Annotated in this window: 199 protein-coding genes and 3 pseudogenes (2 of these 202 only partly in view); 94 read left to right on the top strand and 108 right to left on the bottom strand. The window is 43.3% G+C overall.

What is annotated here, in order from left to right; all coding sequences use genetic code 11:
• The 3 genes in view from dnaQ to DFP79_RS06440 are tightly spaced (at most 6 nt apart) and all read right to left on the bottom strand, a layout consistent with a single transcriptional unit that may run on beyond the window.
• Positions 1-539: the 5' portion of a DNA polymerase III subunit epsilon gene (gene dnaQ, locus DFP79_RS06450; protein WP_133503119.1), read on the bottom strand. It extends 169 nt beyond the left edge of the window; 539 of the gene's 708 nt are visible here — the first part of the coding sequence; its start codon is at positions 537-539; its stop codon lies off the left edge, out of view.
• A 6-nt stretch (positions 540-545) separates the two neighbouring features.
• Complete coding sequence (gene rnhA, locus DFP79_RS06445) at positions 546-989, bottom strand: ribonuclease HI (RefSeq protein ID WP_133503118.1); 444 nt, start codon at positions 987-989, stop codon at positions 546-548.
• A complete protein-coding gene (locus DFP79_RS06440) occupies positions 986-1,726 on the bottom strand; it encodes a class I SAM-dependent methyltransferase (protein WP_133503117.1) in 741 nt (246 codons plus the stop codon). Before DFP79_RS06440 ends, rnhA begins: the two co-directional genes overlap by 4 nt.
• A gap of 84 nt (positions 1,727-1,810) precedes the next feature.
• Here DFP79_RS06440 and gloB point away from each other — a divergent pair, with 84 nt between their 5' ends.
• Both gloB and DFP79_RS06430 read left to right on the top strand, forming a co-directional pair.
• Positions 1,811-2,584 carry a hydroxyacylglutathione hydrolase gene (gloB, locus tag DFP79_RS06435; RefSeq protein WP_133503116.1) on the top strand — a complete coding sequence of 258 codons (774 nt, stop codon included), beginning with the start codon at positions 1,811-1,813 and terminating at the stop codon, positions 2,582-2,584.
• A 100-nt stretch (positions 2,585-2,684) separates the two neighbouring features.
• Complete coding sequence (locus tag DFP79_RS06430) at positions 2,685-4,385, top strand: LysM peptidoglycan-binding domain-containing protein (protein ID WP_133503115.1); 1,701 nt, start codon at positions 2,685-2,687, stop codon at positions 4,383-4,385.
• Between the two features lie 88 nt (positions 4,386-4,473).
• On the opposite strand, the gene gcvA (DFP79_RS06425) is transcribed toward DFP79_RS06430, so the two are convergent.
• The 3 genes from gcvA (DFP79_RS06425) to DFP79_RS06415 all read right to left on the bottom strand — a co-directional run bounded on the left by gcvA (DFP79_RS06425) (position 4,474) and on the right by DFP79_RS06415 (position 7,475).
• A complete protein-coding gene (gene gcvA, locus DFP79_RS06425) occupies positions 4,474-5,373 on the bottom strand; it encodes a transcriptional regulator GcvA (RefSeq protein WP_133503114.1) in 900 nt (299 codons plus the stop codon).
• A 127-nt stretch (positions 5,374-5,500) separates the two neighbouring features.
• On the bottom strand, positions 5,501-6,841 hold the full coding sequence (locus DFP79_RS06420; RefSeq protein ID WP_133503113.1) for a DEAD/DEAH box helicase: 1,341 nt from the start codon (positions 6,839-6,841) through the stop codon (positions 5,501-5,503).
• 91 nt (positions 6,842-6,932) lie between these two features.
• Positions 6,933-7,475: a DUF1285 domain-containing protein gene (locus tag DFP79_RS06415; protein WP_133503112.1), complete on the bottom strand. Its 543-nt coding sequence runs from the start codon at positions 7,473-7,475 to the stop codon at positions 6,933-6,935.
• A gap of 200 nt (positions 7,476-7,675) precedes the next feature.
• Between DFP79_RS06415 and DFP79_RS06410 the strand changes: the two genes are divergently transcribed.
• Complete coding sequence (locus tag DFP79_RS06410) at positions 7,676-8,632, top strand: hypothetical protein (protein WP_133503111.1); 957 nt, start codon at positions 7,676-7,678, stop codon at positions 8,630-8,632.
• On the opposite strand, the gene DFP79_RS06405 is transcribed toward DFP79_RS06410, so the two are convergent.
• Positions 8,625-9,635, bottom strand: coding sequence for a glycosyltransferase family 9 protein (locus DFP79_RS06405; RefSeq protein ID WP_133503110.1), 1,011 nt, complete (start codon positions 9,633-9,635; stop codon positions 8,625-8,627). The genes DFP79_RS06410 and DFP79_RS06405 overlap by 8 nt on opposite strands.
• 140 nt (positions 9,636-9,775) lie before the next feature.
• Between DFP79_RS06405 and DFP79_RS06400 the strand changes: the two genes are divergently transcribed.
• Both DFP79_RS06400 and DFP79_RS06395 read left to right on the top strand, forming a co-directional pair.
• A complete protein-coding gene (locus DFP79_RS06400) occupies positions 9,776-10,489 on the top strand; it encodes a 3-deoxy-D-manno-octulosonic acid kinase (RefSeq protein WP_133503109.1) in 714 nt (237 codons plus the stop codon).
• On the top strand, positions 10,482-11,402 hold the full coding sequence (locus DFP79_RS06395) for an LpxL/LpxP family acyltransferase (protein WP_133503108.1): 921 nt from the start codon (positions 10,482-10,484) through the stop codon (positions 11,400-11,402). The genes DFP79_RS06400 and DFP79_RS06395 overlap by 8 nt, the downstream gene beginning before the upstream one ends.
• A 46-nt stretch (positions 11,403-11,448) precedes the next feature.
• Here the strand turns inward: DFP79_RS06395 and DFP79_RS06390 are convergent, their stop codons facing one another.
• Together DFP79_RS06390 and DFP79_RS06385 are read right to left on the bottom strand one after the other, a co-directional pair.
• Positions 11,449-12,531, bottom strand: coding sequence for a GGDEF domain-containing protein (locus DFP79_RS06390; RefSeq protein WP_133503107.1), 1,083 nt, complete (start codon positions 12,529-12,531; stop codon positions 11,449-11,451).
• A gap of 237 nt (positions 12,532-12,768) precedes the next feature.
• Positions 12,769-13,770: an LLM class flavin-dependent oxidoreductase gene (locus tag DFP79_RS06385; RefSeq protein ID WP_133503106.1), complete on the bottom strand. Its 1,002-nt coding sequence runs from the start codon at positions 13,768-13,770 to the stop codon at positions 12,769-12,771.
• 153 nt (positions 13,771-13,923) lie between these two features.
• On the opposite strand from DFP79_RS06385, the gene DFP79_RS18165 reads away from it, so the two are divergent.
• A complete protein-coding gene (locus DFP79_RS18165; protein WP_279526496.1) occupies positions 13,924-14,058 on the top strand; it encodes a hypothetical protein in 135 nt (44 codons plus the stop codon).
• On the opposite strand, the gene DFP79_RS06380 is transcribed toward DFP79_RS18165, so the two are convergent.
• From DFP79_RS06380 to DFP79_RS06355, 6 genes are all read right to left on the bottom strand, one after another.
• On the bottom strand, positions 14,055-16,403 hold the full coding sequence (locus DFP79_RS06380; RefSeq protein ID WP_243730214.1) for a fatty acid cis/trans isomerase: 2,349 nt from the start codon (positions 16,401-16,403) through the stop codon (positions 14,055-14,057). The two genes, DFP79_RS18165 and DFP79_RS06380, sit on opposite strands and share 4 nt — an antisense overlap.
• Before the next feature lie 179 nt (positions 16,404-16,582).
• Complete coding sequence (locus DFP79_RS06375; protein WP_133503104.1) at positions 16,583-17,167, bottom strand: hypothetical protein; 585 nt, start codon at positions 17,165-17,167, stop codon at positions 16,583-16,585.
• Positions 17,168-17,326: 159 nt separating this feature from the next.
• A complete protein-coding gene (locus tag DFP79_RS06370) occupies positions 17,327-17,707 on the bottom strand; it encodes a YacL family protein (RefSeq protein WP_133503103.1) in 381 nt (126 codons plus the stop codon).
• A gap of 87 nt (positions 17,708-17,794) precedes the next feature.
• Positions 17,795-18,772 carry a ribosome biogenesis GTPase YlqF gene (gene ylqF / locus DFP79_RS06365; RefSeq protein WP_133503102.1) on the bottom strand — a complete coding sequence of 326 codons (978 nt, stop codon included), beginning with the start codon at positions 18,770-18,772 and terminating at the stop codon, positions 17,795-17,797.
• A gap of 173 nt (positions 18,773-18,945) precedes the next feature.
• Positions 18,946-19,368 carry a GNAT family N-acetyltransferase gene (locus tag DFP79_RS06360; protein ID WP_133503101.1) on the bottom strand — a complete coding sequence of 141 codons (423 nt, stop codon included), beginning with the start codon at positions 19,366-19,368 and terminating at the stop codon, positions 18,946-18,948.
• A gap of 32 nt (positions 19,369-19,400) precedes the next feature.
• Complete coding sequence (locus DFP79_RS06355) at positions 19,401-19,745, bottom strand: hypothetical protein (protein WP_133503100.1); 345 nt, start codon at positions 19,743-19,745, stop codon at positions 19,401-19,403.
• Positions 19,746-19,982: 237 nt separating this feature from the next.
• Here DFP79_RS06355 and DFP79_RS06350 point away from each other — a divergent pair, with 237 nt between their 5' ends.
• Positions 19,983-21,119: a DNA alkylation repair protein gene (locus tag DFP79_RS06350; RefSeq protein WP_133503099.1), complete on the top strand. Its 1,137-nt coding sequence runs from the start codon at positions 19,983-19,985 to the stop codon at positions 21,117-21,119.
• Between the two features lie 75 nt (positions 21,120-21,194).
• Here DFP79_RS06350 and DFP79_RS06345 read toward each other — a convergent pair whose 3' ends face one another.
• A complete protein-coding gene (locus tag DFP79_RS06345; RefSeq protein ID WP_133503098.1) occupies positions 21,195-22,103 on the bottom strand; it encodes a LysR family transcriptional regulator in 909 nt (302 codons plus the stop codon).
• A gap of 122 nt (positions 22,104-22,225) precedes the next feature.
• Between DFP79_RS06345 and DFP79_RS06340 the strand changes: the two genes are divergently transcribed.
• Positions 22,226-23,071: a TSUP family transporter gene (locus tag DFP79_RS06340; RefSeq protein WP_133503097.1), complete on the top strand. Its 846-nt coding sequence runs from the start codon at positions 22,226-22,228 to the stop codon at positions 23,069-23,071.
• Positions 23,072-23,379: 308 nt separating this feature from the next.
• A complete protein-coding gene (locus DFP79_RS06335; RefSeq protein ID WP_166637658.1) occupies positions 23,380-23,760 on the top strand; it encodes a helix-turn-helix domain-containing protein in 381 nt (126 codons plus the stop codon).
• On the opposite strand, the gene DFP79_RS06330 is transcribed toward DFP79_RS06335, so the two are convergent.
• The 8 genes and pseudogenes from DFP79_RS06330 to DFP79_RS06295 all read right to left on the bottom strand — a co-directional run bounded on the left by DFP79_RS06330 (position 23,736) and on the right by DFP79_RS06295 (position 34,473).
• Positions 23,736-26,174 carry a GEVED domain-containing protein gene (locus tag DFP79_RS06330; protein WP_133503095.1) on the bottom strand — a complete coding sequence of 813 codons (2,439 nt, stop codon included), beginning with the start codon at positions 26,172-26,174 and terminating at the stop codon, positions 23,736-23,738. The genes DFP79_RS06335 and DFP79_RS06330 overlap by 25 nt on opposite strands.
• Before the next feature lie 269 nt (positions 26,175-26,443).
• Complete coding sequence (locus DFP79_RS06325) at positions 26,444-26,833, bottom strand: hypothetical protein (RefSeq protein WP_133503094.1); 390 nt, start codon at positions 26,831-26,833, stop codon at positions 26,444-26,446.
• Between the two features lie 8 nt (positions 26,834-26,841).
• A pseudogene (locus tag DFP79_RS17960) lies at positions 26,842-27,009 on the bottom strand (EndoU domain-containing protein); the annotation flags it as partial.
• 107 nt (positions 27,010-27,116) lie between these two features.
• On the bottom strand, positions 27,117-27,476 hold the full coding sequence (locus DFP79_RS06315) for an RHS repeat-associated core domain-containing protein (RefSeq protein ID WP_133503093.1): 360 nt from the start codon (positions 27,474-27,476) through the stop codon (positions 27,117-27,119).
• A 391-nt stretch (positions 27,477-27,867) separates the two neighbouring features.
• Positions 27,868-28,212, bottom strand: coding sequence for a hypothetical protein (locus DFP79_RS06310; RefSeq protein WP_133503092.1), 345 nt, complete (start codon positions 28,210-28,212; stop codon positions 27,868-27,870).
• 2 nt (positions 28,213-28,214) lie between these two features.
• A complete protein-coding gene (locus DFP79_RS06305; protein ID WP_133503091.1) occupies positions 28,215-33,554 on the bottom strand; it encodes an RHS repeat-associated core domain-containing protein in 5,340 nt (1,779 codons plus the stop codon).
• An 82-nt stretch (positions 33,555-33,636) separates the two neighbouring features.
• Complete coding sequence (locus DFP79_RS17955; RefSeq protein ID WP_133503090.1) at positions 33,637-33,825, bottom strand: hypothetical protein; 189 nt, start codon at positions 33,823-33,825, stop codon at positions 33,637-33,639.
• 57 nt (positions 33,826-33,882) lie between these two features.
• Positions 33,883-34,473, bottom strand: a complete 591-nt coding sequence (locus DFP79_RS06295; RefSeq protein ID WP_133503089.1) for an acyl carrier protein phosphodiesterase — start codon at positions 34,471-34,473, stop codon at positions 33,883-33,885.
• A gap of 312 nt (positions 34,474-34,785) precedes the next feature.
• Between DFP79_RS06295 and DFP79_RS06290 the strand changes: the two genes are divergently transcribed.
• The 9 genes from DFP79_RS06290 (at position 34,786) to DFP79_RS06250 (ending at position 44,602) form a co-directional block, all read left to right on the top strand.
• On the top strand, positions 34,786-36,417 hold the full coding sequence (locus DFP79_RS06290; protein ID WP_133503088.1) for an ABC transporter substrate-binding protein: 1,632 nt from the start codon (positions 34,786-34,788) through the stop codon (positions 36,415-36,417).
• Positions 36,417-37,397 carry an ABC transporter permease gene (locus DFP79_RS06285; RefSeq protein WP_133503087.1) on the top strand — a complete coding sequence of 327 codons (981 nt, stop codon included), beginning with the start codon at positions 36,417-36,419 and terminating at the stop codon, positions 37,395-37,397. The genes DFP79_RS06290 and DFP79_RS06285 overlap by 1 nt, the downstream gene beginning before the upstream one ends.
• A complete protein-coding gene (locus tag DFP79_RS06280; protein ID WP_133503086.1) occupies positions 37,394-38,335 on the top strand; it encodes an ABC transporter permease in 942 nt (313 codons plus the stop codon). Before DFP79_RS06285 ends, DFP79_RS06280 begins: the two co-directional genes overlap by 4 nt.
• 19 nt (positions 38,336-38,354) lie before the next feature.
• Entirely contained in the window at positions 38,355-39,353 is a 999-nt protein-coding gene (locus DFP79_RS06275; RefSeq protein ID WP_133503085.1) for an ABC transporter ATP-binding protein, read from the top strand.
• Positions 39,350-40,366 carry an ABC transporter ATP-binding protein gene (locus DFP79_RS06270; RefSeq protein ID WP_133503084.1) on the top strand — a complete coding sequence of 339 codons (1,017 nt, stop codon included), beginning with the start codon at positions 39,350-39,352 and terminating at the stop codon, positions 40,364-40,366. Before DFP79_RS06275 ends, DFP79_RS06270 begins: the two co-directional genes overlap by 4 nt.
• Positions 40,367-40,448: 82 nt before the next feature.
• Positions 40,449-41,384 (top strand): LysR family transcriptional regulator, encoded by a 936-nt coding sequence (locus DFP79_RS06265; protein WP_133503083.1) that lies wholly within the window; start codon positions 40,449-40,451, stop codon positions 41,382-41,384.
• Positions 41,385-41,469: 85 nt separating this feature from the next.
• On the top strand, positions 41,470-42,852 hold the full coding sequence (dbpA, locus tag DFP79_RS06260) for an ATP-dependent RNA helicase DbpA (RefSeq protein ID WP_133503082.1): 1,383 nt from the start codon (positions 41,470-41,472) through the stop codon (positions 42,850-42,852).
• A gap of 44 nt (positions 42,853-42,896) precedes the next feature.
• On the top strand, positions 42,897-43,265 hold the full coding sequence (locus tag DFP79_RS06255) for a VanZ family protein (protein ID WP_133503081.1): 369 nt from the start codon (positions 42,897-42,899) through the stop codon (positions 43,263-43,265).
• Positions 43,266-43,327: 62 nt separating this feature from the next.
• Positions 43,328-44,602 carry a glycerate kinase type-2 family protein gene (locus DFP79_RS06250; protein WP_133503080.1) on the top strand — a complete coding sequence of 425 codons (1,275 nt, stop codon included), beginning with the start codon at positions 43,328-43,330 and terminating at the stop codon, positions 44,600-44,602.
• Between the two features lie 34 nt (positions 44,603-44,636).
• On the opposite strand, the gene DFP79_RS06245 is transcribed toward DFP79_RS06250, so the two are convergent.
• Positions 44,637-46,670 carry a putative bifunctional diguanylate cyclase/phosphodiesterase gene (locus tag DFP79_RS06245; RefSeq protein WP_133503079.1) on the bottom strand — a complete coding sequence of 678 codons (2,034 nt, stop codon included), beginning with the start codon at positions 46,668-46,670 and terminating at the stop codon, positions 44,637-44,639.
• A gap of 15 nt (positions 46,671-46,685) precedes the next feature.
• Positions 46,686-47,438 carry a substrate-binding periplasmic protein gene (locus DFP79_RS06240; protein ID WP_133503078.1) on the bottom strand — a complete coding sequence of 251 codons (753 nt, stop codon included), beginning with the start codon at positions 47,436-47,438 and terminating at the stop codon, positions 46,686-46,688.
• A 428-nt stretch (positions 47,439-47,866) separates the two neighbouring features.
• On the opposite strand from DFP79_RS06240, the gene xdhA reads away from it, so the two are divergent.
• The 5 genes from xdhA to DFP79_RS06215 all read left to right on the top strand — a co-directional run bounded on the left by xdhA (position 47,867) and on the right by DFP79_RS06215 (position 55,178).
• Positions 47,867-49,348 carry a xanthine dehydrogenase small subunit gene (gene xdhA / locus DFP79_RS06235; RefSeq protein WP_133503077.1) on the top strand — a complete coding sequence of 494 codons (1,482 nt, stop codon included), beginning with the start codon at positions 47,867-47,869 and terminating at the stop codon, positions 49,346-49,348.
• On the top strand, positions 49,341-51,704 hold the full coding sequence (gene xdhB / locus DFP79_RS06230) for a xanthine dehydrogenase molybdopterin binding subunit (protein WP_133503076.1): 2,364 nt from the start codon (positions 49,341-49,343) through the stop codon (positions 51,702-51,704). The genes xdhA and xdhB overlap by 8 nt, the downstream gene beginning before the upstream one ends.
• Positions 51,705-51,766: 62 nt before the next feature.
• Positions 51,767-53,074, top strand: coding sequence for a guanine deaminase (guaD, locus tag DFP79_RS06225; RefSeq protein ID WP_133503075.1), 1,308 nt, complete (start codon positions 51,767-51,769; stop codon positions 53,072-53,074).
• Positions 53,075-53,256: 182 nt separating this feature from the next.
• A complete protein-coding gene (locus DFP79_RS06220) occupies positions 53,257-54,648 on the top strand; it encodes a DNA-3-methyladenine glycosylase 2 family protein (protein WP_133503074.1) in 1,392 nt (463 codons plus the stop codon).
• The gene (locus tag DFP79_RS06215) at positions 54,645-55,178 is read left to right on the top strand and encodes a methylated-DNA--[protein]-cysteine S-methyltransferase (RefSeq protein WP_133503073.1); all 534 of its coding nucleotides are present in this window, start codon (positions 54,645-54,647) and stop codon (positions 55,176-55,178) included. The genes DFP79_RS06220 and DFP79_RS06215 overlap by 4 nt, the downstream gene beginning before the upstream one ends.
• A gap of 57 nt (positions 55,179-55,235) precedes the next feature.
• Here the strand turns inward: DFP79_RS06215 and DFP79_RS06210 are convergent, their stop codons facing one another.
• Positions 55,236-56,096: a GNAT family N-acetyltransferase gene (locus DFP79_RS06210; RefSeq protein WP_133503072.1), complete on the bottom strand. Its 861-nt coding sequence runs from the start codon at positions 56,094-56,096 to the stop codon at positions 55,236-55,238.
• A gap of 83 nt (positions 56,097-56,179) precedes the next feature.
• Positions 56,180-57,013 carry a dioxygenase family protein gene (locus DFP79_RS06205; RefSeq protein WP_133503071.1) on the bottom strand — a complete coding sequence of 278 codons (834 nt, stop codon included), beginning with the start codon at positions 57,011-57,013 and terminating at the stop codon, positions 56,180-56,182.
• 188 nt (positions 57,014-57,201) lie between these two features.
• Here DFP79_RS06205 and DFP79_RS06200 point away from each other — a divergent pair, with 188 nt between their 5' ends.
• A complete protein-coding gene (locus tag DFP79_RS06200) occupies positions 57,202-58,476 on the top strand; it encodes a nitrate regulatory protein (RefSeq protein WP_133503070.1) in 1,275 nt (424 codons plus the stop codon).
• 124 nt (positions 58,477-58,600) lie between these two features.
• Here the strand turns inward: DFP79_RS06200 and DFP79_RS06195 are convergent, their stop codons facing one another.
• Complete coding sequence (locus DFP79_RS06195) at positions 58,601-59,101, bottom strand: hypothetical protein (protein WP_133503069.1); 501 nt, start codon at positions 59,099-59,101, stop codon at positions 58,601-58,603.
• Between the two features lie 195 nt (positions 59,102-59,296).
• Between DFP79_RS06195 and DFP79_RS06190 the strand changes: the two genes are divergently transcribed.
• Positions 59,297-60,535 carry a multidrug effflux MFS transporter gene (locus DFP79_RS06190; protein ID WP_133503068.1) on the top strand — a complete coding sequence of 413 codons (1,239 nt, stop codon included), beginning with the start codon at positions 59,297-59,299 and terminating at the stop codon, positions 60,533-60,535.
• Positions 60,536-60,635: 100 nt separating this feature from the next.
• On the opposite strand, the gene DFP79_RS06185 is transcribed toward DFP79_RS06190, so the two are convergent.
• From DFP79_RS06185 to DFP79_RS06170, 4 genes are all read right to left on the bottom strand, one after another.
• On the bottom strand, positions 60,636-61,628 hold the full coding sequence (locus DFP79_RS06185) for an HD domain-containing phosphohydrolase (protein WP_133503067.1): 993 nt from the start codon (positions 61,626-61,628) through the stop codon (positions 60,636-60,638).
• Between the two features lie 3 nt (positions 61,629-61,631).
• The gene (locus tag DFP79_RS06180; RefSeq protein WP_133503066.1) at positions 61,632-64,649 is read right to left on the bottom strand and encodes a PAS domain S-box protein; all 3,018 of its coding nucleotides are present in this window, start codon (positions 64,647-64,649) and stop codon (positions 61,632-61,634) included.
• A 472-nt stretch (positions 64,650-65,121) separates the two neighbouring features.
• Positions 65,122-65,985, bottom strand: a complete 864-nt coding sequence (locus tag DFP79_RS06175) for an isocitrate lyase/PEP mutase family protein (RefSeq protein WP_133503065.1) — start codon at positions 65,983-65,985, stop codon at positions 65,122-65,124.
• A gap of 301 nt (positions 65,986-66,286) precedes the next feature.
• On the bottom strand, positions 66,287-66,838 hold the full coding sequence (locus DFP79_RS06170) for a TetR/AcrR family transcriptional regulator (RefSeq protein ID WP_166637657.1): 552 nt from the start codon (positions 66,836-66,838) through the stop codon (positions 66,287-66,289).
• A 172-nt stretch (positions 66,839-67,010) separates the two neighbouring features.
• Here DFP79_RS06170 and trpB point away from each other — a divergent pair, with 172 nt between their 5' ends.
• Both trpB and trpA read left to right on the top strand, forming a co-directional pair.
• Entirely contained in the window at positions 67,011-68,276 is a 1,266-nt protein-coding gene (gene trpB / locus DFP79_RS06165) for a tryptophan synthase subunit beta (RefSeq protein WP_133503063.1), read from the top strand.
• A 3-nt stretch (positions 68,277-68,279) separates the two neighbouring features.
• Positions 68,280-69,068 carry a tryptophan synthase subunit alpha gene (trpA, locus tag DFP79_RS06160; protein WP_133503062.1) on the top strand — a complete coding sequence of 263 codons (789 nt, stop codon included), beginning with the start codon at positions 68,280-68,282 and terminating at the stop codon, positions 69,066-69,068.
• A gap of 129 nt (positions 69,069-69,197) precedes the next feature.
• Here the strand turns inward: trpA and DFP79_RS06155 are convergent, their stop codons facing one another.
• Entirely contained in the window at positions 69,198-69,875 is a 678-nt protein-coding gene (locus tag DFP79_RS06155) for an anti-sigma factor (RefSeq protein ID WP_133503061.1), read from the bottom strand.
• Between the two features lie 145 nt (positions 69,876-70,020).
• Complete coding sequence (locus DFP79_RS06150) at positions 70,021-71,337, bottom strand: DUF3422 domain-containing protein (protein WP_133503060.1); 1,317 nt, start codon at positions 71,335-71,337, stop codon at positions 70,021-70,023.
• 263 nt (positions 71,338-71,600) lie between these two features.
• Here DFP79_RS06150 and DFP79_RS06145 point away from each other — a divergent pair, with 263 nt between their 5' ends.
• Entirely contained in the window at positions 71,601-73,274 is a 1,674-nt protein-coding gene (locus DFP79_RS06145; RefSeq protein ID WP_133503059.1) for a glycosyl hydrolase family 79 N-terminal domain-containing protein, read from the top strand.
• A 66-nt stretch (positions 73,275-73,340) separates the two neighbouring features.
• Here DFP79_RS06145 and DFP79_RS06140 read toward each other — a convergent pair whose 3' ends face one another.
• On the bottom strand, positions 73,341-74,579 hold the full coding sequence (locus tag DFP79_RS06140) for a sensor domain-containing phosphodiesterase (RefSeq protein WP_133503058.1): 1,239 nt from the start codon (positions 74,577-74,579) through the stop codon (positions 73,341-73,343).
• 421 nt (positions 74,580-75,000) lie between these two features.
• Here DFP79_RS06140 and DFP79_RS06135 point away from each other — a divergent pair, with 421 nt between their 5' ends.
• Positions 75,001-76,218, top strand: a complete 1,218-nt coding sequence (locus DFP79_RS06135) for a multidrug effflux MFS transporter (protein ID WP_133503057.1) — start codon at positions 75,001-75,003, stop codon at positions 76,216-76,218.
• Between the two features lie 95 nt (positions 76,219-76,313).
• Here DFP79_RS06135 and DFP79_RS06130 read toward each other — a convergent pair whose 3' ends face one another.
• From DFP79_RS06130 to apbC, 19 genes are all read right to left on the bottom strand, one after another.
• Positions 76,314-77,462, bottom strand: a complete 1,149-nt coding sequence (locus tag DFP79_RS06130) for an ABC transporter substrate-binding protein (RefSeq protein ID WP_243730213.1) — start codon at positions 77,460-77,462, stop codon at positions 76,314-76,316.
• An 82-nt stretch (positions 77,463-77,544) separates the two neighbouring features.
• Positions 77,545-79,020: a sensor histidine kinase gene (locus DFP79_RS06125; protein ID WP_133503055.1), complete on the bottom strand. Its 1,476-nt coding sequence runs from the start codon at positions 79,018-79,020 to the stop codon at positions 77,545-77,547.
• Positions 78,980-79,666 (bottom strand): response regulator transcription factor, encoded by a 687-nt coding sequence (locus tag DFP79_RS06120; RefSeq protein WP_133503054.1) that lies wholly within the window; start codon positions 79,664-79,666, stop codon positions 78,980-78,982. The genes DFP79_RS06125 and DFP79_RS06120 overlap by 41 nt, the downstream gene beginning before the upstream one ends.
• 184 nt (positions 79,667-79,850) lie before the next feature.
• Positions 79,851-81,374, bottom strand: a complete 1,524-nt coding sequence (locus tag DFP79_RS06115) for a tripartite tricarboxylate transporter permease (protein ID WP_133503053.1) — start codon at positions 81,372-81,374, stop codon at positions 79,851-79,853.
• Between the two features lie 3 nt (positions 81,375-81,377).
• Complete coding sequence (locus tag DFP79_RS06110) at positions 81,378-81,818, bottom strand: tripartite tricarboxylate transporter TctB family protein (RefSeq protein ID WP_133503052.1); 441 nt, start codon at positions 81,816-81,818, stop codon at positions 81,378-81,380.
• A gap of 78 nt (positions 81,819-81,896) precedes the next feature.
• The gene (locus tag DFP79_RS06105; RefSeq protein ID WP_133503051.1) at positions 81,897-82,889 is read right to left on the bottom strand and encodes a Bug family tripartite tricarboxylate transporter substrate binding protein; all 993 of its coding nucleotides are present in this window, start codon (positions 82,887-82,889) and stop codon (positions 81,897-81,899) included.
• A gap of 217 nt (positions 82,890-83,106) precedes the next feature.
• Positions 83,107-84,285 carry an acetyl-CoA C-acyltransferase FadA gene (fadA, locus tag DFP79_RS06100; RefSeq protein ID WP_133503050.1) on the bottom strand — a complete coding sequence of 393 codons (1,179 nt, stop codon included), beginning with the start codon at positions 84,283-84,285 and terminating at the stop codon, positions 83,107-83,109.
• Positions 84,286-84,312: 27 nt separating this feature from the next.
• Positions 84,313-86,463, bottom strand: coding sequence for a fatty acid oxidation complex subunit alpha FadB (gene fadB, locus DFP79_RS06095; RefSeq protein WP_133503049.1), 2,151 nt, complete (start codon positions 86,461-86,463; stop codon positions 84,313-84,315).
• A 105-nt stretch (positions 86,464-86,568) separates the two neighbouring features.
• Positions 86,569-87,498, bottom strand: a complete 930-nt coding sequence (locus DFP79_RS06090) for an electron transfer flavoprotein subunit alpha/FixB family protein (RefSeq protein WP_133503048.1) — start codon at positions 87,496-87,498, stop codon at positions 86,569-86,571.
• Entirely contained in the window at positions 87,495-88,247 is a 753-nt protein-coding gene (locus DFP79_RS06085; RefSeq protein ID WP_133503047.1) for an electron transfer flavoprotein subunit beta/FixA family protein, read from the bottom strand. Before DFP79_RS06085 ends, DFP79_RS06090 begins: the two co-directional genes overlap by 4 nt.
• Positions 88,248-88,649: 402 nt before the next feature.
• The gene (locus DFP79_RS06080; protein ID WP_208111399.1) at positions 88,650-90,539 is read right to left on the bottom strand and encodes an Lnb N-terminal periplasmic domain-containing protein; all 1,890 of its coding nucleotides are present in this window, start codon (positions 90,537-90,539) and stop codon (positions 88,650-88,652) included.
• Positions 90,540-90,637: 98 nt separating this feature from the next.
• A complete protein-coding gene (locus DFP79_RS06075) occupies positions 90,638-91,120 on the bottom strand; it encodes a DUF3015 domain-containing protein (RefSeq protein WP_133503045.1) in 483 nt (160 codons plus the stop codon).
• Between the two features lie 148 nt (positions 91,121-91,268).
• A complete protein-coding gene (locus DFP79_RS06070; protein ID WP_133503044.1) occupies positions 91,269-92,027 on the bottom strand; it encodes an enoyl-CoA hydratase-related protein in 759 nt (252 codons plus the stop codon).
• A 102-nt stretch (positions 92,028-92,129) separates the two neighbouring features.
• Positions 92,130-93,824 carry an AMP-binding protein gene (locus tag DFP79_RS06065; protein ID WP_133503043.1) on the bottom strand — a complete coding sequence of 565 codons (1,695 nt, stop codon included), beginning with the start codon at positions 93,822-93,824 and terminating at the stop codon, positions 92,130-92,132.
• A 98-nt stretch (positions 93,825-93,922) separates the two neighbouring features.
• Positions 93,923-94,240, bottom strand: coding sequence for an SCP2 sterol-binding domain-containing protein (locus tag DFP79_RS06060; protein ID WP_133503042.1), 318 nt, complete (start codon positions 94,238-94,240; stop codon positions 93,923-93,925).
• A 238-nt stretch (positions 94,241-94,478) separates the two neighbouring features.
• On the bottom strand, positions 94,479-96,281 hold the full coding sequence (locus DFP79_RS06055) for an acyl-CoA dehydrogenase C-terminal domain-containing protein (RefSeq protein ID WP_133503041.1): 1,803 nt from the start codon (positions 96,279-96,281) through the stop codon (positions 94,479-94,481).
• A 288-nt stretch (positions 96,282-96,569) separates the two neighbouring features.
• Positions 96,570-97,583, bottom strand: coding sequence for a CobW family GTP-binding protein (locus tag DFP79_RS06050; RefSeq protein ID WP_166637656.1), 1,014 nt, complete (start codon positions 97,581-97,583; stop codon positions 96,570-96,572).
• Positions 97,580-98,170 (bottom strand): dCTP deaminase, encoded by a 591-nt coding sequence (dcd, locus tag DFP79_RS06045; RefSeq protein WP_133503039.1) that lies wholly within the window; start codon positions 98,168-98,170, stop codon positions 97,580-97,582. Before dcd ends, DFP79_RS06050 begins: the two co-directional genes overlap by 4 nt.
• Before the next feature lie 183 nt (positions 98,171-98,353).
• Positions 98,354-99,421: an iron-sulfur cluster carrier protein ApbC gene (apbC, locus tag DFP79_RS06040; protein ID WP_133503038.1), complete on the bottom strand. Its 1,068-nt coding sequence runs from the start codon at positions 99,419-99,421 to the stop codon at positions 98,354-98,356.
• Between the two features lie 322 nt (positions 99,422-99,743).
• On the opposite strand from apbC, the gene metG reads away from it, so the two are divergent.
• The 8 genes from metG to nth all read left to right on the top strand — a co-directional run bounded on the left by metG (position 99,744) and on the right by nth (position 109,370).
• The gene (gene metG / locus DFP79_RS06035; RefSeq protein ID WP_133503037.1) at positions 99,744-101,795 is read left to right on the top strand and encodes a methionine--tRNA ligase; all 2,052 of its coding nucleotides are present in this window, start codon (positions 99,744-99,746) and stop codon (positions 101,793-101,795) included.
• A gap of 403 nt (positions 101,796-102,198) precedes the next feature.
• Complete coding sequence (gene rsxA / locus DFP79_RS06030; RefSeq protein ID WP_133503036.1) at positions 102,199-102,780, top strand: electron transport complex subunit RsxA; 582 nt, start codon at positions 102,199-102,201, stop codon at positions 102,778-102,780.
• Positions 102,781-102,789: 9 nt separating this feature from the next.
• On the top strand, positions 102,790-103,386 hold the full coding sequence (gene rsxB, locus DFP79_RS06025) for an electron transport complex subunit RsxB (RefSeq protein ID WP_133503035.1): 597 nt from the start codon (positions 102,790-102,792) through the stop codon (positions 103,384-103,386).
• A complete protein-coding gene (rsxC, locus tag DFP79_RS06020; RefSeq protein WP_133503034.1) occupies positions 103,386-106,226 on the top strand; it encodes an electron transport complex subunit RsxC in 2,841 nt (946 codons plus the stop codon). Before rsxB ends, rsxC begins: the two co-directional genes overlap by 1 nt.
• A complete protein-coding gene (rsxD, locus tag DFP79_RS06015; RefSeq protein WP_133503033.1) occupies positions 106,227-107,285 on the top strand; it encodes an electron transport complex subunit RsxD in 1,059 nt (352 codons plus the stop codon). It abuts the gene before it with no gap.
• Positions 107,285-107,902, top strand: a complete 618-nt coding sequence (rsxG, locus tag DFP79_RS06010; protein WP_133503032.1) for an electron transport complex subunit RsxG — start codon at positions 107,285-107,287, stop codon at positions 107,900-107,902. The genes rsxD and rsxG overlap by 1 nt, the downstream gene beginning before the upstream one ends.
• A gap of 40 nt (positions 107,903-107,942) precedes the next feature.
• Complete coding sequence (locus DFP79_RS06005) at positions 107,943-108,716, top strand: electron transport complex subunit E (RefSeq protein ID WP_243730212.1); 774 nt, start codon at positions 107,943-107,945, stop codon at positions 108,714-108,716.
• An 18-nt stretch (positions 108,717-108,734) separates the two neighbouring features.
• Positions 108,735-109,370, top strand: a complete 636-nt coding sequence (nth, locus tag DFP79_RS06000) for an endonuclease III (RefSeq protein WP_133503031.1) — start codon at positions 108,735-108,737, stop codon at positions 109,368-109,370.
• 111 nt (positions 109,371-109,481) lie between these two features.
• Here the strand turns inward: nth and DFP79_RS17880 are convergent, their stop codons facing one another.
• The 5 genes from DFP79_RS17880 to DFP79_RS05980 form a co-directional block, all read right to left on the bottom strand.
• Complete coding sequence (locus DFP79_RS17880) at positions 109,482-109,619, bottom strand: hypothetical protein (protein ID WP_166637655.1); 138 nt, start codon at positions 109,617-109,619, stop codon at positions 109,482-109,484.
• 255 nt (positions 109,620-109,874) lie between these two features.
• Positions 109,875-110,780 carry a LysR substrate-binding domain-containing protein gene (locus DFP79_RS05995; protein ID WP_133503030.1) on the bottom strand — a complete coding sequence of 302 codons (906 nt, stop codon included), beginning with the start codon at positions 110,778-110,780 and terminating at the stop codon, positions 109,875-109,877.
• A 254-nt stretch (positions 110,781-111,034) separates the two neighbouring features.
• Positions 111,035-112,531 (bottom strand): CoA-acylating methylmalonate-semialdehyde dehydrogenase, encoded by a 1,497-nt coding sequence (locus tag DFP79_RS05990; RefSeq protein ID WP_013661497.1) that lies wholly within the window; start codon positions 112,529-112,531, stop codon positions 111,035-111,037.
• A gap of 127 nt (positions 112,532-112,658) precedes the next feature.
• Positions 112,659-113,819, bottom strand: a complete 1,161-nt coding sequence (locus DFP79_RS05985) for an iron-containing alcohol dehydrogenase (protein WP_133503029.1) — start codon at positions 113,817-113,819, stop codon at positions 112,659-112,661.
• Positions 113,820-113,925: 106 nt separating this feature from the next.
• Positions 113,926-115,518 carry a BCCT family transporter gene (locus DFP79_RS05980; RefSeq protein ID WP_424960642.1) on the bottom strand — a complete coding sequence of 531 codons (1,593 nt, stop codon included), beginning with the start codon at positions 115,516-115,518 and terminating at the stop codon, positions 113,926-113,928.
• Positions 115,519-116,059: 541 nt separating this feature from the next.
• Here DFP79_RS05980 and DFP79_RS05975 point away from each other — a divergent pair.
• The 3 genes from DFP79_RS05975 (at position 116,060) to DFP79_RS05965 (ending at position 120,676) form a co-directional block, all read left to right on the top strand.
• Complete coding sequence (locus DFP79_RS05975) at positions 116,060-118,573, top strand: CoA transferase (RefSeq protein WP_133503028.1); 2,514 nt, start codon at positions 116,060-116,062, stop codon at positions 118,571-118,573.
• 294 nt (positions 118,574-118,867) lie between these two features.
• Entirely contained in the window at positions 118,868-120,205 is a 1,338-nt protein-coding gene (gene aptA / locus DFP79_RS05970; RefSeq protein WP_133503027.1) for an omega-aminotransferase AptA, read from the top strand.
• 192 nt (positions 120,206-120,397) lie between these two features.
• Positions 120,398-120,676, top strand: coding sequence for a hypothetical protein (locus DFP79_RS05965; RefSeq protein WP_243730211.1), 279 nt, complete (start codon positions 120,398-120,400; stop codon positions 120,674-120,676).
• 125 nt (positions 120,677-120,801) lie between these two features.
• Here DFP79_RS05965 and DFP79_RS05960 read toward each other — a convergent pair whose 3' ends face one another.
• The 5 genes from DFP79_RS05960 to DFP79_RS05940 all read right to left on the bottom strand — a co-directional run bounded on the left by DFP79_RS05960 (position 120,802) and on the right by DFP79_RS05940 (position 126,972).
• Positions 120,802-121,746: a nucleoside hydrolase gene (locus DFP79_RS05960; protein ID WP_133503026.1), complete on the bottom strand. Its 945-nt coding sequence runs from the start codon at positions 121,744-121,746 to the stop codon at positions 120,802-120,804.
• Between the two features lie 21 nt (positions 121,747-121,767).
• Positions 121,768-122,661 (bottom strand): ribokinase, encoded by an 894-nt coding sequence (locus tag DFP79_RS05955; protein WP_133503025.1) that lies wholly within the window; start codon positions 122,659-122,661, stop codon positions 121,768-121,770.
• A 294-nt stretch (positions 122,662-122,955) separates the two neighbouring features.
• A complete protein-coding gene (locus DFP79_RS05950) occupies positions 122,956-124,194 on the bottom strand; it encodes an argininosuccinate synthase (protein ID WP_133503024.1) in 1,239 nt (412 codons plus the stop codon).
• A gap of 261 nt (positions 124,195-124,455) precedes the next feature.
• Positions 124,456-124,797: a carboxymuconolactone decarboxylase family protein gene (locus DFP79_RS05945; RefSeq protein ID WP_133503023.1), complete on the bottom strand. Its 342-nt coding sequence runs from the start codon at positions 124,795-124,797 to the stop codon at positions 124,456-124,458.
• Between the two features lie 873 nt (positions 124,798-125,670).
• On the bottom strand, positions 125,671-126,972 hold the full coding sequence (locus DFP79_RS05940; protein WP_133503022.1) for a M18 family aminopeptidase: 1,302 nt from the start codon (positions 126,970-126,972) through the stop codon (positions 125,671-125,673).
• Positions 126,973-127,092: 120 nt separating this feature from the next.
• Between DFP79_RS05940 and DFP79_RS05935 the strand changes: the two genes are divergently transcribed.
• The 5 genes from DFP79_RS05935 to DFP79_RS05915 all read left to right on the top strand — a co-directional run bounded on the left by DFP79_RS05935 (position 127,093) and on the right by DFP79_RS05915 (position 132,494).
• Positions 127,093-129,120: a carboxy terminal-processing peptidase gene (locus DFP79_RS05935; RefSeq protein WP_133503021.1), complete on the top strand. Its 2,028-nt coding sequence runs from the start codon at positions 127,093-127,095 to the stop codon at positions 129,118-129,120.
• Between the two features lie 161 nt (positions 129,121-129,281).
• On the top strand, positions 129,282-129,605 hold the full coding sequence (gene ybfE / locus DFP79_RS05930; RefSeq protein ID WP_133503020.1) for a LexA regulated protein: 324 nt from the start codon (positions 129,282-129,284) through the stop codon (positions 129,603-129,605).
• A 59-nt stretch (positions 129,606-129,664) separates the two neighbouring features.
• On the top strand, positions 129,665-130,243 hold the full coding sequence (locus DFP79_RS05925) for a thymidine kinase (protein ID WP_133503019.1): 579 nt from the start codon (positions 129,665-129,667) through the stop codon (positions 130,241-130,243).
• Positions 130,244-130,246: 3 nt separating this feature from the next.
• Positions 130,247-131,155 (top strand): recombination-associated protein RdgC, encoded by a 909-nt coding sequence (locus DFP79_RS05920; protein ID WP_133503018.1) that lies wholly within the window; start codon positions 130,247-130,249, stop codon positions 131,153-131,155.
• Between the two features lie 169 nt (positions 131,156-131,324).
• Positions 131,325-132,494 carry a cation diffusion facilitator family transporter gene (locus DFP79_RS05915; protein WP_133503017.1) on the top strand — a complete coding sequence of 390 codons (1,170 nt, stop codon included), beginning with the start codon at positions 131,325-131,327 and terminating at the stop codon, positions 132,492-132,494.
• 101 nt (positions 132,495-132,595) lie between these two features.
• Here the strand turns inward: DFP79_RS05915 and DFP79_RS05910 are convergent, their stop codons facing one another.
• Positions 132,596-133,882 carry a DNA recombination protein RmuC gene (locus DFP79_RS05910; RefSeq protein ID WP_133503016.1) on the bottom strand — a complete coding sequence of 429 codons (1,287 nt, stop codon included), beginning with the start codon at positions 133,880-133,882 and terminating at the stop codon, positions 132,596-132,598.
• Positions 133,883-133,988: 106 nt separating this feature from the next.
• Between DFP79_RS05910 and DFP79_RS05905 the strand changes: the two genes are divergently transcribed.
• The 3 genes from DFP79_RS05905 to DFP79_RS05895 all read left to right on the top strand — a co-directional run bounded on the left by DFP79_RS05905 (position 133,989) and on the right by DFP79_RS05895 (position 138,186).
• Entirely contained in the window at positions 133,989-134,603 is a 615-nt protein-coding gene (locus DFP79_RS05905) for a YigZ family protein (RefSeq protein WP_133503015.1), read from the top strand.
• Positions 134,604-134,690: 87 nt separating this feature from the next.
• Positions 134,691-137,513 carry an RNA polymerase-associated protein RapA gene (gene rapA, locus DFP79_RS05900; RefSeq protein ID WP_133503014.1) on the top strand — a complete coding sequence of 941 codons (2,823 nt, stop codon included), beginning with the start codon at positions 134,691-134,693 and terminating at the stop codon, positions 137,511-137,513.
• A 34-nt stretch (positions 137,514-137,547) separates the two neighbouring features.
• Positions 137,548-138,186, top strand: coding sequence for an RluA family pseudouridine synthase (locus tag DFP79_RS05895; protein ID WP_133503013.1), 639 nt, complete (start codon positions 137,548-137,550; stop codon positions 138,184-138,186).
• A gap of 7 nt (positions 138,187-138,193) precedes the next feature.
• On the opposite strand, the gene DFP79_RS05890 is transcribed toward DFP79_RS05895, so the two are convergent.
• A complete protein-coding gene (locus tag DFP79_RS05890) occupies positions 138,194-139,087 on the bottom strand; it encodes a histone deacetylase family protein (RefSeq protein WP_243730210.1) in 894 nt (297 codons plus the stop codon).
• Positions 139,088-139,190: 103 nt separating this feature from the next.
• Positions 139,191-140,291, bottom strand: a complete 1,101-nt coding sequence (locus DFP79_RS05885; RefSeq protein WP_133503011.1) for an HD domain-containing phosphohydrolase — start codon at positions 140,289-140,291, stop codon at positions 139,191-139,193.
• A 242-nt stretch (positions 140,292-140,533) separates the two neighbouring features.
• Here DFP79_RS05885 and DFP79_RS05880 point away from each other — a divergent pair, with 242 nt between their 5' ends.
• The 3 genes from DFP79_RS05880 (at position 140,534) to DFP79_RS05870 (ending at position 142,725) form a co-directional block, all read left to right on the top strand.
• Positions 140,534-140,986: an EVE domain-containing protein gene (locus DFP79_RS05880; RefSeq protein ID WP_133503010.1), complete on the top strand. Its 453-nt coding sequence runs from the start codon at positions 140,534-140,536 to the stop codon at positions 140,984-140,986.
• Positions 140,987-141,113: 127 nt separating this feature from the next.
• Complete coding sequence (locus DFP79_RS05875; RefSeq protein ID WP_133503009.1) at positions 141,114-141,740, top strand: OmpA family protein; 627 nt, start codon at positions 141,114-141,116, stop codon at positions 141,738-141,740.
• Between the two features lie 352 nt (positions 141,741-142,092).
• A complete protein-coding gene (locus tag DFP79_RS05870; protein ID WP_133503008.1) occupies positions 142,093-142,725 on the top strand; it encodes an OmpA family protein in 633 nt (210 codons plus the stop codon).
• On the opposite strand, the gene DFP79_RS05865 is transcribed toward DFP79_RS05870, so the two are convergent.
• Complete coding sequence (locus tag DFP79_RS05865) at positions 142,722-143,414, bottom strand: hypothetical protein (protein WP_133503007.1); 693 nt, start codon at positions 143,412-143,414, stop codon at positions 142,722-142,724. The two genes, DFP79_RS05870 and DFP79_RS05865, sit on opposite strands and share 4 nt — an antisense overlap.
• A gap of 187 nt (positions 143,415-143,601) precedes the next feature.
• Between DFP79_RS05865 and miaB the strand changes: the two genes are divergently transcribed.
• The 6 genes and pseudogenes from miaB to DFP79_RS18045 form a co-directional block, all read left to right on the top strand.
• Positions 143,602-144,954: a tRNA (N6-isopentenyl adenosine(37)-C2)-methylthiotransferase MiaB gene (miaB, locus tag DFP79_RS05860; RefSeq protein WP_133503006.1), complete on the top strand. Its 1,353-nt coding sequence runs from the start codon at positions 143,602-143,604 to the stop codon at positions 144,952-144,954.
• Between the two features lie 51 nt (positions 144,955-145,005).
• Positions 145,006-146,052, top strand: a complete 1,047-nt coding sequence (locus DFP79_RS05855; RefSeq protein WP_133503005.1) for a PhoH family protein — start codon at positions 145,006-145,008, stop codon at positions 146,050-146,052.
• A gap of 2 nt (positions 146,053-146,054) precedes the next feature.
• Positions 146,055-146,522 carry an rRNA maturation RNase YbeY gene (gene ybeY / locus DFP79_RS05850; protein WP_133503004.1) on the top strand — a complete coding sequence of 156 codons (468 nt, stop codon included), beginning with the start codon at positions 146,055-146,057 and terminating at the stop codon, positions 146,520-146,522.
• A gap of 12 nt (positions 146,523-146,534) precedes the next feature.
• The gene (locus DFP79_RS05845; RefSeq protein WP_133503003.1) at positions 146,535-147,401 is read left to right on the top strand and encodes an HlyC/CorC family transporter; all 867 of its coding nucleotides are present in this window, start codon (positions 146,535-146,537) and stop codon (positions 147,399-147,401) included.
• A 1-nt stretch (position 147,402) separates the two neighbouring features.
• Entirely contained in the window at positions 147,403-149,001 is a 1,599-nt protein-coding gene (gene lnt, locus DFP79_RS05840) for an apolipoprotein N-acyltransferase (RefSeq protein ID WP_133503002.1), read from the top strand.
• A gap of 4 nt (positions 149,002-149,005) precedes the next feature.
• Positions 149,006-149,402: pseudogene (locus tag DFP79_RS18045) on the top strand (transposase); the annotation flags it as partial.
• Between the two features lie 203 nt (positions 149,403-149,605).
• On the opposite strand, the gene DFP79_RS05830 reads toward DFP79_RS18045, so the two are convergent.
• Positions 149,606-150,346 carry a cold-shock protein gene (locus DFP79_RS05830; RefSeq protein ID WP_166637654.1) on the bottom strand — a complete coding sequence of 247 codons (741 nt, stop codon included), beginning with the start codon at positions 150,344-150,346 and terminating at the stop codon, positions 149,606-149,608.
• Positions 150,347-150,712: 366 nt separating this feature from the next.
• Between DFP79_RS05830 and DFP79_RS05825 the strand changes: the two are divergent.
• Positions 150,713-150,844: pseudogene (locus tag DFP79_RS05825) on the top strand (transposase); the annotation flags it as partial.
• An 87-nt stretch (positions 150,845-150,931) separates the two neighbouring features.
• Here the strand turns inward: DFP79_RS05825 and DFP79_RS05820 are convergent.
• From DFP79_RS05820 to DFP79_RS05800, 6 genes are all read right to left on the bottom strand, one after another.
• Positions 150,932-151,735, bottom strand: a complete 804-nt coding sequence (locus tag DFP79_RS05820; RefSeq protein WP_166637653.1) for a glycosyltransferase family 2 protein — start codon at positions 151,733-151,735, stop codon at positions 150,932-150,934.
• A 374-nt stretch (positions 151,736-152,109) separates the two neighbouring features.
• The gene (gene prfH, locus DFP79_RS05815; RefSeq protein ID WP_133502999.1) at positions 152,110-152,754 is read right to left on the bottom strand and encodes a peptide chain release factor H; all 645 of its coding nucleotides are present in this window, start codon (positions 152,752-152,754) and stop codon (positions 152,110-152,112) included.
• Positions 152,751-153,917, bottom strand: a complete 1,167-nt coding sequence (locus DFP79_RS05810) for an RNA ligase RtcB family protein (RefSeq protein ID WP_133502998.1) — start codon at positions 153,915-153,917, stop codon at positions 152,751-152,753. Before DFP79_RS05810 ends, prfH begins: the two co-directional genes overlap by 4 nt.
• Before the next feature lie 429 nt (positions 153,918-154,346).
• On the bottom strand, positions 154,347-154,685 hold the full coding sequence (locus DFP79_RS05805; protein ID WP_133502997.1) for a hypothetical protein: 339 nt from the start codon (positions 154,683-154,685) through the stop codon (positions 154,347-154,349).
• An 86-nt stretch (positions 154,686-154,771) separates the two neighbouring features.
• Positions 154,772-154,909 (bottom strand): hypothetical protein, encoded by a 138-nt coding sequence (locus tag DFP79_RS17875; RefSeq protein WP_166637652.1) that lies wholly within the window; start codon positions 154,907-154,909, stop codon positions 154,772-154,774.
• Between the two features lie 127 nt (positions 154,910-155,036).
• Complete coding sequence (locus DFP79_RS05800; protein ID WP_133502996.1) at positions 155,037-155,453, bottom strand: hypothetical protein; 417 nt, start codon at positions 155,451-155,453, stop codon at positions 155,037-155,039.
• Positions 155,454-155,624: 171 nt separating this feature from the next.
• Here DFP79_RS05800 and leuS point away from each other — a divergent pair, with 171 nt between their 5' ends.
• The 4 genes from leuS (at position 155,625) to DFP79_RS05780 (ending at position 160,558) form a co-directional block, all read left to right on the top strand.
• On the top strand, positions 155,625-158,072 hold the full coding sequence (gene leuS / locus DFP79_RS05795) for a leucine--tRNA ligase (protein ID WP_133502995.1): 2,448 nt from the start codon (positions 155,625-155,627) through the stop codon (positions 158,070-158,072).
• 92 nt (positions 158,073-158,164) lie between these two features.
• Positions 158,165-158,701 (top strand): LPS-assembly lipoprotein LptE, encoded by a 537-nt coding sequence (locus tag DFP79_RS05790; RefSeq protein WP_133502994.1) that lies wholly within the window; start codon positions 158,165-158,167, stop codon positions 158,699-158,701.
• A gap of 33 nt (positions 158,702-158,734) precedes the next feature.
• On the top strand, positions 158,735-159,766 hold the full coding sequence (gene holA / locus DFP79_RS05785; RefSeq protein ID WP_133502993.1) for a DNA polymerase III subunit delta: 1,032 nt from the start codon (positions 158,735-158,737) through the stop codon (positions 159,764-159,766).
• Positions 159,767-159,889: 123 nt separating this feature from the next.
• Positions 159,890-160,558 (top strand): TIGR02466 family protein, encoded by a 669-nt coding sequence (locus tag DFP79_RS05780; protein WP_133502992.1) that lies wholly within the window; start codon positions 159,890-159,892, stop codon positions 160,556-160,558.
• 3 nt (positions 160,559-160,561) lie between these two features.
• On the opposite strand, the gene gcvA (DFP79_RS05775) is transcribed toward DFP79_RS05780, so the two are convergent.
• Positions 160,562-161,491: a transcriptional regulator GcvA gene (gene gcvA / locus DFP79_RS05775; protein ID WP_166637651.1), complete on the bottom strand. Its 930-nt coding sequence runs from the start codon at positions 161,489-161,491 to the stop codon at positions 160,562-160,564.
• Between the two features lie 281 nt (positions 161,492-161,772).
• On the opposite strand from gcvA (DFP79_RS05775), the gene DFP79_RS05770 reads away from it, so the two are divergent.
• Positions 161,773-161,952 carry a hypothetical protein gene (locus tag DFP79_RS05770; RefSeq protein WP_133502990.1) on the top strand — a complete coding sequence of 60 codons (180 nt, stop codon included), beginning with the start codon at positions 161,773-161,775 and terminating at the stop codon, positions 161,950-161,952.
• Between the two features lie 82 nt (positions 161,953-162,034).
• Here DFP79_RS05770 and DFP79_RS05765 read toward each other — a convergent pair whose 3' ends face one another.
• The 3 genes from DFP79_RS05765 to DFP79_RS05755 all read right to left on the bottom strand — a co-directional run bounded on the left by DFP79_RS05765 (position 162,035) and on the right by DFP79_RS05755 (position 167,023).
• Positions 162,035-163,582 (bottom strand): SpoVR family protein, encoded by a 1,548-nt coding sequence (locus tag DFP79_RS05765; protein WP_133502989.1) that lies wholly within the window; start codon positions 163,580-163,582, stop codon positions 162,035-162,037.
• The gene (locus DFP79_RS05760; protein ID WP_133502988.1) at positions 163,563-164,858 is read right to left on the bottom strand and encodes a YeaH/YhbH family protein; all 1,296 of its coding nucleotides are present in this window, start codon (positions 164,856-164,858) and stop codon (positions 163,563-163,565) included. Before DFP79_RS05760 ends, DFP79_RS05765 begins: the two co-directional genes overlap by 20 nt.
• 242 nt (positions 164,859-165,100) lie before the next feature.
• Positions 165,101-167,023 carry a PrkA family serine protein kinase gene (locus DFP79_RS05755; RefSeq protein ID WP_133502987.1) on the bottom strand — a complete coding sequence of 641 codons (1,923 nt, stop codon included), beginning with the start codon at positions 167,021-167,023 and terminating at the stop codon, positions 165,101-165,103.
• Between the two features lie 609 nt (positions 167,024-167,632).
• Between DFP79_RS05755 and DFP79_RS05750 the strand changes: the two genes are divergently transcribed.
• The 3 genes from DFP79_RS05750 (at position 167,633) to DFP79_RS05740 (ending at position 171,942) form a co-directional block, all read left to right on the top strand.
• Positions 167,633-168,241 (top strand): flavin reductase family protein, encoded by a 609-nt coding sequence (locus DFP79_RS05750; protein WP_133502986.1) that lies wholly within the window; start codon positions 167,633-167,635, stop codon positions 168,239-168,241.
• A 93-nt stretch (positions 168,242-168,334) separates the two neighbouring features.
• Positions 168,335-170,959 (top strand): GDSL-type esterase/lipase family protein, encoded by a 2,625-nt coding sequence (locus DFP79_RS05745; RefSeq protein WP_133502985.1) that lies wholly within the window; start codon positions 168,335-168,337, stop codon positions 170,957-170,959.
• Between the two features lie 50 nt (positions 170,960-171,009).
• Positions 171,010-171,942: a DHH family phosphoesterase gene (locus DFP79_RS05740; RefSeq protein WP_133502984.1), complete on the top strand. Its 933-nt coding sequence runs from the start codon at positions 171,010-171,012 to the stop codon at positions 171,940-171,942.
• Positions 171,943-172,075: 133 nt separating this feature from the next.
• On the opposite strand, the gene DFP79_RS05735 is transcribed toward DFP79_RS05740, so the two are convergent.
• Positions 172,076-172,690 (bottom strand): LysE family translocator, encoded by a 615-nt coding sequence (locus DFP79_RS05735; RefSeq protein WP_133502983.1) that lies wholly within the window; start codon positions 172,688-172,690, stop codon positions 172,076-172,078.
• A 333-nt stretch (positions 172,691-173,023) separates the two neighbouring features.
• Between DFP79_RS05735 and dapA the strand changes: the two genes are divergently transcribed.
• Positions 173,024-173,896, top strand: coding sequence for a 4-hydroxy-tetrahydrodipicolinate synthase (dapA, locus tag DFP79_RS05730; RefSeq protein ID WP_133502982.1), 873 nt, complete (start codon positions 173,024-173,026; stop codon positions 173,894-173,896).
• A gap of 292 nt (positions 173,897-174,188) precedes the next feature.
• Here dapA and DFP79_RS05725 read toward each other — a convergent pair whose 3' ends face one another.
• Together DFP79_RS05725 and DFP79_RS05720 are read right to left on the bottom strand one after the other, a co-directional pair.
• On the bottom strand, positions 174,189-176,705 hold the full coding sequence (locus DFP79_RS05725; RefSeq protein ID WP_133502981.1) for a bifunctional diguanylate cyclase/phosphodiesterase: 2,517 nt from the start codon (positions 176,703-176,705) through the stop codon (positions 174,189-174,191).
• A 365-nt stretch (positions 176,706-177,070) separates the two neighbouring features.
• On the bottom strand, positions 177,071-178,708 hold the full coding sequence (locus DFP79_RS05720) for an NAD+ synthase (RefSeq protein ID WP_133502980.1): 1,638 nt from the start codon (positions 178,706-178,708) through the stop codon (positions 177,071-177,073).
• A gap of 73 nt (positions 178,709-178,781) precedes the next feature.
• Between DFP79_RS05720 and DFP79_RS05715 the strand changes: the two genes are divergently transcribed.
• Positions 178,782-179,027, top strand: a complete 246-nt coding sequence (locus tag DFP79_RS05715) for a PP0621 family protein (protein ID WP_133502979.1) — start codon at positions 178,782-178,784, stop codon at positions 179,025-179,027.
• Between the two features lie 16 nt (positions 179,028-179,043).
• Here DFP79_RS05715 and DFP79_RS05710 read toward each other — a convergent pair whose 3' ends face one another.
• The 6 genes from DFP79_RS05710 to DFP79_RS05685 all read right to left on the bottom strand — a co-directional run bounded on the left by DFP79_RS05710 (position 179,044) and on the right by DFP79_RS05685 (position 183,485).
• Entirely contained in the window at positions 179,044-179,442 is a 399-nt protein-coding gene (locus DFP79_RS05710; protein WP_133502978.1) for a hypothetical protein, read from the bottom strand.
• Positions 179,439-180,236 carry a hypothetical protein gene (locus DFP79_RS05705; RefSeq protein WP_133502977.1) on the bottom strand — a complete coding sequence of 266 codons (798 nt, stop codon included), beginning with the start codon at positions 180,234-180,236 and terminating at the stop codon, positions 179,439-179,441. The genes DFP79_RS05710 and DFP79_RS05705 overlap by 4 nt, the downstream gene beginning before the upstream one ends.
• Positions 180,237-180,301: 65 nt before the next feature.
• On the bottom strand, positions 180,302-180,649 hold the full coding sequence (locus DFP79_RS05700; RefSeq protein ID WP_133502976.1) for a hypothetical protein: 348 nt from the start codon (positions 180,647-180,649) through the stop codon (positions 180,302-180,304).
• Positions 180,643-181,143, bottom strand: coding sequence for a GspH/FimT family pseudopilin (locus DFP79_RS05695; protein ID WP_133502975.1), 501 nt, complete (start codon positions 181,141-181,143; stop codon positions 180,643-180,645). The genes DFP79_RS05700 and DFP79_RS05695 overlap by 7 nt, the downstream gene beginning before the upstream one ends.
• Before the next feature lie 60 nt (positions 181,144-181,203).
• A complete protein-coding gene (locus DFP79_RS05690) occupies positions 181,204-182,526 on the bottom strand; it encodes a DUF5610 domain-containing protein (RefSeq protein WP_133502974.1) in 1,323 nt (440 codons plus the stop codon).
• Positions 182,527-182,618: 92 nt separating this feature from the next.
• Positions 182,619-183,485, bottom strand: a complete 867-nt coding sequence (locus DFP79_RS05685; RefSeq protein WP_133502973.1) for an alpha/beta fold hydrolase — start codon at positions 183,483-183,485, stop codon at positions 182,619-182,621.
• Positions 183,486-183,551: 66 nt separating this feature from the next.
• On the opposite strand from DFP79_RS05685, the gene pabB reads away from it, so the two are divergent.
• Together pabB and DFP79_RS05675 are read left to right on the top strand one after the other, a co-directional pair.
• The gene (gene pabB / locus DFP79_RS05680; RefSeq protein WP_133502972.1) at positions 183,552-184,952 is read left to right on the top strand and encodes an aminodeoxychorismate synthase component I; all 1,401 of its coding nucleotides are present in this window, start codon (positions 183,552-183,554) and stop codon (positions 184,950-184,952) included.
• 4 nt (positions 184,953-184,956) lie between these two features.
• Positions 184,957-185,646 carry an NUDIX hydrolase gene (locus DFP79_RS05675; RefSeq protein WP_133502971.1) on the top strand — a complete coding sequence of 230 codons (690 nt, stop codon included), beginning with the start codon at positions 184,957-184,959 and terminating at the stop codon, positions 185,644-185,646.
• 9 nt (positions 185,647-185,655) lie between these two features.
• On the opposite strand, the gene DFP79_RS05670 is transcribed toward DFP79_RS05675, so the two are convergent.
• On the bottom strand, positions 185,656-185,955 hold the full coding sequence (locus DFP79_RS05670) for a LysR family transcriptional regulator (protein WP_133502970.1): 300 nt from the start codon (positions 185,953-185,955) through the stop codon (positions 185,656-185,658).
• A gap of 126 nt (positions 185,956-186,081) precedes the next feature.
• Here DFP79_RS05670 and DFP79_RS05665 point away from each other — a divergent pair, with 126 nt between their 5' ends.
• The gene (locus DFP79_RS05665) at positions 186,082-187,431 is read left to right on the top strand and encodes an anti-phage deoxyguanosine triphosphatase (protein WP_133502969.1); all 1,350 of its coding nucleotides are present in this window, start codon (positions 186,082-186,084) and stop codon (positions 187,429-187,431) included.
• Between the two features lie 7 nt (positions 187,432-187,438).
• On the opposite strand, the gene DFP79_RS05660 is transcribed toward DFP79_RS05665, so the two are convergent.
• The 3 genes from DFP79_RS05660 to DFP79_RS05650 are packed head-to-tail and all read right to left on the bottom strand — an operon-like array spanning position 187,439 to position 189,846.
• Positions 187,439-187,936 carry a GNAT family N-acetyltransferase gene (locus tag DFP79_RS05660; protein WP_133502968.1) on the bottom strand — a complete coding sequence of 166 codons (498 nt, stop codon included), beginning with the start codon at positions 187,934-187,936 and terminating at the stop codon, positions 187,439-187,441.
• Between the two features lie 3 nt (positions 187,937-187,939).
• Positions 187,940-188,989: a DUF2333 family protein gene (locus DFP79_RS05655; RefSeq protein ID WP_133502967.1), complete on the bottom strand. Its 1,050-nt coding sequence runs from the start codon at positions 188,987-188,989 to the stop codon at positions 187,940-187,942.
• Positions 188,990-189,000: 11 nt separating this feature from the next.
• Positions 189,001-189,846: a tetratricopeptide repeat protein gene (locus tag DFP79_RS05650; protein ID WP_133502966.1), complete on the bottom strand. Its 846-nt coding sequence runs from the start codon at positions 189,844-189,846 to the stop codon at positions 189,001-189,003.
• Positions 189,847-189,932: 86 nt separating this feature from the next.
• Between DFP79_RS05650 and dsbD the strand changes: the two genes are divergently transcribed.
• From dsbD to purD, 9 genes are all read left to right on the top strand, one after another.
• Positions 189,933-191,810: a protein-disulfide reductase DsbD gene (dsbD, locus tag DFP79_RS05645; protein WP_133502965.1), complete on the top strand. Its 1,878-nt coding sequence runs from the start codon at positions 189,933-189,935 to the stop codon at positions 191,808-191,810.
• A 249-nt stretch (positions 191,811-192,059) separates the two neighbouring features.
• The gene (gene accB / locus DFP79_RS05640) at positions 192,060-192,503 is read left to right on the top strand and encodes an acetyl-CoA carboxylase biotin carboxyl carrier protein (RefSeq protein WP_133502964.1); all 444 of its coding nucleotides are present in this window, start codon (positions 192,060-192,062) and stop codon (positions 192,501-192,503) included.
• Positions 192,504-192,524: 21 nt separating this feature from the next.
• Positions 192,525-193,865 carry an acetyl-CoA carboxylase biotin carboxylase subunit gene (gene accC, locus DFP79_RS05635; RefSeq protein WP_133502963.1) on the top strand — a complete coding sequence of 447 codons (1,341 nt, stop codon included), beginning with the start codon at positions 192,525-192,527 and terminating at the stop codon, positions 193,863-193,865.
• A gap of 172 nt (positions 193,866-194,037) precedes the next feature.
• On the top strand, positions 194,038-194,925 hold the full coding sequence (prmA, locus tag DFP79_RS05630) for a 50S ribosomal protein L11 methyltransferase (protein ID WP_133502962.1): 888 nt from the start codon (positions 194,038-194,040) through the stop codon (positions 194,923-194,925).
• Between the two features lie 29 nt (positions 194,926-194,954).
• Entirely contained in the window at positions 194,955-196,277 is a 1,323-nt protein-coding gene (locus tag DFP79_RS05625) for a DUF3426 domain-containing protein (RefSeq protein ID WP_133502961.1), read from the top strand.
• A 220-nt stretch (positions 196,278-196,497) separates the two neighbouring features.
• Complete coding sequence (gene dusB, locus DFP79_RS05620) at positions 196,498-197,481, top strand: tRNA dihydrouridine synthase DusB (RefSeq protein ID WP_133502960.1); 984 nt, start codon at positions 196,498-196,500, stop codon at positions 197,479-197,481.
• Between the two features lie 227 nt (positions 197,482-197,708).
• Positions 197,709-197,987 (top strand): DNA-binding transcriptional regulator Fis, encoded by a 279-nt coding sequence (fis, locus tag DFP79_RS05615; RefSeq protein ID WP_041648813.1) that lies wholly within the window; start codon positions 197,709-197,711, stop codon positions 197,985-197,987.
• An 89-nt stretch (positions 197,988-198,076) separates the two neighbouring features.
• Positions 198,077-199,651, top strand: a complete 1,575-nt coding sequence (gene purH / locus DFP79_RS05610) for a bifunctional phosphoribosylaminoimidazolecarboxamide formyltransferase/IMP cyclohydrolase (protein WP_133502959.1) — start codon at positions 198,077-198,079, stop codon at positions 199,649-199,651.
• Between the two features lie 30 nt (positions 199,652-199,681).
• On the top strand, positions 199,682-200,968 hold the full coding sequence (gene purD / locus DFP79_RS05605; RefSeq protein ID WP_133502958.1) for a phosphoribosylamine--glycine ligase: 1,287 nt from the start codon (positions 199,682-199,684) through the stop codon (positions 200,966-200,968).
• A gap of 90 nt (positions 200,969-201,058) precedes the next feature.
• Here the strand turns inward: purD and DFP79_RS05600 are convergent, their stop codons facing one another.
• Positions 201,059-201,310 (bottom strand): hypothetical protein, encoded by a 252-nt coding sequence (locus DFP79_RS05600; RefSeq protein ID WP_133502957.1) that lies wholly within the window; start codon positions 201,308-201,310, stop codon positions 201,059-201,061.
• 58 nt (positions 201,311-201,368) lie between these two features.
• On the opposite strand from DFP79_RS05600, the gene DFP79_RS05595 reads away from it, so the two are divergent.
• From DFP79_RS05595 to pdxH, 4 genes are read left to right on the top strand one after another with little or no spacing between them, the layout of a single operon-like run.
• Positions 201,369-203,651: a 7TMR-DISM family protein gene (locus DFP79_RS05595; RefSeq protein ID WP_166637650.1), complete on the top strand. Its 2,283-nt coding sequence runs from the start codon at positions 201,369-201,371 to the stop codon at positions 203,649-203,651.
• 56 nt (positions 203,652-203,707) lie between these two features.
• Positions 203,708-204,049, top strand: coding sequence for a histidine triad nucleotide-binding protein (locus tag DFP79_RS05590; RefSeq protein WP_133502955.1), 342 nt, complete (start codon positions 203,708-203,710; stop codon positions 204,047-204,049).
• Between the two features lie 12 nt (positions 204,050-204,061).
• Positions 204,062-204,694 (top strand): 2-polyprenyl-3-methyl-6-methoxy-1,4-benzoquinone monooxygenase, encoded by a 633-nt coding sequence (coq7, locus tag DFP79_RS05585; RefSeq protein WP_133502954.1) that lies wholly within the window; start codon positions 204,062-204,064, stop codon positions 204,692-204,694.
• A 4-nt stretch (positions 204,695-204,698) separates the two neighbouring features.
• Positions 204,699-205,340: a pyridoxamine 5'-phosphate oxidase gene (gene pdxH, locus DFP79_RS05580; protein ID WP_133502953.1), complete on the top strand. Its 642-nt coding sequence runs from the start codon at positions 204,699-204,701 to the stop codon at positions 205,338-205,340.
• 118 nt (positions 205,341-205,458) lie between these two features.
• On the opposite strand, the gene DFP79_RS05575 is transcribed toward pdxH, so the two are convergent.
• On the bottom strand, positions 205,459-206,028 hold the full coding sequence (locus tag DFP79_RS05575; protein ID WP_133502952.1) for an alpha-ketoglutarate-dependent dioxygenase AlkB family protein: 570 nt from the start codon (positions 206,026-206,028) through the stop codon (positions 205,459-205,461).
• 19 nt (positions 206,029-206,047) lie between these two features.
• Between DFP79_RS05575 and DFP79_RS05570 the strand changes: the two genes are divergently transcribed.
• The 4 genes from DFP79_RS05570 to yfaE all read left to right on the top strand — a co-directional run bounded on the left by DFP79_RS05570 (position 206,048) and on the right by yfaE (position 211,003).
• Positions 206,048-206,785, top strand: coding sequence for a heparan-alpha-glucosaminide N-acetyltransferase (locus DFP79_RS05570; protein ID WP_133502951.1), 738 nt, complete (start codon positions 206,048-206,050; stop codon positions 206,783-206,785).
• 314 nt (positions 206,786-207,099) lie between these two features.
• On the top strand, positions 207,100-209,364 hold the full coding sequence (gene nrdA / locus DFP79_RS05565; RefSeq protein WP_133502950.1) for a class 1a ribonucleoside-diphosphate reductase subunit alpha: 2,265 nt from the start codon (positions 207,100-207,102) through the stop codon (positions 209,362-209,364).
• A 219-nt stretch (positions 209,365-209,583) separates the two neighbouring features.
• The gene (gene nrdB, locus DFP79_RS05560; protein WP_133502949.1) at positions 209,584-210,717 is read left to right on the top strand and encodes a class Ia ribonucleoside-diphosphate reductase subunit beta; all 1,134 of its coding nucleotides are present in this window, start codon (positions 209,584-209,586) and stop codon (positions 210,715-210,717) included.
• Positions 210,698-211,003, top strand: coding sequence for a class I ribonucleotide reductase maintenance protein YfaE (yfaE, locus tag DFP79_RS05555; protein ID WP_424960641.1), 306 nt, complete (start codon positions 210,698-210,700; stop codon positions 211,001-211,003). Before nrdB ends, yfaE begins: the two co-directional genes overlap by 20 nt.
• 30 nt (positions 211,004-211,033) lie before the next feature.
• Here the strand turns inward: yfaE and DFP79_RS05550 are convergent, their stop codons facing one another.
• From DFP79_RS05550 to DFP79_RS05525, 6 genes are all read right to left on the bottom strand, one after another.
• Positions 211,034-211,639, bottom strand: coding sequence for a CDP-alcohol phosphatidyltransferase family protein (locus tag DFP79_RS05550; RefSeq protein WP_133502948.1), 606 nt, complete (start codon positions 211,637-211,639; stop codon positions 211,034-211,036).
• Between the two features lie 135 nt (positions 211,640-211,774).
• Positions 211,775-212,425 (bottom strand): tetratricopeptide repeat protein, encoded by a 651-nt coding sequence (locus DFP79_RS05545; RefSeq protein WP_133502947.1) that lies wholly within the window; start codon positions 212,423-212,425, stop codon positions 211,775-211,777.
• A 58-nt stretch (positions 212,426-212,483) separates the two neighbouring features.
• A complete protein-coding gene (locus DFP79_RS05540) occupies positions 212,484-213,272 on the bottom strand; it encodes an SDR family oxidoreductase (RefSeq protein ID WP_133502946.1) in 789 nt (262 codons plus the stop codon).
• 9 nt (positions 213,273-213,281) lie between these two features.
• Positions 213,282-213,953: an iron-containing redox enzyme family protein gene (locus tag DFP79_RS05535; RefSeq protein WP_133502945.1), complete on the bottom strand. Its 672-nt coding sequence runs from the start codon at positions 213,951-213,953 to the stop codon at positions 213,282-213,284.
• A gap of 21 nt (positions 213,954-213,974) precedes the next feature.
• Positions 213,975-215,411: an AMP-binding protein gene (locus tag DFP79_RS05530; RefSeq protein WP_133502944.1), complete on the bottom strand. Its 1,437-nt coding sequence runs from the start codon at positions 215,409-215,411 to the stop codon at positions 213,975-213,977.
• Complete coding sequence (locus DFP79_RS05525; protein ID WP_133502943.1) at positions 215,412-216,092, bottom strand: thermostable hemolysin; 681 nt, start codon at positions 216,090-216,092, stop codon at positions 215,412-215,414.
• A gap of 145 nt (positions 216,093-216,237) precedes the next feature.
• Between DFP79_RS05525 and DFP79_RS05520 the strand changes: the two genes are divergently transcribed.
• A complete protein-coding gene (locus tag DFP79_RS05520) occupies positions 216,238-216,999 on the top strand; it encodes an alpha/beta fold hydrolase (RefSeq protein ID WP_133502942.1) in 762 nt (253 codons plus the stop codon).
• A gap of 39 nt (positions 217,000-217,038) precedes the next feature.
• Here DFP79_RS05520 and DFP79_RS05515 read toward each other — a convergent pair whose 3' ends face one another.
• Positions 217,039-217,926 carry a prephenate dehydratase gene (locus DFP79_RS05515; protein ID WP_133502941.1) on the bottom strand — a complete coding sequence of 296 codons (888 nt, stop codon included), beginning with the start codon at positions 217,924-217,926 and terminating at the stop codon, positions 217,039-217,041.
• 99 nt (positions 217,927-218,025) lie between these two features.
• Between DFP79_RS05515 and yidD the strand changes: the two genes are divergently transcribed.
• Entirely contained in the window at positions 218,026-218,256 is a 231-nt protein-coding gene (gene yidD, locus DFP79_RS05510) for a membrane protein insertion efficiency factor YidD (RefSeq protein WP_133502940.1), read from the top strand.
• On the opposite strand, the gene DFP79_RS05505 is transcribed toward yidD, so the two are convergent.
• The 3 genes from DFP79_RS05505 to DFP79_RS05495 all read right to left on the bottom strand — a co-directional run bounded on the left by DFP79_RS05505 (position 218,257) and on the right by DFP79_RS05495 (position 222,042).
• Positions 218,257-218,892 (bottom strand): response regulator transcription factor, encoded by a 636-nt coding sequence (locus tag DFP79_RS05505; RefSeq protein WP_133502939.1) that lies wholly within the window; start codon positions 218,890-218,892, stop codon positions 218,257-218,259.
• Positions 218,893-219,091: 199 nt separating this feature from the next.
• Positions 219,092-221,047: an acetate--CoA ligase gene (gene acs / locus DFP79_RS05500; RefSeq protein WP_133502938.1), complete on the bottom strand. Its 1,956-nt coding sequence runs from the start codon at positions 221,045-221,047 to the stop codon at positions 219,092-219,094.
• 386 nt (positions 221,048-221,433) lie between these two features.
• On the bottom strand, positions 221,434-222,042 hold the full coding sequence (locus DFP79_RS05495; RefSeq protein WP_133502937.1) for an HAD family hydrolase: 609 nt from the start codon (positions 222,040-222,042) through the stop codon (positions 221,434-221,436).
• Positions 222,043-222,294: 252 nt separating this feature from the next.
• Here DFP79_RS05495 and DFP79_RS05490 point away from each other — a divergent pair, with 252 nt between their 5' ends.
• The 3 genes from DFP79_RS05490 (at position 222,295) to DFP79_RS05480 (ending at position 226,886) form a co-directional block, all read left to right on the top strand.
• The gene (locus tag DFP79_RS05490) at positions 222,295-223,320 is read left to right on the top strand and encodes a TAXI family TRAP transporter solute-binding subunit (RefSeq protein WP_133502936.1); all 1,026 of its coding nucleotides are present in this window, start codon (positions 222,295-222,297) and stop codon (positions 223,318-223,320) included.
• Positions 223,321-223,477: 157 nt separating this feature from the next.
• Positions 223,478-225,604 carry a TRAP transporter permease gene (locus tag DFP79_RS05485; RefSeq protein ID WP_133502935.1) on the top strand — a complete coding sequence of 709 codons (2,127 nt, stop codon included), beginning with the start codon at positions 223,478-223,480 and terminating at the stop codon, positions 225,602-225,604.
• Positions 225,605-225,845: 241 nt separating this feature from the next.
• Positions 225,846-226,886, top strand: coding sequence for a pectinesterase family protein (locus DFP79_RS05480; RefSeq protein WP_133502934.1), 1,041 nt, complete (start codon positions 225,846-225,848; stop codon positions 226,884-226,886).
• Positions 226,887-226,925: 39 nt separating this feature from the next.
• Here the strand turns inward: DFP79_RS05480 and DFP79_RS05475 are convergent, their stop codons facing one another.
• The 3 genes from DFP79_RS05475 to DFP79_RS05465 all read right to left on the bottom strand — a co-directional run bounded on the left by DFP79_RS05475 (position 226,926) and on the right by DFP79_RS05465 (position 228,881).
• Positions 226,926-227,609, bottom strand: a complete 684-nt coding sequence (locus DFP79_RS05475) for an SPOR domain-containing protein (protein WP_133502933.1) — start codon at positions 227,607-227,609, stop codon at positions 226,926-226,928.
• A 33-nt stretch (positions 227,610-227,642) separates the two neighbouring features.
• Positions 227,643-228,068, bottom strand: a complete 426-nt coding sequence (locus DFP79_RS05470; RefSeq protein WP_133502932.1) for a YqaA family protein — start codon at positions 228,066-228,068, stop codon at positions 227,643-227,645.
• A 75-nt stretch (positions 228,069-228,143) separates the two neighbouring features.
• Positions 228,144-228,881: a phosphatase PAP2 family protein gene (locus DFP79_RS05465; RefSeq protein WP_166637649.1), complete on the bottom strand. Its 738-nt coding sequence runs from the start codon at positions 228,879-228,881 to the stop codon at positions 228,144-228,146.
• Between the two features lie 282 nt (positions 228,882-229,163).
• On the opposite strand from DFP79_RS05465, the gene DFP79_RS05460 reads away from it, so the two are divergent.
• Positions 229,164-230,686: the 5' portion of a methyl-accepting chemotaxis protein gene (locus tag DFP79_RS05460; RefSeq protein ID WP_133502930.1), read on the top strand. 28 nt of this gene lie beyond the right edge of the window; the window shows 1,523 of its 1,551 coding nt (coding positions 1-1,523); its start codon is at positions 229,164-229,166; its stop codon lies beyond the right edge, outside the window.

Here is a 230,686-nt window from a genome sequence, read left to right as displayed (position 1 = left end):
TTCATTGATAAGCCTAGACTGGTTTGCCCACCCGTCATAAGCAAATAAACATCTGCTAGTATTTCGGAGTCAAGCAGTGCGCCATGCAGTTCACGATGCGAGTTGTCTATGCCGTAACGCTTACATAAAGCATCCAGATTATTTTTTGCGCCCGGATGCTTTTTGCGTGCGAACGCTAAGGTATCAAACACATCACAAACTTCAGATGTTTTTGGATAGTTCCCGAGCATTGAGAACTCATGATCCATGAAACCTACATCAAACGGAGCATTGTGAATGACGAGTTCTGCGCCGCGAATAAAATCCAGAAATTCCTGAGCGATCTCGTGAAACCGCGGTTTGTCTAAAAGGAACTCGTTACTAATACCGTGAACTCGAAACGCCTCTTCTTCCACTTCGCGGTCTGGATTGATATAGACATGAAAGTGCCGATTGGTGAGCTTTCGCCCAATCATCTCAACACAACCAATTTCTATAATTCGATGACCTTGTTTGGGGTCAATACCGGTTGTTTCGGTATCCAGTACAATCTGTCTCATTTCTTTCTACCCCTTCGCTCGCAACTCTTCGATACCTTGATTAGCAAGTTGGTCTGCTATTTCATTTCCTTCAATTCCAGCATGGCCTTTGACCCATTTCCACGTTACTTCGTGGCGCTGACATTCGCTGTCTAGAAGTTGCCATAGGTCTTTGTTCTTAACGGGCTGTTTAGAGGCCGTCTTCCACCCCTTCTTTTTCCAACCCGCTAACCACTCACTAATGCCCTTCTGAACATAAGATGAATCTGTATAGAGTGTTACTTTGCAAGATTCTTTAAGCGCCTTTAAGCCTTCAATTGCGCCCATTAACTCCATTCGATTGTTGGTAGTATCGTGGTCACCGCCGCACAGTCTTTTTTCATGTGGGCCAAAGGTTAACCAAGCGCCCCATCCGCCTATTCCGGGGTTTCCTTTACATGCGCCGTCTGTGTAGATTGTTACGTCTTTCAATCTGGAATCTCTTTAATTGTCGGTTTTGTTAAAGGAGTCACTCGTACACGAGTGCCTCTCCAACGGGGTTTTATCGGTATATACCGCTTCGTTTCTTTCGTCACGGTTAATATATAAACACCACCAAATGGCAGTTTTAAAAATTTAAAATACTGACCAAGCCAATGAAATCGACTCCGCCATTTATCGGACTGAACCGGTGGTGCATACGAAATAAATTGTCGCTTTTCTAATACAAGGCCGGCGACTTTAAGCCAATCTTCTAAGCGTGCGTGGCTAATAAAACGACCGCACCACGGCGCACTTTTACGCTGTGAAAATAAACGCCGTAATCCCCACATACTCCAAGGGTTAAAGCCAACTATAATCATTTTTCCACTGGGCAATAATGTTCGGGCGGCTTCACGTAGATCATCATGAGGCTCTAACGAAATATCCAATGTGTGGTGCAGTACATGAAGATCGACACCATCGCCTTCAAGAGGCAGCTCACTGGAGCGAGCGATAATACTCGAATCTGGTGCACCCAATTCTAAAGCTGGCGCAATATAAAACGATTCCCGCATTCTATGATTCTTTATACCAAGATCGTGGAGCGGAGTTTGGATAGAAAGGTAGTAACCCACACCGTTATCCATCTCTTCGTCAATTGCTCGAATCTCGCGCTTAAGAAGCTGCTCTCCGAGCGACGTTTGATACCACTGCTGGAAAAATTGTCTTGATTGATCATCCAACATACAATGTTGCTCTTTAGTGTTGTTATATGCACCTGTATTAATGGTGCGAGCTAATGCATAAGTTTAGTCGAGAGAAACCACTATATGACGATTTACCCGCTTCCCTCATTAAAAGATAATTATATCTGGTTAATCCAGGATAATGATAGTTCTGATATTTGGGTCGTTGATCCCGGCGATGCCAAGCCAGTACAAACCCACTGTGCGAAGCACAACCTCACGATTAAAGGCATTATTGTTACACACCACCACTGGGATCACACCAATGGAATTTTGGCCTTGAGAAGTAAATTTAACTGTCCTGTTTATGGCCCAAAACACCTGCACCCCAAGCTGATATCGCACCCACTAAAAGAGGGTGATACCGTAAACATCTTTGAACGAATATTCACCGTGTGGGAAATACCCGGCCATACCTTGGATCATCTTTGTTATGTTGATCAAAAAGATAAGCCGCTTATTTTTTGTGGCGATACTGTTTTTCGTGGCGGATGTGGCCGATTAATGGAAGGAACCGCGACACAAATGCTTACGGCCATATCCAGAATCGCCGCGCTCGATCCGAGCACTCTAGTATACGCAACCCACGAGTACACGTTAGTAAACTATCAATTCGCCAAATCACTGGAACCCACCAACCAACAATTACTCAATAACGAATTAACATGTCGTGAATTAAGAGCGACCTCTACGCCGACACTACCAACGACCGTTGGACTTGAAAACGAAACCAACCCCTTCTTTAGATCTTCGTTCTCGCATGTTGTTACTGCAGCTGCACGTCAACTTGATGAACAACCTGACCAAACGCCCGATGGCGCATTTGCACAAATTCGTCGCGCAAAAGATGTATTTTAGTGTTTTTTATAAGTGATTTACGCCTGTTTGCGTATTTTAGTTGACGTTCACGGCCAGCAAGATAGAATCTCGCTCACTTTAATCAAAAATTGTGCACTTCATGATCAAATATATTTTAGGCGTAGTATTCTTAAGCATATCGCTCTCTGGCTGTCAGGGACTCACAAAAAAAGGCGAGTCAACTACAGAAAGTGAGACTGAAATAACACAAGCGAATTCTACTGCGCCTGAAATAATCAATGAAAACTTAGGTGGATCGGATACCGATGCAGAGAGCCCGATTGACAACGTTCCTGCCGTTACTAACCAATCCTCACCTCAAGACGTACAAGCTGAGAACGACGCAGAAACACAGCATAAAGTCGCCGTTACACCGCCTGAGCCAAAGGCTCCAGTAGATATTTGGGAACGGATCAGGGCTGGTTATAAGCTTAATCTGGATGTCGATCAGCCTCGTTTACGCTCTCAGCTTCGCTGGTACAGCTCACACCCTAATTACCTAACTCGCGTATCTAAGCGCGGCGAGCGCTACCTCTATTTCATTGTTGAAGAGTTAGAAAAAGCGAATATGCCATTGGAAATTGCGCTGCTTCCTATCGTTGAGAGTGGCTTTGATCCTTTTGGCTACAGTCACGGCCGCGCTTCTGGCCCATGGCAGTTTATCCCTTCGACGGGCCAGATTTATGGATTAGATCAAAATTGGTGGTATGACGGCCGACGTGATATCACACTCTCGACGAAAGCCGCCATCGCCTACCTAACGAAATTAGGCAGAATGTTCGACGGTAACTGGCTGCACGCATTGGCATCATACAATTCTGGCGAAGGCACGGTGATGCGTGCCATTCGTAAAAATAAAAAAGCAGGAAAGCCAACGGATTTTTGGTCATTAGATTTACCAAAAGAAACGCGCGCGTACGTACCTAAACTGCTCGCACTCGCGAAAATCATTAAAGACCCCGCTAAATACAGCTACACGACTCACTTTATTGTCAATAAACCGTACTTTGAACAAGTCAATATCGGCGGTCAGATCGATTTAGCGCAAGCTGCAAATATGGCTGACATCAGCATTGATGAGATTTATCTGCTGAATCCTGCATTCAACCAATGGGCAACAGCACCTAACGGCCCACATAAGTTATTGGTTCCTATTTCTAAAGCCAAAAATTTCCGTACAAAACTCGCGTCCATTAGCCCTAAAGACCGCGTCACTTGGGTTCGTTATACCGTAAAAGCGGGTGATAATTTGTTAGGCGTTGCCAAATCACACAACACAACCGTCGATGTATTGCAGGATGTAAATAAAATATCGTCGTCACTTATTCGTGTTGGTCAGCAGCTAATGATCCCTGTTGCGGGGAATAAAATTGAAAGCTATACGTTAAGCTCCCATCAAAGGTTGCTGACAAAGCAATCCACTTCTCCGTCTAGAAGTCGCATCAAGCTTAACTACACGGTTCAAGCGGGCGACAGCCTTTGGAAAATTGCAAAGCAATACAATACGAGCTCTAAAACACTTGCACGCTGGAATAGCATGGGGCTGGGCGATCCATTAAGACCGGGTAAAAAACTGGTTGTTTGGGTTAAATCCGACAAAGCCACTAACACCAATGGCCGTAAGAGCATCATTAAGAAAGTGGTTTATACGTTACGTTCTGGTGATTCGCTCGCTCGTGTAGCCAATAAATTTAATGTATCTTTAAGCAATATCCGAAAGTGGAACCCCAACGTATCGAAGAAAAAATACGTACAGCCGGGCGACAAAGTAACCTTGTTAGTCAACGTGGTTGGTGGTTAAAGACATAATTTCTCAGAGCTACTAATAAATACTAAAAAATAAAAAAGAGCGCTAATAGCGCTCTTTTTTATTTTTCTTGTTAGCCATTCTAATTGTTCTCTGGTACAACTTTCTCTTGTCGAGTTTCAGCCATTAACCATTCTTTAAACGCCGCCATAGCAGGCGTGACAGCTCTACGTTTTTCATAAACAAGGTAAAAAGAACGATCTGTCCTCAGATGATGATCAAACAATAAGACCAACTCACCTGATTTGATTTCCTCATCCAACAACCCAGAATCAGCCAGCGCAATCCCCAAGCCCTGAGCCGCAGCACCCGCAGTTAATGATCCACTGGATAGCATTAAACCACGACGGAAAAATTTAGGATCAACTTCGTTCTGCTTCAACCAATCATGCCACTCATCACGTCGCTTGCTTACATGAAGAAGCGGGTAAAAACGCATGTCTTCTGGCTTGTTTATTGGCTGATTAGGCTTAATCAATTTCGGGCTACATACGGGTGCTAGCGAAATCGGGCGCAGGTAATGAACCTCTAGATTATCCCAATCGCCATTACCAAAATAAATGGCCATATCAATGTCAGACGCAGACATATCCAACGCACTCATTGAAGATGTTATTTCAAGCTCAATGTCTGGATATTGAGCTTGAAACGATTCCATTCTAGGCATTAACCAGCGTGTTAGAAAAGCAGGAGCAACGGCAAGGCTTAAGTAACCACCTTTTTGACCGCTCTTTAATTCGGTTGTAGCGCTTTCAAGCTGCTCAAATATACTCTTAATTGGGCCGATATATTGCTCACCAGCCTCAGTAAGAATAACCTTTCGTTTCGTCCTTCTGAACAACTCAATGCCTAAGAAGCTCTCCAAACCTTTGATTTGGTGACTAATGGCCGAAGGCGTTACGTTTAGCTCGTTCGCAGCTCGATTAAAGCTTCCATGACGAGCAGCCGATTCGAAGCATTTAAGTGAATTTAACGGGGGCAAACGATTAATAAACGTAACTCCTTAATATGTATAGAAATACCATATTGAATGAAAAACACACACAACACAAATGTGTTTTGAGTATAGCCTACTTCACAACACAAACACTTCAATTCTCAAAATGGAACTAACTGTCGTTGTTGTCGCTTACGTTGAGCTTTTTCTTCGGTAATTTAAACGGTTCAAAACCATCTTGGCGATTATCGTGCACCACCGCTTTTGATGATTTCCGCTTAGTATTGCGATGATCGGCTTTTTTAGACTTCGCTTTCTGACCTTTTCTATCCGTTGTTTTCACGCCGGCTTTTTTCGCTTTTATCCCTTTAAAGCTGGGTTCTAAACCTTCAATTTGCTCTGTTGCAAATTGTGTTTTTAGAAACTCTTCTACCGCTTTAAAGTTATACCAATCTTTAGGACCAACAAAGGTGTAAGCGTCGCCTTTAAACCCAGCTCGTCCAGTTCGACCTGTTCGATGCACGAATTCTTCAGCGGGATTCGGAACATCAAAGTTAATCACATGTGAAACGGCTGCAATGTCCAAACCGCGCGAGGCAATATCCGTACTGACGAGTACTTGAAATTTGCCACGTGAGAAGTTTTCCATAACCTGATTACGTGCGCTTTGACCTAAATCACCACTTAGCGCTTCAGAGGTAAAGCCCCACGATGAAACCATCTCAGACAAACGTACGGTATCTTGTTTGGTTGCCGTAAATACAATGCCTTGTTTTAAATCAGCATGGGTGAGTAGATGTTTTAAAAGCGCCTCTTTGTGATCAAGGTGATCACTCAGTAAAACATGCTGAGCAATGTCCTGATGTTGATCACTGCCATGCCCAACCGCTACACGAGAAGGCTCACGCAATAGTTCTTCCGCAATATTACTGACATCAGTATTGTCCAGTGTGGCAGAAAAGAAGATCGTCTGACGCTGGCGATGGCTTGCCGCTTTGTTAATGGCTCGCATTGAATCTGCGAACCCTAAATCCAACATCCGATCGGCTTCATCTAAAATAAGCAACTCTGTCCCTTCAAGGTACAAATGACGCTTTTCAAGGTGATCCGTTAATCGACCCGGTGTTCCAACGACAAAGTGAGGATCTTTTTGAAGTGCTTTATGCTGGTCGTTAAAGTTCTCGCCACCTAGAATAAGTGCGGAGGTAAGACGGCTTCCAGCAAGTAACGTGCGCAGTTGACCATAAACCTGCTTTGCTAATTCACGCGTGGGAACCAAAATAATCACTCGCGGATCACGTCGTGATAGCGCTCTTCGTTGATATACTCGGTTTATTGCAGGCAACAAATAAGCAAATGTCTTACCCGATCCCGTCTTGGAAGACGCTAACAAGTCTCTGCCAGCAACCACTTCCGGAATGGCACGCTCTTGAATTTCCGTTGGAACATCATAACCAAAATGTTCAAACGAGCGCATTAAACGGGTATCTAAACCGAAATCTTTAAAAAGCAAACAGGTATTCCTCTAAATTCAGTTGCACAGCGAATATGCCATACACAACGAGTGTTCATATCAAACAGTATTACAATGCGGCAAGTATACCTTAGCTTCTGCCTATACAGTAGCGCTTGCCCGCGCTTTCAATCCACCAGCTTACCTCATCGCCCTCAATCTGCTCCTCAGCGTAGTTATTCGCTAAATCGTAAAACACATTTCGATGTAAACTGGCCTTCATCCCGTAACGCATCGTTATATAAGGCAAAAGCTCACCTTGCCAATCATGCAATTCAAGCTCCGTATCTATACCAAGCTGCAATTGATCTTTCGTAGTGGTTTGCATCGCAAAAAAAGTGCGGCCATTATCGTCCACTTTACACTCACATTGTGTGACTAAAAAAGGCACGTCTTCTACCTGTATACGAACTTTTTCATGAGGCGTTACCAAGAAATACTGAGAGTCTTCGCACCACAGCACGCGACTGAATAGTGTCACCATTTTTTCGCGTTTTATGGCGCTGCCTTCGTGAATCCATTCTCCGTTTCTTTGAATTAACAAATCCATATCACCACAGAATTCCGGCTTCCACTGATGAACTGGCGGATATCCATCATCTTGTGAAATCGCCTCTAGATTGATTAACCCCATTTTACCCTCTATTTATCCAATTAATATTGATCTAAACATTACCCAATTAAGATCCCTCACCCAAACATTAATAATTCTCAAGTTATAGACGTAAACATGAAAACAACTCACTGCTACACTTACATGGTCAATTACACATATCAATGAGCAGTCTCCATTTCAGTAAAGATCGCTCATTCTTATTATAAAAGAGCACAATCATGACTACTGAGCTAGCACGCAAATTTCAAGACCCGACTCGTGGCGTATACTTTATCGGTACGACTCCACCAAAGCTATCAACAGAAGAAGACAAACTGCAAGAAATCAGTTCAAAACTTCTGGGCCGTCTTGCGGAGCTTGAATACGATGGCATGGTTGTCTACGACATTCAGGATGAAAGTAGCCGTGTAACAGAACCTCGACCTTTCCCTTTTATGGAAACTCACGATCCACGAGCTTGGTCAAAGCGCTTAAGTAACGCCTCTGAGCGTCCTGTTATTACTTATAAAAGTGTAGCAGCGCGCAGCAAGACTGAATTTAATAATTGGCTAGATGAAGCTTGGAATATCTATGGTATTCGTGATTTAGTGCTGGTCGGTGCGCCCTCTTCGGATCGCAAAATATCCCTACCTTTGCCTCAAGCCTACGACTCGCTGGCCGAAGCGCCTCATCAGTTCAATTTGGGAGGGGTAACGATAGCAGAACGCCATGCGAAGAAAGGCGATGAACATGAAAGGCTGCTGAAAAAAGCCGAGTCAGGGTGCGAATTCTTTATCTCACAAGCCGTTTATAATCCTCAGGCTACTATCGATTTAATCAGTCAGTATGCAAGAAAGTGTAAAGAGCTAAACCTTCAGCCCAAACGACTTATTTTAACCTTCACACCGTGCGGAAGTGCGAAGACGCTTGAATTTATGGAATGGCTTGGTATTTCAGTGCCAGACGCTACGAAGCACCGCATTCTAGATGCAAATAAACCACTAGAAGAATCCATCCGTATTTGTCGTTCGGCTCTAGAGCAAATTATCGAATCGGCACTGCCTCTTGGCGTACCGCTTGGGTTAAACGTCGAGAGTCTTACAAACCGTAAAGATGAAATCGACGCATCTATTCGACTGTACAAACTGCTTAAAGCAACTTTGGATCTTAAATTAGCCGAGCAGCAAATTAGATAAGACGCGCAAGCTGAGCCAAAACGTCGGATTCTTCAATATAATGCATGGCCTTCGGGTCATGCACTCTGCTCGCCCAAGGCAACAATTCAACAGGTTTACCGTACTCTTTTAAAGCAAGCGATTCATAGACACTCACAACATGCTCTAAATCTCGATATGGGCCAGTTCGAAGCGGGTTCGAATGGGCATACAGGCCTAACACAGGCGTTCCGACCAGCGTAGCCATATGTGCTGGCCCTGTATCTGGGCTGATCACTAACTTTGCTTTGCCTAAGATCGACATCATTTCTGGCAAACTGGTTTTACCCGTTAAATCGATGACACCGTCCGCTCGTAAACTCGCCGCTAGCGCTTGCTCTTCTTCGCTAGGGCCGCCAGTAAGAACGACATTTTGGTTGTTCTCTTTTAGATAGGCAATAACAGCACTGTACCCTTTGACTGTCCAATTGCGCTCCGCCTTTGAAGCACTGGGGTTAAGAACCACATAATCCTCTGGCAACTCGCCAGACCAATTAGGTAACGCCAACGAGCATGGGATCATAGGTGATTCGATGCCCAATGGCGCCGCAATAGACAATAGGCTGTCTAAGACATGTGTTCCTTTTGGAGTGCTGGCGAATTCGTTAACAAACCAATGTTGTTTTTCTCTAGAAAAGGACTTGGAAAAACCAATTCGTCGACGCGCACGAACCATACGAGATAGAAAACTTGCTCTCAATGACCACTGCATATGCAACAAGACATCGTAGGAGATTCCTTTTAAAGCTTGTCTTAGCGAAAACATTCCTTTAATGCCCGACTTTTTATTGTATTCAACAACATTGATATTGGGCAAAAGGCGAACTAAATTTGCTTCGAGAGGAGACGTGATCCAAGTAATTTCTGCATGCGGATAGTGTTCCTGCACGCGAGCAACCACAGCCATCGCGTGGCACACATCACCAATTGCAGAAAGACGCACAACTAAAATACGTTGGATTGAATTGTCAGGCCGGTTTTCCATGTCACTCTTTATACTGATTATAATTGCCGAATATTATAGAATATCCGCCCTATAATGTGTGCAATCAAGCACTTATAAGCGATAATTAACGTAATTTCCACACTCAAGACTGTAATTGTCTGTCCAAGATTAAGAGATTTATGCCAATCACTGAAAAGCTCACGAGCCGTACGACGTTATTTACCTGTCAGCAGAACGTCAATGCGACACAAAGTTGGTTTGATCCAAATTATTGGAAACGTACTAAGCGACTTATAAAGACCGCATCCGGCAGAGGGGAAGTTTGGTTCGTAGACACGCCAGTCGGCTCGGCCGTCTTACGAAAATACCGTCGCGGCGGCTTAATTGCAAAGTTCAATAAATACTATTTCGCATTTTGCACTCTTGCTCTTACGCGTCCTTTTAAAGAGCTCAAATTACTCGAATATATGGCAACACAAGGTCTTAATGTCCCAAAGCCTATTGGAGGGCTGTGTCGAAAATCTGGGCTGTTTTATGAAGCCTGGTTACTTACAGAAACCATCCCTAATGCGCATGACTTATATAATTGGATATTAGACGGCAAACACGCCCAGCTGGATTGGCAAGCAATTGGTCGCGAAATCAAACGACTGCATGATTCAAACGTATTCCACTCAGATTTAAACTGCCATAATATTATGATAGATACGTCTGGAAATGTTTGGATTATCGACTTCGACAAATGCAAACAGCGCGACATGTCTCCTCCATTAAGAGACAACAACCTAAACCGTTTAAAGCGTTCTTTTGAAAAAGAAACTCAAAAACACACCGATTTTCACCTAGATAATCGACATATTGAAAGCCTAATGGACGGCTATAAAAATGGCTAAATCAAGCACATTAAACAAAAGTCTTCGTTCCTTTATTGCCCCTAAATACTGGCCTACATGGTTCTTTCTCGGTATAGCCTACTGTCTGGCGTTTTTACCTTGGAAGACACAACTCACACTTGGGAAATATCTGGGCCGTCTTTTGCTTCAACTGGCTCCCAGAAGGCGCAAGATTTGCGACGTAAACTTGAAAATTTGCTATCCGGAGATGTCTTCATCTGAGCGAAGTAAGCTCACTAAAAGGCACTTTGAAAGTACGGGACAAGGCTTATTTGAAACCATGACCAGTTGGTTTCGAAACAGTGATTACATTGCAAAGCGAACAACGTTCATTGGCAATGATGTCATAGAAGAAGCACTTTCCCAAGGCAAAGGTTGCCTATTAGTTGGCGCACATTTTTCACCTATTGACCTATGTGGAGTACAGCTTGCGCGACACATCGATGTATGCCCTATTTATAAGTTGCAAAGCAACAAGGTCATCAACTGGGTGATGGAACGCCAAAGACAGAATGCTTACAAAAAGACCATAGAACGAAGCAACACCAGAGAGATCATCAAATCACTCAAAGACAACAAGGTCGTCTGGTTCGCGGCAGATCAAGACTACGGTCGAAAAAACTCCGTATACGCACCTTTTTTTAAAAAACAGTGTGCGACGATCTCCCATATTGGTCGAATCACTCAAATCAGCAAGGCGCCAGTCGTTTTGTTTGATTACAGTCGAACTGAATCTGGCTACAAACTTGTTCTTACACACGTAAAAGACTTTCCTACTGACGACGATGTCGCCAATGCGACACACTTGAATGTGCAGTTCGAAAAGATCATTGAACCCAAAAAAGAGCAATATTTTTGGACACACAGACGTTTTAAAAATCAACCCAACCCAGAAGACCCCTCTCCATATTAAGAGGGGCTAGATCCCAAAATCCATTTAAAAAGATTAAACAATATTTTCATCCCGTAATTTCACTGGATACAACACAATTTCTCCCCTGTTTTTTCGCCTGATACAAGTTCTCATCTGCAACTTTTATCAATTGCTCATGCTGCGAAACGCCCGTTGATGCAGCAATTCCAAAACTCATCGTTATCCTTATTCTCTGACTGGAGCAGACATGAATATTGTCGGGTATGTCGCGACAAATTTTTTCTACTAAATCATGCGCCTGACGTAAAGAAGTATCCTTCAAAAGAAATAAAAACTCCTCTCCGCCCCAACGGCAAACCACATCGGAAGACCTAAAGCGTTGCTTTAAATAACGAGAAACGTCAATCAGCACATCATCGCCTGCGTAATGCCCTAATGTATCATTTACTTTTTTAAAGTAATCAAGATCCCCTAATACAATACAATAGGGGCGATTCTCTAGATCAGCATCAGGCTCATACTCAGACAAATAACTGTTGATGTACCTGCGGTTAAATAAGTTGGTTAATTCATCCTTGGTCGCTAAATCAGTAAGCTTCTCTTCTTGGCGCTCGTTAATTACACGAATACTGCAAATCCCAAATATAAGAGAAATGCCTGCAATTATTCCGTTAAATACATAAAAAAAGTCTGCATACTTACGAAAATCGAAATTATAAAGGCCATCATCGACTACGGTTTTCAACAAGATAAATAGCACAATGCATCCGAAGCCAATGGCGGATGATAAACGAACCCCCAACCTAGGGTTGATGGTCGCTAGGCAAGCTGCTGGCCATAAGTAAAATTGAAAACCTGATGACCACCCCAAATAAGCCGTCGCTAATACTGCGTGGATTGAAATTTCCGCACAGGCTAAAAATATTGCATTGGAGTGACGACCGTAATAGTTTTCCCTTAACGCCAACGCCCATACCGACACACTAAAGACATTAATAACAGATAATATAGGGATATTAATGACATAAAAAAAACAGATAAAAACAGTATGCACTGCAAAGGACGACATGCTTGCCGCATAGATTATGAAATATTTTCGATAGTATTTATATTTGACGCTTGGCGGTTTACGACCTGTAAATAATGCATAAAGTGAAAGCGCAGACATGGATACCCTCTATGAAACATTCAGACGATTTTTACTCATGCCCGAATTCACGAAGTAAGTGTTTTGATCATTGAGTGTTGCACTTATTTCATGAACTCCCGAACTTTCAAATGCTCCATTGCACAGAGTGAATGGAAGTGAACGCGCTCTTTCTTATCATAAAAAGAAACCACACAATGCACCGCCAATCCCCTCTGAAGAAAGATATAGTATAGTAGTGAATCTAAAGCAAAAAAATCACAAAGTGTCGTTGCTTGAATGGCTGCCCGCAGCAACCGCGAATCCTCGAATTGCTTCGAGTCTTGCATCCGAATTATGAATTGGAAATGACGCTATAATTTCATCCGCTTTCGTCACTTCGAGAAAGCGTTCAAGTTTAAAACGAACCGAATCTTTAGTGCCGGATAAACTGTATTGTAATGTGTGTTCGACCATGCGTTTTTCCGAAGGCGTCCACACACCTTCCATACTTCTGACTGACTCAGGGAACGGGGCACTTATTCCACGGCGAAGATTTAAAAATTGCTGCTGAGACGACGTCATCAAAAAATCAGCCTGCTCTTCTGTCTCGGCTACCGCTGCCATCACGCCTACCATGACATAAGGCCTCTCCAATTGTTCGCTGGGTTTGAACAAGCGGCGATAAATCGTCAATGCTTGAATCAAATAGTCAGGAGCGAAGTGTGATGCAAAGGCAAATGGCAGCCCAAGTTCCGCAGCTAACTGAGCACTGTAAAGACTCGAACCTAACATCCAAATAGGAAGGTGAGTTTGATGTCCAGGGGTTGCTTGAATCCCATTATGTCCGTCATTGAAATACGACTGCAATGCTTTAATATCTTGCGGATACGAATCAACACTGTCACTTAAATTGCGGCGCAACGCTTGTGCCGTTTTCATATCCGTTCCGGGAGCGCGGCCAACTCCCACTTCAACACGGTGTGGATACAACTCAGCCAATGTTCCAAATTGCTCTGCTATCACCAGTGGCGAATGGTTCGGTAACATAACGCCGCCTGAACCAAGACGAATCGTTTCGGTTTTGGCCCCAACGTAAGAAAGCAATACAGACGTCGCTGAACTGCCTACTGCCTTCATTCCATGATGCTCCGCCAACCAATAACGCTCGAACCCTGACGTCTCAGCAGTCATTGCGACGTGAGCACATTCTTTGAGGGACTCGTGAGTTGAACGACCCACACCAATTGGCGCTAAGTCCAAAATTGAGTAAGTAACCATCTAAAAGCCTAATGTTGAATGTTTAGATTTTATTATCAGGGCAGGAAGTAATACTCTCAACTAGAAAGTATGCAGTGAAATAGAAACTTTCAATACGCAGCGCCAAGAAAGAGTACTGAACCCCAAAATTGTAATAGAAATAAAGGACTAGAAATGAAGATCAGAGCAATGAAGAAAAGTTGGAAGGTGGGCAATAAGAGCACAGCAAGTAAGTACAAAAAGCAGTTCGATGTTCTCAACAATGAACTGCTTTTTCTCATTAACAAAAATCGCTACTCCTTGATTTAACGATTCTCTAATCGATTGTAATCAAGGATGCCGCTTTCGATAGGACGCGCCTGTTCGTTTAACTCTGCAATCGTGTCGCTTACTTGCCAAAACTCCGAACTAGTGCGTCGAACACCGTACTGATTTAGCAATTCAACATAATCTCGCTTAGCTTCCATCGTCGTAATCTTCTCAGACCATTTTACGATATCGTTTTGAGACACTTTCATAAAAACGTTCGGATAATCCCCTAACACGCCTTTCACAATCGTTACTGTGTCTTCTTCTGGCGCCAGTGAATCCTCTTCGTCCAACAAACTTGAAATATTAAAATGCGCACGGTTGTGAATAACACTCATTACATCTTTAGGCTTGCCCAGTTCATCGGTAATCAATACAACAGAGACTTCGGGTAAAAACCTTACGCCATTTCCCCTAACCAAAGCGAGTTTATGCAATGACGTAATGGCATCGGTGTTCAATGCAAGATTGGTGAGTTCGAAACGTCGATTTAATACGGGTTTTAAGCGCTTTTTCAGCTTTTCCATAAGCTCAAGTTTATGTGAGCCTGTTCCATATGAGATATTAGTGGGAACATCGACATTGATAAAATCGTCGAAGATATAATCTTTAATGGTTTGGTTCGCCTGACGATACCAATATTGGCGTAAACGGTTTCTCTCGTCTTTTGGAAGAAACAATAGAAAATTCATTTCCCCTTCCATTCGTAGAAAATCCATATACAGACGAGTCACCAGTTGATGCCCAACGTTGCCATAGACATCAAAGCCTGCCACCAGCAAGTAGTGAATACGCTCCAGTAAAGGGTAATCAATCACCCACGCCGTTTTCGGTGTTTCACCTACCAAACCTTTTACGACCGTCGCATTATCAAAATGACGAAATACGGTTAACGCAGCATTTTGATTGACGTGATCACCATCCCAAATTAACGACGTATCGACGGACAACCCTTTTTCAGTCGCTTTTTCAATTAACCGAGCCTTGGCTGACAAATAGTCTTTTTGCTTCTCAGAATACGATATCCATGAACTGATCGGCAGCGCGTTACTGCTTAATTCAGCGGGCATGTCTAAATGCTGAGCCTGACCATTTAAAAAGATCGACATTTGATTGCGGTAATCCACATCTGGGTTCATAAAATAAACCCAGAACTGTTCATTTATCACGTTAACTGCAACTTGCCCACGACAAACAGGCCCTTTGATAAACGCCATAATCGTATTTTGTGCATGTTCAAGCAGGAATCGATAACGCCCATAACTTGGAATAACGCCAAATGCTTTAAAGGGGTTCGTTGCTACCTCGTAATCATAACTCGGTAACGAATCAACCTTGTACTCAGGCGTGTATAGGTAACTCATCCACTTAGCATAACGTGCTTCTGTCAAAGAAAGCGGAATGTGATTTTTCTGAACTTTGGTTTCAAGCTCTGGGATTAAACGATAATAAACACGAGCGACTTGAGGATCGTCATAAGGGCGACGTGTCGCAATGATTTTTACAGGCTCGCCGGGCGGTGTTTTTGAACGAACCATACGAAAACGTGCATCACTGTCATCCAAATATAAGCTGTAAAGATAAATGTGTTCGTAAATATAACGGGAAACTAAACGATGCTTAAGGTCGTCACGGTTAAAGCGAGCTTCCCAAACGCTAACCTGTTCAGTTAGCTCGTTGGATAATGGTGCAGCAGAAGGAATCATTCCTCCATTTACAAGCCAGCGTGTGATTGTCTTATGCTCATCCGTTGTTAAAGCAGGTAAGCCATACGGCATTCCCCAGTGAGGGTGTGTTTTCTCAAATTCGCTGTACTCTTCAATCGATGGACATTGTTGCTCTCGCGAAAGTGAGAAATCGTATTCATCGCCCAGTACGTCTTGGGTTTCACCGCCCTGTTCTCTCTTGAGCGTCAGCGCCCGAAACAACACACTGCCGTTAAGGTTACCACTTGGGCTTTGCGCACGTTCATTTAAAACGGGGTTAAACCCCTTTTGACGCCACTCCTCAAGCGAATGGCCGTCCATATACAACCGAGTAGGTGACGAAGCCAATAAACGGGTGCCATCGTAAACGAGATCTTTCGAAAGACCTCGCTCTATCCCTGCTTTCGATGTAAGTTTGAGTTGGCACGGAGAGTCGTAACAAGCATGGCAGGACACACATCGACGATCTAAAATAGGCTTTACTTCACCATTAAAGAACGCTTGTTCGTCTGCTGTTACAGCCTGCTCTCTATTTTCTAAGGAAGGTAGACCATACATTTGATCCATTTTCTGGGTTGCATAGACTGCGCACCCCGTTAACAACAAAATAATAAAAACAAGGGATATTCGTCGAGACATAATTGCCATATATCAATAATCAGAAAACTGCTTCCATACCGATTTAGCACCTACTATAAACCGAAAAAACGCCGCTCAAAGAAAAACCCAACATGCCACAGAGTCTGTAACACGCGAATTACTTTGAACGGCGTCTTTCGAGTTTTCTAAGTAGGAAGCTAGCAGTAAGCGAGACGTCCTTACACGCTTTCTTCGTATTCGTCCGCCAACTCGTATGAATCTTCACCCATGTCATCGTTAGCTAGGATCAAAGCTTCCTCATAGGAGCTGCCGAATTCAATTCGAGTAATATCATACAAATCGTATTCAAATGTTTCATCGAACCAGCGAGCATCGGAACCGATTTCTTCAAGCTCAAAACTCACTGCATCGGCGCGTATCACGCGGCCGATTTCACAACTGTCTGCTTCGACTTCTTCTCGGTGAAGCGTAACCAAACCGAATTCTTCACTGATATCGACCAGAAGAACGGCAAGATCATCAAGATCCACTTCAGGATCTTCTATCTCTTCATCACGCAGTTCAAGAACACGCTTTTGAAAATCATTAAAAGGAGCGGGATGCACAAAATCGCTAATGTCTTCCAAAAACAATATTTGGTAGCCATTTAGGTGAACGCCATCATCAACCAATTGAAGCAACACCATTTCTTCATTTGCATCTACTACAAATCCGTCTGTCCAGTTATCTGGGCCATCTAAATCTTCTCGAAAAATTCGTACGACATTTTTTCGAGTGCGGGCTTTTTCCAATTCGATGAGCATGCTGGCTCCCTTAAGAGGTGTAACGACTAACAAAATAAATCGCGAGCTAATTAACTACTAGCTAAATCAACAGCTAACTTTGTTCACTGCTTAAACTTCTACTGAATCACTCAGTGTGCAATGTAGGCTAGTTTAAACCTTGCGATGCAGACTAACAACTTATTGTAGGATTTCGTACCAATTTTCAACCATATCAATAAGATCATCCAATCCACACTCAGCCTGAATGCCATCATTGGAAGCTTGGTAAAAGCTGTTTTGTGTATCAAACATCGCTTTAATTTCGTCTTCCATTTGCGACATATCGACACGACGACTTACGGCAGCGCCCTCTTTGGAAATTACGATATCAAAGTTTCCGTGCTTAAAAAGAGTTTCCTCGCCTTCTGCTTCTGCGAGGTTAACCGCCTGTAGCACTCGTTGCACCGTTTCCTTCTCATTTAAATAGTCGCTTATCCATTCTGCGATCGCTGTAAACTCCACATCGGTGAATACTCGGTAAGCGTTACTTTCTTGATCAAAGGCGATTTCGTAATCCACTGTGATTAACCTCGTTTTTCTTGCGTGTTTTCTTTCTAAAATTGTCAGGCTAACAGACGTAAGTAAGCCTAGGTATTCTTTGTACTTCTATTCAGCCTCAGGCTTGTCTGAGCGCTTGTCTTGACGAGCTTTGTTTTGGGCTTGTTGACGCTGTGGCACAGCAGCCGCTAATCTCGCTTGACGCTCGGCTTCTTTCTTCGCTTTCACCTCTTCGACTTTTAGCCACTCTTGCTCAACCATATCCGGTGTTTCCATCACATAAGGGCCAATCGCGCCACTGCGAACATCCGCTAAGAACACTTCTGCCGCTTTATGAACATCAATCACACCGCCAGCTCGTAATGCACCACGCTTCGAACCAATAATATTCAATGTATCACTTGGATCTTTTGGCGCATTTTTCAGCTTATAACGCTTAACTAACTCATCATTGTAATCGTTGATGAAGAACGATAACCCTGCCAATGCGACTTCTTCATAATCTATAGCTGTGTCTCGCACAGCTCCAGTCACTGCTAAACGATAGCTTGCATCGGGGTTTTCGATTTTGGGCCAAAGAATTCCCGGAGTATCTAATACTTGAAAACCATTCGTCACTTTAAGCTTTTGCTGCGCTTTGGTCACGGCAGGTTCATTCCCTACTTTCGCGACGCGTTTCCCAAGCAAAGCATTCATTAAACTTGATTTCCCGACGTTTGGAATCCCTGCAATCATGGCACGAATTGGTTTTTCGGCTGTGCCACGATGTGGAACCATTTGACGAACCCATTGGTTAATCTTAGTCACATCAGACTTATCTTGCGTAGAAAATGGGTGGGCGACAACGCTATCACTGTCTTTCCAATGATCTAACCAAAGCGTTAAACGCTTTTTATCCGCCAAATCTTTTTTGTTAAGAAGGCGCAATACAGGGACATTACCACGCAAGGTGGTCAACATTGGATTCTGACTCGCATCTGGAATTCGAGCATCCAGCACTTCGATAACAACATCCACTTGGGGCATGACATTTTCGATCTCCCGACGGGCTTTATTCATATGCCCAGGGAACCATTGAACACTCACAGCGTCACCTCTTACTTATTCATTGCTTGGCGGCGGGGGAGTCTATCATAAAAGCGCTACTTACTTGATAGAAAAGCGCAACTTACTTGATAGAAAAGCGCGTGGCGTACGAGGTGCGTGTAGAAAATATAGGCGAGACAACACAGACTCTCCAAAATAAACGCGAAAACGTGTTACGAAGAGATTTGAAATACACGTTGGTTCTTATTCGAACTGAATCCTATCGATTCGTAGAATTGGTGTGAGCCAGTACGAAGTTCGTTGCAGCGCACGCGAAATTTCCCTTCCTTCTTATCTAGAGCATATTCGACAAGCGCACGACCAATACCTTGACCACGAAAACCCTCCGATACGACAAGGCCACCAATTTCATAAAAGCTCTCTGACGCAAGCCTGTGAGCATAAAAAAGGTGCAACCAACCCACAACACGATCGTTTAACTGCGCAACGTAAACCCAATCGTTAGGTGAGCTTAGCAAGGCTTGCAGCTTTAAAAGAGATTCTGAATGTGAAAGTGCTGAATATCCAAGATACTGAGACACCTCATTAATGCCTTGAGCGTCCGATTCTAATGCTGGCCTAATTACGTATCCCATTATTCCTACCCTACTCAGTCCAAAGTCACGAACTAATATACAGCAGACAGAATGACGTACCACTCCTCGTCTTTTTCGTAAACGCCCAACTCAATAACCGCATCTCGTTTTTCATACACCCCTTTCCAAACCGTCCTATGGATATCCAGCCCATCGTGGCTGAATTTACGAAGAGACGATAAAAATTCGTACCCTTTGTTCATACCGTTTCTTTCATGCATTCCTTTTATGTCACTGTGAAACTGCTCTGGGGTAAAATTCTTTAGGTACTTTTCTTCATACCGTTTTGTATAAAGTGAAAAATTAGCAGTATCGTCTGCTTCTAGCATCTCTTGAAGATACTTTTCAGAGATTTCAATCGCATTAGATTCGGACACAGTGACTCTCCTTTTTTGATTTCCGTTTTATCGTAGGCCGTTCCAGTCGACTCTACAAGAGAGCAGATAGATCGTTAGATTTTTTCCCTGAACCCATTAAAGGGGTCAACGGCTTTAAGTCGCTAGCCAGCGAACAAAGTTCGCATTCTCCAGTAATCCTCCCAACCTACTGACAGAATCTGACATAAGATACGTCTATAATCCCTACCAAATTTCTAATAGACAAGGAACAGTTTCATGCCCGAGCTTTTCAAAGACAAGTTTAACCCTCACGTAATCCAATCAATGGCGCTACATTTTCAAGCCGCTTGGGAAGGTTTCGATCAAGTCGGTTTTGTTGATTTCGCCACGAATGGACTCACCGATTTAGAGCTAAAAGAGCGCTCGAAACACATCACCGATGCAATGTTTCGCTATTTACCTGACGATTTCACAATAACATCTGATATTCTTTTGGCTAGCTTACGCCCCTATAAAACAGAAGATATTTATGGGTTAACGCCAGATAACGACGGCATTGTGGGTTGGGCAATTATGCCAATGGCAGATTATGTGGGCTTGTACGGACAGGATCACCATGATTTATCCATGACCTTATTAAAAGAAATGACGAAACGATTTTCGTCTGAATTCGGCATACGCTATTTTCTACTGTCAGACAATAAGTCAAAGACACTCGCGACTCTGAAAGAGTGGACAACAGACGAAAATTACCATGTTCGGCGCTTAGTCTCCGAAGGCATTCGCCCTCGCCTTCCTTGGGCGATGCAATTGCCTGACTTTATTGCGGAACCTGAGCCTGTCATAGAATTACTCGAAACATTAAAAGACGACCCCGAAGAATACGTGCGCCGCTCTGTTGCAAATAATCTCAATGACATTGCCAAAGATCACCCAGACCTTGCGGCAAACACGGCTCTAAAATGGATGGCCGATGCGGACGAAAATCGTGTAAAACTCATACGCCATGCGTGCCGTACCTTGTTAAAACAAAGCCACCCAACCGCGTTACAAGTATTTGGTTACTTTCCGGTAGAACTTAAAAAAGCCCAGTTCAACGTAAAAACACCAACTGTTTACTTAAACGAGTATCTGGAATTTGAATTACTCCTTGAATCCGACACGCCTGAAAACCAGCCTTTGATGATCGATTATATTATTCATCATCAGAAGAAAAATGGTGTCACGTCACCCAAAGTATTCAAAGGTAAGAAAGTGATTCTTAAAGCAGGAGAAACGCTTAACGTTAGCAAGCGCCACCCGTTTAAGCAGGTGACAACACGAACCTACTACTCTGGCCAACACGCTATTGAGATCATCGTCAACGGGGTCTCCATTGCAAAATCTGAGTTTCAGTTTTTCCTTGAGAAATGATCTTTTAGGACAGGCTTTTAACCACAGACTTTTAACCGCAGACCAGTAACGACAAACCTGCTCAATCTGCTCAATCTAATCAGTCGAATTGTTTGATAGATGTTGTTTCAAATAATCAACAAAGGCGTTGATCTTCGCAGGGCGCTTATCTCTGGTAGAAGAGACCAGCGCCACGATATCTGCACTGGGAAAGGTGTATTCCGGCAACACAACTTGCAACCTGTTGTCTTTCATTTCGTTTAACACATTCCATTCTGATCGTTGCATAATGCCATAACCATTAACCGCCCAATTTTTTATCACTGGTCCCACATTACTCATCAAAGAAGGACTGATCCGCACACTGGTCGTTTCTCCTGTTTCTTTATGCGTTAGCTTCCATAGCGTGACATCGTCATCATTCTCTCTTATGACAAGACACTCATGGTTTAACAAATCTTGAGGGGTATTAATCGGAGCCGCATTTTTTAAATAATTGGGCGACGCTAACAGGAAACGTTGGTTTTTTTCTAAAAGAATACGATTAAGAGAAGAGTCTTTTAATTGACCGATATAGATCACCACGTCTGGCGGGTCAACCTGAGTCCAATTTGGCGTATCAGACAATATCAATTCAATATGAGTCAATGGGTGGATTTTGTGAAACTCCGCCACCAAGGGCGACACTTTTTCAGTACCATAACCAACTGGCGCCACCACTCGGATTTTTCCAGAAATGGCTTGGTTCTTTTCTGCGACCTTACTTTCTAGTAGCTCAATCTGCTTTAAAACAGCTAAGCCCTCCTCAAACAAGACATTCCCTTCCAGCGTTAATGAAATTGCCCTAGAACCGCGCTCGACCAGCTTGACCTTGAGCTTTTGTTCCAGTGCTTGCAAACGCTGGGACACACTGGGCGGTGTCACATTTAGCTTTCTTGCGGTGGCCGCTAATGACTTACTTTGAGAAAGCGCGACGAAGAATTCGATGTCTTGAGAGGTTAACATTAAGTTCAGCCTAACTATTAGATTAACAAACCATTAATTTTTATACATGATGTTTGATGTTACTAATATGACCTGCTTTTATCCACCACGACTTTGAACCATTAGAAAGGAGGCCATCATTTATGCCAGAACTCATTGTTAGCTTAAGCGCTTTCAACCTAGACACTTTCACCCTAGACAGCCATGTCTTACTGTTTTTGTTTTTAGTTGCCATTTGCGCAGGCGTAGTAGACGCCATTGCGGGCGGTGGAGGTTTAATCACCATTCCAAGTCTATTAATCGCAGGCGTGCCGCCGATCCTGACTTTGGGCACCAACAGGTTACAAGCTGTCATTGGTGAATCCACGGCTTTCATCACCTTTCTACTTCATAACCAAATACAGGCAAAGGGTTTAATTACAGGGATCTCCTTCACCGCTATTGGCGCTCTGGCAGGCTCATACTCAGTCAGTTTATTTGATAAGAATACACTCGAAATACTGCTGCCCATTTTAATGGTATGCATTACAACCTATGCGATTTTCTCTAAACGAATCAAAGGCACAGAAGCAACGCAAGGTAAAATAAGCACCCGATCCTTTATGATCTCCTGCGGCTTAATCATTGGTTTTTACAATGGTTTCTTCGGCCCAGGGACAGGCTCCATTTGGATGTTAGCCTTCGTGATCTTGCTTGGCTTCACCATCAAACAAGCGTCCATCATGACCAAACCGCTCAACTTAATGGGCAACCTCGTGTCCTTATTTTTCTTTCTAGGAATTAGCGCAGTGGATTACCGTATCGGGCTCGCCATGGGCGCGGGACAAGTCATTGGCTCTGTCGTCGGCAGCAAAGTCGTTATTTCCAAAGGCGATACCATCGTTCGGCCCGTTTTCATCACGGTAACATTGCTCATGACAAGCAAACTGATTTATGAAGAGCTATCGTCTGATCACTTTTCCACGGTTATGTCTTCAATAATAAATTAGGGGTAAAAGTCCTAAATAAAAAATTTGAATATCCAGAATCACCGCTCCCTGAGCTTGTCGAAGGAATTAAACGGCTTCGACAGGCTCAGCCAACGAGTGAGTTGCCGAGACAGGCGTGACAGCGACCAATCGTTGCAATTCTGACTACGGTAAGAATTCTAAATAAAAAAGTGAATGTCCGATATCACCGCTCCCTGAGCCTGTCGAAGGGATAAAACAGCTTCGACAAGCTCAGCCAACGAGTGCCTCCATCTGTTTTATTTGACCAGATGTTTGGAAAAAAATGGCACCAAATCCATTGGCGACTTTTGCAAAGTGATTTAGGTGGAATATTAAAACGTCTCGCGATGACAAAAAGCCCGCTAAAGAAAATCAGCACTGCCATACACTGGATCCGTGACAACTTTAATCAAACCATTAAGGTCGAACAGCTCGCAAAATTAGCAGGAATGAGCACCACCTCGCTGCATCGCCACTTTCGGTTGGCGACGTCGATGTCTCCTATTCAATTCCAAAAGAAAATTCGATTACAGGAAGCAAGAATGCGTTTAACATCGACCGAGAGTGATCTCGCCTCAGTCGCGTTTGCTGTCGGATACGAAAGCCCTTCGCAATTTAGTCGAGAATACAAACGCATGTATGGTGTCCCTCCGATTGAAGACGCTTATTCAACCAAGTTCACCCAGTAGTCCTCGATTTCGCCGTCAATCTTATCAACGCACGGGTCATACATAACATGCTGGTTCATGTAAACGACTCTCATGAGCATATGTCCTGTTACCGCACTATCAGGAATACTCAATTCTAAATTCGAGGTTTGAGTATAGAACTCATCGATAAGCAGCTCATTTGATTCAAACTTTTTATTCCCGTCCAAATCCAGCCATACTCGAACGACATTGGCGAATCCATTAGGCAGATCACTGCCTTCTATGGTCGCGTCCAATGAATACGTGCTACCTATATTTAACGCTATCGGCGACGATTTATTTGTCGCAGCCTGATATGAAGCATTCCCTGAGGCAAAGGTGATTCCATTTAATGTAAGCTGACTAATCCAAAAGTCTTGAGTCACTGCCCACTCTTCTTCATTGAGACTAACGCAGTAACCATCAGATACACTGATCTCTTCATAGTAAGTGTTTGATTGACCTTGGCTATTCGTTACTTTTAACGAAACCAAGGCGTTTTCTATGGAACTTGAGTAAGTATGAGATGGGTTTTGAAGCTGAGATGTCTGGTTATCTCCAAAATTCCAAGTCCAACTGACCGTATCAGACCCGACACTTTTCCCAATAAAGTTTGCCTGTAACCCAACAGATTGATGTTCAAAGTCAGCAATCGGTTGATCAGAATTAAGATCCATCCCCACTCTAGAAAATGCTCGCACAACATCAATCTTATTTAAGCCTAGGGAATCCGCCCCATCAGCAACACATTGCGCCGCATCGAGAAAGGTCAACCCCGTCGACCAGCAATTCATATTAGCCCACAGAAAGACATCAAATGCCTTCATTACGTCCCACTCTTTTGTTGTCGCAAGAACATAAAAAGGCTTAGTAAGCAGGCCGATTCCCTTATAAGGGTTTGTTAGATCCAAATCTTCCGTATATTGGACATAAGCTCCGTCTTTACTCGGATCTTTTAGGCTCCTCGCGGCTTCATAAGTCCAAAATTGAATGGAGTCTTCTCCGTACAGGAAGTTTGTCTCCCCTTTTACCATATACTCAGCGCTAACCGCAGCGATGTCGGAAAAAGCTTCTGCAACAGCGCGATCTACGCCGTCCAGCCCAAGATTGGAAAAGCGTGTCGTAAATCCGTGGCTGACTTCGTGAACTATGGTTTCTAAATCTGAAAGTGAGAAACTAAAGAGGTATCCCTCACCAATATCTACATACCCTTTTTGCCAAAATGCGTTGTCTTGGTTCTTTCCATAATGCGCTCGAATACGTGTTTTTCCCTCTTGAGGTAGCAAGCCTATTCTAGATAGATACAAATTATTGACAACGTAACTACCAAATAATGAATCATTCAAAGGGCTGTAGTTCACGACTAAGTCATCAAACCCACTGTTTTTGAGTGGACGATTTTCATTTGATTTTTGTGAGGTGCAATCAAAACGGAAGGCGGGAAAAAGTTGGTCATCGATTACTACGGGGGAACGATTATCTGTTTCATTACTCATGTCGTGTACGAATGAAAAACCATTGTCAAACTCACACCACTCGGTATTACCATCTACATACGAATGTGTTTGAAGCGACGGTTTATCTTCCCCAAAATGATAACTGCCTGACCTCAAACTTCCCCCTTTGCCGGATATGGGGGTGTTTCCTTTATAGTCAAACAGCGGTGTGAAAACCTCGTCTAACACCTCTCCCGATGCAGAAAATCGCCTTACGTAAAAATAGGCATCTGCGACATTGAGCGATACGGACGATAAATAAACCTCTAGAAAAGCGTCGTTTTCTGAAACCTCTCGCGTGGCTAATGCTCTTTTCTCCGACGAGGCAATTTTGCCTGAAGCTAACCCTAGCTCTACGTTTGATACGTCAAGCGTAGAGCTCTTTGAATTTATGAGTGCAAGACCCGAAATTTGTTGCGACGTGCCATCGCGATCAATAAACCGCACCATACCTGACGGTAATAGCTGCTTTGCGCGAGTGCTAAGGGGATAAACATACAAGGTTTTATTGGATATGGTTCCGAGAGTATCTTCCGCTTCTATATTGAAAATAAGGATACGTTGCAGCACCGCATCTTTGAGCGAAATACTAAGTTGATACTGCCCCTCACTCTCCTTAGTTATTAGGCTGTAATTTAAGCGTGCGCCATCAACAAAAGGAGACAGCAACTCAACATCAACACGTTGTAAATTTTCATCGGCGTCCGTTACCTGAAAATCAATGCGAGTAGTGCTGTCGAGTTCCGCAATTGCATCGCTCTTAATGTCAATAAAAGGAGCTTGATTTTCCTCTGGTTCTGGTTCTGGCTCAATAGGCATGTCAGGTTGGCTGGGAGAAGTGCTATCCGAATCGTCAGAACTACCTCCTGTACATCCGAATAAGAATAGCGCCATCAAACACAGCAATAGAGTGCGCACCGTAAACTCCCTTTTATGGTTAGTGTTTGGACAGTCTACCTTTAAAAAAGTGATTTACAAGCCACAACGCCCTACCCTATTTCTTGTACTGGTCAATGCATGGAGTAGGTTGTATTAGTGTCAAGTCACACCTCTTTTTGACATGTTTGATGCAGGTATAAACGGAGTTGTAAGCTCAATTTAGAAGGCTTTATTTGCTTGCAATATACAAGACGTATTACGTTTCAGCAATGCGCGCTATACTCAAAGACCAAGAGCTGTACTTAATATCAAGGAACAGCTATTACGACCTTATTTTCAGCCTCAGGTTTACTTAATAGAAAGCTTCTCCATGAAATAAAAATACTTTTAAAAATAGTAAATGGGACGTTAATTCGACATGATTCATCATAAAGAGAATAAATAGTAACATTGTCGGCCTCAAAAATAGCAGACCAACTTTCTCTAGACCATTCGAAACGTTCTAGTACTTTAGCTTCGATTGATTTAATTTTTGTAACTAAAACATCTAACCATTCAACTGTATCAAGATAAGGTATTCCCCCAGAATCCATAAGAAGAGCAGAAAGAACATCCAAAGATGGCTCATTCGCGTTTTCTATTTCACTGTAAGGCTCGAATGTACCCCATTGTATTTTCCAAGAAAATATTATTTCCAAATTATCACCTAAAACATCGGATAAACTGTAGTTTTTGGATCTAAATAACCTTTAACTCGAACGCCACTTGGAGTGGTACCGATCCATTGATTTCCCAAAATAGTCTTGTTTTCATAAGCGGTATTTACTTCAGCCTTGAGCTTATCCGCACTCCAATCATCAGGAAACATAGTCGAATAGCCTCCGTTATTAGATTTAGGTAAGAAAAAACCGGATTGATCGGATTTTCCACTTCAATCTTAGCCTTGTAAACTCCGACACCATTTGGAATAGATCTCGTGTTTTATCCGATTGGGTCGTGGGTGATGTATCGACCTACATGTGGGTCGTAGTAACGGTGTAGGTTTTGATAGTGTCCGGTTTCTTTGTCTTCGTATTGGCCTTGAAATCTGAGTTTGGGGTCGTATTGGTCGCTGCTACCTTCTTCTTGATGACGTTCTTTTTGATACCCTACTTTTTGGCTTTTACGCTTTCCGTAGGTTTCGCAGTCGCCTGTCCAGAGTTTTTCACCTGTGTCGTGTTGGTACACGGCAATGGGGGTACCGAGGTGGTCGGTTTCGATATCTTGAACGCCAGTGTCTCGGTCATAGAGCGCAATCGGCGCGTGGCTATCGGGTTCGTATAGGTAGAAATGTTGCCACATTTTGTTGACAAAATTGTGGTCGCCTTAGCGAACTTGGATGAGTTTTTGGCCTTGCCACACATAACGTTCGCTATATTGATACCAGAGTACGTTGCCATCGTCGGTGAAATATTGTTTTTTGTCTTTATGATAGTCGGTCTGCCCTTCAGGGCGTTCTGATTGGTAGGAATAAAAATACGATGTATTAAAATGGTCTAATATATCGTATTTTTTGATAGGTTAAGCAGACATTCTTTTTAGATACGAGATTACTTCTTCTCATATAAAATAAGGTGAACCGTTTGGGTAAGTATTACGGCAGCCAGGGTTTTGCTTACCAATTCTTATTTTTCCCCAAGTTGTTGGGACACCTTTTCTTCGTCATTAAAAATACCCTCGAGTGCGGGTCTAATTAATAGCTAGGCAGACAATTAGACTTCTTTATTTCTACACCTTCACCGAAAACACTTAAGATTGGAAAATCATTCCATGTAGAAATAAAAGAATACTCTGTAATTTCCTCCTCATCGGCTTCAATTACAGAACGAACCTTCCGTATCTGGTCAGAATCAGTTAATACTTTGATGTGACACAAATCAACATTTTCAGGAGAATATGACTCAATTCCAACTACGTTGTTAAAAACAAGCGTGTAAAATTGGCTTTGCCAATCCTTTAGAACAACCGTTACTACTCCTGATCGAACAGTAAGTTCAGTAACCTGCCCATCAGATACATTTAACTCAGAAATTATCATAACTACAATCCTGGGAATATTTCACCCGATAAAAATCCAGTACCGCTTCCTAGCGTATAACCTTCCGGTTTTGACTTTAGTATTTGTCCTTGTTTTTTTGCTTGGCTCCAAGACATATCATGCGGCTTAGTCTCGACATGGAAATGTTTACCATGATGCCGAGGGTTATAACCAGGGTCGCCGGGCTTTAAACCATGTGGGTGACTTTCATGTCGAATCTTAGTGCTAGAATTCGGAGTCCAAATTGTTCTCAATGTACCATCTGGTGTTGTCCCCACTTTCTTAGGAGATCCAATTAGAACACTCATTTCATCCGCTGTTTCAGGGAAAGCTCCACTCTTTATAAGATCCCCTTTTTTAGAAGATTCCTCCTCAGATTCCTTACAACTCAACCCCAGCGGGTCGATCCATTCTACTGGATTCGGGCAGTATTGGTAAGCATTGAGACCGCCGCGTAATCCGATTGGATCGTGGGTGATGTATCGACCTGTATGTGGGTCGTAGTAGCGGTGTAGGTTTTGATAGAGTCCGGTTTCTTTGTCTTCGTATTGGCCTTGGAATCTGAGTTTGGGGTCGTATTGGTCGCCGTTGTATTCTTCTTGATTGCCACCTTTTTGATTACTGGCTTTTTGAAAAGCTGCTTTTTGGCTTTTACGCTTGCCATAGGTTTCGAAGTCGCCTGTCCAGAGTGTTTCACCTGTGTCGTGTTGGTACACGGCAATGGGGGTGCCGAGGTGGTCGGTTTCGATATCTTGAACGCCAGTATCTCGATCATAGAGAGCGATCGGTGCGTGGCTATTGGGTTCGTATAGGTAGTAGTGTTGCCACGTTTTGTTGACGAAGTTGTGGTCGGCTTGGCGAACTTGGATGAGTTTTTGGCCTTGCCAGACATAACGTTCGCTGTATTGATACCAGAGTTCGCTGCCATCGTCGGCGAAATATTGTTTTTGGTCTTTGTGGTAGTCGGTCTGCCCTTCTGGGCGTTCGGTTTTATAGACTCGCTTTTCGGTTCGACGACCTAATGCGTCATATCGATAGTTCAGTGCTTGGGTAAGTTGGCCATGTTTGCGCTCTTCAAACGCCATAAGTTGGTGCTTGGCGTTGTAGATGAGGCGCTGTTCAATGCACTGGTCCTTGCCTTTTCGGATGGTAACGAGGTTGCCGTATTGGTCGTAGTCGTAGTGACGATCCCCCCAGAATGGCAGTCGGTTGTTGTCCAGTTGGGACACGCCTTCTGGAAGGAGGTTGCCTGCCTTATCTGTTTTATAGGTGTTACGAGATTCACGTGCTTGTGTCGTGCCTAATTCTGTCGAACAAACTTGAGTAAGAAAATCTCGGTCGGTATAGCCGTAGTCGATTTGGTGACTTCGACCACTATGCTCTTGAGTTCGAATGCTTTTTAAACGCTGTAGAGCGTCGTATTTGTAAGTCTTTTTGCTTAAATCGCGAGTCTGTACAGTGTGACCGTTTCGCTCACTCAAGCGATGCGTTTGTTGTTTTGTGAGCTGATGGGTGTCGTTATATTGAAAATCAGTTTGGTGACGACCTTGCACCTGTTGAGTAATCTGTCCTAAAGGATTGTGCTCTCGGCGAATAACAGGAATAGATTGATAAGGATGGTTGTCATGCGTTAATGCAAGATGCTGAAGTTGACCGTGAGCTCCCCATTGCATCTCTTGACTGAACTGCCAAGCGGCTTGTGTTCCATGTTTTAAAAACAAGTATCGAGTGGTGTTCGCGACCGCATGAAACGCTTGATAATGTACACGTTTAGGTTGGTTTAGGGCAGTGTAACCTTCGATCTCAATCTGATGACGAAAATCCTGTACGGTTCCCAGAGCCAATGGAAAAGAGTGTGTGACATTTTCGTTGGTGAGCCTTCCTAGATCGTCGTATTCAAAACCAATGTTCGCCCATGCGTTATCCGCTTTGTTAAGCTGACCATATTGATCATAACCATAATGGTGGATAACGTTTTTACGGTTGTCTGTCGCGTGGTGATGATGCTCTGCAACAAGTTGATCTCGTTCGTCGTATTCAAAACGAGATTCAATCTCCCCTTCTATTTGTCGAATACGTCGACCCAGACCGTCGTACTCGTAATGCACTTCGCGACCGTCTAGATAGCGATCTCTTATTCGACGCTCACAGCCATCGTATTCCATTCGGTGTGCTTGACCATTGCCGTTGTAGATGGCAATAAGATTACGTTCTTCGTCGTATTCGTAACGTTCACTGGAGCCATCCGGTAAACGCTTCTCCAACAGCTGAGCAAAGACACCGTATCGATAACTGGTTTCTCGGCCAACGGCGTCTTGATAAGCAATAACGCGACCAACAGCGTCGTATTGAAACTCTTCTGTTGACCCCGTTGCGTCTGTTTTAACGATCAGGCGGTCTTGATGGTCGTATTGGTAGTGTTCGGTTTGCCCATGCTGATCTGTGACGCTTTGTAGTCGCCCTTCCGTATCGTACTGAAAGGTTTGCTTCGACAGCAAAGTAGCACTGTCTTCTACATAGTCAATTTGACTAGGTTCGTGTTGGTCGCCGTCATACAAAGCATACTCAATCGGCTCCGGCCAGATAGAATGCCATTTATAACGATGCAGCCGACCTTGCTGATCAATGTATGACAACAATGTTAGTTCGTCATAGTGCCATCGCTCTTCTACGCTTACCTGTTGGGTGTTAAACGGAGTAACAGTTCGTCGAATCAGTTGTTCGTATCGATCATAGGTGAAACGCGTAATTTGGCCGTGCTCATCTTTCAGAAATTCGGGCAGATGCGTGTCTTTCCAATAACGTATGTGGCGTGTCTCGCCCGTTGGTAAACGGTATTGAGTAAGCCTTTGTTGATCGTCGTACTCGTAGGTGTGCTCTCGACCATTTGAATCAACATAAAACGAAACCTCTCCTTCGGGTGTATAGCCCCAGATTTGGGTGTGACCTTCAGGGTCGATGTATTTAACCTTTTGACCTTGATCGTTGTAGAAATAACGTTTTTTATAGCCGCGACCATCGGTAACGTGATGCTCATTTGGTTCAACGTGCCATTCAAATCGATAGTCATAATGTCCGTCAGCAGCATACTGTCGGGTGCATCGTGCTCTGGCGGTGCTGGAATCCCATTCGAAATAGAAAGCCAACCCCGTTTGGTTTTTGTGCTTAACAAAAAGGTGCGATTCATACTTATAGCTTGCAGGCGGTGTAAATGGCGTTTTAATACCAACAAGATCACCTTGTGTGTTAACGCGATAACGTACACATGTTTTTGCTCTTTCAAGAGAGTCCGTATTGGAAGAACTCTCGTTTTCACTATTTAAAGGTTGCTCTGGCTGTGTTGCTTGCTGTTGAGCAGTATGTCGAATCGAACGCCAGTAGCCGTTGCGCCCTAGATCAAAGTCGAGACGCGTCCCCCATGACGATGTCGCACGAATTAAGCTGTGATTATCGTCGTAGTGCAAAGCCCAATGATGTAGGTTGTCGCGAGTACGTATGCGGCTGAGTTTCTGCTTCGCCAGCGAGGTTAATCCGTCGACACGTTCCGGTGCAGCCTGAAACTCATACATGAAGCCATCTTTTAGGATTGAAAAAACGCCAGCAATTCTATGAAGAGCAATGCCACTGGGGTGCGTGATTCGAAGATTTTCGTTAACGCGGTCTGGATCAATATCAAACGCAACGGTCAGCCCTTGCTCTGTTCTCACTCGGACTTGGTTTTCTTCCTGTTGCAGCTGAAGATACCAAGGGTGACTCCAGCCATAGCCCAGTTCACTGCAATCCCGAATGGCGGAGGAACGATAAACACGCGTCCACTCTACGGGAATCGGGCCGGGCAAGTTAAAATCGGTGGCTTCGGTAATTTCTTCTCCTGTCGTCATGGAGATAGGATCGCCTTCTTTGTCACACCGTTCGTTGGTCAGGGTTGGCACACCATTGTCGTTTTGCGATTGGGTGGTTGCAGTTTGATGTGATTGTTTGGGTAATTGAGCAGTGTTCTTTTGGTGACGGCCGGTAAGCTGCTCAACTCGTTTCGAGACAACAATGGCGTATTTCTTAGGGGCTTTGTAGATGAACAACAATACTTGTACGAGAGGGCGTAGAGAAGAAACGATTCGAACTAAGGCTTTACTCTTAGACAAGCCACTGGCGGCAATTGCAGCAGAGGTGCCCGCAGGTCCAGCCGCGATTGTTCCGGCAATCATTAAGACGATATCGAATGCGGCTGCCCCAAAGAATTCCGCTTTTTCTTCAGTGGGCAAAGAACCAAACCAGTCTTTAGGGAACTGTATTAAGGCTTGCCACACTTCTGGATCACTCGCTAAAACCTCTAAAACTTGGTAAAGCTTCTCGGCTTGATCAAGGGTTTCATTGAACTCGTCACAGACATACGCATAATCCCCTTTTAACTCATCCAAACTGTAACCATCGGCCAGTTTTTCATAGAGATCAGAAGCAAGCTTTTCTGCGCCAGACGCAACAGTCGAAATACCTTCTATTACTGCATCGGAAATGTCCACAGCTTGATCCACAAAGGCATTAGCAAAAGCCCTAGAGAGCACATAGCCTTCCTCCCAAAAGCCCATTTCATTGAGCTTGGCATCCATTTCATTTTTGCGTGTTTGATTGTCCCGAATGGTGTCTGATAGCGCTTTTTTGAAGCAGGCTTTTAGCTTCTGAAGTTCGCGTTCATTTTGGGCAAAAGTGACGGAGTAACGACCCGGCTCATCCAATAACTCTTGTGCTTGAGCGGAGGAATCAAGTTGGCCTTTGATTTCGATTTGACGGCCTTCGTCTTCGCGTTTGACAACATAATCTAATTGAGGAATAACCTGACCATCGGGGTCTTCGTAAGCCAGATTCAGAGTAAAGGTTACGTGATCTACAACATTGTGACCGTGAGACTCACTGCTCTGTTGATTAACGGAGGGGACTAGAGCAGCTGATGCCGTTCCAGACGCAATTGAACCCGTTTGATGAGAGGCATCTTTGCGAGTAAGTGCGCAGTCTTTTACGACGAAAATTCGTTTTTCATCAGGGTTTCTACTTGAAAAAGGGCGGCGAACACGATACCACTGGCCTCTTCGTGTTTGCGCTAAACACAGAAAAACGTCGGAAGACGCATGCTGCCATTCGCTGGAGGTGTGTTTTGAAACCTCGCCCCAGTCAGACCAATGACCAGAAAGCAATCGTTTAGCTTGCGAAGGTAAGCGACTAACAACCTCTTTATCACCCACAAAAGCGTTGGAATTTGCCGACGTTCGCGCAAGCTCATCCGCGCTATTATGAATTGAAGAGTTCAGTGCTGCAGGCAGCACGGTGCGATAATCCTGATCGCTCATAGTAGATTCGTCCTTGATTCATCTATGGTATGCGGGGCAAGAGTCTAGAGTTGGTGTTTACAGTTTGCAAGTAGTTTTGTATTTATAAGAGGTTTCTATAAAGTAAAGCGCGCTTGCCTGCTAAGGCAGGCAAAGAAAGCAAACACCTAAAGTGCTGATCCAAATCAACGTTATTTTTTGGTTTAAACTTATACTGAATTTCATCCAGACAAACACGAGTGATTACCTGATCCACTTCGTATTTACTCTGGGTGTTCTCTCGATCGGGCACATCAGCCCTTTTAGCCGAAGTAACCCGATAAATGGTGATCGTGTTACTTCGGTTTTTTTATGCTTTTGGTTTTATTTGATCTTGTTCAAAAGCTGCTGATGCTGCGAGAACGTCGGGATAAAGAGCGAGAAAAACCGATTCAACATAAGCGATTTCTGTATGTATGTCGTCTAGAAATGGCGATAAATGATGTCCAAAACGCCAACGTCGCTGTATCGAGTAAATGGCTTTTTCTATACCTTCCAAGGTTCCTAAATTAGGCAGCCAATTATATTCATTTAACGACTTAACCATTGAACATAAGCGAGGCGGGCACAAAGAAATGTCCTGCGACAGCCCTTCTATCACCCTTTCAGAAAACCGTTCAAACGGCTCGTTACTGAATGCCGACCAATGCCGTATAAGCCAGTAATCCATAAAAACATCTTGCACAATTCCAGCAAACCGCCGACGACCTATTCTTTCGATTTGGCGATATTCAAGGCTCACTTGATGATTGTCTACAAGCGAGTCCACCATTTGGTGCAACGCCCACCCTTGATAAAGCTCAGAATCACGCTGAGGTTGTCCGCCGAAATCGGCGATCAAGTTGCCTACAAATGAAGTATTGGTGACATCTGCAATGTGCAAGTGCGCAATATAATTCAACCCTTTACCTCATAGCATTTACGACGCTTATTGTTATTCATATGCGACAATTATTGACCTCAATGTCAGGATTACCATGTTAGACGATATTAACACTCGCATTCATAAACTCAAATTTGTACTATATCGCCTGATCTTGAAGATCATGGATCCCCTAACAGTTGGCGAAATAAAAACCGAATACAAAAATTCGGTTATACAGAATACGCGTAGTTTTACGCCAAAATTAATAACTTAATGGTTATTCTGTTAGGAAGGCACTTATATGCCTACTTGATAGGAACTGCCTCTGTCGAATAATGATCTCTTAAAATGAATAGCAACTGTATCAACGATAAAAAAACGTCCAATCTACACCTCTCCAGACATACGCTGTCTTCTCATTTAAACACCGTCTCTAAGCGATGGATTGTACTGGTAGGTATGATATTAAGCCTGCTATCAAGCTACTCTCACGCAGCCACGCTTCGAATGGCGTTCGACAACAACATTGTATCGCTTGACCCTCACGAATTACTCTCAGAAAGCAATTTACAGTTTTCTCACTTGGTTTTTGACCCACTGGTAAGGTGGAAAAAAGACGGTTCATTGGAGCCTAGACTGGCAACCCGCTGGGAACAAATTAACGCTAAAACCGTTCGTTTTTATCTTCGCGAAGATGTGCATTTCATATCGGGCAATGAATTCAGTGCCAAAGATGTTGCCTATACGCTCAACAGACTGAAAGGGTCTCCGGACTTTAGAGCCATGTTCGATACGATCCAAGGAACAAAGATTATCGATCCTTACACGATCGATGTAATCAGCGTTGCACCTAACCCGCTTACATTGAACATCATGACGTACGTGTTTCCCATGGATAAAGCATTTTATCAAGGTAGAGACAAAATCGTTAAATATGGCAAAACCTTTGCTTCAAAAAACGTATCTGGCACGGGCGCGTATTACATCGTTGAGCGACAGCCCGGTATTAAAACCGTATTAAAACGCAACCCTGACTATTGGGATAACGATTCAAAGGGCAATGTTGATAAACTCATACTCACCCCGATAAGAAACGCGTCTACCCGACTCGCTGCTCTTTTATCGGGCGACGTCGATTTCATTTTCCCTATTTCACCAATCGACATACCTAGAACGAAGCAAGTAAAAGGCATCAAGGTGCGAGCACTGCAAAGCTCCCGCATCACGCTTTTGCATATGAATGAATCTAGAAACCCGGCACTTAAAGATATTCGGGTTCGCAAAGCGATCAATCTTGCTATCAATCAACGGCTGATTGTCGAAAAAATACTTAAAGGGTATGGCACAGCCGCAGGTCAATTAAGTGCAGATCGTTTTCTCGGTCACGATCCTAAAATACAGCCAGAATACGATCTCAGCAAAGCGCGGCAATTACTAAAAGAAGCGGGATACGAGGCTAATCTGAACCTAAGTATGATGGCCTCTAACAATCGTTATGTTGATGACAAACTGGTTGCTGAAGTCATCGCTGCTATGCTTGCTAAAGTGGGCATTAAAGTTAATCTAAAAACCTTACCTAAAGCTCAGTATTTCCAAGAGCTGGATCGCCGCCAGGCTGATCTAATGATGATGACGTGGCAATCCGATACACTTGATTCAAATAATATTTTCGAATTTTTAGTTGCGTGCCAAAATGACGATTCAGGGCTTGGGGCATACAATGCAAGTGAATACTGTAACATCAGCATCAATCAGGCTATTCGTATGGCCAACACGGAAATGAACCCGGAACGTAGAATAAGATTGTTACAAAGTATCGAACGGACAGTTTACGACGATGCTGCGGTAGTTCCCCTTTTTTGGAAATCCTTAAATTGGGCTGCTAAAAAGACCGTTCATTTTGAAGATGTCGTTAATGATCAAAATTACCCTCATATTGACCGTCTTGTAATCTCAGGCGATGAAGGAAATAATCTGTAATGTTGCGTTTTTTACTTCGCCGATTCATTCAAGCGATCGTCGTAATGGTCGTCATCTCAATTATAAGCTTTTCTATTCAAAGCCAAATTGGTGACCCCACGCAGCAATTACTCAGCCCTACCGTGAATCAATCAGAACGTGACGCATTAAGAGAAACACTCGGGTTAAACGACCCTGTAATGGTTCAATATTGGCATTTTTTGCAAGGCGTCGCTAAAGGTGATTTTGGTGTATCGTACTTTCACAAAGAACCCGCATTGGCGCTCATCTTGGATAAGCTACCAGCGACGCTAGAACTCATCGTATGCACTCTGGTAATTATGATTCTTGTGGCAACACCGTGCGGCGTGGTCGCGGCTATTCACCCTCGTAGTCTCTTTTCAAGAGCTGTTATGCTCATCAGCTCACTGGGAATATCTGTTCCCATATTTATCATCGCGATTTTGATGGTGTATGTGTTTTCTATTCAAATGCAGCTTATGCCAAGCTTTGGACGAGGGGAAACCGTACATGTATTTGGTTCATGGGAAACCGGCTTATTATCTAAAGACGGACTCGCCCATTTGGCCTTGCCTGTTTTTTCACTGTCTATTGCCATTATGCCTATTTTTATTCGCTTGATTCGAGCCGAAATGCTCGAAGTGCTCGAATCGGATTACATTCGTTTTGCATGGTCAAAAGGCTTATCGTCTGCGCGAATTTATTTTATCCACGCCTTAAAAAATACCGCCTTACCAATCATTACCATCGGTGGAATCCAAACAGGAACACTCATTGCGTATACCATATTTACCGAGAGTATCTTCCAGTGGCCCGGAATGGGTTTCTTATTCATTGAAGCGGTGGGGAGAGCCGACACTCCGCTGATTTCAGCCTACTTAATTGTCGTTGGCTGCATTTTCGTCCTAACAAACACCGTAGTCGATCTGATTTATGGGTTGGCCAATCCAACAGTGAAATTTGAGAGCCATACGTTATGATCGGCCATAAACATACCGATTTTACTCACCCGTCACATTCAAGCAGATTGCATCATATTTGGACGGGCGTTATTGGCGATAAGCTCGCTATTATGGTGTGTGCAGCCTTTATATTTTACTGTGTCGTAGGCATGTTAGCCCCTTTAATAGCGCCTTACGATGTGAACAGTCCTGATTTTGTAGATCTTCTAAATGCCGAAATCGCGCCGTATTGGATCAGTGCTGATGAGCGATTTCTTCTAGGTACAGACTCACAGGGGCGAGATCTACTTTCCATCATTCTGTATGGAACACGACTGTCGTTGACAATCGGTATACTGGCCGTTGCCATTCAAGCGCTGATTGGAATTTGTTTAGGATTAATTTCTGGATACGTTGGCGGTCGCCTTGATAACTTTTTAATGCGTTTTGCAGATGTCCAGCTGTCGTTCTCAACCATTATGACGGCAATTGTGTTTCTTGCCTTATTTCAGACGGCGTTCGGCATTAATGTGTACGAAGATCTAGCAATGTTCATGTTAATACTGGTTATTGGTTTAGCGGAATGGCCATTATTTGCTCGCACAGTGCGCGCTTCCGTATTGGCCGAAAAGCAAAAAGAGTACGTAGATGCTGCCCGCATCATGGGAATCAGCAAAACACGCATCATGTTTCGACACATTTTGCCCAATACTCTGACACCTGTCTTAGTTATTTTTACCATTCAAATAGCAAACGCCATTATTGCTGAAGCGGCATTGTCGTTCTTAGGCTTAGGCATGCCATCTACCGACCCTTCATTGGGTGCTTTGATCTCTTCTGGATTTCGCTACTTGTTCTCAGGCGCTTGGTGGATCTGCGTCATTCCCAGTGTCGCTCTCATAGGGCTTATTCTGGTTATGAATTTGTTAGGCGATTGGTTACGTGATTACTTAAATCCACGTACCTACAAACACTGATGCGCAACGGTAGCAAAGCATGAGCTTATTAACAGTTAAAAATCTGAATGTGGCATTCCGTTTAGGAAAACAGGAACTGCCTGCCTTGATGGACGTCAGCTTCTCATTAGATCGAGGCGAAAGAATCGCATTCGTTGGCGAATCCGGCGCAGGAAAATCCATTCTTGGCTTTTCCATTGTTAATCTTATTAGCAAACCTGGTTATATACAGTCTGGTTCCATCAAATTAAATAAGAAGGAAATTATCGGTCTCAATCGTCGTCAGATGCAGGAAATCCGAGGCAAACGGATTGCGATGATTTTTCAAGACCCTATGATGACTCTTAACCCAGTCCTTACCATTGGACAACAACTCGTTGAAGCAATAAAAAGTCACACGAACATTACGTATCGTGATGCGAAAAACATCGCAATTGAAAAGCTCTTGTCGGTACAAATCGCCTCTCCTGAAAGGCGTTTTAATCAGTATCCGCATGAACTCTCGGGCGGAATGAGACAGCGCGTGATCATTGCCGCGATATTACTGCTCAATCCAGACGTTATCATTGCCGATGAGCCAACTACCGCTCTCGATGTTACGATTCAAGCAGAGATTCTTCAGCTGTTGCTTGAGATTTGCAAAAAGAACGACGTAGCCTTAATTTTGATCAGTCATGATTTAGGCATTGTTTCGAAAGTCGCCGAGCGTACCCTCGTCATGTACGCAGGTCGAATCGTTGAAGAAGGCCCCACATTAGAGCTGATCAACGATCCGCAACATCCCTATACACAGGGACTTTTAAATGCTTTACCTCAAATGGCATTACCCGGACAAAGACTCAATCAAATTAAAGGGAGCATGCCTTCACTGGCAGACCGCCCAAGCGGCTGCGCGTTTCATAATCGTTGCCCATACGCGATGGAAAAATGTAAGGATCAGCAACCTGAGTTTATTCATAGCGGAATCTCAACCGTTTCCTGTTTCATGATTGAGGAAATGTTAGAAGAAGAACGTAATGCACAGGAGGGCTTACTATGACGCAAATACCTCTCGTGCAGATCAGCCATTTGGAAAAGACATTTACCAAGGACAAAGGGATCTTTAGCCCCTTTCGTTTTAATAAAGGCAAGTTTCAGCGTCAACAAGAAAGTGTGTATGCGCTTAATGGTGTCAACCTCACGATCCTAAAGGGTGAAACGCTTTGCGTCGTCGGTGAAACAGGGTGCGGTAAATCCACACTGGCTCGCACGTTAATGGGCTTAACGCCCCCCACTTCGGGTGAGATTCACTATCTAAACGATAGAATTGATCATTTAGATGATAACCAGCGACTGTTGTACCGCCGTCGAATGCAAATGGTATTTCAAAACCCCTATGCTTCATTAAACCCAAGGATGACCGTTTACCAAACACTACGGGAAGCGATTTCATTTCATAATCCGCAAATGAAGCGACGCAACATCGACGAAAAAATTGAGGGTTTGCTGAATTCTGTCGGGCTGTATGCCGATGCGATGGATCGATATCCTCACGAGTTTTCCGGTGGGCAACGCCAACGGATTTCTCTCGCGAGAGCATTATCTGTGGAACCTGAGTTTATTGTCGCCGACGAGCCTCTGGCTGCACTGGATGTGTCCGTTCAGGCTCAGGTGTTAAACCTCATGATGGATAAACAAGAAGAACAGGACCTGACTTATTTATTTATCACGCACGATTTGGCCGTCGTAGAACACTTTGCCACACGCGTTGCTGTAATGTACCTCGGTAAAGTATGCGAGCTTGCCTCTAGAGAAACGTTATTTTCAGCCCCTAAACACCCTTATACCAAGGCGCTTCTCTCCGCCATCCCTCGATTGGATACAAATGCGCCTGAACTGATTAGGCTGAGCGGTGAAGTTCCAACTCCGATGGAAAAACCCATTGGCTGTGTTTTTCAAGCACGCTGTCCAGATGCAACACCCCGTTGCTTTTCTGAGCCTCCCATCATGAAAAAACAGAAAGACGGTTCAAGTATTGCGTGCCATGTACATGAAGAGGATCAAACTTCATGATCGTGACATCAACTAAACCGTCAATCGACGCAATAGATAAAAAGCGCACTAACACCTGTGTTTTGTCGCAAGGAGCCACCCTATGGAAATAAGATGGCTTGAAGATTACATTGCACTGGCAAAAACCCGACATTTTTCGAGAGCTGCGGACGAACAGAATGTAACTCAGCCTACCTTCAGTCGACGCATCAAACTTCTAGAAGAAGAAATGAAAGTCACACTGATAGACAGGAATACGCTGCCGCTGTCTCTGACGCCTGCTGGAGAAGTCTTCTTACAGAGCGCTGAGCTGATCACTCGACAAATTCGTGATACGAAAGAAAAGTGTCAGGAAATAAAGCAGCTGGAAGAGTCTCGCATTAGCTTTGTGACGACACAAACATTGTTTTTAAGTTTCTATAAAGAGTCGCTAGAGCCATTTTGTCATGACATCGACATCTCGATGGACGTCAATATGAAATCAAGCTCGTGGATTGGCATTGATTTCATCAATTCGATAAAAGACAAACAATCGGATTTAATGCTGTGTTTTTGGCATCCCGCCATCGACTTTTTTAGAGAAATTGATGAAGACCAATTTGACTATTTGGTTGTCGGTCGAGAGGCATTACTTCCAATCAGCGCAGCGGATTCAAACGGCGAAGCCAAATTTGAGCTACCCGGTTCTAAAAAACGCCCTCTTCCTTATATTGGCTATTATGAGAACTCATTCTTACACCCTGTGATCCAGCACCATCTGCAACGACAGCGAGACATGCCTCAGTTAGAAACACTCACTGAAAACTACAACTCTGTCAGTGTAAAAGCGTTAGTCAAAGAAGGGTACGGTATTGGCTGGATTCCAGCGAGTTTGCTCTCAGATACATTAACCTACGGCAAAGTCGCGCTGGCAGGCGATGAAAATTGGCACATTCCATTAGAACTCCGATTGTATCGAGACAAAAGTAATCAAAACAGCAACCTGCTGCATTTTTGGCAGCAACTAAAAGACTATTTAGATGTAAAAGGACGGCTTTAACGTCGTCTAATTTAGATAATCTGAGTACATTAATGTATGGCTCTGGTATGATGGCGCGATTGCTAACAACCTGAGTCAAAACATCGTGTCGAACTTCTCTCATTCCTTACCACTCGCTTTGCCCACCGAACTCACAAAACTTCTCGGAGATATGGGATTTAAAGGCTTCACCCCTGTTCAAGAACAGTGTTTGCCAGACATGCTGGAAGGAAAAGATGTTCTGGCTCAAGCCCAAACAGGAAGCGGTAAAACTCTCGCTTTTGCGATTGGCCTACTTCTTCGAATCAATCCTCGTTACTTCTCTACTCAAGCATTGATTATGTGCCCAACTCGTGAACTTGCCGATCAAGTATCAAAAGAGATTCGTCGAGTTGCCCGCTTCATGAACAACATCAAAGTTCTCACACTTTGTGGAGGAATGCCTTTTGGACCTCAAATTGGTTCCCTTGAGCACGGCGCACATATCGTTGTAGGCACACCGGGACGGTTGTTGGAGCATCTCAGAAAACGCACACTTTCACTGCAACATCTAAACACTCTGGTTTTAGATGAAGCTGACCGAATGTTAGACATGGGTTTTGTCGACAGTATTCGTGATGTTGTTTGTGAAACACCTAAAACACGTCAAACATTGCTCTTCAGTGCTACATATGGCGACAATATCGAAGAAATCAGTCGCGAGTTTCAAAACAACCCTATTCAGATCGAAATTGACATTGAGAGCGATTTAAAACCTGATATAAAACAGTTCTTCGCTCGCACTGGAAAAGCGCAAAAGTACGAGACCTTACTCGACTCGTTGGCTTATTTTGGCCCACGACAAGCAATCGTATTCTGTAATACCAAAGCAGACACTCAGGATGTTGCCGATTTTCTCAATGACCAAAGCGTTAGCACTGTCGCCATTCACGGTGATTTGGAACAAAAACAACGCGATCAAGTATTGGTTCGATTTTCAAATAAGAGTGCCTGCATCTTAGTGGCGACTGACGTGGCGGCTCGCGGCATCGACGTTAAGGAAATTGATCTGGTTGTAAACTTCGATACCACGCGTGATATCGATGTTCACACTCACCGCATAGGAAGAACAGGCCGAGCTGGGCATTCAGGGCAAGCGATTAGCTTTATTACAGACAAAGATGACTACAAGCTGAACGGCATTATTGAACGCTTTAACATTACACCTGAGTTCATTGATCTTCCGGAAACACCTTCGTCTTACTCTCTGGCTCCTGAAATGGCGACCATTGCTTTCGACGCAGGCCGAAAAAACAAACTTAGACCGGGTGATATTCTAGGCGCGTTAACGGCAGGATTGGGGTTAGAGAAAAGCGCTGTTGGTAAGATCGACATTTACGATTTTCAAGCCTACGTTGCGGTTCAAGCGAATCTGGCTAGAAAAATTGTGAAGTCTCTTTCTGACAAAAAGATTAAAGGCCGTACTATTAAGTCTCGCGTTTTACGATAAGTACAGCGGCACGCCAAACACGCATAAGCATGAAGCAGAGTGGTATGACAAAGACAATATTACGTTTGATGAGTTCACCAAGAGTGCAAAGCTTAGGGTTTTGTCTTGGTTTTCTCATCATCTCATTTGCCACTCTTTTGCCCGCTGATGAACTTCCTCCGGTTCCTGGAGGCGATAAGCTACATCATATCGTTGGTTTTGGTGGGTGGGCGCTGCTCTCTTGCTTCGGGCCGTTTAGGCGATTTCTCGCCTACGCCATGTTTATGATTCTTTGGGGCGGTATTATTGAGTTGATACAACCCTACGTAAATCGATATGGTGAATGGCTCGATTTCTTTGCCGACGGCGTTGGTGTGGTTTTAGTTCTCGCAATCACACTCCTAATTAAAAGCCTAAAGAAAAACACCCTCTGAACATCTATGGCATAGATACTGCTTAAGTTAATTTTAAGGAATATTTAACTTAGGAGCCTATCATGTCCTCATCAGAACTAATGCACACGCAGCTTCTCAGATCGTTGTTCGATGCTGCGCTGGATATTGCTCAGCCAAATAAATGTATATCTCGCCATCTCCCAACAAAAACCAGTGGTAAAACCATCGTAGTCGGTGCCGGCAAAGCATCCGCAGCCATGGCGAAAGCATTGGAAGAAAGCTGGGATGGGCCATTATCCGGCACGGTCGTCACACGATATGGTTATGCGGTTGAATGTGATCAAATAACCATACTTGAAGCCGCCCATCCAGTTCCTGATGAAAACGGTCTTATTGCTGCACAAGCCATTCTCGATGAGGTAAGCAATTTAAATGAAGACGATCAGGTCATTGTCCTTATTTCTGGTGGCGGCTCTGCACTGTTACCTTGCCCAGTTGACGGTTTATCTCTTAAAGAGAAGCAGGAAGTTAATCAGGCTCTTCTAAAGTGCGGTGCGAACATCGTTGAAATGAATACAGTGCGTCGTCACCTTTCTAAAATTAAAGGAGGACAACTGGCCGCGGCATGCTTTCCCGCCAAGGTAACGACGCTCTTAATTTCAGATGTTCCCGGCGATGATCTACCTTCTATTGCATCTGGTCCAACAGTGGGTGACACCACAACATGCGCCGATGCACTCGCCATCATTGACAAATACTCCATTCCTATCTCTGAGACAGTAAGAGAGAATTTATTATCAGGAAAATATGAAACCATTCATCCAACGGATCAAAAATTAGAACGTTGCGAAACGCAATTAATCGCGACACCGCAACTGGCACTTGAAGCCGCTGCGAAACGAGCGAAGAGTTTAGGAATTAAGAGCTTAATTTTAGGTGACAGTATAGAAGGGGAAGCCAGAGAAGTCGGTAAAGTTATGGCAGGAATAGCCAAACAAGTCCGCATATTTGGTCAACCGATTGAACCACCATGTGTGTTACTTTCGGGCGGTGAAACGACCGTCACACTTAAAGGAAACGGGGTTGGAGGCCGTAACGTGGAATACTTATTATCGTTAGCCATTCAATTAGCGGGCGAAAAAGGGATTTCAGCCATCGCCTGTGATACTGACGGTGTAGACGGAGCAGCCGAACTGGCGGGTGCGCTCATGACAGATAAAACACTTGAGTTAGCGAAACAGAAGTCACTGAAACCAAGTGCGTATTTAGACAACAATGACGCACACACCTTTTTCACTAAATTAGATTTTTCAATCGATACGGGGCCGACTCTCACCAACGTGAATGACTTTAGAGCCATATTTATTGATAAATAGGTGCGTACGCCCCCAATAACTCGATCATTTTAAATCAGCTTTCAGAGCATTCTATATAACGATCTTCACATAAATCTTTGTAGAATAGCTCTGCTCTAAGCGGACGAGAAAAGAGGAATCCTTGGAAAAAATGACAACCTAACTGCTCTAAACACTGCTTTTCAGCTGCACTGCTGACACCTTCTGCAATTACTCTCATATTCAACTTCTGCCCAGTTGCAATAATAACTTCAACAATAGAAGCGTCATCAGACCCTTTAAGTAAATTTGAAACAAAAGATCGATCTATTTTCAATACATCCAGTGGCAGGTGACTCAAGTATTTTAACGACGAATATCCCGTACCAAAATCATCAATTGCAAACGTAATGCCGTACTCTTTTAAGAGCGCCATTTTCTTTGATGCAATATCAAAACTGCTGACGAGCATATTTTCCGTTATCTCCAATTCCAGCATGGAACCGCTTATTTCATGTTTCTTGAGTATCTCAACGACATCTTGAACAAAGCTTCCATCAACAAACTGAGAAGGACTAACATTAATGGATACCCTTTGGAATTGCTCAGGCAACCCTTCAACCTGCCAATGTCTTAGCAGCCTACACGCCTCTTCGATAACCCAAAGTCCAATCGCAGACATCTGGCCACTCTCTTCAGCAACTGACAAAAAGTCATTGGGATAAATCAAGCCTTTTACAGGATGCCGCCATCTAATTAGCGCCTCGGCTCCAACAGTACAACCGAGCGAGTCTATTTGCGGCTGGAACCACAGCTCAAGTTCCTCGTTAGCCAATGCGACATGAAGCCCTTCTTCGATAGAAAGGCGTTGCGTGGCCACTCGCTGCATCTCGTGATCATAAAATTGATAATTATTTTTACCAGATGCCTTTACTCGATACAGTGCTGTGTCTGCACGCCGAATAATATCCAAACAGTCTCCGCCCTTCTGCGGAAAGATTGCAATTCCGATACTAACAGTACAGTGCAAAACATTGCCTTCGATATTCATCGGCTCAGCCAAACGCTTCAACAGTGACGCTGCAACCGTTTTTGCCATCAGCGAGCAGGACTCTCGTCCGTCACCCATCTCGGGCAACAAGATAACGAACTCATCACCACCAAATCGTGAACAGACTGCATGTTTAGGAATCACTTCTGATGCACGTTGGCCGATTTCACACAACAGCAAATCACCAATTGAATGCCCTAATGAGTCATTGATCGTCTTAAAGCGATCAATGTCAAAATACATTACCGCACCAAATGTTTTGCTAACGGTATGCTTATCTATTTCACGTGTAAGAATTTCAACTAATGAACGTCTATTGGGCAACTGCGTCAGGGGATCAAAATACGCAAGTTTATGCATTTGCGCTTCAGCTTCATCCCTTTCTCTCCACGCATCTTTAAAACACTGAATCAGATGACCCAGTTCATCATCTCGATCATAGGGATCATTTTGTATATGATTTCGTGCGCTAAATGTCTCGACCCAACGAGAAATATCCGCAATGGGTTTCGACAACCCGCGATAAAGTACAACAAGCAGAACCAAGGTAAGTACAGAGGTAGATAATAACCCAGTAAATGCCGTGGTTATTGCTCTTCGGGCAAACCCTTCGACGACAAAACCAACATCAACCCAAACATCCACCTTCCCCCTCATATCAGGGCTTTTATTCAGTGTGAGCGGCACAATAAAATGATCAGGTATATTGAGCTTCTCGTAGAAGTACTGGACAAACCAAACATGTACTTCAGGTTCACTTCGGACACTTAGCGCGAGAGTGTCACCGAAGTCATCAATAATAGAGGCTTTATAAAAACGACGATCGGAAACAAGCGAATTAGACACATTCTGCGCTACTTCCTCATCTAAATTGTATACGGCGGTCGCCGCTGCCTCTGAATGAAAATCAATGACCTTCTCTATTTCACTAATTTGACGGCCACGCTCATCCGACAAATCGAGATACACCTGAATCAGAGACGAAACAAACCCGATAGACAAAGACAATAATAAAATGTACTTCGCATGTCGAATTGCAAGATGTTGTTTAATGCTCATATCCTTGACTACAACCTAATTCAGATAGCGAGATCGAATAGAAGAATACACTCCATTTGCTTTTAATCTACTCAATCCTTGATCGAATACCGTGACCAGCTCCTTACTGTTCGTAAAAGGTTTACTAATACACAAATGCAAATCTGTTGCAGTCGAATCAACAAAAGGAGTAAACGTTAATTGATCGCGAACGCCCATGAGTTTCGATTGGTATTTCGTGGTTTCACTGCCATTGAAAAAAACATCAACATCTCGGTAAAGTATACTCGTTATGCCATTTTCAATATTTTTTGTGGTGTGAAACGGTACGCCATTTTTTTTAAGATTATTCAAGACGCCCCACCCTTCCACTCCTACGACCTTATACTTGGCAAGATCACTTACTTGTGACACATTGCCAATGTGCTTGTCTGTCGCGCTGATTGCCGCCTGATTAATTTGGCTTATGGGATCACTAAACAACATATATTCGATTCGATCTTTACGTTTAGAACAGCTTATCGTGCCTGCAATTAAGCCTTTTTTCATTGACTTAATTATTCGCTTCCAAGGCATGACTTTGACAGTGGCGGATATGTTCATTTCACGAAATGCCGCTCGAACGATATCGACATCCATACCAGAAGTTGCTCCGTGCTTATCAGACTCTATTAAATATGGCGGGTAATCTACAATGTAAAAAGTAACTAACGAGGGCGTGCCTGCGAACGAAATCGACGAGCAAAAACAGATCAAAACCCATTGAACGGCTATCGCGAAGTTTTTCATAGGTAGTCCTTTTCAATATTCGATAACTTTAGAAAAACCCTATATCGAATAAGGTTTAGTTTAATCTTTGTGCATCACCAAAATCTATACAAAATAAAAACAAAACACCTAAGAGAAACATTACGATACATAAACAACATCCATGTTAGTTTATGTAACAATTATTTCGATATAAGAGTCAAAGTATCGTCACTGGCCGCACATAAAACACCCTTTTTATCCTAATTGCGTCACCACCCTCGTCATATAAGGAAATAAAATTGACAATATATAACCGATCGGTCAAAGTTTTATTAATATTTCTCATAGGTTCTTGCATGAGAATTGCTTAATGAACTGTAAACCAAACTTTACTGCGCCCATTCTTGCTATTCACATACACTTTAAAGCACTGATTGGCGACATAATTGATGGCTAGGAGTAGCGTCGTGATTCAGTTTTTACTCAACCAAGAACTAAAACAAGAAACACAGTTAGACCCCAATATGACTGTGCTAACCTATCTAAGACAACACCTTAGAAAAACAGGCACAAAAGAAGGCTGTGCATCTGGAGACTGTGGAGCATGCAGCGTTGTTTTAGCAGACGTTGTCCACGGTAAATTACGATACCGCTCAATAAATGCCTGCTTAACCTTTGTCAGTGCTCTTCACGGAAAACAACTCATTACCGTCGAAGATCTACAAAACCAAGGTAAATTACACACTGCGCAACAAGCAATGGCAGATTGTCATGGATCTCAATGTGGCTTTTGCACTCCAGGCTTTGTGATGTCTCTTTTTGCCTTGCAAAAAAATGTAAAAGACAAAGAAGAAGACGCTGCAGGAAGTGCAGAAATTCAAGAAGCTCTCGCGGGGAACCTCTGTCGGTGCACTGGATACCGCCCTATTATAGAAGCCGCTCAACAGACCATCAGCGACCGCACCTCTGATCAATTTGACGCTCAAGAAAATGCTACTATTGCTCGCTTACAGACTATCTCAAAAACAGCACCAGCCCTTTTGACGGACAATGGCAATACGGTTTACATACCGACTAAGGTAGAACACGTCACTGAATATCTAAGCGTTCATCCGAACGCTAGGTTACTCGCTGGAGGAACAGACCTCGCCCTTGAGGTGACGCAATTCCATCGTTCTATTGAATCCCTCATCTATTTGGGCAACGTTTCAGAGTTAAGTCATATTGACGACACCTCAGACACGAATGAAATTACGCTTGGTGCAGCAGCACCTTTGTCAGATTGCTACTCAGTACTCGCTCGATATTTCCCAGATTTTGGTGAGCTTCTACATAGGTTTGCTTCACTGCAGATTCGAAATCAAGGCACGTTGGGGGGCAACATTGGCAATGCTTCACCCATTGGTGATTCACCGCCTCTTTTAATCGCTCTCGGTGCATCAGTGATTCTTCGAAGCAGACAAGGCTCACGTCGTTTAGCGCTTGAAGATTTTTTTATCGATTACAAACAAACGGCATTGGCGGAAAGTGAGTTTATTGAAAAGATCATTATTCCAAAACCCACATCCGAAACTTCGTTTAAAGCCTACAAAGTGTCGAAACGGCTAGACGACGATATCTCCGCTGTTTGCGCGGCCATTAATGTCGAAATCACAAATACAAAAGTGACTAAAGCGATACTCGCATTTGGGGGGATGGCAGCGATTCCAAAACGCGCCACGCAAGCGGAAGCCAGCTTGTTAGGGCAAGAGTGGAATTCAAACACCATTGAAAAAGCGTGCGAAGCGTTGGCAACCGATTTCAGTCCACTGTCCGATTTTAGGGCGAGCCATCAATACCGCACTCTCATTTCTCAGAATCTGTTACGAAAATATTTTATTGAACGTTCATCAGAACAAGACGCACAACCTCAATTCTACGACGCGACGCGAGTAACTGCCCATGTCTAATCATTCTTCTCCAACACTCAGCCAAGTGGAACTAGAAGCTCAATTTAAAGGTGAATTAAAAACCGGAGTTGGGCGTGGAATAAAACATGAAAGCGGTGACAAACACGTCAGTGGCGAAGCCCTCTATATAGACGATAAGCTGGAGTTCCCGAATCAACTCCATTTGAGCGTACATACGAGCACTGAAGCGCACGCAAAGATCCTCGACATTGACACCTCTGATTGCTTTAACGTCCCTGGGGTCGTTTCTGTCTTTACAGCAAAAGATGTTCCGGGAGAACTTGACGTGGGTCCAGTACTTGCTGGAGACCCTTTATTAGCAGACGATGTAGTCGAATATTTTGGTCAGCCTATTGTCGCAATAGCGGCCACCTCACACGAAGCAGCCACACTTGCTTCACATAAAGTTAAAGTTGTATACGAGCCGCTTGTCGCTATATTGGACGTGAAAGAAGCTCTGGAAAAACAGCATTTCGTTCAAGACAGCCATCAGCTTGTTATTGGTAATAGCGACGCGGCGCTAGAAAAAGCCAAATATCGCCTAAAAGGCGAGCTGAACATCGGCGGGCAAGAGCATTTTTATTTAGAAACACAAGTTGCCTCGGTGTTACCAACCGAAGATGGCGGAATGATTGTTTACAGCTCCACTCAAAACCCCACAGAAGTTCAAAAGCTTGTAGGATCTGTTCTCGGCGTTCCCATGAATAATGTTCTCGTCGATATGCGCCGTATGGGTGGTGGATTTGGTGGCAAAGAAACTCAAGCAGCTCCCATAGCATGTTTATGTGCAGTAGCAGCCCAGTTAACGAAGCGTCCGACTAAAATGCGCCTACCTCGCGCACTGGACATGTCGATGACAGGTAAACGCCACCCTTTTTATGTTCGATATGATGTCGGATATGACGATGAGGGTCGAATTACAGCCATGAATATGGATCTCGCTGGGAACTGCGGCTATTCGCCAGATTTATCGGGATCTATTGTTGATCGGGCAATGTTTCATGCCGACAACGCTTACTTTATTGAGCACGCCACTATCACGGGGTATCGCTGTAAAACCAATATTGCTTCCAATACCGCTTATCGAGGGTTTGGCGGTCCACAAGGTATGGTTCCAACTGAAGACATCCTTGACAGGATTGCACGTAAACTCGGTAAAGACCCTTTAGACATACGTAAACTAAACTATTACGGTAAAGGCACTCGCAATATAACGCCTTACCATCAAACAATAGAGCACAATATTCTTCCTGAAATCACCGAAGAATTAATCGAAAGCAGCGATTACTATACGCGACGTGCTGAGGTGCGCGACTTCAATACAAAAAGCCCGTATCTAAAAAAAGGGATTGCCTTTACGCCTGTTAAATTCGGCATATCCTTTACCAATTCATTTTTAAATCAAGCTGGCGCGTTAATTCATGTTTATTCGGACGGCAGCATTCATCTAAATCACGGCGGCACAGAAATGGGCCAAGGCTTGAACACTAAGATCCAGCAGATCGTGGCTGAAGTATTTCAAGTTGAAGTCGGTACGATTCAGATTACTGCGACCAATACTGAAAAAGTACCGAACACCTCGCCTACCGCCGCCTCCTCAGGAACAGACTTAAACGGTAAAGCGGCACAAAATGCGGCACTAACTATAAAGCAACGCTTAATCGATTTACTCTGTGCAAAGTTTTCTGTTTTGGAAAGCGACATCGAGTTCAAAAATGGCCAAGTAAAAGCAGGCCAAACCTTTATGTCTTTCAAAGAATTAATTGAACTTGCCTACGTCAGTCAGGTATCTCTTTCTTCAACCGGCTACTACAAAACACCTAAGATCTATTATGATCGGGACAAAGCCGCTGGAAGACCCTTCTACTATTTCTCTTACGGATTGGCATGTTGCGAAGTATTAGTAGATACCTTAACAGGAGAATATAAGTTCACTCGCACAGACATTTTGCACGATGTTGGCGCTACGTTGAACCCGGCAATCGACATCGGGCAAATTGAAGGCGGCTTTATTCAAGGTTTGGGTTGGTTAACCACAGAAGAACTTGTTTGGAATAACAAAGGAAGACTGATGACCAATGGCCCAGCAAGTTATAAAATCCCTGCCATTGCCGACATGCCATCAGATTTTCGCGTCAATTTGGTTGAGAGTAGAAAAAACCCAGAAGACACCGTTTACCACTCCAAAGCTGTGGGTGAACCTCCATTTATGTTGGGAATCGCAGCTTGGTGTGCAATAAAAGACGCGGTCGCCTCGATTGGGGATTATAAAATCCATCCAAATATTGACGCGCCAGCGACGCCTGAACGCGTTCTAATGGGAATAGAACAACTCAAGCGCGAAATGGCTAACTAAGGCCTTGCCCGCTATGAGACATAAACAGATACATTTAAAGAGATACATTAAAAGAGAGTACAATGACAATTAAAGCATGGCGCTCGTCCATCATTCATTGCATCGCAGATCCTTCAAAAGTCGGCAATGATAACGCTTATGAGTATTTCGAAGACGGAATTATCGTCGTTGAGAATGGCATCATTACACAGCTTGGTCACGCTCATGACCTTATTGCAACATTAGCACCCAATGTCCAAGTCGAAGAACACCCTGATGGATTGATCCTGCCTGGGTTAATCGACACCCATATTCATTACCCACAAACCGATATGATCGCCGCATACGGCGAACAGCTTCTTGAATGGCTTAATAAATATACGTTCCCAGAGGAAAGCAAATTCAAAGACAAGGCGCATGCTAAAGATGTGGCTGAGCGTTTTACTCAAGAACTGTTGAAAAATGGCACAACCACAGCGCTTGTATTTGGAACCGTGCATAAAGAGTCGGTCGATGCATTCTTTGAAACCGTAGAAACACAGAACCTTCGTATGATCTGCGGCAAAGTCATGATGGACAGAAATGCACCAGATTACCTAACAGACACACCGCAAAGCAGCTACGAAGACAGCAAAGAGCTTATTGAGCGATGGCATGAAAAAGGTCGTCTGCATTACGCCGTAACACCGCGTTTTGCTCCCACCAGCACACCGGAACAACTGCACCAAGCCGGCAAACTGCTTAAAGAATTTGATCGCTTATACTTACACACACATTTATCGGAAAACGTGAACGAATGCGAATGGGTTCAATCACTGTTTCCAGAGAGCGAAAACTACCTTGATGTGTACGACAAACATCAACTGTTAAGCGAACGCTCTGTTTTTGCTCACGGCATTCACCTGTGTGACAGCGAATACCACAGGCTACATGACACTGGTTCTGCTATCTCGTTCTGCCCAACGTCTAATCTATTCATTGGTAGCGGCTTATTTAAACTCGATAAAGCCGAAGAACATAACGTTAACGTAGGTCTCGGAACCGACGTTGGCGGCGGCACCAGCTTTTCATTGTTAACAACCTTGAGCGAAGCGTACAAGGTGACTCAATTACAAGGAAAGAACCTCAGCCCGATCAAATCCCTCTATCTTGCGACATTAGGTGGCGCTGAAGCGCTCAGATTGGAAGAAAAGATCGGTAATCTAAAACCAACGACTGAAGCCGATTTCATCATTCTAGACAAACAAGCGACTCCCCTTATCGCTAAACGGTTAGCAAACACACACAACATAGAAGACCTGCTGTTTGTTCTAATGACGATAGGTGACGACAGAGTAATAAAAGAAACGTATTCAATGGGTGAAAAAGTCTATTCAAAGCCCACAACATAAATCTATTCAATAAATCTTTGCTCGATCAAAAAACCTGTTGGGTTTAGGTGTCTGCGGCATCTAAACCCAATCATGCCGTCTAAGTTGTTGCCATTAATTTTTTACAATCAGTTCCGAATTTGGCTAGTCCGCCGATAAAACCCAGATATAATGCAAAGCGTATTTCTATTTGAGAGCACGCTATGATAGATGCCAATGTATGTCGTAAGGCAAGGTTATCGAAAGACCCAAGGTTCGATGGTAAGTTCTTTACTGCGGTTAAAACCACAGGAATATACTGCCGAACAGTTTGTCCTGTGCGTGCTCCAAAAGAAGAGAATGTCATATATTTCTCCAATGCCATCTTAGCCGCGCATGCCGGTTATCGTCCTTGCCTTCGCTGTCGTCCAGACAGTGCGCCTAGCTCTCCCGCGTGGAAAGGGGTGGGTGCCACACTAGAACGCGCCATCAAGCTCATTGACGAAGGCTATATTCAGGACCATTCCTTACCTCAATTGGCTACTAGGCTTGGAGTGACTGACCGATACCTTCGCAAACTGTTTGATCAACACATTGGCGTTTCGCCCAAGCGCTATGCTCTTTACCAGCAGTGTTTGTTTGCAAAAAAACTATTGCACCAAACTCAACTTCCTATTTCGCAAATAGCCCTTGCAAGCGGATTTAACAGTATACGCCGCTTTAATGATTGCTTTAAAACCCAGCTCAGTTTATCGCCCACCCAAGTACGAGCAGAAAAAAACAAAAGCACCTCTACGATCCGCCTAACTCTGTCTTATCGACCGCCTTTTAACTGGCCTCATCTTATCCAGTTTCTTAAGAAGCGTATGATAGAAAACATGGAATGGTGCAATGAAAACAGTTATGGAAGGAGCTTTAATGGGTACGGAGCATCGGGGCACTTTACTCTTCACCATCAAGAGAGCACCCACCAATTTCAGGTTGACATAGAGTTAGATGACATCCGCGCGTTGAAAGCCGTCGTCAACAACATTCGGCGTATATTTGATCTAGATTGCGATCTCAGCGCCATTGAATCTGATTTATCCAGCGCTTTAGGAAGCAACCTAGAACTTACATCAGGGATTCGACTTCCCGGTATATGGAGCCTTTACGAAGCGGGCATTCGAGCCATTCTAGGCCAGCAAATCTCCATAACCGCCGCCAAAGATTTAGTTTCGCAACTGGTGGATACACTAGGAGATGAGTTCAAAACTGAAAGCGCAAACCATTTTGAAACAATCAAACTCTTCCCCTCGCCTGCGGCTGTCTCTCAAAGCGACTTAGCCTTTCTTAAAATTCCGCAATCCAGAAAGAACACACTAATTGAGTTCAGTCATTATTACCTCAACGCGGTCTCTCCCGACGACACTGAAGCTTGGAAGTCCATCAAGGGAATTGGCGACTGGACAATACAATACGCCCGTTTAAGAGGACTAAGTGATCCCAACATCCTTCTAGTAGGAGATTTAGGAATCAAAAAAGCCATAAAACAATCCGAGATAAACTTTGATGCCAATACAGCATCACCATGGAATAGCTATTTAACGTTTCAGCTTTGGAGCAAACTGACATGATTTACAACGATTACTTTGAAAGCCCCTTAGGGAAGATCGAAATAAAAGCATCCGAAGAAGGTATCACACAAGTTATATTCTGCGGTGAGCAAACAACTGAGGTCATTTCGAGTCCGGTTATAAGGGAGTGCCAACAACAATTGGACGCTTACTTTTCCAGACAGCTGAAACATTTCACCTTGCCATTAGACATGCAAGGAACCGATTTTCAGAAACGAGTTTGGCAGATACTCACCCATATTCCGTTTGGAAAAACACTAAGTTATATGGACATCGCCGAGCAGCTAAACAACCCTAAAGCCGTTCGCGCTGTGGGCGGAGCGAACGGACGAAACCCAATTAGCCTGCTCGTCCCTTGCCATCGAGTCATTGGAAAAAAAGGAACACTAACAGGCTATGCGGGTGGTGTTGCTCGCAAGCAATGGCTTCTAGAGCACGAAGGCATCACAGTAAACGATAAAAGTGACAACAAAGAAAAGCTGAACGAAGCGATCCATCGCCGACAGGACAAGACGCAGTTTCTGGATTAAAGGCACAGTTTCTGGACTAAACACATGAGAGACTCATAAATTTAGTGTCGTGCGTAACTAGCCGATTTCGAAGGATGCCACACCAAAAAAACGCTCAAATGGCAATGGAGGGAAATCCCCCGTATACATTCGGGCCGTCTCAAACGACGGCTGCATATTGTAACGCTCTGCCAAGGACAAAGCAGATTCATTGATCTCGGGCACGTCGAGAAAAATTCGATCTTCTTTCGTTGTATGGGCTTTCAAAGATAAAAAAAGCGTTTCTGCTAACTCAGGAGTATTGCCGTATAAAGGCCCAATCTTATAGCCGTTACGGCATTTTCGAATCACTCCCATTGCCACTAGCTCATTGTCTTCAACAATACCCAAAGCCTCAGCATCGGTTTGTTGTATCCATAATTGGCTAAATTCAGCACGCGCCGCTGGAAAGAACGGACTCTCATAGGCCTGAACCGTATCAAATGGAACATCCTCTAATCTAACAAGCCCTGAAATTCTAGGAGGGTCTATAGAGTCGACACCGCCCTCACCTTCAAATCGAATATTGCTGTACGCAAACTTAAAACCGAATTTTTTATAGTTCTCTTGCTGAGCAAGCACACCGTCCAAACCGATGTTGCAGCCCTCTAGATAACGAAGCCCAGCCTTCCAAAGCTGAATTCCATAGCCTTGACCTCGATATTCAGGCTTAACGATATAAAAACCAAGAAAACCAAACGAATCGTTATACTTAACCACCGAAATACAGCCAATGGGTTCGTCCCCAAGGTACCCCATCAAAAAGCCACTAGGGTCGGCAGCATAATAAAGCGTTGCATCATGTAACCCTGGGTTCCAACCTTCAAATGCCGCCCATTCAACAGCGAGGTGAAGGTCTGCTGCTGTCATCGTTTTGATCGAGAAATTTTTATTAGACATGAGATCCTTCGCCTTATTGTGTAACTTTCCGTCGAGTTTAATTGAGCCAGTTTTTAAAGGCACTCAATTTCTTTACCATTACCTTATACCGATACGACTAAGGTCTTCCAAGCTACGATCGAACCGTCTTCAAGCTGCATTGTTTCCATCTCATAGGTTTTGTCATCGCTATCTGGAAATATACGGTCAGAGTCATTGCTTGTATCGGGCGTACCACGCTCTAAATACAATGGTGCTTGTGTCGTGATCGATTTTACTAACGCATCATCAAAGGACACTTGCGTGGTATAAGATCGTCCGTTCTTTGTGACGGTCATATGAATGTGTACGGCGCGACCGGGATACCAGCCAGGGAAGCAGGTTTCAAAGTAAGCAGTACCTTGCTCATTTGTCGGTTGTATTCCACGAAACCATTTGTGCTTAACGTACTCTTTATTTCCGCCTGAACAGAACCTCTCTGACCTCATGCCGTCCCCACTGTAGATACCATTCGCATCACAATGCCAAATATCAACATCGACGTTACTTAGTGGCTGACAGTCAATATCAACGACCTGAAAATAAAGCCGCACAGGTACGCCATCCTGCCCTCCTGAGATATCTTGCCGTACAGGACTCGTTGAATAACAAGGTCCTTCTGTCAATTTCGGTGTCAACGCACATAAACGGTTCGCGGCCAATTCTAAAAACGGTTTAGGGTACGAACTAGGTTGCAGCGAAGCCGTGCCTCCAGTCAGCCACTTCGCCCCGTAACGTTTGGTCTGTATAGCATCAAAGAGATCCGACTCGTCTCCGCTCATAAAGGAAAAAAATGAACCCGATGAGCCTTTGCAGCCTTGAATAGCGGCTACCGATACGCCAGCAAGACAACCTGCTGTCCACTTAAAGATACGTCGTCGAGAAATTGTTTTTGACATGCTGCCCCGTTTTTTAACGTTCACTAGTAAAGATCTGATGTTCTATCTAATAGTAGTATAAGCAGTCAAAGCGTAGAGCCAAAATTAGAAAGAGGCCTGTACCAGCCTGCGTTAGAAATATTAGCACTTCCCAAAAGGAATAATCCTTGCTTAAATTATTTTATCCCCTCTGAAGAGCGTTACGTAAAATGAAGACCCCTCTCACTACGGAAAACTTTTTACTTGCTGCAAAACAATCCGAAATTAACGCCTTAAAACGTTTAATGTTGAGTAGTAAATTAGTCATTCGTGTCACGGAATTGATCCATGAACTGCAAAAAGAACGCGGATTATCCAACTCCTTCTTAGTGTCTGAAGGCAAACGTTTCGTTAAAGAGCGAGCCGCAGAGATGAGCATGACGCAATCTGCAAACGATGCCTTTGTCGAATCTTTAGAATTGCTTGAGCTGAAAAACTGCGGTTCTTCAACCATTCGCCTATACAGCAGCATCGCATTTGTTCTTCACCAATTAGACGATTTATCATCGTTTCGCGAGCAGGTTTCTAAGCAGCAAATAAGCACGTCGGAGAACACACGTTATTTTAATCGTCTTATCGCAGGGCTACTGTCTGTTATCTTTGAAGCAGCAGACATTTCTAACGATCCTGACATCACTCGCGCGCTTGTAGGGTTATTTAACTTCGTTCAAGGAAAAGAGTACGCGGGGCAAGAACGAGCATGGGGTGTAATTGGCTTTACCGCAGGAGAATTTAACACGACGATAAGGGATCAAATCCACGCTTTGCAGGAAGCGCAGCAAAAATGCTTTACGATCTTTAGCGAGTTTTCAAAATCCGTCCCCAACGCACTTTGGAGACAACTGGATGAAACCGAAGCAACCGTAGAGTTGGGACGGATGCGCCAGCTTATTTCGCGCCTCAAACCAGAAGACAATTTGCCTACATCAATCTGTGAGGTGTGGTATCAGGCATCCACCGTTCGGATTGATGATATGCAAAATATCGTCAAACAAATGACCGAAGATCTCCTCGAACTGAGTCAGAATAAGATCACACTTGCGGAAGAAGAGCTGCGCCTTCATAAAGAACAACTCGTTACACTTGCGGATTACGAAGAACCCCCCATGTCACCGCTTACCGCGATGGATGAGAATGAAGTTAATACAACTGTGAACATTTCTCAGGGTGTCAATATTAAGTTGGCTCATTCCCTGTATGATCTGGTGCAACGACAAGCTACTCACTTACAAAAAGTCAGTGAAGAACTAACCGCAGCAAAACAAACATTGAACGAGCGCAAGCTAATTGAAAAAGCCAAAGGCATTCTAATGAGTTCTCAAAATGTCAATGAAGAACAGGCCTATAAACAACTTCGTCAAGCCGCGATGGATGGCAACAAACGCATTATTGATATAGCGGAAAATATTATTAGTGTTGCTAGTATGCTTCGTGGGCACGTCTAAAGAAATGAGATGAGCTCCTTAACTTTAAATAAATATAAGTCGATTCAGAACAGTGCGAATAACCAGAACAACTACGAATACAGTGCCCTATCACATGGCAATAAATAAGACATAGACTGATGGGCTATGGGTACAAGCGCACTATGCCGCTTTTTCCTTCCATATCCCCAACAATCCAGATTTTTTCAAAGGGGTGATGATACGGAACAGAGATATGGTGCTCTAATGCTTTGATGTCCAACCGTGTCCAGCTTGGGTGAGCATTGCGAATGACCAACCAGACACGTTTTGTCTGATAGCATTTTTCAGATTTGTTATCCAAAATTCGGTTAAGTGCTTTCAATAAACGGTGGTCTGGCTCTTTCTCTAGGTTGCGAAGAAAATCCCGTGTTTTATCGGTAAGGTTACGTCCTAAAATGGACATGGCTTCTGCCTCACTTCCATAAAGGTGCGCTATCTCTAAATCAAGGCGCTCACCTTCAAATACACAAGAAACATCAGGCCTAATGGGTTGATTATGCCAAATGTGTCGAATTTTCTTACCGGTATTACGCTCATACCAACGCATAAAGAGTCGCGCCGCATGATGCTCCAGCTCCAGCTTTTCCTCAACTGTGTTCTGCACAACGTCACTCCGCAGTCCATCCTCAACATAAGGTTAGCAACAATTACACTAACTTTCCGAGAATTTGAGTTTGTGTAGTTTCTCATTTAATCCTCATAGTCTTCGTTTTAGAAATGCAAAGGGATCTATAATGGCACTTCAACAAAACGTGCGTTAGATCACAACTTGCGCCACTTTCCTTACAGTGGAGTCACAATGAAAGAAAACCAAAGCACTTTAGCGTCCGGAATGGGATCTAAAGAGTTCACACTATTCGTCGCATTATTGATGTCGATTGTCGCAATCTCAATCGACGCCTTGCTGCCTGCTCTCGGCGTCATCGGTGGTGACATGCAAGCCGAACATGCTAACCAAGCACAATTGCTCATCAGTATGATATTTTTAGGCATGGCATCTGGGCAACTCATCGCCGGCCCCTTGTCTGACGCACTGGGAAGAAAGCCCATATTGTTTATTGGTTTTTCTTTATACCTTATAGGTTCGGTGGTCTGCTTTTTTGCTAACGACATTCAAGGTCTGCTGTTGGGTCGATTTATTCAAGGCCTTGGCGTATCGGGTCCCTATATCGCTGCAATGTCACTTGTACGTGACGCATACAAAGGCATACAAATGGCAAAAACCATGTCGATTGTGATGCTCATCTTTGTGATGGTTCCTGCTATTGCGCCTTCTTTGGGACAACTAATAATGGCAATCGCAGACTGGAAAGCCATTTTTGAAATGTACTTTGTATACGCTGTGTTGTTACTTCTATGGATTACATTTCGCCTTAAAGAAACTCTCCCGAAAGAAAAGCGCATTAAACTGAGCTTAAAAGGCTTTGGCTTCGCCTTTAAAGAAGTCATTAGCCACAGAATCACGATCTCATACACATTATGCATGGGTTTGTTTTTCGGTAGCTTTATCGGATATTTAAACTCGTCTCAGCAGATTTTTCAGGATCAATTTAAAGTAGGCGAAGCATTCAGTCTCTACTTCGGCGCCCTCGCCTTGGTTCTCGGTGTTGCCTCAATGGTGAATGCAAAGATCGTAGGAAAATATGGAATGCAAGCCATCGTCATCCGTGCCATTTCTTCCATAGTCATAATTTCAGCACTGTTCTTGGCATTACATGGCCTAGTTGAAATTCAGTTCTGGATGTTTATGGTCTTCGCAGCGTGCCTATTTTTCTGTTTTGGATTGCTGTTCGGCAACACCAATGCGCTAGCTATGGAACCAATGGGTCACATCGCTGGCATCGCATCTGCGGTTATTGGGTGTGTCTCTTCGTTGATGTCCATGAGCTTGGGAACGCTGATTGGGCAAATGTACGACAACTCGCTCATTCCTCTGTGTGTTGGGTTCTCGTGTTTAGGTAGCCTAGCTTTGTGCTTGGTTATTTGGGCAGAGAAAGGCCGTAAAAAAGACACAGACTTGGATGCGGTCGCTGTTTAAACTAGCAGCAATCAGCACCACGTAAGGATAAAGTTAAAAAGCCCGTTTTAATGACTAATACGGGTTTTTTTCTATCTGGTGTTTAGGTGAGGCTCAGTATTTATAATCCGCTTTCGTCGCCCCAACGGGTTTTTATTTGTTTAACTTCAGGCAAAATCTCGAAAAACAAATTAACGAATCTAGGATCAAAATGAGATCCTGAATCTCGCTCAATAACCTCTAACGCCTGCTCAATCGTCCAGGCTTCTTTGTACGGACGCTCCATCGTTAATGCATCAAAGACATCGGCGATGGCTACAATTCGCGCTGATTCAGGAATTTCTCCCCCTTTTAAACCTTGCGGATAACCACTCCCATCCCATTTTTCATGATGTCCAAGCGCGATTTCAGCCGCCATTGCAAAAACAGGATTATCTCCTTTCTTCAAAATGTCATGGCCAATCTGAGAGTGCTTTTTCATGGTGACCCACTCCTCATCCGTTAGCTTTCGTGGCGCTTTTAGAATGCCATCTGGAATGCCAATTTTCCCAGTGTCATGCATCGTCGCAGCTAATTCAAGCAACCTTATACGTTCCTCACTCCAGCCAGATGCTCGCGCTAAAGCACCCGAATAAACCGCCATTCTCCAGATGTGCACGCCCGTATCACTGTCATTATAATGCCCGGCTTCTCCCAACATTGTAATCGATGATTTTACGAGTTGTTCAAGTGCATCAACTTGGACCAAAGATAAATGAGTTTTAACCCGCCTCTGAACAATGGCTCCTGAAAATGGTTTCAATATATAATCAACCGCGCCCATATCAAAACCTTTGGCTTCGTCTTCCTGCTCACCCATAGCCGTAACAAAAATAATGGGAATATGCATCGTTTCGGGGGACGCTTTTAAGGCAGCTGAAACTTCATAACCACTCATACCCGGCATCATGATATCCAGCAAAATAAGATCAGGTTTATGCGTATGAGCAGCTTCAATTGCTTTTAAACCGTCCGTCGAAAACATAAGCTGATATTCATCCTTTAGAATTTGCCGGAGTAGCTTTAGATTGTTTGGCTCGTCATCAACAATTAACAACTTGTGTTTATTTTTCACGGTTTAGTCCTTTGAATCTATCTCTACTTTATCCGCTAGTTCTAATGCTCTCGCTCTAGCCAAATCAAACTCAAAATTCTCAATTTGTTGGATAATAGGGTTAAGATCTTGTTTATCGACATAGCTTTCTAGCTTAGAGAGGACACCCTCTACTTCATCAGGGTTTAACGTATCTATTTTCTCAACAAGCAACTGCAATAGAGACTTAATTTTTTCGGGATTAAACGCCTGCTTGATTTTACTATTCTGGCTTTCTGGAATTTGTAACAAGGTAATTTCAGATACCACTTGTTTAAGTGAGTGGTCTAGATTTTTGATCAACGTAAGGGCTGATTCCTCACGATAATGTTTAAGTTCATCATTTAGACAATCTGTGTATTTAAACACATCCTCTAGTGCCAAATTCCCAGAAAGACCTTTCAAAGCATGTACGACTCTGTGGGCCGGTTCGAGGTCATTGTTATTCTCACGTAACAATTGATAAATAATTTCAGCATCCTTGGCATGTTGGTCAGCAAAATCCTTTAAAGCTCGTGCGTATATAAGTGGATCATTCCAAGAGGCCAAACCCTTCTTCACATCTACAGTGAATGACAATGGAGAAAAATCAACTTCGACTTCAGGGGAATGATAGGCTATCAAAGTATCACTGTTCAGCTTACCCTTCCCTTCGGGAATCACTTTTTCTATTTCCCGCAATAGCTTTTCAAAGTCAATTGGCTTTCCTATCACTCTGTCCATACCAGCCTGAAGACATAGCTCTTTATCTTCCTCCATTACGCTTGCAGTGAGAGCAATAATAGGAATATGGTTACTGCTTTCTTCCTCAACGCTCCGGATTTTTTTCGTCGCCCCAACGCCGTCTAATACAGGCATTTGCACATCCATCAAAATAATATCCCAGTCCCTTTCTTGGTACGCTAGGAATGCTTCTTGACCATTCTTCACCCAAGTAACGCTGCTGCCTAACTGTTCCAATCGCAATGTAACAAGTGAGGCATTTTCTGGAATATCTTCAGCAAGCAAGACATTAAAACAACGCGGGGTAGCAAGACTTTCAACCGACGCTTCATCGCTATACAGTGATTGGGCTATAAGTTCTGGATCACTTTCCACCGGAAAATCAATTGTAAAATGAAACGCCGAACCAACCCCTTTCTGACTTTCCGCCCAAATCCGGCCTCCCATCATCTCTACTATTTGTCGACTGATTGTGGTTCCAAGCCCGGTACCACCGTATTTTCTTGTTGTACTGTTATCCGCTTGCGTAAAGGATTCGAATACTTTATCGACTTGCTCTTGAGACATCCCTATTCCGCTATCGGTCACGACAAAATGTAAAAGACGAGAGTCTTCTTCTAAAGATATGGAAACAGATACTTCACCAATTTCGGTAAATTTAATTGCATTTCCTATTAGGTTTAAAAGCACCTGACGTAAGCGCGTTGGATCACCAATATAATATTTTGGGAGTTCATTGTGATATTTAAAACTAAGCTTCAGTCCTTTCTCTAAAGCACTGTTTTCAACCGTCTTAAACGACTCTGCTACCGTGTTTATAAGGTTAAAGCAAATGTTTTCTATTTGAATTTTTCCGGCTTCAATTTTAGAAAAATCCAATATATCGTTAATAATCGCGAGTAAATTCTTTCCTGAATTTAAAATAGTCTTAGCGTATTTTCGAGATTCGGAAGACAGTTTCTCATCTTGTAAAATTATTTCGGAAAAACCAATTACTGCGTTCATCGGCGTGCGAATTTCATGGCTCATATTTGCAAGGAAATTCGTCTTTGCTTCTGCCGCTAATTCCGCATTCTTTTTCGCCATTAACAGTTCGTGTTCTGCTTTTTTTTGCAAACTAATGTCCGCAATAAAAGCCACAAAAAGGTGAGTACCGCTGGCAAGCTTCGTATGACCCACCGCTAAATGCGCGGGAAATGTGTCGCCATTTTTACAAAGACAGACGATCTCTCGTCCAATGCCGATAATCTTTTTATCACCTGTATCGATATAGTGCTTCAAGAAACCATCATGGTGCCTAGCAACCATTTCAGGCATGAGCATTGATACATTTTTACCTACTACTTCGTCAGCGTTCCAACCAAAAAGCTTTTCTGCTGCTGGGTTGAATAAATGAACCGTACCTTTTTCATCGATACTGATTACCCCATTTACCGCAGTTTGGATAATCGCATTCACTTCCGAGGTCGCCAATACAACCAGTTCTTCTAAGTGCTCCTGATGACGACGAAGCTCCTCTTCAGTTTCAATACGTTTGGTAATGTCTCGTACTATTTTTGAGGCGCCGCACACGTCTCCATTGATGTCCAAAATAGGTGAAATCGTGACCGAAACGTTAATGAGTTTACCATCTTTTCGCACGCGCTCGGTTTCATAGTGATCGATACGCTCCCCTTTACGAATTTTGGCTAAAATGTTTTTTTCTTCGTGTTTTTTATCTTTAGGAAATAACATAAGCATGGGCTGGCCAATTGCTTCAACTTCCTTGTAGCCAAAAATTCGCTCTGCTGAGGGGTTCCAGCTGGTAATAATACCGTCTAGTGTTTTGCTCATTATTCCATCATCTGACGAATTGATGATAGCCGCAAACCTTGCCTGAGTTTCTCGTACTGCTATTTTATCAGTGATGTTTTGTACAATTTTAGACGCGCCACACACATTTCCCTCTGTATCATAAATCGGCGATATGCTTGCAGAAACAATCACCGATGTGCCGTCTTTTCTCATCCGTATCGTTTCGAAGTGCTCAATTCTCTCACCCCGGGCGATTTTATCTAAGATGGTCTTTTCTTCATGCTTTCTGTCATCGGGTATGATCATCAGCATTGGCTGGCCAACCGCCTCTTCTTCAGTATACCCAAATATTTTTTCGGCCGCAGGGTTCCAGCTAGTAATAATGCCCTCTAATGTTTTACTCATAATACCGTCATCTGACGAATTAATAATAGAGGCCAGCCGTTCGTTCGCGATGTGGTTTAAATTCGCTTTATCAAGGGACATATAAATAACTCTCTACAAAAAATATGAGCAAAATATCGGTAAAATTAATCCATTTATCTTTCGTAGCATTTTGCTCTATATCAAAAATTATCAATATTAATCCCAAAGCTTTTAATGAAATTAAGTAATTGAACTATCTGCTTATTTTGAAAGACTAGACTATAACCCCCATTATTCAATGGGCCTTTACGAGAGACGACATATATTCAAATTAAGTTATCAAAGTGTCACTTAACCTTACAAATACGCTTGGAATATCAAAGTCGAAATAGAGAGTGAAAATCACATAACCGTATGCGATATAAAAAAGATATGAATGGTCTAATTGTCTTACAAAAAGCGAAATGCCTATTCATAAAAATTAGAGCAAATTCTAATTTAGAAGTAGGAAAACTGGAGGTTTTATAGGTAAGGAAAGATCACGCGCCAGTTTCGAAACTAGCGCGTGAGGGGAAGAAGAGAACGTGAGGATTTACTCGTTTACATCCATAAATCGACCGGCAAATTCACGGCTTTCATCTAATGTAGAGTAACGAACTGAAAGCTCAGAGGCACTTAATGTACCTTCTTCGATACCACGTTGCTCACGCAGACAATCGTAAGTCGCCTTGATAGCGGCAAAGTAAGCAGCGTGTCCATTGACGACAATGCGCACGCCATTTTTAGCCAATCGCTCTCGATCTGCTAATTTTGGGTTACCGTACGCCACCAGCATAAGTGGGATATTAACGTGTGCGCTGATCGCTTCTAGATGCTCAAAATCTTTTACGCCCACCATACACACGCCATCAGCACCTGCAGCCTCATAAGCTTTTACGCGTTCTATGGTTTCTTCTGTCGTTAACTGACCCGCATTTGTACGAGCAATGATTGACATCGCTGGATCAATACGTGCTTCAAGCGCGGCTTCAATCTTACCAACGGCTTCTTCTAACGGAATCAAGTCAGTGGATTTATGACCGTATTTTGCTGGCAATAAGGTATCTTCAATAGTAAGAGCTGCAACGCCTGCGCGCTCTAACTCTACGATCGTACGCATAACATTAAGCGCATTACCGTAACCATGATCGGCATCTGCAATGATAGGTAAACGTGCAACGCGTCCAATTCGAGTCGCTTGCTCTACAAACTCACTAAGTGTGATCAGGGCAAAGTCCGGTGCCGCTAGAACTTGCAACGATGCAACAGAGCCCCCTAAAATTCCCACTTCAAATCCCAAATCTTCCGCTATTCGCGCAGACATAGGGTCAAATGTTGAAGCTGTATAGTAACATTGATCGCTTTCTAACAAAGCGCGAAAACCTTTACGAAGGTCATGCTGGGAAGGGGTTGCCATTCCGATACTCCTGAAAACCACACATTTGATGTGTAGGTGATGTGCTGATTACAAACGAAATTATTGCGAACTGAACGTAATTTTATCTAATTTAACAACATATCTCACCCCAGAAGAGGCAATGATTTGATTCAATCTTAACTAAGAGACATTATGTTGGAATTTTACAACGAATAGATTGACTCTATGGTCAGTTTATTGCGAGATAAAATCAAGTTTTGGAGATGTTCAATACTTACAGAAGCCTAAAACTCTACAGCAGAAATTTGAATGTAAAATGACATGAACGCGCTAAATTACATTATGCTAATAACTCAACCGTTTTGAGTAACTGACATGAATCCGATCTGTCATATTTGGACAATCTACGGATTAAACAGGACTCTTTAGCAACAGCATTTAACGTGAAGAATTTTTCTTCGGGGACATTATGAAACGCCATCCAGTTAACGAGTGCCGACTCAAGATGCGTTTCAAACGTTTTAAACAACGCTAATTCATCGTCTGTGAGTTTGTGGCTTTCTCCCCAGTGAATTCGATATACGGCGAGCCTATCTTGACTGTCGACCCAATTACCCCAGATAGAAACCCACCCTTGAGCAAACGGTGTTTTAGTGGATACAAGCATATCAAGCTGTTCTTCCAGCTCCTTTTGGTTGGCATCAATCACAGATTGCAGCACTTCCTGCCACAACAATAACTTTGACGAATAGTTGCTGTAAACAGTCGGCTTTGATACCTGAGCCTCTACAACGACCTGATCGATACTGGTTCCTTGATAGCCCGCTTTATTAAATAGGCGTTGAGCTGCGCTTGCGATCAGCCCTTTTTTGGAAGGTCGTCCTCGTGCCATAACTACTCTACTGAAAATACAAAAATGATGAGCACACATTATGCCACGATTCCTCTCCCCTCGCCGCGCTAAAAATTCACGTAAAGTGGCTTGACGAAAACTAAAAGAGGGATTAAATTAACTATACCGTTTAGTTAATAAATAGATCTTTTCGTAAACAGAGGATGCAAAGATGCAAAGCGATAATGGTTACTACGGCGAGTTTGGTGGAAGCTACATTCCCGAAATTCTCTATTCCAGCCAACAACAGATTCTGAACGCTTACGAAGAAGCGAAGAATGACCCAGCCTTTATCGCCGAGCTAAAGCAACAATGGCAAGAATACTCAGGTCGCCCTACGCCACTTACATTCTGTAAAAATTTAACAGAGCATTTTGGTGGTGCGCAGATTTACTTAAAACGTGAAGATTTAAACCATTCTGGCGCACACAAAATGAACAATGTGATAGGCCAAGGGTTGCTTGTTAAGCGCATGGGTAAAAAACGCGTTATAGCAGAAACAGGCGCAGGGCAACACGGTATCGCAACCGCCCTCGTTTGTGCTCGCTTAGGATTGGAATGCACCATTTATATGGGCGCAAAAGATGTAAAACGCCAATACCCGAATGTCTTCTGGATGGAGCAATTAGGTGCGACTGTTGTTCCTGTGACAGAAGGATCCCAAACACTAAGAGACGCATTAGACGAAGCACTACGAGATTGGTCTTCGACTCACGAAGACAGCCATTACCTAATCGGAACAACCTGTGGCTGTGCTCCATTCCCTGAAATGGTGGCCTTCTTTCAGTCTGTCATCGGCGAAGAGGTCAAAGAGCAAAGTAAGGCACAGTTTGGTCGATACCCAGATAAACTCTACGCTTGTGTCGGTGGCGGTTCTAACGCTTGCGGATTGTTCCTTCCATTTGTAGACGACAAAGACGTCGAAATGGTGGGTGTCGAAGCGGGCGGTAAAGGCACAAAGCTGGGTGAGCACTCTATTCGTTTGTCCCATAATTTAGGCACACCGGGCATTGCCCAAGGTTTTGCCAGCATCTTTATTCAGGATGATGCGGGGCAACTTCAAGAAACCCATTCTATTTCCGCCGGTTTAGATTACGTTGGTGTCTCTCCTATTATCGCGCACTTGGCGAAAGAAGGCCGCATCAATATGACCTACGCTATGGACGATGAAGTTGTCGATGCCTGCACGTTACTTTTGAAAAATGAAGGCATTATCCCTGCACTTGAATCCTCTCACGCATTAGCAGGCGCCTTTAAAGATGCGCCTTCGATGTCGAAAGACACTCACATCGTCATTAACTTATCTGGTCGTGGTGATAAAGACATTTTCAACGTCGCAAAAGCACTGCAAGACCCTACGTTCCCTGACTTCTTAAACGACTACTTAGAAGACTACGAAAAAGATACGTTGATTAAAAAAACAGAAAAGGAGGCATAGACAATGAGTCAATTAGCAAACTACATAAACGCTAAACGCGAGTCCAAACCCATTCTGTCTATGACTCACGTTGTTTATGGGTACCCGACCGTTGAAGAGAGTTTAACGTGGATGGGCACTCTACTGGAGAACGGCGCGGATTTTATCGAAGTTCAGTTCCCTTTTTCAGACCCTGTTGCCGATGGCCCAACAATCGTTGCCGCCTGCCACAAGGCACTAGAACAAACCTTATCCGTTGAGCAGTGTCTTAAGGATATTGGCCAATTAGCTAAAAACTACCCTGAAAGCCGTTTAGTATTGATGAGCTACTTGAACCCAATGTATCGATACGGCTTAGATAAACTGGTTGAGCGATGCGCTGAAGAAGGCATTTTAGGGCTGATTCTACCTGACTTACCGTATGAGCAAGCTGGTGGATTAAGAGCGGCTTGTGACAAGCACGGCATAGATCCGGTTTGGTTGGTTACACCCGTAACACCAAAGGATCGGATGGCATTTCTTGCATCAAATGCTCAAGGCTTTCTCTATTGTGTGGCCCGCTCTGGAGTGACGGGAAATTCCAATCACGAGGGTGAAGGTGCGCAAACCGAGCTTCAACATTACCTTGCTTCGATCAAAAGCGATTCAAGTGCGCCATTGGGCGTTGGATTTGGATTGCGCCGACGAGAGCAAATAAAAGAGCTCGAAGGTCATGCCGATATCGCCATTCTGGGCTCGGCTTTGTTAGATGCTTACAACCAAGGCGGTCAAGAAACGGGAATCGCTTTATTTAAGGAACTGTTTAGTCATTAACATTCAAAATTTGGGTTTGCTCTTAACGGGGTAAACCCAAATCTCTTCTACCAACCTTATCTTTTGGATACCCACTCCGTCATATACCGTGGTAGCAGTTCTAACCACCACATCAATATGAGGGAAAGACTATCTAGGTTGAACGTATCCAACCGCCATTAACTCGCCATTTGGTACGCCAGAACGAGAGCCACCTTTCGCTTCTTCCGTTATAATGACACGCAATACACTGATGCTATTGACGATCGCAGGATCAATTGCTTTGATCTGAGTTTCAGATAGATCCGTAACCCCTAAAGAGATGGGATCATCTCGCCCAACAATCGCCCACAGCTCAAGATCTTTGTCGTCAGCAACGCGGCCTTCAATCGGCGAAATTCGTATGCGATCTGTCACATCGTCAAACTGAACGTTCAACTTCACCCCTTCTTCAACCGCAACAAGTTGTGTCTGATATTTCGCTTTAAACTGAGTCGGTGATACTAACCAAATAGCAAGCGTGATAAAGAAGACCATTAGAAGTAGCCAAGTAAACCTCGTTTTAAAACGTGTTCGCGGCAAAATACTCACTTTGTCATCTTCTTCAATGGCTTTTCGTATAAGAGAACGCCACGCGTCGGGAGACATAGGCTCAGCGGATTGACTGGAAATATCACCCAAACGCTCAACCCAATATTCGTATTCGCCCGTTAATGACGCATCCGTAGATAAACGGCGTTCAAATTCAAGTGCTTCTGACGCTGAAAGGATACCCGCTGCATACTCAGCGGCTAGTAGACTGTCCTTGTGTTTTTTATCATTATTCATTGGCTAATGACCTATTATTACGCCCTGTTGGATTTTATTATTCAAGCGGCAAAATGAGTCAAGAGTACCCTCAATAAAAACATCCTGTACTGGCCAAGGCCAACGGACTTATCGCAGCACTCTTTTCAGGCTTGGGTCGGGCTTATTATTGGCCTTTTGCTAACTTGAGGAACCCTTTATGTATTCTTCTAGTTGTAAACCATACAGCACCAACAATCAATGGTACAGACAGACCAACAACAAGACTCTTATCAAAATCAATGCCTTGGTCATAAACAGCTTCTATCAAATGCTTTGCCAATCCAACACTGTAATAGCTTATCGCCGCTACGGACAAACCTTCTACAGTATGTTGCATCGCTAATTGTATTTTAGAACGCCGATCCATTGATGCAAGTAAGTGTTGATTCTGAGCCTGAATCGACATTTCTACTTTGGTGCGCATCATGTCGGAAACACGGTCGATTCGTGTGGATAGGCTTTCAAGGTGTTCATTTGTCGTTTTACACGTTCGAACCGCGGGCGTTAAACGACGCGTCATAAACTCAGTAAGCGTTAGGTGTCCAGATACTTCGTCTTCTTTAAGCTCTTGCAGCCTTTTAAGGACAAGCTCGTGATAGGCAATCGTCGCACTGAAACGGTACGTGCATTTTGCTCGGGCATCTTCAACCCACGCAGCCATATCGATGAGCTTTGCAAGCAATTCAGGTTCATCTTGCTTCAGCGTATTTTCACTTAATAATGACGTCATAGACGCCAGCTTGTCGTCCATTGAGCTTAATTGTCGGCTGTATTCTCTTGCCATAGGCAAACCAAGCAGTGCGATCAAACGATATGATTCAATTTCGATGATTCTTCGAACCATACGACCTAATTGGCTGTCACTCATATTACGGTTGTAAACAAGAAAACGTCCACAGCCATCACTGTGTAATTGAAAGCTTGTCCAGAGCTGTGCGTCGCCACTTTGTGGCTGGCTACCGACAAGTCGCATGCCTTCAAAGAAAGATTTTACTTCGGCCAATTCGGGTTCAGGTTGTTCGCGCGCATCTTCAACCGCAAGATGAAATGCCGCGACCACAACCCCCACCATATTAGCAACCCAATTTGGCGGCAGAGTTTGCAGCGATGTAGTTGCAAAAGGGTCTCTTAAGAAGGGGCCACCTTCATTAATTACAAGATACGACACAAACTCTGAGTGAGTTTCTCGCCTTATGCGGATGTCATTTATTTCAAACTCTAGACAGGCTCCATCCTCTGCTGGTGGAACCAATCCATAGCGACGAAACAAATCACAGAAATGCAAAAAATCCGCTAATTTTCCTTCCGAGTCCAACATAATGGCCAGATAGCTAACACGCGACGGGCTTTTAATAACCTGAAATTGTCTTGAATGAAGTTCGGCGTAAAGCGCGTCTCGCTGAGGGTGTATAGAGAGCTGGTATGGATTTGTTATTGTCATTATTTTGCGTCGTAACGTCTCAGAATCATTAAAAATAATGTTCTTTATGCCTATCTTTTGGAAAAAATTCAAACCCAAGTGCACAATTGCTGCGAGATTACTCTCATAAAATCGTCATTTCGCTGTCATATTTTTCTGAGAAGGTAGATTTTATCTGTAAAAGCACACTTATCTAAAATAATGGCTTTGAAAAATCTCGAATAAGTCGCTTGTCATGCAATTAAAAAGAAGGGCCTTCGGCCTCGTAAAAAGGAGAATGTCTTTTGCTTTCATTGAGACTTAGACGTAAGCCAGTTCAGAGTAAACTGAGCAAGCTTAATCGATCTAACAAGACCGCTCTTGTTACATTAAAATCGTTAACCCCCGTCCAGAAAGTAGAAGAAAAATACTTATCCTTCTCGATTGATATTTCAGTTGTGGCGGGAGGTTTTTGGTGGGAAGGCAGCCAAAAAACAAAAGATGGATTGGGTACAGAGCGCGTCCCCCCCATCGACCTGAGCCAAAAAAAACTGGATCTATTGGTACAAGCTTTGGGGCCAGCATACTTGAGAGTGGGTGGATCAGAGGCCGATAAAGTCCATTATTTTACAGCCCAGCATACGCCTTCGGAGCCAGATCCTCTGATCATTACCCAACAAATTTGGGACTCATTGCATCAATTTGTAGAGCGCAACCAACTCGGCTTTATGTTCACGTTTAAGTATGGTCTTTTTAATCGTAAGCAACATGGCGACTGGCTGCCTGAAGAAACACTGGGGTTATTACAATATTGTCGTCAGAAGGGTTATAAAATTGACGTCTGTGAACTCGGTAACGAACTGAATGCATATTGGGCGTTTCATGGTATTCGCTCCCAACCTTCTGCCAACAAGCTCGCTAAAGACTATGACCGATTTTGTCGTCTGGTCAGAATGGTGTCTCCGGATTCTCGTATCGCAGGCCCTGGCAGTGCGTTTTGGCCAAAACTGGGCGAAACAATCCGCCCCTTTTCCAACATTACCACACACCTTCTAGCCAATATGGAAGAGCGGTTAGACATAATCGATTGGCACTATTACCCATTTCAAAGCAAGCGCTCCCCTGTGCGAACGCGAACGGCAACATTAGAAAAAGTTATCGCTCCTTCTTCGTTAGATGATTTTGAACAATACGCTCGTCAACTAGCTCGTTGGCGTGACAAACACCAGCCTAGCGCCACACTTTGGACAGGCGAAACCGGATCCGCCCAATGCGGTGGCCAAGCAAAGCTGTCAGACCGCTTTGCTTCCTGTTTTTGGTGGGCTGACCAGTTAGGGAGAGGCGCACTGCTTGGTCAAACGACTATGGTACGCCAAAGTCTCATTGGCGGTGATTACGCCCTTATCAACCGCAAAACACTCAAGCCCAACCCAGATTATTGGGTGAGTTGGCTTTGGGGGAAGTTAATGGGACAAGAGGTATACCAAGTTGAATGTTTCGACCCCGATATCCAGGTCTATTGTCACAGTGCAAAAAAAGAAGGCAAATGCACCTTACTCATCATAAATATGACGTCGAAGCCAAAGCGCATACTCTGTCATGATTTTGGAGCAAAGAAAAAGCGATTCGAAATCACTGCCGCATCGCTCACCTCCAAAAAAGTTCGTATAAACGGCGCCAAGCCCAAATTTAATAACGGAAAAATTAAGTTACGGGATTTTCCTAAGCTTTCGAAGTTAAACTTAGTGAGCCCATACAGTATTAATTTTTGGTGCTTCGAACACCAAACGACAAAAAAAGAAACGAATAACAGCGCAAGCACTGAAGCGTATCCAGCTCTACCTGCCCCTACCAAAATTAATAACGTCATTCCGCTTTATTCAGATGAAGAAATCAAACCTGATACAGTTCCTACACCTGCACCAGTTAACGTCATTTCGTTAGCAAAGGAGGCTCCATTCACCAAGGAAGATGAGTAACGTAAAGCCATGCTCTTTTAATGTGCGGAAAAACACCTATTGAAATGGTTGCTAGACTATGAGCGGTTACTTAAGCATCTTAGTTAGATCGTTTAGTGAAAGCGGCTTCGCGTAATAGAAACCTTGAATACAGTAAATACCGAGTTCCATTAGCGTGAGCAACTCTTCTTTCGTTTCCACCCCTTTTGCTGTTACGACTATGCTTAGCTCTGAAGCAAATGACACCAGCGCGGACACTAAGGTTTTTCGTGCTAAATCATCATTGATACAACACATCAATGATCTCTTCAATTTAACGGAGTCAGGCTGTGTAGCTTGTATTAACTTGAAGTAATTGTGCCCAATTCCAACGTCGTCCAAGGCCACCCTCGCCCCTCGTTGTTTGAGTTTGAAAATGTCTGTCGCGACAACTTCAACAGCGTCTATTGGAATGTTTGCGTTAATTTCAAATTTCAGCTGTGACAAGGGGATCGACTCGATAACCGACCAAAAAGAAGGGTTTTGAAGAGTACAACTAGACAAATTTACCGATAGATAAACATCGTCAGGGAGCTTGTCCAATATGCTAATCGCTTGTTGTAACGCTCGTAATTCCAGCTTTTCATTTACTCCTGCAAATGTAGCTTGATCAAACCACTCTTGAGTGCTTCTCTCATTACTGCTGCCAAAACGAGATAAGGCCTCAACCCCAACCACCTTCTGTCTGACCGTATCAGTAATGGGCTGAAAAACCATTTGATGAAGACCATCAACCTCCAGTTGATCGATATGACCTGCAATTTTCACACACAACGCATCCTGTTGAATTTGTCGTTCAAGAGCACCAACAATAAATTGAGTACAAATAGACAAAATAGAGACATGTTGTTCCGCAAGATTTGGGTTTTCTTGACTGCTAAAGCAGCAAAATGAACCAAAAAGTTCACCATTAGAAAGATAAAGGGGAATGCCGATATAGCTTTTGATCGAAAGAACCTTAGTTGCAATAAGTGACTTGGCAATGGGGTGTGATGCGGTGTTCTGAATAATATTGGGCAACTCTCCATCCGCTATTTTCTGACAATAACTTTTTTCCCGCTGCGCTGAGAAACCTTCGTATATTGGAGCCGAACAATCAGGTGATTTGGCGAGCTTAAGTATAATTCTTTCGTTGCCTTCAAATTGTGCAATAAACGCCACTTCCATCGACAGCTCACAGCGAACGGTTTCCAGCAACTTATACAAAGTACTGTCGCTGAACGTGACCTCATCGGAATGTGTGATCTGTTGTAATAGATCTGCTTTTATTTGAAGCCCTGTTTTCATACCTACCCTTCTTAACTATTCGGCGTTAATCGTGAATTTAGGACTAACACCACAACTGCGCCATCGTCATTTCATGCATACGTTTCTACAAAAATCACATAGCGAAACGGCAAATTAATCTTTTTAGTAAAGCGCACGAACTTAAAACCAGCAGTAATGATTTGTAGTGAAATAAAGGAAAGGAGTTAAGAAAGGTTAGGACAAATAAAAAAGGAGAAAAATGCAATTCAGGTCATTTGTCCTTTTTTCCTCATTTTTCACGGTTACAATGTGCTCGGACGTTGAAATTGAGCTTGAAATATTCATTGAACCCTCAAATTGCACACTGTTTAAATTGCAGTTTATTGGAGAGTACTACTTAGAATCGGCTCTCTCTTCTCAACTATTAGACACATTGTTTATACACCACTAGGGAGAATCTATGAGCACAGAAACAGATAAAGTAGGTTTCTACAAGGTAGCCATAATACTCGGATTATTATCCGCAATTGGCCCATTCGCAATTGACATGTATTTACCAGCACTGCCGAAGATTGGGCAAACCTTTATGGTGGGCATTCAGGATGTACAATTGAGTCTCACTGCGTTTCTCATTGCACAAGGTGTCTCACAACTGTTTTATGGACCAATCTCCGACAAAGTGGGTCGTAAACCGCCGCTGTACGTTGGAATGGGCATATTCTTACTTGCAACCATTGGCTGTGTTTATGCGGCGTCACTCGAAATGCTCATCGCCTTTCGATTCTTGCAAGGCATTGGCGCTGCCGCGGGTATCGTTGTAGCTCGTGCGATCGTTCGTGATTTGTATAGGGGTATAGATGCCACTAAGATGATGTCTTTGTTGATGCTGGTATTTGGCGTGTCCCCTATTCTAGCGCCTTTGGTGGGCAGCAGTGTCATTGCCTTATCGGGCTGGCGTACAGTGTTTGTCATTATCGCAATCTGCGCGGCACTTGGGCTTATTTTGATCTATTTTGGCTTAAATGAAAGCTATTCTAGAGAAAAGCGTGAAGCGGTGCCTCATCAAGGAAGTACGTTAGGCTCCTACCTTGTTTTGCTGAAAGATTCGCAATACATGGGTATCGTTCTTGCCAGCAGCTTTGCTTTGGCAAACTTTTTTGTTTTCCTTGCTAATTCGCCTTTCGTATTGATCGAACATTACCAACTTACGGAAACACAATACGGCCTCGCATTTGGACTAAATGCTGCGGTATTTTTCTGCTCAGCTCAAATGAACGCGAGACTGTGCCAAAAATTTGGAATCGAAAACATCATTAAAGGCGGGATTTGGGTGAGCACGTTGACCATGGCAACCATGGCATTTGGTTATCTGGCGGGCTTAGATTCACTCTTTTTCTTTATGGGGCTGTATATGATCGCCAGCGCGTCGGTCGCTTTGGTCATCCCAACAACGTCTATTATGGCGATGGAAAACCACGGTCATATTGCGGGCACGGCATCGGCGTTATTAGGAACATTACAAATTGCGGTCGGTCCAACATTTGTCGCACTTTTAGGCCCTTATATGGACTCTGAACCTTTACCCATGATTTTAGCGATGACCTTCTGTAGCTTGATTTCATTGATATTTGTGATGATAACGCTTACGAGAAAAAGCCAGCTAGTCAAAGCAGCTTAAGCAAGCGCGGCTTCCTAACGAAAAGCAGCCACTTTGCTGAAGCCCGGTAAAACGTAAATTTAGCTCAGCGAAAAAAGAGAGTAAGTATGAATATTCTATTCATTTTTGCTCTCTTTTTTTATTTCGAGAGCAGACCGCCAACCCTCTATAAAGCGCTGTTGTTTAATGAGATCTCTCCCAACAAGCAATTGTTGATCTAATTCAATCACACGGGTCGGACCTAATGGCATAGCAAAGACTTTTTGTGAGTCTGTTTTAACGCTTGAAATTGGATACAACAGCTTTTTTAAAGACATTATTTCTTGCCCATCTTTCGACAAGATAAAATCTAAAAATCGACCTGCATCTTCATAGTTCTTAGCGCCTTTTGGTATTAATGCAGTGCGCATAAGCATTAACGTATAGTCTTTCGGTAGCACCATCATTAAGCGAGGGTCTTTCTCGACTCGCTGTGCCGCATACGACCCTAACAAATTGTAGGCAACGATCAGGCTTCCCTCGGCAACGTCGTCGATCATGTCACCCGTACAACAGTAGCTTTTTACATCATGACTGCCGAATGCTTCAATCAACCTTCCCCACATCGTATCAGCTTGCCGTGCATCTTGACTTGCAAGCAGATACCCAACACCGCTAGTGCGAATGTCATACGTTCCGATCTTTCCTTTAAACGCAGTATCGTTTAGGCGAATCGAAGCCAATAACGATTCTCGATCATCAGGAAACGTTGCCCCTGGATAATGCGCGCGGTTTATGACCATCACAACAGGCTCTTTAGAAAAGGCAAAAATTTGATTACGCCATTTGGCATACGAAGGAAGCTTATCTGTTTCAAATGAAGAATAGCGCTCAGCATAGCCATCATTGACTAACTTCAGTTGTAAATCCATCGCACTGCTGATGATAAGGCTGGCGTTAGAATTCGCTTTTTCGTCTAATAAATTTTGATAGAGTTCCAGTGTATTGATGTCTTCATAGGCAACTTTGACATCTGGGTTGCGTTTCACAAACTCTTTTAAGAGTGGCTCAAAAGATTCAATATCAAGTGTAGATTGAATATGAAGCGTGCGTTCAGGGCTTACTTCTAACGCTGTTTCTATTCCGCTCCGGCCTGATGTTGGTGGCTCATGAAATGCGTATGGTTCTTCTTCATTGATTCCATTGGAAAAATAAACCGGCGCTGCGTGTAAGGGCTGAAACAATGCTAAAATGCCAGACACTAAAAAGCCAAATACACTTAACAAAATTAACTCCATGTATCTTTTGGTGTGCTTAATCAAATTGCTCTGAGCATCTTTATTTCTGATTACTGTTTGCCTAGCCAATTTATCCGACCTCATAATTGCCAAGGTATGCTGGAAACTCAATGCATACCGTTGTCCCGTTTGGCACGGTGTCATTCACCGTAATATTTGCATGATGATGATCCGCAATGTCTTTCACCATCGCTAACCCAACGCCAGTCCCCGTGATTTGATACGACTGATTTTTGGTGTTTCCTCGATAAAATCGCTCAAACACTTTTTCTTTGTCTTCATCCGCGATTCCCACACCATGATCAATTACGCTTACCCTATATGTACCCAGTAACGACTCAACGCGAATAATAACTTCCAAGCGTTCATCGGGTTGCACTAACGTACTGTAACGCACTGCGTTTTCAATCAAGTTTTGCATGAGTTGATGCAGAGTAAACTCATCGCCAATGATCAGGGCAGATTCAAGCTCGTTTTCAAAAGACAAATGCACTCCTTTGCGCAACGCACTTACCGCCTGAGCTCGACAAGACTGGCTAATAGGCTCCAATAGGTTCACGATTCCCATTTGATGTGTTTGCAAACGATGTGATACTACCGCTTGGTTAAGCAGTAAGTTGACGGTTTCACTTAGGCTTTCGCATTGATGAATAATGTTATTCAAGGCATCATGTTGCTCAGAAGGTGAGCGAATATCTCGTGCATTTTCTGCTAACGCCTTTAAGCTGGCAATCGGCGTCCTAAGCTGATGCGCCGCGTCCGCGGTATAGTTTTCAAGTTGCTCTAAGTTGGTTTTAAGTCTCTCCATAAAATGATTTATGGCCACTTTCAAATGGTGTGTTTCTTTTGGTGTTCGCATCGAAATGGGGGTCAAGTCGCCGGCTAAACGCTCTTCAAGATTTCGTTCTATTCGATGTAAAGGACGCAATACAAGCTGACTACCAAACACAATAAGAGCGATCGCAACGAGCGCAATCACCAGAACAACCTGAACCGCTCGTTGGGTGATCGCGGCCGACATTTCCTCTCGGGAGATACGAGTTTGTGCTAACGCTATGGTGACCGTTCCTGAGGCATCAGGTTCCGTTAGATAACGCTTCATCCAAGCAAATCGCGTCATTTCTCCGGCGTATTCGCGATTAAAAAACTGAACTTGGCCAAGCTCAATGGGGAACTCAGGAGCGCTATTCAAATCGGGATAGCCCGTCATAAATCCCTTACTTGAGCTTTCTACCTTATAAAAAATACGATCTTCATTTGCTTGCGCGAGGGTCGAGAAAGCAGACCAAGGAATTTCTATTGTGACGTCACCACGCAGCATTCCTACATTCTCATCCATTTGTAAAATGGCAGACTTCAATAATCTATCGTAGGAAAGATCGGCCAGCTTCTGGCTGTAATCAAAGACAAGCTTAACCGCTATGCCCGTGATCACACCGATGACTAACATCCCTGTCAAAATAAAACGAACTCGCAAAGAAGGGGCGCGTTGTAGCTCTAAATTGTCATCGAGAGGTCGTTGAGGTTGTAGCAATTTCCGCCACATAGCCAATCCCTCGAAGCGTGTTAATAACCAAATCACTGCCTACTAACTTTTTTCTCACGCGCGCGACATAAAGCTCAATAGCATTTTGTCCGGGTGTTTCGTCGAAGTTAAACAAGTGCTCGGTAATGTCATCCTTGCTGAGCACACGACCAAGATGACCAAGAAAGATCTCTAACAAGCGAAATTCTCTGTTTGTCAGAGCGGCCATTTCGCCATTAACAGTGACTTGCCGATTATCGCGATTAACAATTAGGTTTCCATGTTCACTGATATTCGCAGCGTAGCCCTGCTTACGTCGAAGTAAGGCTCGACATCTGGCTTCTAATTCACCAAAGTCAAAAGGTTTGGTCAGATAATCGTCCGCTCCACCGTCTAACAGACGAATTCGATCTTCCACCTGATCACGGGCGGTAAGAACCAATACTGGAGTTGCGTCGTCTCTCATACGCAATCGTTGCAAGATTTGTAAGCCTGACAATCCGGGGAGGTTCAAATCCAGCAGAATTAAATCCACACTTTGGTAGCTAAGAAAGTTATCGGCTTGTCGACCATCTTCAAGCAAATCTACACCGTGTCCGAGACTCGACAACCTTTCACAAATTGCCTGACCGAGCACACGCGTATCCTCTACAACTAAAATTCGCACTATATACCCACCTTAAGACGGCTTTTATTATTTTTATAGACGTGACTGCGGCTATTGCGCCAGCACACAAAAAATTCGAAGCCATCATAACTCCGAATTTTTTTGTATTAAACCGCTATTTCTCACATAGCATGAGTATGCGCTTTATTCGCTGAGAACCTAAAACTTTAGATTCAACTGTATTCTATGCTTCTTCAGTTGCCGCTTTAGAGCGCTTCATTTTTGCACGTAAAATCGGACCGACTAAAATAGGCAATAACAATCCAGCCAATGCAACACTCCAAAGCCCGATACTCAAACCTGAACTTAAGAGAGTCGTCCAATCACCGTCAGACAATACTAATGCGTGACGTAGATTTTTCTCCATCTCAGGTCCAAGCAACATACCTAAAATGACCGGAACAAGGGGAATATCGATTTTACGTAAAACATAGCCCATAACCCCGAAACCAACCATGAAGTACAAATCTACGGCACTGCTCGTTATTGAATATATGCCTACCGCTGCAACCATGGTTACAATCGGCATTAAGTACTTTGGCGGAATACTAAGTAACTTAACAAAGATACCCACCATTGGAATATTGAGCAGAAGCAATACTAGGTTCCCGACGAAAAGTGCGGCAATAACACTCCAAACCAACTCAGGATTTTGTTGGAACAGCATGGGGCCTGGATTCACATTAAGTGAAATCAACATCGCCAACAATACCGCCGTCGTGCCACTTCCCGGTACGCCAAGAGTAAGCATAGGCACTAACGCTCCCGATGCGGCTCCATTGTTACCCGCTTCTGGTGCAGCTACACCTCGTGGATCACCTTTACCAAAAGTACCGTCTTTATCGGACGCTTTCTTTTCCATCGTGTAGGAAATAAAGCTACCTAACGATGCGCCTGCTCCGGGTAAGACACCTGATACAAAACCAAGTAATGCACCGCGTATTGAAGCAGGCAAAACAAACAGAATGTCTTTTGCAGTCAGTTTCAACTTATTCAATGCAACTTGTTTTAAGCCATCGCCAGCGTGCGCTTCCAAGAAGAAGAACAATTCTGAAATCGCAAACAAACCAACGATTGCAATTAAGAAATCGATGCCTTCAAACAGATGTAAACTGTTGTATGTGAATCGCTGAACACCAGTTGAAATATCAATACCGACGGTCGCAATCATAAGACCCAATGCCGCCGCGATGAGTGTTTTAAACTGGTTTTTACCGGTTATTCCCCCCAATGTCGCGAAAGCGAGTGCGAACAATGCGAAATATTCAGCAGGCCCAAACTTCAATGCAAATTTCGCCAGAATCGGAGCGAGGATAACAAGACCAATCGTAGCAATAAAACTACCAATAAATGACGCGATTGCAGACGTAGCAAGAGCTTCGGCTGCTTTGCCTTTTAGCGCCATTGGGTAACCATCCAAACAGGTCATCATTGCAGGTTCGTCACCTGGAATATTGAGTAGAATGGATGAGATACGTCCGCCGTACATTGCTCCAGCGTAGACGGATGTCAGCAGAATAAGCGACGACGTTGCAGACAAACCTAAACTGAATGCCAACGGAATAAGAATTGCGACGCCATTCGCAGGCCCAAGGCCGGGTAACGCACCTATGAGTGTTCCTAAAATCGCCCCTATCATGGCGAACATAAGGCTTTCCGGTGCTAACGCGACCGTAAAACCATCAAATAATAAACTGAGTGTTTCCATGACTTAAAACCCCAAGATGCCCGAAGGCAGCGCTAGCTCAAGTACTTTATTAAACAACACAAATATAACCAAAGACGTCACTGCGCCTGTAATGGAGGATTTTGCGATTGTTGCGCCCATTCGCCAGCTAAGAAAGGCGACGGTAAACGCGGCTGAAATGATAAAACCGACATACTCAATAGACCACGCAAAAGCGACCAAAACGCCGCACACTAAGACAAGCTCTAATAGCATGGTTAGGGGTGGCCACTTAGTATCTTCATCGGGTTTGATCATCATATACAATGATCCAATTCCTAATAAAACAGACAGCATTATTGGAAAAGTTTCAGGCCCTACGGATTCTTGTCCGCCAAATGGCACCGGAAAAAGAGTTGCTTGATAACCGTAGGTCACCGCAAGAATTAGCATCAGCATGCCAAACACACGATCATTTATACGCATGTTTCTGCTCCAAAGTGATTTTTCAAGACAAGCAGGGAAAAAAGCCTCTTCCCTGCTTAGAGAGGTAAAAGTATTTGCTTATCGAATTAAGCCAATATCTTTAGAAAGTGTATAGATTTCAAGGGTTTGATTTTTTACAAACTGAGTGAATTCTTCGCCTGATTTGTGGAACGGCATCAATCCGTTTTTAGCCATAATGTCTTTCCATTCTGGCGTTTCGTAAAGCTCATCAATAGAGTTCACCCACCAATCGTAAGACTCATCGCTTGCATTACCTGGAACGTAGAATCCACGCCAGTTAGGCGCAACTGAACTAATACCTTGCTCTAGCGCAGTCGGAATGGCATTTAATGGTTCAGGAAGGCGCTCTTCAGACAAAACAGCAAGTACACGTAAATCACCAGACTCTAAGAAGCCTTTGACTTCAGAAATGTCTCCTGTGAATGCGTCTACATGGCCACCCACCACTTGAACGAGGGCTTCAGAACCTCCACTGAAAGCAAGGTAACGAATTTTAGGTAGATTATCGACTTGCGCTTCTTTTGCAGTAATCAGAACTTTTAGATGATCCCAACCACCTGTTGCGCTGCCTCCAGCAAATTTAACCGCTCCTGGATTGCTTTTTAGCGCGTCCATAACCTGAGTAAGTGAAGTGTATTTTGAATCCTTACCTACCGCGATAACGCCGTAGTCTGCTCCGAGTGTTCCCACCCATTTAACTTGATCAGAGTTCATCCCGGGGAATTGTTTCTGTGCAAGACGTGTGGTCGTCGCCGTACTTGCAGCTACAATTAATGCATCGTCTTTTTTACGTTTGCTAACAGTATGAGCAAACGCCACTCCGCCACCAGCACCTGGCATATTCACTGTTTGAACATTGCCCTTGATGTAATCAAGATCCTTTAGCGCTTTACCAACGCTACGGCATGTAAAATCCCAACCACCACCTGGGTTTGCTGGAGCAATACATTCGGCACTACGAGCGGGTTCATAAGCATAGGCTTGACTTGCAACCGCTAAGGCGATTGAACTAGATACAATGACAGATTTCAGAGACGTGACTTTAAACATGGTTTTCTCCTGCTTTTATTGTTGTTTTATGAGTAATCTTTGAATGCCCATATATGATTACATTCATGCTAAAAGCTATCTCACTAACCTGTCACTAGCCTGTCATCCCGTGTTTTTTTATGCTTAAAACGAAAATAGAGCGAACAAAGCGCAGTATCTGAGCCTTGTTCACTCTATTTTTTGTGTTCATTTTCTGAAGGTCTTTATTTCAACAGCATTACTTTAAACGCTCGAACACCGTCGCGATACCTTGTCCCATACCAATACACATGGTCGCAAGACCTAAGTTCGCATCTTTTTCTTGCATTGAATGCAACAAGGTTGTCGATATACGAGCACCAGAACAACCAAGTGGATGACCAAGCGCAATTGCTCCACCTTTAAGATTCACTTTTTCATCAACTAGATCCGTCAACTTTAAGTCTTTCAGTACAGGAAGAGACTGGGCTGCAAATGCCTCGTTTAGCTCAACAAGGTCAATGTCGTCGATGGTTAAACCTGTACGTTTTAACGCTTTTTGAGTAGCAGGAACGGGGCCATATCCCATAATGGCAGGATCGCACCCAGCCACAGCCATACTCCTTACCTTAGCCATTGGTTGTAAGCCAAGCTCTTCGGCTTTTGCTGCAGACATCATTAACATCGCCGATGCTCCGTCTGATAAGGCAGAAGATGTTCCTGCCGTGACCGTACCGACTTTGGGCATAAATACAGGCTTCAGTGTCGCTAAGGTTTCCATTGATGTCTCTGGGCGTATCACCTCGTCAACGTCGACAAGAACCTTATTGCCTTCGGCATCATGGCCTTCAATTGAGACTGTTTCATTAGCAAAACGCCCTTCGATACTCGCAAGGTGTGCGCGTTGATGCGAACGTACAGCGAACTCATCCTGAGCCGCTCGACTAATACCGTGCATTTTGCCAAGCATTTCTGCCGTTACACCCATCATCATGGACGCTTTAGCCATGTGCTTTGAAAGCGCAGGGTTTACATCAACCCCATGCATCATAGGCACATGTCCCATATGTTCTACTCCACCGACAACAAAGACATCGCCTTGTCCTGTCATAATTGCTTGTGCCGCAGTGTGAATCGCTGACATTGAAGAGCCACACAATCGATTTACCGTCTGAGCTGCGGACGTAATAGGCAATCCACCTAACAAAGCAACGGCTCTGGCAACATTAAAACCCTGCTCAAGCGTTTGGTTTACACAACCCCAAATCAAATCTTCAACATCGTTTGGGTTTACGTTGGGATTGCGCTTAAAAAGCGCTTTGACCAGTGCAGCAGACAGGTTTTCAGCGCGAACATTACGAAAAACACCGTTTTTAGACTTTCCCATCGGGGATCGAACAGCATCGATGATCACAACATCGTTTGGATTCAAATTCATTGCTTTTCTCCTTATCTCGCCTTTGGGTTATGCTTTAAAATAGGTTTCATTGTTTTTCGCCATGTCTCGCATACGTGCGGTTGGCTCATACAATTTGCCTAAGTGGCTAAACTGATCGGCTAATTCACAGAACGCTTTCAGCCCCATTTGGTCAAGATAATGTAACGCGCCACCTAGATATGGAGGAAAACCAATACCATAGATAAGGCCCATATCCGCTTCTGCGGGAGAGCCAACAATCCCCTCTTCCACACATCTGACGGTTTCAATGCATAACGGAATCATCATCCTTGCAACGATTTCATCATCACTTTGTTCATTGTGAGAATCGACCGTTTCTGCAAGCAAAGCACTTACTTCTTCATCGTATATCTTCTTCGGTTTACCCTTGCGATCCTGTTCATATCGATAGAATCCTTTTCCATTCTTCTGACCAAATCGCTCCAACTCGTACAATTTATCAACGGCATTTTTGCCTTCGTGTGTCATCCGATCGGGAAAGCCTTCAGCCATAACTCGATCAGCGTGAAACGCTGTATCCGTGCCGACGACATCAATAAGATAAGCGGGACCCATCGGCCATCCAAATCGTTCCATCACCTTATCAATTTGTTGGAAATCAGCGCCTTCCTTCATCATTAATGAAAAACCAGCGAAGTAAGGGAACAAAACACGGTTTACCAAAAAGCCCGGACAATCGTTCACTACTATTGGTGTCTTACCCATCGCTTGAGCGTACGCAACGGTTTGCGCGACCGCTTTATCGCTGGATTTTTCTCCTCGAATCACTTCGACCAATGGCATACGATGGACTGGATTAAAAAAGTGCATACCGCAGAAATTTTCAGGTCGTTTAAGTGCTTTCGAGAGTTCCGTAATGGAAATGGTTGAAGTATTTGATGCCAGTATTGCATCATCACGAATATGATCTTCTGTTTCGGCTAATACGGATTTCTTAACGTTAACATTCTCAACGACGGCTTCGACAACCAAATCAACGCTTTTAAATTCACCATAGCTCAACGCAGGCACAATACTGTTGAGCCCTTGCATGGCTTTTTCGGCCGTCAATCGACCGCGCTCGACCTGTTTTCCGAACAGTTTACTGGCTTCAGAAAGCCCCAAGTCTAGAGCTTCAGGCCTTATGTCCTTCATTAAAATCGGTGTGCCTTTTGAGGCAGATTGATAAGCAACACCGCCTCCCATGATACCCGCGCCCAGTACTGCGGCTTGTTTAACAGGCTCAGCCGATTTAGATAACGTCCCAGACAACTTTTTAATGTATTGATCATTAAGAAACAGATTAACAAGCGATCGGGCAACGTCCGTTTTCGCTACTTTTATAAAGCCTTTTATCTCTGTTTCGCAGGCTTTTTCAATCGACTGGCTGACATTCTTTTCCATCGCTTTGATGGCCGCCATTGGCGCAGGGTAATGTTTACCCGCTTTGGCCCCCACCACACCTCGAACCGATTCAAACACCATCATTTTTTCAATAGGAGAGAAATGCATTGGAGCCCGCAGCTCCTCGCGACGCGCCATAACATCGAGCTTTCCATCTATTACTTGCTGAAGAAGGTGCCTTGCTGACTGTAAAACCTTCTCTAGCGGCACAACTGCGTCAACCGCGCCGTCTTTTAACGCGTCTGCACTGCGCTTTTGAGCACCGCCGCAAATCCACTCACAGGCGTTATCAACACCAATGATTCTTGGTAAGCGCACCGTTCCGCCCCACCCTGGGTAGATTCCCAATTGTGTCTCCGGCAATCCAATTTTCGCTTTCTCAGCCATCACGCGATAATCACACGCTAAACAAAGCTCCATACCACCGCCTAAGGCAATACCATTGATGGCGGCGACCGTTGGAAATGGCAGGTTAGAAATATCAGAAAATACTGAGTGCACTTCACGCAGTTTATCCGCCAACGCTTCATCAGAAAGCTTGAACCATGTCAAAAATTCAGAAATGTCAGCACCGACAACAAACACATCTTTCGCACTACCAATAATTAGGCCTTTAACATCCGATTCAAGTTTGAGTAGCTCAACCGCTTCCGCAAGCTCTTTAAGCGTGAGCGTATTGAACTTATTTACCGAATCTCCAGCAAGGTCTAAGGTTAACATCGCGACACCATCAGCCTCTTTTGTTACCTTGAGAGCTTGTCCTTCATAGATCATGTTGGTCTCCATTTATTCTTATTTTACTTCTTATTATTGATGAGTAAGCGAGTAAGCGATGCTCAAAGCACCGCTTACGTCATGGCACATACGAATAACGCGAATTTATAAACTGCTTTCAAGTTCTGGGACGGCTTCAAACAGATCGGCAACCAATCCATAATCTGCAATTTGGAAAATAGGAGCGTCTTCATCTTTATTAATTGCTACGATCACTTTGGAATCTTTCATACCAGCAAGGTGTTGAATCGCGCCCGAAATGCCCACTGCAACATACAAATCTGGAGCCACTGTTTTACCAGTTTGACCCACTTGCATATCATTAGGGACAAAACCCGCATCAACCGCGGCTCGTGATGCTCCGATCGCGGCGCCTAATTTGTCTGCAACGCCTTCGAGTAATTTAAAATTGTCGCCGCTGCCCATACCTCGGCCACCTGATACGATGACACTTGCGGCCGTTAACTCTGGTCGATCCGATTCAACCAATTGGTCTGAAACAAATCTGCATTTGTTTGATTCAATCACTTGCTCGACCGTAACCTGGTTCGCATTGCCACCTTCTGGTACAGCGGCATCGAACCCTGTTGAGCGCACAGTAATGACTTTAGTCACGTCGGTAGATTTTACCGTTGCTATAGCATTTCCTGCATACACTGGGCGAACAAATGTATCTGAGCTTTCAACTTGGATAATATCGGAGATTTGAGCAACATCTAGCAACGCTGCGACACGAGGTAAGAGGTTTTTCCCTGTCGTTGTTGCAGGCGTCATAATGTGAGAATAATCAGACGCTAACTCAACGACTAATTTAGAAATATTTTCCGCTAACTGATGCTCATATACCGCATTGTCAGCTACGAATACCTTGGAAACACCGACAATGGTTGAAACCTGACTGACGACAGATTGGCTGCCCTTACCTGCAACTAAGACATGGACATCACCACCTACTTCTATCGCAGCCGTGATCGTATTCAACGTCGCTGGTTTAAGAGTCGAATTATCGTGTTCTGAAATGACTAAAACGCTCATGAGATCACCTTTGCTTCGTTTTTAAGTTTCTCAACCAGCTCTGAAACCGAGGTGACTTTGACACCACCACTGCGCTCTGGAGGAGGCGTTACCGATACAATTTCTAGATTCGATTTAATCTCAACACCCAACTCTTCAGGTGTCTTCACATCAAGCGGTTTCCGTTTCGCTTTCATGATGTCAGGCAGTTTTGCAAAGCGAGGTTCATTAAGACGAAGATCCGTTGTAATAACCGCAGGAAGTTGAATCGCTAACGTCTGCAAACCACCGTCTACTTCTCGAGTAACAACTGCCTCACCGCCTTCGACAACAACCTCAGATGCGAATGTCGCTTGAGGATAATCCAACAGTGCAGCAAGCATTTGCCCTGTCTGATTGTTATCAGAATCAATTGCTTGTTTCCCCATAATCACTAGATCCGCATTTTCGTCAGTTGCCAATTTAGCCAATAACTTAGCAACCGATAGCGAATCCAAAGCGTCTTCCGCTTCTACCTGTATCGCTCGATCAGCACCTAATGCCAGTGCGGTGCGAAGGGTTTCCTGACACGCTTTCGAGCCAATCGTTGCAACCACAATTTCTGAAGCGACGCCTTTTTCTTTTAACCGAATCGCTTCTTCAACCGCAATTTCACAAAACGGATTCATAGACATTTTTGTATTGGTAAGATCAACATTCGTATGGTCACTTTTTATGCGAACCTTGACGTTGTAATCAATGACTCTTTTAACAGCAACAAGTATCTTCATAAGCCCCTCTAATTTTTATTTCAGCTCAGTCGGATTAATGATTATGAATTCAAATCCCAATAATGATTTGGCAATGAGCCGAACATGCTTACGCTTGCCAATAACTCAGTAATCTATCGTTATTAAATACTAGCTTGGATCCAACTTTCCTCAATAACAAAAAAGCGCCTGTTAACTAACAAAAATTGTCACGGATAAAAATGGGCGAGGTATAGAGCAAGATAAAGACCGTGGAATTCAGGAATAAGGAGAGGTGCAGACTGTAGGATAGGTCGAGGTTAAAAAAATAAGGTGCTGGGAAAGATAGGTCGAGGTTAAAAAAATAAGGTGCTGGGAAATTTACATTTTCCTTCAGCACCTTTTGTATCGCTCACTTAACGGGAACTAAAAATCGACGTCCAACTAAAAGTAATACATTAACGAGAGATGACCATTCAGCCACTCATCGTGATCAGATTTAGTGAAATGAGTCTCGCCTCTTATCTGAACATCATCATTGACCTTAAGGCCAACCCCAAGAGAAATGTTATGAGTCATATCGCCCAGATTTTTTGTGTCACTCCACAACTGATAGCCTGTGTAAAAGGAGGCCATTTCACCCTGAGTAACCCAACGAACTTCTGGCCCTACCTCGGCTAGATAACCCTGTTTATATACATCATCGATCGACGTGCTGGCATTTAAGAAAAATGCTACCAGCCCCGTATCAAATGCATACGTTGCCCCCACACCACCTTGTAAATTAAACACAAGCTCATCCGATTGTCTGATATCGCGCACTAGGCTGGCATTTACTTTCCACGATTTTGGCGTCATCAATGCGTTTCTGGGAGACATGGAGAGGATATTTACAAAATTCAAATAATCGACCTCAATGTCTGCCTCGTCATTGATCCGCAAAGCTCCTCCCAGTATTGACAACTCTGCACCCGGCAAATACCCATCGATAGGATCTAACAAGTCATGGTAAGACGGGCGATATTCAAGTCGCCCAAAATAATGTTCGTCTCGAACACTTCCCCCCAACGATAGCCTTTGTGTTTTATGGCCTTCGTCATCCCGTTTACTGGGTGTCGGAGTATCAAAAAATACGGGCTTAGTCCCCATTTTACTTCTCAAAGACAAAAGCTTGATCGAACGGCCAGCCAGATGAGGAAGCGAAGATTTCTTTCTTGCAGACAAGTAACGACTGTATTCGTAGGCGACTTCTAATATCCGAGTTTGGTCATGTACTCCATAACGCTCCAGCTCATCTAACTCAATCTGAGCTTTCTCAACTAATTGCTTCGCTATATCAATTTGCTGTGCTGTTAGTTCATCCATCATGAAGTTCATGCGATTCATAACAGAGGCTCTGTACGTTGCGCCTGCTAACCAGCCCTTTGAATCCAAAGCTCGCACTGTATCCACAGGAATAGCCCATACTGAAAACGAATCTGCAAGCCCAGGGCCTTCTACAGCGGCATCCAATAACGTTAACAATTGATATGAGCAATTTTCTGAAAAGAAGTAATAATCGAAGTAAGCCGATTGAACCTCCCAAATATGACGCAAAAACTGATCAATTTCAGCTTGAGATAAATCCAACTCGTATTCCCAAATATCTCGACTCTCTAAAAAGCTGTATTCCTTCACTTTTTGGTAGTAAGGCATGATCGACGCGACACCTGGGTAACCGCCTGTTAGCCCTTTATAGGTAAAGACTAATTCATTGTCATTGGGGTCGGTATTCGCCGCGAAATTTACGGCTGTATCAAGTAAGGGGTTGTTGTTTCCTCGTTTTTTGACACGAAACAGTGTGTGTCCATACATAGAAGACGGGCTGTTCAGGTACGCGGCAGGAAAGACCAAATACAGTTTTTCACCGTCCAAATCTGAGAACCATTGTTGAAACTCTGGACACTCAACGTCGACAAAAGGTGTATTGGGCAATTTATCTTTTAGCCAAGCCAATCGAGCCGGAAAACGACATTGCGCAGGCGTCACGTCAGGTGCCTGAGCAATTTGATCCGCTTTAGATTGTTGCAATGCCAAAACGGTTTGCTGTAGTTCGGAAAGAGGATCTATAGCGCCAGTTGATGACAAAAAAAATCGCTCATCGTCAATTTGACTGCCCGATTCAAGATTCACTCCGATGCGGTGATAATGCAGTAAATCTAGCCATTGTGGATCTTGAGACAAAGCATCTAAACTCATTGCCTGAACATTTGCACCGGCCAAAAGAGATAAAGCAGATAAAAATACAGCAATGATTGATGAACAAAAACGTGCGAGCTTGAATCGAATTAACATAAGAAGAATGTAGATAAAGTAGAAGAGTGGGCAATAAAAAAGCGCTAGCAAACAGAGGTTATCCGTATTGCTTAGCGCTTTTTAAAATTTAGGCAGAATTAGCCTAGGTATTTAGCAAGCTCTGGAGAATTTTCCATCAACTCTACAATTCCTTCATATGCAGATGCAGACGTTACATCAGCAGAAGCAAAGATTGAGTCGAAGTTAGTTTGCATTGTTTCTTCAAAAACAGCTTGATCTTGTGACTCTACACCGATCAATTGACCTAGTGCTGCAAGCGTTTCACCGTGGCCTTTTGCAGAATCAACCGCAAGAGGTTCTAAGTTATCATTAATAAACACAGCAACACTGCTAGAGAATGGGCCATTTGCATCTTCACAACCTAAAGTACCTGAAGTCATACCAAATGTTTGGTTGCCAGATGAACCGTTAGTTGTTGCAGCAAGTACGTGCTCATACCATTCGTTAGCATCCGTGAATACTTGAGAACCCAGACCACAACCAGCAGGGCCGTGACCACCAGCAGCGAAAGAAGAGATTGAAGCAGTTGCCAGAGCGGCAGAAAGGATTAGCTTTTTCATAAAATTCCCTATATCCATGAAATAAATAAAAGTCCATTTGTCACTGTCATCTATTAATAATCCATCAATGATGCAGCGACTGGCGGCGATTATATATATCTACCCGCTTCGATTAAAGCAATTTTTTACAATTTTTCTCTTAACTTCACTAAACCTTAGAACGAGATAAAAATGCACTAAATGCAGCGTGGGCTTCGCGAGACTTTAAACGGTCTTTAAAAATTCTAGCTTCTCGCATCAGCGCCATTTGAACGTCGTCCTGCCCACGGTATTTGAGCAAATCTTTAGACAGCTCCACAGCTTCACGCGGTAATGCCGAAACTTTTTCGGCCAATTGTGCAGCCAATTCCACCGCTTCACCAGATTCACACACCTTATTGACCAACTTGTAATCTAACGCTTCCAGCCCTGTTACCTCCTCCCCGAGCACCAATACTTCAAAAGCGTGCTGATGCCCAATTAACCTAGGAAGCAAATGACTGGAAGCCGCTTCTGGAACTAAGCCAAGTTGGACAAAAGGAAACTTCAAAACAGCTTCACGCGCTGCGACCACCAAATCACAATGAAGTAACATTGTCGCTCCGATGCCCACAGCCCGCCCTTCTACAGCAGCGATCAAAGGCTTCTTGTAGCTGGTCAATATTTGGAGAAACGCCAGTGTGCTGGTCATTTTATCGGGAAACTGAGCAATAGAAATAAACTCATTTATGTCATTGCCTGCCGTAAAGTCCTCTCCTTGACCGTATATTAAAGTGACTTTCACCTCGCGGTTAACCTCTCCTGCGTGAAGAAAGTCACCCAACATCTGGTACATATCGAGCGTAATGGCATTCTTTTTTTCAGGGCGATTAAGGCGAAGAAACTGCACTCCCCCTTCAATTTTTTCGACAATATGTTCTGATGACATTAATCGCTCCAAAAAAAGACAATGTTATAAATGGGCTATCTTGATTTATTTCACTTTTATAATAGAACCTTCCATATACTCAATCTCACCGCAATTGAACAATCAGCTAGCTTCCGCTTTATGCTCATCTCTTAGCGCTCTGCGAAGTACTTTTCCCACATTTGTTTTTGGAAGCTCTTCTCGAACTTCAACAAATTTAGGCACTTTATAAGCCGCCAAATGTTCTTTACAAAATGTCCGGATAGCCTTTGTTGATTGTTCGCCTTCAGGATCTCGTAGCACAATAAACACTTTCACCGCTTCGCCAGTCTTATCGTCATCAACGCCGATCGCGGCCGCTTCCAATACATTTGGGTGAGAGCAAAGAATGTCTTCAACTTCAGTCGGGTACACATTGAACCCCGAAACAATAATCATATCTTTCGCTCGGTCTACAATTTTCAGATACCCATCATCCTGTATGACCGCAATGTCTCCAGTAATCAAAAATCCATCTGGCGTCATCACCTCGCTCGTGGCTTTTTCCTGCTGCCAGTAACCTTTCATTACCTGAGGTCCACGAACACAAAGCACGCCAGGTTCGCCTTGAGGAGCCTCCACCCCACTGTCATCGATCACTTTTACCTGTGTTTCATCGACAGGAACACCAATAGTCCCTACTTTTTCATAGCCGACAGGATTAAACGAAACCACCGGCGAGGTCTCGGTCAAGCCATAACCTTCAACAACCTGACAACCCGTTACCTGTTTCCACTGATCCGCGGCGGCATGAGTCAGCGGCATGCCACCTGAACACGTTAGCTTTAAGGAAGAGAAATCTACTTCCTGAAAATCTTTTCGGTTACACAGCCCTACGAACAAGGTATTTAAGCCAACAAAACCAGTGAACTTCCACTTTTTCAGTTCTTTTACAAAATTGGGTAAGTCCCGAGGGTTCGGAATCAATACAGTATGACCACCACACTCAAACAGAGTTAACCCATGAATGAGAAAAGCATAAATGTGGTAAAGCGGTAGCGGAGCAATGTAAAGCTCCTTTGTTTCACTTAAGTTCCCGTTCAAGCGAAACGACAGTTGATGCAAGTTGGAAATTAAATTTGCATTCGTCAGCATCGCGCCTTTAGCAACTCCCGTCGTACCACCGGTATATTGGAGTACAACAATGTCTTTTTGTGTGCCTTTTACTTTAGTAAGGGGATGGTTTTTACCTTGAGCAAGTACATCGTTTAGACATTTCGCTTGCGGTAAACTGTAACTAGGCACCATTTTTTTAACATAACGAACGACAGTATTAATCAACACACGTTTAACGGGCGAGTGAAAGTCTGCAAGCTCGGTAATTATAAGATGCTTGATGCCTGTTTTGTGTATGATTTTTTCAACGTTGTGCGCCATGTTTGCAAGCACAACTAACGCCTTAGCTCCCGAGTCGTTAAATTGATGCTCTAGCTCTTTCGGCGTGTAAAGTGGGTTGGTATTCACAATAATCAAACCCGCTTTTAACGCACCGAATACCACAACGGGGTATTGCAGAACATTTGGCAATTGAACGGCAATTCGATCACCCGGTTTAAGGTCAGTATGGTTTTGAATATATCCTGCAAACTGATCCGACTTTTCATTCAGCTCACGGTATGTCAAAGTCCGATCCATGCAGCTGAATGCAGGAAAGTCTTCAAACTTTTCGCACGACGACGTTAGAACATCGACTACGGTTTGAAAATTTTGGGGGTTCAATGAGGTAGGTACTGCTACCCCATTTTCTGGACAGGCCGTTTGGGCATGTTCATTCGGCATATAAAGCTCCACTTGTTCTTGTTATAGGAGAATCGCCAGCAAGTCGGCCTTAACAAAATCATATTAAGGCCAATCTAGTGTTATCAGATTAGTCCGTTTTAGCCATTTGGGAAAATCTGCGTCAGTTTAGTCGCCAGCATAATGTCTCCATCTGCGCGAATTTTACCTTGCATAAAGGCTGCCATGCCATCTAATTCGCCACTCATAACTGCTTTCAACGTATCAGCATCCATTTCGAGCGTTACTGTAGCGTCATCACTTTCCCCTTTTTCGAGCGTACAACCGCTATCATCAACCGTTACGTAGTACTGCTCACTCTCGTCGACATCAAACTGAAAGATTGCTTCCATATCATCTGCTTCGTCCGCGTCAAACCTATCTACCATTGAATCAAATACAGCTTTCACATCACTCATAAGTTCTCCATCAATGTTTTTATTTTAGTCTGGTTTTAACATTGTGACGCCGTAACCTTTAATGAACCAATTTAGGCGATATTTTACACTTACAACGTTGACTGGCTCACAATGCATAAAATACGTTCTTTATAAAATAGCTCTGTTCAGAAGATCGCTGTATTCATAAAATAGAGCTCTCTGTAAACGCCACTGTTTCGACCCCATTTCTTCCAAAACACATCAGTCTCAAAACACGTCAGTTCAGAAAAAGAAAATTGTCTTCTTCCATTGCGAGTAAATTATCCGCTCCAGACAACATAGACTGCGCATGCGCTTTTGTTCGAGGTAAGAGCCGCTCATAGTAGAATGTGGCGGTCTGCAGCTTCGCGGTATAAAAACCTTGCTCCGTAGTGCCTTCGTCCAATTTTATCTGTGCCGCAACCGCCATTCGAGCCCAAAAATAAGCCAATACGACATAGCCCGAATACATGCAGTAATCAAATGATGCAGCGCCAACTTCTTCTTTGTTTTTCATGGCCTTCATGCCAATTTTAAGAGTCACATCTCCCCATTCACTGTTCAGCTCACTCAACACACTGATGTATTTTTTAAAACGTTTATCGCCTTTATGCTCTTTACAAAATTTATGGATGATTTTAGTAAAGCGACGCAGCGTCGCGCCTTGAGTCATAAGTACTTTGCGTCCTAATAAATCCAACGCCTGAATTCCGGTCGTTCCTTCATAGAGCATCGAGATTCGGCTGTCCCTGACGTTTTGCTCCATCCCCCACTCCGAGATGTAGCCATGCCCCCCAAATACTTGTAGGCCTTGATTGGCAGATTCAAACCCCGTTTCGGTAAGGAACGCCTTCGCTATGGGCGTTAAAAGTGACAATTGTTCTTCTGCATCCTGTTTCTCGTCGTCAGTCCCTTTTTTTGTTTTATCCACTAACAACGAACTGTAGTGAATTAAGACTCGTCCACCTTCTGCAAACGCTCGTTGTGTCAGCAGCATACGCCGTACATCTGGATGAACGATAATAGGATCGGCTGCTTTTTCAGGTGTTTTAGCGCCAGACAATGCGCGCATTTGCAAGCGATCCTTCGCATAAGCAACGGAGTTTTGATATGCCCATTCAGCGTGCGCCAATCCTTGTAGCGCCGTTCCTAATCTTGCAGTATTCATGAAGGTAAACATACAATTTAAGCCGCGATTAGGTGGTCCAATTAGATACCCCTTCGCGCCATCGAAATTCATGACGCATGTTGCATTGCCATGAATGCCCATTTTATGTTCAATCGATCCACAACTGACGGCGTTTCGATCCGCCACATCGCCACTTTCAGAAACATTAAATTTAGGGACGATAAAAAGAGAAATACCTTTTGTACCCGCAGGAGCATCAGGCAATCGAGCTAAAACGATGTGAATGATATTTTCCGCCATATCATGTTCACCGGCAGAAATGAAAATTTTGGTGCCGGAAATTGAATAACTTCCGTCATCAGCAGGGTCAGCCTTTGTTTTCAACATGCCAAGATCTGTACCACAGTGCGGTTCGGTAAGACACATCGTGCCAGTCCATTCACCCGTTACCAGTTTTGTGAGGTAAGTTTGTTTTTGCTCGTCTGTGCCATGCTGCTCTAGCGTATTCATTGCTCCATGGCTTAACCCTGGGTACATACTCCAAGACCAGTTCGACGTTGCGACCATTTCGGTCACCAACATCCCTAAGGATTCAGGCAAGCCCTGCCCACCTACAGATTCCTCATGCGACAATGACGGCCATCCACCTTCTACATATTGCTGATAGGCTTCTTTAAATCCTTCAGGCGTCGTTACTTCACCGTTATTGAACGTACAGCCTTGCTCATCGCCAATACGATTCAATGGCGATACAACGCGTTCTGCAAACTTAGCGCCTTCCTCTAGAATGGCAGACACCATATCGGGCGTTGCTTCTTCAGCCCCAGGCAGATTAGCGTAATGACTCTCTATATCGAGTATTTCTTCGGTAACAAATTTAATATCACGCAATGGCGCTTTGTAGTCTGGCATGACGCTGAAACCTCATTATTGTTTTTATCTTTATCTGTAATTGTGCATTTCACCCCGCCTCAACGCAGTATAGATAAAGACGTGATATATTTTTTTTGCATATTACAAAGAGTGGTTCATAACCGAGAATCTCTCAATGACAAAACGAACCAAGATTGGTAACAAAATTCACCAGCTCGTGAAGATTTTTGTTAGTAGATTTATTGATAATGACGTTAGCCCTCGAAACGAGAGACGACGCTAAAGATAGGATTTAAGCAAACAACGCAGAACAAAGCAGAACGAAAATTAAAAAATTATTTTCTCTATCGCAGTTTTTAGGCGAGCAAGACTTTCTTGCGTACTAGTAAGAATTTCTAAACGAGATTCAGAGACCTCATTTTTAACATTAAAGAACTCTTCAGATTGAGTGATATTGCAATCAATAACAGTGCTCGCATTCAACCGTAATTGACCCTTTAAACGCCAAAAGTCGGGCTCTTCTCGCATCAGACGTGCGAGCGATTGAGCTTTAAATTGATCAAATACGTAATTGTCTTTGATTATCCAACCGATACTGCATAGGTGCTTGTCGCATTTTTCATAGGTAATCGCTGACACACCTTCGACAACCTTAATTTTTGATTCGTGGTCGTGGTCGTGGTCGTGGTCGTGGTCGTGGTCGTGAGAACTGTGTAAATGTATATGGCTATTGTCGTTAGATGAACGTAAGTAGTTAAGCCATGAAATAGAGGCTTCTCCATTCAGGGAGTAAGCGAATTTTTTAGGATCTTTTAATTGCTCTACAAAACGAATAAATTGCTCGTTCTCACTTTCAGAATATTGATCCGCTTTAGATGCGATCAATACATCTGCCTGATCAACCTGATCAAAAAACGCTGGATGTCCGATATACCTAGGATCTTGTAGATTACGCACATCAAGCATGCAAATTGACGCTTTAACATCGAGCACGTCTTCATAGAGGTTCGATTTCAATTGCGCCATAATTTGGGCCGGATGCCCAATACCTGTAGGCTCAATTAAAATTCGGTCTGGGTTGACCTGCCTTATCAAAGCATTTAAGCCTGCGCTGAATGCAGCCGATGTTACACAGCACAAGCAACCTCCCGGCACCTCTTTAATCGCAGCACCGGAATCTCTAAGCAAAGCTCCGTCCATTCCCACTTCGCCAAATTCATTAACCAAAACAGCCCAAGATTCCCCCTCAGGCACTTTGGTTAACATGTTTTTGATCAACGTGGTTTTTCCCGAGCCTAAGAACCCTGTGATTACATTGACTGGGATATTCTTATATATCACAGTGATTTGTCACCGCTAATACGACTGGCAACGGCAGAGTTTTGGTCGCGGTATTTTGCATTCAATCTTTTATTGTACGGCCTTTCTGCTGGGGTCGTCATCGTCTCAAAATTAATAGCTCCTATTGTCATTCCCGGGCGCAATGCCAATGGCAGTTTTCCGCCATTTAGGAACTCCAAAACGATTCCACCACTCCAACCTGGGTCAATTCGGTGAGCCGTAACATGCACCATTAACCCTAAGCGAGCCAATGAAGAACGGCCATCTAGCCAACCCACTAAATACTCAGGAATCGTCACGCTTTCTTTTGTAACGCCTAATACCAGCTCTCCCGGATGGATAAAGAATGGTTTGCCATCTTCGATAACAATTTCGTCACTCATTACCGACTCAATCGTCTCATTCAAATCTTCTTTAGGGCCACTCAAATCTAAATAAGGTGCCGGATGCCCCTGAAACGTTCGAAATGAATTTCCAAGGCGTAAATCGCAAGAAACACCGCTTATTGCTGAGTTATCTGGACGCGGATCCACCACAATGTCACCGCTGTCTAACGCCTTAATAATATCTATGTCTGAAAGTCGCATTTTATTACCTTTTAGCAGTTTTCTTACGTGAGAAGACCTTTACACGAAGTCACGAGCAAAGCCAAGACGAGGAAAAAATAGACGAAAAAGCGGAATTTATGCGTTATAAATGAGCATTTTGAGTCTCTTTTTAACACTGTATTGGAGAGCGTAGTCGTCGTGTAAAGGTCTCGAAAGATCTGCTTAGTCGTCACTCATACCTATCGTAGGCATTGCGAAGGTTTCTGTTTTGGACGCAAGAGTAGCACCAAGCTTACGAGCAATCGACTGATATATGTTTGCAATGTCAGATTCAGGGGCGCTTGCAACAGTCGGAGATCCAGTATCAGCTTGTTTACGAATAGATAAGCTTAGTGGCAATTTACCTAAAACATCGACACCGTATTCTTCTGCAAGCGTTTGCCCACCTTCTTCTCCGAAGATCGACTCTTGATGCCCGCAATTAGAGCAGATATGCGTCGACATATTTTCAACAACCCCTAAAACAGGAATATTCACTTTGCGGAACATTTCAATACCGCGTCGCGCGTCGAGCAAAGCAATGTCTTGCGGTGTTGTGACGATAACAGAACCCGCAACGGGTACTTTTTGCGATAAAGTCAATTGAATATCGCCCGTTCCAGGCGGCATATCAATGAAGAGATAATCTAAATCTTCCCAATCGGTTTGGGTCAATATCTGCATTAGTGCGCCCGTAACCATCGGCCCACGCCATGCGACAGGTGTTTCTTTGGTGGTTAGAAATGCCATTGACATGACCTGAATACCATGGGCAACAGGTGGAACAAAGAACTTGTCTTCTCGAACTCCCGGACGCGTGTCCGCCGAGAATCCCATCATCATACCTTGACTAGGGCCGTATATATCCGCATCTAAGATACCTACTTTTGCCCCTTCTCTTGCCATCGCAAGTGCAAGATTAGCTGAGGTGGTCGATTTTCCGACTCCCCCTTTACCTGAGGCGACGGCAATAACGTTTTTCACACCTTTTAAACCTGGCAAGTTATTCTGAACGGAAGCAGAAACAACTTGGTTTTGGAAATGAATATTAACAGTGCGTCCATCGTTGATAACCTCAGCGACTTGCCGCTCGATTACATTTCTATTCTGATTGGCGTAATAAGGAAGTGCCAGGCGTACATTGACAGTACTTTTATCTGAATCAACCTCCCAAACATGACCATACGAAGCATTCGTATTTTCGTCCAAAAGCAGCGCAAGAGCCGACAGAATATCTTGGTCAGTTAACATTAACTTCTCCTGAAATAAGAACAGTCCCACTGAGTACCTTATGTAGGCTCAAATGGCGACCTTAAAAAAGACGGGTAATTACCGTTCGAAATGGGGACGATTTTATGAAAAGCAAGGTCAAGCCTTGCACCCAGTAAGCAGGTTCTTATAATGTCCGCCAATTAGACTTAAATATACAAAACTCGGAACCGACGCTTTCCAAAGTATGTCCATTGCAATTGACCAAAATGGCATGACGACGCGCGTCATCGAAAACAATTGTAATATAGAATATCTCGATATTTTCCGAGTTAAAAATACACTCCAGCAGGCTTTATAAAAAATGGCACAAACGCAAAGAAAAATCCTAGTTACCAGCGCCCTACCTTACGCCAACGGTCCAATTCATCTGGGCCATATGCTGGAACACATTCAAACTGACATTTGGGTTCGTTTCCAGAAGCTGCGTGGTCATATATGTAATGCTGTTTGCGCGGATGATGCGCACGGTACAGCCATCATGATTCGAGCTGAACAAAACGGCATTACCCCAGAAGAACTAATCGATGGTGTTCGAGCGGAACACATGATGGATTTTAACGACTTCCTTATCGGTTACGACAACTATCATTCCACTCACTCCAGTGAGAACAAAGAATTATCCAGCAGCATCTATAATGCGCTACGTGATAACGGCAAAATTTCAGTACGTTCAATAACTCAGGCTTACGATCCTGAAAAAGGCATGTTTCTGGCCGATCGCTTTGTGAAGGGAACCTGCCCTAAGTGTAAAGCGGAAGATCAATACGGTGACAACTGCGAAGTGTGTTCAGCGACCTACACGCCAATGGAAATGATCAACCCTCGCTCTGTGTATTCAGGTGCGACTCCGATCGAAAAAACGTCTGACCATTACTTCTTCAAACTGCCTGACTTCCAAGAGTTTCTACAAAAGTGGACTCGCAGCGGAACGCTACAAACTCAGGTAGCGAACAAACTGTCTGAGTGGCTAGATTCTGGCTTACAGGAATGGGACATTAGCCGTGACGCTCCTTACTTCGGTTTTGAAATCCCCGACGCCCCAGGTAAGTACTTTTACGTTTGGCTAGACGCTCCAATTGGTTACATGGCAAGCTTTAAACATCTTTGTGACCGCACTGATGGACTAAACTTCGATGACTATTGGGCAAAAGATGCCGACTCTGAGCTGTATCATTTCATAGGTAAAGACATCGTTAATTTCCACGCACTGTTCTGGCCAGCGATGCTTGATTGTGCAGGATATCGCACTCCAACCGGTGTAAACGTACATGGATACGTTACCGTAAATGGAACAAAGATGTCGAAATCTCGCGGCACCTTTATCATGGCTCGCACCTACCTAAACCACTTAGACCCTCAGTATCTGCGCTATTATTACGCGGCAAAGTTAAACTCAAGCGTGGATGATATCGATCTAAACCTTGAAGATTTCGTACAGCGAGTCAACTCTGACGTCGTCGGAAAAGTGGTTAATATCGCAAGCCGTACAGCAAGCTTTATCAACAAAAAATTTGATAGCAAATTGTCTGCTACGGTCGCTGAAAACGAAATGATCCAAGATTTCATCTCGGCTGGCGATCAGATTGCAGAGTTCTACGAAACTCGTGAATACGGAAAAGCGATTCGCGAAATTATGCGATTGGCTGACATCGCCAATACCTATATTGCCGATCAAGCGCCTTGGGTACTCGCGAAGAGCGAAGAGACGCTGCCTAAAGTACAAGAAGTCTGTACTGTTTCGCTAAACCTATTCTCTATTCTAGCGACCTATCTCAAACCCGTATTGCCCGCTCTCATTGCAGATGCAGAAGCCTTTTTGGGCAAAGAGCTTACATGGGATAACCGAACCGAATTGCTGTTCGGCGGCTCAGTAAATAAATTTAAGCCTTTGATGGAACGTATCGAAAGCAAACAGATCGATGCCATGATTGAAGAAGGTAAAGAAGCTGCCGCTGTAGAAGCCGCATTAAAAGAAGCCAATCAACCAAAGCAAGAAGAAACAGAGCTAAGCAAAGAACCTATTGCTGAAGAAATCAGCTTTGATGATTTTGCAAAAGTAGATTTGCGCGTGGCACTTATTGCAAAAGCTGAACACGTTGAAAAAGCCAATAAGCTTCTAAAGCTCACCTTAGATCTTGGCGGAGAAACACGTACCGTTTTCTCTGGCATTAAGTCTGCTTACAAGCCAGAAGATCTAGAGGGCAAGCTTACGATTATGGTTGCAAACTTAGCGCCTCGTAAGATGAAATTTGGTTTATCTGAAGGGATGGTATTGGCGGCAGGGCCTGGTGGTGAAGACATTTACCTTCTTGAGCCACATGACGGCGCCAAACCAGGCCAACGAGTAATGTAACTCCGATATAAACCAATCGGACAAATGAGAACCATTCTCTCTTAAATATCGCCTGCTTCTAAGCAGGCGGTTTTGTATTGGTTAAGCTTATATAACAGAAGCCGATATGTTTTATTCAAAATTAAACTAGAACTTATAGGTTAATAGACTTGTTAGTTATAAGCAGCTTGGTATAGTTACGCTCAAACAATTCTATGGTTCGTGTTACTCACGTATAAACTAAAGAGCATTCAAATATGCCGTTATACGATGAAAATAAAACACTAAAATACACGCTCCATAAACAATGATAAGACACATTTTATATCTGTGTTAGTGAAAGCAAAAAACCGTTAGAACACGCCAATTTGCTTTCAAGTTAGACTTCGCTCTTTACGTATTTAACATCAATTTTGGAAGTGAGATGACCGATTATCTCTTAATATTGGTCAGTACAATTCTGGTAAACAACTTTGTACTGGTACAATTTTTAGGTTTATGCCCCTTTATGGGAGTTTCTGGAAAACTGGAAACCTCTATCGGGATGGCGATGGCAACTACGTTTGTCCTAACGCTGTCTAGCTTATGTAGCTACCTAACATTTGAGTTCATTTTACAACCCTTTGGTCTTGAATACCTGAAAACCATTTCATTTATTCTAGTGATTGCCGTTGTCGTGCAGTTTACCGAGATGGTAGTGAGAAAAACCAGCCCACTTCTTTATCGTGTTTTGGGTATTTTTCTTCCCCTCATTACCACAAACTGCGCGGTGTTGGGTGTCGCCCTACAAAATACAAGCAAGCAAAATGGGTTCGTAGAATCGCTCTTATATGGTTTTGGCGCTGCCGTCGGTTTTTCATTTGTTTTAATTTTATTCTCAGCAATGCGTGAACGCATTAACGTTGCCGATGTGCCTGTTGCCTTTAAAGGATCTGCAATCGGCATGATCACAGCAGGCCTTATGGCTCTCGCCTTCATGGGCTTTACTGGCTTAGTGCAGATATAGGAGATAAGTATGCTTACCATTCTACTTGCCGTTGGCATTTTGGTCGCACTGTCTCTTGTATTTGGTGCTGTACTTGGTTATGCGAACGTTCGCTTTAAAGTGGACGGAGACCCCATTGTTGATCAAATCGATGCCATTCTGCCACAAACACAATGCGGCCAATGTGGTCACCCTGGCTGCCGTCCTTATGCGGACGCAATCTCAAACGGAGAGGCCATCAATAAATGTCCTCCGGGCGGACAAGCTACGGTACAAGCGCTTGCAGATTTATTGGATGTAGAGGCTCTGCCGTTAGATGGTGACGCCGAGGAGTCTCCAGTAAAGCGTGTTGCCGTCATTCGCGAAGATGAATGTATTGGTTGTACGAAATGCATCCAAGCCTGCCCAGTCGATGCGATTCTTGGTGCGGCAAAACAAATGCACACCGTGATAGCAGACGAATGCACTGGATGTGATTTGTGTATAGAACCTTGCCCTGTTGACTGTATTGATCTGGTTGACGTCGGCATAAACACAAAAACCTGGTCATGGGAAAAACCAAACGGTGTTGCAACCCACTCTGCAAACATCATAGCTACTGATCGTTCTTTGGAGGCTCAAGCTTAATGCAAGCGCCCGTTGTATATTCTTTTCATGGCGGAATTCATCCCCCTGAAAATAAGACTCAATCCTTACAATTGCCATTGGGACGTCCAACTCTCCCAAGCGAACTCGTACTGCCTTTGGGTCAACACATTGGTCAACCATCAAGACCATTAGTTGAAATCGGTTCAAAGGTATTGAAAGGTCAGCCTGTTGCGATCAATAACGGTTTTTTAAGCAGTTTCCTTCATGCCCCAACATCAGGAACCGTTACTGGTATAGAGCTTCGCCCTATTGCTCATCCTTCTGGTTTGGATGATCTCTGTCTTATTATTGAGCCTGACGGACATGATACTTGGATAGAACACTCTGGTTTAAAAGAATGGCAGTCCATCAGCAAAACAGATGTTTTAGCTTACCTGTCTGAAATGGGCATTGTAGGTATGGGCGGTGCTGGCTTCCCTACACAAGTTAAGCTACAAGGTGCACATAAGCACCCATTGTCTCATTTCATAATCAACGCGGCAGAATGTGAACCGTACATCACGGCAGACGACATGCTAATCCGTGAACGCTCTCTCGAATTAATATTGGGCATTGAAATACTTCAACACCTTGTTGATGCTGAACATGTCATTATCGGCATTGAAGACAACAAACCCACCGCTATTGCTGAGCTTAAAAAAGTCATAGGTGAGCGAAACAGCACCATTCAGGTCGCGGTCGTACCGACGAAATACCCTTCCGGCGGTGAAAAGCAACTTATAAAACTACTGACAAATAAAGAAGTTCCAAGTGGACGACACCCTGCTGATATCGGTGTACTTTGTCAAAATGTGGGTACTTGTACCGCTGTTTACGATGCGATCTACCACGGCAAGCCCTTAATTAGTCGCTACACAACCCTTACAGGGGATGCACTTGAAGCTCCACAAAATGTAGAAGTGCTGTTAGGTACGCCTGTCTCTCATTTGCTTGAATACGCGGGCAAGATCAACAACAAGCTTGCACGTCTCGTTATGGGCGGCCCCATGATGGGCTTTACGCTTGATTCTCACTTGGTTCCAGTTGTAAAAACAACCAACTGTATCCTAGCCGCTTCAAACAGCGAGCTGCCCCAGCCTGCGCCGGAGCAATCTTGCATACGTTGTGGCATGTGCGAACAAGCTTGCCCTGCAAGCCTACTACCACAACAACTATTATGGTTTTCAAAAAGTCAGGAACACGAAAAAGCAGAGCACTACAATCTTTTCGATTGCATTGAATGTGGCGCTTGTTCTTATGTCTGCCCAAGTAGCATTCCATTAGTACAATATTATCGTCACACAAAAGCGGAAATTAGAGAGTCAAAAGAAGCCGCTGTTAAATCGGATATTGCAAAACAGCGTTTTGAAGCGCGTAAAGCACGCCAAGAAGCCGAAGCAGCTGAAAAAGAAGCGAAACGCTTGGCACGCCAAAAAGCCACTCCAGCAAAATCAAATGAAGCTAAAACAGCACCGAAAAAGCCTGCTCCTGCTGTATCAGACAGTAACGATTCGAAAAAGGCCAAAGTGGATTTAGCCATCGCGAAAAGCAAACTCAAAAAGCTTGAAAAAACGCTGCTTGAAGCACAAGAAAAAGAACACACTGAAGACATCAATACGATTCAGTTGCAAGTTAATGCCGTTAAAAAAGATATCACGGACCTTGAAGCTAAAGTAGTAAGCGCACCGACGCCAAAAGAAACAACTAAAACCGTCATGAGCGATGATGCCAAAAAAGCCAAAATTGATGTGGCTCTTATTGGCACCAAACTGAAAAAAGCACAAAAGCAACTTCAGGAAGACCCGGACAATAGCGAACTTAAAGACAAAGTCTCGAACTTTGAACAAGAACTCAAAGCCGCTCAATCTAAGTTAGAGTCGTTAGTACAAGATAAGGTTAGCCCTCCTGTTGAGAAAAAAGCCCTAAGTGATGAGGCTAAAAAAGCAAAAGTAGATGTTGCACTGATTAGTACAAAACTAAAAAAAGTGGAAAAACAGCTCGCTGACGACCCTAACAATACGGAATTGAAAGGCAAGATCGACACTTTTAAGAATGATCTAAACGCAGCAAAAGAGCGATTAAGCCAACTGTCACCACCTGAACCTTCTACGTCTCAGGAAAAAGTAGAAAAACCAGTAAGTGCAGCAGATCAAGAGGCACAGAAAAAATTAAAAATCGACACTGCAATTGCTAAAGCGGCTGCAAAAAAAGCAGACAAGGCACTAAAGAAAGCGATTGATATTAATGCGGATAATATTGAGAACTTAACCAAACAAGTTGCCGATGCTAACGCTAGAGTAAAAGAGCTAGAAGCGGCGGTAGGAAAAGGTCAAACATCGAGCTCAACGGACAAAGAATCCACTGACTCATCCGAAATCAAACCAACACAAAAGGTTGTAACGGACGAAGAAAAGAAACGAAAAATTGACCTAGCCATTGCCAAGGCAGCCGTAAATAAAGCTAAAAAAGGCATTGTAGCATTGAAAGAACAAGGCAAATCTGAAGAAGAGATTGCCGCCTTAGGGTTACCTGAAAAACTAAACGCAGCAGAGCAAAAGCTTGCTGATTTAGAATCCGGTGACTCTCAAAAAACTCCGTCTAACGAACACCTTGAGACGCCCCCTAAAAAGGTCTCAAGCGAACCAGATAAAGAAACACTAAAACAGCATAAAGTCGCTGCGGCGCTTGCCAAAGCACAAGTAAACAAACTGACAAGACGCTTAGAACTCGAACCCGATAATGCCGAGCAAATAAAACAAGAGCTTGAGCAAGCTAAGCAAAAACAACAAGAAGCGGATTCAAAATTAGAAGCGCTGACCAATACGCAAGAGAATCGATAAATGGCACTATTGAGGATTAGCTCTCCCCACACACAACGCCCAGGACACAGAACCGCCTGGATTATGCAGATGGTTATTCTAGCAACCATTCCGGGTCTTGCCGTTCAGACTTGGCTGTTTGGCTATGGAACGCTTATTAATTTAATCATCGCCTGCATTACTGCCGTCGTTTTTGAAGCCGTATTACTAAAAGCTCGACAGCGTTCAGTTGCCTTTTTCTTGAAAGATTACAGCGCCCTACTCACAGCTGTACTGCTCGCCCTCGCATTACCTCCGTCCGTTCCTTGGTGGCTAACAGCGACAGGCGTGGGAGTCGCTATCGTATTCGCAAAACAAGTGTATGGTGGGTTAGGCAATAATCCATTCAACCCTGCTATGGTGGGTTATGCGATCTTGCTGGTTTCGTTCCCGGTTCCAATGACACAATGGGTAGGTGCGCAATCTCTAATTGATGCAGGAGCAACACCAAGTTTTTCTCAGAGCTTACAAGCAATATTCGGCACGCTACCAACGATTGATAGCTACACTATGGCAACACCGCTTGATGCATTTAAGCATGCAGAAGGGCTAGATCGATCAAGTGCATTCGACACCATTCTAGGGCTCAATGAGGCGAATCTAACAAATTGGATCAGTGTTAACCTTGCCTATTTGGTAGGTGGCCTATTCTTACTTAAATTACGCATTATCACATGGCACACGCCAGTGGCTGTGTTAGCTGGACTTGCCGCAATTTCTTCAGTTTTTTTCCTAACGGATTTAAGCCATGCTGCGACACCTTGGTTCCATATAACATCCGGCGCAGCGATGTTCGGTGCCTTCTTTATCGCTACGGATCCAGTAAGCTCTTGCACCAGTAACCGTGGTAAACTCGTCTACGGCGCTGGAATCGGTATTCTTATCTACATTATCCGTACATGGGGCGGTTACCCTGACGGAGTAGCATTTGCCGTACTTTTAATGAATTTTGCAGCCCCTCTCATCGATCATTACACACAACCAAGAGCCTACGGTCATAAAAAAGCCAAAAAGGGCTTAAAGTTTGGAGGTGATAACTAATGGAACTGATCGCTTCAATTAGACGTAACGCAATTGGTCTTGGTATTTTCGCAGTACTGACCGCTGGATTAATCGCAATTACTCATCAAGTTACCGAATCGACAATTAAAGAAAATATTATTCAAGCGCAAATCGACGCTTTTAACGAAATATTGCCAAAAAATCGTTACGATAATGACCTTCCCAATAGCATGATCGAACTTGCGCCAGACCCACTGCTAGGCAGTCCAGACCCCATTACCGCCTTTATTGCCAAAAAAGATAGCCAAGTTTCGGCTATTATTTTTGAAACAGTCGCGCCGCAAGGCTACAACGGCAATTTAAATCTATTGGTATCAATTGATCGCAATGGTGTCGTTACAGGAACAAGAGTTATTAGCCACAAAGAAACACCGGGGTTAGGTGATAAAGTAGACCTTAAAAAATCCAATTGGATTTTATCATTTGCCAACACGTCATTACGTAGCCCTGAGCAAGATAAATGGCATGTTAAAAAAGACGGCGGCGATTTTGACCAATTTACAGGCGCCACTATTACACCCAGAGCGATTGTCAGAGCAGTAAAAAATACACTTATGTACTTTGATAAAAACCAAGCTGAGCTACTGTCGCACTGACCATTAGTTTGCATTGATTGTCGTCACATCAGGAATCAATATGAGTGAAGAAACCTTATCTACAGAAAATACAAGCGCCATTGATACGGTAGCGGAAGACTCCAAGGCAAAAGTGAGCCCAAATTACGCAGAGATCGTCTATAACGGCATTTGGAAAAATAACCCAGCCTTGGTGCAACTTTTAGGTTTATGCCCTTTGCTTGCCGTTACAAGCACTGTCGTCAACGCGATTGGTCTAGGTCTTGCAACAATGGTTGTGCTAATAGGCTCTAACATTGCCGTTTCGCTTATTAGGAACTACGTCGCTGACGCGGTTCGATTACCGGCCTTTGTTATGATCATTGCGTCTTTTACAACGTGTATTGAGTTGATCATGCAAGCGTATACCTATGAGCTCTACCAAATTTTGGGTATTTTCATCCCTCTCATAGTGACGAACTGTGCCATTTTGGGTCGTGCTGACGCCTTTGCAAGTCGTAACCCTGTCTTACCTTCCGCACTAGATGGTTTTATGATGGGCTTGGGCTTTATGATCATTCTATCGGTTCTTGGCGGAATGCGTGAGCTTATAGGCCAAGGAACACTCTTCAGCGACATGCAACTTCTCTTTGGCGAAAGTGCCTTGAACTGGAAACTGACCGTATTTTCGAACTACCCTGATGTATTATTTGCTATTTTGCCACCCGGCGCATTCATTGGATTAGGCTTACTTATCGCACTAAAAAACCATTTTGATGAACGTGAAAAAGAACGCGACCGTGCCCGTAAAGCTGGTCAGAAAACAGAATCTCGCCGCGTTCGCGTAACTGGATAAAATGAGCGCTTGTAGGTTATGAATAAGACAAAACGACACGAGATATTTACACGTCTACGCGAAGAAAATCCGAACCCTGTGACCGAGTTAGAGTACAGTTCTGCGTTCGAACTGCTGATCGCAGTGCTGCTTTCAGCACAAGCCACTGACGTAAGTGTTAATAAAGCAACACGCAATTTATTCCCGGTTGCCAATACTCCTGAAACAATGTTCGCGTTAGGAGTTGATGGCTTAAAAAACTACATCAAAACCATTGGTCTGTTTAATGCAAAAGCTGAAAATGCGATCAAAACATGTCAGATTCTAATAGAGAAACACAATAGCGAAGTACCAAAAACACGCGAGGAACTAGAAGCTCTACCGGGTGTTGGTCGAAAGACAGCAAACGTAGTACTAAATACCGCTTTTCGTCAAATCGCTATGGCGGTTGACACTCACATTTTTCGTATCTCGAACAGAACAAAAATAGCGCCAGGAAAGAATGTTCTTGAGGTTGAACAGAAATTATTAAAATTTGTTCCAAAAGAGTTTTTATTAGATGCCCATCATTGGCTTATTTTACATGGGCGTTATATATGTACCGCACGCAAACCTAAATGCGATGCCTGCATCATCGAGGACTTGTGTGAATTTAAGGAAAAAACGTCTACTTAATGGAGAGGGTGCTGCTTGTCGTTGAAGATGACTAGCATGACTGAACCGTACGAGGATTCGTTTTTACGCACTCAAAGGGCAAAAGCCCCTTGAGTATGAAAGCCTATGTGCTTAAGCTGCTTTCTTCAGTGCTTTTTTCAACTTAGCAATTTTTGATTTTTGCTTTGCTACTTTCTCTTTACGCACTTTGATTTCTTTTTTAAGAGATTTAGCTTCTTTTGATACAGATTTCACTTCTTTCTTAGCCATTCGGGGCTCCTTATTATTTTTTGTACTGTCATTTTTCGACGATTCTATCGTAGGAGAAAAAGTCGAAAATTAAAACTCCACCCCACAAATTGTCATCAAATATTCATAAAACCATCATAAAAATTAAGCCTGCAAGAACAAAGGCGCATTAAGAGGCTTGCGAGCAGTGTTTGAGGCAGTAAGCAAAAGCACTAAAGCGAGAACCTTCTGCTTACTATTTAGAAATTAGTTACGTAGAAATTAATTACGTGGGAATCAGCTCAAGTCTTGAGCTTTCTGTTTTTGTGATTCATCCAGAATCCACTGCTTAAAAATTTCTGCACCTGGACTAAGATATTGATGAGTTGGATAGGTTAAGAAAAAGGCTTCCGATGTCTCAAGCCTTGTTTCGAATGGTGCAACAAGTGCTCCGTTTTCAATCATATCTTTTACGACGGATGTACGGCCTAAAGCAAAGCCCTGCCCTAGTTTTGCCATTTCTAACGCGGAGATCAAGGTATCAAATTGAATCCCCTTACCATTGTCGGAGTAATCTGTGCTCGTTTGGTTTAGCCAGTATCCCCATCCCTCTTTGTAACCAAGTACGTGCAATAACGTATGATTAGAAAGAGCCTCTTCTAAAGTTACCTGAGAACAATCACCTAAAAGTGCAGGACTGCACACAGGAAACAGCTCATCCCAAGTTAAACGCTCAGCTTTTACGTCGGGCCACACTCCCTGACCGTAACGAATACCTAAATCAGTGTCTTTTTGTTTTTCCTCTTGCCAAATATTGCTTGTGAAGCGAATTTTCACATCCGGATGTTGCTCATAAAATAACGGCAATTTTGGTGCTAACCAAGTCGTAAAAAAGACTAAGCTAACTCTGATTGTAACTTGTCGGCTCTGACCTTGCCCAAATAATTCATCGGTGACAGCCGTAAGCCTTTCTATAGAATCATGGATGGCTGGCATATAAGCCAAACCCGCATCGGTTAATGCTAGCCCTCGTGGCAACCGTTTAAAAAGAGTTGTGCCAAGTTGCGACTCTAGACTTTTGACCTGCTGACTAATCGCAGCTTGTGTAAGATTGAGTTCATTAGCGGCTTGGGTGAAATTGAGGTGGCGTGCAGAAGCTTCAAAGGAGCGTAGCCAGTTAAGCGGTGGCAATCTTTTCTTCATGTTTGTAATCTCAACATATATTTCAATGTTTGCTATTAAATGGCGTGTCAAAACTTCATATTTCAGTAAACATAAGCTGAAATTGAACTTAATAGACTTTTTATGACCATGTACTACATATATTTATTTTTATAATTTTTTGACGATTATAATTATATTTATAATTTACAGTTCACATAAAATAAAACCATAACCCTTAATAAGGGCTATGGTTTTCAAAGGTTAACATTTTTGCTGTCCTTAGCTAAACTCTTTTACTTCATAGTAGGCATTGAGAACTCAACACCTTCACGAATACCAGCAGAAGGCCAACGCTGAGTCACAGTTTTACGTTTAGTGTAGAAACGAACAGCATCAGGACCGTAAGCATGAAGATCACCAAACAATGAACGCTTCCACCCACCAAAGCTATGGTAAGCAACAGGTACAGGTAAAGGTACGTTGATACCAACCATACCCACTTGGATATTGTCAGAGAAGTAACGAGCAGCTTCACCGTCACGTGTAAAGATACAAGTACCGTTACCGTATTCGTGAGCATCGATAAGATCCATTGCTTCTTGCATCGTTTGAACACGAACAACTTGAAGAACAGGACCAAAGATCTCTTCTTTGTAACTTGTCATATCAGTGTTTACATTGTCGATCAATGTTGCACCAACAAAGAAACCATCTTCATAGCCTTCAACTTTCGCATTACGCCCATCAACAACAATGGTTGAACCTTGCTGCTCAGCGCTGTCGATGTAACCAATAACTTTTTCTTGGTGAGCCTTAGTGATTACAGGTCCAAAGTCATTGTTTGCATCAGAATAAGGACCAACGTTTAGGCCTTGCATAGCCGCTTGCATCTTCTCAATTAAAGCGTCACCTGCTGCATCGCCAACTGTAACAGCGACAGATAGAGCCATACAACGTTCGCCGGATGAACCAAATGCAGCACCTACTAATTGGTTAACAGCGTTATCCATATCCGCATCAGGCATTACGATAGCGTGGTTTTTCGCACCACCTAGAGCTTGGCAACGCTTACCATTAGCATTAGCTGTCGTGTAAATGTATTCAGCGATAGGCGTTGAACCAACAAAGCTAACCCCTTTGATACGATCATCATTTAACAATGTATCAACTGCTTCTTTATCACCATTAACAACGTTCATAACGCCGTCAGGTAGGCCTGCTTCTTTCAATAGTTGAGCGATGAAAAGCGTTGAGCTTGGATCACGCTCAGACGGCTTAAGAATGAAACAGTTACCGCATACCAATGCCATAGGGAACATCCACAGTGGCACCATTGCTGGGAAGTTAAATGGAGTAATACCGGCAACAACACCTAGAGGTTGGAACTCACTCCAAGAATCAATGTTAGGACCAACATTTTTGCTGTGTTCGCCTTTTAGCAACTCTGGAGCGCCACATGCGTACTCAACGTTTTCAATACCACGTTGCAACTCACCCGCAGCGTCATGGCTGATTTTACCGTGTTCTTCACCAATCATTTTACAGATAGTGTCAGCGTGCTCTTCTAGCAACGCTTTAAACTTGAACATGATACGAGCACGTTTGATTGGTGGAGTATTTCGCCACGCTGGGTAAGCCGCTTGAGCTACAGTGATAGCTTCTTCAACCGTTTTTTTAGAAGCAAGGTCTACCTGCTTAGTTACCGCGCCTGTTGACGGATTGTACACATCCTGTTGACGAGTTCCTTCAATGAAAATTTCGCCGTTAATAAGTTGTCCAACTGTGCTCATTTCGTTTTCCTCAGATCAGAATTCAAGGAGATGATAGGTTTATATCACTCGTTTTCTTGTTTTATATTTAAAGTGTTTGGCGATATAACACATCTAAAAAGTGTGTTTCATATCGCCATTTTATAATTTATGCCCAAAGCTCTTTGTATAACTCAATAACTTCCTCAGCACTTGGAACACGAGGATTGTTATTAGGCGAACCTGATGCTAAAGCTTGCTCTGCCATCGTATCTAAAAGAGACATGAAGTGTTCTTTATCGATACCAAACTCTTCAGGAGTTGGAACCTTCAGCTCTTCATTTAACGCTTTTAGCTCAGCAACTAACTTAGCATTTGCAGCTTCGTCACTGTCTTGTTGAGACGCCACACCCATCGCTCGCGCACAATCAGCATAACGCTCAGATGCCGCAGGAATTGAATACTCGGTAACAGCAGGCAAAAGCATGGCATTGGATAAACCATGAGGAACATGGAATGCAGCACCAATAGGACGGCTCATACCGTGTACCAAAGCAACAGATGCATTTGAAAATGCGATTCCCGCAAGCGTAGAACCTAACATCATCGCTTCGCGAGCTTCTTTATCTGCTCCATCATGGTAAACACGACGTAAATTCGGAGCGATAAGACGCATCGCTTCAAGGGCTTGCGTATCGCTGTATAGACTTGCTTTTTTACTTACGTACGCTTCCATCGCGTGCGTTAGCGCGTCAATACCTGTATCTGCAGTCGTTCTCGCCGGCACAGATAGCGTTAGACTAAAGTCAACTAGCGCAGCAATTGGCATGAAGCCAACGCCCATACAAAGCATCTTTTCATCTGTCGTTTCGTCAGTAATGATGGTTACTTTTGTAACTTCAGAGCCAGTACCTGCAGTCGTCGGGATTGCGACAATTGGCAAACCAGATTCTGTTACAACACGCGGAAACTTATAGTCGCGCATTTCACCACCGAATTTACCCAAAATACTGATAGCTTTAGCACTGTCAATTGGGCTACCGCCTCCCAATGCGATGATACTGTCGTAATCACCTTCTGAGATTTTTGTCACTCCTGCTTGAATAGAAGCAACAGTTGGTTCAGGTACAGTGTCATCAAATATATCAGCCTGCATACCTTGTTCGGCAAGCACTGCTTGGACATTTGCGGCGTAGCCTAGCTGCACCATCATTTTGTCAGTAATTATAAGAGGACGACGGCAACCAAGGCTTGCGAGAATTGTTGGAGTGGCATGACTTGCATTTTCGCCGACCTGTAACATACGCGGAAGAATGATTTGAGTAGACATACTTTATTCCTAGCATTAAGCGTTTCTAATAGCTGATAGAGCGTGTTTTAAAAATATGTAAGCGGCTTAAATTATAATGTTGTTAAGCCGCTCTCATATTAAACGGTTACTGAGCGTTCTCAGTGAGTGGTGTTAGATCTTCGGTTGATTGACCTTTCACTTCTTCTCGTAATGATTTAACCAGTCCGTAGGCTGCCATCAAAACGATAAAAGAAAATGGTAATGCAGCCACAATCGAAGCAGTTTGCAATGCTTTTAAGCCACCTGCGTATAGAAGTACTGCAGCAACTGCACCAATAGCAGCACCCCAGAATACTCGGAATTTTGCCGGTGGGTGCTCGTTACCAAAGGACACTATAGTACAGATAACCAGCGTTGCGGAGTCAGCAGAAGTAACAAAATAAGTCACAAGCATAATGGTACATAGGGCAGAAATCCCCATTGTAACAAGATCACCTGCATTCATACTTTCAATGGTTGTAAACAAAGCCATTGTCGTATCTGCATTGACTGCTTCTGTAATGCCGCCAACACCAAACAGTTCAACAAACATCGCAGTGTTACCGAAAATGGAGATCCAGAAAGCGGCAAGTGCAGTTGGAGCAATCAGTACACCGAATACGAATTCACGGATGGTACGACCTTTAGAAATACGTGCGATGAAAATACCACAGAAAGGAGCCCAAGCAATCCACCAGCCCCAGTAGAAGATAGTCCACCAACCTTGCCATTGACCTTTAGGATCAGGATCAACCCAAAAACCTAATTCCACAACATGGAATAAATAGTCGCCAACATTAGTAAAGAACGCACCTAGAATATAAACCGTTGGGCCAAAGATAATGAATAAACCCAAGATTATGAGGGTTAAATGCATATTCCATTCACTTAAGATCTTAATACCTTTGTTCAAACCCGTTAGAACTGAGCCTGTAGCAATAACAGAAAGAATAGCGATTAGAATAATTTGGTTAGATGTAGATATTTCAAATCCAAAAAGATAAGAAAGCCCAGCATTCATTTGCTGTGCACCAAGACCTAGAGATGTTGCAATACCAAATACAGTACCGAACACAGCTAGCAAATCAGCAGCATGACCAATTGGTCCGTAAATACGGTCTCCAAAAATTGGGTACAAACTTGAACGAATAGAAAGAGGTAAACCTTTTCTGTAAGAGAAGTAAGCCAATGCTAGACCGATAACAGCAAATAGACCCCAGCCATGCAATCCCCAATGGAAGATAGCTATACGCATCGCGACTTGAGCAGCTTCTACTGTACCCGCTTGACCTTCACCAATAAATGGGTTGCTTTGAAAGTGGTAGATTGGTTCAGCGATACTCCAGAAAAGAATGCCGATACCAATACCCGCACTAAATAGCATAGAGAACCATGCATAATTACTGAACTCTGGGCGGTCAGTGTCTTTTCCTAATCTGATATTTCCGTATCGGCTAAAACTAATCCAGACAGCAAACATCAAGAAAAAGCTAATTAGGCCAATGTAATACCAATCTAAACTTGAAGATATGTAACCATTTGCAGCGTTGTAAACCGAATTCGCAAATGTGGGGTTGATTACAGTAAACAATACAAAAGCAACCATCAGCACTGCTGAGCCAACTGCTAATATAGGGTGTGTGCCAGCAAACAGCCCTGTCTTTGGCAAAGTATAAGACTTGTCATTCATCGGATTCATCGGGTTAACCTCATAGTTTCATTATAATTATCTGTTTCTATGTCAATTAAACCTACCGGTCGTGACCGCTCCATAAGTATGGAACTGAGCTTGATTTTATTATTCATGCAGTCATTCTCGCTATTATTTTTATTGTGTTCATTAGAAACACCTTAGATGTCTAAAAAAGTGACACTTTTAAACGGAAGGTAATTCTACTTATTGTTGTTGCAGAAATCATTGTTATGAATCTATCCCGAACTGAGAAGCAATAAAAAATCTATCTAAGACCCCTTAATTTTTATGGGTCATTTTTCACTCATATTTATCTCAAATTAGATATAAAAAAAATCGTGCCTCAGACCATTTTTATTTTGCTGGTTCGTTTTTAAATTCACTCCTAAGATGCAGCCTTCGATACTACGTTGAGTAAATATATAAATACCAACGATATCGCACAAAACCTAAAAGCAGCCGGTTCACCGGTATAAAAATAAATAATTTCAGCCAACTAATCGTTTATGTATGAGCTGAAGTTAGGTTGATTAGGACTTGAAGCGTTATGAATACAAAAAATCAATTACCTCTAGCTGGCGTTCGTGTTGTAGATTTTGGACAACAGATTGCGGCACCTGCCGTAGCGATGGTTTTAGCTGATCTAGGTGCAACCGTTGTACATATAGATCCACCTAATGGGCCAACTTGGCAACATCCCGCTAACGCTGTTTTAAATCGCAATAAATCGTCTTTAAGCTTAGATTTGAAAACTTCATCAGGCTTAAATCAGGCATTAGAGCTAATCTCTAATGCTGACATTGTGATAGAGGGTTTCCGTCCTGGCGAAATGCAAAAGCTGGGGATTGATTTCACTAAGCTGCGTCAACAACGTCCTGAATTGATTACTCTTTCTATGCCTGGGTTTGCAAGCAATGACGTGTTACGTCGCGATTGGAAAGCGACAGAAGCTATCGTTACAGCAACCTGTGGTGCCTTTACAGACATGGGGTTCAACCGTGTATTGATGGGCGTTAACCCTAGTTTCTCTCCTCTTCCATTGGGGTCCTCATACGCAATTACGTTGGCAACAAGCTCTGTTGCACTTGCTTTATTTGAACGAGAAAAAAGTGGCCGTGGCGATGAAATTGAAGTGCCGATTGCAGCCGCTCTCATGGAAGGACTGTCTTACAATTCCTATGTGGTTGATCAGATTCCTGAGCGCTATAAAACAATGCGTGAGCTCGAAATTGAGCACCGCAGAGAAAATAACATTGAAATGGACCTAAGTTACGATGAACTTCAAGAGTACTTAGACCCTTTCTTTCGCACTTATACGTGTGCCGACGGCCGCATGTTCTATTGCGTTTGCCCTTCTCACCGCAACCATGCAAAACGCGCACTTAAAGTTCTCGGTATTTATGATGAATTGGTTGCCGAAGGTCTGCCTGATGTTAAGGATCTACACGCTCCTATCAGCGAATGGGACGGCGAAACGTCTATTGGCGTTTACCCTCTACCGAAAAAATGGGCCGATATAATTTCCAAAAAGATGAAAAAGGCCTTTTTACAAAAAACCTCTGAAGAATGGGGTGTTATTTTTGGTGAAGGCCAAATTCCAGGAGCTCCGCACCGTACAACTCAAGAATGGGTAAACAGTGAATACAGCAAAGAGTCAGGACTGTTTGTCGAAGTAGAAGACAAAGAATTCGGCAAAATGATGCAGCCTGGCCCGATTGTTTGGTTTGAAAATGAAGCCGACGCAATGTTAACACCGAATTCTCGTGAAGATGTTGACTTCGAGACAGCACTTAATCGCCTTCAGCAAGCGATTGAATTTGACAGATCTCCACGACCTGTAGGTCAAGAAATACATAAAGCAAGCGGTGACGGCTGGTTAAAAGGCGTTAAAGTTCTAGATTTAACTAACGTTATTGCCGGCCCTCACTCCACAGCGTTTTTAGCGCGTTTCGGTGCAGAAATTACGAAACTGGACCCTGTAACACCGCTATATGACCCATTGATTGGAATTTTATACACATTCCAAACAGGCGTCGGCAAAGAAAGCGCTTTGGTTAATATCATGACGGAAGAAGGCCGTGAAGTACTAGAACGCCTTATAAAAGAAGCGGATATTGTTGTTATCAATGCCCCAGAGCGTCAAATAAAACCTCTTGGGCTAGACCAAGAAACAATAAGTGCCATAAACCCAGAGGCTCTTTTCTGCCGTCTTGATTGTTTCGGTGCCCCTCGCAACGGCAGCAAAACAAACTACATCGGTTACGATGATATTATTCAAGCTAACAGCGGGATTATGAGTCGATTCGGCAAACCAGAAACGCCTGAAGAACATGCCCACATAGGCACGCTTGATGTAAACTGTGGTTTCGCTGGCGGTTTAGGTATGGCTATTGCTCTATACCAAAAACGCAAAACAGGGAAAATCAGCCGTGTTAGAACCTCGCTAGCAGCAGTAACTAACATTGCCCAGATTCCTTTTGCCTTTGATTATGAAGGTTGTGCTCCTTTTAATGAAGCATCAGGTCGTGAAGCTCTAGGTAACAACGAACTATCACACTTCTATCACACGAAGAGCGGTTGGATATTCCTAGATTCAAATGAAGGAGAGCTTGCTACACTTGCGACAGTTAAAGGCCTTGAAGGAATTCAAGAATGTCAGGATTTAGGCGAGTTCTTACGCGAAAGTTTTGCCAAAGAGCCTTCTGAATATTGGTTAAAAGCATTCATTGAAGTAGACGTTGCCTGCGCAGAACCAATTTCTATTGAATATTTACGTGAACACAATAGCCGTGTAGCAGATCAAACAGCCGGCATAGATCGAGGAAGCTTTTCATTCTCTATCTACCCTGATCATCCAAGCGGCCACTGCATTACACAAATTGATCCCTACTCGATCCGCCCGTCTGAAGCATCGATTAGCGCTGTAACACCTGCGGAAAAATTCGGTAATTCAACCGAGACTGTTTTGAGCGGCCTAGGCTACAGCAATAGTGAAATTGATTTGATGCTAGAGAAGAAAATTGCAGCGAAAGGTTGGAGTAACGAATTCCTACCAAGCTAAACAATTGATTTTAAGTTAAAAAAAGCCAAGCTAGCCAAACCGGTTTGCTTGGCTTTTTATTTTATAAGCCGAAACCTAACAACCGATTCATCTTGTCTAACTAAGATAAACACTTGAGCTTCCCTATATTTCACCACCTTTATTAGACACAGCACATCACAGCACTAGCTTCAAAACCTACCCCATAAAGTTAATAAAATATTTAACCAAGTTTAAATAAAAGCGAATTTACTAACCTTTAAAGAATCTCCATTCTGTCTTTATTAACACTGACTATTTAATAACGAGAGCGCCATGAGCCATATTTCTAAATCTAGACTGACACAGAAGCAATTAGACGCGCATTGGATGGCCTACTCTGGGAACCGGCAGTTCAAACAAGATCCACGCTTAATCGAATCAGCCAAAGGACACTACTATACAGATATAGATGGTCGTAAAATTTTCGATGGTTTATCCGGACTTTGGACATGCGGCCTTGGGCATAACGTCCCTCAAATAAACGAAGCCATCACAAAACAAGTCAACACGCTTGATTACTCGCCCGCTTTTCAGTTTGGTCACGAAAAATCCTTTCTACTCGCAGAAAAAATTACTGAATTTATGCCGAGCGAATTAAATCGAATATTTTTTACTGGTTCTGGCTCTGAATCGGTAGACACTGCACTAAAAGTTGCGCGTGCGTACTGGCGAAAAAAAGGTAAAGGCACAAAAACTAAGTTTATTGGCCGCGCCAAAGGCTACCACGGTGCAGGAATTTCTGGATTTAGCGTAGGAGGCATTGCTGCCAATCGCACGTTATACGGTCAAGGGTTAGAATCTTACCACCTCCCTCACACACAAACGCCCGGCACAGAGTTTTCTAAAGGGATGCCTGAAATGGGCGCTGAGCGTGCCGAGGCTTTACTTGATCTAATCACAATGCATGACGCATCCAATATTGCAGCCGTCATCGTCGAACCTATGTCAGGCTCTGCGGGCGTCATTATTCCACCAAAAGGCTATCTAGATCGCCTCAGAGAAATTTGTGATCAGCATGACATCCTATTGATTTTCGATGAAGTCATTACCGCTTTTGGACGTATGGGAGCTCGCACCGGCTCTGAAGCATTTGGCGTAACACCCGACATTATTACCATGGCCAAACAAGTAACAAACGGTATAGTTCCTATGGGTGCGGTTGCATTTAAACAAGAGATCTACGATACGTTTATGGAGACAGCCGGTGCGGAACACATGCTCGAACTTCCTCATGGTTATACCTACTCTGCGCACCCGCTTGCATGTGCTGCTGGATTAGCCACTCTAGACATAATCCAAAAAGAGCAACTCGCGGATCGTGTTAAAGAAATAAGTGGAAACTGGGAATACGCCGTTCACTCATTACGCGATGCAGATTCAATGATTACAGACATACGTAATTACGGTTTTGCAGCTGGTTTATCAATCGCAGCGAACGAAGGCGATGCCTCAAAACGACCATTCCAAATCGCAATGTCAATGTGGGATAAGGGCTACTATGTACGTTACGGAGGCGACACTATCCAGTTAGCACCTCCTTTCACTGTTGAGCAACCTGAAATAGATAGCCTAATCAACGCGCTAGCAGACACACTGAAAGAAATAAATTAGCACACAGATCAAGACTCACCAAAAAAGGCTCCGATGGAGCCTTTTTTGGTTGAAGAATACAAAGAATGGGGCGATAATCCACACAAAATATAGGTGATTTTTTGTAATTTTTTGCGTGACTTAGTTTAGAAATAGGCACTAATTGTGAACATAAAAAGCGCTCCATATGTACGATGTTTTTGGGCTGGAAAAATGTTCCTGACCAACGGGCACACTACAAACATTCATTGTACCCACATCTCTCCCACTCAGGTTGAAATCGAATCTCCAATCGCCCTCGAAGGGAGCCGGAAGGTTAAACTTGAACTTAATGCTATGCATGAAGGGAAACTAGCCCACTTAAAAGCTATTTGCGACCCCATTTCAGTCGTTTTAAACGAGCACGACTTGCACTACATTAAGTTAAACTTTCATAACATCAACCCAAAAGACCTCGATTTCATTGAAGAGTTTGTACAAGACCACCAATAATTCTGCGTCTTACTCTGACCGTCTAAATCTAGTCGCCTAAATAATAAAAGGCCCAGAAAATCTGAGCCTTTTATTATTGATTATCGCTAATCTTATCTCTAAAAAAGAAAGAGTGATTGGATCAATTACGACACCATCGTTTCTTCATAAAGTTTCAATAGACGCTCTTCATCTACTTCCATACACACTTGGGTAGACGGCACGCCATCCCAATGAGGCTCAGGGTAGGATAACCCCTCAGGAGCAAAAATTGTTTGGCCTAACGCGATGCCTTCACATGCGACCCTAATTGGACCTCGCTCTACAGTAAAGATACTTGGATCCATCAAATACGCAATTGTAGAAGCATCATGAAAATAGCATCCCTCAATTGGGAAACGATCACTGTAAAATTTAATGTAATGTTGAGCACAGTCGTATAGAAAGCCACCTTGATCCGGCTTTTCTTCTTTAATTCGCCCTAATATAGCGTTACCCAATACAACTTGGTGCGTTACATCAAGACCAATCATTGTCACCTGCCAAGGCGCAGTGAATACTTTATCTGCGGCATGAGGGTCATTGATGATATTTGCTTCAGCAACAGGAGAAACATTACCAAATTCATGAGCGGCGCCTCCCATCAAAACAACCTCATCAACGAGGTTCGCAATCTCAGGATCGAGCTCAAGGGCTTTGGCTAAATTCCCCAAAGGCGCTAATGCCACAATCGTCACCTCTCCAGGGAACTGACGAACCTGCTCTACGATAAATTCAGCAGCGGACTGCTCTATCGCTTTACCTTTCGGAGAAGGCCAATTGATGTTACCAAAACCGTCTGTTCCATGAACAAAATCTGGATGAGGACGAGGTGCAATCACACTTGGTACAGCAACACCTTCAGCAACAGGCACATCAACACCAGCAATCTCTGCCAGACGCAAGGCATTTTCAGTTGCTAGCGTAACAGGGACGTTACCAAATACGGTTGTCAAACCGAGCACATCAAGCTCTTGAGCTTGGAAAGCAAAGAAGATTGCCATTGCATCATCAATACCAGGATCTGTATCTATGATAATTTTACGAGTCATGATCGACTTCCTTATAATTAATTAATGCTGATGTGACAAAAACACTGCCACTTCATCTGAATTTGGAATTGAAGCGAGTGCGCCGATACGAGTTACACAAATTGCGGACGCCGCACACCCTTGTTTAATGGATTCTTCTATTGAAAGGCCACTAAACATGGCAGACATGGTAAACCCTATAAAAGTGTCACCCGCCGCTGTCGTATCCTGAGCTTCCACAGTGAACGCAGGAACATATAAATCTGTACCCTCTTCAAAATAACGCACACCGTCACTGCCAAGCGTCATCAGCACTGCTAGATTTGGAAACTGCTTAGGCATTGCTTCTACTGCTTCATTTACAGAATCGACTGCAACCAAATCCATTGCTTCCACTTCATTGACTATTAATAAATCAATACTGTCTAGCAAAGGCTTCGTAATACTTACATCCATTGGTGCAGGATTGTATGCAACTTTTAATGACTTACTTTTAGCTTGTTTTGCAATATACGGTACTAGGTTTGTTTCATTTTGAAGCAATACCCAATCACCTTCCGCAGCTTGATCCAAAACACCGTCGATCTGCTCTTCGGTTAAGCAGTGATTGGCTCCCTGATACAGAATAATTGAGTTTTCAGCGTTTTTATTAATTTGAATAATTGCATGCCCTGTTGGCATATCAATCTGCGCCACCAGCTCTATATTTACACCAACATCTTTCAGCTGCTTCAATATCAGTTTATCGACAGAGTGCACCGCACCTACATGCCTTACATCCGCACCCGCTTTTGCAAGTGCAGCAGACTGATTAGCGCCCTTTCCGCCAAGCAAACATTGATAGCTTTCAGATGCCATTGTTTCACCAGGCCTAACAAAATGATCTACCTGATAAACGTGATCAAGATTAATGGAGCCGAAATTATAAATTGTCATCTCATTGTTCCTATCCGTGCTACCCAAACCATTCTCGCAGATTAGCCATGACAATCACCCTACTGATAACCTAGTTATGCCAACCAATGATCGTTTACGTCAAGATAGCTTTATTCTTATCCATCGCAAATAGCTTGATATAAAAGCACGTTTTATTAGATATTTAAACCCACGAACTGTCCGATCGGTCAATTAATTTATGCTTAATACTTAAACAAAAAACGCCCTGCATAATAGCAGAGCGTTTTGATAGATATCCCACCGTTAGTATAAAACTAAACGATCAAGAATCTTTTATTTTTCGTCATCACGATCTAGGAAAGTTCGACCTTTCTGTGCAGCGATACGCATACGCAGAGCATTAAGCTTAATGAAACCTGCAGCGTCTTTTTGATCGTACGCACCTGCATCATCTTCAAAAGTCGCTACGGCACTATCGAATAAGCTGTATGGAGATTTACGACCCACAACTTCGATATTACCTTTGTACAACTTAAGACGTACCGTACCCGACACAAACTCTTGAGACGTGTCGATAAGAGCCTGAAGCATACGACGCTCTTCTGACCACCAGAAACCGTTGTAAATCACTTTTGCATAACGAGGCATAATTTCATCTTTAAGATGCATCGCCTCACGATCAAGAGTAATAGACTCCATAGCACGATGCGCGCGAAGCATGATTGTGCCTCCAGGCGTTTCATAACAACCACGAGCTTTCATACCAACAAAACGGTTCTCTACGATGTCGATACGACCAATACCGTTCTCGCCACCCACTTTATTAAGTGTTTCAAGGATCGTCGCAGGTGACATTTGCTCACCATTAATCGCTACAGGGTTACCGTGATCGTATTCGATTTCGATGTACGTTGGTACATCTGGCGCTTGCTCAGGAGAAACTGACCAACGCCACATATCTTCTTCTGATTCAATCCACGGATCTTCAAGCTGATCACCTTCGAATGAAATATGAAGAAGGTTAGCATCCATGGAATAAGGAGATTTCTTTTTCTTAGTAGAGAAATCAACTGGGATATTGTGATCTTCACAGTACTTCATCAACGTTTCGCGGGACGTCAAATCCCACTCACGCCAAGGAGAAATAACTTTAACACCCGGCTTAAGTGCATAGGCACCCAACTCAAAGCGAACCTGGTCGTTTCCTTTACCTGTCGCTCCATGAGCAATTGCGTCTGCACCCGTTTCATTAGCAATTTCGATAAGGCGTTTTGCAATCAACGGGCGAGCGATAGATGTACCTAGTAGGTATTCGCCTTCGTAGATTGTGTTCGCACGAAACATAGGAAAGACAAAATCACGAACAAACTCTTCACGCAAATCTTCAATGTAGATTTCTTGAACACCTAACGCTTGAGCTTTCGCGCGAGCAGGCTCTACTTCTTCTCCCTGACCTAGGTCAGCAGTAAAGGTTACTACTTCACACTGATACTCTTCTTGAAGCCACTTCACAATTACGGAAGTGTCCAGGCCGCCAGAGTAGGCTAGCACTACCTTCTTCACGTCAGACATTCTCTATATTCTCCTCAGATGAGATTGCGCTCGATATCAAAAAATGACACCGGATTGAATTTAATTTTAAGGGGTCGGTAGTTTAAGTCTTAGCGGGGGTATTCGCAAGCACACTAGCTGAATATAACCGCAAAAAAACGTGTAATTTTATCATCTATTTGACAGCTTTCTTCAGCAGTGGGCAATAAACCCTCAATCCAATAATGTGAGTCAGAAAGCGGCTAAATATGCACTTTTTGACTCACACTCCACCACTAGAGATTACTCCGCTAGAAATTCATCTGCTGCGCCAAGCGCTTGAGTTCCATAAATAACAGAAGGCCCACCACCCATCATGATCGCAACATTAATGACTTCAATCAGCTCATCTCTTGTACACCCTGCTCTTAGCGCTGCTTTTACATGTGACGCGATGCAACCATCACATCTCGCCGCAATGCCGATACCTACCGCCATCATCTCTTTTACTTTCAATGGCACAACGCCATCCTGCATCGCCGCTTTATGCATTGCCATAAACCCATTAAGGATATCAGGCGACGAGACACGGTACTCTCGTGCCAATGTATTTTGCTCTTTATTAATTTCTTTATAGCTTTTCATTTCAACCACCCAACAAACATTAGAGAAACCTAATATAAAGGAGATTTGAAAACCAAAATCTGATCTATGACAAAAAAAGTACAATCAATAATGTTTAATAGAAAAGAGAGAAGCCATTCATACGCCTGATGAAGCAGCAACTTAAGGCTCCGAGTAAAAAAGCCAAACCGTTGGCTGAGCTTGTCGAAGCCTCCTCTACCCCCTTCGACAGGCTCAGGGAACAGGTTACGGGACGGGTTACGCCTTAAGAAACAAGCTAGGGCTCAATAGTAGGAAACGAGCTGAAATTTAAGACTTCGAGTAAAAAAAACCATACCGTTGGCTGAGCTTGTCGAAGCCCCCTCTACCCCCTTCGACAGGCTCAGGGAACAGGTTACGGCGCACGGGACGGGTTACGCCTCAAGGAACAAACTAGGGCTCAATAGTAGGAAACGAGCTGAAATTTAAGGCTCCGAGTAAAAAACCAAACCGTTGGCTGAGCTTGTCAAAGCCTCCTCTACCCCCTTCGACAGGCTCAGGGAACAGGTTACGGCTCACGGGGCGGGTTACGCCTCACGGGACGGGTTACGCCTCAAGGAACAAGCTAGGGCTCAATAGTAGGAAACGAGCTGAAATTTAAGGCTCCGAGTAAAAAAACCAAACCGTTGGCTGAGCTTGTCGAAGCCTCCTCTACCTCCATCGACAGGCTCAGGGAACAGATTACGGCTCACGGGACGGGTTACGGCCTCAAGTAACAAGCTAGGACTCAGTAGTAGGAAACGAGCTAAATTTTAAGGCTCCGAGTAAAAACAAACCGTTGGCTGAGCTTGTCGAAGCCTCCTCTACTCCCTTCGACAAGCTCAGGGAGCATATTCGCAAGCTACACTCTAGATACTATTTAGCAATAAGGTTCGTGCGCTTAGTGAACCGCGCCAGCACTTTATAAAGCTCATAAGCGTCTTTACTGCCAGCTGTTTCACGGATTGAGTGCATTCCAAAAGTGGGCAGCCCGATATCGAGTGTTGGCACACCAATTTCACCTGATGTAATTGGGCCTATCGTACTGCCGCAAGCCATGTCGCTGCGAACAACGAAAGTTTGTACATTACAGCCTTCCTGTGCGGCAATATCTTTGTAGATTGCAGCAGTTTCACTGTTCGTTGCATAGCGCTGATTGTTATTTACTTTAATAACAGCACCCTGATTGATGGTTGGAGCATGCAGTTTATCGTGCTTGCTGGCATAGTTAGGGTGCAATGCATGAGCATTATCCGCCGATATCAACATAGAATTCTGAATGGCTTGCACATAATGTTCTGGATTAGGCGACAATCTACGCAAGACATCTTCTAAAAACGGCCCATTCGCACCACAAGTTGATAAACTTCCAACTTCTTCATGATCCGTACAAATCAGCAAACTTGGGCGCTCGTCGTTCGATGCGATTAACGCTTCCATCCCCACAAAACAACTGAGCAAGTTATCAAGCCGCGCGGAACATAAGTATTCATCGTGCAAACCGACCAGTGCGGGAGGCTGAGCGTCGTACATTGACAGTTCGAAGTCTAAAATCAAATCTACATATATATCACTGTGCTCTTTTTCGAGCTGCCGCTGAATTACATGCTTGAGTTCGAATTCATTGGTGGCATCACACAGAATCGGCAGAATTTCCTCTTGTGCGTTAACGGCAAATCCGTCTGAGTTCACTCCACGATTCAAATGAATGGCAAGATTCGGAATGGTTGCGATGGCCTTTTTAAAATCAATCAATCGACTTTTTATGTCGCCTGTCACCGTTTTGAACGTCACTCGTCCAGCGATGGATAAATCGCGGTCGAGCCAAGTATGCAAAAGTACACCGCCATACACCTCTACACCAAGCTGATGATGTCCATGGCGGGTTACTTGCGCATTGGGCTTAAGTTTGAAGCAAGGACTGTCGGTATGTGCGCCGATCATTCGCCAGCCTGTATTGAAGAAGTCCAACGAAGGCGTCGTAAACGCGATGAGTGACGAACCATTACGCGACACAAAATATCGCCCCCCTTCTTCGATTACCCAGTTATGGTCTTCATGCAGTTCGACAAAGCCTGATGACAGTAAACGGTTTTTCATACTTTGCGTAGCGTGAAAGGGTGTCGGCGACGATTGTAAAAAATGAAGCAATGAAGAGTTGAAGTTTGATGATTCCATAATTTTCCGTAAAGACAATGCCTTATTAGATGACTTTTTTACGACTAGACTAGCCTTATTGGGGCAGGTCTAATATGATTTTAGTAACCTACACAATTAGACCAAGAGTATCTACCGCGGATGAACTATAAACGCCTGTTAGTAAGCCTATTTGTCGCTGGCGCGTCACTTACTCATAGCCTCGCAAACGCTTACACTGAACTTCAGCCGCCACATGACTACGACAGCGTAGCAAAAGAGCTAACTGAAATGCTCGAAGCGGTGCACTATAACAAACCTACAATCGATGATCGAATTTCTGCAAGTGCATTTGATTTGTACTTAGACTCTCTCGATCCGATCAAAAGCTTTTTTTTACAAAGCGATATCGATACGCTCTCCAAACACCGTTTAGAACTTGACGATGCATTACGCAACGGCGATACACAAATAGCATACGACATTTATAATCTTTATATACACAGAGTAGAAGACCGCTTAAACAAGCTCTTAAAAGTGCTACCAGACATGGTGGATAACTTCGACTATACAAAAAAAGAGAGTTTAAACGTCGACTTCGATAATGTTCAATGGTCTAAAACTTCAGAAGAGCTCGACGAGTATTGGCGAAAACGCATAAAAAACCGAGCATTAACGCTTAAATTAAATAACACTTCAGAAGACGAAATCGCCTCCGTTATTGAAAAGCGCTATCGCAATCAATTAAAACGAATTGAACAATCCGAACCAGTGGACGTCTTTCAAACCTTTGCCAACTCCATTACAGCAGCACTGGATCCTCACACGACCTATTTTGCCCCAAGAGCATCAGAAACGTTTAACATTAATATGAGTCTTTCTTTGGAAGGCATTGGCGCAGTACTCCAATATGACGATGATTATACAAAAGTTGTCCGTCTTATTCCGGGTGGTCCTGCGGAGAAACAAAACGAATTAGCTCCCAATGATCGTATTCTCGCTGTCGGCCAAGACGGCAAAGCAATGGTCGACGTTGTCGGAATGCGGCTTGATGACGTTGTAGACATGATACGTGGTGAGCGTGGCACAAAAGTTTACCTTGAAATTCAGCCAGCGAAAGGTGATGGACAAACCACCAAGACCATCAACATTACACGCGAAAAAGTAAAACTTGAAGATCAGGCAGCAGCCAAAAAAATCATTAATGTTGAGCGCGGTGGTCAAACTTATAAAGTAGGTGTTGTTGAATTACCCACTTTTTACTCTGATTTCGCAGCAATTCAAGCAGGCGATAAAAACTACAAGAGTTCGACCCGCGATACGAAAAAAATCATAGAAGAGTTACGACAAGAAGACGTCATCGCAATTGTGCTCGACTTGCGCAATAACGGCGGAGGCTCGTTACAAGAAGCGAACTCCCTAGCAGGTTTATTCATCCCTCATGGACCGACCGTTCAAATTAAAGACACCAGTGGACGAGTAACCGTCATGGGTGATCGTGACCCTAGCGTAACTTACAGTGGACCGCTAGGCGTATTGGTTAACCGCATGAGTGCATCCGCATCAGAAATTGTTGCAGCCGCTTTGCAAGATTATGGCCGCGCGCTCATTCTTGGCGGAAAAACCTTTGGCAAAGGAACGGTTCAGGTACTTCAAGAAATGGACAAAGGCCAGCTCAAGGTTACTCAAGCTAAATTTTATCGTGTGTCGGGAGAAAGCACTCAACATAAAGGCGTTCATCCTGATGTCGAATTCCCCTCATTATTGGATGAAAAAAGTGTGGGTGAAAGTGCATTAGAAAACCCTCTACCATGGGACAAAATCCACGAGACTCGTTACCCAATATACTGGAAAATGGGCGATTACCTTCCCGTTCTAAAACCTCGCCATGAACAACGGATGAAAGAAGAACCTAACTTTGTTGCGATGGTGGATCAAATTAACGATGTACGCGAGCAAACTTCTTCTTTTAAGAGTATCTCACTCAACGAAGAGGAACGCTTAACTCGACGCAAAGAAGGCCAAGAAAAAACAATCGCAAGAGAAAACACTCGTCGTAAAGCGCTTGGGCTCGAACCCATTACTAGCGAAGATGAAATAGAATCTACTGAAGACGACCCATACGCAAAAGAAGCGGCGGAAGTAATGCTAGATTTCATTGCAGCAAACCAACTTAAATCAAAACAGTAACGTCGCTCGCTATATCTGTGAAATAAAAGGCCAAGTCGTAATTTATAGACTTGGCCTTTTGCATTATCGATAAAACTGTCGATTTTTGTTGCGACTCAGAATATCCCATATATCATATCGCCCTATTCAAAATCCGACTTGATTAAGGTTTATACACAGCAATGGCCAAAGCCTCTTCCGACCGAAATACGATTGACCTGTTTGGACAGACACGTGGCAGACCGAAAACACATCCGTTAAGCCGTAAAGACCAGCTAAAACTGAACAAACGCTTACAACGAGAAAAAGATAAGGCTGCGGGGTTTAAAAGGCTCGAAATTGTTTTAGACGACGAAACAATCCAAAAGCTTGATGCGTTATGCGACTTAAACGAATTAAAACGTGCTGAGTGGTTAACTATGCAAGTTGCTTTAGCTTATTCAAAGTCTAAATTTAAAAAAGAAATCCCTTCATCTGAGAAGAAGCAAAAAGTAACGAAAAAATAGAACATTTCTATTACCTAATTCTACTTCCTGTAAATATGTGTACGTTATGAGATAAAGACATGGCAAAACTCTATTACTACTACTCTGCAATGAATGCAGGCAAATCAACAGCATTGCTTCAATCCGCTCATAACTACCGTGAAAGAGGAATGAAAGTACAACTGTTTACGGCTGCCATTGATGATCGATATGTGTCTGGCACCATAAGTTCACGAATTGGAATATCTGCAGAAGCGACAACGTTTAACAGCAATACAGATATGTACACATTGATCCGTGAAGAACACAAAAACAGCACATTAGGCTGTATTTTGATCGATGAGTCGCAATTTTTAACAAAAGATCAAGTAGAGCAACTTTGCGATGTTGTCGATGAGCTAGACATTCCAGTATTGGCTTTCGGTATTCGAACAGACTTCCAAGGCGAACTGTTTGAAGGAAGCCAAGCATTGCTAGCATGGGCTGATAAATTAATAGAATTGAAAACGGTTTGTCATTGTGGAAGCAAAGCCACCATGGTCGTTAGATTGGACATCAATGGCGTTCCAGTAAAAGAAGGTGCACAGGTAGAAATCGGCGGAAACGACCGTTATTTATCCGTTTGCAGAAAACACTTTAGAGAGGCGGTAAGAGGATAAATTATGTGGTTTAAAAACGTACAGATCTTTCATTTAAAAGATACCGAAAGCCTCGATACAAACGAGCTGGTCAGCAAGATTCCTGAATTCCCATTAAAAGAATGCGGATCACAAGAAGAACACTCGTTTGGTTGGATGCCACTCATCAGAAACAGCGAGCAGTGGACACTGGCAAGCGATCGATGCCTACTTTTCAGAGCAGGAAAAGAAGAGAAAGTGCTGCCTGCGGCCGTTGTACGTGAAGAGCTTGAAGCCAAAGTCTCAGAGATTGAGCTCGTGGAAGGCCGTAAAGTCGGCCGTAAAGAAAAGCAAGACCTTAAAGACGAGCTAGTCTTTACGCTTCGCCCAAGAGCATTCTCTAAACGCTCAGATATTTGGGGATACATCGACCTGAAAGCAAAAATACTCGTCTTGAACAGCACCAACGCAGGAATGACCGAACTGCTGTTTAAGCACTTGCAGACGACTCTCGGCAGCTTCCCTATGACTCCGCTACAAGCTCAAGTTTCACCCACGTCAATTATGACCGACTGGCTCATAAAGAATGATGTCCCTGCAAGCCTAGAAACGGGCGACGAGTGTGAAATACAAGACAGCTCAGAAGATAAAGCAAAAATCCGCTTCAAATCATTGGAGCCACTTTCCGAAGATGTAACGCAACACCTTCAGCAAGGTATGTCTGTTAAAAACTTGGCATTAAAATGGACTGATAAAGTATCGTTTGTTCTTCATGACGATTTAACGCTACGAAAAGTAAAATTTGACGACACATTAAAAGACGCAGCATTTAATGATTCACAGGGCGGAGGTTTAGCTGATATGGACGCAAACTTCGCTCTAATGTCACTAACGTTACGCGAACTATTCGAATCACTTTCACAGTGGTTTGAAATTTCATCAGACAACGAATAAGGGCGACAAAAAACAATCCACATGTTACGTTTTCCACAGATTTCGTGGATAAGCTTGGGGAGAACGTTTGCCACACCAGACATGGCAAACGTTTTGTGTAAATTCACCTATATCGTGAGTTATTCTCAATCTAGAAAAACGCTGAAAAAAACTTAAATTAGAATGAAATATGAATAAATTGGTTAAAGAACAACAAATTACCAAAAAAGTAACCTTAGTAGGCGCGGTAGGCGATGCCCTACTAGGCGTCGCTAAAATTTTGGCTGGATACTTTTCACAGTCTCAGGCTCTAATCGCAGACGGCGTCCATTCTTTATCCGATTTATTAACAGATGCGCTCGTGCTGATCGCCACCTCCCGGGCTCGACAAGCACCGGACGAAAATCATCCGTACGGGCACTTAAGGTACGAAACCCTTGCCACCGTCGTCCTTGGCATTATCCTTATCGTTGTTGCAGCAGGCATCGTGTTCGACTCTTTGGCTTACTCTTCTCAAGCAAGCGTTACCTGGTACGGAATCGCCAGTCTATTGCTGACAATTATCGTCAAAGAAATACTGTTTCACTATACAAAGCGCGCCGGAGAAAAAATCCACAGCCGACTGCTCATTGCAAATGCGTGGCACAGCCGAACTGACGCTTTTTCTTCCGTTGCAGTATTAATTGGATTAGGCGGTGTATTTTTAGGTTATCAATGGGCTGATACATTAGCCTCTATCGTAGTTGCATTATTAATCGGCAAAATAGCATTTTCTATGATTTGGGAAAATGTTAACGAACTTGTTGATACAGCACCCGATCCTAAAGTTATTAACAATATACGCAACACCGTCGATAGCCTACAAAATGTGATGGCTCCCCACGACATGCGAGCTCGCTCAATGGCCGGGAAAATTTATTTAGATCTTCATATTCACGTACCCGCACATGCAAGCGTCAGCGAAGGACACTACCTCAGCGATTTGGTCGTTTATACGATCAAGAAAGCACACCCTCAAGTTCAAGATGTGCTGGTTCACGTTGATACAGACGAGAGAATTCAAAAAGCAGATTCGCTCCCCCATGAAGAGCTAACAAAACCCGTTCAACTCAATATGCCCGCACGAGATCAAGTTCTAGCAGATTTAGGCTTTGTATTGCGTCTTCACAAAGACTACATCGACTTAAACAGAACTCAACTGCATTATCTGGATAACTCGTTGAGCATTGTTATCCATGCTCTGGCAAGCAAGGTTGAATTATCCGCTCAAGAAATGAAAACAAATGGTCTAAAAATGGACCTTAACAGTCTGCCTTACGGTCAACACCACTCAGTAGTTTGGTCATACGACAGCGAGTAAAACTGAAAAGTAGACCCAAAGAATAGATTGAACACCTATTCTTTGGCTTTTTGCTTATATCAACAATTCATCACTGCCTACACACAGCGCTCAATACCCAGTTATTCATCAAGCTCTTTAGGCAGAGACTTTGATGTTTTCGCCCCCATCTCCTTTAAGCGCTCTGCACGCGTAACTAAATTGCCTCGCCCAGACAGTAGTTTTTTCATTGCTTGCTCTTGAGATCGACTCGCCTGCTCAAGACGAGAACCCACCTCTTCTACATCTTCAACAAAACTAGCAAATTTATCGTACATCGCTCCTGCTTGACGTGCTATTTCGATGGCATTTTGACTTTGTTTCTCGTTACGCCAAATATTCTGTATGGTTCGCAAAGTAGCCAGTAAATTAGAGGGCCCTACAATAATAATATTGTGCTCGAACGCTTCTCCAAACAGGCCATTGTCCGCCTGTAATGCCAAGCCAAATGCGGCTTCGATGGGAATAAACATTAAAACAAAGTCTACTGAACTAACACCCGGCAAGTCTTGATAGGATTTAGCACTTAGCTCTTTCATATGGCGCTTCACTGCGTCTAAATGCAGCCTTAACGCCGCTTGCCTTTCCTCATCTGACTCAGCTTCTACGTATGCAAGATAACTGACCAGAACCATCTTTGAATCAACAATAATTTGTTTGCCTTCAGGAAGATAGATGACAACGTCTGGTTGCAATCGACGCCCTTCTTCATTTTGAGCAGAAACTTGAACTTCGTACTCCCGCCCTTTTTCTAAGCCAGAACGCTCTAGTATCCGTTCAAGAATGACTTCTCCCCAACCACCTTGAATTTTATTTTGCCCTTTCAATGCTTGCGTTAACGACAGCGCATCATCACTAATTTTTTGATTTAGCTGTTGAAGATTACGGATCTCACGCACAAGCGAGAAACGCTCTCGAGCTTCGTCGTCATAGCTTTTTTCAACTTTTTCCTGAAATTTTTGAATCTGGCTTCCAAGAGGGTTTAACAAACTGCCCAATTGACGCTCATTTTCTTTCGCTAAATGCTCCCCCTGCTGTCGCATTATGTCATTCGCCATTTGCCGAAAATGCATCTCATTTTGTTTTTTCTGCTCCTGAAAGAACAGCTCTTTTTCCTGCCAGACCGCTTGAGCTGCTGCAAATTGCTGCTCAAGAGTAAGAGACTCTTTTTCCAAAATATGGATTTGTTCACGTGCCTGATTAAGAAGCAGCGTTTTATTCGATAATTCGTCCCTGTTTTTTTGACTGTCAAGCTGCCACTGGCGACGTATACGCTGTACAATACACGCTGTCGCAAACAAGGTTACAAGCACACTTGAGACCGCAGCAATTAATATCCAATTTGAAGATTGAAGAACCCAATCTGACATATAATTATAATCCACCAAATAATGACCACTGTTATCGCGAACCCGATATATCAATTCGAACGAGATAAAAAGTGTTTTTAAAAACAGAACGTTAAATGAAGTTTACATGGATTACTATCTAAGCCCAACTCACGAGCAACGTTTCGACCTAGAGATAAAAAACAGTCAATTCATTACGACTATAAAACGAACAAAAGGCCGTGAAGAAGCGAAACATTTCATTAACGTATTGCGTGAACGCTATCCAGATGCCAACCATCATTGCTGGGCGTTTGTTGCGGGCCTACCTAACAATGCCCATCTTTGGGATCAAAGCGACGATGGCGAACCCAAAGGTACGGCCGGAAAACCCATGCTTAATGTTTTACAACATTCAGATTTTGGTGAAATCACCGTCGTGGTTACACGTTATTTTGGTGGAATAAAGCTTGGCGCAGGTGGATTAGTACGTGCATACAGCCAAGCCGTTCAAGAAGCGTTAACGCAACTGGAACATGAACAGGTTTACCCTCGGGTCAATATTACAATCAAAATAGCCTATCCTTTGCTAGGTAAAGTTGAATATTGGCTAGAGAACAGCGATATTGAAATCAGTGACAAACAATATAACGAACACATAGAAATATCGCTCGCAGTTATCGAACGAACTTGGAGCGAGAACCGAGCAACACTTGTCGACCTATGTCAGGGAAGTATCGACATCGTTACCCCAATGGATTAATTGAATAAAACCGAAGTTAACCGATCCTTTCAAACTTCGAACATGAATAGATCAAAGCCCTTAAAAAGAGAAACTGGAAAACGAATTATGTATCAAACTGGACAACGCTGGAGTAGCCGAAATGAACCTGATTTGGGTGTCGGCACTATTATTGAAACTCAAAGCAAATCCTTTACCTTATATTTCTCAGACTCTGAAATTGAGCGTAATTATTCCATTTCCCAAACCAGTTTAGTACGCCGCACCCTAACGATTGGCGATCAACTACTGTTCGAAAACGAAGCGTTTACTGTCAGTGATATTAAAGAAGTCGATAATTTGACGTTTTACAAGGTTGGCCCTGAGTGGCTAGACGAATCTGAAATCGCTTTTCCTCGCAACGACAAGAACGAGCTAGACTCAATACTCGCGCTCTCGCCTGCACGCCGCATGTGGTTCGACCTACGTAGAAAAACACTGGAACATCAAGCCAAATTAGCCGCATCCCCTGTCCGCGGTCTCATGGGGCTAAAAGCCGAGTTACTGCCTCATCAAATATATCTTGCTCATGATATCGCTAACCGCCCACGCTCTCGCGCTTTGCTGTGTGATGAAGTCGGCATGGGGAAAACACTTGAAGCGGGGTTGATTCTTCATCACAGAGTAATGAATGGCTTAAGCAAACGCGCACTGATCTTAACACCCACGAACTTACAACATCAGTGGCTTGTTGAAATGTTACGCCGTTTCCATCAGCCTTTCTCCCTTATCAACGAATCCGTCTACGAAGACTTTATGGAAGGCGACGACAATCCCTTCGATCAACAACCCTTCGTAATAGCACCCATCGACTTTGTCTGCCAGCATGGCAAAGCCGCACAACACATGATTGCTTCTGAATGGGATATTGTTATCGTCGACGAAGCCCATCACTTGTCATGGGATCCCGACACGCCAAGTATTGGGTATCAACTTGTGGCTCGATTAGCCGACAATACCGAATCCTTATTGCTTTTGAGCGCAACACCTGAACAAACAGGTGAACGCGAGCACTTTTCACGCCTTCAGCTTATCGACCCAGACCGATACCATGACTTTGATGCTTATCAAGCCCAGCAGGGAGAGTTCAAAGCAGCAGCGGAACAGGCTGAAGCCCTTCTTCCACTGACTGAAGAGAGTTTTGAGCCATCTGATACCGATTGGAAAACGCTGTTTGGTAACTACCTTGAAAATGTAAAACTTAAAGATTGGTTCGACAATTTAGAAAGCCAAGATCAAAAAACACGAGTACAAGCAGCCAAAGACGCAATCAACTGGCTTATTGACCAGCATGGTACTGGCCGAGAAGTGTTCCGCAACACGCGCGCAGCCATTGGCGGCTTTCCAGAGCGCCACTTAAACACTTATCCTTTAGAGAATAACGAGCATTTTGATTCTGCGACGCGACACACTCTTCCTGAGATGGAAGTCGATCACGGACTCTGGGAACTGGACCCGCGCTGGGTTTGGTTAAAAGAGTTTCTAGAGTGTCAGGCAGAAAAAGTACTGGTTATTTGTCATACGGCCGATATGGCTCAGTGGCTAAATGATCAACTAACGTTTTCAGGCTTCCAAAGCGCTGATTTCCACGAGCAAATGCCATTAATTCATCGTGACCGAGCCGCGGCTTATTTTGCTGATGACGAAGGCGCTCAAATTCTAGTATGTTCAGAAATTGGCAGTGAAGGGCGTAACTTCCAATTTAGCCATAATTTGGTTATGTACGATCTACCAGAACACCCAGATCTTCTTGAACAACGTATCGGTCGCCTTGACCGCTTGGGACAAAGAAATACGGTGGAAATCCACATCCCTTATATAAAGGACAGTGTTCAAGAGCGTTTATTCCAGTGGTATCACCACGCTCTGAATTCGTTTGAACGCACCACCAGCGCCGGCGACAAAGTAAATGCAGCTTTTAAAGAGCCATTACACGCTTTCATCACGGGTCAAGACGAAGATAAAAGCCTGCTATTGGAAGCAAAGGCATTCCATGAAAGCTTGCTTAAACAATTAGATGAAGGTCGAAATAGACTACTCGAAATGACATCGTGTCGCCCAGACCGTGCAGCACAGTTAATCGACCACATTAATGACGAAGCGACTCAAGGGTTGCACGACTACATTGAACAGGTCACGCATGCTTTTAACATTTACGCAGACTGCTTAAATGACTCACCAGATCAATCATCATGGTTTTTGCGCCCGTCCAGCGACATGATGGTAGAAGCACTTCCGGGAATAGACGACGATGGGAAAGCATTGGTACTTAACCGCCGTCAAGCGAGCCAACGGGAAGACGTCGCCTTTGCAACATGGGAACACCCATTGATCAACATGCTCATGGACGAAGTACAAAACTTTGATTCTGGCAAATTAACGTCTGCCATTCTGCCAATTGCCGCGCTTCCAGAAGGAACTGTACTGCTCGAAACCATGTTTGTCATTGAAGCCAGCGCGCACCCAAGACTTAAACTGGCGCAGTCTCTACCTATGACACCAATGTGGCAATTATCGGATAAGAACGCAAAATTCCTGCATCATCAGTTTACTCCTGAGAAATGGGCAGAAAAGCTAAAAGGCGTACCTAACCGAGTTGCTGAACAGTGGGTTGCAGCCTTACGAAAAGATCTTATTGAATTACTGCAAGCTCATCAGCTAAATGCTCAAGAGCTTGCAAGACCCATGGTTCATGAGGCGAAAGAAGATTACAAACACCGCTGGCAGAGTGAAATCGACCGACTGTGCGAACTTCGGACGCAAAACAAATCTGTATCTCAAGAAGACATAGAGCAGCTTGAAGTCAATCTGAGCGAAGGCCTTCAACGTATAGACGAACACCAGATACGTCTAGATGGAATTCGTATCATTCTAACCACCAAACCCGAATAATCGGGTTTGGTTTGTAACAGGCTGCACTACGACTGTGGATAACCTTCCAATTTTAGACATCCTCTACGAAGATGAATGGCTTCTGGTACTGAATAAGCCTGAAAATTGCTTATCAGTACCAGGAAGAGGCCCAGAGAAGCTGGATTCAATCTTACATCGTGCTGAGCTTTATTGTGGTGAGGCTTTCGCCGTCCATCGATTAGATTACTCGACGTCCGGCTTAATCCTCGTTGCAAAGAGCCTTGAATGCCAAAAACGAATGTACAAGTCTTTTCGAGAGAAAGAAGTCGAGAAAGAATACCTTGCTGTTGTTCGAGGACACCCTGCGGGAAGCCATGGATCGGTTCGAAAACCATTACGTTGCGATTGGCCAAACCGCCCGCGACAAATGATCTGCACTGAATGGGGCAAAGATGCCATTACAGAGTGGAATCCCATTAAAGCCGAAGGTGAGAACACATTATTGAGCCTTTCGCCCATCACAGGTCGATCCCATCAACTGCGCGTTCATATGCAAAGCTTAGGACATTCCATTGTGGGAGATGAATTTTATGACGACCAATACAGTACTCAGGATAAACGCTTACTCCTCCATGCCTATCGCATAGAATTCGCTCATCCCTTTACGTCTGCATGGGTAAAGTTTGTAGCGCCATGCTCGTTTTTAGATTAATAAGATATCAATGATTGGAAGGAAAAGAGGAAGACATAGAAGGCATTGAACTCAACCCCCTCTCATACCAGATTTCTGAAGCGACCTGATGAAGAAGACTGTGTCTTTGCGCTACTTTCCATTCTTGGCGATCGTAGCCACCGCCAATCACACAGGCGACAGGCAATCCCAGATCTAAACAGGTTTCAATAACGTAGCGATCTCTTTCACGTATATCGTCGTCTGTTAAGGTCAGAAAACCCAACCTATCGTCTACATGCACATCGATGCCCGCGTCATAAAATATGAAATCTGGCTGATGCTTCAACAACAACCGAGGTAAAGTTTCGCGCAGAACGGACAAATAAAGTGCCCCATCCGCCCTTTTAGGAATGGCAACATTGACACCATTAGGGTTTTTATCGATTGGATAATTTTCATAACAATGCCAAGAAACAGGAATAATGCGATCTTCGTTAGCAAAAAAAGCGGCCGTTCCATCGCCTTGATGTACGTCGCAGTCTAGAATCATGACTTTTTCAGCAAGCCCCCTGTATATTAAATCCTTAGAAGCTACCGCCAGATCGTTAAAAATGCAAAAGCCCGCTCCGTGAGTCGGGTGAGCATGATGAGTCCCACCTGCTAAGTGACACGCCAACTTCGTTTCTAGTGCCAATTCAGCCGTCAGAATCGTACCAGAAACAGCTCGCAACGTTCTTTCCACCAGCCACTCACTCCAAGGCAAGCCTATTTCCCTTTCCTCCTTAGGCGTCAGCTGACCTCGCACAAAACGCTGGACGTATTGCTTATCATGAGCACGCATCAAGGTTGCTAACGATAACGGTGATGGCTCATGGCAGTTCTCAGACGTGAGTAAACCAAGTTTAGAGAGATGTTCTGCAAGCAGTCTAAACTTGGACATAGGAAATCGATGGTTATCTGGAAACTCGATAGAGTAATTTGGATGGTAAACAAAAGGTATCACAATGACATTACACGCGATTTAAATAATTTAAAATGTAAATTTACTTGCTGCGCGCAACAAGCACTTTTCGAATCCCTTTGTTAAACGAATCTATCAAGTGAGGAGGAAAGCGCTTACCGCTTTGCTGATTTACCTTTTGAATCGCTCGCATTGCACTCTTTTTATATTCGTCGCCTGATTTACCCCAAACAACGTCTATAAACTTAACCGCCATCGCCAAAATAACAGCACCTTGAGGAATAAGAGGCCCAACCAAACCTTCAGGATAGCCTGTACCATCAAACCACTCTTGATAGGCGCTTACCATTGCCGTCGCATCATCCCAACCTTCATGCTTGCTTAACAACTGCGCTCCAACCAGCGGATGATTTCGTTCAGCTTGTGCCCGCGCTTCGTCATCGTCTTTGCATTTTAAAATCATCGCCATACCCATATTATGCATATAGGCTGCAGCACATAGCTGCACCGGATCAACCGGCTTAGCACATTCATTATTTATTAACTGTGCGAGCTTAAGAATACGCTCACCCCGTTCGGGCGAGTACCCCAAGAGACGATTCAAACGCGAGCTGAATCCTTTAAACAGGTCAATGTCAGCCTGCTGAGTCTGTGTGAATTCAACTTTCGTAACAAAGCTTTGGGATGAATTGTCTTTTTTCGCTTCATTTGCACCGTCTACAAGAAGTGCGACAAATTCTTCCGCCAAATCTGGACGTCTAGCATCCTCCTCTTCTGAATAAATCATGTCGAGGTGATTTTGAATCAGCTGTATCTGGGCAGTGTCAGCACCGTGATGCTTATATAAATCAAGCAAAAGCGCATAAACATGCTCAATCACAACATTAATGAGTACGCCGAGGTGGTAATCATATTTAATATACCCACCGCGCATACCATCAACGATCTCTTCTAGTCTATGCAAGGCATCAACAAGCGGATCTAGGAAACAGACTGAACAATTCCCTTTCATACTATGAAGAGAGCGAAATAAATTATCCAGCTTATCAAATGAAAAGCCGTTATCCTCGATATCGTTTATTGCCTCTTCAATTTCCTGCTGTGCTTCGCGATAACACTCTAAGAGATCGTCTTTAAGCTCTTTATCTAACGCTGAAAACTCTTTACACGCAAATTGGCTCATATTCATTTTCCGTTGCTAATAGTTGTTCCTTCTAAAAGCTACGATTCTGTCTCCTAAGCTTCAGTTTAATAGGAACAATAAGTGATAAAGAATTTCTGTTTATGCCTATTCGTTGGACAGCCAAACAACCAGTGACATGCATTTTTGCAGCCTTCATTCACTTACATGCCTCATTGTAGTTACAATCTACTCAATTATGAATCAAATGATTGTTTTATTGTGCAAATACAGGAGTGTTTTTTGTGAATTACTGGCTTATGAAATCAGAACCGGATGCATTTTCTATCGATGATTTAGAAATGATGAAATCTTCACCCTGGGATGGCGTTAGAAACTACCAGGCTCGCAACTTTATGAGAGAAATGCGTACCGATGACATCATCTTCTTTTACCATTCTAGCTGCAAAGTACCCAGCATTGTAGGGACAGCCAAAGTAAGCAAAGAAGCGTATCCAGATCACACCAGTTGGGATGAAAACAGCGCCTACTTTGACGCTAAATCCACGCGAGATAACCCAAGATGGTTTATGGTCGACATCACATTTCAGGCTAAATGGAAAACTCCTCTTTCCTTAAAAGAAATGAAAAGTGACCATGCCCTAGTCGGTTTCAAACTCTTGGAAAAAGGTAATCGCTTGTCTATTCTTCCGCTATCAAGAGAGCACGCACAACATATTCTGATGTCACAAACCTAAAGATATAACCAAAAAACATACTAAGTATAATGATAAAACCATAGGAAAAAAGGCATAATTAGTTGTTTTGTATCAATATTCTGATAAATTACACTTATTAACATTCACGTGATATGGAATATTAAATATGAAACGGACGTTACTCAGCGTTTCTCTATTTTTAATGCCTATTTGCAGTTTTGCAAACAACCTTTACGACCCCAACATATCTACTCGCTTACAAGACCAAGATAAAGACGGTGTAATCGATGCTAGAGATGATTGTCCAAATACCACGATACAAAGCCTAGTTGATAACGACGGATGTCCTAGCAATACAAGCAAACATCTATCTAGCGAACTAGACGTTCATTTCGAAACAGGTAAATATGAACTTAAAACAGAGTTTTACTCTGGTTTAGTTGAACTAGGAAAGTTCCTTCAAAAAAACCCTGAAAGCATTGCTATTATAACGGGACACACCGATGATGTAGGCAGTGATGAAGCAAATGAAATACTCTCTCAACGACGAGCACAATCTATTGCAAACGCACTTTCAGATAAGTTTAAAATAGATATAAATCGTATCATCGCATTAGGGTATGGCGACGCTCGTCCGTTACGCCCAAATAATTCCGACATAGAGCGAATGAAAAACCGTCGCGTTCAAGCAATGGTCGTTTCGAAATACGAAATTAAAGAGATGTACCCAAAGCTCAGATGGACGGTATGGGATTATAAAACACCTGGCGACGGCTCCAACATTAAACAATAAAACAGATGACCCTTTTCTTTGAAGGGATGCGATCAATCGAAGCAGTAGCGATATTAAATTGCGAGATATCAAGATTCACCGGAAGAATCATCTCGCGCAGTCAAGCCAATCTACAATAAACCTTCTCACTCTCCTTGTTATCAAGCACCTTCCTATAAAAAACACACTTTAGGTCAGAGCACACGCTCCGCATCGACGCTACCTCCAAATTTGGCAACTCTAACTTTTCTGCCGCCCAAGCCCACCGACAAAAAATAGTAATATACTACTTTCCCCGTAAATAATAGGTTGTTTTTCGCACAAAACCTGATAGATTAATCGACTAATATTTATACAAAATGGAATTTTACGTATGAAATGGATGCCTATAAGTGTTTCTTTGTGCTTGTTTTTCGTATCAATAAGCAACCATGCTAGCAACCTTTACAATCCCAATATATCAATTCGCTTACAAGACCAAGATAAAGACGGCGTCATCGACGCTCGCGACAACTGCCCAAACACGCCTATAAAAAGCCTAGTTGATAATAACGGGTGTCCCGGACACTCCATAAAGCAACTATCAAGTGAGCTAGACGTTCACTTCGAAACAGGTAAATACGAACTTAAGACTGAGTTTTATTCTGGCTTAGTTGAATTAGGAAAGTTCCTTCAGAAAAACCCCGAGACCATAGCTGTTATCACGGGGCACACGGATGACATAGGCAACGATGAAGCGAATGAAATACTTTCCCAACAACGAGCACAATCCATTGCAAACGCACTTTCTGAAAAGTTCAAAATAAATATAAATCGCATTGTTGCGTTAGGATATGGAGAGGCTCGACCTTTAAACCCCAATAATTCCGACATAGACCGCAAAAGAAATCGTCGCGTTCAAGCAACGGTAGTCTCTAAATACGAAATGAAAGAAATTTACCCGAAACTCAGATGGACCGTCTGGGATTACAAAACACCTGGCGACGCATACAGCGTAAAGCGCTAATAGAACAAACGGTCTCTTTCTTTTAGGGTATATTGACTGTCGAAATAGTATCGATATTGAAGTGCAAGGTAAAAAGATTCATCCGAAGAGCCGTCCCGCACAATCATACGAATACTCGATAAGCCCTCATCATCGTATCTGGAGGCCATTTCAATACGCCATGCTTCCTCGTTATCAAACACCTCTCGATAGAGAGACACACTTTTATGTTCGGAAGCGAAATACGTAAAACCCGATTCATTTGACGAAGTGTTATCTAAATCCGTATCGTAATTAACATACATAGTAGAAAACGTAAAATCACCGAAAAAAAGCGCTGCAGAGGCGCGTCCAATGACTGTGGTTTTGCTCTCTAAATTTTGATTTCTTGGTTTGTGCTGCTTAGTCCCTAACCCAAACCCTAACCTGCCGTCGCGATTGCGCAGATACAACAAACCAGAAAACTCAGATTGTGCATAACTTCCCAGCCGGCCATCGCCACTAATATAGTCACTGTCGAGCAATATTTGCCCACTTAGGTAATACGGAAGTGGCACATTAATCGTTAAATCCAAATCATACGCTTTAGATTTAGGCACACTGCCAGCACCGATGCCGACCTCAAAGTTTGGCAATTCTAACTTTTCAGCGGCCTGAGCACCGTAACAAAAAAGCAATGCTATACCGCTCAACCCAATTAATTTACGCACCCATTCTCCCTAACTTTAACTCATCTACCGTTTATTTTATGCAAACAATAGTGAAATGTCGCCTACCATACACCTCAAAGGTTTGCTTTAAAGTGTAATAGTTCGACTTGCTACTGGGATTCCGCCTTAAAGCCCAATATAATGTGCGCAAAGTCATTCGACACATTTTGTAGGTTTACAGATTTACATGGCAAAAAAATTATTCATTCAAACTCACGGCTGCCAGATGAACGAGTATGATTCGTCTCGTATGGCAGATTTGTTGGGTGATAGTCACGAAATGGAAATCACTGAGAATGCTGATGAAGCAGACGTACTTCTCTTGAATACATGCTCCATTCGTGAAAAGGCTCAAGACAAAGTATACCACCAGCTCGGGCGGTGGAAAAAACTGAAAGAGAAAAACCCAGATCTTGTTATTGGTGTGGGTGGCTGCGTTGCAAGCCAAGAAGGCGACAACATCCGAAAGCGTGCCAAGCATGTGGACATGATCTTTGGCCCTCAGACCCTGCACAAACTTCCAGAAATGGTCGATGCCGCCGCAACACACATTCCAATTACGGATGTAACCTTTCCCGAAATTGAAAAGTTTGATCACCTGCCTGCACCTCGTGTAGAAGGCGCTGAAGCCTTTGTTTCTGTTATGGAAGGCTGCAGCAAGTACTGTACATTTTGTGTGGTACCTTACACTCGTGGCGAAGAAGTCAGTCGCCCTTATGAAGATGTTTTAAAGGAAGTGTCGCAGCTTTCAGAACAAGGCGTACGTGAAATCCACCTATTAGGTCAAAACGTCAATGCCTACCGCGGGGAAACCCAGGACGGTGACGAGGCAGACCTCGCTGATATCATTCACGCTATTGCTCGTATAGACGGCGTCGAGCGCATTCGCTTCACAACGTCACACCCTGTTGAGTTTACAGACAGTCTAATCGATGCCTTCCGCACGGAACCAAAGCTAGTAAGTCATTTGCACTTGCCGGTTCAAAGTGGCGCGAACAATGTATTAAGCGCTATGAAGCGCGGACACGACCGTCAATATTACATTGACAAAATCAATCGAATTAAAGACGCTCGCCCCGGTATCAGCCTATCTTCCGACTTTATCATTGGGTTCCCAGGTGAAACCGATGAAGACTTCATTGATACTATGAACTTGATTCAAGAAATTGGTTTCGATCATTCTTTCAGTTTTGTCTATAGCCAACGTCCTGGTACACCCGCTTCCGATCTCGAAGATGATACGCCAGAAGAAGTGAAGAAAGAACGTCTCGCTATTTTGCAGCGTCGTATTTCACAACAAGCCTACGATATCAGTCTTAACATGGTCGGCAACATAGAGCGCATTCTTGTAAGCGGTTATTCACCTCGTGATCCGGGTCAGCTTCAAGGACGAACAGAAAACAATCGTATTGTTAATTTCCGAGCAGATGATCCAAAATTAATTGGTAAGTTTGCCGATGTCGTCATTACTGACGCCTATCCAAACTCTCTACTGGGAGAATTGGCCGGATCAGAACTTGACGACGATTATCAACTTTAAGTCGGCCGATAACGTATTTTATCGACACACTCAGCAAGGAAAAGGTCTCACTTGGAAACAACCCAAACCACACAACAATTGCGACTGGAGCCCGTGGAGGCTCCGGCTATTTCAGCACTATGCGGACAACTGGACGAGCACCTAAAACTGATTGAAAAACGCCTCGATATTACGATTCAGTACCGTGGTGAAATTTTCAACATTAGCGGTTTAGATTCAGACCGAGTGGCAGCGGCAAAAATATTGCTGCAAAACATCTATCGTGAAGCTTTGGCGCAAAAAGAAATCTCTGCTGAGACAATCCATCTGTATTTGCAAGAATCGGCAATAGAAGCGCTTGCGAAAGGCAGGCCAGAAAAAGATGCGTTGGTCATAAAAACGCGTAAGGCCTATATCAAGCCTAAAGGTATAAACCAACAAAACTACGTTAAACAAATTCGTAAACACGACATTAATTTCGGCATTGGCCCCGCAGGTACAGGTAAAACGTATCTGGCGGTGGCTTGCGCTGTTGAAGCATTAGAAGCGGATAAAGTAGAGCGCATAATGTTGGTTCGTCCAGCCGTAGAAGCGGGAGAAAAGCTGGGATTCCTTCCGGGAGATCTGACTCAAAAAATCGACCCGTACTTACGCCCCCTCTACGACGCTTTATATGAAATGCTTGGATTTGAGCTGGTAGATAAGCTAATTGAAAAGAATGTGATCGAAATCGCCCCGCTCGCCTTTATGCGCGGTCGGACGCTGAACAACTCCTTCATTATTCTCGACGAAAGCCAAAATACGACACGCGAACAAATGAAGATGTTTCTAACGCGTATTGGATTTGGGTCGACTGCTGTCATAACCGGCGACCGCACTCAGATTGACTTACCCCGTGGCACCTCTTCAGGCCTTGCTCACGCTATGTATGTACTAGATAACGTCAATGGCATTAGCATGACTCAATTCGCATCTGCAGATGTCGTGCGTCATCCACTCGTTCAACGCATCGTTGAAGCCTATGATAAGTTTGACGAAGAGCAAGAAGTCGAGAAAAAAGAAAAAGCTCTAGAACGCGAAAAAGCAAAAGCCGCAGAAAACCGTGAGGCAGACAAATAAACATGCAAAATGTGGATTTAGACCTCCAAGTAGCAACACAGGAAAGCACTGGGCTTCCAACTCTAAAAGAGTTCGAATTGTGGGCAGAGTCAGCTCTGCCAAAAGACAGCGATACGTGTTATGAAATGACAATACGTTTGGTGGACGAAGAAGAAAGCCAAACGCTAAATAATGAATACCGTGGTAAAAACAAACCGACGAACGTTTTATCCTTTCCTTTTGAAGTCCCAGAGGGGGTCGAGCTCCCATTATTAGGCGATTTAGTCATTTGCCGACAAGTTGTTGAGCAAGAAGCCCAAGAACAAAAAAAGGATTTAAATCATCATTGGTGTCATATGGTCGTGCATGGCGTATTGCATTTACGTGGTTATGATCATATAAAGGAAGATGAAGCAGAAGAAATGGAAGCCTTGGAAGTTCAAATCCTAGCCTCCCTAAACATCCCAGACCCATATTTATTAGTAGAGTGAGTTCTTACAACAATGAGTGAAGATCGATCGAGTAGCTCCAGTGATCATCAAAAATCCTGGTTCGAACGTTTAGCGCAAGCCTTTAATGACGAACCGAGAAGTAGAAAAGACATTATAAATCTACTAGACACTGCAGTGAAATCGGAGGTCATTGACCAAGATGCATTTTCTATAGCCGAAGGCGCATTGGAAGTTTCTGAAGTTCAAGCTCGCGACATTATGATTCCGCCCTCTCAGATGATCGTTATTAAATCTGAAGACGATCCAAAAACGTCGATTCGAAAAGTTATTGATTCATCGCATTCACGCTTCCCAGTCGTTGGCGAAGATTCTGATGAAATACTAGGGGTATTGCTGGCAAAAGACCTTCTGCCTTTGCTCTTCAAAGACGGTGAAATTGACGATGACGATTTACTGGCTCGCTTGCGCCCAGCAAACTTCATCCCTGAAAGTAAGCGCCTAAACGTCTTATTAAATGAATTTAGAACCAAACGTTACCATATGGCCATTGTTTTGGACGAATATGGCAGTGTGTCAGGTCTCGTTACCATTGAAGATGTTCTTGAACAGATCGTTGGCGAAATTGAAGATGAAACCGACAAATTAGACAATGAAGGCATTCAAACAACAGAAGACGAAAATGTCTTTCTTGTTCCTGCTTTATGCTCTATTGAAGATTTTAACGACTTTTTCAAAACCGACCTGAGCGAAGAAGAGTTCGATACCATTGGTGGAATCATCGTCCAACAATTTGGTCATGTCCCCAACCGAGGGGAAGAAATAGAATTGGATGGTTTCCACTTCAGCATTGTTAAATCCGATGGACGCCGCGTCAAAACGATTCAAGTAACTCAATCTTCTCAGGACGAAGCGAGCTAACATGCAAGCCACAAACACTGCCCAAGTTAACGACAACAGCTTAGGGTGGTGTCGCCGCCTAGCAAGCCAAATCAACACAAACGAATACCTAGTTATTGCCTTGCTTATACTGAGCGGCGCACTGGGAGTGCTGGCGTTTGATCCATTTGAAATTTGGCCTGCTTACCTCATTACAGCGGTAGCGTTTCCCCTTGCTATATTAAACACCCAAACTGCAAAAAAAGCCCTCTATCGCGGGCTTTGTTTAGGTTTAGGTTTCTTTGGCGCGGGAATATCTTGGGTTTACGTCAGTATTGCTAACTTTGGGCAAGTAAACCTTGCTATCGCAATTGCAATCACCTTTGGTTTTGTCGCCGTAATGGCACTGTATTGGGGGTTAGCTGGCTGGGTCAGTTGGCACATTCTCAAAAAATACAAACACTTACCGCTTTCGCTAATCACCAGCCTTTCACTGCTTGCATTCGAAGCGCTACGATCTACCTTGTTTACAGGCTTCCCTTGGTTACTTCCAGGCTACGCAATTCAAGGTACTTGGCTGTTCGAGCTATTGCCTATCGGAGGCATCTGGCTGACCAGCTTCGTTATCCTTTTCAGCGCGCATTGGTTAGCCTGCGCTCTATGGGAAAAACGATTCAGCAACATCACCCTGGGTTTAACACTGTTTGCACTCTGGGGAACAAGCGCATGGCTCAACGCCACCTCGCCTCAATACGTCGAAGAAAAAGAAACACTCAAAGTCTCATTAATTCAGGGCAACCTATCTCAGGATGAAAAATGGCTAGCCGATCAAGCAGGGCCTACACTGGCCTACTATCAACAAGCCACCATCAATCATCTGGATGCGGATCTCGTTATCTGGCCTGAAACAGCGATAACTTACCTACTCAGCCAAGTAGAGCCGCACTTAAAAAGCTTCTCCGACGAACTCGCACAAAGTAATACAACATTAATCACCGGCGTTCCCGTTTGGAATAAAGAAAAGCAAACCTTTTACAACTCCGTCTGGGCAACAGGAAACGGTTTCGGTTTATATAATAAGCAGCGCCTCGTTCCCTTCGGCGAATACATTCCCTTTAGCGAATGGGTCGGGGCGATACTCGACATCTTTGGCATGCCAATGTCCGAATTCAGTTTAGGCGAGCCCAACCAACCAGTTCTTCAAGCAGGCGAGCTCGGCGTAGCACCTTTTGTATGTTACGAAATTGTCTACCCTGAACTGGTTCGAAAAATGGTAAGAGACAGCGACTTACTCATTACCATCAGCAACGACGGCTGGTTCGGTGACTCCATTGGCCCGTGGCAACACCTACAGATCGCAGAGTTTCGTGCAAAAGAAACAGGCAGACCCGTACTTCGCGCCACCAACACTGGCGTTACCGCCATCATTGATTATAACGGCAACGTCAAAGGCGCATTACCTCAGTTTGTAAGAGCCACGCTGGAAGGTGAAATACACACCACAAGCGGCGTTACACCTTATGTTAGATACGGCAACTTACCTCTTTATGGGTTGATTTTGATCTTGATTGTTTTGGGAATGGGGACGGTTTACTTGGATAGAAAGCTCTTGGTTCAACAAACAATTAGAGATTTACAATAAGCGGAGTTTTACGACGACGTCGGCCAATGTACACGACCTCATACCGCCACCTAAACTTGTACATGGTGAAGAGCCTTTTATCTCGGTAGACTCCGGTAATAGAGGCGCAGAAAAGCGACAAGAAAATAAAACTAAAAAACGGGATTGATTGCTGAAATTCCCTTTAAGACACGTGCCTAGAAGAAATGTCCTCGTATAAATAAAAACCCAATCCGAGCAGAGTATTTAAAGGCCAGCATCATAGCTAAAGTCGAGCACCTGTTTAGTATACTAAATGCCAGTTTGGCTTCCGAAAAGTCGTCTACAAAGGCTTATCGAAGAATGACAATAAACTTGCTCTCTTATTCGCGCTTGGAAACTTACTGCGAGTCAACCAAATGATACGATCTGCACGGGGTTAGTCCGTCTAGCGTCCCAAAAAATGGGAGTAAAAATCCCCAAATGGCGTTAAAAGCGCTCGGGATTTATATTTATAGAGCGCACATGTATAATATCAACGCTGAGCGACTAATAGACTAAGTTATTCGCAGGCTCCCTTGATAGATCGAAATAATGTACGCTGTAGACATTACGTGAATTGACCTATAATATTCTGCCCCTGTGTTTATGCAGATATCAGCCAAGAATCATAATCTTCTGACCGAATAATAAATAGCCCTAAGAAAAGTAATACAAAGGCAGCAGGGTAGTAGATAAAACCTACTAATAGAGAACACAAAAATAACTTTTTCCACTTTCTTCTTGCCTGAGCCTTACTCTGTTCTGTTAAGGATCTCAATCTGATTTTTTCAGACCTAACCTTATCATTTAATCCAATAAATGATGATTTTCGAAGAGTGCTGCTTGCATTTTTCTTAACTAACATTGCAGGTCTTCCACGATAGTTATGCACTGTAAAATAATAAGTGCCTTTACCTGTTCCTGGCTCAGACCCTTTGGTTTTGAAGTATTCAAACTCAACCATCCCAGACGCACCTAAGTTGCGGGCTCTCACTAAAGCAATTTTCCTCGCTTCCTCAGGTGAATTTCTTGAAGCTCCAATAACCTTCCAGCAAGAGGTTTCAAGAACTTCCCAGCCTTTGACTGAAAAAGATTTGGAGTACAAAAATTTATTTGGAGCAATGTAAGTTGTAACGTCTTCGGCTTTAACTATTTTAATACTTCTTGCTTGATATCCCTTCGCAGTTGCGAACTGCTCAAACGTGACAAACACTTCTTCACATATATTTCGTTCATCACTTAGGTTTGAGAGAGAGCTCTTATGAAAAAAATAATCCTTTGAATCATCTCCCTTAATGAAACCGTACCCTTTCTCGGGTAAAAACGTTTTAACTCTTCCTTTCAAAACAACGAAATCCTTCGATGGGTCAATATAACCTCTAAAGCTGCCTCGCGCTTTTCTCCGCCGACAGGCCTAAGTTCAGATAATAAAGTACCAGATTTCAGTCCTTTTAGAACGCAAAATTGAACTATAGATTGAAAGCTGGCGATAAATTCGCTTGCAAAAATACATTTGTTCTCGACCTAATAGAAATAAATCACTTCCATCAAGCGTTCAAACAATACCGTACAAACATACAGTATTGTTTATTTACTAGACACTTTTGATTTTTTACTTACACGATCAATAATGGACACGCGCTTCTTTATTAACCCCAATCCGTTATCTCGCTAACCTAGCATAACAAACTAAAGGAAAAGGAATTTCCGCATGCCAAGACCAAGAAGCCAACAAATCAGTTTATCTGATACTCCCTATTACCACTGCATTTCTCGCTGTGTTCGCCGCGCCTTTCTTTGCGGAAAAGATGCTGTAACAGGCAAAGACTTCGAGCATCGTCGTGACTAGGTATCCCCAAAGTACTAGGTAGACTTATGTCAGATCAGAAGATCTGACATATCGGGGCCCAATGAATACAGAAAATACAGTTTAAAGGTATTTAGCTATATTTTCTTCCCCCCACTTTTCTTCTAAGCTAATTAGATTTTCTTTATCTTTAAAGGGAGGAAATTTCGTTTTAATGGTCAACCGAATATAGTGGTGATTAAAGGCATCCAATGCAATATGAATAGGCTTGATATCCCCAACTTCAATGCTCCGCTTCTTAACTCTCATTGACAAATCAAAATCGCCCCCTTGAATTCGTTCATCCCATAAACCAATTTTATCAAGTGCCGTTTTTTTAATCACAACAGTATTCCCTACAAACCCTTCAATAACCTTACCCTTAAAATTAGTTTTACGCTCGCTAATAAAGTGATCCCAGTTTTTATACATTATTTTATGCATGCGTCTTAAGTTCTTTTCATGCGTACCGAATAACGAGAGAATATTTTTTATTCTCTTCCACCTTCTTTTTAATTTTTTAGTTTGGGTTTCAGTTTCGACTTTTTCTACTCCACAGCTTGTTACCACTTCTAATTCATTTTTTTCCATACTCTGAATTAGTACCTCATCCCAATCCTTTCCTACAACGATGTCATTATTAAGAAAGAACAGATACTCTCCTGAAGAAGCAGAAATCCCTTGATTTTGAGAGTATGGATATGAGTAATTAGCGTCATTTCTAATAACTTTAGCATTATTTTTCTCAAAAAAATCAGCACTTTTGTCAGTTGATTTATTGTCGATAATGATTAATTCGAATTCATTTTTTGTATTTTTTTTAAGATACTCAAAAAATATTTTGTTCATATCTATTTGATTATGTATTGCAGTAATTATACTGATCATTTCGTTTTCCATTTTTACTGAGCGCTACTAAGCATATTTAGGTAGACGGGAGTTCATAAAATTGGCATAACACTCATGATTGAGCAGGTCACAAGAAGACAAGCACTATTTCGTTGCCCTCTTTCTATGATGTAGTCAAAAAGAAGTATTGATCACGAGTTACAAGCCGTTTACCGAAGAGAAACGATACCAGACTCTTCAATATTTTCATAACGAATCCACACACCTACTCAAGCAGGTCATACAATGTATGTTACATAAGCTTTCGCTCATTTGCCCCCCTAAAGACATAACCTGTTGAATCATCAGAAACGGTCGCCGTATTTAGTAGATTAAATAAGCCATTTTCTTACCCTTATTGTGCCTACATATTCCTAAAGGCTTCTATCGCTCTCGACCAATAAAGTGAACTTTTCACCTTTGAAGGTTTTCACTGGATTACCACGAACCAGTTCCCAATGCTGTTGCCAGCGAGCTTTTTCTTGCTGCGTCATTTTCTCTTGTTTTGAGAGCTCGAGCTTTTGGAACAATAAAGCCAAGGCTAAACGTTTATTTGCATGTTGGCTCCTTTGGCTCTCAACACGCACTGAAATGCCCGTTTCAACATGGATTGCTCGGATCGCCGAGTCCGTTGTATTAACATGCTGCCCTCCCGCACCTGACGCCCTGCAGGCTTGAAAGGTTATACTGTTACTTAACTTCGCCTCGTTCACCTCATACATTTGGCCACTAAAAAACCAGTTTTTACGTTTGTGTTTGGGTCTGTACATGCTTTGGCAAACCCATAGCATAGCACCTTGCCATGAGGTAGCGAGATGCTTAGCTTTCTCGTGATCAGCAGAGTCCAGCTGCACTAACGCCGACTTCAAACAGTTGTTTTCATTAGCGTTAATCGCTTCAACAAGAGTGAACCTAATACCTTGTGCTATCGATTTTTTTTCTAACTCTTTTAACGCAAGGCTTACTGCTTTACAGCATTCAATTGGGCCTTGACCAGCAGACAGTTGCAGCAATATCATGATGAACAGCCTCCGTGAGTCTTAAACGTTAAAATCGGGCGTAATCTAGCAACAACACAAATGAGCCCTGCGTCCACCATATCACTAATAACAGTTTCACATTTCTTATAGGCCTGCGGTGCCTCGTCGTACAAAAGCTCTTTATTGCCGCATATAACACGGCTCCCGAGCGCTGTGCGATAAAGATCTTCACGTTTATATTTATGACTAAGTCGACTTTGACAGTCTCCTCGCTTCCATTTTCTGCCCGCACCATGAGCCAAAGAATATAAACTTTCCTCTAAGTTATCAGGTTTCGTATCGAGTGGCTTTACTAGGTAACTAAAGTCTCCACGAGAGCCTGGGATAACAACACAACTACTGTCATTTGGCGTAGCACCTTTGCGATGTAGCCAACCCGATATACCGTTAATGCTTTTGGCGCACACTAAGTTATGATTTACATCTAAAACACAATGGCCTTGTGCGCGAATCGCCGCTAAAAAGCGTTGTGCAATTAACTCTCGATTTAGTTCTGCCCAACGCACAGCTTCATCGTGCCTGACCATGTAACTATTAAAGCCAATATCATCGGCGCATACACCAACATGGTTATGCTGAGTTATATGCTCCAATAGAATTGATTGACCGAATCCGCGTGATCCAGAATGGACAAGCAATTGTAAATGCCGTTTATTTAACCCGAGCAGATCAATAACCGCTTGATCATATACCTCGTCGATAACCTGAAATTCAGCGAAGTGATTACCTCCGCCAATCGTACCTAAGGCACGATCATAAAGGCTCATACTAATTTCTTTATCACGTTTCCTATTCTCAATGGTTGACAGCCAACTTTTATCTAACGGTGCTTCAATGTTTGCAAATTTCTTTGCAAACTTGTCTAGGTTTACTTTAGATACTTGGGCGGATGTTTGCCAAAACGAGATACCACAACCGATATCACTACCTACCAGTGCCGGATAAATTCTGTTTGCCGTGAAAAATGCGGCACCGATTGGATAACCTCTACCAGGGTGTAAATCGGGCATACCAGCGACACGAAGCATATCGATTAATTCAGAGGTTTTTATTAATTGTTGCATCGCCTTATCTTCAATCCACGTATCTGCGGATGTGATAAGGCTTACTTTTTCTGTTATTTTTTGGACGGACTTGCCCATAATGCCAATTCCTTTATATAGGATATAAAACGAAAACGTATTGGCAGGTCAATTGAAAGAAGTAGCTTAAAAAGCCATAAAAAAGGAAGGACTTTCTATTACTTAGAAAATAAGACCTGCAAAGGGTAATAATGTGTGTTTCATGATTTTCACTCCTTTACAGTTAGTATATAGACAATAAATTGAGGGAAATATAATAATCAAATGAAAAGCAAAACACAATACTTGTATAAAATCTCGCATCAGTCCTCACTTAATTGAAATTTAATAGTATGGTGGCCAGTACCATGGGTACGTCCTGCCTCTAATAAGACTTTTAATGGCGTATATAAACAACTTACAATATGACGATTAGATGAGGCAGCCATTATATAGCAGCCTCAGAAGTACTAACTCAGCCCTTCGTAACAGATACCCTATATATCCGAATTAAGCCGTTCTCCGACCTGCCAACCTACTCTTTTTCGACATAACAGAAAAAATAAATACCATGAGTCCAACAAAGATGGAAAAAGACGTAGATACAAGAAAAAACACCAATACGACTCGCTTAGAAAGCACAGGTATTCCCTCTATACTCGGTTCAGATAGTGGTCTGAAAAGAGTATGTACTACGCCGCACTTTTCACTCACTGCGCCTTCAGTGAGTCGCGCAACAACTTGTGTATGACTCACTAAACGATTTTTTATAGAAGTAAGTGAACGCCGAACTCTAGAGTCTTGTAAATTCGCCTCGATAGGTAACGCTTTCTCAGATAATGCAAACACATTTCGAATGCCTTCCGCATAACGTAATCTATTCGAAATACGCTAATAACGTTTTAGCTGTATTCGTCTCGACTCAACCTGACAATTCAACTAATACAACTTCTGTCTGTAGATTCAACATGCAACCACGCGTCCCAGCCTGTCCAATCTTCGTCTTGCTCTAAACTTTGTTCGTATGCGGCGCTTTTGCCTAATGTGTCGATTAAAAGCTCTAGGTATTTCATAAACGTTCTCCTCTATCGATATAAAGACAGGATAGTGGAGAACACCTCATAGATTAAATATTAAAAACAAAACACCTTAATAAGAAATCGCTATTTAAAAGAAGCTGAGTACTATCAGGGCGAACAACTACTCGCCTTGATAGTACATTAACCCGTAATGGCACACCTCACAGGTTTCTAACGCTCCGCCTGTATGCGTATTTTCATGGCCGCACGACATGCAAATATAACGCCCTGCTTTTACTTCAGTCGTTGTAACACTGCACTTTTCAAGTGGTACAGGGTTGTTGTTTACATTATTAAGCAGCCATAACAAGGCGACATCTTCTTTTTCATCGAGCGATTTAACCAGATCTCCTCCTTCCTCGGTGAGTAAATGCCAGTTAGCGTCGACCCATGCTTCCGTGTATGCAAACTTATCATGCCAATAGGCTTTTAAAAGCGATACGTCTTCTAACAACCAATTGGCCGCTCCTTCTATAGTGCGATGGGTTTCTTCGATCAAATCGAGTTGATTTTGACTATTAATGGGATCTTTTTTCATAGTTTTGGCAACTCCTCAACAATGCGCCTTCTAATCAGGCGCGCATCTATATAAAATAGCGAATATTTTTCGATTCTGTCGGCTTGTTTAATCTTTTTCTAATTTGCATCATGTTTTGATGCTTTTTTGGATCACAAACTGACCTAACGCTTATAAAGAGTGCAATCAAACATGCAAGAGCAATACAATCCGCAGCAGATTGAACAAGCTGCGCAAACCTTTTGGGATGAAAACAAAGTATTTAAAGCCGTGGCAGACACGACTAAAGAAAAATACTACTGCCTATCTATGTTTCCGTACCCAAGCGGCCGACTGCACATGGGACACGTTCGTAACTACACTATTGGCGATGTTATTTCTCGCTACCAACGTATGCTGGGTAAAAACGTACTTCAACCAATGGGTTGGGATGCGTTTGGTATGCCTGCTGAAAACGCCGCGATCAAAAACAAAACCGCGCCAGCAAAATGGACAACTGAAAACATTGCCTACATGAAAGGCCAGCTGAAACAACTTGGTTTCGGTTATGATTGGGATCGTGAAGTTGCGACTTGTACCCCTGAATATTACAAATGGGAACAGTGGTTCTTCACTCAATTGGTTGAAAAAGGCTTAGCGTATAAAAAGACATCTGCCGTTAACTGGGATCCTGTCGATCAAACGGTATTGGCAAACGAGCAAGTGATCGATGGATGCGGTTGGCGTTCTGGCGCACCAGTAGTGCGTAAAGAGATCCCACAGTGGTTTATTAAAATCACCGATTATGCAGAAGAGCTTCTAAACGATCTGGATCAGTTAGACGGCTGGCCTGACAAAGTAAAAGCGATGCAACGTAACTGGATCGGTCGCTCTGAAGGCCTAGAGTTCAGCTTCGCTGTTGAAGGCAAAGAAGAACGTTTGTCTGTATACACTACTCGCCCAGACACATTAATGGGTGTGACTTACGTTGCAGTCGCTGCCACTCACCCGCTTGCTCTTGAAGCCGCTGAAACAAACTCAGCACTGTCTGAATTTATTGACGAGAGCAAGAACACGTCGACTACCGAAGCAGATTTAGCAACGGTTGAGAAGAAAGGCATGGACACTGGCTTTAAAGCCATTCATCCCATTACCGGTGAGTCCGTTCCTGTATTTGCAGCAAACTTTGTTTTGATGGAATACGGTTCTGGCGCAGTAATGTCTGTTCCCGCACACGATCAACGCGATTTTGAGTTTGCGCAGCAGTATAACCTACCTATTAAACAAGTCGTTGCACCAGCGGGCGATCAAGAAATCGATCTAACCAAAGAAGCTTTCACAGAGAAAGGCCTGTTATGCAACTCTGGTGAGTTCGATGGTTTGGATTTCAAAGCTGCATTTGACGCAATCTGCGCTTGGATGACTGACAAGGGCATCGGTGAGAAAAAGGTAAACTACCGTCTACGTGACTGGGGTGTGAGCCGTCAACGTTACTGGGGAACGCCAATCCCGACGATCAACCTTGAAGACGGCACGGTTGTAACGACACCAATCGATCAACTACCAGTCATACTGCCGACTGACGTGGTTATGGATGGCGTTAATTCACCGATCAAGAATAACCCTGACTTCTCTGCAACCACTTACAACGGTGTTGCCGCTGAACGTGAAACAGATACGTTTGATACCTTTATGGAGTCATCTTGGTATTTCGCTCGCTACTGCTGTCCAGAAGCAGACGATGCAATGTTGACGGAGGAAGCAAACTACTGGCTTCCTGTTGACCAATACATTGGCGGTGTAGAACACGCGATCTTGCATTTGTTGTACGCACGCTTCTTCCACAAGCTGCTTCGCGATGCAGGCCTAGTAACGTCGGATGAGCCATTTAAACGCCTATTAACACAAGGCATGGTGAACAAAGACGGTTCTAAGATGTCGAAATCTAAGGGCAACACGGTTGACCCACAGGAAATGATTGAGCAATACGGTGCAGATACAGTTCGCCTGTTCATGATGTTTACCGCTCCGCCAGAACAATCACTGGAATGGAATGACAAAGGTGTGGATGGCGCATCTCGTTTCTTACGTCGTTTATGGTCTTTGTCTTATCAGCATTTAAACGCTGGCGATAAAGTAGCGCTGGACGTCGATGCCTTGTCCGGTGAACAAAAAGCACTTCGTCGCAAAACACATGAAACGATTGCTAAGGTCAGCGATGATATTGAGCGTCGCCAAACATTCAACACTGCCATTGCTGCAGTAATGGAATTGTGCAACGAAATCAGTAAATTTGAAGACCGCTCTGAACAAGGTCTAGCCGTTGAACGCGAAGCTTTAGAAGCGGCTATTCTATTGCTTTCTCCTATTGTTCCGCACGTTGCGCATGAGTTATGGGGTAAGTTCGGTCATGAAGGCAACGTGGTAGATGCAACATGGCCAACGGTGGATGAAGCCGCTCTTGTAAAAGATGAGCTGACTATTGTTGTTCAAGTATTAGGCAAAAAGCGTGCTGAAATTCTCGTGTCTGCAAAAGCAGATAATAAAGAGATTGAGGCGCTGGCACTGGCTAATCCGAACGTTCAAAAGTTCATCGAAGGAAAAACGGTACGTAAAGTAATCGTTGTTCCAGGCCGATTAGTTAACATCGTTGCGAATTAAGCTCAATGTTAAATAAGTAATTATAAAGGGTAGTTTACGCTACCCTTTATTTGTTACACAGGGTTCAACTTGTTATTAATTGGAGTTTTAGTTTGAGATCATTTCATTGGCTTTCAATGGACGGTAAGTTCACACTACTGATCGCATTTATCGCACTTTCTTTGTCTGCATGCGGCTTTCATCTTCGTGGGCAAACGCCACTACCTGAAAGGGTTAAAACTCTGATTCTTATCACTCAAAGTAGTTCGGCTAGCTTTGACCGAACCTTAAGATCCGAACTTGCCAAAGCAGGCGTAACACTTGTATCTAAAGAGGATACGAGCGTTGACCTTAAAGGCATTCTCGAATTAAAAGTGAATACGTTGGTGTCATCAGATACCGTACTGGCGCGCGATAGCACAACAAACGACGTTACTCAGATTCAGCGTACTGTCTCCTCCAGCTATTTCATTCGTGATGAGAGCGGACAATCTCTTTATGGGCCGAGGAACATCGAAACCACTTCTGTCCTTACCAATCAAGATGCGGAAGAAAGCACCAAATCCGCGTACAACATACAAGAGATGGAACGACTCAGTAAGCAGTTGGCAAAACAACTTGTCTACGATTTAGCCTATGCACCTCTGTAAAAAGTTAATGAAAGACGAAGAGAGTATCAACTTTTGAAAGTTAGACCAGACCAACTGGATCAACAACTGGCCAAAGGACTTGCGCCTATTTACATCGTTTCTGGCGATGAGACGCTACTCTGCCAAGAGGCAGCAGACAGTGTCAGAAAAGCAGCTAAGGATCAAGGCATAGAAGAAAGGCTGCGCTTTGTTGCTGATGCGCAGCTTGACTGGCAAGATGTAATCAACGAATCCCAAGCGCTGTCTTTGTTTTCTAGTCGCCGACTGTTCGATATTCAGATCGATAAGTTAGGCGAAAAGCACTCTAAAGCCCTTGCTCAGCTTGGGCAATCTCTTTCCGATGACAATGTCATTCTTCTAAGTTTTCCGAAAGTGGACGCAAGAACGCAAAAAGCCAAATGGTTTAGCCAGTTAGAATCACATGGCGTCTTCGTACAAATTTGGCCAATAGATGCAAATAAGTTATTGAATTGGGTACAACAACGGGCCAAAAAATTTAGCTTAACCGTGAGCCGTGATGCCGCAGCGCTGATTTGTGAGCGCGGTGAAGGCAACTTATTGGCGATATCACAAGAGTTAGAAAAACTTGTATTAAGCCACGGCGAAAGCGCACAAATAGACCTAGAAACAGTTGCGAACTCCGTTACTGATAGCAGTCGTTATAGTATCTATGATTTAAGTGATCGACTATTAACAGGAAAAATCAAAGAAGCATTACACTGCCTCCATCAGCTTGTCGCTGAAGGTGTCGAACCGACTATTTTGCTTTGGCTTTTAAATCGAGAAGTTCAAACACTGGTTGACCTTTACAATGCGTCGCGGACTTCCGACTTTCGTTCAGCGTGCCGCAGTTTAAAGATCTGGGATAAACGTATCCCTCTTTATGAACGTGCTTACGCTCGTCACAATTCGACAACCTTACCCTATATGCAAAACTACCTTGCCCTTTTAGATCAAACGATAAAAGGCTTAGAAGGTCCCTCGTTAGACATCGGACTCCGAAATATGGTGTTGATGTTTTGCGGACAAAAACCCGCTATGACGGAGCTCGACCTCCCACACTAAAAAACATCGAAAAGCACAGCATTTCAAAGCAATCTAAAAGAATGGAATCTTGCTGAACTTTTCGATAATTACCGCTATCATCCTTCGCATTATTTTCCTGTTATTAAAGGGTTCGAACAACTCATGTCAAATAACTCACAGATAGACGCTCAAGATATTTGGTCTACTCCATTGTTTTCTTTCAAATTACCAGACCATGAGTTCTTAAAAGACGACCTTGTCGCCCATATTCGACAAATGCAAACTGCGCAGAACCAGCCTATAGACAGCTTAGTTGCTGAAACAGCCAAGCATAATTTAAGCGAAAGCACGTTTGATTATTTAGACCATGAAGAGCCGGCGATTATGGAACTACGCCGACTTTTAGAAGAAGCCATTTTGGAAGTGGTAACCGATTTAAATCAGAAATTTTGGCCAGAAGGTGCAGAAGCAGAAAGCCATATTATAGAGTCTTGGTATCACGTGACCCAAAATGGTGGCTATCACGATATGCATTCCCACCCAAACTGCTCATGGTGTGGTATTTATTACCTCGACCCTGGAGATGCAACAGATACGGACAACACTAAAAGCATCGGTGGAAAAAACCGTTTCTATGATCCACGAATTAACGCAGATCATTATGGCGACCCTGCGACCGCATATATCGGTGGCCACGGTGTGTGGGACATTACGCCTCAGTCTGGGCAAGTCGTGCTTTTTCCTTCCTACCTTAAACACTCGGCATTACCATACTTTGGTAAAAAAGATCGAATTGTGATCGCCTTTAATAGTATAACCGAGCTGTATTGAGCTTCACTTAGACTCATTCGTTAGCCATTCTCTAAACGCTCGTATACTCGGTTCATTCTGAGTTTCTTTAAGGCTAACAATATAGTAGGAATAACCCAGTGCGACTTCAGGCCCAAAAGGGATAACAAGTCGCCCACTTTGTAGCTCTTTTTCAGCCAGTTGCTTAACCCCAAGCACGATTCCCTGACCATCCGCAGCGGCATCTAACGCCAAAGACACTTGGTTAAAACGAATACCATGATCCGCATTAATATCGTCAACACCCGCCAACCGGAGCCAACCATTCCAATCAGGCCTTCCTTCATGAGCGGTATCGTCATGTATGAGGTTATGGTAGCTCATATCTTGAATATTACGGAGCGGAGCAAATGAATCGTTTATGAGCTTTGGACTGCATAATGGAACAATTTCTACTCCAAACAATTTATCCGCTCGATAGTCTTTAAACTCCCCTCTTCCATAAAAAATGCCAATATCGATGTCTTTTTTGTGGAAGAGTTTAGCAGGGATCATTTCCGCAGATTCTCCTGAACCAATCATAATATCGCTGGCGAACACAGATAAATCCGTCTTAGGGTACAGATCAGAAAAGTGTTTAAGTTTTGGTAAGAGGTATTTGCTAGCAAAAGAAGGTGCGACCCATACTTTCAATGCTGCTTGCGTATCGCAATCCCGTATAGACTGCATTGCATCACTGAGCTGGTCAAAGCCAGATTCAATTTTCCCCACTCCCGCTTTAGCGGCATCAGTAAGCTCTAAACTGTGATGAAGTCGATGAAAAAGTTTTACGCCCAAAATGTCTTCTAAGGTTTTTACTTGTTGGCTTATCGCACCTGTTGTGACGTGCAGTTCATCCGCCGCTTTTTTAAAACTGCCCAGTCGAGCGGTCGCTTCAAATGCTTTGAGCGCTCGAAGGGGAAGGTAATCAGCCATGTAAATCAACCTCTCTTTAGCAAAGCTATAGATCATGTTTAGAACAAATCGGTGGTGGGTATGCCCTGTTATCACTAGACTGTGCCACATGAAAGCCCACAACGCTTTTCTATCGAGAAACAGGCCAAAGCACAGTTAAAGCCTCTATAAAAACGAGAACAGTCTGTAATGACAACTTTCTGATTCGTGCCTGTTAATACGAAGAGAAAATACCTTTTCTTCAATCGTATGTTCTCATGTTTTATCTGATTTTTTATTTTACTGTTTTATGGAGGCTAATTATGGCACGCACAACTTTTACCACGCTTACTTCTTGGTTTATCTCTCTTAAAGCCAAGTTAGCGACTCGTCAAGAAAACCTGCTCGCTCTCAGAGGGCTTAAAACATACAGCGATTTAGAGTTATCAGGCATGGGGCTATCACGCGCAAATATATGCCGAGCGGTTACGTTCGGACGCTAGTCTGAAACGAATTTAAGCATTAGTAAAACGGTAACAGCGCCATATAGATAGTGGCGCTGTTACCGTTTTACTCGAATGCGTTTTAGCTCTCTTCATTCCCACACGCGTAGGTTTGAACTTGCCCCTCGGCGTTCCAAGATTCCAATCTCACATCAAACCCCCATAGACGACGAAAGTGCCTCATCACTTCAACAGTATCCTTGTTAAGCGGTCTGTCGTTATCCATGACATGACGAAGAACAACGCTTCGATCACCATCAATATTAACGCGCTGGACTTGAATATTCGGCTCTCGGTAGCTTAAGTTATATTGCTGAGCCAAACGTTGACGAAGACGTTGGAAGCCATCTTCATTATGTATTTCTTTAACTTCTACAAACGGATCAAGCACATCATTTTCTATGCCAAAAAATCGAAAATCTCTCATCACTTTGGGCGATAAAAACTGCAGTATAAAACTTTCGTCTTTGAAGTTACGCATGGCAAAATCGAGCGTTTTTAACCAATCTGCACCTGCAATATCGGGAAACCAATGCCGATCTTCGTCCGTTGGATTTTCACACATCCGCTTAATGTCCGTATAAATTGCAAAGCCCAATGCATATGGGTTTACGCCGCTGTAATAAGGCGAATCAAACTCGGGTTGATACACGACATTCGTGTGCGATTGTAAAAACTCTAGAATAAAGCCTTCATTTACTTTTCCGCGGTTATACAACTCATTCATCAAGGTGTAATGCCAGAACGATGCCCAGCCTTCATTCATCACCTGCGTCTGGCGTTGTGGGTAAAAATATTGAGCCATTTTGCGTACGATACGAATCAGCTCTCGTTGCCACGGTTTTAGCAAAGGCGCATTTTTTTCTAGGAAATAAAGTAAGTTTTCTTGAGGCTCTTCCGGAAAAATACGCTCTTTATGCTTGGCGTCGCCGCTTTTTCCGAAATTAGGAATGGTTCTCCAAAGATCATTAACTTGCTGCTGAAGCGCTTTTTCACGCTCATCTTGACGTGCTTTCTCTTCTTGAATAGAAAGGGGGATCGGTCGTTTATATCGATCGACACCAAAGTTCATCAAGGCATGACACGAATCCAAAGTAAGCTCTACTTCTTCGATTCCATACTTTTCTTCACATTGTTGAACGTATTTTTTTGCGAAGACTAGGTAATCAATGATCGCCGTCGCATCCGTCCAAGTTTTAAATAAGTAGTTTCCCTTAAAGAAAGAGTTGTGACCATAACACGCATGAGCAATAACCAATGCCTGCATCATCATGTTGTTCTCTTCCATTAGGTAGGCGATACAGGGAGATGAGTTGATAACAATCTCATAAGCAAGCCCCATTCGACCACGCTTGTAGTTTTGCTCCACCTCCAAAAATTGCTTGCCGTAAGACCAATGGTTGTAGCCTAGCGGCATCCCAACGGATGCATACGCATCCATCATCTGTTCAGAGCTGATGATTTCAATTTGATTTGGGTAAGTGTCCAGCCCAAAATCAGCGGCGATGGCACCGATCTCTTCATCATATTGCTGTATCAGATCGAAAGACCAATCGGGACCTTGAGACAAAAAACCCTCTTTCTTTCGATCCGCTGTGCTCGTTGCCGTGCTATTGCTTGTTCGACTCATGTAGCCTCCTTTGGAACAGATCGCGGAAGACAGGATAAATGTCTCCAACATCAACGATATGCCTCATTGAGAAGTAATCAGGGAATTGGCTTTGCAAGACATCATAGGCATGCCAAAGACTTTGATGATCTCTTGGCGTAATTTCAATGTAGGTGAAAAACTGGAGTTTCTGAATAATATCATCCGCCACCAATTTACGGCAGATGTCCGAATCATCATCCCAGTTATCTCCGTCTGAGGCTTGCGCCGCATATATGTTCCAAGAATCGGGAGAGTAACGCTCATCGATGATTTTATTCATTAATTTCAGCGCACTTGAAACAATCGTGCCTCCCGTTTCACGAGAATAGAAGAACTCTTCCTCCGACACTTCCTTTGCACTGGTATGGTGTCGAATAAAAACTACTTCGATTTTTTCATAGTTCCGATTCAAAAACAGATATAAAAGAATGAAAAACCGTTTTGCGATGTTTTTCGTTTCTTGGGTCATTGACCCGGACACATCCATCACGCAGAACATGACCGCTTTACTGCTCGGTTTCGGCTCTTTTACATGATGGTTATAGCGTAAATCATAGGTATCTAAAAAAGGCGTTCTTTCGATTTTTTCTTTGAGTAACTTTATTTGTTCATCCAACCAAGCTAACTGCGCTTGATCTACATCGCCTTCGCTCTCAAGCAATAACTTTTCTTTCTCTTCTTCGGCTTCGCGGAGTTTTTTACGCGCACCACCGCTCATAACCATCCGGCGTGCGTACGCGTTACGCATTGAACGAACAATATTGAGTTTCGACGGCGTTCCTTCCGACACAATACCAGCATGACGCAAGCTGTATTCTTTGACTTCTTTTAGCTCTTTTCGAAGCATATTTGGCAACGCCAAATCCTCAAAAACATAGTCTAAAAACTCATCTTGTGAGATTTGAAATACAAAGTCGTCTTCTCCCTCCCCTTGATTGCCCGCTTTCCCCTGCCCACTTCCAGAACCACTGCCCCCACCCTGAGGTTTTGGTATACGGTCTCCTGTCATGTATTCTTTATTACCGGGATGAACGATGGAACCTCGACCTCCTTCGCCATGCCCAAAGTTTGGCTCGTGGATGTCTTTTTGAGGAATGGTGATTTTTTCACCGCGATCCAAATCTGTGATACTGCGCTCATTGACCGCGTCCTCAACGGCTTTTCGTATATGTTGGCGGTAACGACGTAAGAAACGTTGGCGATTAATACTACTCTTGTGCTTACCATTTAGGCGGCGGTCGATAATATATGACATGCACGCACCTCCTCATAATCATCTTGTCGGCCATGTGTGGCCTTCAACGGTTGCATAAGATGTTGCTTAATCGTCACACCTTGTTCGCAAACCTGCCGAAAGCAGTAATAAAACTAGTAAAGAGTCAGTGCAATCGTCTATGCATTAATTCATCGACGTCGCACTGCATATCTTTGTAGCTTGTTTAGCCCTAACGCTAAAATCGCTGATGGTTCATTTACTTTGACGCTTTTCTCTACTTTTTACTGTGATTTACGAACCCGTAGATACCACTCAGATAACAATCGAACTTGTTTCTCTGTGTAGCCTCGTTCCACCATTCGTTTCACAAATTCATTGTGTTTTGTTTTTTCTTCGCTCGAAGATTTGGCGCTGAATGAAATAACAGGAAGTAAATCTTCCGTGTTAGAGAACATTTTTCGTTCGATAACCACTCGCAGTTTTTCATAGCCTAACCAACTTGGGTTTTTACCCGCATTGTTAGCGCGAGCACGCAATACGAAGTTAACTACTTCGTTACGGAAGTCTTTCGGATTGCTGATGCCAGCCGGTTTTTCTATTTTTTCTAACTCATCGTTGATGGACGAACGATCCAGAATATCGCCCGTTTCGGGGTCGCGGTACTCTTGATCCTGAATCCAGAAATCAGCATAAGTAACATAACGATCAAAGATATTTTGGCCATATTCAGAATACGACTCTAAATATGCCGTTTGTATTTCTTTTCCGATGAACTCAACATAGCGAGGTGCTATATACTCTTTAAGCGCTCTCAAATAACGATCGTGGCGATCCTGATCAAATTGTTCTTGTTCTATTTGTTGTTCTAAAACATACATTAGGTGAACAGGATTAGCGGCCACTTCGGTGGGGTCAAAGTTGAATACGCGGGATAAAATCTTAAACGCGAATCGAGTAGAAAGCCCATCCATACCTTCATCAACGCCCGCTGCGTCTTTATACTCTTGCAGAGATTTTGCTTTGGGGTCGATGTCTTTAAGAGACTCACCATCGTAAATACGCATTTTCGAATACAGACTGGAATTTTCTGGGTCTTTCATTCTTGAAAGAACGGAGAATTGAGCCAGCATTTTTAATGTGTCTGGAGCACAAGGCGCGTGATCTAAGGATGAGTGTTCAAGCAACTTCATATAGATGCTCATTTCCTCAGAAACACGGAGGCAATACGGTACTTTCACCGTATACACTCGGTCAATAAAGGCTTCGTTCGTCTTATTGTTTTTAAATGTTTGCCACTCGGACTCATTTGAGTGGGCTAAAATAATGCCATCAAACGGAATACTGCCTAAACCTTCTGTGCCGTTGTAATTGCTTTCTTGTGTGGCGGTGAGCAACGGATGCAAGACCTTAATAGGTGCTTTAAACATCTCAACAAATTCCATAATCCCGCGATTACCGCGACAAAGACCGCCAGAATAACTGTAAGCATCCGCGTCATTTTGTTCAAAGAATTCGAGCTTACGGATATCGACTTTACCCACCAAGGAAGAAATATCCTGATTGTTTTCATCCCCAGGTTCTGTTTTCGAAATGGCCACTTGCTTGGTCGCGGAAGGGTATATTTTAACGACTTTGAACTGTTGTATATCGCCATTAAACTCTTTTAGCCGCTTTGAAGCCCACGGAGACATCACGCCTTTTAGATAACGCCCGGGAATACCGTAATCTTCTTCCAATATTTGCCCATCTTCATTCACATCAAAAAGAGATAATGGCGATTCAAAGACAGGCGAACCTTTGATGGCGTAAAATGGCACTGATTGCATGAGCTCTTTGAGCTTCTCTGCCAGAGAGGATTTCCCCCCACCCACTGGCCCAAGTAAATAAAGCACTTGTTTGGATTCTTCTAACCCTTGCGCCGCATGTTTTAAAAACGCAACGATGCGTTCAATAGCGTCTTCCATTCCATAAAAGTGTTCGAAGGTTGGATAACGCTTGATCAATTTGTTAGAAAAGATCCGGCTGGATCGAGAATCTTTCGAAGTATCGATGACTTCCGCTTCTCCTATGGCCATTAGTAGGCGCTCTGCGGGTGAGGCGTAAGCCGTTTTATCTGTTTTACATAGGTTCAAATACTCATCCAACGACAATTCTTCGTCTTTTTGAGCATCAAATCGGGCTTGGATATGTTCAAATATACTCATCTCGGCTTCCCCTTAATTAGGTGCAGCAAGGAAAGATACAAAACGCCGCAGCACTGGGTCCTAAACATTAGGACGGCAAGTGCCTTGCCCCTGATCACGCCTTACATATGACAAAACTCTGTTAACTTGTTAAACGACCAATATCCTTTTCACGTTCACTCTTGATACTAAGCATTTCTTAAAAATGTGACTCACACTGTGAAGCGGTTATGCCTCAAGAAAAAAGAATAGCCTCAATGTTGATCCCGCGATTCCTTTTTCTATAACGTATTTTTTAGAGACGGAAAAGAACTCGCCTATATGAAAGGTTTAGCATAATCTTCAGGGTTCACAAGGTGAGTACTTTAAAGCGGCTTTAAATAAACCCTCACAAAAACAAGGTGATAGGCTATTAAGTAGCTGATAACAAAGCGTTTAAGAGATTTTTATTTTTTTGATGCAATATGTGTTGTTTCGCAATAATTGCACATATTTAGTAGAAATTAAGCCAATATTAGGTGGTTCGATAGGTACTAATTTTTAGGTGATTACTTCACAATTAATTGATTCAAAAACAGTTTAATCATGCTCAGCACATAATCCAAACAGGTAATTAAATAGAGGTAGGCTGTGGACTTTCACTTCAACGAACTCAATAGCAATCAGTGTTATCATTTGATGACTCAAACCATTACACCTCGCCCAATCGCTTGGATTTTAACGGAAAATGAAGATCGCTCATTTAACCTTGCTCCTTTCTCTTATTTCGCCGCGTTAAACTCCGATCCCGCTTTGATGGTTGTTTCCATCGGAAATAAATCGCAAGGCACACCAAAAGATACGAAAAAAAATCTATTAAGAACAAAGGAATGCGTTTTGCATATTCCTAGTTTAGAACACGCAAACGCCGTGAACGAAAGTGCTGCTACGCTTAACTACAATGAAACAGAATTAACGCGCTCAGGTGTCTCAATAGCACCTTTTGTCAAATCCTTGCCGCGAATAAAAGAAGCTAAAGTGGCAATGCACTGTAAGTTATATGAGCTTCACCCATTTGGTGAGGCTGGGTTTGAGGCCTGCTATCTTGAAATTCAAACCCTGTATATTGATGATGAAATAGTTTCAACAGAGGGACAAAGAACAACCGTAGATGCCGATCAGTTGAACCCGTTAGGTCGATTAGGAGCGAGCGATTACGCAAAATTTGGAGGCGCTCTAACACTAAAACGCCCACAATAACCTAGCTGTAAAAGAAATTTGCTAAAGGTTGCAAGCAAACACAATGATGAGCAACCGTCTCACAGGTATAGCAGATAATTAAGAGGTACCACGATGGACACCAATGAAATTGTAGCAACTCTCCCTTTCATTAAAGATGCACCAAAAGAAGTTATAGATGCACTAAGACAGTGCGGAAATATAAAAGAGCTGACCGCAGGCGAATCATTAGCAAAGCAATTTGAAATTGGACAAGACATTTACTTTTTACTTGAAGGTGAAATTGCGATTACAATTCCTCTTCGAGAACAGAAAAAATCCTATCACGTTGGACTCATTAACGATTTACATGCACCGATCGGCTGGTCAGCATTTCGACACCCTTCACGTTACGCTACAAGCTTTCACGCGACGAAAGCAACAACATTAGTCAGCTGGCCCATTCCCGAAATCGTTAAGTTAATAGACTCCCACCACGAGTTCGGTAATCACTTCTTACGTTTTGTCTATACAGAGTCTTTACCGGTTTTGACCAACATTCAAAACCAAACTCGTCCCTTCTTTGCTAACGAGTCACTGGCTTTCGAAGAGACAAGACCACTACGAGAACCTGAATCACAAAAGCATACGTTAAAAGAAGCGACTGAATTGCTCTCAAACTCAGCGTTCTTCGAAAGTTTTACAAAAGCTGAAATAAATTCGTTTGCGCAAAAGTCGAATATTATCCTCGCCCATCAAGGGGATATTATTTCGCAGCAGGATGAATTCGCCGATGGCATCTATCTATTGGCAAAAGGAAAAGCCGTTATAAATTATCAGACAGATCGCGGGGAAATCATCACCACGCGCTCTATTTCTAGAACGGGAACGGTACTCGCTTGGTGTACATCCGATCTAAATTTGAAAAATCGAACGTCGATCGTTTCGTCTAGAGACTCGTCTATCTTGTATATCAGCAAACAAGACCTTATTTCTATCTTGGATGATTCGCCAAAAACGGGCATCAAGTATTGGCTACGACTTATTTGGCTGGTCGGAACCCATTTGCTCGCTGCACGTATGAGATACCTATCGCAAATAGCAAACGACGAAGTGTTGGCAGTGAACAATGTCATTGAGCAAAACAGCGCTGTTCTACCTGTGAGCTCTCCACTGTATAAGGTCGGAAAGTTGCTCAATTCTGTCGTTACCACCGATGAGGCGTTTGGTATTTTTTACGATTGCTTGCATTTTGGGACGAAGGTAGAGCGTACAATTTCTGGGATGTGTCTCGATATTTTAAAAGACCAACAACGCGAAAACGCATTTTATCGACAGTTAATGTCGATTTATGACCGCATTCATGAATTGCCACAAGACATGCAAGCCCATGATGTTCGTCGAACGGCTTCTGGGCTTTTTCAATTAGCATTCCAACAAACGCCGTATGTAATAAAAGGTCTGGAAAACCTTCCTAGAAGTCCAAACAGCATCTTTATTTACAACCACCTGAAAGGCGCTGAAAGTACACAATTGCCAAACGGTTTTCGATTCTCACTGGATGCCCAATTCATAAATACCATGGTCATCGACAAACAATTCGGTAAAACCGGAGAAAGAGTGGTTCGTCGCAGTAAAGATCATGAATACTGGCGCGATGACTTCTATGAACGATTCGGGAGCATCTTTGTAGAAAGCTGGGATGGTTTAAAAGCTGGTACGGAAAGTCATACGAAATTCATAGAACAAGGGCAAAAATCACTGCGAGAAGGTACGCCGCTACTCATCTCTCCTGAGGGAAAGAGCTTTCCAACCAGTGAGTCTCCTGGCGAGCTTTTACCGTATGTATTTGAACTTGCAAGTTCGTTAAACGCAGAAGAAGAGCCGTGGATTGTTCCCATTGCCGTCGCAAACTTCGACCGACGTGTTGACCACAACATCTATACCATTGTGATTAAACCCGCTTTTCGAATTTCAGACGTTGTCGATGTAAATGATCCAGCGGCATTAAAGACATTCCTAGCAGAGTATCGAAATACATATCGCAGCTATGTTGAAGAAGCGGATGCACTCGCTCAAGAAATAAAGATGAACCCTGTGCTTAGCTATCAGCAAGGCTTCCGATCAAATGTTAGACGCGTTAACCAAATTGATGTCGAGTTCGAATCCGATGTTCGAGAACTTGAATTTAGAGTGAACAACAAGGGTCATCACAACAACCCTATTGCCTTTTATGGCTCATCCACGATGAAACTCTGGGATAATTTCAAAGAAGCTTTTTGGCCTCACGATGCAATCAACCTCGGTTTTGGTGGCGCAAGTATTCGTGCGTGTGTTTATTACTTTGAGCGTATCGTTATCCCTCATGCTCCACGATCCATTGTGCTATATGTGGGTGACAACGACATAGGAAATAACAAATCGACCAACAAAGTAGTGTCGCATTATGTAGAGCTATTGGAAAAAATTGATCATTACCTACCCGGAACGCCGGTCACTATTATTAGTATTAAACCGAGCCCAACACGCGAAAAACTTCGCAAAAACATTGAGAAAACAAATAAACAGCTCGAAATGTTGGCGAAATCTCGTCCAAATACACGCTATCTTGATTTGTTTTCAAAATTACTGGATAAAAACGGGAATATTGACGAGTCTTACTTCGAGAATGATCGCCTTCACTTAAATGCAAAGGCTTACAAAGTATGGACAAATGAGCTTTTGAAGTTACAAAATTTTATATTTGAATCAAGAAAATAGTCCTCTATAACTGTTAGTATTGAAATAGAATTAACCTACGGACAATAACGATGACAGAGAAAAAATTCCGACTGGTAACCCGCAGTGACTTTGACGGCCTAGTATGTGCCGTTTTATTGAAAGACATGGACATGATCGACGACATTTTGTTCGTTCATCCAAAAGACATGCAAGATGGAAAAATCGAAATTGGTGAGAATGACATCACCACCAACCTTCCATACGTAGCTGGGTGTCATTTAGCATTCGACCATCATTTAAGTGAAACCGTACGTAATGAAGGTAATATCGAAAATCATATTATCGACCCTTCTGCACCCTCAGCTGCACGCGTTGTATACGATTACTACGGTGGAATAGAACGATTTCCTAAAATCTCTGTCGATATGATGGATGCTGTCGACAAAGGTGACTCAGCTCAATTTAATGAAGACGAAGTACTAAATCCTAAAGATTGGGTGCTCTTGAATTTCATTATGGATGCCCGTACCGGATTGGGTAGATTCCGTGAATTCCGTATTTCAAACTATCAACTAATGATGAAGTTGATTGATTGCTGCAAAGAAATGTCAATTGCAGAAATTCTAGAACTTGAAGACGTTAAAGAAAGAACCGAGTTGTACTTCGAACATGACGCAAAGGCCAAAGAGCAAATTAAACGATGTGCTACTGTTCATAAAAACTTAGTGGTTCTGGACTTAGCTGATGAAGAAACCATCTATACGACCAACCGATTTGTTATCTATGCTCTTTATCCAGACTGCAATATTTCCATCCATAAAATGTGGGGATTGAAAAAACAAAATACCGTTTTTGCAATCGGAAAGTCTATCCTTAATCGCTCTTCAAACACAAATGTCGGTGAGCTGTGCTTAAGCTATGGCGGTGGTGGCCACCTAAATGCAGGTACTTGCCAAGTTGAAAATGACGAAGCGGAAAGCATACTTTCAACTATTGTCGAAAAGATCAATTTAGACGGGTAATCATTTAGATTATTTTACGCTGTAGCGGCGGCCTATTGTCGGGATGAACTCTCGACTTAACTATCCGCTGAACGATCGACAATAGACGGCAACCGAAGATGCTACTTTCAAGAAAGTAGCATCTTTAAATTCCTTACGCATTGATCACCACTTTTGTACCCAAAGCGACCAGTATTGCCCCCATCCCTCTATCGACCCAACGAACATGCGATCGTAACCATTGCATCACGGGGCCACCAGCCAGCAACATTGCAACGATGACATACCATCCGCTGTCGATAATAACCACCGTTGCCCACATCTCAAATTGCCCAAGCAACCCCATTTCAGGCTCTATAAACTGACTAAACAATGCAATAAAAAACAAGGCCAATTTAGGGTTAAGCAGTGACACCAACAACCCATCGCGCATCGCTATCAAATAGCTGCCCACATGAGTATCTGTTTCTGACATTTGACCTTTCCCTGCGTATCTTAATGCTTTGAGCCCCATCCAGATTAAATAGCCACCTCCTGAAACGGATACCCAATAAAATATTTTAGGATACTCTTGGATAAGCACAGCCAACCCGACCATCGAAACAATAGCCCATAGACCGACCCCAAATCCGTGCGCCAACGCAGTAACAACACCGTGTTTTGAAGATTGCATCAGGGTTACACGCAGAACAACAGCTAAACTAGGGCCTGGAGAAAGCGCTCCCATTACACAAATTGCGACAAGAGAAAACCAACTTGCTAATGTCATATCTGTAATTCCTCTTTGACTACACAGCAGTTTTAAAAAGTCTTTTTAATCACAATACATTGATGATGAGCATGACTAAAATATTTGTTGACGTAAAGCGAAAAAACCGCGACGATGTCTTAGATCCTTTTTATAAGTAAGTAATTTATTATCATGACTTTTCAACTTGTTGCATCTAAACGTAAAGGCGATAAACGTAAGGCTAATAAGCTTTGCGGCGCTGACGTGTAGATACGATAAGTTAAGTATTTTCCGGCAGCATGTTCGCTGACGGGAAACCCCTTTCACAACATGCTGCTCTAACTCTAATAAGAATTAGCAAGAGGTTATAGCATGTTTCAAGGCGCAATTACCGCACTCATCACTCCGTTCAAAGACAACAAATTAGACGAAGACGCATTACGCCGCATCGTCCGTTGGCAAATTGATCAAGGCATCAATGGTCTTGTTCCTGTTGGCACAACAGGAGAATCTCCTGTTGTAAATGAGCAAGAACACAAGCGTGTTATTGAAATCACCGTTGAAGAAGCCAATAAAGCCGTACCTATTTTAGCTGGTGCAGGATCAAACAACCCAGTAGAAGCGGTAACTTACGCAAACTACGCAGCAAAAGCCGGTGCAGATGCGACGCTTCAAGTCGCGGGCTACTATAACCGTCCAAACCAAGAAGGCTTATACGCACACTTCGAACATGTACACAACAACTCTGAATTACCGATCGTTCTGTATAACATTCCTCCTCGCACCATCGTTGGGTTGGAGGTAGAAACGGTAGCTGAACTTGCAAAACTTGAGCGAGTAATCGGCATTAAAGATGCGACGGGAGATTTAACTCGCCCAATTCAAGAAAGGTCATTAATCTCAAAACCGTTTTCATTTTTAAGTGGCGATGATGTAACTGCCGTGGCCTACAATGTTGGCGGTGGCAACGGATGCATTTCTGTAACAGCGAATGTCGCACCAAAGCAAATGGTTGAGTTACATAGATTATGTCGCGAAGGGAAGTTTAGCGAAGCGGCGATCCTACAGGATAAATTATTTTCGCTTCATAAAGCACTGTTCTTAGAGCCAAACCCTACTGGCGCAAAATACGCTTTATCACTTTTGGGTATGTGTACAGAGGAATGTCGCTTACCGATGATCCCTTTAAGCGAAGCCACCAAACGCACCATTAAAGATGCCATGGTATCGCTAGAGCTTCTTTAGTTACATAACAAACTGACGAGACTTTGCTTCTTTACTCAGTATACTTGCAACCTCGCTCCCTGAGTTTGTCGAAGGAAATTGGAGCCACTAACTAAGTACTAGGCTTCGACAGGCTCAGCCAACGGGAATTGTAGTCTCGCTCCGTGAACTTGCAACCTCGTTCCCTGAGCTTGTCGAAGGGGATTGGAGCCTCTAACTAAGTACTAGGCTTCGACAGGCTCAGCAACAGGAATGTTCGTTGAGCCTGTAGTCTTGTGTCCTAAGCTTGTGAAGGGTGTAAGCGATTATGCCATTACCCTTCAGACGTTTGAATCTCGTTGCTGACAATTCCATCGTCATGTAAAAACAATGCTTCAAAATTTTGAGAGCTCATAGGTCGTCCAAAAAGATACCCTTGCACAATTCTCACCCCTATCGACGCTAACCAATCAGCCTGTGGTTTCGTTTCAACGCCTTCTGCGACTACATCCATCTTCAAATTTTGCGCCATGGACACGATGGTTTTAATTAGAATGTCGTCCGCTTCATTTTTGTTAATATTATTCACAAAAGAGCGGTCAATTTTTAAAGTATCTATCGGATATTTGGACAAGTACCCAAGTGATGAATAACCGGTTCCAAAATCATCAAGCGCGATAGAAAACCCAAGCGCTTTAAAGTCTTTGAATACCAAGGGTAAAAGATCATGATGCTCCAGCAACACTCCTTCAGTCACTTCTATTTGAATAACCTTAGGCGTAAGGTTGTGCGATTCGACCGTTTCAACGACTTTTTCCAAGAGTTTTTCATACTTAAACTGCAATCCTGAAAAATTAACGGCGATTTTCCCTCCTCTGTCGGTTAAATGCTGCCATTGTTCTAATTGCCCGCACACCATATCCAGCATCATCATGTCCACCTCTTCAACCAACCCCATCTCCTCAAGAACCGGAATAAACTCAAATGGAGAAATCAAACCTTTTTCTGGATGGTTCCACCTTACAAGTGCTTCCGCACCTAACACTTCGTTGGTGAGCAAATCGAATTTTGGCTGATAATAGGGAACAAATTCTCGCTGATCGAGCGCCCTTCGAAGATCATTTCTCAGTTGAAGACGCTCTTGCGCTTGCTTGGTCAATTCTGGAGTATAAAAACGAACCGAGCCTCTCTGCTCATGTTTTGCAGCATAAAGCGCAGAATCGGCATAACGTACTAAACTGTCGAGTTCAAACGCATCATCGGGATACAGGCAGGCTCCCGTACTGATCGAAATAGACATTTCTTTTGAACCAATTCCAATCGGAAGAGAAAGCTCTCCGCTGATATTGGTGACCATACACACAAATTCTTCTCTGTCTGGGATAGTAGGTAATAAAGCCGCGAATTCATCGCCGCCTAAACGAGCGATAATCGCATTTTTTGGAAGTATATCTCTTAGTCGATTAGAAAAACCTTGTAAAATTAAATCTCCATACTCATAACCCAAACTGTCATTGACACCTTTAAAATGATCTAACCCCAAAACAATCAATCCGAGTTTTACCGTCGCTACATTATTTTTAACGATTAATCGCTTTCTCACATCGTTAAGGAAGGTTGCTCTGTTCGGTAATCCAGTGAGCGAATCATGATAAGACAAGTAACGAACTTGCTCTTGATACCGCTTAACTTCCGACATGTCTTTACAGACAACGAGCACTGATACAAGCTCATTTCGTTCACCGAACTCAGGTGTCAGACTAACAAGGCAATTGACAGACCCAGAAAGGCTCGGAATTTCGTATTCAATCTCCACGCCGATTTTCCGTTTAAGCACTTGTCGCATACTTTCATCAATAGGAGATTCTACGTGTTTGGGGATTTCTTCTTGCTTGGTATAAATGTGGCGTTCAATGTCTGTAAAGTTCAAGCCGAGAAAATGAATAAAGGGCGTTCCCGACATTCTAGCGAGTACAGGGTTAGCATAAAGAAGACGGCAATAAGCATCAAAACGAGCGATCAAATCCGGTGAATTCTCTACAAGGCTTCTAAATCGAGATTCACTTAGGCGCATTTGTTCTTCGGTACGTTTTTTATCAGTTATATCTCTCCCAATTAATACTACTGACTCCACTTCACCTTTGCTGCTTAATTCAGGAATGCCATGCAAATCAAATATACTTCGTGTCCCATTGGGAGCACGATGGCTCAACTCTCCATCAGCAAATGTTTGAGTTTTAACAACACTTTCAACCAGCTTTTGAATGTAATCTGCAGAGGCGCCAACTCCGGAATACTCTCGTGGAGTACGACCGATTGCATTTTTGATCGTAACCCCCGTTACCTTCTCAAACGCTTTATTGGCATACATTCGACGCCCAGTACAGTCGTATCGAATGACAACATCATGGGAATGCTCGGCAACGTTCTCAAACAATAAAGTAGATTCAAGCTTGCGTTGGGTGTCACTAGAGGTATCTTTCACGGTCATCTGCAAAAGAAACCGTTCTTCACTTGCAGAGGTTTTAAACGGAATGTGCATAATATCGAGCGTCGGTTTGCCCAAGCCATGCAACGTCAAAGTTTGGTCAAATGAACGTGCTCGTAGACCCTCTTCAAACTCTTTGATGCTCTGCTCATATTCATGGGCGAAACAATCAATGAATATAAATGGGGCTGAACCCGATGAAAAATCTAATATTTCATACGCAGCACGACTTGCCCATGTCACCTGGTAGGACTCTGGCGTTGAGGCAAGCAGTAAGTAAGCTTCGTCTTTTGAGTCTAACGAATGCTTTAACGCGAGAAGACCAGCGTCAGACTCAATCGTGAATGGGTACAAACTCCCCAAAATACACCTCCAAAAAGCGCTGTACGGTATTACATCGCATTTCCTTGCAGTGAACAGCTTGCTGATTTAAATATCAATTTTTAAATAAGCCATGGCAGAAAGCCTCGAGAAAGCTTGCCACACGTTTTGACAATAAAGATCAGTATAGAAGTATTGGGGCAATTAGTCTGTTTTTGCGATAAGAGGAAATGTAGCAAGTCGTAACTAAGTTTGGGTATAAAACAGCGACTTAAACAGGTCGCATTGTGTTAATGCGAATCATAAATAAGGAAGAGTATGAACAATGAATGAAGAAACAATAGCGTCCTCGAACTTTCGTAACGCTATTGCTTCGATCTGTATCACAACCAAAAATCGAAAAGAGCTTACTCTCCGATGTGCCAGCCATTTGTCATTGGATAACGGCGATCCCGTCCAAAGCCGCGCTCTGTAAGGCGTACACCCGTTGGTGCCTGTCGTCGTTTGTATTCATTGAGATCCACTAATCTCAATATTCGGTAAACAGTTTCTCTATCAAATTTACCTAAGCCCAGAATATCTTCTGCGCTCATATCCATTTCGATATAAAGATGCAGAATTTCATCCAATACATCGTAGCTAGGCAATGAGTCTTCATCAACTTGATCAGGCGCAAGTTCTGCAGACGGAGGACGAGTGATGACACGCTCCGGAATTACATAACTTAACGTATTACGGTAACGACACAATTTAAATACCAGCGTTTTAAAGACATCTTTAAGCACCGAGTAGCCACCCACCATGTCGCCATATAGCGTCGCATAGCCTACGGCCATTTCGCTCTTATTGCCCGTAGTAAGTACCATATAGCCTTTCTTGTTAGAAATTGCCATTAAGGTAACGCCTCGCGTTCTGGCTTGTAAATTTTCTTCTGTTGTATCTTTACCGTACCCTTCAAACTCAGGTTCTAGCGTTTTCATAAACGCTGAAACCATAGGTTCAATCGGCAAAACGCTGTAGTTTACACCCAAGAGTTGTGCTTCTTCTTCTGCATCTTCAAGACTCATAGAAGAAGTATACGTATAAGGCATCATAACAGCTTGAACGCGCTCCGCTCCGATGGCATCTACCGCAACAGCGAGCGAAAGGGCGGAATCAATCCCACCACTTAAACCAAGCACGATGCCTTTAAAACGGTTTTTTTCTATATAGTCTCTAAGACCAAGTACCATGGCCTGATATACACTTTCTTCAATACTCAAAGCAGGTGCTATCGAACAAGGAACAGGCACTACTTTTTGATCACGTGTTTCATCAACACTAAAATCAACTGCATAAATACCCGTTTCAAACCAAGGAGCTTGACTTACTTTTTCACCGTGCGCATTGACGACAAACGAGCCGCCTTCATAAACCAGTTCGTCCTGTGCCCCCATATAGTTTACAAAAACGATAGGGAGTTGCGTTTCAGTCGCACGCTTATGAAGTAGCTGCTCTCGAACGCCCATTTTTTCAATATGAAAAGGCGAAGCGCTGAGATTAAGAATGAGTTCTGCACCCGCTTCTTTTGCTTGAAGACTTGAGTCAGGATGCCAGATGTCTTCACAAATACTTAAGCCCACTTTTACATTCTTGATCGTTACGATAAGAGGCTCACAGCCCTCTTCAAAATAACGTTTGTCATCAAAAACTTTGAAGTTAGGCAGCTTCTGCTTAGAATACTCTCCAAGTAAACGCCCCTGATGTATTACACCAGCACAATTAAATAAATCGCCATCAATTCGACGTGGATAACCAACGACGACATAAATGTCATGTACTTCATTTAGAATTTTTTGAATTGATTCTTCTATTCGACGGTCTAAACTCGGTCGAAGTAGTAGATCTTCGGGCGGGTAACCCGTTAAAGTTAACTCTGGAAAAACAACAACATCTGCTTGATGATGGTCGCGTGCTTCATTAGCAGCTTTGATTACAGACTCTGTGTTATTCTTTATATCACCGACCAGCATATCAAGCTGGGCCATTGCAACTCTAAAGGTCATGTTGTGGTTACTCGTTACACTTTATTAAACCAAGACTATATTGTCGTGGAATTGCCTAAGTAAGGTAAAGCTTATGATCGTACGTTTGATACTTTTTCTTCTGATTTTCTTTATTGGTTGGACGATTTATCGCCAAATCAACCGATACCTGAACCAACAGAAGGTGAAAAACGCGAAAAGCAGTCAGTCGAAGCCCGGTGAAAATATGACACCATGCGCAAAGTGCGGCATTTATGTCCCTGAATCTGACTTAATTAAAGATGCCAAAGGCAACCTCTTTTGCTCTCAGGAGCATTTATCTCAATTTAAGAAAGATTAATTGTTTCAATCGCTCATTAGAGAGTTATCCGCGCACTGCCTAATTGTGTGCGGTTTCTTTCCCAGATACAACGCACCACTTTCTTATCTTGGGTAAAGCAGCTGCGTGAAACCGTTTCACCTTGCGGGCTAACAACATAATGACGGATAAACCAAATTCGCCAACCTAGCACCTGTCGTTCTTTCCACTGAACTGTTTTTAGCAAACAAAACGACCCACATGGGCTTGGATAAGAAGGCTCTTTTACAATAATGCGCCAAAAACTTAACTCTATATTGGGATCAAACTCTGCATTTTTCGAAAATAACACTCTTATGTCTAGAATTTCTCGATAATTAGAAACAAGCAACGCTGATAACATTAAAGTGAATAGGATGGCAGGGGCCGAAAACCAGCCACGTTTTGTTCTCTTCATGTCACACCTACGGGCAGTAAATAGCCTCCAAGCGCTTCACATGAAGGTTGATATGACCAGTTTTTCGACCTAAAACTCCTGTAGTCAATATGAGGCGCCGAGCCAGCACAATGTCCAAAGAGGTATATATATTCAACCCATACCGCTATAAGTTGATCTGTACTGAATACGCCATATTCCCTCGTTATCAGATTAGCGTGTCCGTCACCGTTAGTATCCAACAAAGGATAAAAAGCGATGTATGCGATGCCTGCTTCCAGTTCTTGAGCGACCCTGTTGGCATCGGATTTTTTCCACAAGCCATTTAAGCCTGATCGACTCTTTGCAAGATACCAAACTGACAGCTCGGATGTTGCAATAAGCCCGCTAGCCTCGGTTAGACTAACGGGCAGAGCGATACTAAAACGACCTGTATTGTCTGGCATCATATTAACCAATGATGAACCGGAACACACATCAAGCCTGTATTGGGTTCTATTTCCCACTGCGCAGTCAGAGAATTCTCCAATCAATCGATGGCTTTCTCCGTGAAACTCGGCGACGCATTGCCCAACGTCTTCACCACTTAACCAATCTGAACCAAACAATGATGCTTTATTACTTAAAGGAAAGTTAGATTCGGAACCAATAACAATCGATCGAGATAAACCTGAGCAACCAAACTTTCCGATGCGACGCCATTGGGCGTCAAATTGGGTTTCGAGAATCCTACGCTTTTGAAATTTGGCTAGGTGATTCTGTTGATTAGATTGTGAATGGACTAGAAATCGTTGTATCGGAACCATTATGGACAAACATATTCCTAAGATTAAACAGGCTGTCACAACTTCCATTAATAAAAAGCCTTTTTTAAAATGCCTCATTGTGTGCTTGCTCGCTTTGCCCAAAGGTCAAACTGCGGCCCAGTACAGCGCGAACATTCTGGGAACGGTGAATGTAAAGACACGTTAGACACGTGCCCTACCTCTTGAGTCGCTCTTCCAACAAATTCACTACCCAGAATATGAAAATAGCTTTCACTAAAGTTCCTTAGGTTTATCTGACGTTGCTTCAACACCGTCTCATTCACTTGCGTTCCGCTATTTTCAATTAACGTTTTTGACAGTTGAAACAAAAATGCGATCATTGCTAGACTCAGAACCATTTCCAACAAAACCCATCCTCGACATTGTCGCTTAGAGAGTCTTACCTTGAATCTTTTTAGCATTGATCTCCTCCTACAAAAGAAGGGTCTTCGTATGCTCTACCGGCTTTATTGACAACGACTCGCTTTCGTTTCTCCCCTCTAAAGCACAAGTAGAAGGAGCCATTTTGAAAGTTTGACATCCCTGTTGGCAAAAAAGTAATTGCCGCTTTACGTGCAGGAAAACCACGCCATTGAAGTTGAATAAAATCTGGAAAAAGCCATGTTTTAAATGGCAATGGGGTACTGTTTCGTAAGATAGAGAGGCCATTTGACCAGTTCCCATCACACGATATTCCACCGCACAATGTAACCGATAACTTTGATTGTAACGCCAAGGATCGCGACAACTCTATGGCACTGAGCAAATGTCGGTTAGCTTGATAGAGTTGCTGCCGTTCTGACCACTTTTGATAGTAAGACAACATGTCTGTGGTGGCAGTAGATGCCATCATAAAAGAAAGGATGAGCAGTACACACAGTACTTCCCATAGGCTAAAAGCCCGTTTTGAATACATGGAAACCTCCTTGTCCCCATTAAAAACTGTAAAACGCTGTTTATGTAACGTGGTTGTCTATTAATTATCCTCTGACACATCACTGCTGCTGGTGGATCCATCACCGTGCGCTCCAAACATTGAATCCGCCATTTTTTCAATTAAAGAACGTTGGAACGAGAAGAAGTCGGGTAAGTTTGATTCTTTAGAATCGCTTTCATCGGCCTTATCCTTTTGGCGCATTTCAAACATACTTTCTAAGCTCGTCTGTACAATATCACGATAATTTTCAAACAACTCTGAAGACTTTTCAACGGCTGAGAGTAACGAGTCCTTGTACTCCGCTAGCGGCTCTTTTAGTGACGCCCCAAGACCTTGATCCGCTGTATTCGTATAAGCATTTGTTGCCTGTGCTGCGCGGTAGGTTTGAGTCATTTTAAGATTCATACTGAAACCAGAGAGCTGCTCTGTGTCAAACCCCACTTCGAGCGCTTTATCGAACGCGGAACTTAAATCACCATCAAAGAAGTTATCTGCGATATCACCTAATGAGTTAACAAGATCATTTATCGCCTCTTGCTCTTCTTCATTGAGATCTCCGTCTACAGCAAATTCAAATTTAAAGCCGCTGGTTGAACTTTCATAGCGCTGGAAATTCAACCCGTCTTCAGATACCTCATAGTTTTCACCTTGTGCCGCTGCTTGAAGCGCGTACAGATTCAGCTTTACGGTATCTCCTTCTGCGGTTTTAATTTCAATCTCTGAAGATTGAGTACGAGAGTAACTTTCTGCAAAGTTGCGAGAAATTCGATTAATTTCTGCTTGCGGATTAATCGAACTAGCAGATTGAGCGTCTATAGAGCTGTCTAATAGAGTCGCATCGTCGTTTTCTGCTGGTGCTCCAAAATAAGTATCACGCAATGCGTTGAGGCCTTCATCTAACAAACTGTCTGTTTCATCAATGTTTGCCTGAACATCTTGAGTTAACCAGCCTAAATCTTCGAGTTTTCCCATTGCGTCTTCCATACCCTTCGCAATGGCATTTTCTGCTTGCTCCAACACCGACTTGAGGCGCTCATCTTCAACACCTTCACTCTTGAGCTTTTCCATGTAACCGCCGACAAAACCCAAAATTCGGTTCGATACCGCTTCTGGAGAGAAATCTGTCTCAAACTTCGATGATGACGTTTGAGAGGCATAAGTCACCGTTTCTGAAAATGAAACTTGTACCCTCTGCTGAACAACGCCCATAGCACGAGTCGCGCCAGACGCAGGGCTGTATTCATCTCCCGTCACAGTCGCACCTTTCGAGGACGTCGACTGCGTCGTGCTGCCAGAATTTTGCCTGTTTCCACTCAACAGCTTACTTGTTGTATCGTTTAATCCATTTATCGACGTCGCCATGATGCCTCCGACAAAAATAATTCACTATGACTATCTTAACGCCTGAATGTAAAGAAACTTTAAAGATTAATTGAGCGTTTTATAGTCGATTTTTATTTCATTTCAAACCAATCAGTTAGCAACTTGGCCACTTGTCGTGGTTTCTGAAAAGGCAGGCTGTGATCACACCCTTTTAAAACCGCGTGTTTCCATGCTGGTTTTCTGGATACAATTTGATCGTAATGTGAACGAAGAGCATCATTACTTAATGCGCCTGAAATCAGCAACGAAGCGCGAACACTGTCGATCAGCTCGTTCCTAGCATGCGGCGCATTTACAACGCCTTGAACCCAGTCTGTAACGGCATCTAACGCATATGCAAAGCCATGCGGCCTATGCGCTAAACGGGACTGTGTTGTTGCTTCAGTCACAGGGTGCTTCTTGCGTTCAGGAGCAACGCTGTTCATAAACAAGGCGACACCTTGTTCCACATCACCTGTTTCTCTAATAATCAAAGAAGCTTCACGATAACGTTCACGAATCCCCATGAGCGCCCCTAAATCCTCCCTGTCGAGAGAAGCAGGCTCAAGTAATGCCATTTTCGAAGATACGTTACTTGCTTCCGTTCTCACCTGGTTTAGCCTAAGACCCACTAAACCGCCTAGCGAATAACCCACAAAATCAAACTGGTTCCAATCTAAATACGTCAACAATGAGTCAACTTCGCTCGCAAGGGAATCAATTGAAACGGGCCGTTCGTCCCGCTCATTGAAATAACTTTCTCCCATCCCTGTTAAGTCAGGCAATAACACCCAACGCCAATGATTAAGGTGCTCTAAAATAGGTAAAAAAGTAATGTCAGCCGCGACTCCTGCCCCATGAAGCATTAAGCATGACGCATCGGTAAGGCTTTCGGGATTATGAATAAGTCGGTAACGTAATGTTACTTCTCCCAGATGAAGATAATTGATCTCAGACACTTTAAATTTCCTCATAACCCCCCAATTAATATAGGGAAATAAACTTAAACATATTTGTGGTGAATTATGTCAGAAATAAAACTGATAAGCCTTCCTTATCAGTCATCGATGGTGGATCTTTTTGCTCATTACCGAGATCTCCCTTTACCCATTTTATTGGACAGCAATCACAAATCCTTTAACGACACTCGTTATGATTTGTTGGTCGCAGATCCCATTGCGATGATTTCTGCAAAGCATGAAGAAACTAAGTTAATTTGGCGGGACACGCCTATTTACGAGATGGGAAACCACCAAAATCCACTCGATACGCTTGATGAACTAATGTCTTATACCGTTCAGGAACCTTGGGCGATCAAAGCGCAAAAAGACATTCCATTTACCGGAGGGCTGGTTGGGTATTATGGATACGAATCTGGACATTATGTAGAAGCATTGCCTCAAAGCTGTATTGATGACATTGACCTTCCTGACCTTTTAGTTGGCCTATATGGTTGGGCGTTAATCACTGACCATCAAAAACTCGAAACATACTTGATGCTAACGCCTTGGTGCATCGACGAGCAGAATGAATTACTTGAACGGTTTAAACCAAGCGAACCTGTCGAAGCGACATCTTTTCAATTAGACAAACGCTTTACGTCAAACATGACGCAAGAAGAATACGCCGAGAAGTTTGCAAAAGTTCAAGATTACATCCAAGCGGGTGACTGTTATCAGGTCAACTTGGCACAGCGTTTTTCAGCACCTTATAAAGGCGACTCTTATCAAGCCTATAAAGTGCTCACTGATGCCGTACCTACTCCATTTTCCGCCTACATCGAGCTAGGAGCTGGCGCTGCGATATTATCTCATTCTCCCGAACGGTTTCTGAAGTGTAATGATGGTCGCATTGAATCAAAACCCATCAAGGGCACTCGACCACGAGGAGCAACGCCAATAGAAGACAAAGCGCTCGCCGAGGAATTGCTAACCGCCGAAAAAGACCGAGCCGAGAACCTTATGATCGTCGACTTACTTCGAAATGATCTAGGCCGAAGCTGTTCCACGGGATCAGTAAAAGTGCCTAAGCTTTTCGCTTTGGAAAGCTACGCGAATGTTCATCATCTTGTCTCGACTGTTGAAGGCCGAATTGAAGAACCGCAAGAACACATTAAAGTATTCAATCAAAGTTTCCCGGGCGGCTCAATTACAGGCGCACCAAAAATAAGAGCGATGGAGATAATTGATGAGCTAGAGCCCCACGTCAGAAGTGCTTATTGCGGTTCGATCACTTACTTCAGCAGCAATGGGCAAATGGACTCCAGCATAACAATTAGAACCATGGTTGCAGACGGTCAACATATTCACTGTTGGGCGGGCGGAGGTTTAGTCGCTGACTCAAAATGCGAAGAAGAGTATCAAGAAACCTTTACTAAAGTCGGAAAGTTGACTCATACTTTAGAGCAAGGTTTCTTGGAGAAGTAGAAAAATGACTGATGTAGAGCATTTTTTAGAATCCCCGCCTCTGGATGTCGACATCGAAGAAATTCGCACGGCACTCAATGCAGGAAATCCGCACTTCCAAATTCAAAAAGAAGAAGAACGACGTGCAATGCTCGCTCACCACTCAGATAGGCTCGGAGTCAGTGCCGAGAAGGTTGCGCTGCGCTCAGCGGCCGTATTGATCCCCATTCGCCAAGCAATGGGAGGAGATGGCGATTTAGAAGTGTTATTTACCCAACGCGCGCTTCATATGCGAAATCACCCCGGCCAGATTGCATTCCCGGGCGGCAAGCACGACCCTGACGATTCAAGCATCCAATACACAGCTCTTAGAGAAACATTGGAAGAAGTAGGATTGGCACCAGATTGCTTCGACCTGTTAGGAGAGCTTGGTGAGTATTGCTCAATTTCTGGTTTTTGCATCAAACCCATTATCGCGGAAATGACACGCCACAGTGAGCTAAGCCTGAGTAAAGACGAAGTAGAAAGCGTACACTGGGTCCCCCTCGCCTACCTACTCAATCCGGCGAACTACCGCTACAAAGAAAAAAAGATCGGCGGACTTACTCGTGGATATTTTGAAGTCGAATACAATAAAATCCGAATTTGGGGCGTGACTGCTGGCATATTACACGGCCTTTATCACACACTTCGTCATTCAAAAATGAGGAATTGACGACTGAACTTAAGCCGACTTTTTCTCAATCACCTGTGCGTTTAAATTGCTCTCTCGCTGCCAGACCTTTACAAATCGGTCGTAGCATTTTTCCAACTCACGAACGTGATCAAACAATAATTTACCAGCACTTGTTAATTCCGTACGCCTTCCATGACGAATCAACAATGCATTGCCTAAACCCTTCTCCAGTTTTTGGATATGCTGACTCACCGCAGGTTGCGTTAAACCAAGCAACTTTGCCGTTTGAGTAAAGCTGCCCGTTTCTACAAGCACCTTAAATGTGGTTAGATGTTGTGTATTAAGCATAATGTGTCCTTATGATTAGGTCGCCATTATGCCTGTTCAGTATTATTGGGACATTGACCTACATCGTGTTTTAATGAGTTATCTATGATATGACACATCGAATTTGAGCTAGGCAGGTAACGTTAAATGAATAACGATGCATACGACGATTTTACGATATGGGAAGAGCGACAGTCTGGCCCGAAGGTTAATAGAGATAACGACTACAGAACCGTTTATCAACGTGATCGAGCGAGAATAATACACAGCGCCGCTTTTAGAAGGCTTCAGTCAAAAACGCAGATACTCGCTATTCGTCAAAATGACTACAGCCGTACACGATTAACACATTCATTAGAAGTATCTCAAATTGGCGGCGGTATCGCTTTCCACTTACGTCACCGCTATCAGGATAATGAAGCGTTTCTACCGTGGCTAGCTGATGATGCTTTAATCGAGACAATTTGTCTAAGCCATGATATTGGGCACCCTCCCTTTGGTCACGGTGGAGAAGTAGCTCTAAATTATATGATGACAGATCATGGAGGTTTTGAAGGGAACGCGCAATCTCTAAGAATCCTGTCAAAACGAGGCTCCTATTCCGATGAGTTTGGTATGGACGTGTCGCGTAGAACGATGCTGGGCGTATTAAAATACCCAGTATTACATGATGACGTTGTTGGACAGTACCCCGCGAAACCGAGCAACTTAAGACAGTTTCAAGCAAAACTCTGGTCGCCACCAAAATGCATCTATGCAGAAGAAAAAGACCTTCTAAATTGGGTTCTCTCGCCGTTTAGTGAAGCCGATAGAAAGCAAATGGCTAAAACAAAACCTGCACAAAATAACAGTCATTCTGTCTCTTTATTTAGCAACTTTGATACTTCCATAATGGATCTGGCGGACGATATCGCCTACGGAGTGCACGACCTAGAAGACGCTATCGTCTTGGGCATGGTCACTCAGGAGATGTGGAGCAAATATTTAGAACCCCAATTAACCCAGCTTGATACGTCCTACCTCAATAAAAATATAAAGACCGTTAGAGACCAACTCTTCAGTGGTAAAAGCCATTTAAGAAAGGAAGCAATTGGAAATTTGGTTAGTTGGTTTATAACATCTTGTGAAATAAGCGAAAATACGGACTTTGAGCATCCTTTGCTACGTTACAGCGCAACGCTTCCTAGCGCTCAAAAAGAAGCGTTAGCCACGCTTAAAAACTTCGAAATGCAACACATCATTAAACGTCCAGAAGTACAAATGTTGGTTTATAAAGGGCAACAGATGTTGCTTGAAATTTTTGAAGCGCTAAATTCCGATCCAGATCGATTGTTGCCAAAAGAGATAGCATCCGAATGGAGAGCGGTTAAAAAAGCAGAGGGAAACAGTCAGAGAATTATATGCGATTATATGGCATCGATGACTGACGATTACGCAAGTAGGTTATATAACACGCTGTTCGTACCAAGCGTAGGATCGGTATTCGAGCCGATTTAATAGCCCATTATTGGGTAAATTCGACCCCCATAATCACCATGTTTTCTAGGTCATTATGGGGCAGTTTTACTGCATTGGGCACGACACCATAGTGACTAAAATTTTGCTGCTCAAAAAACTGGATACTCGATGTGTTCCCTGAAAAAATATTAACCACAATCGTAGATAAATTTAAATCATGTGAATCGTGCTCAATCTTCTTAATCAGTGTTTTCCCGACCCCATTTCTGCGCCACTTTTTAGCAATATACAGCCCCAACTCGGCAACATGATCAAACGCTTTCAAACCATAATAAGGCTCTAATGAGCACCAGCCCACTATTTCGTTTTCATACGTTGCGACCCAAACAGGCCGTTGCTCTGTCGCTTGCTCAATCCAACTGATTGCAGTAACAAGAGTAATGTCATCGAATGCAATGTGCTGTTGATAAATATCCAGAATAAAAGGCGCATCATCCAATCTTGCGTGACGCACCTGAATTACATTCTGCTCCGAAACAAACACACTTTAACCTTGTTCAAGCAATCTACGTAGGTCAATAATAGCGGCATTAGCGCGGGAGATATAAGACGCCATTACAAGCGAGTGATTCGCTAACATACCAAAACCGCTGCCATTTAATATCATAGGAGACCACACGGTAGCTTGTGTCGACTCTAATTCTCGAATGATTTGTCGTAAGCTCACAAGTGCGTTTTTATCTTGCAATGTAAATACGAAATCCACTTCAATTGCTCGCAAGATATGAATTAGCGCCCAACTAGCACCACGCGCCTCATAAAAAACATCGTCAATTTGAGTCCATGGCGTCCGCACATACGTATGTGATGAGGTTTCTGTGGATTGTCTAGCCGTTGGGTCTCCGGCAAGATCGGTATTTTCACGTACTTTTACAACACTTGCGGACAATCGCTGAGAAAGAGAACCTAAGCGCGTTGATACGTCAGACAGCCAATCCCGTAGATTGTCCGCACGAGCGTAAAACTGGGCGTTTGAATCGGCTTTGTTTGCCAATCGATCCAAGTACGCTAATAGCTCATCGTTCCCTTTTTGATATTCACTTTCACTGGAAGGAAGCGCCCAGCTTTTGTTATCAAAGTTATACTGCGGCTCCGCCACTTTTAGGTTCACATCTTCAGTCGACTGAGACTGTGAACGACTAAACTCTTTTCTTAATGCGCGTGCTAGGTCACGAGACTGCACCAAAACACCAAATTCCCAAGCTGGCATGTTATCCATAAACACACCGGGAGGCATGATATCGTTGGTTATGAATCCGCCTGGCTTTTCGAGCAATGTATCAACAATTTCATACAGTGTATTTGACGTTGTGTAGCCTACCGCCAGCTTTTTGCTGTTATTGAGATAGCCTCGTTGTTCCGCTCTAGCCTTGGCCGCAGCAACCACATCAAAACTGCTCGGAGCCTGACTCCAATAGAACCCCAAGCCTCCCAAAATCAGTACAATCACTAACAGGCCTGCGACAACCCCTTTACCTATTCCCGATAAGTTATCGGTATGCTTCCAAAACGCAATGCGATCAATTAAATTCGCCATGCAATTGTTTCCTAATTTGGTTTAAGTTCGATTGAATAGTCAGTTCGATGATGAATCATCGCCCGCACTCTAAATTCTGACGTACGACTGTTAATAATTTGATATATCAGCCTAGCTTCTTTGTCGTTTGCCCAATTAATAACCAACCTTTCTTGTTTAAGGTTTACTCTATCAATAATAGGTTGCATTTTTGCAAGAATTTCCGTTTCGCTCAATCTAAATAGATTGGATGGCAAATAATACCGATTCGATACAGAAGAATCATTACTACGAACGACACTTGCTCGTTTTTGTTTTCGTTCACGTTCTTCTCCAGATATTTGAGCGAAGGTCTCAGATATCAAGGGGTCTTGAGGGTTAACCGATTTTGCTTTATTTAGATAACGATAGGCCACTTTGTATTGGTGGTTCGAGGCTGCGTTTTGAGCCCATTCAATGTAGGTTTCTACAATTTCAGCTAACCCTAGTGTGGCATCGTAGTTTCCAGGCTCTCGACCAAGCGCAGCTTGATAATATAGATTGGCATTGTCATGAGCGGGCGTCAAAAAGCGTTTTTTATCAAAAGCGACACGCGCCAGATACAATAGCCGATTTACTATTTTATCTTTGCTTTTTGCATACTTTGCCGTCGTGCCCCCGCCATCTGGAAAATTAGACTCGCTATTTTCTACGCTCGTATCTAAGGTAGCCGACGCAACGATATTTTGTTGGTTCTCATGTTCTATGGAACCTTCCGCATCGTTGCCTATTGCACTCTCTAATGGCAATACCGAACTATTGTCTTTTTGTTTTGGGTTTCCAGCACAACCAGACACACACAAAACAACAACGAGGAAATAAAAGTACTTTTTTATCAATTTTAGACTCTCATGTAGCAACTTTTTGGCGCACTGGTAGTCTATAGTGCTGACATTAATATGAAAACTCCTACGACACGTTTTAAATGAGACAATTTTTACATAGCTTTTCTATCTTCCTGTGCGTCATGTTTGCACCGTATGCAAACGCTTTTAATTTTGACTCTTCTTTTGGATCAAATAATGCGTCATCGAGCTCTGAATTTTTACCTGTTGAGCAAGCTTTTGTCCTATCTGTCAATAAACAAAACAATCGCCTCATAGCCACATGGCAAATTAAAGAGGGCTACTATCTTTATAAACATCAGTTAAAACTAAAAGGACAAGATGCGGATAAATTCGCGTTTTCCTATATACCGAAAGGCGAACCCAAGCACGATCCATATTTTGGAGACGTCGAGGTCTATCATGATACCCTTGACGTTGAAATAACCCCTGTAGGCGGACTTACAAAAAATACGGAGCTAGAAGCTCTAATCGGCTACCAAGGGTGTGCTGAGAAAGGATTGTGCTACCCTCCTCAAACATCTCCTATTTACTTTACCGTTCACGACTCTAACCTAGCAGCCAAGAAATCGACGAGTTTTGACAATCAACTCAAGGAAATACAGCAACCTGTACCACTTGAAAACACCAAAGCGTCCACAGCATCAAGCGTAACCGAAACACTACAAAGCAATTCATGGCAGGTGAGTTTAGGAGTCATGTTTGGCCTAGGATTGCTTTTATCTCTTACTCCCTGTGTTTTACCAATGATTCCTATTGTGAGCGCAATTGTCGTAGGCTCAAAATCTACCGCTTTAAAAGGGCTAGGTCTTTCGTTCATTTATGTTGTGTCAATGGCATCCACTTATGCACTTATCGGTGCGCTAGCAGGTCTTTTTGGCACTCAGCTTAATATACAAGCAGCCTTACAAAGCCCCATTGTTATCAGCCTAAGCGCGGCTTTATTTGTCTTTTTAAGCTTCGCAATGTTTGGGTTATTTGAAATTAGGCTCCCTACTTTCCTTACGAACCGACTTCAGAATTTTTCGACTCAAGTACAATCAAACTCTAATCGCTCGGCGTTATCACACTACGTCGCAGTCGCATTTTCGGGCGTGATAGCCACTCTTATTGTCTCACCTTGCGTATCAGCACCACTTGCAGGCGTTATTCTATACATCAGCAGTTCTGGCGACAGTTTATATGGCGCAGGTATGCTGTTTACAATGGCCTTAGGTATGGGCGCACCGTTGTTATTAGTTGGCTATTTTGGGGCACGCGCTCTACCCAAAAACGGTGAATGGCTAAATGACATCAAGTTTATTATGGGGTTCGGATTACTCAGTATTTCGATCTGGCTTATGTCTCGCTTTATTTCTGGAGAGCTCAGCGTCGCTCTGTGGGCAATATTCTTTTTAGTTCTCGCTTCCTACTTTATTCACAGAGCCGTTGCACTCGCTTCCCACCCTGTCCGCTGGTTTTTGGCGCTGCTTTCAAGTGTGCTGGCCGTAAGCCTTTCCATCGGCACCTTGAGTGGAGCGAACAACCCTGCCACACCATTCCAAAAACTGGCATTATCCGGCAACAATATGCAGACGCAATCTACGGTTCCTTATGCCGCAACCATTGGATCTTTATCTGAATTAGATGCCGTAAAAGCCGCAAATGTCGGGCACCCAATGGTGCTGGATCTGTATGCTGATTGGTGCATCAGCTGTAAGGTGATTGAAGAAGAGATCTTTAAATCGCCTGACGTCTACCCTTATTGGAAAAATGTAAAAATAATCCGCGTCGATGTAACAGCCAATTCAAATAGCAACAAACAACTCATGCAGCACTTTGAACTGTTTGGCCCTCCTTCACTTGTCTTTATAAACCCTCAAGGAAAAGAAGAAAAAGAGCTCAAAGTTGTAGGTGAACCGACTAAAGAAGAGGTAATTCAAAGGCTACAGTTACTCCAACAAAGCAGACAAGGTTAACCTCTGATCAAATTACAACCAATAAAAGCCTGTTTTATCTATTTAACAGCAAAACTGGACAATTTCGCGGATTTTAACGATAATTTGCCATCAAATAACTCAGTGAAATATACGAAATTACATAAAGAAGCCCATTTTAGGCGAGTCATTTCATTTGCTATGCAATTCACTGAGTTCTACAGAATTTCTTTTAAAGTCTGATTTTAGTCATCAGGCATTTCATACAATACGACAGAAAAGAGTACCGTCATGGACATTCGTAAAATCAAAAAGCTAATCGAACTACTAGAAGAATCCAATGTTTACGAAATTGAGATTAAAGAAGGCGAAGAAGCTGTTCGCATTAGCCGCGGTGGTGCACCAGTACAAGTAGCGGCTGTTGCAGCACCTGCTCCTGTTGCAGCAGCTCCTGTTGCTGCTCCAGCCGCAGCTCCAGCAGCAGGACCTGAAGAAGTTACAGGCCATGCTGTTAAATCTCCAATGGTAGGTACTTACTACAAATCTTCTGCACCAGGTGCAAAAGCATTCGTTGAAGTCGGCCAAAAAGTAAATGTTGGTGACACTATTTGTATCGTAGAAGCGATGAAAATGATGAACCAGATCGAAGCTGACAAAGCTGGTACGATTGGTGCGATCCTTGTTGAAGACGGCGAGCCCGTTGAATTTGATCAACCTCTTGTAACTATCGTTTAATTTACGGCTATAGGTTTTATCATGCTTGATAAGGTATTGATCGCAAACCGAGGCGAAATTGCACTTCGTATTCTTCGTGCATGTAAAGAACTCGGTATTAAAACAGTTGCAGTACATTCTAAAATAGACCGCGACTTACTTCACGTTCGCTTAGCTGACGAAACAATTTGTATTGGGCCTAACCCTTCAAAAGACAGCTATTTGAATATTCCTGCTTTAATCAGCGCTGCGGAACTGACAGATACATCTGCCATCCACCCAGGATACGGTTTTTTAGCAGAAAATGCTGACTTTGCAGAACAAGTCGAAAATTCTGGTTTTACATTCATCGGACCAAAAGCAGAAACCATACGCCTAATGGGCGATAAGGTTTCCGCTATCAAAGCGATGAAAGAAGCAGGCGTTCCAACCGTACCAGGATCAAATGGTCCAGTACCATCGGACCCAGAAGAGTGTCTTAAAATCGCTCGCGAAATTGGCTTTCCGGTTATCGTTAAAGCCGCAGCTGGCGGTGGCGGTCGAGGCATGCGAGTTGTTCACAATGAAGCAAGCCTATTAAAATCCATCAGCATCACTCAGTCTGAAGCGGGTTCATACTTCGGCGACAGCACGGTTTACATGGAAAAATTCCTACAAAACCCTCGTCACGTCGAAGTTCAGGTCATCGCTGACGGTCAAGGTAACGCGGTTCATCTATATGATCGTGATTGCTCATTACAACGTCGCCATCAAAAAGTACTTGAAGAAGCGCCTGCTCCAATGCTGAATCAAGAATCTCGCGAAAAATGTCTTAAAGCATGTGTTGATGCGTGCATCAAAATTGGTTACCGCGGTGCCGGCACATTTGAATTTTTGTACGAAGATGGGCATTTCTATTTCATTGAAATGAACACGCGTGTTCAAGTAGAGCACCCTGTTACTGAAATGGTAACGGGTATCGATATCGTCAAAGAACAGCTGCGTATTGCATCTGGTCAACCATTATCGATCAAACAAGAAGACGTTACGTTAAAAGGGCATGCTGTTGAAGCTCGTATCAACGCAGAAGATCCTAAAACCTTTATGCCAAGCCCAGGTAAAGTAAACTACTTCCACGCTCCAGGCGGTATGGGTGTTCGCGTTGACTCTCACCTTTACAGTGGTTATTTGGTTCCACCTACGTATGACTCTATGATCGCTAAGATCATCTGTCATGCAGACAGTCGCGAGCTTGCATTAAAGCGCCTATCTGTTGCTTTAGAAGAAACATTTGTAGACGGTATTAAAACCAATATTGCGCTACAAAAAGATCTTTCAACAGATCCGAACTTCATTGAAGGTGGCGTTAATATCCATTATCTAGAAAAGAAACTCGGTCTATAATTCATTGACCACTGCCGAATTACATCGTAATGTAATTCGGCAGATTGAGCTTCAGGACGTATCAAGTTCTATTTGATATGTCCTTTTATATTCCTTCTCATTAATCGATCTAGAATGAGCCTAATATCTCGCTCTACAATCAGAAAGAAGTACACTTAGGACGACTCGCTTTATGTCTTGGCTACAAATTCGTATTCACACTACTCCTGATCATGTTCCCTCGTTTGAGGACTCACTACTAGAGTGTGGCGCTATGGTAGTCACATTTGAGGATGTATACGACGATCCGGTGTATGAACCTGATTTGAATACAACACCTTTATGGAAACACACTAAGGTAACGGGGCTATTTGAAGCCGATTCAGACATTGAACACATTCGCCCTGTTATTGAGCACTGCGCGGAAAAGCTGGGCCAAACAAACATTGATTTGAAAATAGAAATTCTCGAAGATAAAGATTGGATTCGAGAATGGATGGATAACTATCATCCAATACAGTTTGGTAACCGCCTCTGGGTTTGTCCTACTTGGCGTGAAGTTCCAGACGAAAACGCAATAACATTAATGCTCGATCCTGGATTGGCATTTGGTACGGGAACACACCCGACAACAGCGCTTTGTTTAGAATGGTTGGACAGTGTTGATTGCGATAATAAAAGCATCATAGATTACGGTTGTGGATCTGGTATTTTAGGCATTGCGGGTCTTCTATTAGGCGCCAAACAAATGATTGGTATCGACATAGACCCACAAGCAGTAGAAGCTACCCGTGCAAACGCAGAACGAAATAATATAGAATCATCAAAGTACGAAGTAAAACTTCCACCTTACGATTCCGATTTACAAGCTGACTTGGTCGTTGCAAACATATTGGCCGGACCGCTGGCGGAATTAGCCACCGTTATTTCTGCAACGGTAAAATCGGGTGGGCAACTCGCTCTTTCTGGTGTTTTAGCAAATCAAGCACAGGATGTTGTTGAAGCCTATAAACCATGGTTCGACATTGAAAGCATCGTAGAAAAAGAAGAGTGGATTAGAATTGTTGCTACGAAAAAGTAGAAAAATTGAAAAGGAAGGCGATCATCGAAATGACAGGTAATTTCATTACTCGTTGTCCCAAATGCTCGACAGCATTTCGTGTGACCGATGACGTTCTAAAAATGGCCGCCGGCAAAGTTCGATGCGGCCAGTGCTTCCATATATTTGAAGCACAAGAAACGCCTGTTCAAAAACCGAAGAACCCTTCCAAGAAAGTAAATGGCGACCCTACTCCTTCAAACGCTGAGTCTGAGACAGACCTACAATCACAGCTCTCAAATACGTCTGAACAGCAATATACAGGGACACCGCCAGTAAAACCTGTAAACGAAAACAGCCCCCCGTTGTTTACCGCAGCCGACGAAGAGATCGTTAATCCTAACTGGCTGAACACCTTGTTCAAAGAAGATGATTTGGAACTGGTGAGCGAGCCACCCAAAGACACCTTCACTCTAAATGCAAATGACACAGATCAACTTAAAGAACGCAGCCCTGTGCCACGCTCCAATACAAGCTCGGCAGAGAATCCAGCGCCTTGGGAAATTGAACTTGCTGAGATCGAAGCAAATATAAGTCACGCACCCACTCCAAATACTGAGCGCAAATCAAAAACGATTAATCAGCACCAAGAGCCGACTCGACAGAAGCACCGTGAGGTCAATGGCACGAAAGAAGCGAACCCGAATCAACTCGTTGAAGAGCACACTCACAACGATGAGCCTGATTATATGCAAGCATTGCATTCTCTTGCTCAAAACGTCTCGGATCAAGCCCCTAAATTAAGCAACGCACAACATGAATTCCAAGAATCCATGAATACGTTAGCGGCCACAAATAGCCTCGCTCACCTTGTGGAAGAAGAGTCTGCACCAGAAAGAAAGAGCAAACATACGACACTTTGGTCATTGGGCTTTTTTATTGGCCTTCTCGTACTCGCCAGCCAAGTCCTGATACACTTTTTTGATCTCGGCAGTCGATCAGAACAATTTAGAGGCCTTTATCGCACAGCTTGCACATACACTGGCTGCGCATTACCGGCATTTGAAAATATAGAATCCATCACCATTCAACATGTCCGCATTCAAAGCCACCCACAAAGATCGAATGCCCTTCTCGTCAACGCAATTATGACGAACACCAGTTCGTACGCTCAACCCATGCCAAAAATAGCGCTGGAGTTCTACGATTTAAATAGCTCACCCGTGGCCGCAAGGTTATTTTCTCCTGAAAATTACTTACACAAGGATTTTCTAGACATAACTTACATGCCGCCAAACACACCGATCCACTTGGTCATTCCAATTGTCGATCCTGGTGCACGCGCTGTAACCCACGAATTGAAAGTCTATTCAGCTGAAACAAGGTCATACTAAAAACAGCATCTTAAGCGTATAAGATATGCAATTTTCCCACCTTAGAACGACTTAGATACGTGCCTGACAGCAATATCATCATATAAGATGCAAATAAGAACAAAAAATAGCCAATTTTTGCATTGTCAAGACTTCAAAAACACAATTCCCATAGGTATTATTCTCGCCCGCTCGACAGAGTTACAGATCTTTAACATTTGATTCAGATTTCAGGAGCAATATGGCTTTCGCTATTGGCTCATACAAGATAGACAGGCCTGTAATTTTAGCCCCTATGGCGGGCGTAACAGACCTACCGTTCCGACGCCTTTGCTATCAACAAGGCGCTGGTTTAGTCGTATCTGAGATGGTGACCTCTGATGTTCGCCTTTGGAACTCTACAAAGAGTAAACACAGACTCGTCCACGACAAAGAAATACAACCTCGATCCGTTCAGATAGCAGGTGCTAATGCTGAAATGATGGTTGAGGCTGCGAAAAAAAATGTCGAACTAGGTGCGCAAATTATCGACATAAATATGGGCTGCCCTGCGAAAAAAGTACTTAACAAAGCAGCAGGGTCTGCACTTTTGAAAGATGAACCTCTTGTTCAAGATATATTGAAGTCGGTTGTAGATAGTGTCGACGTGCCTGTTACATTAAAAATTCGAACAGGCTGGTCTCCAGAACAACGTAATGGACTTACCATTGCAAAAATTGCTGAAGATTGCGGCATCCAAGCGTTAGCAGTCCACGGTCGAACGCGTGCTTGTAAATTTCAAGGTGACGTGGAGTACGACACCATTGCAGAAATTAAGCAAGCTGTCGGTATTCCAGTATTTGCAAATGGCGACATTGTTGATGCTAAAACAGCTCAGTATGTAATGAAGTACACCAACGCCGACGCAGTCATGATCGGTAGAGCGGCTCAAGGAAGGCCTTGGATATTTAACGAGATAAACCATTACTTGCGTTTTGGAGAACTTCCACCTTCGCCAGATATGGATAGCATTAAATCGACTGTTGTAGAGCATGTAAGAGCACTGCATCAGTTTTATGGCGATTTTATGGGAGTCAGAATTGCACGTAAGCATGTCGGCTGGTATTTAAAAACACTGGTGGACACAAGCTCATTTCGCAGCCTGTTTAATAAAACAGATAATGCGACTGAGCAATTAGATATATTGGAAAGTTTTTTTGTTTCTTATGAGCGACCATTTCGCTAAAGGTTGTACGTTAATACGGCACTGTATACACGTCGTATGAATAATCTGACTGCTTAAGCAATGCGCTTTTAAAGAAACAAATCTAGTAAAAAAGCATTTACTGCGCCCTTTATCATGTAGGTACGCCTACTATACAGGCGCAATGAATGCTTCATATTGAGATAAAATGAACTTCTTAACGGTTCATTTTATCTTATATAGTTGGCTTAAATCTAAAAGGTTATTCTGTGGTAGAACAAACACACACTCAAACGTTTCAGTCTGCATCTTCGGAGCAGTCACAAACTCTTCGTGACAACGTAGAGAAGGCCCTACAAAACTATTTCACTCACTTGGATGGGCAACCAGTAACAGATCTCTACCAATTGGTATTGGCAGAAGTCGAAGCTCCTCTACTTGAGTCTGTAATGAACTACACAAAGGACAATCAGACCAAAGCATCAACTATCCTTGGTTTAAACCGAGGAACATTGCGCAAAAAGCTTAAGCAATACGGTATGCTATAACTAAGAAAGGGCGTTTTACGCCCTTTTCTTGTTTTTACCACCCCTACTCCCCTTACAATTATCACGTTAATTAGATTGCGAGAACCACAATGGCAAATCAAAACGTAACTCCTATAAAGCGCGCACTAATCAGTGTTTCTGACAAAACAGGCATTGTCGAATTCGCTCGTGAACTGGTCGCACAAAATGTTGAAATTTTATCGACTGGCGGCACATACCGCCTGCTACTGGAAAACAACGTTGCGGCGACAGAAGTATCAGATTACACAGGTTTCCCTGAAATGATGGATGGACGTGTCAAAACACTTCACCCTAAAGTTCACGGTGGAATCTTGGGACGTAGAGATATCGATGGCGATGTGATGAAAGAACATGGCATCAATGAAATCGATATGGTTGTAGTAAACCTTTACCCATTTGAAGAAACCATCGCACGCCCAGATTGTGATTTGCCTCTGGCAATCGAAAACATCGATATTGGTGGACCAACTATGGTTCGCTCTGCCGCAAAAAATCACAAAGATGTTGCCATTGTCGTCTCTCCATCAAATTACGAAGGCATTATCAATGCAATCAAATCTGACAATGGTCTGACATACGATCAGCGCTTCCACCTTGCTGTTGAAGCCTTCGAACACACATCAAACTACGACGGTGCTATTGCAAACTACCTAGGACAAAAAGTTCAAGGTGGCAGCGAAAACTTCCCGCGCACATTTAATCTTCAGTTTAATAAACAAGAAGAAATGCGCTACGGTGAAAACCCTCACCAAAAAGCAGCGTTCTATGTGGAAGCTAACCCACAAGAAGCATCTATTAGCACAGCGAAACAAATTCAGGGCAAGGCTCTGTCATACAACAATATTGCGGACACCGATGCGGCACTCGAGTGCGTAAAAAGCTTTACAGAAGCAGCCTGCGTAATCGTAAAACATGCTAACCCATGTGGCGTTGCAACGGCATCCACTCAGCTTGAAGCGTACGACCTTGCTTTCCAAACAGACCCAACGTCTGCATTTGGCGGCATTATCGCCTTCAATCAGGCACTAGACGCAAATACTGCGCAAGCCATCATTGACCGCCAATTTGTTGAAGTGATCATTGCCCCAAGCATCACTGAAGAAGCAAAACAAATTGTGGCCGCTAAACAGAATGTTCGACTACTAGAATGTGGTGAATGGTCTGCAGAAAAACCAACAGCACTTGACTACAAGCGCGTAAATGGCGGTTTACTCGTTCAAGATCGTGATGACGGTGCAATTACCTTGGGTGACCTTAAAGTCGTATCTAAGCGCCAACCTTCTAAAGAAGAACTTGAAGATCTGCTATTTGCTTGGAAAGTCGCAAAATTTGTTAAATCTAATGCGATTGTTTACGCGAAAGCAGGCCAAACAATTGGTGTCGGCGCAGGTCAAATGAGCCGTGTATACAGTGCGAAAATCGCCGGAATCAAAGCGGCTGACGAAAGCCTACAAGTTGAAGGTTCAGTAATGGCCTCTGATGCTTTCTTCCCATTCCGTGATGGCATTGATGCTGCCGCTCAAGCCGGAATTACAGCCGTTATTCAACCAGGCGGTTCTATGCGTGACGAGGAAGTTATCGCTGCCGCTGACGAAGCAGGCATGGCGATGGTATTCACTGGTATGCGCCACTTCCGCCACTAAGTTTCATTGCAGATTAAAAGGAAAGAAAATATGAAAATTCTAATTATCGGTAATGGTGGTCGTGAACACGCTTTAGCTTGGAAGGCGGCACAATCTCAAGACGTAGAAAAGGTCTTCGTAGCACCAGGCAATGCAGGCACAACTCTAGAAGATAAAGTTGAGAACGTTAATATCGGTGTAACTGCAATTGACGAGCTCGTTGAGTTTGCGAAAGAAAACGGTATTGGCTTAACTATCGTCGGCCCAGAAGCTCCGCTTGTTATCGGTGTCGTCGATGCATTCGAAGCCGCTGGCCTTGCCATTTTTGGCCCTTCTAAAGCAGCGGCTCAATTAGAAGGTTCTAAAGCATTCACTAAAGACTTTCTTGCTCGCCATAAAATCCCTACTGCGGAATATGGCAACTTTACTGAGATTGCACCAGCGGTTGCTTACATTAAAGAAAAAGGCGCTCCAATCGTTGTTAAAGCAGACGGTCTTGCAGCAGGTAAAGGTGTTATCTTAGCTCAAACAGAAGCTGAAGCGATCGAAGCCGTTGAAGACATGCTTCAAGGCAACGCTTTTGGCGACGCAGGCCACCGCGTAGTGGTTGAAGAGTTTCTTGTTGGTGAAGAAGCCAGTTTCATCGTAATCGTGGACGGCGAAACGGTTCTACCAATGGCTTCAAGTCAAGACCATAAAGCACGTGACAATGGCGACACTGGACCAAATACGGGTGGTATGGGTGCTTACTCTCCTGCTCCTGTTGTGACTCCAGAAATTCACGATCGCATCATGAATGAAGTCATTATGCCAACGGTTAAAGGCATGAATGCAGAAGGTAACCGCTACCGTGGTTTCCTATACGCAGGTGTGATGGTTGCGCAAGACGGTACACCAAAAGTATTGGAGTACAACTGTCGTTTTGGTGACCCTGAAACTCAGCCAATAATGATGCGCCTACGTTCCGATCTGGTTGAAATGTGTCTTGCTGCTATCAATGGTACGCTTGATTCTGTTCACACAGATTGGGATCCAAGAGCCAGTTTAGGTGTTGTGCTAGCAGCTGGAGGTTACCCTGCAAGCTACAATAAAGAAGACGTCATTAAGGGCCACGATGCCGCTTTACCAGCGCACCAAAAAGTTTTCCATGCAGGAACCGCTGTTAAAGACGGTGAAGTCGTCACTAATGGAGGCCGTGTGTTGTGTGCGGTTTCTCTAGGAGAAACCGTTAGTGAGGCGCAGGCTGGAGCTTACGAGGTTGTAAACAAGATCTCTTGGGACAAGGTTTATTTCCGCACAGACATTGGCCACCGCGCTATTTCTCGCGAGAAAAACTAAGCTCAAGTTTGCGTAGTTTAACGTAACAAAAAAAAGGGCTTGTTCAAAAACAAGCCCTTTTTCGTTTTATCGCTTTCAATCAATCATCGCTTATTTTTTAAGGTTTTGCTGTTTTTGATCCAACCAAACTTTAAAGACCTTCCCTACCTCTAATACAATGAGTCCAAAAATAACGCCTGCAACCCAATCGAAATCAAGCAAAAAACCCAATGCGGAGATCATGCCATATAGATACAACAGGTTTTGACGAAGCTTGACGTTGTTTTTTCGCGTTACCCATGTGATCCCAAGCAGTGCGAAACAGAACCACAAATAGTACTCGACTAATATTGGATATAGCATTTAGTCCCCTATCAGTTAATAATGATGCCTAATGGATTAATTGATCAGGCTTAGTATTTTGTTTTATCGACTTATTTTACTCTTCTTTGCCCTAATAAGCAGTCTCACATGGGCATCTAATGACATTGCTTTAATTAATAGTAAAAATACGTCTATCAACGTGGGAGAGATTGGTGGTTATTACATTGATGACACAAAACAATTGGGCATCAACGAAATCACAAGCGACAGTTATGATCGGCGTTTTTTACCTCTAAGTGACGAATTTTTACAGTTTGGACTCGTAGACGGCAATATTTGGATAAAATTGAAAGTTGCCATCCAGACCTCGCTTTCTACTCCGGTCGTATTGAGCGTCCACGCACCTCGCCTTCAGTATCTTGATGTCTACATGCCCAGTGTGTTTGAAACACAAGCGCAAGCAGAGACTGGAGAGCTACGCCCTTTCGAAAATCGCCCAATTAATCATGCAAACTACATATTCCCTCTACCTGCCAATACGCCTCCGGTTTTCTCGTTATATATAAAAGCGTCTTCCAGGTTGCCGATTAATATCAGTGCCAACATCGAAACACTTTCTTCTTTTAGCGAGCGTTCGCAATTTGACTTTACAATGACTGGCGTGATGATGGGTATTCTTATACTTTTATTCATCAGCAATTTGTTTTTCTTTTTCACAAGCCGACATCCAATGTATATGGTTTACGGCTGCATGTTAATCAGTATTGCGGTTCTGCATCTCGCTTTACACGGTCAGGTATATCAGTATTTCCCCCAGTTTACCGGTCTTCAAGAGAGACTGTACAACCTCGCAGCGTTAACTTGTATTTCCGCAATTGCATTGTTCTCTAGACTGTACCTCGATACCAAAAGCGCATTTCCCAAACTCGACAAGGTGATTTACAGTGTCGGCTTGTTAAACGTTTTTTTAGCAACCATATACGCAGTATCGCCACCGCTTCTCAGCATACTGTACTTATCGACGTTGGCGTTTTTAACGCTTTATTTTTTATTCGGTGTTGCGGTATATGCAAAAATCAAAAAAGTTCCGCACTCTGGGTACTATGTATTCGCGCGCACCGTATTATTAATAGGCCACACGACATGGCTGCTCTCTGCGTACGGCGTGATTCCGAGTGAATTTTGGTTTGAGTGGGGGCTTACCACCTCCATCATTGCGGAAGCTTTGATCCACTACTCAGCGATGGTCATGAGGCTCAATCCATACATTAGGCGAGCATCACATTTAGTGAAAGAAGCAAGCGCACACAACCCTGAATTATACGCAGATCTTTCCAGTCGATTACGTCGCCAAATCAAGGTTTACGATGGCTTTCTTGCCAATTTAAGTAAAACTTCAAACGCCAACGAAACGCTTTTAGAAACAGGTAAATCAGCAACCAATAACTTAAAGCATATAGTAGAAAGAATTGATTTTTACCATGCTTTAAAAGACAAGCCTAAACGTCAACAGCCACAATCGGAAGCGATCGTCAGCGTTATCGAGCGAGCCTATTTCCGCTTCCACGAACTGGATCAAGATCATTCTGATATTGAGCTTACAACACAAGCTCTAGACAACATTGAGGTGCTCGAAAATATAGAACTGCTGTGTCACCTGTTTGAAATATTGATGATGGAGTTTAAGCATTTCACCGACCAATCTCTCAATATGACGTTCTCTGTTTCAGCCGACAAAAGAGAAGGCGGACGAACTCTAAAAGTAGTGTGTGGACCCGTTCCATCTCGCATTGCTGAAGAGTCTGTTAAAGCAGATATAAGCCTAAGTTACATTCAAGCAGTTGTTAAGCAGCTTGACGGAAAGCTATGGTTTGCAGGTGAATCTAAAGAACGAACAGCCATTGTAGAGTGCCCTATACTCGCACATGAACAAAAAGAACAAAGCTCTTTTGACTTGCTCACTGGCAGCGATTTTGAAGTCGTTGTGTACGGTGAAAGCAGCCCGCTTATGAGTAAGACATTAATACTGCTTCAAAACTGGTCTTCTAGTATCATTCAGGTTCAGGAACAGAGCGAGTTAGCACACTTATTTGAAGAAAGTCAGACATTAAATATCGGACATGTTCTAATCATGTTTGAAGATCAAAAGAACCTACCGATCCCAGATTTAAAACGTGTAAAACCTCTTCTAAAGAGTATCGATCGCTGCGTTCTCATTACCAACAATATAAAAATGTCGACTGCGTTTAGCCAAATCATAGGCTTCGACTCAATGATCAGTGAATCCGAGATAGACGTTAAACTCGTACCTTACTTAACCGGCATCACACGAAGACTAGTAAGAAATAGTATGTCAGAGATCAACAAAACAAGATCCTAAGTATTGCGTTAAAAATTTTGAATCCGATAATAGACACACCACCATTAGGAGACACCATGGATTGCTTATTCTGCAAGCTCATTAACCGAGAGATCCCTGCAACCATATTGTATGAGGACGACGATGTTATTGCGTTTGAAGACATCATGCCACAAGCTCCCGTTCACTTCTTAGTGATACCTAAAAAGCACATCAGCACCCTTAACGATATTTCGGAAGAGGATGCTCCTGTAATAGGCAAGCTTCCTATTATTGCTGCGAAAGTAGCAAAAGAAAAAGGCGTGAGCGACGACGGTTTTCGCGTCACCATGAACTGTAACGAAATGGGCGGTCAAACCGTTTACCACATCCATATGCATGTTCTTGGTGGCCGCCAAATGTCATGGCCTCCAGGCTAGTAGGAGTCATCAATGTTATCAAAATTAGACAAAGCCATTATGCAGTTAGACAGAGCGCTGCAAACACTCACACCAAGAGTCGCAAAGGCGCAACGATCAACCCCTGCGAACAATGAGCCACATAACCCACTAGACCCTCAAGAAACCAAACACGCCGCAGGGTTGATGCGCATTAATCACACCGGCGAAGTGTGTGCACAGGCACTCTATGCCGGACAAGCATTGACCGCGAAGCTTGAGGCAGTACGAGAAGATATGGAGCACGCCGCAGACGAAGAAATTGATCACCTAGTGTGGTGTGAACACCGTCTGTATGAGCTCGACAGCCACCCAAGTCGCTTGAACCCGCTCTTTTACGGAGCCTCGTTTGTGATCGGAGCCGGAGCAGGATTAATCAGCGATCGATTGAGTTTAGGCTTTGTCGCCGCGACGGAAGATCAAGTATGCGTCCATCTTGATAAACATATGGCAGCACTTCCTGAACAGGACGAACGCAGCCGTGCGGTTCTAAAGCAAATGCGTATTGACGAAGCAAAGCATAAACAATCCGCTTTGGATTCAGGTGGCTATGTATTCCCCTCGCCTGTTATGAACATCATGACTCACGTGTCTAAAGTTATGACAAAATCAACTTATCGGATTTAGAAGAATGAACAGAGACCTACATTCCATTCGTCGTGATTATCAGTTCGATGATTTATTAGAAGAAAAAGTTGGTGATGACCCACTTAGCCTTTTCGATTCATGGTTAAAGCTGGCCATCGATTCATGTCAAGATGATCCAACAGCGATGATGTTGAGCACCGTAGATAGAGAACATAAGCCTCACAGCCGGATTGTTCTTCTGAAACAGCGCGACGAATCGGGTTTTAGCTTCTTCACCAATTACGACAGTGATAAAGGCCAAGATATTGAAGCGAACAACCACGTTTGCTTAACGTTTTTCTGGGCACCGCTGTCTAGGCAAATCCGAATAGAAGGCACAATAGAAAAAACAGATAAGGCGACATCAGAAGCCTACTTTGCGACCCGACCAAGAGCGAGCCAGATAGCAGCTTCCGCTTCTCCTCAAAGTCAGATAATCAAAAACCGGACGTTTTTAAGCGATCAATTCGATCGACTAGACGAAGAACTAAAAGAGAGCGACGTTCCATGCCCTTCAAATTGGGGAGGCTATATCGTCAAACCCAACTCCATTGAGTTTTGGCAAGGCCGCCCTAGCCGTCTGCACGACCGACTCATTTACACACTTGAAAACGATCGCTGGCACAGAGTAAGAAAGGCACCGTAATCGAGCCAACAGTAGCTTTTTCATTTGAGGAAGCTACTGTATGACAGATAAGAAAAACAGAACTTCGGCAGATTAAGGCAGCTTTCTCATGTTACTTTAATAGACCGCCATTTACCTCTCAGTGCGAACCTTCCCTAAGAATTTGCCTAAACGTTAAACTGATTCGCTCCTCTGTCACCTTTTTTCTAACAGGGAGCGAGTGCTGCCATAAAACTTGAGCGGATGCGCTCATAATTAGCCAACTTTCATTTTCAAGTTTTATCGACGTTTTCGTTTTATGGTCGCGCTTTAAGCGAAACAAAAAGTCGCGCGTTGCCCCGACGCTGTATGTCACTACAACAGGAGCAGGGCCAAGCTCTCGTTCATTATCACTGTGCCAGCCCATATAATCTTCGCCATGTCGATAAAGGTTGGCTAACACCGAGTTATAGGTTTGGCCAGTCAACAACTCTGCTTGGAGCTTGAAAACCTTCATCCAATCGGGCCAACCATAACCGCTGTGAGTTTTACCTGAGTATGTATACTGAAGCCCAGCGTCAGCAATAAAAGATACCAACCTTGGAACCAAGATATCTTTTCCAAACATCGTCAATGATTCTTGCTGCCAATCTATTTTTTGGCGCAATAATTGAAAATTATCGCCATTACTTGAGCTCGGCGGAATATAGCGATAAGGTGCATCATACATAGATATTGGAATCTTAATTGTGTTGTCCTTAAACTTAAACCAACTTCATAAGCCAGACAACCGCAGTGCTTTTTTAGACATTTATCGCGGCACGGCGGTACTACTAATGATTGTCTTTCATTTTTGTTGGGACCTCAGACACTTTGGGTACTTAGACTATTCGTTAACCTCACCTTTTTGGGTTGGGTTTAGAGCCGTTATTGTCTTTTTATTCTTATCAGCCATCGGCTGGTCAAGCTACTTAGCCGTTCAGTCCGGCCAACCTTTTTCTCGTTTTAGAAAACATATGGCAGTGTTACTTCTCGCTGCCACCTCGATTTCTCTTGTGACTTACATCATCTTTCCCAAACAGTGGATCTTCTTTGGCATACTGCATTTTATATTCTTAGCTTCCATTGCTGTTCGGCCAATGGCTCGAACCCCCTTTATCTCATTAGCACTCGCTGTCGCCATTGCCGCCATGTATTGGTTAACTGATTGGTTTGCTTTTACTGATTTTAAACATGTCTTATACAACGATTTGAATCTCCCTAGAAAAACCGTCGACATTATCGCGCCAATTCCTTGGATCTGCGCCGTTTTCATTGGCCCGATATTCGGGTACTTAAAAATCCATACTTTTAGGCTGCCGAGCAACCTTATTACGGCGGGAATTGCCGTCATGGGACGGTATGCATTGCGTGTCTATCTTACACATCAGATCATTCTCTTTTCACTCGTTGCAACCGCTCACTATTTGATCACAAAGCTTACTTAAAACTCCGGTTAATCTGATATAAAACAAGATGCCTGAATAACATTTTTTTTTGTCTAAATAGAATTATTTGCTTGCCACCTTGCTCTTCTAGAGTCTGTCTATCGAACAACGTAAGTAAGCACTAATCTCTTTAAAAGATCTTCTGACACGCGCAATTTTTATGATTTTTCAAGCCTTGATTTTAGCCTAAATGATCTCTATTGTTCGCAACATAGAAAGCCTTACTACACTACATCTAGTGCCTTGATATAATAAAGCATACTAGATACAGTATTTTTAACACCACACGATAGATACCGACGGGAACCTAAAACATGAGTACTCTCACAGTTACTAAACGTAACGGCGTAACCGAGACTATTGATCTGGAAAAAATCCATAAAGTTATTACATGGGCTGCAGAAGGCCTTGAAAATGTTTCAGTTTCCCAAGTCGAGCTAAAAGCACAAATTCAGTTTTTTAACGGTATTCGCACAACGGATATACACGAAACACTTATTAAATCTGCGGCCGATTTAATTTCAGAAAACACACCGGATTATCAGTACTTAGCAGCACGCTTAGCGATTTTTCACCTGCGTAAAAAAGCGTTTGGTCAGTTTGAGCCTCCACACCTTTATGCACATGTTTGCAATCTGGTTGAACAAAACCGCTATGATGCTCATATTCTTCGTGACTATACCCAAGAAGAACTAAACCAAATCAACGAGTTCATTGATCATTCTCGCGATATGAACTTCTCATACGCAGCCGTCAAACAGCTAGAAGGCAAGTACTTAGTTCAAAACCGCGTATCTGGTGATATCTACGAAAGCCCACAATTCATCTACATTCTTGTCGCTGCATGCTTGTTTGCAAATTACGATAAAGAGCTTCGCTTGGATCTAATTAAGCGTTTTTATGACGCGGTTTCGCAATTCAAGCTGTCGTTACCAACGCCGATTATGTCAGGTATTCGCACGCCAACTCGTCAGTTCAGTAGTTGTGTTCTTATTGAGTGTGGTGACTCATTAGATTCGATCAATGCGACCTCTAGCGCAATTGTAAAATATGTAAGCCAACGTGCCGGAATCGGCATCAATGCCGGTGCAATTCGCGCATTGGGTAGCCCAATTCGCGGCGGTGAAGCTTTCCACACAGGTTGTATTCCTTTTTACAAGCACTTTCAAACTGCGGTAAAAAGCTGTTCTCAAGGTGGCGTTCGAGGCGGTGCCGCAACCGTCTTCTATCCTATTTGGCACCTAGAAGTTGAAAGCTTACTCGTACTGAAAAACAATCGTGGTGTCGAAGAAAACCGCGTTCGTCACTTGGATTACGGCGTTCAATTTAACCGCTTGATGTATCAGCGTTTGATTAAAGGCGGCAATATCACATTGTTTAGCCCTTCTGATGTACCCGGCCTATACGATGCGTTCTTTGCAGATCAAGAAGAATTTGATCGTTTATATACTCTATATGAGCAAGACGATTCTATTCGCAAGTCCACGGTTAAAGCGTCCGAGTTGTTCACGCTATTTGCTTCTGAACGCGCAAGTACAGGGCGTATTTATCTGCAAAACGTCGACCATTGTAATACTCACAGCCCGTTCGATCCGAAGGTTGCACCTGTTAAGCAAAGTAACTTATGCCTTGAAATCGCGCTACCTACAAAACCGTTGGGAAATGTTTCAGACCCTGATGGCGAAATTGCGTTATGTACTTTATCTGCCTTTAACCTAGGTGCGCTTGATAGCCTTGATGAACTGGAAGAGTTATCAGAGCTGATCATTCGCGCATTGGATGCATTACTTGATTACCAAAACTACCCGATCCCTGCCGCTCAAAACGCGACAGAGTTGCGTCGAACTCTTGGTGTTGGTGTCATTAACTATGCTTATTATTTAGCTAAAAATGGCGTACGCTATTCCGATGGTAGTGCTAACGAACTGACACATAAAACATTCGAGGCGATTCAATACTTCTTGCTCAAAGCCTCTAATAAACTTTCGAAAGAGTTCGGCCCTTGTAAAGCGTTTGACGAAACAACTTACGCAAAAGGAATTTTGCCAATCGACACTTATAAAGAGGAAATCAACAACGTTGTATCTTCTGAGCTATATTACGATTGGGAAACACTGCGTAAAGATATTGTTGAGCATGGATTACGTAACTCAACGCTATCAGCATTGATGCCTTCAGAGACTTCTTCTCAAATTAGTAATGCAACAAACGGTATCGAGCCGCCACGAGGCTTCGTATCGGTTAAAGCAAGTAAAGACGGAATTCTAAAACAGGTTGTACCTGAGTACGAACGACTAAAAGACCAATATGAGCTTTTATGGACCATCCCATCAAACGATGGCTATTTGCAACTGGTCGGTATTATGCAAAAGTTTGTAGACCAATCAATTTCGGCGAACACAAACTATGATCCTCAGAAGTTTGAGTCTCAAAAAGTGCCAATGAAAGTCATTCTAAAAGACTTGTTAACCGCCTATAAATTGGGGGTTAAAACACTTTACTACCACAATACTCGTGACGGTGCAGACGATCAGCAAGACGACATGGATGATTGCGCTAGTGGCGCATGCAAGATTTAAGTGATGTTTTATCGTTACCTCGGTAACGAATAATATATCATCTGTAAACGTGACGCAGCGTCATCTAATTTGCGCTGTGTCACGTTTAACTTCAATAAGAAGCACTACCTTATTCTGAGCATCCATTTATAATGGGTGCTTTTCTATGCAAATGGCCTAGAGATACAAAGCTAACCTCTCTAGAAACCATTTCAATCGATTTGAGGATCCAATTTGGCGATGAGCTATTCAACTTTCAATCGCAAGAAATTCGACAGCTTAAAAGAACCTATGTTTTTAGGCGAAAACGTCAATGTCGCTCGCTACGACCAGCAAAAACATCCTATCTTTGAAAAACTTATCGAGAAACAACTTTCATTTTTCTGGCGTCCAGAAGAAGTGGACTTATCAAGTGATCGAAAGGACTTCGTCAACTTAGAACCACATGAACAGCATATATTCCTGAGCAACCTGAAATATCAGACGTTGCTTGATAGTGTTCAAGGGCGCTCACCTAACGTCGCGCTTCTGCCTATTGTTTCCTTACCTGAGCTCGAAACTTGGATTGAAACGTGGTCTTTCAGTGAAACAATCCACAGTCGCTCATACACGCACATCATTCGAAATATCGTTAACGATCCAACAGCCATTTTTGACGACATCGTTGTGAACGAAGAAATCACAAAACGAGCCGACAGCGTCTCACGATATTATGATGATCTGATTGAAAAGGTGAACTTGTACAATACGCTGGGATTAGGTGTTCATAACGTTCCCGGCAAAGGCGAAGTCACCGTTTCAATGCGCTCGCTTAAAAAATCTTTGTACATTACATTGGCGTCCGTAAACGTATTGGAAGCAATTCGGTTCTATGTAAGCTTTGCCTGTAGCTTTGCCTTTGCTGAGCGTACATTGATGGAAGGCAATGCCAAAATTATTAAGCTGATCGCACGTGATGAAGCTCTCCACCTTACAGGTACTCAGCATATGCTGAACCTGATGACATCAGGGAGAGACGATCCAGAAATGGCTGACATCGCACAAGAGTGTCGCCAGGAAATTACCGACATCTTTATTGAAGCGGCACAGCAAGAAAAAGAATGGGCTCAGTATTTGTTTAAAGACGGCTCTATGATTGGCTTAAACTCGCAAATATTGGGTCAGTATGTAGAATACATTTCCAATGTTCGTATGCAAGCTATTGGTTTAGAGCCTGCTTTTGAAACCAAATCCAATCCTATTCCTTGGATCAATGCTTGGCTGGTTAGCGATAACGTTCAGGTCGCGCCGCAAGAAGCGGAAATCAGTTCGTATTTAGTTGGGCAAATCGATAACGATTTGGACGAAGCTGAGTTTGACGACTTTGACCTCTAGTTCACGAGATCAAGATAAGGTTCATCGGGTTTTATTGGGCAAAAAGCAATTTTTGGTCACCGAAGATGAACCTCTCTTACCTCAATTAGAAAGAGCAGGCCTTCATATAGAGTATCAGTGCCGAGAAGGATACTGCTCTTCCTGCTCAATTCGCCTACTGTGGGGACACGTTGATTACCCTTTTGAACCTTTAGCATGGGTCCAAAGCGGCTTTCTACTTGCCTGTTGTGCCATTGTAAAGACCGACATTGAAATCGCTTTTTTCAGCGATGACTCAGCCGAATAATTCACGCCACTCAACATCATCGCTACTGCTTTATTTGAGAGTATTGTAACCTGCGTAAATTCGAGTAGCCGTCGTCAGCCAACACATTATTCCAAAACAAACGGCGATATGAACAAAGTAACTCGGAAAAATACACATGAACACGAAGCATGCAATAGTTTCCGTTCCTTCTGTTAATCCACCAATAAAATAAAGGGATTTACGCCCGTACTCTAGAGTTTTAATACTCCTCTTTTCCGCCATAATCGCAAAAGCAAGAAAGCTGGACCCCGTTCCCATAAACGAAAATATCAAGAAGACTGCAGCAAGGCTATTCATATCAGGGATCGCTAAAGCAAATCCAAAAACCACTCCTGAGTAAAAGATGAAATCCAATGTGATATCAAGATAACCTCCGAGATCTGTCGGTTCTGTAAGCCTTGCAAGCTCACCATCAATACCATCAAATATTCGATTAATTATAATAACCGCAAGCGCCCACAAATAGAGCTGCTGGTACAACAGAGGCACTGCACAGATTCCAATAATAAAACCTGCAATGGTTACCTGATTAGCGTTAACTCCAAGAGAGTGCAAACCTTTGGCAGCGAGGCGCAACGGTTTTTTTATGACGGGTAAAAGTGTCGTGTCTAACAAAGCAAAGTCCTGATAGGTGCAAAACATCTGAATCAATAGACCGACTCAGATGTTTTAGCGTTAGATTACTATTGTTTTAAATAATAATCGAAAACAAACCCTATCCGTGAAAAAAGGACAAAAAAACTCAAACGACTAGTTGGATTTCACGCTCTTTATCTTATCCAGCAAAGCATCGATTTCTTTATGTCGACCTTTGTCCGCTAAAGGTCGAGACGCTCTTGGCGCTGCCGTTTTTGCGATGTTTAGATACGTTTCTGCTTGAGTATAATTTCCCTTGTCGAACCAAAACTCACCGTAAAAGTAATTTGAATCAATTCCCTTAGGGTTTTTCTTTAGCGCTTTTTCCAGTAGTTTCTGCGCCTTTTTGTCACTGCCAAAAGAAATAGGCCAACCGGGAAGTTTATGATAAAGCACACCTAAACTGGTGTACGCTGATCCATTTAATGCGGCATCATTCATGTCGATCGCTTTTTCAAAAAGCGTTTTGGCTTCTTTGGCGAGCGACAGAGCACCCAATCCGCCTTTTGCGCCAGCTGCACTGGATAATACAATGCCTTGCCAAACCGTATATTCTGCCATTTGAGCATGCATTTCCGCTTGTTTTTTCGCACGTTCAGCCAGCAATAAAAAAGCGCCTTCTTTTTGTTTGTCTTCTGTTAGATAGTTTATTTCAGCCCATCTTTTTTGTATTGACGCCAATTCCGTTGTTTGCTCTGAAGTTTCAGCCAATACAGGCGTAGATACACCGACAACAAGAGTCACAATAGAGAGTAATTTTTTCATAACGCAGTCCTTCAACAAAACTCAGAATAAGATTAAAACTATAAAAAATACGGCTCCGTTAAGAGCAAATAAAGCGCTTGATAATAGGCAGTTTCTTAAACAGAGCCTTATCAACAATGTGTGGAAATGCGCCATTCAATTTGACAAAGATCCGTTCGGGAAAGCCAATAAAGCACCTAGGCTTTTTATTTTGAAGCTGCTCAACTAAGCACTTAGCGACCAGATCAGGAGAATCAATATGATTACCTAGCTCCTCGTTCATCGCCATTGCGGTACTGCTGTTAATGTTTGTAGAGGTAGCTCTAGGTGCTAAGTAGAAAACCTCTATTTGCGTGTCGGCCAGCTCTCTATACAACGATTCGCTAAACCCTCTCATTCCGAATTTGCTGGCACAATAGGCCGTCTGCCCTGCAAACCCAATACTCCCAAACGCTGAACCAATATTGATAATAGAAGCCTCTGAAGACTGCTTAAATGTAGGCATCAAAGCGTGCGTCAAAGACATTGGCGCAATTAAGTTGGTTGAGATAATACGTGGGATCTCTTTATGATCCATGTCTTCCAGCATTGAAAGATGGCTTACACCGGCATTGTTTATCAACATATTGAGGCCGCCCCATTGTTCCACATACGAAACGACGCTTTCCAAACCAGTGGTGGTTGCGATGTCTGCAACGATTATGTGATGCCCTTCTCCAGAAAGTTGTCTCATTAGCGCTTCCAGCTTTTTTTGATTGCGTCCTACCAAAATAAGAGAAACGCCTTTTTCAGCTAATTCACGCGCGATTGCTTGCCCTATTCCACCCGATGCTCCGGTTAACAAAGCTCGTTTTGATTGCCAGTTCATCGCATTCTCCTATGCGGCCGAGTCGGCCAGTTCAAGATGAGGAAGTTCGCGAAAAATATTGCCGTACAATTTATAGAATCGCTTAGCGCAGTGAATGATTAAATCTTGCTCGTCTCGATCAGTAATTTTTTTCATCAAGTTTTCAAAAAAAACAATGTGATCTTGGTCCAATGATCCGTGTGATGTGAGATAACTGAAGGCCTCTTTTTTCAAATTGAGTTTGCCTTGTATTTTTGTCGCTGCCGCATCCGCTAATGCAATACTGGTTCCTTCTAAAACAAAGACCATTCCGAAAAAGCCGAGTGGGTTAACTCGATTTACCGTGTCATAAGCATAGGAAACCATTAATTCTGTGGACTCAGCGGGTTTGCTGTGTCGGATCACATTTTTATCTAACCCGCACGCCTGAATGTCATTGAGAATCCATTCCTGATGCCCCATTTCCTCTTCGATATATTCTCCAACCGCCTCTCTAAGCCATTCTTTTTCTTCTGGAAGGCGACTGCCCACGGCCATTAACAACGGTACGGTATGCTTAACATGATGGTATGCCTGAGACAAAAATGCGATGTAATCATCAAGTTCGAATTCGCCTGTAAAACAGCGCTGAATTATCGGTGACCCGAGCAAATATTCACGTTCGGCGGCGGTTTCGTTTTGCAGTCTTTCATATAAATTCATGGTTCTTTCCTTTAGGTTGATTTAAAGATAAAGCTGATCAATGTCTTGCTCAAAATGATCTAAGATCGCTTTTCTAATGAGCTTCCCTGACGGGGTCACACAATGTGGAAGGGATTCAAAAAGCCTTTCTGACTTAAACCAGACTTTGATTTGGGCGTAATCTGGTAATGACTCGTTTAACTTTTCGACGCTTTGTTGAATTTGTTCGTCAGAAATATCATCAGTAATTGGAACAAACACACCGCCACAATGTGGTCTGTCGTCACCAAAAACCATGACGCTTCTCATCATTCGTGTCGCCATAAGCTCCGCCTCAAGCCACTCAGGAGAAATATTGCGTCCGAAGGAGTTAATCATTAGGTTTTTTTTACGCCCAATTATGCTTAACGTATTGTTTTCTAAAGACACTAAATCCCCTGTGTAAAAGGCATTGGGGTAAAAGCTTTCAGGTTTGTTCAAATACCCTAAAAAGAGGTTTTCTCTCACTACAAGCTCATGATCAATTACTTCTACTGAGGTATGGGGCAATGCATGTCCAGCAGATGACTCTAAATCATTATCGGGTGTATTGAGAGAAACCACCGAAGCGCACTCAGACAAACCATATCCCTGATAAACAGGCAGACCGAATGACTTTGCTTGGTGAATCAATTTGCTGGAGACCTTGCCACCGCCCACTGCTACAAACAGCAACGATTTGGGAGGCTGCCAGCCTTTTGAACAAGCCATTACAAGAACATTCAACAATTCTGGAACCAATATCAGCGAGTTCGGTTGCTCTACTGATATCTGATATAACAGCTTTTCAGGGGAGATGAGTTTACTTCCGACAAAGCCCAATTCGTCGGCTCGCTTAGTAACAACGGTTCCGCCAACCATCAGTGGCGCATAAACGCCTGCTATATTTTCCAGCAAAACAGCGAAAGGCAATATACAAAGATGTTTAACCGAATCTATGGCGATGGCATCCACCAGCGAACGCGCCACGTTGAGCTGAGATTCTTCACTCAAGCAAACCCCTTTAGGCGCTCCAGTCGACCCCGATGTGAAGGTCACTTTACTCGTTCCCTCTGGCATCTGTGCGTCTTGTACGTGTTTTATTTTTTGACTATAAATCGTCTTAAAGGGCGTTTCTTCTGACGGACAAAAGATTCCAGATTCAACGCCGTTAGAACAGATAAGTAGCTCTATTCCACTTTCCGTAACCAGATGTTCCAACTGTTTTTGACTGAAAAATGAGGGGGCAGGTACACAACATATTCCAGCCCCCTGACATGCTAAATCAAACAGCACCCACTCCACTTGATTGTCTAACGCGATCCCGACACGCCCAACACCCAGCGATTCTAGCCACTCACGTCGGTCTTGAATTGCAGCACCCATTTCTTGATAGGTCAGTGAAACATTAGAATCCGTTAAAGCAATATCCATACTGTTTTTAGAGGACAAGTACCACATTTATATCGCCTCCAATGACGAGAGTAATTGCTTGGAATGGCCATGAACAATGCTAAGAACGTCACATAATTCAGGCGTTTGATGAGCAATGAAAACGGAAGCTTCTACATCAAGCGCCATCACTTTCGGTAGTTGCTCATAGTAACTGCCCCACTCATTCGGTCTTTCTGTGAGGCGCATAGGGTCAGCATCGGCTAAGTACGTCATAGGGAAACCAAAACCAGATAAAAGTTCTCTGACTTTTTCGGTAGCCGAAAAAACCAAATAACGAACGTCTTTCAGGTAAAGCCCCATTACAACTGTCATAATCAAAGGGAGTGTAAATCGATGGCTGCGCGAGTATAAATTGCCAAGCTCTGCGATTTGATACTCGTCGGCAGGCATTCCTAGCTGACGCAATGTCGTAATCACATCGCTTTTTAAGTACTGCTCAAGGAAAAGAGGCTCTGTTGCTCGACGAACACCTACGGCCGCTCTTAGTTGCTTGGTTTTTATACCAAACAGCAGTGGCAAAAAACTTTCGACGTTTGCCTCATAGCATTTATTAAAGCCATCGCTGATAAAGCGTTCTAGTTCCTGCCTTTGCGATTGGTCAGGCAAAGCCAAAATAAAATCAAACGCTTGTTTTGGCCCCTGTAAGCGGTGCTTATCCATACTATTTGGTATCACAAGGGGTTGCATAATCTGTCCATTAACAATGAATTTGATAACAGATTAATGCCCGAACCTTAAGCAATGCTTATGTTGGTAAACAGAAATAAGGAAATAGGATGAAGCGACGTAATGCAGTAAAATAATCAGCATTACAGCTTAGACAAGGTACAACATGATTCACTCAAAGCAATACGGAGAAGACAAACCAGATTTGATCGTTTTGCACGGTTTATTTGGAAATGCAGATAACTGGCACTCTATCGCACAATCTTGGTCAGAATTTTATACCGTTCATTGTTTGGATTTACCCAACCACGGTAAATCATCGCCTATGGACTCTCCAGATTACCCAAAAATGGCGGATGCCATAATTGCTTGGATGGAAGAGTCCAATATAGGACCCTGTTATTTATTAGGGCATTCGATGGGTGGAAAGGTCGCAATGCAATTAGCATCAAGCTTTCCGAGCAAGTTTAAGAAACTGATCGTTGTTGATATTGCGCCAGTTGATTATCAACCCAGCCATTTGGAGATTTTTCAAGGTCTTGCTGCCATTGATTCTGCGCGACCTTCTTCTAGAAAAGCCGCTGACGATCTCTTAGCACAGTACGAAAGCAATATGGGGGTAAGACAATTTTTGCTAAAAAACCTTAAAAAAGAAGAGACTGGCTTTTCCATAGGGTTGGCAAGAGAGAATATTCAAGAAGGCTACCCTTCCATTTTAGCTAAGCCGCCGCTGTCTGCTCCCTATAACAACCCAACGCTCTTTATAAAAGGCGCTAACTCAGACTACATCCAGCAAAAACACACTAAAGAAACCGTCGCGTTTTTCCCCAATACTAACGTGAAAATCATTCCAGATACTGGGCATTGGCTGCACGCAGAAAAGCCGATTCCATTTGGCAACATCGTTAAACGTTTTCTTAAAAATTAAGTTTTGCTGTTTAGAATATTGTTAAAAGATAACGCTTCCTTAAGCGTTATCTTTTCGATAGGAATCTGCTTCGTAGGTGCCCAAAATACGAATTTCTTCCGAGAAGAACATCAGCTCTTCTAACGCTGCTTGCATTTTAGCATCCTGAAAATGCGCTTCTACATCTACATAAAACTGTGTTGCCGTAAAATGGCCATTTACCATGTAGCTTTCCAGTTTTAGCATATTAATGCCTTGTGTAGCGAACCCACCCATCGCCTTGTATAGCGCAGCTGGAATGTTTTTTACTCGAAACATAAAAGAGGTGATATAGGTTGTATTCGGTTCGAATTCCGGCTGTTTTTGGTGTCGAGAAAAAACCAAAAAACGTGTCGTATTCCCGACGACATCGTTAAAGTGCGATTGCGCTATTTTTAGTCCATACAGCTCTGCAGCGAGCTCAGACGAAATAACACCTAATGTATCGTCGTCATTTTCTGAAAGGTGCTTGGCTGCTCCAGCAGTATCGTACATCGCAACATTGACCGCGCCAAGAGACTTGATATTAGCATCGCATTGCGCCAATGCTTGAGGATGACTCCCCACTCTTTTTATACCACTTTTCGATGCATTTTCTCGTATAAGTAAGCAGTGATTTACGGGTTCAAAATGCTCTTTTACGACGTACAACTCTGTTCGCTTAAGTTCTCGATAGATTTCCTCAACACGTCCTGCGGTAGAGTTCTCAACCGGGATCATAGCGTAATAGGCATTTCCATTTTCAACCATTGCGAGTGCTTCTGAAAATGTCGCGCAATGGACCGTTCTCCAGTTAGGAAAAGAATGCTTACAAGCCAAATGAGAGTACGCGCCAGGCTCACCTTGGTAGGCGACGACGTTTGAAGCAGATGGATCAAGTTTGTATGTGGAGACAGAATATTCAGACATAAAACCTTATTTAAACGCTCTCTATTCGATGGAATGCTAAGAAGGTGTTACGATACAACAGAAATAGCACTCTGTCGGCTAGTAGAACATTCAAATACGATGAAAATACTCTTTATTTACCTTGTAAAAGGTTATCAATACCTGATCAGTCCATTACTAGGCAGTAACTGTCGATTCTATCCCAGTTGCTCCCAATATATGATCGAAGCAATTGAAGAGCACGGCCTTTTTAAAGGCATTTGGTTAGGTATCAGAAGGCTGGGGCGCTGCCATCCTGGCTGCGAAGGGGGAATGGACCCTGTTCCTAAAAAAAACAGTCGCCAGAATTAATCAGGTTCGACTCAGTTCTAATTCACTTGCAATTAGAACTGCTTGCGTTCGGTTGTTAACGCCGAGCTTTCGAAAGATTGCTGTGATATGAGCTTTAATAGTAGCTTCTGAAATATTCAGTTCGTACGCAATTTGTTTGTTTAGCATCCCTTCGTGTAAGTAACAAAGAACTTTGAATTGTTGGGGCGTTAATTCTGCCACTTTCCTTTGCATTTCTAGATTAGAATTTTTTTGATCTTCCAATACCACGTTATCTGGAATCCACACGTCACCATCCAAAATTGAATGGATCGCTGAGGCATACTCTAACGGTTCACATGTTTTGGGAATAAAGCCAAGCGCCCCAGATTCGACAACTGTTGATATGATTTTATTGTCCTCAGAGCCAGAAATTACTGCAACAGGCACATCAGGAAAATCCGTGCGAATGCGCATCAACCCATACAACTTTCCACACCCAGGCATATTTAAATCCAAAAGAAGTAAATCCAGCTCTAGGTTTTGTTGCAGAATTTCAATGGTTGAATCAAGATCATCTGATTCATGTATGGTGACATCATTGAATTGTTGCTTCAAAGCCCCTGTTAAGGCACTTCGAAATAATGGATGGTCATCAGCTATCGCTAAAGTAATCAAAGTAAGTCCTTCTCTTATTATTGAGTAAAGAAATGGCTAGGTTAGCTGAAAGGTAAATATCGCCAACTTCTTCCACATCACTCTTTCTTGTATGTGCCGATGCACTCTACTAAGAGAGACAGAAAAAAGCCAGCGCCCATGACGCAAAGCATAGAGAAGCAATGCGCCATGGGTAACTCTATAGTTACAGTTGTCGCTTTTAGTTGTTTAATCTATTGTCGATTAAATCATCTACAACACTTGGGTCAGCCAGTGTACTGGTATCCCCTAATTGCTCATGCTCATTTGCCGCGATTTTACGTAAAATGCGACGCATAATTTTGCCTGAACGAGTCTTAGGTAACCCTCGCACTGCCCATTGAACTAAATCAGGCGTTGCGACAGGGCCGACTTCTTGTCGAACAAATTGTCGAATCGATTTTGTTAACGCCTCATCTGGAGTGACTCCTGCAATCGGCGAAACGTAAACATAAAGACCTTGGCCTTTTAGATCGTGCGGGTAACCAACAACCGCTGCTTCAGCGACTGACGGGTGAGCCACCAGCGCACTCTCAATTTCTGCTGTTCCTAAACGGTGCCCTGATACGTTCAGTACGTCATCTACTCGGCCCGTAATCCAGTAATCTCCATCCGCATCGCGACGCGATCCGTCACCGGTAAAATACACGCCATCATAAGTACTAAAGTACGTTTGTTCGAAACGCTCATGGTCTCCATATACGGTTCGAGCTTGGCCAGGCCAAGAGTCCGTCAGCACCAACCCACCCTCTACTTCAACACCTTGGTCTTCGATTACATTTCCGTTTGGATCCATCAGTGCCGGTTGAACACCATAAATAGGAGAGGTACAGGCACCGGGTTTAACATCAGTTTCTGTCAGCCTAGGAGTCATCATCATGCCTCCTGTCTCTGTTTGCCACCAAGTATCGGCAATCGGGCATTTCCCATTACCAATTTTCTTATGGTACCAAGACCAAGCTTCTGGATTAATTGGCTCACCGACACTGCCTAAAACCCGTAAGCTATCTCTAGAACTGGTTTCAATGGCTTCATCGCCTTTCGCCATCAACGCTCGTACTGCGGTAGGAGCGGTGTACAGTAGATTAACCTTATACTTATCGACTACTCGTCCTATTCGGCCCGCATCTGGGTAGGTTGGCACACCTTCGAACAGCACGCTCGTCACACCATTCGCAAGAGGACCGTATACCATGTAACTGTGGCCTGTAATCCAACCGACATCCGCTGCACACCAGTAAACGTCGTCCTGTTGCAGGCCAAATACCACTTCATGAGTCATAGATGCGTAGACAAGATAACCCCCTGACGTGTGTACAACGCCTTTCGGCTTACCTGTTGAACCTGATGTGTACAAAATAAAAAGAGGGTCTTCTGCGTTCATAGAAGCGGCAGGGCAATCCGTATCTTCCTGATCAACTAACGCTTGCCAATCTAAATCCAGATCGTCATTCCATTCGACATCGGCTTTGGTATATCGATAAACCATGACATTTTTTACGGATGGGCAGGCGCTATCCGCTAATGCCATATCGACATTCTTTTTTAGGTTAATCGCATTTCCAGCGCGTTTACCTTGATCCGCCGTCATGACCAACTTGACATCACAATCGTTCAATCGATCAGCAATCGCACTCGCAGAAAAACCGCCGAAAATAACACTGTGAATGGCACCGATTCGTGCGCAAGCTAACATGGCATACACAGCTTGAGGAATCATGGGCATGTAAATAGCAACACGATCCCCTTTTGAAATTCCTTGTGATTTGAGTGCGTTCGCCAAACGTCCAACTTCATCATAAAGCTCTTGATAGGTAATGGAGCCTGCTGGACCTTCTTTATCACCCTCAAGGTAATAAGCAATTTGGCTCGCTTTTTCTGGAAGATGACGATCAATACAGTTGTAGGCAACATTCAGCTCGCCGTCTTCATACCATTTGATACTGACATTGTTACGAACAAAACTGGTGTTTTTAACGATGGAATAAGGTTTAAACCAATAAAGCCGTTTACCCATTTCTCCCCAAAATTTCTCTGGGTTTGATATCGACTCTTGATAATTCGCCTCAAAGATTTCATGAGGAACGGTTCCAGCTGGGGTGAATTTACGCTGAAAATCGTCTAATTCTTGTGTCATCTCACTGCTCCATTGTTAATTTTTATATTTGGACGCGATGCTGTAGAAGCGACGAGCTAACCACCTGAACTTCAGTCATATTGGAACAAAGAGCTATCGAGGTAAGAGTGTGAAGGAATGTTGATACCTTTTTTAGCACCTTAACATCGAGAGTTTCTTTCTCTGAAAGAGCCGAAGGGCTTCGGTCTAACGACTTCTTATATTTCGTTCAATTCCGCGTAAACGGTCTACGATTGACCTTCGGAATTGAGTTAGAATAAAAAGTGCTGTCCAAGAGCCAAATCCAGTAAGCTTGTTCGCAACTTCCCTAGCCTTTTAGAATAACCGTATACAAAACGAACACTATTACACTTTAGTCTAAAAACCGAGTGACTCACATTTATACTCTACGAAAGAATCCCATTCTGTTTTAAGCAATCTCTTGCTTCTTCGACGCCTCGAACTAAGAAGCTTTTTATTCCTATTTCGTTCGCCGCATCGACGTTCAACTTATTATCATCCATAAATAGTATTTCATCAGGCATTACATTTAGCGCAGAAAGTACGTACTGAAAAGAGGCGGGATCAGGTTTGACCTTTCCCATTTGGTGAGAAGCAAAATAGCTGTTGAACTGGCCGGACAAACCCATTTCATCCATTAAACGTCCCCAATGAGCGGCATTAGTATTTGAGAGCACCGCCTTATGAAGATGATCAGGAATAGAATTCACAAGTTCTAAAGCGCCGTCAAACAAGCCTTTTGGCCAAGCGACAAACGCTTCTTTAAATGCATTATTGTCACCTGTGTAGCCAACTTCTCCCATTAACTGCTCGACAAAATCATTCAATCCTATCTTGCCTGAATCAAACTTGGCGACAGCTTCGGATTCAAGCCACTTACGCCAAATGACCTCCAACGCATCATCAGTGTTTAAAAAGCGCGCTATTTCACTTTTATCTCCCAAATCCACCAACACATTTCCGAGGTCAAATAACACAACTTTAATCTGTCTCATGCAGCGAACTTCCCAATCATGCTTATTAGTCATCAAAGATAGACCGTTTTAGATTATCTACAGCGTAACAAGCTGTTCGACCTAGAACAACAACGATGAATTTAAACGACCAAAATAGGCGTTTTGATATGTTGTAATTTATAAAACAAAAGCCTTTAATATAAGACGCAAAACGTAGCAAAATCGACACCCGTAAAAACAAAAAACAAACATAAAAAGAAACAAAGCCTAAGTACGTAGGAGAATAATAAAATGAACCTGGGAATTTTAAAAAAGACACTTATTGCGACTCTAACTGCAGCGACGTTATCAAGTGCAGCCGTTACGGCGCATGCTGCTGATAGAGATTACATTTTAGCGACGGCCTCAACGGGTGGTACGTATTACCCTGTAGGGGTAGCAATTGCGACGCTAAGTAAAGTTAAATTAAAACCTAAATTTGGTATGTCATTATCTGCGATCAGTTCAGCGGGATCAGGGGAAAACGTCAAATTACTTCGCGAAAATCAGGCTCAATTTGCAATATTACAGGGTCTCTATGGTGCTTGGGCGTGGAATGGCGAAGGTCCGCTCAAACAAGCAGGTAAACAAACTGAACTTCGCTCTGTCAGTATGCTTTGGCAAAATGTTGAGCACTTTGTTCTGAGCAAAGATCTCGCTAAAACTGGAACCGTTGCCGATCTCAAAGACCTAGAAGGTTCTAACAATAAATTTTCTATAGGTAAGAAGAATTCAGGTACGGAAGGTTCTGGTAGACAACTGCTAAGCGGACTGAATATTAACCCAGATAACTTTTCACTCGCTTTCATGGGATTCGGTCCAAGCGCAGATGCGATCCAAAATGGCAACATTGAAGGTATGAACACACCTGCTGGTGTCCCTGTCAGTGCTGTCACTCGTTTATACGCAGCTATGGGCGACAAAGTTAAGGTATTGGACTTCACCGATGAACAAATGAAAGAAGCCAATGGCAGCTATGATCTTTGGACTCGTTATGTCATCCCTGCAAACACATACCCAGGCCAGACACAGGCGATCAATACCATTGCTCAACCGAACTTCCTAGCAACGCGTGCCGATACATCTGAAGAAGATATATACGAGCTTACAAAATCTCTATATGAGAATTTGCCTTACCTAAGCGCGATTCACAAAGCGACATCAGTAATGTCAATCAACAAAGCAATCTCAGGTTTGCCTGTTCCATTGCATCCAGGTGCTGCAAAATACTATAGAGAACAAGGGATCGATATTCCAGATTCTCTTATCGCGAAATAAAGTGTATTTATTATAAGAGTTAACGTTTCTAGTACATCGCAATACAAAATAAGCCCATGTAAATCATGGGCTTATTTTTAGACTGTTTTCAAATAGAAGTACATCTGACGATTGTCAGTATCTTCTAATTTAAGATCACTTAAGTTAGGCACACTATATGTTCTCTCCCAATACATCCGCTGAAAGCGCCAATAACCAGAACCTAGAGCAGTTCGAAACCCAACACCGAGATACGCCCGTTATTAACCGTATCGTATTTGGTTTTGGCATTTTCCTTGCCATTGCACACATTTACATAAATACGCTCGGCACATTGCCAGAGCTGTGGGTATCCGCCTTCCATTTTGCAGGTTTTGGTACACTGTGTGCGCTGCTCATCCCTGCCCACCCGTCTTTGAGGAACAGCAAAACCGCATTTATCATCGATACCTTTATCGTATTGATGTTAATCGGAATCGTCTTTTACATCGCCCTATTTGAAGACGCTCTTTATGAGCGAGGCGTCGTTTTCGCGACCAGCGATTGGATCGTTTCTTCAATGGCTATATTATTGTCGTTAGAGTTAATTCGACGAACGACGGGCTGGTTTATTCCAACTCTCATACTCGTCGCTTTGTCCTACGTTGTTCTTTGGGGACAATGGATTGGGGGCGCATTTTCGTTTCCCGGATTAAGCTTGGAAACCCTTCTTTATAGAAGCTTTTTCAGTACGGATGGCATGTTCGGCTCGATTTCTAGAATTTCTTGGAGCTTTGTCTTCATGTTTATTCTATTTGGTGCCTTTCTTGTTAAATCTGGCGCGGGTGATTTCATCATTACGTTATCGCGATCGCTAGCAAGCAAAATGATTGGGGGACCCGGTTTTGTTGCTGTGCTTGGTTCCGGCCTCATGGGGTCCGTATCTGGATCGTCTGTGGCAAACACTGTTTCAACGGGCGTGATAACCATTCCTCTCATGAGACGAGCGGGCTTTCCTGCACGCTTTGCAGCAGGTATTGAAGCCGCCGCGTCAACTGGAGGCCAGCTTATGCCGCCAGTTATGGGAGCAGGTGCTTTTATTATGGCGTCCTATACTCAGGTTTCTTATGTCACTATCATTGGTGTTGCTGCTATTCCCGCTCTGCTTTATTTTCTATCGGTCGCATTTTTTGTCCGTGTAGAAGCAAAACGCAGTAACGTCACGTCAACAGAAGAAGATGGTGTGGCCATTAAAGAAGTATTGAAAGAAGGTTGGCATCACGCCATTCCACTTGCGGTTCTTGTCACATTATTGATTCAGGGGTTCACACCAACTTATGCTGCTGGTATCAGTATACTGTCTGTTATCGCCGCGTCTTGGTTATCAAAACAACACAGAATGGGCCCCATTGCGATATTAGATGCGTTAGTACAGGGCGCGAAAAATATGTCGACCACGGCCGTTCTGCTTGTTGGCATTGGTCTCGTTGTCAACGTCATAAGCACAACAGGGGTTGGTAACACGTTCTCATTGCTCATCACGGATTGGGCTGGCGGAAGCTTACTTTGGACCATCATTCTGGTTGCAATTGCATCACTTATTTTGGGGATGGGATTACCCGTTACGGCCTCTTACATCGTTTTAGGTACATTATCTGCACCTGCAATATTCAACTTAATTGCCGAAAGTCAGTTAGTAGAGCAAATTGCATCTGGGAAGCTTCCTGAAGCGGCGTCGGCTATTTTCATGTTGGTCGACCCGAGTGTATTGGGAACGTTAGCGCAAGGCATGCCTATTGAACAAGCACAGGCTTTGCTGGCACAAGTTCCATCCGACTTTAAAAACATGCTGGTTGATCAAGCGCTTGGTGCTGAGACGGTCGCCATGATATTGGTTACCGCTCATATGATCATATTTTGGTTATCGCAAGACAGTAACGTAACGCCTCCTGTCTGTCTTACAGCCTTCGCAGCGGCAGCCATTGCGAAAACGCCACCGATGCGTACAGGTGTAACAGCCTGGAAACTTGCAAAAGGTTTGTACATCATTCCACTCATGATGGCCTATACCCCTTTGATCGGCGGCGAACCTATTGAACTGCTTAAGCTGACTATTTTTGGCATTTTCGGTTTGTACGCACTTGTCGCAGCAATGGAAGGTTACTTAGAAGACAAACTAAACATAGTGACAAGACTTATTGCTCTTGCAGCCTCTTTAGCAATGCTTTGGCCAGATTTACCGATATTTGCCAATCTAGCAGGTGTCATTGTATTTTTGGCGCTTTTCATCATGACGCATCGTAGTTATCGCCAAGCTAAGTGCTAATTAAGTTAACGTAACACATTGACGCTTAAATTCTGGCGTAACAAAGGGGCAGACATACCCAACCCTCTGTCTGCCCTTATTGTTTTCAACATGACTTTTTCCTAAGTCACGTTTTTCTCAAACCACTCTTTTTTTTCCGAACAGCATTTTCAATTAATTTTTAAAACGGCGTTTTATTTTAGCGATCTAATCATCTATTATTCCTTCTAGCCATGATAAATTAACCTATGGGCAGCGAGCGATGAATAATAAGAATCAAAATCATATTGCCAGAGTATCCAAAGCACCTAGCAAAGATGCCTATATAAGTATTGAACTTGCTCTTCAAAGTGCGCCAAATGACGGTAGGCCTTACACCATCTACATAGATGAAGGCACATACGAAGAACGCCTAAACGTCGAACACAATAACGTTCATTTAGTGGGCGCAGGTAAGAACAAAACCATTATTTCAGGAGCAGCAGTAGCGGGACAACTGGACCGCAGCGGAGAAATAATCAGCACTTTAAACAGTCGGACTCTGATGGTGAATGCGAAGGACTGTAGCCTAAAATCACTTACCATTCGAAATAGTTTCGACTACATTGGCAATGCAGCAAAACCAGCCGATTCGCCAGATAAAGTCACTCATACACAAGCTGTTGCCCTACTTTTAGGAAACGAATGTGATCAATGTGAAATTTCTGACGTCGCACTAGAAGGCTATCAAGACACTCTATTTGTAAAAGGGCTAAGAAGTTATTTCCATCGATGTGATATTTCAGGATGTGTTGATTTCATCTTTGGGAATGGCACTGCAATATTTGATCAGTGTCGTATTATTGCTCGCGATACATCTTCAATCGAATCGAGCGTTGGATTTGTCACTGCACCCAGCACTCAAACAGACCAAGAGTTCGGGCTCACCTTTTTTAATTGCGACTTGATTAAAGAATCACCACAAATCCCTCAAGAAAGCTACGCACTAGGACGACCTTGGCATCCCACCACATTGTTCTCAGATGGAAAATACGCCGACCCAAATGCAGTCGGTTGCACAACGTTTATTAGCTGCTTTTTAGATGATCACATATACGGATGGGACAAGATGTCAGGAAAAGACATAAACGGGGATCAAATCTGGTTTTCGCCGGACACAGACGCTCGATTCAATCTATACCAATGTAGAGGAGATGGTGCTGCTAGGTCACCTTTTCATCTTAGCGAAGAGTCTGCTTCCAAATATTCAATACAAACGATTTTTACAGGCTGGATCCCTAAATCCTTAGACGGCGAGAAATAGTGCTAAACACACATTTCTAAAAAAGGATTTTTCACCAATTTAAGGACTTAAGAATGGCTCGCCATCATAACGAGTAATGAGGCAGGTTTGCGAACGCTGTTGTTTTAACATATTGCAAAAATCGACACTGTAAGAACGCTCGATAAACGGTCCAACTTTTAGTTGAAAATACACTTTACCTTTTATCGTATGCTTCTTAATGAGCGGGGCGGTATCGACATAATCTATCGGGTTTGCACGGCTGATTTTTCTCCAACCTTGCATAGCGAGTGATTTGCTGGCATAGGCCGCTAATTGAACGCCGTAGTACTTATCTGAAGAGGCAGCCATCTTTGCTAACTTCAACTTTTCTTCCATTTTTCGAGTCGCTTTGAAATCAACAATAACGGGATCAATCCGACTATCGCTCATTTCTTCCATCGTAGCTGGATCCTTAATTTCGGGAGCATTTTGACTCATGCTTCCTTTTTTAGGATCCTGTTTAACGGCCTCCATTTTTACCCTAGCAAGTTCTTGTTCAAGACTTGCAAGACCTTCCTGTAAGCTTACTTGCTGAATCTCAAGTTGATCGACTTTTGGATTGATTGTATTTATTTGTGTCGCGTGTGCTGCAACATGGTTTTGTAATTCGGCATTTGTTAGAGCATCAGACGTGCCCGTCAACGAGGCACATCCAACAAGGCTCAATACACTAAAGCAGACTATGTGCTTTGAATAACGCACTTCAGACACCTCTAACAATCGATAAAAGTAAAATCAGATATATTCAATTCCAATTAAGAGTATGGCATATCGAAGCGATTTACCAAACAAAACAAGAACAAAGAAAGTGAAAAGCCGAATTTTTGAAACACCAGCAAACAAACACAAGGCGTCACCGATAACGGGAAGCCAACTCAACAAAAGAGTCCATTTTCCGTACGTCGAAAAAAATGCACTGGCCTTTTCCAATTGCGAAACGGACACAGGGAAGTACTTATGATCTCTAAAATGAAACAAATACCGACCTAACACCCAGTTTGTTACGCCCCCCAATGTATTACCAAGGCTTGCAACACCCCATAGCAAAATCAATGAATGCTCAGCAGTGGCGGATAAGTAGATTATCAACGCCTCGGAGCTGCCCGGAAAAACGGTTGCAGAAAGAAATGACGAGAAAAACAGAGAGATTAAATCAAACACAAGGCATGCGCATCAAAACGTTGTATTGAGAACAATCGACAGATTGCTCACCATACAACATTTTAGAAAGAATGATCAGGAGTGGTTTGTTTTGGAAGATGGGTCTTCGCTTAATTTGACGTATTGTTGAGTGTCTTGCTTTTGCAATTTGCTCTGTGAAGGTTCCAATATCCACTTCGCCATGACCCATGCACTGGCGTAGCAAATAAATCCGCTGAATATAATATCACTTAAAAAGTGTCCACCTTGAAGGACTCGAATTCCTCCGACAAACAACCCTAACCCAAGCCCGAAGAACAACCAAAGACGGCTTTGCAAAACCCAGCCAAGAGCAATAAATGCAAATCCCATCGCGGCATGACCGCTGACGAACGAGCAATTTCTCTCACATTGGTCACTGACTACGAGCGCAGGAGTAAATTGTTGAGCTCCGCCAAATTCAACAACATGACGAGGGCGCGCACGATCCCAATTATCTTTAAAGCCAGTGTGCACAATAATACCGGGGCCAATCAACAAAAAAGCGAGCATAAAATACCATTTTCTTTTGTGTATTTTATTCCACTCAGGGCCCGACTTGAACAATGTCATGACACACAAACCAAGCAAAACAGGAACAATGACCGCTGGCATTTCCTTGAAAAGCCAATAGACAAATTTAACTATAGCGTTATCGTTTGCAGGGAATCGACTCGTTCCAGCATCGTAAAATAAGCCACTCACATACAAATCAATCTCAGGCCATACCGAAAACAATACAGCGCAGAAAATAAAACCTGCAGGAGCGACACCGTACTTCCAAGACTTAAACATCTTTAATTTTCTCATTAACCCTGTGCGAAATGAATGTCATCAACTCGTTGCCAACAGATAGACATAATTTATAGTACAAAACAACTTACTAAAACATATATAACTTTCAACTTTATTACGTAATTTAAATATATTCAACGCTTCGCACCTCAATTGCGGTTAAACCGTGCGTCTTAATTTGTTTAATGGCTAACGTCAGCTCCTTTGACTCAGATCAATTTTTTACATTTCTTATACATAACAACTCCTCGTAGAATGGGGAACACTGTGAGAGGAAGCTATATGATCAACCGTGTAAACAATGTCAAAATCAAATACAAGCTATGGGCAATCATCGGCCTTATGTCTATTGGGACTGGCGCTCTAATATTCGTTTCACTGTATTCACTTTATCAAACCAACCTTAATGGATTGTTAAGACAAACTCAGATGATGGTCGATACAGCAGCGTCTAACCTTTCATCTAAAAATGAACGCGAGTTGATTAAAGAAATCGACGCCTTAGCAACGTCGCCACTATCGGCGTACGTTTTAATCGACAAAAATAAAAATGCACTTTACACACCGCCGTGGATTGGGAAAGCATCACTGAAATCAATAGATTTCACAGACAATCCAAGCATTGTCGAGATCCCTTCATCCAATAACCAATCATCAATAACCCTTCTTCTCGCATCAACCCCTCTGGATAACCTATCCCTGTCAAAGAAATATTCTCTCATCGCCGTTTCCAATATGGACGTTGTTTACAGTGAATTTAAGAGTGCATTAGTCGATTTCGGCATCCTTGTAGCAATACTGACGATCGTAATCGGTGGCGCAGCACTAACGATCATTAGTCTTGTTACGATTAGAATAACAACCCTTTGTGACACAATGCGCTCCGTAAAACAGTCAGGAGACCTTACCCAGCGCGTCCGCTTTGATGGAAACGACGAAATGGGAGAAATGGCTGATGCGTTTAACCATATGGTTTCAAGCTTTGGTGTCATCGTTCAACAAATTGGGGACGCAAGTAAATCTCTAAATGACGTAATCGCTGAAACTAATAAGGCCATATTAGCAACGACACAGGGCGTAAACACTCAGCAAATGAACACAAAAGACGCAATTCGCTCAATGGCTGAGGTGATGAGTTCAGTCGACCAAATATTGAACGTTGCTGACGAAGCGAACCTCTCCGCAAACAGTCTAGGAGAGCATTCCAAAGGTGGCCTTCACACTATGAATAAAGCCAATGCAGATATGCAAAACCTTTCTTTAGAAGTGGGCGAAGCTGCGATGCAGTTTCAGCAATTAAGAGAAGATGTAAAACACATTAACAACCGTCTCGGAATTGTTTCAGAAGTTGCAGATAAGACCAACCTTCTCGCTTTAAATGCAGCCATTGAAGCGGCACGAGCAGGAGAACAAGGTCGAGGGTTTGCCGTGGTTGCAGACGAAGTAAGACAACTTGCTCAGCAATCCCAACAGGCGGCAGGTGAAATCGGAAGTTTAATTGATCAACTAACGACTCAAACCTTTAATACCGTTGAAATCATGGAAAAAGCGCAAGGTACGGCAAATGCAGGAGCATTACAAATGTCCGAAGCGGAGTCTGCGTTTAATGATATCGCACAAGGTATGTTGACGATTTCAAAACTAAACGCCGAAATCAAAACGGGCTCAGACAACCAATACCATATTTCAAGTAACGTCAACACGGTACTGGAAAACATCGGAGAAGTCTGCGACCAAACTCAGCAAAATTCGGTAGCTATAGAAGCATCCGTCACACGAATTGGGGAATGTGCACAAGAACTAAG

The sequence above is a fragment of the Marinomonas balearica genome (assembly GCF_004362145.1).
Classification (GTDB): domain Bacteria; phylum Pseudomonadota; class Gammaproteobacteria; order Pseudomonadales; family Marinomonadaceae; genus Marinomonas; species Marinomonas balearica.
Note: the sequence above shows the minus strand (reverse complement) of the source record. Positions and strands in the feature narration are given on the sequence as shown.

What these genes read in the sequence shown, in the direction of transcription:
- DFP79_RS05995 (WP_133503030.1), bottom strand. Translation starts at nt 110,780, where the DNA reads ATGAAGAAAAGATTGCCACCGCTTAACTGGCTACGCTCCTTTGAAGCT.
- dusB (WP_133502960.1), top strand. Translation starts at nt 196,498, where the DNA reads ATGGCTTTCGCTATTGGCTCATACAAGATAGACAGGCCTGTAATTTTA.
- DFP79_RS06380 (WP_243730214.1), bottom strand. Translation starts at nt 16,403, where the DNA reads ATGTCTCGACGAATATCCCTTGTTTTTATTATTTTGTTGTTAACGGGG.
- DFP79_RS05985 (WP_133503029.1), bottom strand. Translation starts at nt 113,819, where the DNA reads ATGTCTACTCAAATCATTCTTCCGCGTATGTTACAGGTCGGCGAAAAT.
- dsbD (WP_133502965.1), top strand. Translation starts at nt 189,933, where the DNA reads ATGAGACAATTTTTACATAGCTTTTCTATCTTCCTGTGCGTCATGTTT.
- guaD (WP_133503075.1), top strand. Translation starts at nt 51,767, where the DNA reads ATGACAATTAAAGCATGGCGCTCGTCCATCATTCATTGCATCGCAGAT.
- DFP79_RS05965 (WP_243730211.1), top strand. Translation starts at nt 120,398, where the DNA reads ATGTTCCTGACCAACGGGCACACTACAAACATTCATTGTACCCACATC.
- DFP79_RS05765 (WP_133502989.1), bottom strand. Translation starts at nt 163,582, where the DNA reads ATGAGTCGAACAAGCAATAGCACGGCAACGAGCACAGCGGATCGAAAG.
- DFP79_RS05710 (WP_133502978.1), bottom strand. Translation starts at nt 179,442, where the DNA reads ATGAAGAGAACAAAACGTGGCTGGTTTTCGGCCCCTGCCATCCTATTC.
- trpA (WP_133503062.1), top strand. Translation starts at nt 68,280, where the DNA reads ATGAGTCAATTAGCAAACTACATAAACGCTAAACGCGAGTCCAAACCC.
- DFP79_RS05485 (WP_133502935.1), top strand. Translation starts at nt 223,478, where the DNA reads ATGTTCTCTCCCAATACATCCGCTGAAAGCGCCAATAACCAGAACCTA.
- DFP79_RS05955 (WP_133503025.1), bottom strand. Translation starts at nt 122,661, where the DNA reads ATGACAATTTATAATTTCGGCTCCATTAATCTTGATCACGTTTATCAG.
- dapA (WP_133502982.1), top strand. Translation starts at nt 173,024, where the DNA reads ATGTTTCAAGGCGCAATTACCGCACTCATCACTCCGTTCAAAGACAAC.
- DFP79_RS06215 (WP_133503073.1), top strand. Translation starts at nt 54,645, where the DNA reads ATGATTTACAACGATTACTTTGAAAGCCCCTTAGGGAAGATCGAAATA.
- DFP79_RS05670 (WP_133502970.1), bottom strand. Translation starts at nt 185,955, where the DNA reads ATGCTTAATACACAACATCTAACCACATTTAAGGTGCTTGTAGAAACG.
- DFP79_RS06055 (WP_133503041.1), bottom strand. Translation starts at nt 96,281, where the DNA reads ATGCCAGACTACAAAGCGCCATTGCGTGATATTAAATTTGTTACCGAA.
- DFP79_RS06140 (WP_133503058.1), bottom strand. Translation starts at nt 74,579, where the DNA reads ATGAAAACAGGGCTTCAAATAAAAGCAGATCTATTACAACAGATCACA.
- DFP79_RS05490 (WP_133502936.1), top strand. Translation starts at nt 222,295, where the DNA reads ATGAACCTGGGAATTTTAAAAAAGACACTTATTGCGACTCTAACTGCA.
- DFP79_RS05810 (WP_133502998.1), bottom strand. Translation starts at nt 153,917, where the DNA reads ATGGGCAAGTCCGTCCAAAAAATAACAGAAAAAGTAAGCCTTATCACA.
- rapA (WP_133503014.1), top strand. Translation starts at nt 134,691, where the DNA reads ATGTATCAAACTGGACAACGCTGGAGTAGCCGAAATGAACCTGATTTG.
- ybfE (WP_133503020.1), top strand. Translation starts at nt 129,282, where the DNA reads ATGGCCAAAGCCTCTTCCGACCGAAATACGATTGACCTGTTTGGACAG.
- DFP79_RS05960 (WP_133503026.1), bottom strand. Translation starts at nt 121,746, where the DNA reads ATGACTCGTAAAATTATCATAGATACAGATCCTGGTATTGATGATGCA.
- DFP79_RS05870 (WP_133503008.1), top strand. Translation starts at nt 142,093, where the DNA reads ATGAAATGGATGCCTATAAGTGTTTCTTTGTGCTTGTTTTTCGTATCA.
- DFP79_RS06220 (WP_133503074.1), top strand. Translation starts at nt 53,257, where the DNA reads ATGATAGATGCCAATGTATGTCGTAAGGCAAGGTTATCGAAAGACCCA.
- DFP79_RS06400 (WP_133503109.1), top strand. Translation starts at nt 9,776, where the DNA reads ATGCCAATCACTGAAAAGCTCACGAGCCGTACGACGTTATTTACCTGT.
- DFP79_RS06440 (WP_133503117.1), bottom strand. Translation starts at nt 1,726, where the DNA reads ATGTTGGATGATCAATCAAGACAATTTTTCCAGCAGTGGTATCAAACG.
- DFP79_RS06285 (WP_133503087.1), top strand. Translation starts at nt 36,417, where the DNA reads ATGTTGCGTTTTTTACTTCGCCGATTCATTCAAGCGATCGTCGTAATG.
- DFP79_RS06310 (WP_133503092.1), bottom strand. Translation starts at nt 28,212, where the DNA reads ATGATAATTTCTGAGTTAAATGTATCTGATGGGCAGGTTACTGAACTT.
- apbC (WP_133503038.1), bottom strand. Translation starts at nt 99,421, where the DNA reads ATGTTAACTGACCAAGATATTCTGTCGGCTCTTGCGCTGCTTTTGGAC.
- DFP79_RS05910 (WP_133503016.1), bottom strand. Translation starts at nt 133,882, where the DNA reads ATGTCAGATTGGGTTCTTCAATCTTCAAATTGGATATTAATTGCTGCG.
- DFP79_RS05695 (WP_133502975.1), bottom strand. Translation starts at nt 181,143, where the DNA reads ATGTATTCAAAACGGGCTTTTAGCCTATGGGAAGTACTGTGTGTACTG.
- DFP79_RS05655 (WP_133502967.1), bottom strand. Translation starts at nt 188,989, where the DNA reads ATGGCGAATTTAATTGATCGCATTGCGTTTTGGAAGCATACCGATAAC.
- dcd (WP_133503039.1), bottom strand. Translation starts at nt 98,170, where the DNA reads ATGCGACTTTCAGACATAGATATTATTAAGGCGTTAGACAGCGGTGAC.
- DFP79_RS06105 (WP_133503051.1), bottom strand. Translation starts at nt 82,889, where the DNA reads ATGTTTAAAGTCACGTCTCTGAAATCTGTCATTGTATCTAGTTCAATC.
- DFP79_RS05540 (WP_133502946.1), bottom strand. Translation starts at nt 213,272, where the DNA reads ATGAACTGGCAATCAAAACGAGCTTTGTTAACCGGAGCATCGGGTGGA.
- DFP79_RS05520 (WP_133502942.1), top strand. Translation starts at nt 216,238, where the DNA reads ATGATTCACTCAAAGCAATACGGAGAAGACAAACCAGATTTGATCGTT.
- DFP79_RS06275 (WP_133503085.1), top strand. Translation starts at nt 38,355, where the DNA reads ATGAGCTTATTAACAGTTAAAAATCTGAATGTGGCATTCCGTTTAGGA.
- DFP79_RS05925 (WP_133503019.1), top strand. Translation starts at nt 129,665, where the DNA reads ATGGCAAAACTCTATTACTACTACTCTGCAATGAATGCAGGCAAATCA.
- coq7 (WP_133502954.1), top strand. Translation starts at nt 204,062, where the DNA reads ATGTTATCAAAATTAGACAAAGCCATTATGCAGTTAGACAGAGCGCTG.
- DFP79_RS05905 (WP_133503015.1), top strand. Translation starts at nt 133,989, where the DNA reads ATGGATTACTATCTAAGCCCAACTCACGAGCAACGTTTCGACCTAGAG.
- pabB (WP_133502972.1), top strand. Translation starts at nt 183,552, where the DNA reads ATGTCAGAAATAAAACTGATAAGCCTTCCTTATCAGTCATCGATGGTG.
- DFP79_RS05665 (WP_133502969.1), top strand. Translation starts at nt 186,082, where the DNA reads ATGAATAACGATGCATACGACGATTTTACGATATGGGAAGAGCGACAG.
- gloB (WP_133503116.1), top strand. Translation starts at nt 1,811, where the DNA reads ATGACGATTTACCCGCTTCCCTCATTAAAAGATAATTATATCTGGTTA.
- DFP79_RS05800 (WP_133502996.1), bottom strand. Translation starts at nt 155,453, where the DNA reads ATGAAAAAAGATCCCATTAATAGTCAAAATCAACTCGATTTGATCGAA.
- pdxH (WP_133502953.1), top strand. Translation starts at nt 204,699, where the DNA reads ATGAACAGAGACCTACATTCCATTCGTCGTGATTATCAGTTCGATGAT.
- DFP79_RS05735 (WP_133502983.1), bottom strand. Translation starts at nt 172,690, where the DNA reads ATGACATTAGCAAGTTGGTTTTCTCTTGTCGCAATTTGTGTAATGGGA.
- accB (WP_133502964.1), top strand. Translation starts at nt 192,060, where the DNA reads ATGGACATTCGTAAAATCAAAAAGCTAATCGAACTACTAGAAGAATCC.
- nrdB (WP_133502949.1), top strand. Translation starts at nt 209,584, where the DNA reads ATGAGCTATTCAACTTTCAATCGCAAGAAATTCGACAGCTTAAAAGAA.
- nrdA (WP_133502950.1), top strand. Translation starts at nt 207,100, where the DNA reads ATGAGTACTCTCACAGTTACTAAACGTAACGGCGTAACCGAGACTATT.
- DFP79_RS05945 (WP_133503023.1), bottom strand. Translation starts at nt 124,797, where the DNA reads ATGAAAAGCTATAAAGAAATTAATAAAGAGCAAAATACATTGGCACGA.
- DFP79_RS17880 (WP_166637655.1), bottom strand. Translation starts at nt 109,619, where the DNA reads ATGGCTAAGAAAGAAGTGAAATCTGTATCAAAAGAAGCTAAATCTCTT.
- DFP79_RS06280 (WP_133503086.1), top strand. Translation starts at nt 37,394, where the DNA reads ATGATCGGCCATAAACATACCGATTTTACTCACCCGTCACATTCAAGC.
- DFP79_RS05875 (WP_133503009.1), top strand. Translation starts at nt 141,114, where the DNA reads ATGAAACGGACGTTACTCAGCGTTTCTCTATTTTTAATGCCTATTTGC.
- DFP79_RS06080 (WP_208111399.1), bottom strand. Translation starts at nt 90,539, where the DNA reads ATGTTAATTCGATTCAAGCTCGCACGTTTTTGTTCATCAATCATTGCT.
- DFP79_RS06410 (WP_133503111.1), top strand. Translation starts at nt 7,676, where the DNA reads ATGACTACTGAGCTAGCACGCAAATTTCAAGACCCGACTCGTGGCGTA.
- accC (WP_133502963.1), top strand. Translation starts at nt 192,525, where the DNA reads ATGCTTGATAAGGTATTGATCGCAAACCGAGGCGAAATTGCACTTCGT.
- rsxA (WP_133503036.1), top strand. Translation starts at nt 102,199, where the DNA reads ATGACCGATTATCTCTTAATATTGGTCAGTACAATTCTGGTAAACAAC.
- xdhB (WP_133503076.1), top strand. Translation starts at nt 49,341, where the DNA reads ATGTCTAATCATTCTTCTCCAACACTCAGCCAAGTGGAACTAGAAGCT.
- DFP79_RS05780 (WP_133502992.1), top strand. Translation starts at nt 159,890, where the DNA reads ATGTCAAATAACTCACAGATAGACGCTCAAGATATTTGGTCTACTCCA.
- DFP79_RS06345 (WP_133503098.1), bottom strand. Translation starts at nt 22,103, where the DNA reads ATGTTAACCTCTCAAGACATCGAATTCTTCGTCGCGCTTTCTCAAAGT.
- DFP79_RS05820 (WP_166637653.1), bottom strand. Translation starts at nt 151,735, where the DNA reads ATGATCAGTATAATTACTGCAATACATAATCAAATAGATATGAACAAA.
- DFP79_RS06340 (WP_133503097.1), top strand. Translation starts at nt 22,226, where the DNA reads ATGCCAGAACTCATTGTTAGCTTAAGCGCTTTCAACCTAGACACTTTC.
- DFP79_RS06250 (WP_133503080.1), top strand. Translation starts at nt 43,328, where the DNA reads ATGTCCTCATCAGAACTAATGCACACGCAGCTTCTCAGATCGTTGTTC.
- DFP79_RS05740 (WP_133502984.1), top strand. Translation starts at nt 171,010, where the DNA reads ATGACAGAGAAAAAATTCCGACTGGTAACCCGCAGTGACTTTGACGGC.
- DFP79_RS06175 (WP_133503065.1), bottom strand. Translation starts at nt 65,985, where the DNA reads ATGGCAACCCCTTCCCAGCATGACCTTCGTAAAGGTTTTCGCGCTTTG.
- DFP79_RS06065 (WP_133503043.1), bottom strand. Translation starts at nt 93,824, where the DNA reads ATGCCGAATGAACATGCCCAAACGGCCTGTCCAGAAAATGGGGTAGCA.
- DFP79_RS05935 (WP_133503021.1), top strand. Translation starts at nt 127,093, where the DNA reads ATGAACTATAAACGCCTGTTAGTAAGCCTATTTGTCGCTGGCGCGTCA.
- DFP79_RS06005 (WP_243730212.1), top strand. Translation starts at nt 107,943, where the DNA reads ATGAGTGAAGAAACCTTATCTACAGAAAATACAAGCGCCATTGATACG.
- rsxB (WP_133503035.1), top strand. Translation starts at nt 102,790, where the DNA reads ATGCTTACCATTCTACTTGCCGTTGGCATTTTGGTCGCACTGTCTCTT.
- ybeY (WP_133503004.1), top strand. Translation starts at nt 146,055, where the DNA reads ATGCAAAATGTGGATTTAGACCTCCAAGTAGCAACACAGGAAAGCACT.
- DFP79_RS06085 (WP_133503047.1), bottom strand. Translation starts at nt 88,247, where the DNA reads ATGAAGATACTTGTTGCTGTTAAAAGAGTCATTGATTACAACGTCAAG.
- DFP79_RS06070 (WP_133503044.1), bottom strand. Translation starts at nt 92,027, where the DNA reads ATGTCATCAGAACATATTGTCGAAAAAATTGAAGGGGGAGTGCAGTTT.
- DFP79_RS05530 (WP_133502944.1), bottom strand. Translation starts at nt 215,411, where the DNA reads ATGTGGTACTTGTCCTCTAAAAACAGTATGGATATTGCTTTAACGGAT.
- rsxC (WP_133503034.1), top strand. Translation starts at nt 103,386, where the DNA reads ATGCAAGCGCCCGTTGTATATTCTTTTCATGGCGGAATTCATCCCCCT.
- DFP79_RS06210 (WP_133503072.1), bottom strand. Translation starts at nt 56,096, where the DNA reads ATGTCTAATAAAAATTTCTCGATCAAAACGATGACAGCAGCAGACCTT.
- DFP79_RS06415 (WP_133503112.1), bottom strand. Translation starts at nt 7,475, where the DNA reads ATGGGGTTAATCAATCTAGAGGCGATTTCACAAGATGATGGATATCCG.
- DFP79_RS05885 (WP_133503011.1), bottom strand. Translation starts at nt 140,291, where the DNA reads ATGAGCCAATTTGCGTGTAAAGAGTTTTCAGCGTTAGATAAAGAGCTT.
- gcvA (WP_166637651.1), bottom strand. Translation starts at nt 161,491, where the DNA reads ATGGCTGATTACCTTCCCCTTCGAGCGCTCAAAGCATTTGAAGCGACC.
- DFP79_RS05515 (WP_133502941.1), bottom strand. Translation starts at nt 217,926, where the DNA reads ATGTCTGAATATTCTGTCTCCACATACAAACTTGATCCATCTGCTTCA.
- DFP79_RS06240 (WP_133503078.1), bottom strand. Translation starts at nt 47,438, where the DNA reads ATGAAAAACTTCGCGATAGCCGTTCAATGGGTTTTGATCTGTTTTTGC.
- DFP79_RS06245 (WP_133503079.1), bottom strand. Translation starts at nt 46,670, where the DNA reads ATGAGCATTAAACAACATCTTGCAATTCGACATGCGAAGTACATTTTA.
- lnt (WP_133503002.1), top strand. Translation starts at nt 147,403, where the DNA reads ATGCAAGCCACAAACACTGCCCAAGTTAACGACAACAGCTTAGGGTGG.
- DFP79_RS06115 (WP_133503053.1), bottom strand. Translation starts at nt 81,374, where the DNA reads ATGGAAACACTCAGTTTATTATTTGATGGTTTTACGGTCGCGTTAGCA.
- DFP79_RS06180 (WP_133503066.1), bottom strand. Translation starts at nt 64,649, where the DNA reads ATGTCCCTTGATAAAGCGAATTTAAACCACATCGCGAACGAACGGCTG.
- DFP79_RS06090 (WP_133503048.1), bottom strand. Translation starts at nt 87,498, where the DNA reads ATGAGCGTTTTAGTCATTTCAGAACACGATAATTCGACTCTTAAACCA.
- DFP79_RS05480 (WP_133502934.1), top strand. Translation starts at nt 225,846, where the DNA reads ATGAATAATAAGAATCAAAATCATATTGCCAGAGTATCCAAAGCACCT.
- DFP79_RS06135 (WP_133503057.1), top strand. Translation starts at nt 75,001, where the DNA reads ATGAGCACAGAAACAGATAAAGTAGGTTTCTACAAGGTAGCCATAATA.
- DFP79_RS06315 (WP_133503093.1), bottom strand. Translation starts at nt 27,476, where the DNA reads ATGTGGCAACATTTCTACCTATACGAACCCGATAGCCACGCGCCGATT.
- DFP79_RS06385 (WP_133503106.1), bottom strand. Translation starts at nt 13,770, where the DNA reads ATGGTTACTTACTCAATTTTGGACTTAGCGCCAATTGGTGTGGGTCGT.
- DFP79_RS05920 (WP_133503018.1), top strand. Translation starts at nt 130,247, where the DNA reads ATGTGGTTTAAAAACGTACAGATCTTTCATTTAAAAGATACCGAAAGC.
- nth (WP_133503031.1), top strand. Translation starts at nt 108,735, where the DNA reads ATGAATAAGACAAAACGACACGAGATATTTACACGTCTACGCGAAGAA.
- DFP79_RS05940 (WP_133503022.1), bottom strand. Translation starts at nt 126,972, where the DNA reads ATGGAATCATCAAACTTCAACTCTTCATTGCTTCATTTTTTACAATCG.
- DFP79_RS05700 (WP_133502976.1), bottom strand. Translation starts at nt 180,649, where the DNA reads ATGCTAAAAAGATTCAAGGTAAGACTCTCTAAGCGACAATGTCGAGGA.
- DFP79_RS06395 (WP_133503108.1), top strand. Translation starts at nt 10,482, where the DNA reads ATGGCTAAATCAAGCACATTAAACAAAAGTCTTCGTTCCTTTATTGCC.
- DFP79_RS06200 (WP_133503070.1), top strand. Translation starts at nt 57,202, where the DNA reads ATGAAGACCCCTCTCACTACGGAAAACTTTTTACTTGCTGCAAAACAA.
- DFP79_RS06270 (WP_133503084.1), top strand. Translation starts at nt 39,350, where the DNA reads ATGACGCAAATACCTCTCGTGCAGATCAGCCATTTGGAAAAGACATTT.
- DFP79_RS05915 (WP_133503017.1), top strand. Translation starts at nt 131,325, where the DNA reads ATGAATAAATTGGTTAAAGAACAACAAATTACCAAAAAAGTAACCTTA.
- prfH (WP_133502999.1), bottom strand. Translation starts at nt 152,754, where the DNA reads ATGATATTGCTGCAACTGTCTGCTGGTCAAGGCCCAATTGAATGCTGT.
- DFP79_RS05575 (WP_133502952.1), bottom strand. Translation starts at nt 206,028, where the DNA reads ATGTATGATGCACCTTATCGCTATATTCCGCCGAGCTCAAGTAATGGC.
- DFP79_RS05890 (WP_243730210.1), bottom strand. Translation starts at nt 139,087, where the DNA reads ATGTCCAAGTTTAGACTGCTTGCAGAACATCTCTCTAAACTTGGTTTA.
- DFP79_RS05625 (WP_133502961.1), top strand. Translation starts at nt 194,955, where the DNA reads ATGACAGGTAATTTCATTACTCGTTGTCCCAAATGCTCGACAGCATTT.
- DFP79_RS18165 (WP_279526496.1), top strand. Translation starts at nt 13,924, where the DNA reads ATGAAGATCAGAGCAATGAAGAAAAGTTGGAAGGTGGGCAATAAGAGC.
- DFP79_RS06125 (WP_133503055.1), bottom strand. Translation starts at nt 79,020, where the DNA reads ATGTGGCGGAAATTGCTACAACCTCAACGACCTCTCGATGACAATTTA.
- DFP79_RS06155 (WP_133503061.1), bottom strand. Translation starts at nt 69,875, where the DNA reads ATGAATAATGATAAAAAACACAAGGACAGTCTACTAGCCGCTGAGTAT.
- DFP79_RS06110 (WP_133503052.1), bottom strand. Translation starts at nt 81,818, where the DNA reads ATGCGTATAAATGATCGTGTGTTTGGCATGCTGATGCTAATTCTTGCG.
- DFP79_RS05990 (WP_013661497.1), bottom strand. Translation starts at nt 112,531, where the DNA reads ATGAGCACAGTTGGACAACTTATTAACGGCGAAATTTTCATTGAAGGA.
- DFP79_RS06255 (WP_133503081.1), top strand. Translation starts at nt 42,897, where the DNA reads ATGACAAAGACAATATTACGTTTGATGAGTTCACCAAGAGTGCAAAGC.
- fadB (WP_133503049.1), bottom strand. Translation starts at nt 86,463, where the DNA reads ATGATCTATGAAGGACAAGCTCTCAAGGTAACAAAAGAGGCTGATGGT.
- DFP79_RS06290 (WP_133503088.1), top strand. Translation starts at nt 34,786, where the DNA reads ATGAATAGCAACTGTATCAACGATAAAAAAACGTCCAATCTACACCTC.
- rsxG (WP_133503032.1), top strand. Translation starts at nt 107,285, where the DNA reads ATGGAACTGATCGCTTCAATTAGACGTAACGCAATTGGTCTTGGTATT.
- DFP79_RS05495 (WP_133502937.1), bottom strand. Translation starts at nt 222,042, where the DNA reads ATGAGACAGATTAAAGTTGTGTTATTTGACCTCGGAAATGTGTTGGTG.
- DFP79_RS06075 (WP_133503045.1), bottom strand. Translation starts at nt 91,120, where the DNA reads ATGAAAAAGCTAATCCTTTCTGCCGCTCTGGCAACTGCTTCAATCTCT.
- trpB (WP_133503063.1), top strand. Translation starts at nt 67,011, where the DNA reads ATGCAAAGCGATAATGGTTACTACGGCGAGTTTGGTGGAAGCTACATT.
- DFP79_RS05535 (WP_133502945.1), bottom strand. Translation starts at nt 213,953, where the DNA reads ATGAATTTATATGAAAGACTGCAAAACGAAACCGCCGCCGAACGTGAA.
- DFP79_RS05545 (WP_133502947.1), bottom strand. Translation starts at nt 212,425, where the DNA reads ATGAAAAAATTACTCTCTATTGTGACTCTTGTTGTCGGTGTATCTACG.
- purH (WP_133502959.1), top strand. Translation starts at nt 198,077, where the DNA reads ATGGCAAATCAAAACGTAACTCCTATAAAGCGCGCACTAATCAGTGTT.
- DFP79_RS06060 (WP_133503042.1), bottom strand. Translation starts at nt 94,240, where the DNA reads ATGAGTGATGTGAAAGCTGTATTTGATTCAATGGTAGATAGGTTTGAC.
- DFP79_RS05600 (WP_133502957.1), bottom strand. Translation starts at nt 201,310, where the DNA reads ATGCTATATCCAATATTAGTCGAGTACTATTTGTGGTTCTGTTTCGCA.
- DFP79_RS06205 (WP_133503071.1), bottom strand. Translation starts at nt 57,013, where the DNA reads ATGTCAAAAACAATTTCTCGACGACGTATCTTTAAGTGGACAGCAGGT.
- DFP79_RS05465 (WP_166637649.1), bottom strand. Translation starts at nt 228,881, where the DNA reads ATGTTTAAGTCTTGGAAGTACGGTGTCGCTCCTGCAGGTTTTATTTTC.
- purD (WP_133502958.1), top strand. Translation starts at nt 199,682, where the DNA reads ATGAAAATTCTAATTATCGGTAATGGTGGTCGTGAACACGCTTTAGCT.
- acs (WP_133502938.1), bottom strand. Translation starts at nt 221,047, where the DNA reads ATGACACAAGAATTAGACGATTTTCAGCGTAAATTCACCCCAGCTGGA.
- DFP79_RS05715 (WP_133502979.1), top strand. Translation starts at nt 178,782, where the DNA reads ATGATCGTACGTTTGATACTTTTTCTTCTGATTTTCTTTATTGGTTGG.
- DFP79_RS05950 (WP_133503024.1), bottom strand. Translation starts at nt 124,194, where the DNA reads ATGTCTGACGTGAAGAAGGTAGTGCTAGCCTACTCTGGCGGCCTGGAC.
- DFP79_RS05845 (WP_133503003.1), top strand. Translation starts at nt 146,535, where the DNA reads ATGAGTGAAGATCGATCGAGTAGCTCCAGTGATCATCAAAAATCCTGG.
- prmA (WP_133502962.1), top strand. Translation starts at nt 194,038, where the DNA reads ATGTCTTGGCTACAAATTCGTATTCACACTACTCCTGATCATGTTCCC.
- DFP79_RS05755 (WP_133502987.1), bottom strand. Translation starts at nt 167,023, where the DNA reads ATGAGTATATTTGAACATATCCAAGCCCGATTTGATGCTCAAAAAGAC.
- DFP79_RS06390 (WP_133503107.1), bottom strand. Translation starts at nt 12,531, where the DNA reads ATGTCTGCGCTTTCACTTTATGCATTATTTACAGGTCGTAAACCGCCA.
- DFP79_RS06190 (WP_133503068.1), top strand. Translation starts at nt 59,297, where the DNA reads ATGAAAGAAAACCAAAGCACTTTAGCGTCCGGAATGGGATCTAAAGAG.
- rsxD (WP_133503033.1), top strand. Translation starts at nt 106,227, where the DNA reads ATGGCACTATTGAGGATTAGCTCTCCCCACACACAACGCCCAGGACAC.
- DFP79_RS06430 (WP_133503115.1), top strand. Translation starts at nt 2,685, where the DNA reads ATGATCAAATATATTTTAGGCGTAGTATTCTTAAGCATATCGCTCTCT.
- DFP79_RS05720 (WP_133502980.1), bottom strand. Translation starts at nt 178,708, where the DNA reads ATGACCTTTAGAGTTGCAATGGCCCAGCTTGATATGCTGGTCGGTGAT.
- DFP79_RS05525 (WP_133502943.1), bottom strand. Translation starts at nt 216,092, where the DNA reads ATGCAACCCCTTGTGATACCAAATAGTATGGATAAGCACCGCTTACAG.
- leuS (WP_133502995.1), top strand. Translation starts at nt 155,625, where the DNA reads ATGCAAGAGCAATACAATCCGCAGCAGATTGAACAAGCTGCGCAAACC.
- miaB (WP_133503006.1), top strand. Translation starts at nt 143,602, where the DNA reads ATGGCAAAAAAATTATTCATTCAAACTCACGGCTGCCAGATGAACGAG.
- DFP79_RS05760 (WP_133502988.1), bottom strand. Translation starts at nt 164,858, where the DNA reads ATGTCATATATTATCGACCGCCGCCTAAATGGTAAGCACAAGAGTAGT.
- DFP79_RS05690 (WP_133502974.1), bottom strand. Translation starts at nt 182,526, where the DNA reads ATGGCGACGTCGATAAATGGATTAAACGATACAACAAGTAAGCTGTTG.
- DFP79_RS06305 (WP_133503091.1), bottom strand. Translation starts at nt 33,554, where the DNA reads ATGAGCGATCAGGATTATCGCACCGTGCTGCCTGCAGCACTGAACTCT.
- DFP79_RS06405 (WP_133503110.1), bottom strand. Translation starts at nt 9,635, where the DNA reads ATGGAAAACCGGCCTGACAATTCAATCCAACGTATTTTAGTTGTGCGT.
- DFP79_RS06265 (WP_133503083.1), top strand. Translation starts at nt 40,449, where the DNA reads ATGGAAATAAGATGGCTTGAAGATTACATTGCACTGGCAAAAACCCGA.
- DFP79_RS06360 (WP_133503101.1), bottom strand. Translation starts at nt 19,368, where the DNA reads ATGGGATACGTAATTAGGCCAGCATTAGAATCGGACGCTCAAGGCATT.
- DFP79_RS06150 (WP_133503060.1), bottom strand. Translation starts at nt 71,337, where the DNA reads ATGACAATAACAAATCCATACCAGCTCTCTATACACCCTCAGCGAGAC.
- aptA (WP_133503027.1), top strand. Translation starts at nt 118,868, where the DNA reads ATGAGCCATATTTCTAAATCTAGACTGACACAGAAGCAATTAGACGCG.
- DFP79_RS06170 (WP_166637657.1), bottom strand. Translation starts at nt 66,838, where the DNA reads ATGGCACGAGGACGACCTTCCAAAAAAGGGCTGATCGCAAGCGCAGCT.
- DFP79_RS05745 (WP_133502985.1), top strand. Translation starts at nt 168,335, where the DNA reads ATGGACACCAATGAAATTGTAGCAACTCTCCCTTTCATTAAAGATGCA.
- yidD (WP_133502940.1), top strand. Translation starts at nt 218,026, where the DNA reads ATGAAAATACTCTTTATTTACCTTGTAAAAGGTTATCAATACCTGATC.
- DFP79_RS05590 (WP_133502955.1), top strand. Translation starts at nt 203,708, where the DNA reads ATGGATTGCTTATTCTGCAAGCTCATTAACCGAGAGATCCCTGCAACC.
- fadA (WP_133503050.1), bottom strand. Translation starts at nt 84,285, where the DNA reads ATGAATTTGAATCCAAACGATGTTGTGATCATCGATGCTGTTCGATCC.
- DFP79_RS05675 (WP_133502971.1), top strand. Translation starts at nt 184,957, where the DNA reads ATGACTGATGTAGAGCATTTTTTAGAATCCCCGCCTCTGGATGTCGAC.
- DFP79_RS05975 (WP_133503028.1), top strand. Translation starts at nt 116,060, where the DNA reads ATGAATACAAAAAATCAATTACCTCTAGCTGGCGTTCGTGTTGTAGAT.
- DFP79_RS05770 (WP_133502990.1), top strand. Translation starts at nt 161,773, where the DNA reads ATGGCACGCACAACTTTTACCACGCTTACTTCTTGGTTTATCTCTCTT.
- DFP79_RS06375 (WP_133503104.1), bottom strand. Translation starts at nt 17,167, where the DNA reads ATGCTCATCGAATTGGAAAAAGCCCGCACTCGAAAAAATGTCGTACGA.
- DFP79_RS17875 (WP_166637652.1), bottom strand. Translation starts at nt 154,909, where the DNA reads ATGAAATACCTAGAGCTTTTAATCGACACATTAGGCAAAAGCGCCGCA.
- DFP79_RS06350 (WP_133503099.1), top strand. Translation starts at nt 19,983, where the DNA reads ATGCCCGAGCTTTTCAAAGACAAGTTTAACCCTCACGTAATCCAATCA.
- metG (WP_133503037.1), top strand. Translation starts at nt 99,744, where the DNA reads ATGGCACAAACGCAAAGAAAAATCCTAGTTACCAGCGCCCTACCTTAC.
- DFP79_RS05980 (WP_424960642.1), bottom strand. Translation starts at nt 115,518, where the DNA reads ATGAATCCGATGAATGACAAGTCTTATACTTTGCCAAAGACAGGGCTG.